Consider the following 226,763-nt stretch of genomic DNA (forward strand, 5'->3'; position numbering starts at 1 on the left):
GTGAAGCGGTGGCCGATTGCCACGCCTTTTGCCTGGCGCTGGAAGCGCGCTTGCTGCAGCACCCGAATTGTTCACTGCTATTAAAAGGCGAGGCGCGCCGCCTCGTCACGCACAAGGGCAAGATCACGGGTATCGACACCAGCCTGGGCCTGTTGCAGGCAGACCACTATGTGCTGGCGGCCGGCATCCAAAGCCGCGACCTGGCTGCCACGGCGGGCATTTACCTGCCCCTGTATCCGCTGAAAGGCTACAGCCTGACGGCCCCCATCCGTGCGCAAGACCAGGCGCCCGAGATCAGCATCACGGATTTCGAGCGCAAGGTGCTGTATGCGCGCATCGGTGGCGACCTGCGCGTGGCCGCCATGGTCGACATGGTGGGCGCCGACAACAGCATAGACTGGGGCCGCATCGCCGGCCTGACGCGCCTGGCGCGCGAAGCCATGCCGCACGGCGCCGATTACGAGCAGGCCACAGCCTGGGCCGGCCTGCGCCCTGCCACGCCGAACAGCGCACCGCTGGTGGGAGCCAGCAAATATGCGAACTTGTGGCTGAATGTGGGCCATGGCCCGCTGGGCTTTACCTTTGCCGCCGGCACGGCGCGCATCCTCGCCGATCTCATGGCCGGCAAGGCGCCACCGTTCGCGCTGGACTTCCTCAGCCCGAAAAAATAGCAGGCCAAGACGGCGCGCACGCGCCGCTGCCGATATGGCGGATAATTGCGGAACTTTCCTGATCCCTCTTTTCTGTTCCTTATTGCCAGCGCATGCCCACACCCTCGACATCTGCCGCCTGCCCCTGTGGCGGCGCCTCCTACGCCAGTTGCTGCGGCCCGTATATCGCGGGCGACGCCTTGCCGCCCACGGCCGAAGCCCTGATGCGCTCGCGCTACACGGCGTTTACCTTGCGCAATGAGCCATACCTGCGCGCCACCTGGCATGCCAGCACCCGCCCTGCCGACGCTTTATTTGCCGACGAAGAAAAAGTCCACTGGCTGGGACTTGAGGTAAAATCTGCTTTACGTTTACGTCAACGTAAAGCAGAATCAGCAGATCAAGCCGAAGAGATACACCGCGACAGCGTGGAATTCGTGGCCCGCTACAAGGTCAATGGCCGCGCGCACCGCCTGCATGAAGTGAGCCGCTTCGTGCGCGAAGCTGGTGACGGTGGCATGCGCTGGTTTTATCTCGACGGCAGTTTTCCCGAATAGCGCGACCCGAGAGACCGGGCGATCATAAAAAGGAACCGCAATGCCGCACATCGAAAGCAAACTCAATCCCCGCAGTGAAGATTTCAAGGCTAATGCCGCGGCCATGCAAGCCATCGTCGACGATTTACGCGACAAGGTCGAGAAAATCGCGGCCGGTGGCGGCGAGGCGGCGGCCGCCAAGCATCTGGCGCGCGGAAAACTGCTGCCGCGCGACCGCGTGCAGATGCTGCTCGATCCCGGCACGCCCTTCCTCGAGTTTTCCCAGATGGCCGCCTACGCCATGTACCAGGACGCCAAAGGCGTCGATGCGGCGCCTTCCGCCGGCATCATCACTGGCATTGGCCGCGTCTCGGGCCAGGAATGCGTCATCGTCTGCAACGACGCCACCGTCAAGGGCGGCACCTACTACCCGATGACGGTGAAAAAGCATTTGCGCGCCCAGGAAATCGCCGACCAGAATAACCTGCCTTGCATCTACCTGGTCGACTCGGGCGGCGCCAACCTGCCGAACCAGGACGACGTCTTCCCTGACCGCGACCATTTCGGCCGCATCTTCTACAACCAGGCGAACCTGTCGGCCAAGGGGATTCCGCAAATCGCCGTGGTGATGGGTTCTTGCACTGCTGGCGGCGCCTATGTGCCGGCCATGAGCGACGAATCGATCATCGTCAAGGAGCAGGGCACGATTTTCCTCGGCGGCCCGCCGCTGGTCAAAGCGGCCACCGGTGAAGTGGTGACGGCCGAAGACCTGGGCGGCGGCGACGTGCACACGCGCTTGTCCGGCGTGGTCGACCACCTGGCGCAAAACGATTTGCACGCGCTGTCGCTGGCGCGCACCATCGTCTCGAACCTGAACCGCACGAAGCCGCAGCAGATGGCGCTACGCGAGTCCGTCGAGCCGAAATACCCGACGCAGGAACTGTATGGCGTGATCCCCGTCGACACACGCAAGCCCTTCGATGTACGCGAAGTGATCGCGCGCATCGTCGACGGCAGCGATTTCGACGAATTCAAGGCGCGCTACGGCACCACCCTGATCTGCGGCTTTGCGCATATCTATGGCGTCAAGGTGGGCATCATCGCCAATAACGGCATCTTGTTCTCCGAATCGGCGCTGAAAGGCACGCATTTCATCGAATTGTGCTGCCAGCGCAAGATCCCGCTCGTCTTCCTGCAAAACATCACCGGCTTCATGGTAGGCCGCAAGTACGAAAACGAGGGCATCGCCCGCAATGGCGCCAAGATGGTGACCGCTGTGGCCACGGCCGCCGTGCCGAAATTCACTGTGATCATCGGCGGCAGCTTCGGCGCCGGAAATTACGGCATGTGCGGCCGCGCGTTTTCTCCCCGTTTCATGTGGATGTGGCCCAACGCGCGCATTTCCGTCATGGGCGGCGACCAGGCGGCTTCCGTGCTGGCGACCGTCAAGCGCGACGGCATCGAGGGCAAGGGCGGCGAATGGAGCGCGGACGAGGAAGCCGCCTTCAAGCAGCCGATCAAGGATCAATATGAACACCAGGGCCACCCCTACTATGCCACCGCGCGCCTGTGGGACGATGGCGTGATCGACCCGGCCGATACCCGCATGGTGCTGGGCCTGGGCCTGTCGGCTGCGCTCAACGCCGACATCCCGGACACGAAGTTCGGCGTGTTTCGTATGTAACCGGCATGTCAGGGAGAAGAGCATGGAATTTGAAACCTTAAAACTGGTCATCGAGGGCAATGTCGCCACCGTGACCCTGAACCGACCCGACGTGCGCAATGCCTTCAACGAGACGACGATCGCCGAACTGACGCGCGCCTTCGAAGGCCTGGGGCGCAGCGACATGGTGCGCGCCATCGTGCTGGCGGCCAATGGCGCGGCCTTTTGCGCCGGTGCGGACCTGAACTGGATGAAGAAGATGGCCGGCTACACGCATGCCGAAAACCAGGCCGACGCGCTGCAGCTGGCGCAGATGCTGCGCACGATTTACCTGTGTCCCAAGCCCGTCGTGGCGAAGATCCAGGGCGACTGTTATGCGGGCGGCATGGGCCTGGTCGCCGCATGCGATATCATTCTGGTTGCGGAAGACGTGCATTTCTGCCTGAGCGAAGTGCGGCTGGGACTGATCCCGGCCACTATTTCACCGTATGTCATCAAGGCCATGGGCGAAAACGCGGCACGCCGCTATTTCCTGACCGCGGAGCGATTCTCTGCGCAGGAAGCGCTGCGCATCGGCTTTGCCCACGAGGTAGTCGCTGGCGACGCGCTGGACGCGAGAACAGCCGAGGTGCTCAAAGCGCTGACGGGCAACAGCCCGCACGCCGTGGCGCAAGCGAAAACGCTGGTGCGCGAGATCGTTGGCCAGCCGGTCGATGACGCACTGCTGGCGGACACCGCCGAGCGCATCGCGCAGATCCGCGCCTCGGAGCAGGGACGCGAAGGCGTGCAATCGTTCCTCGACAAGCGCAAGCCGAGTTGGCTCATGGGCTAGCGCATGGACTAAGAAAATCATTGGAGCAGTTTTGAAAGCAGAAAAACAATCGGGCTGGGTCGAACGCAGTCTGCGCAGCGTGTGGCATCCGTGCACGCAAATGCAGCATCACGAGACGGTTCCGCTCATCCCCGTCAGCCACGGCCGCGGCGCCTGGCTGTATGACCACGAAGGCCGACGCTACCTGGATGCCATCAGCTCCTGGTGGGTGAACCTGTTCGGCCATGCGAACCCGCGCATCAATGCGGAACTGAAGGATCAGCTGGACCGCCTGGAGCACGCAATGCTGGCCGGTTTTACGCATGAACCGGTGGTCGAACTGTCGGAAAAGCTGTCGGCATTGACCAACGGCGTGCTCGGTCACAGTTTTTACGCGTCCGACGGCGCCTCGGCCGTGGAAATCGCCCTGAAAATGAGCTTTCACGCGTGGCGCAACAGCGGCAAAAGTGACAAACAGGAATTCGTCTGCCTGAAAGGCAGCTACCACGGCGAAACCATCGGCGCGCTGGCCGTCACCGACGTCGCCCTGTTCAAGGATGCCTACGGCCCTCTGTTACGCGCCTCGCAGACGGTGATGTCGCCTGACTTCCGCCAGGCGGCAGAGGGAGAGTCCGCCGAGGATGTGGCGCACCGCGCCGCCGCCGACGTGGAACGACTGTTCCAGGAAAAAGCCGACAAGATCGCCGCCATCATCATCGAACCGCTGGTGCAGTGCGCCACCGGCATGGCCATGCACGACCCGCTGTACCTGTCGCTGGTGCGCGCCCTGTGCGACCGCTACCAGGTGCATCTGATCCTCGATGAAATTGCCGTCGGCTGCGGCCGCACGGGCACCTTCTTTGCCTGCGAACAGGCCGGCATCTGGCCCGACTTCGTCTGCCTGTCGAAAGGCATCAGCGGCGGCTACCTGCCGCTATCGCTGGTGATGACGCGCGAAGATATCTATCAAGCCTTCTACAGCACCGATGTGCGTCGCGGCTTTTTGCATTCGCACTCGTACACTGGCAACCCGCTGGCCTGCCGCGCGGCGCTGGCGACCCTGTCGATTTTCGAGGAAGACGATGTGCTGGTGGCCAACCGGGTGCGCGCCGAAAAAATCACGCGCGCCCTGGCGCCGCTGGCGCAGCATGAAAAAGCGCACAATTTCCGCCAGCAGGGCATGATCTGGGCCTTTGACGCCGTCGATGCGGCGCCCGATTTTTCGCGCCGCTTCTTCAGCACGGCGCTGGAACACGAACTGCTGATGCGCCCCATCGGCTCCACCGTCTACCTGATGCCGCCCTACATCCTCGACGACGACGAGATCGCGGGCCTGGGCCAGCAAACCCTGGCCGTTTTCAATCATGTGATCGGGGCCTGAGATGGAACTGATCGCGCGATTACAACAGCAACTGCAAGGACTGGAAGAGCGTAGCCTGATCCGCCGCCGCCGCACCGTCGACACGCCATGCGCGCCGCGCCTGACGGTGGACGGGCGTGACATACTGGCCTTTTGCAGCAATGACTACCTGGGCCTGGCCTCGCATCCGCGCATCGTGGAAGCGCTCAAAGAGGGCGCCGACCTGTATGGCGCCGGCAGCGGCGCTTCGCACCTGATCAGCGGCCACAGCCGCGCCCACGCACAGCTGGAAGAGCGCCTGGCCGCTTTTGTCGGCGCCAACCTGGAACAGGCGCGCGCGCTGTATTTTTGCACCGGCTACATGGCCAACCTGGCCGTGCTCACAGCCCTGGCGGTGGGCGACGCGGAGACCGAGATCTTCTCGGAAGCACTGAACCATGCCTCGCTGATCGACGGCACGCGCCTGGCGCGTGTGAAAACGCGCGTGTATCCGCACGCCGACCTCGATGCCTTGGCGGCCCTGCTGGCGGCCAGCACGGCAACAACCAGGATCGTCGTCACCGACAGCGTCTTCAGCATGGATGGCGACCTGGCGCCGCTGCCCGCGCTGCTGGCCCTGTGCGAGCAATATGGCGCCTGGCTGGTGGTCGACGATGCACACGGCTTCGGCGCGCTGGGCGAGAATGGCCGTGGCGCACTGGAACACTTCGACCTGCATTCGCCATACCTCGTGTATGTAGGCACCTTGGGCAAATCGGCTGGCGTGGGCGGCGCCTTTGTTTGCGCGCATGAGGCAGTGATCGACACGCTGATCCAGAAGGCGCGTCCGTACATCTTCACCACGGCGGCGGCGCCCGCGCTCGCGCATGCGCTGCTGGCCAGCCTGGACATCATCGCCGGCGACGAAGGCCGGCAGCGCCGCACCCACCTGGCAGCGCTGGTGGCGCAATGGAACGACGGCCTGCGGCTGCAGCGCTGGCAAGCCTTGCCGTCATCGAGCGCCATCCAGCCCGTCATCATCGGCGAGAACGCAGAAATGATGGCTATCGCCGCCCAACTGTACCAGCAAGGCCTGTGGGTCGGCGCCATCCGCCCACCCACCGTCCCTGTCGGCACGGCGCGCCTGCGCGTAACCCTGTCGGCCGGCCACACGGCGCAGGAAGTGGCGCAATTGATCAACGCAGTCAACACCCTGGAAAGGACACGCCATGAGCCTTGATGACCCCATCGTGGCCGAAGTGCTGGCGGACCTGGCACCGGCCGTGCAACCGGCACCGGCCACTGCCGGCCTGCCATCGCGCTTTGCCTGTTTCGTCACCGGCACCGATACGGAGATCGGCAAGACCTTGACCTCGTCGGCCCTGCTGCACGCGCTTGTCGCGCGCGGTGTGCGCGCCTGCGGCATGAAACCCGTGGCCGCTGGCGCCGAGATGCGCGACGGCGAACTGCATAATGAAGACGCCGACAGCCTGATCGCCGCCGGCAACGTCACCATGCTGCGCAGCCTGACCACGCCCTACATGCTGAAAGAAGCGGCGGCACCGCACATCGCCGCCGCCCTCGAAGGCGTGAGCATCGAATCGGTGCCCATCCTGGCCGCCTACCTGGAAATCGCCGCCGCCTCGGACGCCGTGGTGGTCGAAGGCGTGGGCGGATTCCGCGTGCCGCTGTCGCCCGGTTTCGATTCAGCCGACCTGGCGCAGCAGCTCGACCTGCCGGTGATCCTGGTGGTGGGCATGCGTCTGGGCTGCATCAGCCAGGCCTTGCTGACGGTGGAAGCCATCGAAGCGCGCGGCCTGACGGTAATCGGCTGGGTCGCCAACACCCTGGAAGTGGAAATGCGCTTCCTCGAAGAAAATATCGAAGCGCTGATCGAGCGCATCCCGGCGCCGCTGCTGGGCAGGGTGCCGCGCCTGGCGCAACCCGGCGCGGAAGCGGCGGCGGCCTATCTCGATTTCACCGGCTTGCCCAACTGGCCGGCGCAGCATCCAAACACTTAATGTAGCTAAAAAATAGAAACGAAGGAATCACATGTCTCACGTCCAAGAAGCAGCAAAAACCGTCGAACTGCACCGCCCTGCGGCGCGCATCACCGTGCCGGAAGCGGCCACCTGGCCCGTCGCCGATGTGCTGGCCCTGTTCGACCTGCCATTCAATGAGCTGATGTTCAAGGCCCAGCAAACGCACCGCATCAACTTCCCCGATGGCGACGTGGAGCTGGCGACCTTGTTGTCGATCAAGACGGGTGGCTGCGAAGAAGACTGCGGCTACTGCCCGCAGGCGGCCCGCTACGACACGGGCGTGGAAGCGAAGAAGATCCTCGACATCGATACGGTGCTCGACGCGGCCCGCCAGGCCAAAGCCAACGGCGCCACGCGCTTCTGCATGGGCGCCGCCTGGCGCAGCCCGAAAGAGCGCGACATGGAAAAAGTCGAAGAGATGGTCACCAAGGTCAAGGCGCTGGGCCTGGAAACCTGCGCTACTTTGGGCATGCTGGAAGAGGGACAGGCGGACCGCCTGAAGAACGCCGGCCTCGACTTCTACAACCATAACCTCGATACGGCGCCCGAGTTTTACGACAACGTCATCTCCACGCGCGAATACCAGGACCGCCTGGACACCCTGGGCCGCGTGCGCGAAGCCGGCTTGAAAGTATGCTGCGGCGGCATCGTCGGCATGGGCGAGACGCGCTTGCAGCGCGCGGGCCTGATCGCCCAGCTGGCCAATTTGAATCCCTACCCGGAATCGGTGCCCGTCAACCACCTGGTGCAGGTGGAAGGCACACCTTTGTATGGCCTGGAAGCGCTGGACCCGTTCGAATTCGTGCGCACGATCGCTGTCGCCCGCATCACCATGCCGAAGGCGCGCGTGCGTTTGTCGGCGGGCCGGCGCCAGATGGGCGAAGCCGTGCAAGCCATGTGCTTCCTGGCTGGCGCCAATTCCATCTTCTACGGCGACAAGCTGCTCACCACCGACAACCCGGAAGCGGAAGACGACCGCACCCTGTTGAACAAACTGGGCCTGCAGACGCGCGGCGCCATGCTGGACTCGGTGCAGAAAGAGAAGTGCGGCTGCTGATGACAGCCTTGTCGGGTTAGGCCGTGCCGGCTAACCCGACCTACGAATGCCGCCTCACCAATGCGTAGGTCGGCTTAGCGCAAAGCGCGTAAGCCGACACGCCAGCACACAACGTCCATGACAAGAGACAGCTGCCCCTTTTTGAGAGAATAGAGAGAGACCATGTTCACTAAAATCCTGATCGCCAACCGCGGCGAAATCGCTTGCCGAGTCGCCGCTACCGCACGCCGCATGGGCATCCAGACTGTCGCCGTGTATTCCGAGGCGGACGCCAACGCCAAGCACGTCGCCGTGTGCGACGAAGCCGTCTTGATCGGCCCCGCGCCGGCCAAGGAAAGCTATCTGTGCGGCGACAAGATCATCGCTGTAGCGCTGGCGACAGGTGCGCAGGCGATCCACCCCGGCTACGGCTTTTTGTCCGAAAACGCGGATTTCGCCGACGCCTGCCATGCAGCGGGCCTGGTCTTCATCGGCCCGCCGGCGTCCGCCATGCGCGCCATGGGCTCCAAGTCGGCCGCCAAGTCGCTGATGGAAAAAGCCAACGTGCCGCTGGTGCCCGGCTACCACGGCGACGAACAGGATGCGGACTTCCTGCATGGGCAGGCCGACAAGATCGGCTATCCCGTGCTGCTGAAGGCGTCTGCTGGCGGCGGCGGCAAGGGCATGCGCGTCATCGAACACTCCGCCGACTTCAAGGCGGCGCTGGCCTCGTGCAAGCGCGAAGCGATCAGCTCTTTCGGCGACGACAAGGTGCTGGCAGAGAAATACCTGTCGCGCCCGCGGCATATCGAAATCCAGGTGTTCGCCGATACCCTGGGCAACTGCATCTACCTGTTCGAGCGCGATTGCTCGGTGCAGCGCCGTCATCAAAAGGTGCTGGAGGAAGCGCCTGCGCCCGGCATGCCGGTTGAACGCCGCGCGGCCATGGGCGAAGCGGCCGTCGCCGCCGCCAAGGCCGTCGGGTACGTCGGCGCGGGCACGGTGGAATTCATCGCCAACCAGGATGGCTCGTTTTACTTCATGGAGATGAACACGCGCTTGCAAGTAGAGCACCCGGTGACGGAAATGATCACCGGCACGGATCTGGTGGAATGGCAGTTGCGCGTCGCCTTTGGCGAGCCGCTGCCGAAAAAACAGAGCGAATTGACAATCCACGGCCACGCCATCGAGGCGCGCATCTATGCGGAAAATCCGGAAAAGGGCTTCCTGCCATCGATCGGCACGCTGCGCCACATGCAGTCGCCGCAAGCCGTGACGTTCGAGCTGGGTGGAACGCTGGTTCCGGCCGCCGTGCGCATCGATTCGGGCGTGCGCGAGGGAGATGCAATTTCGCCGTTCTACGACCCGATGATCGCCAAGCTGATCGTCTGGGGCGCGGACCGCCGCGAAGCGCTGGCGCGCATGGCGCAGGCGCTGGCCGAATACCAGATCGTGGGCCTGGCCAGCAATATCGCCTTTTTGAAGCGCCTGGTCGAAGGCCAGGCATTTGCCAGCGCCGACCTCGATACGGGTTTGATCGAGCGCAATCAAGACGCCCTGTTCCCCGCCCTGCAGCCGGCGCCCGACACGGCCCTGGCACTGGCGTCCGTCGCCCTGCTGCTGGAAGAGAAGGCGGCTGCCGAAACGCAATCGGCCAATCGCGCCGACCCGTGGGGCAATGCCCTGGGCTGGCGTTTGAACAGCACCCTCGGACGCAGCCTGGCGTTCGCCGATGAATTCGCGCTGGCTGGCGACAGCAAGGCCTATGCCGCGCGCATCGCCTACAAGACGGATGGCTGGCTGTTCAACGGCCAGCCCCTCACCCTGACGGCGCACAAAGGCAACGAGCTGCACATCAAGCTGGGCGAGCGTGCCGTGCACGGTACCGTGCTGCGCGACGGGGAGCAGTTCCACGTGTTCAGCAGCGGCTTGCACACCACACTGCACTACAGCGACCCGATGGCGCATGCGGGCGAAGTGGAAGCGGAAGGCGGACGCCTGACGGCGCCGATGCCGGGCAAAGTTGTCGCCGTGCTGGTGAACAAAGGGCAGGACGTCAAGAAAGGCGAGCCTTTGGTCATCATGGAAGCGATGAAGATGGAGCACACGATCGCTGCGCCGCACGACGGCCTGGTGGAAGACGTGCTGTACGCGGTCGGCGACCAGGTAGCCGATGGCGCGCCGCTGCTGGCTTTCAAGGCCGCCGCATAGAGGCGGCCACGATGCGCATCCTTTTACAGCGCGCGGACGGCAAGGAAGCGGCGTGGGTCGCCGATTTCAAGGACTTGCTGCCCGAGGCCGAAATCCATTTCTGGCGCGAAGGCGACACGTTCGCGCCATGCGACTACGCCGTGGTGTGGCAGCCGCCAGCGGCCATGCTGCCGGCATTGCGGGAAGTCAAAGCCATCTTCAACACGGGCGCGGGCGTCGACGCGCTCCTGAAATTTGGCGAGGCGCTGCCCGCCCACGTGCCGCTGGTGCGCCTGGACGACGCGGGCATGGGCGTGCAGATGGCCGAATATGTGAGCCACGCCATGCTGCGCCACTTCCGCCGCTTCGACGATTACGAAGCCCAGGGCCGCGCGGGCATCTGGCAGCCGCTGCCCCCGTTTGACAAGGCGGATTTCCCGGTCGGCGTACTGGGCATGGGCGTGCTGGGCACCCGCGTGCTGCAAGCGCTGGCGCAGTTCGAATTCCCGCTGCGGGGATGGAGCCGTAACCGCAAGCACATCGATGGCGTGCAGTGCTTTGCGGGCGAGGAAGGCCTTGATGCATTTTTGCGCGGCACGCGCGTGCTGGTGTGCATGCTGCCACTCACGCCGGAGACGCACAACCTGCTCGACCGTGCGCGCCTGTCGATGCTGCTGCCTGGCGCCTACGTCATCAACGTGGCGCGCGGCGCGCATCTCGCCGAACCGGACTTATTGACCCTGATCCGCTCCGGGCATATCGCCGGGGCGACCCTGGACGTGTTCCGCAACGAGCCGCTGCCGCAGCAGCACCCGTTCTGGCTGGAACCGCGCATCACCATCACGCCGCATATTTCGGCCGCCACCCTGCGCCGCGAAAGCGTGGCGCAAATCGCCGCCAAGATGCGCCGCCTGCACGCCGGAGACTCTGTCGCCGGCATCGTCAACCGTTTGCAAGGATATTGAGATGAGCAATCAACCGAATTTGCCGAAACAGGTCAAGATCGTCGAAGTGGGCCCGCGCGACGGCCTGCAAAACGAAAAGGAAACCATCAGTGCCGCCGTCAAGATCGAGCTGGTCGACCGCCTGACCCTGGCGGGCTTCGCCAATATCGAGGCGGCGTCGTTCGTCTCGCCGAAATGGGTGCCGCAGATGGCCACCAGCGCCGAAGTGATGGAAAAAATCGCGCGCCGCCCAAGCACGATTTATTCGGCGCTGACGCCGAACATGCAGGGTTTCGATGCAGCGCTGGCGGCGAAGGCCGATGAAGTGGTGATCTTCGGCTCGGCCTCCGAGGCGTTCTCGCAAAAGAACATCAACTGCTCGATCGCCGAATCGATCGCCCGCTTCGAAGGCGTGGCGAAGGCGGCCAAGGAACACGGCTTGCGCCTGCGCGGCAGCATCAGCTGCGCCTTTGGCTGCCCCTACCAGGGCGACGTGCCGCTCGACGCCGTGGCCGACGTGGTGGGACGCATGCGCGACCTCGGCTGCGACGAGATCGATATCGCCGACACCATCGGCGTGGCCACGCCGCGCAAAACGCAGGCGGTGATGGAACGCGCCATTGCGGCTTTCCACGTGGGCGGCCTGTCCGGCCACTTCCACGACACCTATGGCCAGGCGCTGGCGAATATTTACGCCAGCCTGGAAACGGGCATTGCGATTTATCATTCGTCCGTCTCCGGCCTGGGCGGCTGCCCCTACGCCAAGGGCGCCACCGGCAACGTAGCGACCGAAGACGTGCTGTACATGATGCAGGGACTGGGTATCGCCACCGGCATCGACCTGGACCTGGTGGTGGACGCGGGGCAGTTCATCTCGCAGCAGCTGGGGCGCAAGGGTTCCAGCCGCGCGGGCAACGCCATTGCGGCGAAACGGGCAGGCTGAGGCGTAGGTCGGATTAGCGTGGCGACGCCACGCGTAATCCGACAACAGTGTTTGCCATGACCCTGGTGGTGTCGGATTACGCGCTTGCGCGCTAATCCGACCTACCCGACCGGCGTGAACCGTACAGACGAAAAAAAAACCCAAGAGCCTAAACTCTTGGGTTTTTTTCTACAAATTTGGTCGGAGTACAAGGATTCGAACCTTGGACCCCCTGGTCCCAAACCAGGTGCGCTACCGGGCTGCGCCACACTCCGAAGACCAAGATAATACAGGCCGTATCGACTTCGGTCAAGGGTCAGGTGAAACTCTGTGTAAATTATTTACGCGCAACACAGGAAGCCCTGTATTTTTCAAAACGATTGAAGTATGCGACACTAAGTTTGCAAGTTTTCCCGATCAGACATGAAGGCGACGACGGCAATGGAGTTCAGGATAGAAAGCAGCGACGGCGGCCGGACCATGCCTAAGGGCCGCGGCATCGTGCTGGGCATAGCCGTGTCCTTGCTGCTGCATGGCGCCTTGATCTATCTGTGGCGCCATGTGCAACCACCCATCCGGCCGGAAACGGCCCCGCGCGTGGAATCGATTGCCGTCTGGATACGCCCGCTTGCCGCCAGGCCTCCACCGCCCGTCGAAGTCGTCAAGCCGAAGCGGGAAGCAAAACCCCTCAGCAAGCCGAAACTTGCCACTACGCGGGAAACGCCAGCGGCGGCCACCGCGCCGGCGGCCAGCCCGCAAGCCATCACGGTCGTCCCGGCATCACCGGCCACGCCGGCAGCCAGTGCCGATACCTTGACGCAAGAAACACCGAAATTCGACATGGACGCGGCCAAACGCACGGCGCGCAAGATGGCCGGCGAGCGCGATCCCTCCAAGGTGGGCACGGCCGTGGGGCAAATCCCCGACAAGCCGCTGCAAACGGAAACCCAGCTGGCACGCGACATCGCACAAGGCAAGCGCGGCGATTGCCGCACCGCCTATTCAGGTGCTGGCTTGCTGGCGCCCGTGCTGATGTTGCTCGACAAGAAGGATAGCGGCTGCAAGTGGTAGTTACTTAACAATCATCACCGGGCATGCAGAGAGCAGCCTATTCCTGCCCCTTCAACTGCAGCGCCCGCTCATACAGGGCGTTTTTCTTGCGCCCCGTGATCTGCGCCGTCAAATTCGCCGCCTGCTTGACGCTGCATTCGGCCAGCAGGATGTTCAGGATGCGCTCCGCTTCCACGTCTTCCGCGTCCTGCGCTTCCGTGGCGCCTTCCAGCAGGACGACAAATTCTCCCTTTTCGCGGTGCGCGTCGGCGCGGATCCAGCTTTCCGCCTCGGACAGGGGACAGCGGTGGATTTCCTCGAACATTTTCGTCAGCTCGCGCGCAAACACCACCTGGCGCGTGGGCTCGAACGCTTCCACCAGGGCCGTGGCGCAATCGAGGATGCGGTGCGGCGCTTCATAGAAGACCATCGTCGCCGTCACGCCGCGCAGGCTGTGCAGCATGTTTTCGCGCTGCTTGGCCTTGGCTGGCAGGAAGCCGACGAAGTAAAACTGGTCATTCAACAGACCGCTGGCGGAAATGGCGGTGATCGCCGCCGACGGGCCGGGCAGGGGCAGCACGCGCAAGCCGGCCGCGCGCACGGCGTCGACAATGCGCGCGCCGGGGTCGGAAACGGCGGGTGTACCCGCGTCGGAAACGAGGGCGATGCGCTCGCCGGCCTGCAGGCGTGCAATCAGGGTTTGCGCCACTTCGCGCTCATTATGTTGATGCGCAGCAATTAATGGCTTGTTCAGGCCAAAGCGCGTCAGCAGGTGCGCCGTGTTGCGCGTATCTTCACAGGCGACGGCGTCTGCAAGGCTCAGCAAGTGCAGCGCGCGCAGGCTGATATCGGTCACATTGCCGATCGGCGTGGCCACTATATACAATGTTGCGATAGGATAGACCTGGTGCGCCGCCTCTGTCATGATGGGCAGGCTGGCGATGGAACTGATTTCTTGTACGGTCATTTTGGAGGTTAAATGCTTGCTAATAGTGTGAAGTTACTGCTTGTTTGTGCCGCGACCGGCATGCTGAGCGCTTGCAGCACGCCTTGCGACGCGCCCGGGCAATTGTGCGCGCCTATTGAATCTAACACAAGGGCGCTGCCGCCACCGAAGCCGCTGCCACCACCCGTGCCACCCAAGCCGCCCGCGCCCGAACCGGTGACGTTTGCCGTGGCCGTGCCCGATATTACCGCGTACGACGGCAATGGCGCGCCGCTGGCGCCCATTGCCACCAAGCCGGCGACCGGCACGCCGCAGGACATGCCGGCCGCCACGGCGCCGGCGCCGGCCGACGGCCAGGTCCACCACATCGGCCTGCTGCTGCCGCTGCGCTCGGCTTCCCTGGGCCCGGCCGCCGAATTGCTGCGCGCCGGCTTCATGGCCGCGTATGAACGCGACCGCAGCGGCTTCGAAGTGACGGTGATCGACACGGGCGATGGCAGCAGCGACGTCCTGAACAAGTTTGCGCAAGCACAAGAGGAACAGGACATCGTCGTGGGTCCCCTGTCGCGCTCGGCCGTCACGGCCGTGGCGAATAGCGACCTGGTGCGCAAGCCGACGATCGCCCTGAACCACCCCGACAACCGCGGCGAGGCGCGCCTGCCTGCCAAGCTGCTGGTGATGGGCCTGTCGATCGAAGCGGAAGCGCGCCAGGTCGCCGCCTGGGCCGCCAGCGAACAGCCGCGTGCCAGCGCGCTGATCCTGTCCGCCGGTTCGCCCTCGCAGCGCCGCATCAGCGCCGCCTTCAAGCAGGAATGGCTGCGCCAGGGCGGCAAGATCGAGGCGATGGACTTGACGGCCACGAATGGCTACCTGAGCGATGCGGAACTGGTGCAGCTGCGCGCGCGCCTGGCCGCGACGCCCCCAGGCCTGCTGTTTGCCGCACTCGACGCCGACCAGGCACGCCAGCTGCGCGTGGCCATCGGCAGCGATCTGCCCCTGTATGGCACCTCGTCATTGAATCCCGGCGCAGGACGCGGCGCCAGCGGCCCTGAACTCGACGGTGCGCGCCTGCTGGACTTGCCTTGGCAAGTGCAGCGCGACCATCCGCAAGTAATGGTGTATCCACAGCCCGAGCAGCCTGCCGAACGCCGCCTGACGGCCGACATGGAACGCCTGTACGCGCTGGGCATCGATGCCTTCCGCGTGGCGCGCGAAGTGGCGCTGCGGCCGAACACGCCATTTACCCTCGATGGCGTGACGGGCCGCCTGGCCGTGCGCTTTGAGAACGATCAAAGCGTGTTCGAACGCACGGAACAGGCCGCCAGCTACCAGCAGGGCGTGTTGGGCACCTGGCCGCCGGCCGCGCCTGTCGCCGTGCCGCCAGCCCAATAAGGATGCGCCATGCCACCCCTGCCGTTCCAGAACAAACAGGCACGGGGACGGCAAGGGGAAGACGATGCGCTCGCGTATCTGCTGCTGCAAGGCTTGGTGCTGTTGGAACGCAACTATCTGTGCAAGGGTGGCGAGCTGGACCTGATCATGCGCGATGGCCCATCAGTCGTCTTCGTGGAAGTGCGGCTACGCAGCAGTGCAGCCTTCGGCGGCGCCCTGGCCAGCATCACGCCAGCCAAGCAGCGGCGCATGGTGTACGCGGCACAAACCTGGCTACAAGGACAAAAGACACTGCCGCCTTGCCGCTTCGACGCGCTGGCCATCGATGGCGGGCGCATCAGCTGGCTGAAAAACATCCTCGATATGTAAGCATTTTTAACAGTGCTTGTCCGCCATGCCGCGCGCCTGCACTATAATCGGCAGACTATGAATAATCAACGCATCCTCTCGCACTTCCACGAAAGTGCCGAACTCAAGATCCAGGCCGCCACCGTACTGGCGCAACCCATTGCGCAGGCGATCGACCTGATGTTTTATGCATTGTCAAACGGCAACAAAATCCTGGCCTGCGGCAACGGCGGTTCCGCCGCCGACTGCCAGCATTTCGCGGCCGAGCTGGTGGGACGCTTCGAACGCGAGCGCTTTCCGCTGCCGGCCCTGGCGCTGACGACGGATACGTCGATCCTGACGGCCGTGGCCAACGACTACAGCTACCGCGAGATTTTCTCGAAGCAGGTGCAGGCCTTCGGCCAGGCCGGCGACATCCTGCTGGCCATCTCCACATCGGGCAATTCGGCCAACGTAATGGCGGCCGTGGAAGCAGCGCTCGAGCGCGAAATGCGCGTCGTGGCGCTGACGGGCAAGGACGGCGGCGCCATCGGCAAGATGCTGACGGATGCCGACGTGCATATCTGCGTACCGGCCGAGCGCACGGCGCGCATCCAGGAAGTCCATCTGACCACCATACATTGCATCTGCGACGGCATCGACGTCGCGCTATTCGGAGGAGACGTGAATGACTAAATTCGGTACTGGCCCAGGCTGGAAACGCGTACAACGCCCGCTGGCCACCGCACTCCTGTGCGGCGCCATGCTCACCTCGCTCACCGGCTGCATCGAACTGATGGTCGGCGGCGCCGTGATGGGCGGCGTTGCCGCGGCAGACCGCCGCACCCTGGGCGCCCAAACCGAAGACAAGTCGATCGCCGTCAAAGGCGAGTCGCGCATCCCTTCCATCGTCGGCGATGCCGGCCATGTGAATGTCACCAGCTTCAACCGCCGCGTCCTGCTGACGGGCGAAGTGCGCGATGACGCGATGAAAAATGCCGTCGAGCGCGAAGTGCGCAATATCGAGGGCGTGGAATCGGTGGCCAATGAACTGATCATCGCCGGCCCGGCCAGCTACACCTCGCGCTCGAACGACGCGCTGATCACCACCAAGGTCAAGGCCAGCCTGGTCGACATGAAAACCATCTCGGCAGCCTCGTTCAAGGTCGTCACCGAGAATGGCACCGTCTTCCTGATGGGCCGCGTTACCCAGCGCGAAGGCACGGTCGCGGCCGACGTGGCGCGCGGCGTGGGCGGCGTGCAGAAAGTGGTCAAGCTGTTCGACTACATTTCGGAAGCGGAGCTGAAGCAATTGCAGCCCGATCCGCCGCAGCAGCGCACGACGGGCAGCGTCGGCGACAGGGCCCAGCAGTAAGCCTGTACGTCGTTTGACCTACGGCTTTGATGCAGCGATACGGCTATAATTGCTGCATAGCCGCGCTTTTCAAGTGAACTTATTTCAACTTCGCCATGTCAACTTCGCCCTCCGCAAGCAAGTCCTGGATCAAGCCAGCCCTGATCGCCGTCTTCGTGGCAGGCGTGGCGGCAGCCGGCTATCTGTCGCTGAATGACAAGCAGAGCGCGCCGGACGTGACCTTCCATGGCATCCACGGCGAAAAGATCACCTCGGCCAGCCTGCGCGGCAAGGTGGTGATGGTCAATTTCTGGGCCACCTCGTGCACCACTTGCGTGGCGGAGATGCCGGACATGGTCGACACCTACAACAAATACAAGGGGCAAGGCCTGGAATTCGTGGCCGTGGCCATGAAATACGATCCGGCCAACTACGTGCTGAACTTCGCCGAAACGCGCCAGCTGCCATTCAAGGTGGCGCTCGACGTGACGGGCGAGGCGGCCAAGGCCTATGGCGACGTGGCCCTCACGCCCACCACCTTCGTGCTCGACAAGCAGGGCAAGATCCTCAAGCGCTATGTGGGCAAGCCGGAAGTCGCCGAACTGCACAAGCTGCTGGAAACCGCCATCGCCGGCTAAGACCGCGCACAAACACGGTATAAAACCTTGTTGCCAACTGTTATCAACCTGTTATAACCTTCTCTTGCGTGATCCCATTCACCTTGTGAAGGCCAGCCGTGTCCCTAGCCGCTCAATCGCTTGACCCGCAACAACTCAAAACCTGGCTGCTTGCCGCCGGGAACAAGGACGCCACGGCGTTCCGCCAGCTATATAACTCCACCTCATCGAAACTGTTTGGCTTCGCGCTGCGTATATTGCATAAGCAAGAGCTCGCTGAAGAAGCCTTGCAAGAGGGTTTCGTCGCCATCTGGAACAACGCCGCCGCTTACCAGAGCCATCTGGCGGCGCCGATGACCTGGATGGCCACCATCGTGCGCAACAAGGCGTTCGATGTGCTGCGGCGCAGCGACGATACCGTGGAAATCGATGCCGAACAGTTTGATAGCGAAGTCATGAATGCACTCCGAGACCCCCAGGCCACGCCCATCGAATCACTGCAACTGAGCGGTGATGCGAAGGCGCTGGCGTTTTGCATGTCGGCCCTGGAAGGGGTGCACCGGCAGGTGGTCGCCCTGGCGTTCTATCATGACCTGTCGCACAGCGAAGTGGCGCAGCAGATGTCGCTGCCAATCGGCACCGTGAAGACCTGGATACGGCGCAGCCTGGAACGGCTGCGCACGTGCCTGGCAAAACGGGAGACATCATGAATATCCGCAGCAATGACGTGCTGCGCCAGAAACTGGCGTCCGAATACGTGCTGGGCACCCTGAAAGGGGGCGCGCGGCGGCGTTTCGAAGGCTGGCTGCACAACGACGCCGATTTGCGCAATATCACGGCCGAATGGCGGCAGCGTTTGGAACCGATGGCGGAATTTGCCACGCCCGTGGCGCCGCCCAAGCGCGTGTGGCAACAGATCGAGCAGCGCTTGCACCTGGCGCCGCAGGGCGGCTGGTCCTTGTTCCGCGATTCGCTGTCGTTCTGGCGTTCGCTGGGCATGGCCTCGAGCGCCATCGCCGCGCTGCTGGTCATCGTCGTGGCCACGCGCCTGCTGGACGCGCCGCAAATCAGCTATGTGGCCAGCCTGACGGACGAGAAAGCGCAAACGGCCCTGCTGCTGACAGCCGACAGCCGCCATGGCGCACTCGAGGTGCGCATGGTGGGCAACGCGCCCGTGCCTGCTGACCGCGACCTGGAACTGTGGGCCGTGCCGAAGAGCGGCAACCCCCGTTCACTGGGCTTGCTGGCCGACAAGGGCAACGTGAAACTGGCCCTGTCGCAGCGCGCCATCGGCAACGACGTGGCCTTGCTGGCCGTCACCCTGGAACCGAAAGGCGGCTCGCCAAATCCGAACGGACCGACGGGACCGGTTTTGTATAAGGGTAACTGGGTGAAAATTTAGTAACGCCTGACCAAGCCTACTGCAGTTGATTTGGCTTGCTTACCTTACTTTGGATACAGAATCATTTGCGTGCAGCGAAACAGGGCGATGGTCTTGCCCGTTTCCTTGCTTTTCACCACGGCATCCCACACTTGCGTGTTGCGGCCCTTGTGCTCGACTTTCGCCGTGCAGGTGAGCGTGCCTTCGCGGGCCGTACCCAGGTGGTTCGATTTCAACTCGATGGTGGTGAAGTTGCTGGCGCCCTCAGGCAGGTTGACGATGCAGCCATAGCCGGACGCCGTGTCGGCCAGGGTCACCACGCTGCCCGCGTGCAGATAGCCGTTCGGCGCCAGCAAATGGGGCAGCACGGGCAATTCCGCCGTCAGCTGGCCGTCGCCCACTGCCGTGATGACGATGCCCAGGTGGCCGGGCAGGCGGCCTGTGCCGCGTTCGTTCAACATTGCTACGGTGATGTCGGGATTGCTCATGCTGGTCCTTGTGCGGGTGAATCCGGGCAGCGGATCTGCCGGAAAATACTATGATGATAGCAACTTTCCCCGTATCGGTTTGACGGCCACTTATTTCCGGCTACGCCGCCGTTTCCACCACACCAAAGTCCCCGTCAGCAGGAACAGCAAGGGCATCAGGCCGAACACCGTCATGAAACTGCGCCCGGCCACGCCAAACGCCTGGCCCGAATGCAGGGGGAATTGCCAGCCCAGGAAAACGTCTCCGGCCGGCGCCCGCAAGGGATCGCGTATGCGCAGGGGCAAGCCGCTGCGCGCATCCAGGGTCAGGCGCGTGGCGCCGTCGCCGTGGGCGATTTCACCTGGCTGGCGCACGCGGATCTCGTAAGGCTGGTCCTTCTTGGCCGGCAGCACGATGCGCGACACGCGCGCCTGCGGATAGAGCAGCTGCGCGGCGGCCATGGCCTGGCCCGCATCGAGCAGGGCGCCATCCTGGGCCACATTTTTCAGTTTGGCCGTGTCCGGCACCGTCGATACCAGGCCCACCAGGGGCACGACCAGCTGCGGCAAATTGAAATAAATGCCGGAAAAGGCGATCACGGCCAGCACGGGCGCGGCAAAGAAGCCGGCCGCCTTGTGAAACGTATAGTTGAAGCGGGGCCAGGAGCCGCCATGCGACACCGTCAAGGCGCGCCGCATGGCCGTCCACTGCAATTTTGGCCACCACAGATAGATGCCGCTCAGCGCCATCAGCAGCAAGGCCACGCCGGAGATGCCGGTGACCGTCTTGCCCACGTCTCCCGACAATAAATAGCGGTGCAGATGAAACATGCCCGACATCAGCAGCGGGCGCGTGAGGCCGAAGCGGCCCCAGTCGCGCTCGCCTTTGACTCGCAAGGTGTAGGGGTCGACCATCACCTGGCGCACGATGGCCTGGCTGAAGGGGGACGGCTTGCCGGCTTGGCGGTACGAGGCCACATACACGTCGCGCCCATCGGCGGGCGGATTGAGCTGGCTCGGCGTACCGTAGGCGGGGTCGGCCGCGAGTCCGTCCACCACCGCTTGCAGCGTGCGCGGCGTGACCTCGAACACCTGGCCAGGCGCGGGCGCGCTCGCCTGCAGCAAATCCGGATTCAGATACGCATCGAGCTCCGGCATCCAGGCGATGGCGGACCCCGTCAAGCCCAGCAGGACGAACAGGGCGCCGAACCACAGGCCCGCATACCGGTGCAGCTTGGCTAACAACCACTTGATCGGGCGTTGCGACATGGAAACTCTGGGAAATTTTGGGCTGCGGAACGATAGCATGAAAGGCATGGAGTGAAAATCATTATCAGATGGCATTCTGTCGTGCCCACCCAGCGCAAATGACGCAACAAGCGCTGACGGGGGGCGATTTTCTTGCTACTATGCGCCCATGTCTTCCCGCCAGTCCACCCGCAAGCTTGCCCATCACGGTGCCGCCGCCCTCGCGCGCACGCCGTGGCAGCTGTGCGTGGCCCTGTTCAGTGCGCTTGCTCTCGTGTTCCTGCTGTCGACGGCCGCTTCGCACCTGCACAAGACGACTCTCGACGCGGAAGAGTGCGCGCTGTGCGCCACGGTCATCGACAAGGTGGCCGATATCGCCGTGCCGCCGGCCATCGCCGAGCCGCCCGCCCAGTTACTGCCCTACCGCCTGCTGGCCATCGCGCCCGCCATCCTGGCGCCCGCCGCCGCCCTCATCCTGCCGCCCGTGCGCGGCCCGCCTGCCGCCTCACTGTAGTTCCCACGCTGTTTTTCCTTTTTCAGGCTGCCCCTTGTCGCGCTTTCATGCGCGCCGGGCCGCCTGGCGTTGACTATTTTTGAGGTTTACCATGCAACACACACCACGCCTGAGCGCGCTGTCGCTCGCCCTTGCCAGTCTGTTCAGCCTATCCGCTCATGCCGCAGATGCCGTCCCTGCCGCAGATGCCAGCCCGGCTGATGCCGCTCAGCCAGAAATGCAAAAGGTCGAAGTCACCTCCGCCCACTTGCGAAGCGCGCGCATCGAGCTGTCGCCGAAAGTCGGCACCACCATCTACAGCATCGACAGCCACATGGTCGACATGCTGGGCCAGGGCGACAATACGCCATTCAATGAAGTACTGCTGCGCCTGCCGGGCGTATCGCAGGATTCGAAGGGTTCCGGCGCCCTGCATGTGCGCGACGACCATGCCAACGTGCAATACCGCATCAATGGCGTGCAATTGCCCGAAAGCATCAGCGGCTTCGGCCAGTCCATCGACACGCGTTTGATCGACAAGACGGATTTCATGACGGGCGCCTTGCCTGCCCAGTTCGGCCTGCGCACGGCGGGCATCGTCGATATTGAAACGAAGGAGGGCGGACTGACACCGGGCGGGCGCATCGGCATCATGGTCGGCAGCCACGACCATGTCGAGCCGAGTGCCGAATTTTTCGGCAGCGTCGGCAAGTTCAATTACTACCTGTCCGGCAGCTACCTGGGCAATTTCCTGGGTGTGGAAAACCCGCAAGACACGCGCAGCGCACTGCACGACAAGACGCGCCAGAACAAATCGTTTGGCAGTCTGTCGTATTTCCTCGATGACAACACCCGCCTGGGCGCCATGTTCGGCACCTACAACGGCCGCTTCCAGATTCCCAACAACCCCAACCAGGCGCCGGGCTTTTCCCTGGATGGCCACAGCGATGCGCAGGCGGGCACATCCAGTATCCCTTCATCGCAGTTGAATGAAAACCAGCGCGAAGTGAACCGCTTCCTCGTGCTGTCGCTGCAAAAGAGCCTGGGCGACGTCAATTACCAGGTGTCGGCCTTCCACCAGTATTCGGAACTGCACTTCACGCCAGATGCCATCGGCGACCTGATCTACAACGGCGTGGCCTCGGACTCGCGCCGTGCGAACAGCGCTTCCGGTGCCCAGTTCGATATCAGCTACAAATTGCACCAGGACCACACCGTTCGCGCGGGCCTGGCCTATACGCGCCAGAAGACGACGAGCGACAACACGGTGGCCGTCTTCCCCGCCATTGACGGGACGCAAACCTCCACCATGCCGATCAGCATTGCCGACAACAGCGGCAAGACGGGCACCCTGGCCAGCTTTTACCTGCAGGATGAATGGCATATCAGCAAGCCCCTGACCCTGAACTATGGCGCCCGCTACGACAAGGTTTCGGCCTACACGAGCGAGCAGCAATGGAGTCCGCGCGTCAACCTGGCCTACCAGATCGCGCCGGGCACGGCCCTGCATGCGGGCTATTCGCGCTACTTCACGCCGCCGCCGCAGGAACTGGCCGCGCAAGGCAGCATCGACCTGTATGCGAATACGACGAATGCGCCGGAGATCGGCCAGTCGGACAACGTCAAGGCCGAGCGCACGCACTACTACGACGTGGGCATCAGCCACCAGGTGAGTCCGAAACTGACCGTGACGGCCGATGTGTACTATAAAAAGATCAACAACCTGCTGGACGAAGGCCAGTTCGGCCAGGCATTGATACTGACGCCGTTCAACTATGCGGATGGCTACGCCAAGGGCCTGGAGCTATCCGCCATCTACAGCGAGAAAAACTGGGGCTTGTTCCTCAATGCCAGCACGCAAAAGGCGCAGGGACGCAACATCAATTCGGGCCAGGCCCTGTTTGGCGCCGATGAGTTGAACACCATCAGCAAGCACTATGTCTACCTCGATCATGACCAGAAATACACGCTGTCCGGTGGCGGCCATTATCACTTTGGCGATTCGCAAGTGAGCGCTGACTTCCTGTATGGCAGCGGCCTGCGCATGACCCCGGAAGGCGGCACGCCGAATTCCGGCCATCTGCCCGCTTACTTTACCGTCAACACGGCGCTCACGCACACGTGGAAAAACACGCCGGTCGGCAAAGTGGAAGGGCGGCTGGCCCTGATCAACCTGTTCGATAAGTCGTACCTGCTGCGCGACGGTTCCGGCGTGGGCGTGGGGGCGCCGCAGTATGGCGCCCGCCGCAGCATCTACGCCGGCCTGTCGACCAGCTTCTAAGAGTTACGCGCGAAGACAGCGGCAGGGTGCAACGCCTGCCGCTGTCGGTTGCCGTCATACACAGCTACCGCCCCAGGCGAAGGGTGGGGCGCCACCAGCACCAGGATCACGACTTTGACTTGCTTGAGCGGCGTCAGGTGGAAAGCCCGAAAGATGGCCTAGCCCGGCGAAAAACACGGTCCCGCCACCTATTCCGCCTTGAGGAAGGCTGCCAGGCGTTCCCGGCAGGGCCGGGCGAACTCCCCCTCCAGCCGCGCGTTCCACGATGCGTCGATGCGTGTGTCCATGCGTCACTTCATGGCCAATTTATTAACCATGCTTTTTCAGCATGCCAGCACGGGACGCTCGGCAGCATGGCGTGCATACGCTGCGGGCAGGCAAAAAAAAGCCGCCAGCGTTAGCAGGCGGCCTTGATTTGGCGTAAAGGGCTTAGAAATTCAGCGCCGATTCCACGCCGGCGCTGTGCGCCTGTTCATCCGCGTGGTACGAGCTGCGCACCATGGCGCCCACGGCAGCGTGGGTGAAGCCCATTTTATAGGCTTCTTCTTCGAACATCTTGAACACGTCCGGGTGCACGTAGCGGCGCACGGGCAAGTGGCTGTTCGATGGCGCCAGGTACTGGCCGATGGTCAGCATGTCGATGTCGTGCTCGCGCATGTCGCGCATGACTTGCAGGATTTCCTCGTCCGTCTCGCCCAGGCCCACCATGATGCCGGATTTGGTTTTCACGTCCGGGTACATGGCCTTGAAATCCTTCAGCAGTTTCAAGGAATGCATGTAGTCGGAGCCGGGACGCGCTTCCTTGTACAGGCGAGGCGCCGTTTCCAGGTTGTGGTTCATCACGTCAGGCAAGCCATCCTTGAACAGGTCCAACGCTTTTTCCAGGCGGCCGCGGAAGTCGGGCACCAGCACTTCGATGCGGGTGTTCGGCGACAGGGCGCGCGTTTGCTGGATGCACTCGACGAAATGGCCGGCGCCGCCATCGCGCAAGTCATCGCGGTCGACGGAAGTGATGACGACGTAGTTCAACCGCAGCTTGGCGATGGTCTTCGACAGGTTGGCCGGCTCTTCCTTGTCCAGCGGGTCCGGGCGGCCATGGCCGACGTCGCAGAACGGGCAGCGGCGCGTGCACTTGTCGCCCATGATCATGAAGGTGGCGGTGCCCTTGCCAAAACACTCGCCGATATTCGGGCAGCTGGCTTCCTCGCACACCGTCACGAGCTTGTTTTCGCGCAGGATGTCCTTGATTTCATAGAAACGGGTCGATGCCGAAGCGGCCTTGACGCGGATCCAGTCCGGCTTTTTCAGGCGCTCGATCTGCTCGATAGGGACGATCTTGATCGGAATGCGCGAAGTCTTGCTGGCGCCTTTTTGCTTTTCACTCGGGTTGTACGCTGGAGCGGCGGGGGCGGTGCTGGAAATGGTCTCAGAAGTCATGGCTGCAAGCCCTTGACGGGCGTGTTGGTTTGTTTGCTCAGGCATCTGCTGCCTGAGGCGCGCCTGCGGCGCTGTTTACTTCGCTTACATCGAGTAATACGGTCAATTCATGGGCCAGGGCCCGCTGCACTTCGGCCAGCGGCGCCGAAACGCCCATGCTGCGCATGTCCACCGTCTTCAGGCCGGAATAACCGCAAGGGTTAATCCAGGAAAACGGCGCCAGGTCCATCGCCACGTTGAGCGATACGCCATGGTAGGTGCAGCCGTTGCCGCGCACCTTCAATCCCAGCGCGGCGATCTTCGCACCCTTGCTTGGTCCGCCGGCGATATAGATGCCGGGCGCGCCATCGATGCGCTCGCCAGCAAGATTATACGCCGCCAGCACATTGATGATGGCTTGCTCGATTTTATGCACGAACTGGCGCGCATACAGCTTGCCGCCAGGCTTGTTGCGGCGCAAGTCCATCAGCAGATAAATCACCACCTGGCCGGGGCCGTGGAACGTCACTTCGCCGCCGCGGTCCGTCTGCACCACGGGGATCGCGTCCGCGCCGGCCAGCAGATGGCCGCGGTCGGCCGCCAGGCCCAGGGTGAACACGGGCGGATGCTCGACGATCCACAGTTCGTCGCGCGTGTCCGTCGTGCGCGCGTCGGTAAAGGCGCGCATGGCGGCAAAGGTCGGCTCGTAATCGACGCGGCCCAGCTCGCGGATCAGCGCCGCTTCGGTTCGGGTGGTGGTCATGACAGATTCTGTAATCAGCTGCCGGCGCCCTGCGGACGCTGCGGCGAAGCCGTGATTATAAGCCAGGCCGCCGTTTCATTCAGCCCCGGGCACAGGCAACAGCAGCAAGCTGCCCAATTTTTGTGCAGCGTGGCGCACCTGGGCCAGACTCAGCGCCGTGTAGCCGAGCAGCACGGCGGGCGCCAGCCTGGCGCTACGGCAAAAGTCACCGAGCGGCTGCAGCGCCAGCCCCTCCTGCGCGGCGCGCGCGCAAAACGCCCGTTCGTCGGCATCCTGCGGCAGCCACAGCACGCAGTGAAAGCCCGCCTGCTGGCCCGAAATCGTGTAACGGCCTGGGGCGACCTGCTCCAGGCAGGCCAGCAGCAGGTCACGCCGCTCCTTGTAGGCAAGGCGCGCCTGGCGCAAATGGCGCACGAAAGCGCCTTCCTCCATCCAGGCGGCCAGCGCCAGCTGTTCCGTCACGCCCACGGAACGGCCCGTCAACTGCACGATGCGCAGCAGTTGCGGGCGCAAGGGGGGCGGCAGCACCATGAAACCCACGCGCAAGCCCGCAAACAGGGTCTTATTAAAACTACCACAGTAGATCACGCGCTGGTACTGATCCAGTGCCTTCAGGGCCGCCAGCGGTGCACTGTGGTAATTGAATTCACTGTCGTAATCGTCTTCCACCACCCAGGCTCCGCTGTCATTCGCCCATTCCAGCAAGGCCAGGCGGCGCGTGACGGACATGGTCACGCCCAGCGGCGACTGGTGCGCCGGCGTCACATACGCAAGGCAGGCGTCGGTGTGCGCAGCCAGGGCGGCGCAATCGATGCCCTCGGCGTCGACGGGAATATCCACGGGCATGGCGCCCGCCAGGGCGAACAGGGCGCGCGCGGCCGGATAACCGGGCTCTTCCAGGCAAACCTTGTCGCCATCGCGCACGATGCCGCGCGCCAGCAAGTCGATCGCGTGGCGGATGCCGGTGGTGACAACGATGTCTTGCGGGTCGCAGCGGATGCCGCGGTACTTGGCGAGGAAGTCGGCGATCTGCTGGCGCAGCTGGGGCAGGCCGGCCGGATCGGCACTGCACAACTGCTCCGGCGTGGCGGCCGCCAGCGCCCGTGTGGCGCACTTGGACCAGGCTGCCATGGGAAACAGGCTGGCGTCGGCGCGCCTTGCCACGAAAGGCAAGCCGTCGCGCACGCCCGTGTCCGGAGCGGGCGCGGGCACGGCGGCCGGTGCGGCCGGGATGGCATCGGCGAAGCCTGCCATCAGGAAGCGTTCCGGCACCACGGCGCACACGCGCGTGCCGGAGCCGGGCACGCGCGTCACATAGGCTTCCGCGTGCAGGCGGTCGAACACGGTTTCGATGGTGCCGCGTGATAACTCCCACCGTTCGGCCAGGGTGCGGCTGGACGGCAAACGGCTGCCCGCCGGCAGCATCTTCGTCAGGATGGCCGAGCGCAGCGCTTCATACGCGCCATCCTGCTTGTTGACGCCCGCCTTGTCGAGCCAGCTAGTGGGACGAGGCAAGTCCAGGGCGTGCGGTGATTTTCCTCGCGGCATAATGATGATCGTCCAAGTGGTCCAATGAATTTTCTGATGACTGGCACTTCGCATTACACCACAACAATTCTACTCTCTCCGTTCTGGTGCGCCAGCGGGGCGCACGCTTGCTAGGATCGTGTAAAAAACAATGCAGAAACAACTCGCTTTATGGGCCTGGGGCGGCATCGTGCTGCTGCTGGTCTGCCTCTCGCGCATCAGCATCGACATCTATTTGCCTTCGCTGCCGGCCATGGCCGATGCCCTGCATGCCAGTGATGCCCAGTTGCAACTGACCCTGAGCCTGTTCATGGCCGGCTCGGCCGCCTCGATGCTGGCTTGCGGGCCGCTGGCCGACCGTTACGGACGCCGCCCCGTGCTGCTGGCCGGCACGGGCATTTATGTGCTCGCCAGCATCGCCTGCACGGTGACCTCCGACGTGCACGTGCTGATCGCCGCGCGCGTGCTGCAGGCGTTCGGCGGCTGCAGTGGCACCATCATCGGCAGGGTGATGGTGCGCGACCGCTTCGATACCGCCACGCAGGCGCGCATGCTGGGGAGAATATCGATGGTGATGGGCCTGTCGCCGATACTGGCGCCGCTGGCCGGCAGCGTGCTCGACGCGGCCTTCGGCTGGCGCGCCGTGTTTGGCACGTTGTGCCTGCTGGGCGCGCTGTCGCTGTGGCTGATCGCCGCCTACGTGCCGGAAACGAAACCCGCCGACGCCGTGCCACAGGGCAATACCCTGGCCTTGTACCGCCGCCTGCTGGGCGACGCGTATTTTCTACGCTATGCGCTGGCCATCGCTTGTGTGTATTGCACGTATTTCCCCTTCATCGCGGAATCGTCCGTGCTGTTGCAAAGGGGCATGCATCTGTCGCCGCACGCGTATGCGCTGGTGTTCGCGCTGACGGTCAGCGGCTATATCGCGGGGTCGAGCCTGTTCCGCGCCCTGGGGCCGCGCCTGGGCGCCGATTACCTGCTGGGCGTGGCGGTGCTGATCAATGTGGCGGGCGCGGCCAGCTTGTTGCTGGCAGGCAGCCTGGCGCCGCAACACGTGGCGTCGCTGGTAGCGCCCATGCTGCTGGTGATGGTGTCGGTGGGCATGGCCATTCCGGCCTGCCAGCTGGCCGTACTACAGCCGTATGGCGCACAGGCGGGCAGCGCTTCGGGCCTGTTCTTCTTCATCCAGATGCTCATCACGGCCGCCTGCGGCGCCGTCATCGCCGCCATCACGGATGGCAGCGAAAAGCCCCTGCTGTGGGTGACAGCAGCGGCCAGTGGTGCCTTTGCCGCCGTCTGGCTGCTCACGAAGAGCAGGGCCAGCGTGGCGGCAGCAAGCCTTACATGACGATCTTGACCATCGGGTGGCCCGACAGCGCCATGTACAGGGCATCGAGCTGCTCGCGGCTGATGGCGCGCACGGTGACGGTCAGGCCCGTGTAATTGCCCTTGCCCGATGGGCGCTCTTCCATGCGGCCCACGTGGAAGGTCGGATCGTGGCTGATGACCAATTCCAGCATCGTCGGCGCGAAGTCGACATGCGTCGGACCCATGATCTTGATGGGAAAATCGCTCGGGTATTCGATCAGCGATTCGCTGGGAGGAATCGTGACTTCGGTGGGTGGGGTGGTTTGCATGGGAAATCCTATCAGTGCCGGTCAGAACAGGCGGCGCAGCGCATAGCGCGCGGCGGCTGCATAAAGACGTATTGTAGCCAACTTTGGGGGCGGATGCGCCCGTCGCCATGGCGCCAGGGGCGCGGAAAAAAAATGCCAGCTTGGTAAGCTGGCGAAAACTATTTCGTTTGGACAAAATAGCCGGAAAAATCGGTGCTGTCACACGCTGGAGTAGCAGTGGTTCTACTATAGAAAAAACACAGCTGCTTTACCTCAGGCATGTGACGAACTGCCGCTTTCTCGGCATGAACGTCGATACGGCGCGACAGGCGGCGCGGCCGTCAACGCTCCGCTTCCTGCATCCGGCCATTGCGGCCGGGACCGCCGCGCTCATTGCCTCTGTCATTACTGCGTTCACGTGGCGGCCCGCCGCGTTCGCCGCCACGCGCCTCCTGTGCCGGACGCGCGGCGGGGGGCGGCATCGGCGGCGGCGCGGGCCGCGGCTGGGCCACTGGCGGTGGCGCAGGCACGGCAGGCGGCGGCGCCGTCTGCCGCATTTCGCGGCGGGGCCCACGCTCTCCGTGCTCCCAGTGGTTACTGTCCGGGCGTGCCTGCGGCCGCTCCCCGCCATGCCACCCGGGGCGGCCCACCTGGTCTTGCACAGGGGGCAAGGCCGGCATCGCCGGCATCACGGGCTGGGCCGGCATCGGCGGCTGTTGCGGCTGGGCCGGCACGGGCGGCCGGTTCGGCTGCATGGGACGCGGCGCCAGGTGCGTCTGGCCATCGTCCGTCTGCAAGCGGCCAGGACGGTTGACCCAGTCGCGCCGGACACCGCTATCGCCGCGCGGCGCATCCAATGGACGCTGCCAATTGCCGGCCGGCGCAGGGGCCGTGCTCAAGGGCAAACTTTGCATGACGGGTGGCGGCATGGTGGTGCGGTTGCGCCGCGGCACGTCGACCGTGCGCTGCGCGCCAAAACGCTCGCCAGGCAACATGCTCATGCCTTCGCGGCGTTCGCGTTCGCCCGACACGGAGCGGCGTCCCTCGGCCATGCGGTTGATGCGGCGTTCATAGTCCGCGCTGGCGCGGTAGCCGGGCACATAGCGGTCATGCGGCGACAGGGGAAACCAGCCCACGCCAGGACGCGGGCCCTGCTGCGGCGCGCGACCTCCGCCCACCCAGCCCACCAGGGCTGGTGCCCAGGGCACGCGGCCGCGCTCGCGGCCCGGCGCCCAGCCCCAGCGCTGGCCCAGCAGCACCCAGCGGCCGTAATGCGAGGGCGCGTAGCCCCAGGGCGCATTGTCGACCCAGGTCCAGCCCCATGGGGCGATCCACGTCCAGCGCCCGTCGCTGTAGGGCGCCCAGCCGGCCGGTACCGCGCTGGGCAGCCACAGGGGCCCATATTGCGCATCGTCCTGCCAGGCGCCGTAGCGGTCCAGCTCCTCATAGCCAGTGGTATCGTCCGTGACATAGCGCAAGGCTGGCGTGGCGGCGGGCACGGCTTCGGGCCATTGGTCGAAGGCGATCCTCTGCACGGCGCCCGTGCGCAATTCCTCGTCCGTCAGCTCGGCGCGCTTGCCTGAACGCAAGGTCACGCTACCCGTCGCGCCATCCACGTCGGCCACCCCTTCGAGTACGCTGACGACGCTGGTGCCGGGCTGGCGCCCTGCCTCGATGCGCACCCAGCCCGGCTGGATCAGAGTCACGCGGGCCTGGGCGGTGGTCAGTTCGAAGCCGCGCAGCGCATCGGGATTGCGCACGCGCACGCTGACCGTGCCATGGCTGAGGTGCAGTGTGAAATGGTCGTCATCGAGCTCGCTCACTTCCAGCTCGGAATCGCCATCGAGGCGCACGGCGGCCGCGCCCACGCGAAGTTCCGCCAGCGCGCCGCGCATGGTGCTGAGCCGGTTATCCGTCGTGACGGGCCAGTTCAGCAGGGCATTTTGCGCATCGCCATCGCCGGCGCGCACCAGCACCTGCCCTTCGACGGTGGAAATGCGGCCCACGCGGGCCGGCGGATCTTCGGCGAGAGCCAGCGAGCACGCCGACGACAGCATCACGGCGCACACGGCGCGCAGGAAAGGGAAAGGCAGGGTCGGACGCATGGCAGCGCTCCAGGCAGGACTTACAAGGATGACACGCTATCGATTACATCCGCATCGGGCGGGCATCGCAAGCGGGCTTACAAATGTTTGCATCTTGGTTTGCATGTTGCCTTGGCTCAGGACGCCGCCTGGCTGCCCCGCTTGACGAAGAACAGGGCGGCGCCAACGGCCATCAGCAAGCCGCCAAAGAAGCGGTTCTGCTTCTTCACGGCCTTGGCATCGCGGAAAAAGCGCTGCATCGACGACGCCAGGAAGGCGTAGCTGTGCATGACGATCTGATCGATCGTGCACATGGTGACGGCCAGGATCAGCAATTGCGGCAACAGCGGTGCCGTGGGGCTGATGAATTGCGGCAGCACCGCCACCATGAAGATGATGCCCTTCGGATTCGTCACGTTGGTCAGAAAACCCGTCAGCACGCGCCGGCGCATGGAAGGCACCACTGCATCGGCGTGCAGGTCACCCGTCACCGCCACCCTGGCGCGCCATTGCGACAGGCCCAGGTAGATCAGGTACAGCGCGCCCACCGTCTTGACGATATTAAAAGCCACTTCGGAGGCCAGCAGCAGGGAACCGACGCCGGCGCCCGCGATGCCCAGCACCACCAGCAGCCCCAGTTGCAGGCCGAGGATGGTGGCGCTGGCCTTTTTCACCCCGTAGGACAGGCCGTGCGACATCGACAGCACGGCGCCCGAGCCGGGCGAGACAGCGATGATGGAAGCGGCGATGACAAAGGTGATCCAGGTGGCAAAGTGCATGCGGTATCCAAAAATGGTAATGAGGAGTAATTTTAACCCGGCCTGTGCGGCCCTGCCGGCCATCTCTGGGGTAAGATCGCAGGCACGCTTTATCTACACCTTTGCGACGCTTTTCCTTACCGTACAACCAAGAATAACATCATGAAAAACAACACTTTCCTCTCTCCAATATTTCCTGCCACCACTGCGGGAGCGCGCTGAGATGGCCGGCTCCAGCCTGCTGGCCCTGCTCGACGATATCGCCAGCATCCTTGACGACGTTTCCCTGATGACCAAGGTGGCCGCCAAGAAGACGGCCGGCGTGCTCGGTGACGACCTGGCCCTGAACGCGCAGCAAGTGGCCGGCGTGCGCGCCGAGCGCGAACTGCCCGTCGTATGGGCCGTCGCTATCGGTTCACTGAAGAACAAGGCCATCCTCGTGCCCGCCGCGCTGGCCATCAGCGCGTTTGCGCCGTGGGCCATCACGCCGCTGCTGATGGTGGGCGGCGCCTACCTGTGCTTCGAGGGTTTCGAAAAGATCGCCCATCAATACCTGCATCCGGATGACAGCCACAAGGCTGAACTGGCGCAGGCGCTGCGCGACCCGCAAGTCGACCTGGTGGCACTGGAAAAGGACAAGATCAAGGGCGCCATCCGCACCGACTTCATTTTGTCGGCGGAAATCATCGTCATCGCCCTCGGCACGGTGGCCGCAGCCACCTTCGCCGAGCAGGTGGCCGTCGTCGTCGGCATCGCCCTCATCATGACGGTGGGCGTGTATGGCCTGGTGGCCGGCATCGTCAAGCTCGATGACGCGGGCTTTTATCTGGCCGCGCGCAAGGGCACGGGCGCGCTGATGGACGGCGTGCGCGGCTTTGGCCGCATGCTCGTGTCGGCGGCGCCGAAATTGATGAAATTTCTCTCCATCGTTGGCACCCTGGCCATGTTCATGGTGGGCGGTGGCATCTTGACGCATGGCTGGCCATGGGCCAGCGCCATGCTGCACCACGCGGAAGAAGCCGTCGGCGGCGTGGCCGGCATCGGCCCCGTGCTGGGGGCCGTCACGCCCAGCCTGATCAATGCGGTGGCCGGCCTCATCGCCGGTGGCCTGGTGCTGGCAGGCGTCACGGCCGTGTCGGCTTTATTGCGCATGGTCAAATCAAGCAAATAAGCTTTCTGGTCTGATGGGGCGGCAGGCGCATCCGTGCCTGCCGCCCCGGCCATGCCGGCGGCGCCTGCCTGCCCATGGAGACCCTATGCAGACTTACCCCATCCAACGTCCCAGCAGCGCCTTTATCGGCGCCTCCTGGGCGGCCCTGCTGATCGGCATCGTCACTTACCTGTCCGGCCTGTGGAACGCCACGATGGCCCTCAACGAAAAGGGCTATTACTTCACCATCCTCACTTACGGCCTGTTCGCTGCCATCTCGCTGCAGAAATCCGTGCGCGACCGTAGCGAAGGCATCGCCGTGACCGGCATGTATTTCGGCCTGTGCTGGATTTCCGTGCTGCTGGCCTTGCTGCTGCTCACCGTCGGCCTGTGGAATGCCACCCTGCAAAACAGCGAAAAGGGCTTTTATGCCATGGCATTCCTGCTCAGCCTGTTTGCCGCCGTGGCCGTGCAAAAAAATGTGCGCGATGTGGCGCGCGCCCAGGCCACCACAACAGCCGACGCGCCGGGAACTTAAGCCCCAGCGACGCGTCTATCTCTATATCCATATCGGGAGTGGGCGATGAGCGACCAGCAGAAACGTTTGCAGATGGCGCTGGAGGCGGCGCACATGGCGATCTGGGATTCGCGCATCGTCGCTGGCCGCGTCATCGACGGCACGGTCATCTGGTCGGCCAGGGGTGCAGCCCTGCTGGGCTTGGGGGAGCGCGCCCTGACACATTCCTTCCACGCTTTCCTCGACTGCGTGCATGCCGATGACCGCGACAAGGTGGTCGGCGTGCTGCAGGACGGCGTGCGCCGGCGCGCCGGCTACGCCCTGCAATACCGTGTCGTCTGGCCCGACGGCAGCGAACACTGGCTGGCGGCCAAGGCGCAGGTCTTCATGGACGGCGGCGGCCATCCCGAGCGCACCCTGGGCATCGTCTGGGATGTCACCGAACACATACTGCGCGAACTCATGATCGCCGAACGCAAGGAACTGGCCGAAGTGACGCTCAGCTCCATCGGCGACGGCGTCATCACCACCGATCCGCAGGGCAAGACGCGCTACCTGAACCGCGTTGCCGAGCAACTCACGGGCTGGAGCAGCCAGTTGGCCGAGGGGCTCGACATCCTGGAAACGCTGTGCCTGGTCAATGAACACCCGAACCAGCCGCTCGAGCACGTCGCCATCAAGTGCCTGCGCCAGCGCCAGGCCATCGGCATATCCACGCACACGCAACTGATCACGCGCGAAGGCCGGCGCATCGCCATCGAAGAGTCCGCCGCACCCCTCTGGTCGCGCGACGGTGAGATCCTTGGCGCCGTCGTCGTGTTTCGCGATGTCAGCCACGAACGCAAGCTGAGCCAGCAATTGTCGTGGCAAGCCACGCACGACGCCCTGACAGGCCTGATCAACCGGCGCGAATTCGAACACCTGGTGGCCGGTGCCCTGCATACGGCCAAAGAAGACGGCCACGCGCATGCACTGCTGTACCTGGACCTGGACCAGTTCAAGATCATCAACGACACCTGCGGCCACGCCGCCGGCGACGTGCTGCTGCAACTGCTGGCCAAGATGCTGCAGGGACAGATGCGCGACAGCGACATCCTGGCACGCCTCGGCGGCGACGAACTGGGCGTGCTGCTGCCCCACTGCCCGCTCGAGCATGCGCGCCTGATCGGCGAACAGCTGCGCCAGTCCATCCGCGAATTCCGCTTCGCCTGGGACGAACACAGCTTCGAACTGGGCGTGAGCATAGGCATCGCGGAAATCAACCAGGACAGCAAGTCCATGAGCGAGCTGCTGAGCGCCGCAGACCAGGCTTGCTGCCTGGCCAAGGAGCAGGGCCGCAATCGCCTGCACGTGTACCAGGAGTCCGACGTCATGCTGGCGCAGCGGCATGGTGAAATGCTGTGGATCTCGCGCCTGAACGAAGCGTTCGCACACGATTATTTCCGCCTGTACGCCATGCCCATCGTGCACCTGCGCGACAGTCCGGAACGACATGACGAAGTGCTGATCCGCATCCGCAACAGCCAGGGCGACCTGATACTGCCCGGCGCCTTCATTCCCGCCGCCGAACGCTACGACATGATGCTGTCCATCGACCGCTGGGTCATCCGCGCCGTCTGCCAGCATATCCAGAGCGTGCGCGACAGCCTGCCGCCCTTGGCTGCGCTGGCGGAAAGCCGGCGCCGCACACCGGCCCTGTATTCCGTCAACCTGTCGGGCATGTCGCTGGCCGACACGGGCCTGCAAGACTACATCACGGGTCAATTCTTGCAGTACGCGATTGCGCCCGAACAAATCTGCTTTGAAATCACGGAAACGGCTGTCATCGCCAACTTGCCCAAAGCACAAGTATTCATGCGCCAGCTCAAGGCCATGGGCTGCCGTTTCTCGCTCGACGACTTCGGTAGCGGCTTTTCCTCGTTCGCTTACCTGAAAGCGCTGCCCGTCGACTACCTAAAAATCGACGGCGTCTTCGTGCGCGGCATCGCCACCAATGCCATCAACCGCGCCATGGTCAAGGCCATCAATGAAGTAGGCCACGTGATGGGCTTGAAAACGGTGGCCGAATACGTGGAAAACGCGGAGACGCTGGCCATCATCCGCGAGCTGGGCATCGACTACGCGCAAGGCTACGCCGTGGGCAGCCCGCGGCCCCTGACGGCAGGCATCAATTAGCCACCGCCGGCAACCAGTAACTTTAAAACAATGCCGCATTGCTATCGCTAAATGCGTGCGAGCACGACCAATCTGGAGGATTTTGATCTACATCAATAAATTTGCGCAAGCGACTCCTTACACTGATCTCCATTCTTGCAATCGTGCAAGTCTTACTCACCAATAAGCTCTTTAACTGATCAGGAAGCCGCGACCATGCGCCAAAATTTGCCAGTGACTAACCGTGAAGTCCTCGTCTTGGACGATCAGGCCATCGTGTCGAAAACGGATATGAACGGCAATATCGTGTATGTGAATCCCTACTTCAGCCAGGTCAGCGGCTTCAGCGAGGCAGAGCTGATCGGATCGCCGCAAAATATCGTGCGCCACCCGGACATGCCGGCCGAGGCGTTTGCCGACCTGTGGGCTTCGATCCAGGCCGGCACGCCGTGGACGGGCCTGGTCAAGAACCGTTGCAAGAACGGCGACTTTTATTGGGTACGCGCAAACGTCACGCCCATCCGCGAAGCGGGCAAGACCATCGGCTACATGTCGGTGCGCGTGAAGGCCGACAAGGATCAGGTCAAGGCGACCGAGGAAGCCTACGCGGCCATCCGCAACAAGGAAGGCGGCAAGATTGTCATCAAGAACGGGCAAATCGTGCGCCCGGGACTGGCGCACCTGCTGCACAACCTGACACACATGTCGCTCAACTTGCGCATCTGGGCCGCCACGTCCATCGTCAACTGCCTGCAGTTGCTGGTGTGCGTCATCAGCCTGTTCGCCAGCGGCGGCAAGATCACCAATTACGCCATCTTCGGCGCCACCCTGTTCGGCTTCCTGATCAATGTCTTCCTCTGGTACACCTTGCGCATGTCCGTGCTCAAGCCGCTGGGCAAGGCCCTGAACGGCGCGCGGGCAATTGCCGCCGGCGACCTGTCGGGCAGTTTTGAAACGGACAGCACGGATGAAGTGGGGCAATTGCTGCGCGCGCTGCAACAGATGAACAGCAACCTGATCGCCACCATCCGCGATGTGCGCATCAACGTGGAAACCATGGCCGTGGCCACCAAGCAAATCGCCGTCGGTAATATGGACCTCTCGGGCCGCACGGAATCGCAGGCGGCCAGCCTGGAAGAGACGGCCTCGAGCATCGAGGAATTCTCGTCGACGGTGAAGCAGAACGCGGACAACTCGGTGCAGGCGAACGAGCTGGCCGTGGCCGCCTCGAAAGTGGCCGTGCAGGGCGGCGAGATCGTGGCCGAAGTGATCACCACCATGGACGAGATCAATACTTCGTCGAAGAAAATCGTCGACATCATCGGCCTGATCGAAGGCATCGCCTTCCAGACGAATATCCTGGCCCTGAATGCGGCCGTGGAAGCGGCCCGCGCCGGCGAGCAGGGCCGCGGCTTCGCCGTGGTGGCGGGCGAAGTGCGCAACCTGGCGCAGCGCTCGTCCGTGGCGGCCAAGGACATCAAGCAACTGATTGAAATTTCCGTCGGCAAGGTGGGCGCCGGCATGCTGCAGGTGAACCGCGCCGGCGCCACAATGGAACAGGTGGTCAGTTCCGTCAAGCAGGTGACGGCGATCATGCAGGAAATCTCCATCGCCTCGCGCGAACAGAGCATCGGCGTCGACCAGGTCAACCAGGCCATCGCCCACATGGATCAGGTGACGCAGCAAAACGCGGCCCTGGTGGAGGAGGCCGCCGCCGCCGCCACGCGCCTGGCGGAAGAAGCAGCGAGCCTGTCGCAAGCCGTGAGCCTGTTCAATTTCGGCAAGATGCCGCCACCGCGCCGCGTCGCCATGCCTGGCGGCAAGGGAGGCGCCGCGAACACTGGCAAACCCGCCGCTCTGAAACGCCTGGCCGCCTAACACCTTTCAATACCTTACACACATCATGCCTACACTACTCAGCAGTGCTTCCGCCGACCTGGACGCCGTCGTCGAATTCGACCCGGTCATCATCGGCAAGATGAGCCAGTCCGGCCCCCGCTACACGTCCTATCCGACGGCCGACCGTTTCACTGCCGACTTCGGCTACGGCAATTTTCTCGAAGCGCTGGCCGCGCTGCGCATGCGCGGCGGCCGCCGTCCGCTGTCGCTGTACGTGCACGTGCCGTTCTGCGACACCCTGTGTTACTACTGCGCCTGCAACAAAATCATCACGAAAGACCGCAGCAAGGCCGCCACCTATCTCAGCTATCTGAAACAGGAAATCGCCATGCAGGGCAAGCTGTTTGCCGGCATGAACCAGATCGAACAGCTGCATTTCGGCGGCGGCACGCCCACTTACCTGAGCGAAAAGCAGATGGATGAGCTGATGCTGCATTTGCGCCAGCATTTCGAGTTCGCTTCCGATGAAGACGGCGAGTATTCGATCGAAATCGACCCGCGTACCGTGTCGCGCGAACGCGTTTTTTCGCTGCGCGCACAAGGTTTCAATCGCATCAGCCTGGGCGTGCAGGATTTCGACGCCGACGTGCAGAAGGCCGTCAACCGCATCCAGCCGGAAGCGGAAACGGTGGCCATCATGCAGGCCGCGCGCGACGCCGGTTTCCGCTCGATCAGCATCGACCTGATCTACGGCCTGCCCAAGCAAAGCCTGGAGACCATGACGGAAACCTTGCGCAAGGTCATCTCCGCCAGCCCGGACCGCATCGCCCTGTACCACTATGCGCACATGCCGCACCTGTTCAAGCCGCAGCGCCGCATCCTCGACGCCGACATGCCCGACAGCGCCACCAAACTGGCCATGCTGGGCCTGTGCATCGCGCGCCTGACGGCCGCCGGCTATGTGTACATCGGCATGGACCATTTCGCCAAGCCCACGGACGACCTGGCCGTGGCGCAACGCCAGGGCCGCTTGCACCGCAACTTCCAGGGCTATTCGACGCGCGCGGAAGCAGACCTGATCGCCTGCGGCGTGTCGGCCATCAGTTCCATTGGCGCCGTCTACAGCCAGAATGAAAAAACGCTCGACGCGTACTACGAAAAGCTCGACGAAGGCGTGCTGCCGATCGCGCGCGGCATCAAGCTCGATACGGACGATTTATTGCGCCGCATCATCATCCAGATGCTGATGTGCAATTTCGAACTGTCGATCGCCACCATCGAACAAGCGCATCCCGTGAAGTTCCGCAGCTATTTCGCCGCCGAGCTGGAAAAGCTGCGCGAACTGGCGAGAGATGGCTTGCTCGTCATCGAGGAAGACTGGCTGACGGTGACGCCGAAAGGGCGCTTGCTGATCCGCAATATCTGCATGGTCTTCGACCGCTACCTGACGCAGGCCCGCGCGAACGCGGCGCCGGACGCGGTGCAGCCGCTGCGCTACTCGAAAACGGTGTAACACTTCCCGATGAACGCCCTCAGCCTCGTGCCCATGTTCCTGGTCGGCCTGGCCGGCAGCGTACACTGCATCGGCATGTGCGGCGGCATCGTCGGCGCCCTGTCGCTGGGCGGTGGCACGCCGGCCGCGCCCAGCCGCCCCGTGATCGCCATCGCCGTGGCGCGACCGGTGCTGCAATCGAACGTGCTGCGCGTACTGGCCTACAACGGCGGGCGCATAGGCAGCTACATGCTGGCCGGCGCCATGGCGGGCAGCCTGGCGGGCGCGGGCATGCTGCATATGGCGTCACTGCAATTGGCCGGCTACTGGCTGGCCAACCTGATGCTCGTCGCCCTGGGCCTGTACCTGATGGATGCCTGGCGCGGCCTGGCCCATCTGGAAGCGGCAGGCAATGTCGTCTGGCGCCGCGTGCGCCCCTTGCTAAAACCCTTGATGCCGATGGATACGCCGCTGAAGGCGCTTGCCGTGGGTGGCCTCTGGGGCTGGGTGCCGTGCGGCATGGTCTACAGCGCCCTGCTGACGGCCATGCTGCAAGGTTCAGCCATCGACGGCGCAGCCGCCATGGCTGCCTTCGGCCTGGGAACCCTGCCCATGCTGTTTGGTATGGGCCTGCTGGGCACGCGCCTGCGCGCGCAGATGCAGCGCCGTCCCGTGCGCATCGCCAGCGGCTTGCTGGTACTGGGCTTCGGCCTGCTGGGCCTGCTGCGTGCCGCGAATGGCCTGTCGCTGGGCTGGCTCGATGCCCTGTGCGTCACGGGCCATCCATGAAAAGAACTGTATGAATGCTGTTTTAAAACCCTCCGCCTGCTTCCATTGCGGCTTGCCCGTCCCCTTTGGCTCCCACTGGCACGTCACTATCGACGAGCTGCCACGCGCCATGTGCTGCCCCGGCTGCGAAGCGGTGGCGCAAACCATCGTCGACATCGGCCAAAGCGCCTACTACCGCGACCGCGACGAATACGCCGTCAACGCGGCCGACGCCACCATGGTGCCGCCCGAATTGCGTCTGTACAGCAATGACGACGCACAGTTCGCGCGCGACGCCAGCAGCTGCGAGGCGACACTCTCCGTCGAAGGCATCCGCTGCGCCGCCTGCGTCTGGTTGATCGAACGTCAGCTAACGCGCCTGCCCGGCGTGCAGGCCGCCAGCCTGAACGTCGCCACGGAGCGCCTGTACGTGCGCTGGAGCCGCGCGCAGTGCGAGCCGGGCGACATCCTGCAAGCCGTGCGGCAAGTGGGCTACACGGCTTATCCGTATGACGCCGTGCGCCATGGCGAGCGCCTGCAAAAAGCCAGCAAGACCCTGGGCCGCCAGCTGTTCGTGGCGGGCCTGTCGATGATGCAGGTGATGATGTACGTGGCACCCGCCTACCTGGCCGCCGAGGATGGCACCCTGGACGACAGTATGGCCAGCCTGATGCGCTGGGCCAGCCTGCTGCTCACCTTACCGGCCATCTGCTATTCAGCCATGCCCTTCTTCCAGGGCGCCTGGGCCAGCCTGCGCGCGCGCACCCTGGGCATGGACGTGCCCGTCGCGCTGGGCATCCTGGCGGCCTTCTTCGGCAGCGTGGTGGCGACCTTTACGGGCCGCGGCGAAGTGTATTACGACTCGGCCACGATGTTCATCTTCCTGCTGCTGTGCAGCCGCTATTTCGAATTGCAGGCGCGCCGCAAGGCCGCCTCGGCGCTGGAACGGCTGCAGCATGCCTTGCCTGCCTCGGCCTCGCTGATGGCGGGCTTTCCAGAGCACCGCGCCACCACCCTGGTGCCGGCAGGCACGCTGGACGTGGGCGACATCATCCTCGTGAAACCGGGCGAGGCGATCGCCGCCGACAGCGTCATCATCGAAGGCACGAGCGCGCTCGATTTATCTCTGCTGACGGGCGAGAGCGCTGCCCAGCGCCGCAAGACGGGGGAACAGGTGCCGGGCGGGGCCATCAACGCCAGCGCGGCGCTGATATTGCGCGTGCTCAAACCGGCGCGCGAAAGCACCCTGTCCGACCTGTTAAAACTCATCGAGCGGGCCGGTAGCGGCAAGCCGCAGATCGCGCAGTGGGCCGATAAAGTGGCGGCCTGGTTCGTGCTGGGCCTGCTGCTGTTTGCCGTCGCCGTGTTCGCCTTCTGGAGCTGGCACGATGCGTCGCGGGCCTGGCCCGTGGCTATCGCCGTGCTGGTCGTGTCGTGCCCGTGCGCCTTGTCCCTGGCCACGCCGACGGCGCTGGCGGCCGCGACGGACAGCCTGCTGCGACGCGGCGTGCTCATCGTCCAGCCGCATGTGCTGGAAACCTTGCACCGCGCCACCCACATCGTCTTCGACAAGACGGGCACCTTGACGCTGGGCCGGCCTGTGCTGCAGCAAATCGAGGGCCTGGGCAGCATGACGGAAGACGCTTGCCTGCAAGTGGCCGCCGCGCTGGAAGCGGGCAGCGCTCATCCGCTGGCGCAGGCGATCCTCAGCGCCGCCGAAGGGTTGTCAAGACAGCAGCCGCGCGCGCATGCGGAAAATTTGCAGGAAGTGCAGGGCCAGGGTCTCGAAGGCATCGTCGACGGCGTGCGCTACCGCCTGGGCAATGCGGCCTTTGTGGCCGCCATCGCCGGGCCGCCGCTGGGCGACACGGCCGTCGGCGTGCAGGGCATGACGCCGCTCTACCTGGGCGCGCAGGGACACTGGCTCACGCGCTTTTTGCTCAGCGATGCGCTGCGCCCGGAGGCGCGCGAAGTGGTCGATTATTTCCATAAGCGCGGCAAGCAAGTCGTGCTGCTGAGCGGCGACCAGGAAGCGCTGACGCAAAGCGTGGCGGCGCAACTGGGCATCGCCACGGCTTGCGGCGAATGCCTGCCCGATGAAAAGCTCGATTTCGTGCAGCAACTGCAGGCGACGGGCGCCGTGGTGGCGATGGTGGGCGACGGCATCAACGACGCCGCCGTGCTGAGCGCGGCCGATGTCTCGTTTGCCATGGGTTCCGGCGCCGCGCTGGCGCAGGCGCATGCGGACACGGTGCTGCTCTCAAGCCAGTTGAATTCAGTGCTCGACACGGCAATAACGGCCGCGCGCAGCATGCGCATCATCCGCGAAAACCTGGGCTGGGCCACCCTGTACAATCTGACGGCCATCCCGGCCGCCGCGCTGGGTTTCCTGAACCCCTGGCTGTCCGGCGTCGGCATGGCTGCCAGCTCGGCGGTCGTCATCGCCAACGCCCTGCGCCTGCGGAAAGCCTGAACCATGGAAGCACTCTACCTCCTCATCCCCTTAAGCGTCGTGGTCGTCTTCATCGCCCTGTGGGTGTATTTCACGGCCTCCGACAGCGGCCAGTTCGACGACCTCGTCGGACCGGGCCTGCGCGTGCTGCAGGACGACGATATGCCGGCCAAGCCGGCTCCCGACGAACCGCACGCCTGACGTTTCCCCTCCGGCACGATGGCGCCTGGCCATCGTTGAACTATGCCATTTGACGCAGATCAAGCCCTGATTGTAGGGATATTGCATGGCTTTTTTTGACCGAAATATGCCTATATTTCGATGCCAGTTCGCTACGCTTATTTCATCCGGGGAATTTTGATCCACATCAAAGTTTTTTCGCGGTCAAACACTTACTCTCTGGCCACCATCATAAATAGTAATTCCAGGGAGAGTCTTTGTGGATCAATCGCTGAACTATAACTACAAGATCGTGAAGCAATTCGCGGTCGCTACTGTGGTATGGGGCATCATCGGCATGCTGGTTGGCGTTATCATCGCCGCTCAGCTAGCCTGGCCTGCCCTGAACCTCGACATACCATGGCTGACATACGGACGTTTGCGTCCGCTGCACACGAATGCGGTGATTTTCGCCTTCGGCATCTGCGGCCTGTTCGCCACCTCGTACTACGTTGTACAACGCACCTGCCAGGTGCGCCTGTTTTCCGACAAGCTGGCCGCCTTCACGTTCTGGGGCTGGCAAGCAGTGATCCTGTGCGCCGTCGTCAGCCTGCCCATGGGCCTGACGCGCGGCAAAGAATACGCCGAACTGGAATGGCCTATCGCCATCCTCATCGCCGTCGTCTGGATCGCCTACGCCATCGTGTTCTTCGGCACCTTGATCAAGCGCAAGGTCAAGCACATCTACGTGGCCAACTGGTTCTTCGGCGCCTACATCCTGGCCGTGACGATTTTGCACGTGGTCAATGGCGCCGTCATGCCAGCCTCGTTCACCAAGTCGTACTCCGCCTATGCGGGCGTGCAGGACGCCATGATCCAGTGGTGGTACGGCCATAACGCGGTGGGTTTCATCCTGACCGCCGGCTACCTGGGCATGGTCTACTACTTCATCCCGAAACAGGCAGAGCGCCCCGTGTACTCGTACCGCCTGTCCATCGTCCACTTCTGGGCGCTGATCTTCACTTACATGTGGGCGGGCCCGCATCACCTGCACTACACGGCATTGCCTGACTGGACGCAATCGATCGGCATGGTCTTCTCGCTGGTCCTGCTGGCACCAAGCTGGGGCGGCATGATCAACGGCATCATGACCCTGTCGGGCGCCTGGCACAAGCTGCGCACCGATCCGATCCTGAAATTCATGATCGTCTCGCTGTCGTTCTACGGCATCGCCACCTTCGAAGGTCCGATGATGTCGATCAAGACCATCAACTCGCTGTCGCACTACACCGACTGGACCGTTGCCCACGTACATGCGGGCGCCCTGGGCTGGGTGGGCTTCATCACCATGGGTTCGATCTACTATCTGCTGCCACGCCTGGCGGGCCGCACGCAGATGCACAGCACGCGCCTGGTTGACGTGCACTTCTGGGTAGCCACCATCGGCATCGTGCTGTACATCGCCGCAATGTGGATCGCCGGCGTGATGCAGGGCCTGATGTGGCGTGCGGTCAATCCGGACGGCACCCTGACCTACACCTTTGTCGAGAGCGTGAAAGCAACGTATCCGTACTACGTGGTGCGCGTGGCCGGTGGCCTGCTGTACCTGTCGGGTATGTGCATCATGGGCTACAACACCTGGATGACCTTGCGCGGCAGCAAACTCCCCGTCGCCCGCATTCCAGAACTGAACGCGGCGCACGCCTGATAGGAGCGAAAGCAAATGAAATTTTCACATGCATGGATTGAGAGAAACCCCTGGCTGCTGATCGCCCTGGTCACTGTGGTGATCAGCATCGGCGGCGCTGTCGAGATCGTTCCCCTGTTCTTCCAGAAGAGCACGACGGAGCCGGTCGCCGGCCTGAAGCCGTATTCGCCGCTGCGCCTGGCGGGCCGCGACATTTACGTGCGCGAAGGCTGCTACAACTGCCACTCGCAGATGGTACGTCCGCTGCGCGCGGAAACGGAACGCTATGGCCACTATTCGGTCGCTGGCGAGTTCGTGTACGACCGTCCGTTCCAGTGGGGTTCCAAGCGCACGGGGCCGGACCTGGCCCGCGTGGGCGCCCGCTACAGCGATGAATGGCACCGCACGCACTTGAACAACCCGCGCGACGTGGTGCCCGAGTCGAACATGCCGGCCTACCCATGGCTGGCGAAGACCAAGCTGGTGCCTGACGACATCATGCCGAAGATGCGCGCCCTGAAACGCCTGGGCCAGCCGTACAGCGATGCGGAAATCGCCGCCGGCCCGGCACAGCTGCAGGACAAGACGGAAGAAGACGCCCTGGTCGCCTATCTGCAAGGCCTCGGTACATTAATCAAAACAAGGAATTAGCATGGCAATCGAAAACCTGTTTGACAGCGCCAGCAGCGTCATGACGGTGGTTTCCTTTACGACGTTCGTAGGCATCCTGTGGTGGACTTTCAGCCGCAGCAATAGCGACTTCGACGCGGCGGCGCGCCTGCCGTTCGACGACGAGGCGCTCGACTATCCGGCAGCGCCGGTATCCATGCCTGTGCCGGCACAAGGGGAGCGCAACCATGGCTGACTTTACCAATGGCTTCTGGAATATCTACATCATCGTGCTGTCCTTGCTGGGCATCATCGGCTGCGGCGTGCTGCTGTACTCGCAGTCGAAAATCAAAGTGGTCGACGGCGCGCCTGCCGACGGCACCACGGGCCACGTCTGGGACGAGGACTTGAAGGAACTCAATACGCCGATGCCGCGCTGGTGGATGTGGTTGTTCTACATCACCATCGTCTTCGCCCTGGCGTATCTGTTCCTGTACCCGGGCCTGGGCACCTATGCCGGCAGCCTGGGCTGGAAATCGACGGGCCAGTACGAGGAAGAGCTGAAGAAGGCGGAAGCCGACTACGGCCCCCTGTTCAACAAGTACCTGAGCCAGGACTTGAAGACGGTGGCCGCCGATCCGCAGGCGCATGCCATCGGCCAGCGTTTGTTCCTGACCTACTGCGCGCAATGCCACGGTTCGGATGCGCGCGGCAACAAGGGCTTCCCCAACCTGACCGACAAGGACTGGCTGTATGGCGGTGAACCCGACATCATCAAGACCACCATCATGCATGGCCGCAATGGGCAAATGCCACCGATGGGCGCCGCCCTGGGCTCCGAAAAGGATGTCGAGAACGTGGCCCATTATGTGCTGAGCCTATCCGGCTCGACCTCGGATCCCGTCAAATCCGTGCTGGGCAAGGCCAAGTTCGGCGCCTGCATGGCCTGTCACGGCGCCGATGCGAAGGGTAACCAGATGCTCGGTTCGCCTAACCTGACGGACAAGATCTGGCTGTATGGCGGCAGTGCCGATACCATCATGGAAACCATCCGCAAGGGACGCAACAACACCATGCCGGCCTTCAGCGATTTCCTCGGCGAGTCCAAGGTACACGTGCTGTCGGCGTATGTCTGGAGCCTGTCGAATCCCCAGACGCCCGTGAAATGACGTAATGGAACCTCAAGTCATCAAGATGTATGCGGCCCGCGAGCAAATCTACCCTCGCGAGGCCAAAGGACGCTACGCTACCTGGCGATGGGTATGCGTATGGCTTACCCAGCTGGCGTTCTACGGCTTGCCGTGGTTGACCTGGAATGGCAGGCAAGCCCTGCTGTTCGATTTGACCACGCGCAAGTTCTACATTTTCGGCGTCGTGCTGTGGCCCCAGGATTTCATCTATCTGGCGGCCCTGCTGATCATCTGTGCGTATTTGTTGTTCCTCGTCACGGCCATCGCCGGGCGGGTGTGGTGCGGGTTCTCTTGCCCGCAAACGGTATACACGGAAATCTTCCTGTGGGTCGAACGCCGCATCGAGGGCACGCGCAGCGCGCGCATGGCCCTCGACAAGCAGGGACCCTCCGTGCGCAAGGCTTTCAAGAAAACGGCCAAGCACCTGGCATGGGGCGCCATCGCCCTGTGGACGGGCTTTACCTTTGTCGGCTATTTCACGCCGATCAAGGAACTGGCGCGCGAGGTGACCACCCTCAATTTCGGTCCCTGGGAATGGTTCTGGGTCTTGTTCTACAGCCTGGCAACCTACGGCAACGCGGGCTGGCTGCGCGAGCAGGTGTGCAAATACATGTGCCCCTACGCGCGCTTCCAGAGCGCCATGTTTGACCAGGACACCCTGATCATCACTTACGATGCCAAGCGCGGCGAACCGCGTGGCGCCATCAGCAAGAAGGCCGGCAACAACGACAAGCTGGGCGACTGCATCGACTGCACCCTGTGCGTACAAGTGTGTCCGACCGGCATCGATATCCGCAACGGCCTGCAGTATGAATGCATCGGCTGCGCCGCCTGCGTCGACGCCTGCAACAGCGTGATGGACAAGGTCGACCGGCCGCGGGGACTGGTACGCTACAGTACCGACCATGCGATGGAAAACAACTTCAGTTCGAAGCAGATCCGCCAGCGCGCCATGCGCCCGCGCGTGCTGATCTACACTTCCATCCTGGCCCTGATCATCATCGCCGTGTGTACCTCGCTGGCCCTGCGCACGCCCCTGAAAATGGACGTGATCCGCGACCGCGGTTCGATGGGACGCGAAGTGGAAGACGGCATGATCGAAAACGTTTACCGCTTGCAGATCATGAACACCTCGGAGCAAACCCAGCATTTTAAAATCAGCGCTTCCGGCTTGCCGGGCCTGACCTTGCTGACGCGCGAAGAAGTAACCTTGCAGCCGACGGAAACGCTGGGCTGGCCGATCCGCCTGCGCGTGCCGCACGGCGTGGGCGAGAAGGGCTCGAACAAGATTGCGATCGAATTGCACTCGCTGGACGACCCATCGTTGCATGTGCGTGAAAGCGCGGTATTCATCGTACCGCGCTAATGTAGGAAGGCCAGTCCCCGGATGGGGATTGGCCGATTAAACAGGAGAAATATCATGTCCGACAGTCTCAAGCTGCAAGCCCCCGTTGCCCCGTGGTACAAGCATCGCTGGCCATGGCTGCTGATGATCGGTCCCGGCCTGTCCGTGGTCGTCGGCAGCTTCATGGGCTATATCGCGTTTACGCAGCCTGATGCGCTGGTGGTGGGCGATTACTACAAGCAGGGAAAGGCGATCAACCAGGACTTGCGGCGCGATACTGTCGCCAGCGACCTGGCGATGGATACCAGCCTGTCGTATGACGTGGCGTCAGCGCGCCTCAGTGGCTCCGTGCACAGCTTCGGCAAGGCTTACCAGGGTCCGCTGCAGCTGCATCTGGCGCATGCGACCTTGCCGGAAAAAGATATCAAGCTGCTGGTGCAGCCCGATGCGGCGGGCAACTTCTCGGTAGCGCTGCCGATGCTCGAGCGCAGCCGCTGGCAAGTGCTGGTGGAAAACGACAAACGCGAGTGGCGCCTGTCCGGCATCTGGACCTGGCCGCTGCAGCGCAGCATCGCGCTGCACGCGGATGAAGAGCTGTAAGACTTACTTGCAGACGTCCGTACCGGCCGTAATGGCCTTCAACTTGGCCGGCTGCAAGATCTCGATCTCGCGGTTGGAGACGCGCAGCCAGCCTTCCTTCTTGAATTTCGACAATAAGCGGCTGACGCTTTCGATGGTCAGGCCCAGGTAGTTGCCGATTTCCTCGCGCGACATGCGCAGCTGGAAATTGCTGCCCGAATAGCCGCGCGCCTCATAGCGCGAGGCCAGGTTGACGATGAAGGCGGCAAAGCGCTGTGTCGCCTGCATATTGCCCAGCAACAGCATGACGCTTTGCTCGCGCGTGATTTCCTGGCTCATCATCCGGTGGAAATGGCGCAGCAGGGTAGGCATACTGCCCAGCAATTGTTCCAGGCTGGAAAACGGGATTTCACACACTTCGCTGTCTTCCAGCGCCACCGCATTACAGTGGTGGCGGTCGGCGCTGATGGCGTCCATGCCCAGCAGTTCTCCTGCCATCTGGAAGCCCGTCACCTGCTCTTCGCCACCCGGATTGATCTGGTACGTCTTGAAGTGCCCCAGGCGGATCGCGTACAGGTTCTGGAACGAGTCGCCGATGCGGAACAGCGAGGCGCCGCGCACGATCTTGCGGCGGCGACCGATGATCTGATCCAGCCTGTCCATGTCGCCCACATCGAGGCCCATCGGCAGGCACAATTGATGCATGCTGCAGGTCGAGCATCGCGCACGCAACGCTTCCACGGTCACTGTGGGCAAGGTGGGAGTGAGGAGCGCTTCAGTCATGTCGGTACCTTTTAGAAAATGCAATACCGAGTTTACTGCATACACGGTTGCCGTGTGCCAATTTCACCGCAATTGCGCTGAATAAACGACGTTCTGACTTTAATTATATGGCAACATCGTCAAAAGCCCTTGCAGCGAGGGCAATTTGCGCGGCACCGCTTGCCAAGTTGATGTATTGATAGGAAAATTCCTGACAGCATTATCTGCCGCCTGTGCCGCCCGGTACTGAAAAGGAAATCATGAAGCCTCTCGGCATCAAAGCAAAAGTCGCCTTGGCCACCAGCCTGACCTCGATCGCCATGATCGCACTGGTCACCATGATCCAGTTGCAGCACATGCGCGCTGACTTCACGCGAGTACTGCTGAGCCAGCAATCTGCCCTGATCACCCGCACCGCCGCCGAGCTCGACGACAAGCTGGGCATGCTGCTGCAAATCGTCACCCTGACGGCCAGGCAGCAGCCGCCGGAATTGATCGCCCAACCCGCCAAGCTGCGCGAATACTATGCGCGCCGCTCGATGCTGGTGCTGTTCGACGACGTGCTGGTGCTCGATGCGCAAGGCGCCATCGTGGCCGACATGCCGCTGGTCACGGGCCGCGCCGGCATCAACGTTGCCGAGCGCGAGTATTTCCAGACCGTCCTGCGTACACGTCAGCCCATGATCACCGAGCCGATGCTGGGCAAATCGAGCGGCATGCCCATCGTGCAGATGGTGGCGCCCGTGCTCACCGCCGATGGCCAGGTGGCCGGTGTGGTGATCGGCGTGCTGCGCCTGTACAAGGACAACCTGCTGGGGCGCCTGCGCTCGGAAAAGATCGGCAAGAGCGGCTATTACTTCATTCTCACGCGCGGCGCCGTGCCGCGCTACGTGCTGCACCCCGATACCAGCCGTTTGCTGCAGCCGCGCCAGCCGAACGCCAACCTGACGACCACCCAGATGCTGAAGGACGATGGCGAAGGCAGCATGGTCAGCACCAACAGCCGCGGCATCACGGCCGTCAACAGCTTCAAGCGCCTGAAATCGGTGAACTGGCTGCTGGCCGCCTCGCTACCCATCGAGGACGCCTTCGAACCGTTTGATGGCGTGCTGTACCGGCTGGTGCTGTGGAGCATCCTCGCTTCGCTGCTGGCCGCTTTTGTTCTGGGCTGGGTTACCGTGCGCCTGCTGTCGCCGCTGGTGCGCCTGCGCGATACCCTGCTGGCCCTGCGCACCAGCGGCAGCCGCTTCACGCCCGTGCCAGTGCAGCAGCGCGACGAGATCGGCGAACTGACGGAGGCGTTCAACGGCCTGATGTGCGAACGCGACCGCCTGCAGCAGGAACTCGAATCGCGCGCGGCGGAACTGGAACTGGAGCGCGACCGGGCCGAGGCGGCCAACCGGGCGAAGAGCGACTTCGTGGCCAACATGAGCCATGAAATCCGCACGCCCCTCAATGCCGTGCTGGGCATGGTCTATTTGCTGGGCAATACCAGGCTCGACACGGAACAGCGCAAGTATCTGACCATGGTGCGCGTGGCGGGCCAGTCGCTGCTGGGCATCCTCAACGACGTGCTCGATTATTCGAAGATCGAAGCGCGCCGCATGGAATTGTCGCCCGTCGAGTTCGACCTTGACGAAGTCATGAATACCCTGGCCACGACGATGACGATGAATGCGGGCGAGAAGGAGCTGGAACTGGCCATCGCCGTCGAGCCCGACGTGCCGCGGCGCCTCGTGGGCGACGCCCAGCGCCTGCAGCAAATCCTCGTCAACCTGGCCGGCAATGCCATCAAGTTCACCGAGAGCGGCGAAGTGGTGGTGGCCGTCAGCCTGGCCGAGAGAGAAGAAGGGCGCGCCTGCCTGCGCTTCGAAGTGCGCGACACGGGTATCGGCATGACGGAACTGCAGCAACAGCAACTGTTTTCCGCCTTTTCACAGGGCGACCAGAGCATCACGCGGCGCTTCGGCGGCACGGGTTTGGGCCTGGCCATCAGCAAGCAACTGATCCACATGATGGGCGGCGATATCGCCGTGGCCAGCAGCGAAGGCAAGGGCAGCCGCTTCTGGTTCAGCGTGCCCTTCGAGATGCTGGAGCAGCCGGCCGAGACGCGGCGCACGCCGGCCCTCGGCCAGCTGCGCCTGCTGGTGGCCGACGATAACCGCACTACACGCGAACTGATCGTCAAGCTGATCGAGGCCTGGGGCTGGCTGGCCGACGAAGTGGACTCCGGTTTTGCCGCCATCGAACTGTATCGCGAACGCCTGGCGCAGCAGCAACCGTATGACGTGGTGCTGGCCGACTGGCACATGCCCGTGATGGATGGCCTGGCCACGGCCAAGGCCATCCGCCAGGCGGCCAGTGGCCAGCGCCAGCCCATCGTGGTGATGGTCAACGCCTTCGCCCGCAACCACCTGGAAGAGATTTCCAGCGCGGCCGAGGCCGATGTCGTGCTGATGAAGCCGATCACGGGATCGAGCCTGTTCGATGCCCTGCACCAGGCGCTGATCGCCAAGAACGACGGCGGCGAGCAGCGCATGCTGCACCAGCCGCTGGGCACGGAGCTGGCCGGCGTACATTTCCTGCTGGTGGAAGACAATCATTTGAACCAGGCCGTGGCGCGCGGCATCCTCGAACACATGGGCGCTACCCTGGACGTGGTGGGCGACGGCCTGCAAGCGGTGGAGCGGCTGCGCACGGAGGCGCTGCGCTACGACATCGTGCTGATGGATATGCAAATGCCCGTCATGGACGGCTTCAGCGCCACCCACATCATCCGCACGGAACTGCGCTTGAACTTGCCCGTGATCGCCATGACGGCCGGCGTGCTGGCGTCGGAGCGCGAGCGCTGCATGACGGCCGGCATCAGCGATTTCATCGCCAAGCCCGTGGTGGTGGAAGAGATGATGGAAGTCATCCTGCGCCACCTGCCCAAACGCCCGCAAGTGCAGACGACCGAGGCGGCACCCGTTGCCGATGAGGAAGTGTTTTCCATGGCGCCGCTGATGCGCGTGATGGGACGCGATGCGAAAGGGCGCGGCGTGCTGCGGCGCATGGTGGAAGATGCGCTGAACAAGGGCATGACGCCCGTGCGCGACGCTGAAACAGCGTTGCAAACGGGCCGCCACAGCGACGTGGCGCGCATCTTGCACGGCGTGCGCGGTTCCGTGGGCACCCTGGGCACGAAACGCCTGATCCGCGCCGCGTTTGCCACCGAGGAAGCCATCGACGCCGGTCGACTCGACGAGGTGCCGGCGCTGCTGGCGCACACGGCGCGGGAACTGGAGCAGGCGCTGGCGGCGGCGTCCGATTGGTTGTCGAGGCTGAAAGATTAAAAGAGTAGGTCGGATTAGCGCTTGCGCGTAATCCGACATGATACGCCAACAATATTGTCGGATTACGCGGCGTGCCCCCGCTAATCCGACCTACGCAATTTACGCCGGCACGCCCAGAATCACGCTGGACGCCTTGAAAATGGCCGTCACATTGCTGCCAAGCTCGATACCCAGCTCGCTGCTGCTCTGGTTCGTGATGATGGCGGCGATCGTGCCGCCGCGCGGCAAATCCAGCACCACCTCCGTGTTGACGGCGCCCGTCTGCACACGCGTCACCAGCCCGGCCAGCTGATTGCGCGCGGAAAAGCGCGCCCCTGCGCTGTCAGTCACGAGGATGATGGACGACGCCTTGATCAGCGCGAACGCTTCCGCGCCCGGCACCAGGCCCAGGCTCTCGCTGCTGCCCTGCGTGACGATGGCGACGATGTGCTGGCCACCGGGCAATTCCAGTGTGACTTCATCGTTGACGGCGCCCTGTTTCAGTTCGGCTACCTTGCCCAGGAATTGATTGCGTGCCGTGGTTTTCATGGCCATTCTCCGTATGAGTAAAAGATCGTCGGCGATGCCTTCCGCCTGACTGCCCAGCTGGCACAGGTAGCGGGCATGCTCGCGCTCGATGATGCGGAAATTGTCGACCAGCTGGCGTCCCCGCTGCGTCAGCCGCGTACCACCGCCGCCCTTGCCGCCCGTCAAGCGCTCGACCAGCGGCTCGCCGGCCAGGTTGTTCATGGCGTCGATGGCGTCCCAGGCGGCCTTGTAGCTCATCTTCACAAGCTTCGCCGCCTGCGTGATGGAGCCGCACTCGGCAATGGCGCCCAACAATTCCACGCGGCCGGCGCCGCCCAGATGCTCTCCACCCACCGTCATCCATACCGAGCCTTGCAGGCCGATTTCCGCTGTCGCTGATTTATCCAATGCGTTCACCCAAAGCCATGTGTTCTTCCCCGTTATCGATCTGTCCGTCGCGCAAGTACAGCACATGCTCGCCCAGGATGCGCGCATCTTCCGGATCGTGGGTGATCAGGATCATGGGCACGTCCAGGCGCTGCTGCCACTGGCTCAGTTCCAGACGCATTTTGACACGCAGGGCCGGATCGAGGGCCGCAAAAGGCTCGTCGAGCAGCAGCGCGGCCGGCTCGGCCACGAGCGCCCTCGCCAGCGCCACCCTTTGGCGCTGGCCACCGGACAACTCGTCGGGAAACTGGTGCGCCAGTTCCTGCAAATGAAATGCGGCTAGCCAATGCTCGACCTTGTCCAGCTTTTCGCGCGCGCGCGGGTTGAACCAGCCCCGCGCCAGGCCGAAGCCCACGTTCTGGCGCACCGTCAGGTGCGGGAACAGCGCGTAATCCTGGAACAGATACGCCACATTGCGTTGCTGCGGCGGCAAATTGATGCCAGCGGCCGAATCGAACAGGGTGCGCCCGTTCAGGCGGATATGGCCGGCGTCAGGCGTGAAGAGTCCGGCAATGGCTTTCAGGGTCATGCTCTTGCCGGCGCCAGACGGGCCATACATGGCGATGCGCTGACACTCGGACGTGCATTTCACCTGCAAGTCGAAGCGGCGTTTGCCGGAGCGCAAGGTGGCGCGAAGGTCGAGGTCGAGTTGCATAGGCGTCGTCATTGGCGTCATTTGTGCGCGATGCGCCCGGGCGCCAGGCGGCCAGCCGACAGCAGCACCACGATACAGACAAAGGAAGTGATCAGCACCAGGGTGTTGGCCACGTCGTCCTGGCCCGCCTGCACGGCTTCATACACGGCCACCGACAGGGTTTGTGTCTTGCCGGGGATGCTGCCGGCCACCATCAGGGTGGCGCCAAACTCGCCCAGCGCACGCACAAAGCCCAGCAGCACGCCAGCGAGGATGCCACGCCAGGCCAGCGGTAAGGTTACACGGAAAAAGATGGCGATTTCAGAAATGCCCAGCACGCGAGCCGCCTGCTCCAGCTGGCCGTCGACCGCCTCGAAGGCGGCCCGCGCCGGCTTGAAGACAAGGGGAAAGGCCACCACCGTGGAAGCGATCACGGCGCCCTGCCAGGTAAAGATGAGGTTAATGCCGAAGTTATCCTGCAGCCAGATGCCCAGGGTGCCGCGCCGGCCCAGCAGCACCAGCAGATAGTAGCCGAGCACGGTGGGCGGCATCACCATCGGCAGGGTCAACAGGGCGTCGAGCAGCTCGCGCCCGGGAAAACGCGTGCGCGCCAGCAGATAGCCCGTACCGATGCCGAGCAACAAATTGAGCGCCGTGGCCCAGGCCGCTACTTTGAGCGACAGGGCCAGCGCGGTCCAGGCGATATCCATGCGGGCGCGTGCTTAAATTATGGTTTCTTGAAACCGTACTTGGCGAGAATGGCTTGCGCCGGTGCCGTTTGCAGGTAGCTGACGAAGCGCTTCGCTTCGGCGGCATTGCTGCTGCCCTTGATGGTGGCAATCGGGTACAGCACGGGCGCCTCCAACGGCACGTCCAGTACCACGTTCACTTTATCCTTCATGATGGCCGCGTCGGTGGCGTAGACAAAGCCTGCATCGACTTCGCCGCGCGCCACGTAGTCGAGCGACTGGCGCACGTTCTGCGTGCCGATGGCTTTAGTCTGCACGGCTTGCCACAGATTCGCCTTTTTCAGCGCGCCTTCCGAATAGCGGCCAACGGGCACGCTGGCCGGGTTGGCGATGGCCACGCGGGTCACGCCCTTGTGCGTCAGGTCGCTCAAGCTCTTGATGCCCAGCTTGCTGTCGTGCGGCACGATCAGCACCAGGCTGTTGCCGACGAAGTCCATGCGGTCCGCCGGCAGCACCAGGTCCTGCTTTTGCGCCGCATCCATGGTTTCCTGATCGGCCGAGGCAAATACGTCCACAGGCGCGCCCTTGACGATCTGCTGCAGCAGCACGCCCGAGGCGGCAAAGTTCAGGGACACCTTGCTGCCCGGATACTGCGCCTCATAGCCTTGCGCCGCATCCTTGAACGCATTCGTCAGGCTGGCCGCGGCCGACACCACCACTTCGCCGGCAAAGGTGGAGGTGGCGGCGGTAGCGAGAAGAGCGGTGCCAAGCAGGCGGGCGAGCGAGGTGAGACGCATGATCGTATCCTTGTAAGTGAACGGTGAACAAGGAGCGTAATATACACCGATATACAGCGTTCTGCCATGGCACAAGTCAAGCCAGCACAAAGTGCATTCCCTGATATACTGTATATAAACACAGTATATTGAGGCACCCCATGGAACTGACGGACAAGCTGGAAATCCTGGCCGACGCGGCCAAGTACGACGCGTCCTGCGCCAGCAGCGGGGCGCCCAAACGCGATTCCATCGGCAAGGACGGCTTTGGCGCCACCTCCGGCATGGGCATCTGCCACAGCTACACGCCGGACGGGCGCTGCGTTTCGCTGCTGAAAGTGCTGCTGACCAATTACTGCCTGTACGATTGCCAGTACTGCGTCAACCGCCGTAGCTCGAACGTGCCGCGCGCGCGGTTTACGGTGGCCGAGGTGGTCAAGCTGACGAGCGACTTTTACCTGCGCAACTATAGCGACGGCCTGTTCCTCAGTTCCGGCATCATCCAGTCGGCCGACTACACGATGGAGCAGCTGGTGCAGGTGGCGCGCGAGTTGCGCGAGGTACACCAGTTCCGCGGCTATATCCATCTGAAAACCATCCCCGACGCCGATCCGGCCCTGATCGCGCAGGCGGGCCGCTATGCCGACCGGCTCAGCGTCAATATCGAACTGCCGACGCAAGACAGCGTGCAAAAGCTGGCGCCGGAAAAAAGCGTGCATACGATTAAACTGGCAATGGGCGCCATCCGCCGCAAGCTCGATGAGAAAGCGGAAGAACCGCGCTCGCCGCGCTTCGCGCCGGCCGGGCAAAGCACGCAAATGATCGTCGGCGCCGACGCCAGCGACGACCAGCAAATTCTCTCCACTGCCGAGACCTTGTACGGCAGCTACAAGCTCAAGCGCGTCTACTACTCGGCCTTCAGCCCGATCCCCGACAGCCCGAAAAGCGTGCCGCTGGCGCCGCCGCCGATGCTGCGCGAACACCGGCTGTATCAAGCCGATTTCCTGCTGCGCAGCTATGGTTTCCAGGCCAGCGAACTGCTGCCCGCCACGGGCGGCAATCTGGCGCTCGATATCGATCCCAAGCTGGCCTGGGCGCTGGCGCACCGCGAACATTTTCCGCTGGACTTGAACCGTGCGGCGCAGCACATGATCGCCCGCGTGCCCGGCATCGGCCTGCGCAACGCGCAGCGCATCGTCGACCTGCGCCGGCTGCGGCAAGTGCGCTACGCCGACTTGTCGCGCTTGCGCTGCAGCATGAAGAAAATCGCCCCCTTCATCATCACGGCCGACTACTTTCCCGCGCGCGATACCACCGCCTCCGAACACCTGCGCCGCGCCATGGCGGAAGCGCCGCAGCAGATGAATTTATGGCCGGAGCTGCAGGTCGCATGAGTACAGTGGTGCGGCTGGCGCAGTCGTTCGACGAGTGGCGCGCGGCCGCACGTGAACTGATCGCGCGCGGCGTGCCGCCTGCCGACGTGGCCTGGCAATCGCAACCCGGCGATGGCGACCTGTTTTCCTCCACGCCGGAGGCAACGGATAACAGCGCTCCGCTGCTGCGCCTGCCCCGTCCCCTGGTCGAATTGCTGGAAGGCGCCGCCTGTTTCAACGTGCATGACCGCTGGGCATTCTTATATCAAGTGCTCTGGCGCTGGCAGCTGGGCCAGCACGACGTGATGTCGCCAGCCGATACGGACGGCGCGCGCCTGCACGCGATGGCCAAGGCCGTGCGCCGCGAGGAGCACGACATGCATGCGTATGTACGCTTCCGCGAACGCAGCGAGGCCGAGGGCGCCCCCCGCTTCGTCGCCTGGTTCGAACCCACGCACGACGTGCTGCCGCAAGTGGCGCACCACTTCGCGCGCCGCATGGGATCTACCAGCTGGATGATCGCCACGCCCCAAGCCAGCATGCTGTGGGATGGCGCATCCTTGCATGCGGGACCGGCGCTGCTGCGCGGCGCTGCCGATATCGACGATGCCGGTGAAGCCCTGTGGCTGACCTACTACCGCAGCATCTTCAATCCCGCGCGCGTGAATGCGGATTTGCTGCATAGCCATATCCCCTCGCGTTTCTGGAAAAATCTGCCGGAAGGCGCCATCGTGCCTGCTATGCTCAGCGGCGCCGCCAACGGCGAACGGCGCACGGGCCAGACGGCCAGCGTAGGCCAGCGCAGCGGCGCCACCATGATCCCGATTGCCGCCGAGCGCGCCTAGCCAGCGCGCGAACTGCCCACCACCTTGGACCAGTGCCGCCGCTGCGAGCTGTGGCAGCACGCTACGCAAGCCGTGCCCGGCGTCGGGCCGCTACAGGCGCGCATCATGCTCGTCGGCGAACAACCGGGCGACCAGGAAGACCTGGCGGGCTTGCCGTTCGTTGGCCCGGCTGGCGCGCTGCTGGACCAGGCGATTCACGATGCGGGCATGGCGCGCGACAGCATCTATCTGACCAACGCCGTCAAGCATTTCAAGTGGGAACCACGCGGCAAGCGCCGCTTGCACAAGACACCCGCGCAACGCGAAATCCTCGCCTGCCATGGCTGGCTGGAAGAAGAGATCGAGCGTGTCAAACCAGAGGTGATCGTGGCACTGGGCAGCACGGCGTTAAAGTCCGTTCTGCAAGATGGTTCAGCCACCATGACGCCGCTGGTCGGCACGCCCATCGAGCACGACGGACGCTGGGTGGTGACCGTATATCACCCGTCGTATGTGCTGCGCGCGCCGGACGAGGCGAGCCGGCGGCAGGCATACGCGGTGATAGTCGACGGCTTGAACCAGGCGATGCGGCTACTAGAAGGCCAGGATCACAGCGTCGACGCTGGCACTTCCTGCCCCTCGTCACGCCGCGCGTAGCGCTGCGCAATCACGGCACAGATCATCAGCTGAATCTGGTGGAACAGCATCAGCGGCAGGATCACCATGCCCAGCGAATGGGTGGCAAACAGCACCTTGGCCATGGGCACGCCGCTGGCCAGGCTTTTCTTCGAGCCGCAGAAGACGATGGCGATCTCGTCTTCCTTGGAAAAACCGAGGCGGCGGCTGATGAACGTCATCAGGCCCAGGACCAGCGCCAGCAGCAAGATGCTGAACAGGCCCAGCGCTACCAGGGTTTCCACCGAGATCGTATGCCACAGGCCTTCGCTGACGGCTTCGCTGAAGGCCGTGTAGACCACCAGCAAGATCGAACCCTGGTCGACGAATTTCAGCATGACCTTGTGGCGATCGACCCAGCGGCCTATCCAGCGGCGCAGGAACTGGCCAGCCAAGAACGGCAGCAGCAGCTGCATGACGATGGAGAGCACCGCATCGACCGACGACTTGCTTTCCGCGCCCTTGGCCACCAGCAAGCCCACGAGGATGGGGGCAAGGAAGATGCCGATGAAGTTAGAGGCCGAGGCGCTGCAGATGGCGGCTGGCACATTGCCGCGCGCCATGGCCGTCAAGGCGATCGACGACTGCACGGTCGACGGCAGCGCGCACAGGAACAAAATGCCCACATATAAATCGGGCGTGAGAAACGTCAGCGCCAGCGGGCGCAGGGCCAGGCCCAGCAGTGGAAACAGGATGAAGGTGCTGGCCAGCACCAGCAAGTGCAGCCGCCAGTGCATGACGCCGGCCACCACGGCTTCGCGCGACAGCTTGGCGCCATGCAAGAAAAACAGGGCGCCGATGGCGACGGTGGTGACGTGGCCGAAGACCACGGCCGTCTGGCCCGTGCAGGGCAGGAACGTGGCCAGCGCCACGGTGACGAGCAGGGCGATGGTGAAATTATCGGGTTTCAGATTGCGCAACAGGGCAGTGGGAGAGAAGGAAGACATGCGGTAGCCTGGTAGCGGCGCAGCCTTGCAACACTGTGCCGGGGATGACAAACAGCGCCGGGAGCGGCGCCAGTGCTGGCTATTCTACCTGTATTGTCCAGCTCCTTGCCTGGCGGCATGGGCATCGCTGCCCGGCAAAAACTCTGCGGGCAAAAAAAATGCCCTGTCCGCAGACAGGGCAACCCGGAGTAAAGTACAGCGCGAGGGATTAACCGGCGGCTTTGACTTTCAGCTCGTTCTTGATTTCTTTCACGCCGCTCACGGAGGCGACGATCTGCACGACGCGGTCACCCGCTTCGGCGCTCGGTACATCGCCCGACAGGACGACGACACCTTGCTGGGTTGCTACCTTGACTGGCAGGGTAGCGGCTTGTGCATCGGCGCTCAGGGCGGCCTTGGCCGAGGAAGTGATGGTTTCATCAGGGACGGCAGCGGCGGCGTTGGCGGCCACGACAGTCTTAGCAGGAGCTTGTGCTTTTGTTGCGGAGTCAGCTGCATGCGAAGCGGTGATCGAGGCGCCCGACAGTACGATAGCGGCGACCAGGGTATTGAACAGTTTCGATGTTTGCATGGTAGTTCCTCTCAATGAAGTTAAAAGCTTCTTACTTGGATAAAGCAACACGTTGAAGCGTCACATCTACCCATACAGCAAGCACCGTGCCAGCTTTTAAATTTCATTCAAAATCAAAGGCTTACAGTAAAATTCGATTTTTTCAGCCCGTTTCAGCCGGATCTGGCCCGAAAATCGGGGCTTTTTGTCGCCTGACAGCGACAGCTTGTGGCAAGAAAATCAATATTCCACAGTAAGTCTTTGATTATCCACACTTTATTTTTGTCGCTATTCAGCGACAGGGTCGCCGTCACCCCGAAATAGGGCCGGCGTCAGCTCGTATTTCTGTAATAAACGGTAGAACTCCGTGCGGTTGCGGTCGGCCAGGCGCGCCGCATCGGCCACGTTGCCGTCCGTCAGGCGCAGCAATTGAATCAGGTAGTCGCGCTCGAAACGCTGCTTGGCTTCGTTGTAGCTGAGCGCTTCCAGCGATGGCACGCGCAAGGCCCGTTGCACCAGAGACAAGGGCACCAGCGGCGCCGTCGCCAGCGCGCATACTTGCTCGACCACATTGACCAGCTGGCGCACGTTGCCGGGCCATGGCGCGGCCACCAGGGCCGTCAAGGCATCGGGGGCGAAGCCGTTCAGGGGCTTCTGGTACTTGGCCGCCAGTTTCTGCAAGAAATGGTTCGCCAGCAGGGAGATGTCTTCGCGGCGCTCGGCCAGCGGCGGCAGGGTCAAGGTCACCACGTTCAGGCGGTAATACAAGTCTTCGCGAAATTGCCCATCCGCCATGGCCACGTCCAGGTCACGGTGCGTGGCCGACAGGAGACGCACATCGACCGGACGCGTCTGGTCGGCACCCACGGGGCGCACGGCCCGCTCCTGCAGCACGCGCAGCAATTTGACCTGCAGCGGCAGCGGCATGTCGCCGATCTCATCTAAAAACAGGGTGCCGCCATCGGCCGCCAGGAACAGGCCTTCGCGGTTGCCGACGGCGCCCGTAAACGAGCCTTTTACATGGCCGAACAGTTCCGATTCCAGCAGCTGCTCGGGAATGGCGCCGCAGTTGACGGCGATGAACGGCGCCTTGGCGCGGCGACTGGCATTGTGCAGGGCGCGCGCCAGCAACTCCTTGCCCGTGCCGCTGGGACCGCGGATCAGGATGCTGGCATCGGACCCGGCCACCAGCTTGGCTTCGGCCAGCAGCTCGGCCATCTGCGAACTACGGCTGATCAGCTCGGCGCGCCAGCTCTCGTCGCCGGACGCAGGCGCCGGCATGACGGTGGACAGGTTAATGGCATACGCCACCTTTTCCATGAGCAGCTTGCCATCGAACGGTTTCGTCAGATACGCAAACGCGCCGCGCGCCGTCGCGTCGACGGCGTCGGGGATAGTGCCGTGGGCGGTGAGCAAAATGACGGGCAGGGCCGCATGCTGGCGGCGGATTTCATCGAACAGGGCCAGGCCGTCGCGGCCCGGCAATTGCACATCGGTAATGACCAGGGCCGGCAATTCCACGGCCAGGCGCGCCAGCGCGGCTTCCGCGCTGCCCACGGCCGTGACGCGATAGTTGCCCGCTTTCAAGCGGATGGTCAGCAGGCGCAGCAGGTCGGGATCGTCGTCGACCAATAAAATGTGGGCTTGCTCGCTCATTTCGGCGCTCCCGCGGCAGGGCGCACGGACAGGCTGCGTTCGATGTTTTTCAACGCCTCGAGTTTTTCATTGAGCTGCTCGATGCGGCGCTGGGCATCGCGCAGCTGGCCATTGAGCTTGTCGATGCTCTCTTCCTGGCGGCGCAGCTCTGCGTACTGGCTGCTGAGCAATTGCACCAGCGGCGCCAGCAGTTGACCATCCTTGCCCGTGGCCGTGGCTAGCGGTTCCAGCAAGGCTTGCGCGCGGGCCAGGTCGCCGGCACCGCGCACGGTCGCTTGCAGCATGGCACGGCGGATGGTGTTGTGCGGCGCGTGATCGGCCTTCGCCAGGTCCAGCTGCGCCTTCACCAGTTCCGACGGCGTCATCAGGCGCACGGCGCTTTGATACGCCAGCAGTTCCGTGAGCTGGGGATCGGCCACCACCACCACGCGCGGCGGCGTTTGCACCAGCACGGGAGTCTGGGTGGAAGGCTTGGCGGCGCATGCGCCCAACAGCAGCGCGCAGGTGGCCATGCCGGCCAGGGAGGTTCTCGTCATCATATGGGCAGTTCTATCCGAAAATGCGCGCCAGCCTGGCGCGGTAAAAGAGTGACGCTGCCATCGTGGGCGGCAATATATTCGCGCACGATGGACAGGCCAATGCCATTGCCGTTGCGCGCGCCGGCCACCTGGCGCACGCCCTGGTAAAACGGCTCGAAGATGCGCTCGGCATCCTCGGGCGCCACACCAGTGCCCTCGTCGATGCAGTCGATGCACACGCGGCCGCTTTCGCTGGATAAGCTGAACCGCACGATGCCGCCTTCCGGGCTGAAGCGCACGGCATTCGACAGCAGGTTGGCCAGGGCGGTGGCCAGCTTGTCGCGGTCGGCCTGCACGATGAGGGACACGCCCTGCACCTCGACCGTCAGGCGGCGCGCCAGCCATTGCAGGCGCTGCCCGGCCACCACATCTTGCAGCAAGACCAGCAAGTCCACCTTGCTATGCGCCAGGTGCTGGGCGTCAAAGGCGGCGGTATTGTAGCGCAGCAAGTCTTCTATCTGATTTTGCAACGAGGCCGTGTTTTGCTGCAGGATGCCGGCGATTTCGCGCTGGCCATCGCTGAGCTTGCCGGCCACTTCATCTTCCAGCAAGGCTACGCCTTCGCGCAAGGCTGCCAGCGGCGTCTTCAATTCGTGCGAGATGTGGCGCAGAAAACGTTCTTTGTCGGCATCGAGGTCCGCCAGGCGCTGGCGCAGCCAGTCGAGCTGCTGGCCCAGGCGGCGCGTGTCGGCCGGGCCACCGACGACGATGGGCTGGTCGTAGCGCTTTTCGCCCAGGCGCTCGATGGCCGTCTCGATGCGGCGCAGCGGGCGCGACAATAGAAAGCCGAAGCAGGTGGCCAGCACGGCCGCCAGCAGCACGGCGCCGGCCACCAGCATGCCCAGCACGCGGCGCTGGCGTTCCAGCTCGGCCAGCAGGGCGTCGTTGCGGCTGCCGATTTGCGTCTTGCTTTCGCGCGCCAGGCTGTCATTGATCTGCGTCATGCGGGCAAACGCGCGGTAGACGACAGCGTGGCCATCACGCTTGCGGCGTTTACCGGCCTGCAACACTTCCCAGGCCGACTGCGCTTGCACCTTCCATTCGTCGGCCAGCTGGGGCGCGAACTCGGGCGTGGCGCGGTTCAGCACTTGCAGCGCCGCCGTGGCTTCATCGCGGGCCGCCGCGTAGCGCTCGCGGAACACGGGATCATCGAGCACGAGAAACTGGCGCGCGCTGCGCTCCATGGCCAGCGTGCGCTCGGACAAACGCTGCGACTGTTCCGTCAGGGTAATCGCCTGCGCCGCCGTCTCGCGCCCCAGGCGCGCCAGGTGCTCCAGGGTCAGCAAGGCTTGCACGGAGGTGGCCGTCAAAATACCCGTGGTCAAAATGAAGGCGGCAAATAACAGTTGGCGAAAGGACAGTCTGGACAAGGTAAGCGCCTTCGGTTCAGTCAGCAAGGGGGAAAAGGCGCATGGTACGCTAAGCTTTCATTCAGAGACGCCACCCACCCGGGAATGATCAATTTTGCAACATTGCCGCTTTTCCGGCGGTCAGCAAGGCCCCGGCGGCGGCGCACGAATACTCCTAGTACAATAGGGAAAACTTGATACAGGCATCAAAGTGACACCCGCCCTGGCGGCCAGCCCTGGCATTACGCCACTTTGCCCCAACATGTGATGCAGCCCCACCGACTATCCGTTTCACCTACCGAAGAGATCCCATACCGCATGAGCACATTTGAAAAAGTCAGCAGCAACTTCATTCCAGTCTTGCAGGCAACCATCGAGCAATATGTCGAGCCGGCAACGGGCATGCGCCATATCCACATGCATACCGAGCAGGCTGAAATGGTGTTCCTGGTGGCCTTTCCCACTGTGCCGGAAGTGAGCGACGGGCGCGCCCACATCCTCGAACACCTGGCACTGTGCGGCTCGTCCCGCTACCCGGTGCGCGACCCCTTCTTCTCGATGCTGCGCCGCTCGACGGCCACCTTCATGAATGCGATGACCTACCCGGACCGCACCGTGTACCCGTTCGCCAGCACCGACCGCAAGGATTTCTTCAACCTGCTGGACGTCTACCTCGATGCCGCCTTCTTCCCGAACCTCGATTACCTGAATTTCCGCCAGGAAGGCTGGCGCCACGCATTCGAAGGCGACAAGCTTGTGTACCAGGGCATCGTCTTCAATGAAATGAAGGGCGCATTCAACAGCCCCATGCGCGCACTCGACAGCGGCATCGCCAGCGCCTTGCTCAAGGGCACGACGTATGAAGTGGAATCGGGCGGCGATCCGCTGAATATTCCCGAGCTGACGCATGCCATGCTGAAAGAATTCCACGCCAGCCACTACCATCCTTCGCAAGCCGTGATCATGACTGCCGGCAATATCGAAGCGTCGGCCGTGCAGGAACAAGTCGCCGAACGCGTGCTGTCCAAGCTCAGCGGTTTCTCCGAACGCCGCTTGCCGCAACTGGCACCCGCGTGGACCGCGCCGCAGGAAAACATCGTCAAGATTCCTTCGCAGGAAGCGCGCGACGACGAATTCGGCCTGCAATTTGCCTGGCTGATGGGCGAATCGAGCGACCCTATCGCCTACTACCACGCGCATCTGCTGTCGCACGGTTTGCTGGGTGAGTCGTCGGCGCCCGTCATGCGCGCCATGGAATCGGCCGGCTATGGCCGCCCATCGGACATGAATGGCCGCGACGCGGGCATCCGCCAGATGGTGTTCCACATTGGCATGGAAGGTTTGACCCAGGAACAGATCGCCGATGCGCACCAGCGCATCTGGACGGCCCTGGAAGAAACAGCGGAAGAGGGCATACCCGCCGCCGTGCTGCACGCGGCCTTGCGCGACATCAAATACAGCCAGCGCGAAATCAGCAGCGGCCGCATGCCTTACGGCCTGGGCCGCTTGCTGCACGCCTTGCCGCTGGCCATGTATGGCGGCGACGTGATGGACGCCTTCGACAATGCGGCCATCCTGGAAACCCTGGAACAGCAGATCGAAGACCCGGAATTCTTCAAGCAACTGGTGCGCGAGCTGATCGCCAATCCGACCCGTTTGACCACGCACGTGGTACCCGACAGCGCCTACTTCACGGACCGCGCCGCGCAGGAAGACGCCAAGCTGGCGGCCCTGCAAGCGCGCCTGACGGACGCCGAACGCGAACATATCGTGGCCGAGTCCGCCGCCCTGGAAGCGCATCAGCAACTGCCATCGAATTCCGAAGTCTTGCCGCGCATCCGCCCTGGCGACGTCAGCGCCTCGCCGCGCCCGGCCCTGCCGATTCCGCCCGCCGTCGATGGCGCCGTGGCGTTTTCCATCGCCTCGAACGGCATCAGCTATGCCAACGTGCTGTACGACGTGTCGAACTTGCCGGAAGCATCGTGGCCCTGGTTGCGTTTGTACACGGACCTGGCGCCGGAACTGGGCGTGGGCGACATGTCGTTCGACGACGCCAGCGCCTGGCGCCAGAGCATGGTGCCTTCGTTCCACATCGGCCTGGAAGCCATTCCCCGCCCACAGCAAGCGATGCGCGTGGAACTGTCGTTCTCGGCCAGCGGCTTGCGCGAGGAACATGCGGCGATTGCCGCCGTGCTGTCGGCCTGGATCGCCAAGCCCCGCTTCGATGAAGAAGAGCGCCTGGCCTTCCTGATCGAAAGCCTGGTGCAAGACAAATTGAGCAGCCTGGCCGAATCGGGCAACCGCTACGCCATGCTGGCCTCGTCAGCACCGCTGTCGCCCACGCGCCGCTTCGACGACATCGTCGGCGGCCCGGCGGCATTGCCGTTCTACCGCCGTTTGCAGCAACTGAGCAAGAGCTCGGCAGGCCTGCAGGAAATCGCCCGCGAACTCGACACCCTGCACGCGCACATCATCGCCCAGGCACCAACCGTGCTGTGCGCGGGCCTGGAGCAGGATGGCATCGCCCTGGCCCGTTTGCTGGAATTGCCAGCGGCCAGCGTCGACACCGCTGTCCCTGCGGACACGGAAATGCCAGCGCCAGCAGCATTACCGCTGGCCAACACGGCCCTGCATGCGACGAGCCAGATCAACCATTGCTTCGTTTCGTGGGCCGTGCCCGGCGTGCACAATCCGGACGCCTCGGCCCTGGCTGTCGCTGCCGAACTGATGACCAACCAGGTGCTGCATACGGCCCTGCGCGAAAAAGGCGGCGCGTATGGCGGCAGCGCCAGCTATGCGGCCGGCGCCGGCACGTTTACCCTGAGTTCCTACCGCGATCCGCGCCTGGCCGGCACGTTTGCCGACTTCGGCACGACCCTGGATCAAATCCTCGACGGCGATTTCTCGCAAGAGCAAGTGGAAGAGGCCATCATCTGCGTCATCAAGGGCCTGGACAAGCCGCACTCGCCGTACGCGGAAGCGCTCACAGCGTGGAACATGCAGCAGCGGGGCACGACAGAAGCCGTGCGCCAGCAATTCCGCAGCGGCGTGCTCAATTGCACCCTGGCGCAGATCAAGGACGTGACGCGCACCTGGCTGAAAAACGGCCAGCAGAGCCGCGCCGCGTTTGCGGGCAACACGACGCAAGACCTGGCCGGGCTGGAAGTGGTCGATTTATTGGCGCTGGCCAGCTAAGGCGTGGGCTTAACAAGTGTTTTGACTTGGCTGTTGCAACGCCTGACAAAACCGTAGCGAGCGGCAGTGATTTGTGGCCGAGAAGCGCAACCGTACTCTGTACGGGGGCGCCGAGCCGGTGAGCATCGCCGGCCGCAAAGCGCGACGCGCAGTAGGTTTGGTCAGGCGTTTCCAGGTACGGCGCTCGGCTCCATGAACATCAACTCCCATTGATGACCATCGGGATCCTGGAAACTGTGGCCATACATGAAGCCGAAATCGATCGGCTCCTTGTAGATGCTGCCGCCCGCCTGGACGGCCTTCGCCACCAGGTCATCGACTTCGCCGCGGCTCTCGGCCGACAAACACACGAGCACTTCCGTCGCCACCTTGGTATCGCACAGCTGCTTGGGCGTGAATTGCTTGAATTTGTCGTGCGTCAACAGCATCACGAAAATGTCGTCGGTGACGATCATGCACGTCGCCGTTTCATCCGTGAAATGGGCATTGAAACTGAAGCCCAGCGCCGTGAAAAAGGCCACGGAACGCTCGAGCGACTGGACGGGCAGATTGACAAAGATTTTGCGGGCCATCATGTCTCCTTGAGTTGAGATGAAAAATGCTGCCCGCCGATTCTACACCGGCTTTTCAGCCCCTCGCGCGCGCCACGGTCTTGGGCGCGTAGCCGAAATGGCGGCTGAACGCGGCGCTGAAATTGGCCGGGTGACGGTAGCCCGTTTGCCAGCCCGCCTGCGCCACCTGGCAACCATTTTCCAATAACAACTTTGCCCGCTGCATGCGCAGCGCCAGCAAGGTGCGCTGGGGACTGTCGTTGTAGCGGTAGCGCCATCCCTGCTTGAACTTGAACAAACTCAGCCCCACTTGCGCGCACAGGTAATCGAGCGTGAGTGCCTGCGCCATCTGCTCCTGCATCAGCGCATACGCGCGCTCCAGTTTGACAATGTCGGCCTCGGACCAGCGCGGCGCGGACGCGGGCGCTGGCCGCAGTATCCGCAGCTGTTCCGCCAGCAGGCTGAGCACGCCGATATGCACGGCCAGCGGGTCCGTCGCGCGCAGCAGCGACCGAGCGTGCAGGGCGGAGGCTGCCGTGGTGGCGGCATGCGCCAGCTGGCGCGCGCCGCCGTTGGGCAGCAGGGAAGTCAAGCCCGCCGGCCAGTAGCGCGCCAGCGCATCTTCGTCGACCAGCACGCGCAATTGCGCCGCCTTTTGATTCGCCTCAAAACGGCGCTCGCCGCTCGTATGGCGAAACGCCGTCACTGTCGTATGGCCGCCCCGGAAACGCAATTGTTCGCCATCGCGCGTGGTGTAGCCGGACGCGCCTTCCAGGCCGATGGTGATGACCATGCCGCCCGCATCGTCATGCTTCGATTGCTCGACAAGCGCGAGCCGCGGACGGTAATCGGAATGCACGAGCAGCAAGCCCTGGTCGACCTGCCTCTGGTCGGCGCGGCACTCGCCGATCCCGGGGTCCAGCTGGCGCCGCGTCCAGCCTGCCGCTTCCCTGTCCTGTTCCCTCATCGCTCCTCCCTGTCCTGGCGCACCGTCGCGCATACGAAATGCACCGTGTCGCATACAAATGCAAATGATAATTATTCTCATTGTTGCATAAAATAGCGTTCATGCACACCTCAATGCCCACCTCGCCGAAAGGAAGCACCATGACGTTCACATCGCAACACACTTTGCAGCCCTACTGGGACCTGGCCGTTGCGCCCGTCCAGGCAGATGGGCTGGCCGCCGCCCTGGAACTGGGCGTTTTCGAGGTACTGGCCACGCCGCACACGCCAGCACAGCTGGCCGCAGCCCTGTCTCTGCATGCGCCGCACACGGCCCTGCTGATGGAATTACTCTGGAGCATGCAGGTGCTGGAACGCGATGCGACCGATGACGAGACACAGCGCTACCGCTGCACAGCCGCCACCTTGCAGTACTTCTGCCGCAACTCTGTTTCTTATTGCGGCGACGCCTGGCTATACCGGCTGCATGCGCTGCGCCATTTCGCCACGCAGTTAGCTACCCTCGTGCGCGACGGCGGCAAAGCGGCGCCATACAACACGGCAAATGCGGTCAACTGGGCCGTTGCCGCGCAGCAGCAGATCGGCCAGGAACAACGCGCCGTCACCATGCGCGCGGCCCTGTCCGTGATGCAGCGCATTGCCCCATTTGCGGACGGCAACACGCCGCTGCGCCTGCTCGACCTGGGCGGCGGGCCGGGCTGGGTTGCCATGGCGCTGGCGCAAGCCCATGCGGGCTTGCACGGCTGCGTTTTCGACTGGCCGGAAACGGTGGCCGTGGCAGCCGCGAACATCGCCCACGCGCAACTATCTGACCGCCTGGAAACCTTGGGTGGCGACCTGGACAGCGACGAGATCGGCAGCGATTACGATCTGATCTGGTGCTCCTCCGTGCTGCATTTCGTGCCCGACATGGCAGCGGCCTTGCGCAAGATCCATGCGGCACTGAAACCCGGTGGCGTGTTCGTCTGCGTGCAGGCAGAAATCGCGTCAACGCCCTTTGATGCCGCGCGCGTGCTGCCGTATTACTTGCCGATGCGCATGCTGGGCCGGACGGTGACACGGCAGGGTGAACTGGCGCAACTGTTGCGCGACACGGGCTGGCGGCAAGTGGAACAATACAGCGCCAGCGATTTCCCCATGGCGCCCGTACAAGTGCTGATTGCGCGTAGCTAACGATTATCATTTAATAATTATCATTTTTATAGTGGATGGCAACACAAATGCGCTAAGCTATACCTGCAGCGTGGCCGCTGCCTGACGTGGCTCGCCAGCATTGATCGATGTCATCCGCAGCACTCCGCTGCCTCCACAGGGAATTCATCATGAGTCAAACAATTGCAGGGAAAGTCGTCGTCATCACCGGTGCCAGCAGCGGCCTGGGCGAAGCCACCGCGCGCCACCTGGCCGCACTGGGCGCCTTTGTCGTGCTCGGTGCGCGGCGCATGGATTTGCTCAATACCATCGCCGAGGAAATCACGGCCGCCGGCGGCCAGGCCGCCATTGCCGATACCGACGTCACGGTGCCTGCCGACGTCAAGAATCTGATCGATACGGCGCTGGCCGTATTCGGCAAGGTCGACGTGCTGATCAACAACGCGGGGCTGATGGCCATCGCACCGATGAGCGCCTTGAAGGTCGATGAGTGGAACAAGATGATCGATATCAACATCAAAGGCGTGTTGAATGGCATCGCCGCCGTCCTGCCATATTTCCAGGCGCAAAATAGCGGCCACTTCATCAACATCTCGTCGGTGGCAGGACAAAAAGTCTTCAGTCCGGGCGGCACCGTCTACAGCGGCACCAAGTTTGCCGTCAGCGCCATTTCGGAAGGCTTGCGCCATGAACTGGCCGCCAGCGGCGGCACCATCCGCACCACCACCATCCTGCCGGGCGCCATCGACACGGAATTGACGGGCGGCAGCAGCCACGCGGAAAGCGCGGCCGGCCTGAAAGAGTTTTACAAGCAAGCCATCCCCGCCGACGCCGTGGCACGCGCCGTGGCGTATGCGATCGGGCAGCCGGACAACGTGAGCATCAATGAAATCGTGCTGCGTCCCACGGTGCAGGAGTTTTAAGCCACATCTTGCTGCAGCGCCTCGATGATCAGGCTAGCGAGCCGCTCGACGGGCGGCCTGGACACGCTGGAGGCGCGCAGCAGTTCCAGCGACAACGGGGGCAGGGCGGGCAAGCCCGCCGCCACGTGATCCAGCGCGCACACGGAAGAAGGCAAGCCCAGGCTGGTGCGTACCGTTACGCCCAGCCCGGCTGCGGCCGCTGCCCACAACCCTGCCAGGCTGGGACTGGTAAACGCCGTGCGCCAGGCGATGCCGGCCCCATCGAGCGCCTGCGTGGCGCAGCGCTGGAACAGGCAATCGCGGTCGAACGTAATGAGCGGCAAGGGCTCGCCCGATTCGGGACGCCAGGCCAGGCTGGATGAGGCGATCCAGCGCATGGACGGTTCGGCAATATGCTGGCGCTGCTGCAGCGGATACTCGGCCACGTCGGCGCTGCAGGCGCCACCCCACAGCAGGGCCAGGTCCAGCTGGCCCATGGACAGTCCTTGCATCAAGGCCGTGTTGCGCGCCACGTGCGCCTCGATGCGCACTTTCGGATGCGCGCGGGCAAAGCGCCCCAGCACGTCGGGCAGCAAGACTTCGCCAAAATCCTCCTGCAAGCCGAGCCTGATCCAGCCTTCCAGTTCCGCGCCGCGCAGGGCGACGGCCGCCTCGTCATTGAGTTCCAGCAAGCGGCGCGCATAGCCAAGCAGCACTTCGCCGGCCGGCGTCAGCGCCAGCCCCCGTCCATCCTTGCGGAACAGGGGCATGCCCGCCTGTTCCTCAAGTTTTTTCAACTGCGCGCTGACGGCCGAGGTGGAGCGGCCCACTTTGTCCGCCGCGCGGGCAAAGCTGCCCAGGTCGATGCCAGCCACATAGCTGCGCAGGAAGGCGATGTCGAAATTCAGCAGGCTCATGGCATCAATGCAATCGTCCGGTTTTATGGGATTGTTTATCGTAAATTATCTGATATTCAGAATGATCGTAGCGCGCAACACTGTCAGGGTCAACCACTTTCCTGTCCCTGCCATGACCACCAGCTGCCCTGCCGTTTCCCTTCCTGTCACTCCGCCCGCGCTCGGCGATGCCCACCGCTGGAAAGTGCTGGCCGTGGGCGTGGCGGCCAACGCCAGCTTTTCTGCCGCCGCCAACGGCATGCCCACGACGGCCATCTGGCTACGCAGCGGCTATCACCTGAGCAATACAGAACTGGGCGTGGCGCTGGGCGCCATGGGCCTGGGGGTGGCCCTGACCGAATTGCCATGGGGCATGGCCACCGACCGCTGGGGCGACCGCCCCGTGCTGCTGACGGGCTTGCTTGGCACCATGCTGGCCTTGCTGGCCCTGCTGCTGTGGATTACGCCCGCCGGGGGCACGGTGCCGCCGTTATGGGCACTGGCGGCGGGGCTGGCATTGGTCGGCGTGCTGGGCGGCAGCGTGAACGGCGCCAGCGGCCGCGCCGTGATGCGCTGGTTCGGCACGGGCGAAAGGGGGTTCGCCATGAGCATCCGCCAGACGGCCGTGCCGCTGGGCGGCGGCCTCGGCGCCCTCATCCTGCCCAGCCTGGCATCGCGCTACGGCTTCATGCCCGTGTTTGGCGCCCTGGCCCTCGTATGCGGCCTGTCGGCGTTTTTTACGTGGCGCTGGATGCATGAGCCCGATTTCTCTGCCGAGGCCGCCACGGGCCCGCACAACGCGTCCATGGGCCAGATTGGGGTCAAGCCGCCACCGTCCTTGCAAGGTCCACTCAAAAACCGCAAAGTCTGGCGCTTGGTGGCGGCCATCGGCTTGCTGTGCGTGCCCCAGTTTGCCGTGCTCAGCTACGCCACCGTGTTCCTGCACGACCATGGCCACCTGGGCCTGGCTGCCATCACGGCCGTGATGGTGGCCCTGCAGGCGGGCGCCATGGTGATGCGCATCTGGAGCGGACGCCACACGGACCGCCACGCCAACCGGCCCGCCTACCTGCGCGGCTCGTCCCTGGTGGCGCTGGCCTCGTTCGTCTTGTTGGGATGCATCGCCTGGACGGATGCGCCGGGCTGGCTGTTGATGGCCGCCGTGGTGGCCGCCGGCATCGCCGTATCCGCCTGGCATGGCGTGGCCTACACGGAGCTGGCCACGGAAGCGGGCGGCGCCAATGCGGGTACGGCCTTGGGCATGGCGAATACGGCCGTCTACGTGGGCCTGTTCCTCACGCCGATGGCCATCCCGCACCTGCTGGCGGCCAGCAGCTGGCCCGTCGTTTGGTGGCTGGCAGGGCTGGTGGCGCTGTGCACGTGGCCCCTGTTTCCCAGGGCTCAGGGCAGCGGCGAAATCCGGTAGATGCACCGCATGGCGTTCGTCAGCAAATGCTGCTCGCGCACGATGCTCGCGCCCGACCCCACCACTTCCTGGAACAGCTGCAGTTCGGAGCGGCAAAAGCCCTGGCAGGTGCGCGCAGCGGCGCAGATGGGGCAGTGGTCTTCGATCAGCAGCCAGTCGTCGCCATCCGCTTCCACGCGCGCCATATAACCCTCTTCATCGCGCACGGCCGCCAACTGCTGCAAGCGCGTGGGCAAGTCCGGCGCCGAGCACGCCAGCGCGTAGGCGCCGCGGCTTTCCTCTTCGCGCTGGGAAATTAATTTATCCAGGCCCGCTTCGCCGAACAGCTGGCGCACCGAACCGATCAGCTTGATCGTCAGCTGCGCATGCGTATCGGGAAAGCGCGCATTGCCCGCTTCCGTCAAGACCCAGTTCTGGCGCGGCCGGCCCGCGCCCGCCTGCGCTTCCTGGCGCCCCTCGATGAGGCCCGCCGCCACCAGCTTTTGCACTTGCTGGCGCGCCGCCTCGCCCGTCATGTCCAGGGTCTTGGCCAAGGTCGCCGTGGAGACGGGTCCCTTGGTCTTGATGAAATACAGAATGCGCTCCGTCGTTTGCGGCGCTTCGCTATTATCCAAACGTTTACTTGTGTAATTCATTTCGCTCAACTATCATGGGGCAAGTTAACCAACTAATCGCTTGCATAATAGGCCGCTAGCTCCCCGCTGTCGAGGAGTTTCCACGTCCGCATGCAGGCAAGACACACTTTTGGACTGGAATCCCATGCAGCTACAGCACTCCATCTGGCTGTTTCACGCCATTCTCGCCACCGGCCTGGCCATCTGGCTGACCCTCGCCACCGTCAACAACCTGCACGCCTTCCACGGCGCCGTCTGGGCCATCGGCAACACCATGCGCATGGACCCGCTGCGCCAGGATCCGACCATCCAGACGCCGCTGCTACGCCGCGCGCTCACCTCACTGGCCTTGCACCGGCTATCGCTGGGCGTGGTACTGGCACTGCAACTGCTGGCAGCCATCACCGCCTGGACGGGCGTGGCGCTGTTCTTTGGCGCGTCACTGGCCGATGCGCTGCCCTGGCTAAACCTGGCCTTGTGCGCCATGGCCGCCTTTTTGCTGCTGATGCACCTGGGCGGCCTGTGGTTCGGCTACTGGATCGTCCAGGAAGGCTTGCAGACGACGCACCTGGTGCTGCTGCTGTGGACCATCGGCCTGTTTGTACTCTTTAATTTTCACTTCTAATGCACAGCGGACCTGACCAGCCTCCGCTGCGCCTCTTCTTCCCGTTGTCTTTATCCCTTTGATTGCTGTAAAGGACTTCATTATGAATACGAAACTCGTCGGCGCTTCCGCGCTGGCCATCACCCTGGCCGTCGCGGGCGCCGTGCTGTACCCGCGTGCTGATTCACAAGCCGCTGCGCATGCGGCCGATGCCGCCTATCCCGCCACCAAGGTGGCGCTGGTCCCCGTCGTGCTGGGCACGCAGGAGCGTTTCTTTGCGGGCGTGGGAGAACTGGAAGCGGCGCGCCAGGTGCAGGTGGCGGCCGAAACGGGCGGACGCGTCACGCAGATCCGCTTCGAATCGGGGCAGAGCGTAGCGGCCGGCGCCGTGCTGGTGCAGCTCAATGACGCCACAGAACAGGCGGCCCTGCTGCGCCAGCGCGCGCAGCTGAAAAACGCGGAAAGCAGCCATGCCCGCACGGTGCAGATGGTCAGGGAAAAGGCGGCCACGCAGGAGCAATTGGATAGCGCCCTGGCCGCGCGCGACGCGGCCCTGGGCGACGTGCGCCAGACGGAAGCGCTGATCGCGCAAAAGACCATCCGCGCGCCATTCGCCGGGCAGCTGGGCATCCGCAAGGTCCACGCGGGCCAGTACCTGAATGCGGCCGACACGGTGTCCAGTTTGATCGACACGAAGTCGCTGCTGGTGAACTTCGCCCTCGATGAGCAGAGCAGCGCGAAGCTGGCGCCGGGCCAGGCCGTGCAAGTGCTGGTGGACGCCTACCCCGGCGAAGTTTTTACAGCCAGGATCAACGCCATCGACCCGCTGATCGCCCGCTCACGCATGGTGCAGGTGCAGGCGACGCTGACAAATCCGCGTGGCGCCTTGAAGGCGGGCATGTACGCCAATGTGCGGGTGGCGCGCGAAGCTGGCCAGCAGCTGACGGTGCCGGAAACGGCGGTGACCTACAGCGCGTACGGCGACACGGTGTTTGTGGCGCAGCAGGAGGGCAAGCAGCCGCTCACCGTCAAGCGCGTGGACGTGAAACTGGGCGAGCGGGCTGGCGGCCGCGTGGCTATCGTTGAAGGCTTGCGGGAGGGCCAGCGCGTGGTCGCTTCAGGCCAGCTGAAACTGGCCGACGGCATGGCCGTGCAAGCGGTGGCCAATACACTGGACGAGGCCAAGCGCGCCGCGCCCAGGGCCGGTTCGTAAGGGAAGGCCGCCACCATGAAATTTACCGATTTATTCGTACGCCGCCCCGTGCTGGCGCTGGTCATCAGCACCCTGATATTGATGCTGGGCGTGATCGCCATCAAGCAGTTGCCGATCCGCCAATATCCGATGCTCGAATCGTCCACCATCACCGTCACCACCACCTATCCGGGCGCCTCGGCGGAACTGATGCAGGGCTTTGTCACGCAGCCGATCGCCCAGGCCGTGTCGTCGGTGGAAGGCATCGATTACCTGACGTCGTCGTCGGTGCAGGGCAGCAGCACGGTGACCGTGCGCATGGAATTGAACCGCGATTCCACGCAGGCCTTGACGGAAGTCATGGCCAAGGTCAACCAGGTACGCTACAAGCTGCCCGAAGGCGCCTTCGATCCTGTCATCGAGCGCTCGGCCGGCGATTCCTCGGCCGTCGCCTACGTCGGCTTTGCCAGCGAGAGCGTGTCCGCGCCAGGGCTGACGGACTACCTGGCGCGCGTAGTGCAGCCGATGTTCGCCACCATCGACGGCGTGGCGAAAGTGGACGTGTATGGCGGCCAGCAACTGGCCATGCGTCTGTGGATCGACCCGGCCAAACTGGCGGCGCGGAGCTTGACGGCGGCCGATGTGGCCGACGCCGTGCGGCGTAACAACTACCAGGCGGCACCCGGAAAAGTGAAGGGACAATTCGTCGTCTCGAACATCAGCGTTAACACGGATCTGACCAGCGTGGCGGAGTTTCGCGACATGGTCATCACCAAGGGCGGCGATGCAAAAGACAGCGCCGCCCTCGTGCGTTTGAAAGACGTGGGCACAGTGGAACTGGGCGCGGCCGCAACGGAGACGAGCGGCATCATGGACGGCGTGCCGGCCGTGTACCTGGGCCTGTCACCAACGCCGGGCGGCAACCCGCTGGTGATCGTCGACGGCATCAAGAAGCTGCTGCCGGAAATCCAGAAAACCCTGCCACCGGGCGTCAAAGTCGAGCTGGCGTTCGAAACGGCGCGCTTCATCCAGTCCTCCATCGACGAGGTAGCGCACACCCTGCTCGAAGCGCTTCTCATTGTCGTCATCGTGATCTACCTGTGCATGGGTTCCTTGCGCTCGGTGCTCATTCCCGTCGTGACGATTCCGTTGTCGATGCTGGGCGCGGCGGCGCTGATGCTGGCCTTCGGCTTCAGCATCAATCTGCTCACTTTGCTGGCAATGGTGCTGGCCGTGGGCCTGGTGGTCGACGACGCCATCGTGGTGGTGGAAAACGTGCACCGCCATATCGAGGAAGGCAAGACGCCCGTGGCCGCCGCCCTGGTGGGCGCGCGCGAAGTGGCTGGTCCCGTGATCGCCATGACGATCACGCTGGCGGCCGTGTACGCGCCCATCGGCATGATGGGGGGTCTCACCGGCGCGCTGTTCAAGGAATTCGCGCTGACCCTGGCCGGCGCCGTGGTGGTGTCGGGCGTGGTGGCGCTCACCTTGTCGCCCGTGATGAGTTCCTTGCTGCTGCAGCCGAAACAGGCGGAAGGGCGCATGGCGCGCGCCGCCGAACACTTCTTCGAAGGCTTGACCACGCGCTATGCGCGCCTGCTGGACCGTTCCTTGCACCACCGCTGGTGGAGCGCCGGCTTCGCCGCGCTGGTGATGGTAAGTTTGCCCTTTTTGTACCTGTTGCCGCAGCGCGAACTGGCGCCGGCGGAAGACCAGGCAAGTGTCTTGACGGCCATCAAGGCGCCGCAGCACGCCAACCTCGATTACGTCGAACGCTTCTCATACAAGCTCGATGACATCTACAAAAATATCCCCGAAACGGCGTCGCGCTGGATCATCAATGGCGGCGAAGGCCCGGCGTCCAGCATCGGCGGCATCAACCTGACGCCATGGGCCAAGCGCACGCGCAACGCGGCCGTCATCCAGGCCGAATTGCAGCACGCAGTGGGCGACGTGGAAGGCACCAGCATCTTCGCCTTCCAGCTGGCGCCCTTGCCAGGGTCGAGCGGCGGCTTGCCCGTGCAACTGGTCTTGCGCAGTGCGCAGGATTACGCCACCCTGTTCCGCACCATGGAAGACGTCAAGCAGCGCGCACGCGATAGCGGCCTGTTCGCCGTCGTCGACAGCGACCTCGATTACAACAACCCCGTTGTGAAAGTGCGCGTGGACCGTTCAAAAGCCAATAGCCTGGGCATTCGCATGCAGGACATCGGCGAATCGCTGGCCGTGCTGGTGGGCGAGAATTACCTGAACCGCTTCGGCATGGATGGCCGCGCGTATGACGTCATCGCGCAAAGCCCGCGCGAACAGCGATTGACGGCGCAAGCCCTGACGCAGCAGTACGTGCGCGCCGACGATGGCAGCCTGCTTCCCCTGTCGGCCGTCGTGTCGGTGAGCGAGCAGATCGAGCCGAACATGCTGACGCAATTCAACCAGCAAAATGCGGCCACCTTCCAGGGCGTGCCGGCGCCCGGCGTGACCCTGGGCGACGCCGTGGCCTTCCTCGACGGCGTGGCCAAGACTCTGCCACCGGGCTTCAGCTACGACTGGCAATCGGATGCGCGCCAATTCGCCACGGAAGGCAATGCGCTGCTGCTGGCCTTCCTCGCGGCCGTCATCGTGATTTACCTGGTGCTGGCAGCCCAGTATGAAAGCCTGACGGATCCCTTGATTATCCTGATCACCGTGCCCCTGTCGATCTGCGGTGCGCTGATTCCGCTGGCGCTGGGCTACGCCACCGTCAACATCTACACGCAGATCGGCCTCGTGACCCTGATCGGCTTGATCAGCAAGCACGGCATTTTGATGGTGGAATTTGCCAACGAACTGCAGGCGCATGAACAGCTGGACCGCCTCAGCGCCATCCGCAAAGCGGCGCAGATCCGCTTGCGCCCGATTCTGATGACGACGGCCGCCATGGTGGTGGGCCTGGTGCCGCTGCTGTTCGCTTCCGGCGCGGGCGCCAACAGCCGCTTCGGCCTGGGCGTGGTGATCGTGTCGGGCATGTTGATCGGCACCTTCTTCACCCTGTTCGTGCTGCCCACCGTGTACACCTTTTTGGCCCGCCGCCATACGGCCGACCATGCCACGCCGCGCGCCCGCGAGCTGTCGCAGGCGCTGAAGGAATCCATATGAAAAATTACCGCTATCTTGTTTCCCTTTTGCCCGTGCTGGCCGGCTGCGCCGTCAGTCCCGCCTACGTCACGCCGGGCACGCCGGCCATCCATCTGGCCAGCCCCCAGCAGGCACAGTTTGCGCCCGCTCAAACGGCATCCATGAGTGCCGCCTGGTGGACGTTTTTCGATGATGCGCGCCTGTCGCAGCTGATCGCCAGCGCACTCGAACACAACCTTGATATCTCGCAGGCGCAGGCGAATCTGCTGGCCGCACGCGCCATCTTCGACGAGCGCCGCCTCGACGAACTGCCTGCCGTCACGGGCCATGCGGGCTGGCAGCGCCAAGTGCGGCAAGACACGCCCAACAGCCGCGCCGCCAGCGCCAGCACGCGCGTGGGTTTTGACGCGCAATGGGAGATCGACCTGTTCGGCCGCCTGGCGCACATGAGCCGCTCGGCGCAGGCGCGGGCCGACGCGGCGCAGGCGGACTTGCGCCAGACGCAGCTGACGATCGCCGCCGAAGTGGCACGCAATTACTACGAGGCGCTGGGCTACCAGCAAAACCTGGCGCTGACGCAGGCACAGGTGCACAGCTGGCGCGATACGGTGGCCCTCATCGATGCGCGCATTCGCGCCGGCAGCGGCTTGCCGGAAGAGCGCCACAACGCGCTGGCCAACCTGGCGCGCAGCGAGGCGGCCATTCCTCCCTTGCAGGCGGGCTTGCGCCAGGCGCAGTACCGGCTCGATGTCTTGAGTGGCCAGCAACCTGGCACAGACACTGCGGGCGCCATCGCGCTGGCCACGACGCCACGGCAACAGGCACCGCTGGCGGGACAACTGCCCTTGGGCGACGTGAACCAGCTGATCAAACAGCGCCCCGACGTGGTGCGCGCCGAACGCCTGCTGGCCGCTTCCAGCGAGGACGTGGGAGCCGCCACGGCGGACCTGTATCCGCGCCTGAGCCTCGGTGGTTTCCTGGGATTCTTTGCGTTGCGCGGCAGCGGCGTGTTCGACGGCGGCGCGCGCGCCTTCGAGGTGGCGCCTTCCGTCAGCTATCCGGCGTTTCGCCTAGGCAGCGTGAAGGCACGCTTGCGCGGTACACAAGCCGAGGCCCAGGGCGCGCTGGCGCGCTATGAGCAAGCGCTGTTGGTGGCGCAGGAAGAGGTGGAAAACGCCGTCACGCAGCTGGCGGAAAACCAGACGCGCCTGGCCTCCTTGCTGCAGTCGGCGCGCCACGGCGATGCGGCTCTCGGCATCGCCAGCACGCGCTATCAGGGTGGCTCCGGCAGCTACCAGGCGGTACTGGAAAACCAGCGCGCCTTGTTCGATATCCGGCGCGAAGCGCTGCTGGCGGAGACAGTGTCCTACATCGATGCGATTGCCCTGTACAAGGCGCTGGGATGGGGGCAAACTATGTGATCTTTTTAGCTTGGAGAGGGGCGCGATGTTCACGCAAGGCAGCTGGCTGAATCCACCGGAAACATGGTCCGCCGACGACGCGCAATTGCGCGTGACGACGGATGAAAAAACCGACTTCTGGCGCAAGACTCAATATGGTTTTATACGCGACAGCGGCCACTTTTTCGGCACTGGCATCGACGGTGATTTCACGGCGCAGCTGCACGTGGCGGCGCAGTATTCGTCGCTGTACGACCAGGCCGGCATGATGGTGCGCATCGACGAACAGAACTGGATCAAATGCGGCGTCGAATTTTCCGATGGCCAGCTGTTATTGAGCACCGTGCTCACGCTGGAAAAATCGGATTGGGCCGTCAGCATCGCCCCCGCCATGCCGGACGGTTTCTGGCTGCGCGTAACGGTGGCGCAAGGCGTGATCCGCGTGCAGTATTCCACCGATGGCCAGCGCTGGCCGCTGCTGCGTCTGGCGCCATTTCCCGAGGCCGCTAGCTACCGCGTCGGCCCCATGTGCTGCACACCGGAACGCGGTGGCCTGGAAGTGGTTTTTTCCCGGTTTTCCATCGCTCCGGCGCAGCAAAAAGACTTGCATGATTTGAGCTGAATCAAGCCACCCACGTCTCGTGCAAATGGCGCCACAGCAGGGCGCCAGCCGGTGTTTTTTCATATACGACGGTCGACAAACGCTCGGTATTTTCTGCGCCCGGCAGCGACTGGAATTCGCGGTAGGAGACGGTAGCGCCGGCGGCGCTTTCCTGGATTAAAACGAGGTCGGAAATTCGCATCTGCAAGCCCGGTCGGCTGCCGCCGGCGGCGCGGAAAAATGCCGTCAAGCCAGCGCTATCGAGCTGCTTGCCGCCTGGCGCCACCATCGTGAAAGCGGGTGAAAAACGCGCCAGCAATTCGGCGCAATGTGCTGGCGCCGCCGCCTCGCCAGAGAGCCATGCACGGATCAGTATGTGCGTGGACAAGACGTCGTCAAAATAGGGGTTCGTTGCGTTCATTTTTTGCTTGCTCCATGGTGATGTAAAAGGTCGAGAACGGCACGGTTATCGATGCGCGAGCACAGTGCCAAAGGCAGCAAGCACGAGGCTGCGGCGAGGGCAAAACACCAGTGAAAAACCTGGACCGCGCGCAGGTGCTGGGCGGGGTCGTCGAGCGACGCAATGCCCTGCGCCGCCAGCAAGCCATTCAGTAGTACGCTGAGCAGCGCCACGCCCAGGCAAAAGCCCAGCTGGCGGTTGATATTCCACAAGGCGCTGGCCTGGCTCAGTTGCCCGTCCGGCGTGCGCAAGAAAGCCGTGCTTTGCGCCGTGCTGCTGCACAAGCCGCCGCCAAAACCCATCACGGCATATGCCCAGGCCAGCCAGAATACTTGGCCCGCAGAGTCCACCCGCAGCAGCATCAGCATGCCCGCCGCCTGCAGCAGGGCGCCAGCGATGAACAGGGGTTGCGGACCCACGCGGCGATAGTTCTTACCGGTGAGCGAAATGGCCGCAAACGAGGCCAGCGCCCACGGCAGCATCAGCGCGCCCGCCGTCGACGCCGACATGCCCAGCACGCCCTGCAGGTACAGCATGGCCAGCAAGCTCACGCCCATGAAGACGCCCGGCACCAGCAAATACATCAGCATGGCAATGCGCAGCAGCGGTTCAGCGGCCAGGCGCAGCTTGAGCAGCGGCGTGGATTTGCGCAGCGCGCCGCGCACATACACCCAGGCGCAGACGGCGCCCAGCGCCAGCACGCCTGCGCCGGCAGCCAACTCTCCCGGCGTGCCCAGCATGGTCAAACCCAGCAACAGCAGCAAAATCGCCGTGCTGCCCGCCACAAGGCCACCCGTGTCGAGCCGGGGTACGGCCGCGCGCGGCGGATCGGGGCGCAGCCAGCAGGCGGCCAGCAGCAGCGCCAGCGCCGCGAATGGCACGTTCAGATAAAAAATCCAGCGCCACGAGAGGCTGTCGACGATCACGCCGCCCAAGGCGGGCGACAGCGCGGGCGCCAGCAAGCCCACCAGCATGATGACGGAGGACAGGCCGGGGCGCTCGGCCGGCTTGTATAACTGGTAGGTCATGCTTTGCCCCAGCGGAATGAGCAAGCCGCCGCCCAGGCCCTGCACGCAACGCCAGGCGATCAGTGCCTCGATGGACGGCGCCAGGCCGGCGCCGATGCTGGCGCATAAAAAAGTTAGCAACGATGCCATGAACACGGTTTTGCTGCCATAATAGGCAGCAAGCCAGGCGCTGGCGGGAATGACGATGGTCAGGCCGAGGATGTAGGCGGTGCTGATCCAGGCCAGCTGCGCCACCGAAGCGTGCAGGGCATGGCCGATGTCGGGGTAGGCGACGCTGGTGATGAACATGTTGATCAAGTCGACGAAAAAACCCAGCAGATAAATGGCCGCGACCTTTTTGCGATAGTCCATGGTGCTCCGAATGGCAAACGGCCAGCTTAAGCGCCCATCGCCATTTGCGTAACGGGCCAGCCCCGATTACACTGTCAAACAAATTTTGACAAACCTCTACAACCCGCATGCCTCCTCATTTCTATTTATGATCAGTCTTGACCGTTTGGGTATTTTCATCGCCATCGTCGACGCCGGTTCACTGACGGCCGCCGCCGCCGTGCTGGGCCAGAGCAAGGCCGTCGTCAGTTTTAATTTGAAACAGCTGGAGGCGGAGCTGGGCGTGTCGCTGCTCACGCGCAGCACGCGCAGCCTGGCGCTCACCGACGTGGGGCGGCGCTTTTACGAAGATTGCCAAGGCGTGCTGAGCGAAGCGCAGAGCGCCATCGAGACGGCGCGCCAGGGACACCAGAGCTTGCGCGGCACCCTGCGCCTGACCACCACCGTCGAATACGGCGGCCGCACGGTGATCCCCGCGCTGATCGCCTTTGCCGCCACCCATCCGCAACTGCAGATCCAGCATTCCTCGTCGTCCTCGCATGAAGACCTGATCTCTGGCGGCTATGATCTGGCCATCCGCATGGGGTCACTCAACGATTCAAGTTATCGCGCCGCGCTGATCGAGCCGTATGCGATCTGGCCCGTCGCCTCGCCCGCCTACCTGGCCAGCCTGCCCGCCAGGGACATCGCCACCTTGCCCGACTTGCAGCGCGCGCGCTGGCTGGCGCACAGCCGACTCAGCACGCCGCTGCGCTGGGAGGTGCAAACGCCAGACGGCCCCGCCGCCTTTGCCGCGCAGGACGATGCCGCCATCCATTCCGACTCCGCCTCGGCCCTGCTGGGCTTTGCCCTGGGCGGCTGCGGCGTGGCCCTGCTGCCGCAGTGGCTGGTGGAAGGGGAAGTGCGCGCGGGACGCCTGCGCCGCCTGCTGCCCGATGTTGTCTTCCCGGAGCAGGGCGTGTATGCCGTGTATCCGAACACCCAGCATATTGCGGAAAAGGTGCGCGCCTTTATCGACTTTTTGCGCGCTTTCGTGGGCACGCCCGCCTGAGCATGCACCTTGCCCCACGGCGCACATATCACGTCGTCAATACTTGTTGAACAAAACGATTTCCAAGGGGCAAACGGGCGCCCCTTTCGTTTTTCACGGCCTACACTGAAAGGACGTTGTTCACCGATTGGAGACCATCATGACACATACATTGGCAGCAGTTTTCGTCCTGCGCGACATGGCCGAGCGGGCCCGGCACGACCTGATCACGGCGGGCTTCCCCGGCGCCAGCATCCGCCTGCACGATGCGGGCAGTGATGATATTTCCGCCACGGAAAATATCCGCCGCGACGACAGCGACAGCCTGCTCGACAACATCAAGCATTTCTTTACGGACCTGTTCGGCAGCCACGCCGACCGCCACATCTATGCGGAAGCAGTACGGCGCGGGCATGTCGTGCTGACACTGGAAGGGGCGAGCGACGCCGATATCCAGCGCGCCACCGACCTCGTCGAGCGCTATGCGCCGCTTGACATCGATGCGCACGCCGACCACTGGCGCGCTGGCGGCTGGCAAGGCGCGCCGCAAAGCGACAGCGCGATGCGCCAGGGCGCCAGCATGCAGTCAAGCGCGCCATCGCAGCAAGGCACGTTCGCCGGCAACCTGAACGAGGCGGCAAGGTCGCAGCAATTTGCAGGCGGCATGGCAGCGCCGCCACCCTCCGGCGTGGGCGCCAACGTGCGCCGCTATCCCGGCGCCGACAACCTGCCTGGCACCAGCGACGACGACGAGCAGTATTATCGCAACCACTGGAGCAGCCAGTATGCGTCCGGTGGCGGGCGCTTCGACGACTACGATCCCGCCTATCGCTATGGCCATTCGATGGCGGGCAGCGACAGCTACCGGGGACAAAGCTGGGAGCAGGTCGAGCTTGAACTGCGCAGCACCTGGGAACACACGTATCCGCAGTCGGCGTGGGACGACTTCAAGGCGGCCGTCAAGCATGGCTGGGAACGTGTAACGTCCTGAGCGCAGCCGGGCGCTGCGGGCTTTCCCCGGATCTTCAGCGCCCCTCGTGCGTCAGTTGCAGGAAGTGGTTCAGGATATGAAAGTGGTCTTCGAAGAATTGCTCTTCCATGGCCGGCAGGGAGGCCACGGGCACCCACTGCGCCAGTGCCGCGTCGTCGGCTGCCGTCACGGCCGGCAGCTGGCGCGTCTTCAGGTCAAAATAGTGCGCATGCGTGATGGTGCGCCCGCGCTGGCTGCGGTCAGGATGGTCGAACACGGCCACGCCGACCAGCGCCTCGACGAGGGTGGGTGCCAGCACGCCCAGCTGGGTTTCTTCCGCCAGTTCGCGCAGGGCGCCCTGCAGCAAGCGTTCGCGCGGCTCCAGGAAGCCACCCGGCAAGGCCCACAAGCCCTTGCCCGGGTAGCCGCCGCGGCGCACGAGCAAGACGTGGCCCCCCGTCTGCACCAGCGCATCCACGGTGCAAAAGATGGGCGCATACGGCGCCGTGCGCCAGCGCGCCTTGTACGCCTCGATGGCGCGGTATTCCTGCACCAGCGGCGCGTACCACGGCAGCAAGGTCCACGCCTTCAGATACTGGCCGATGGCCGCCGGCAGCAGCTGCGCCACGGCGCTCAACGACACATCGACGTCCTCGGCCTCGAACAGCACGTTGCGGATGGCCGTCGCGCCGATGGGCGCACCGGGATCGATCTCCAGATTGAGTAACTGCCAGTGCGGGAAGTGGTGCAGGTAATAACTGGTGGCGTCCTTGAAGCAGGCCACCAGGGTCACGCGCTGCAGCGCAGGCACGGCGCCCGCCACGGCGCGCCGCACGGCATCGGCCCACAAGCCATCGTCGTAGTAATCGCGCACGGCCACGTAGTGCACGCGCGCGCGCTGCGCCTCGGGCAGGGTGGCGGCGATCATGGCGGCCCGTTCCTGCCACGTAAACGGGTTCTTCGGACTGCGCGCATGGAAGGCGGAGCCGAGCACCACCACCACCTGGGCGGCGGTGGCCAGCGCCGTTTGCAGCAAGCCGGCATGGCCATTATGAAATGGCTGGAAGCGGCCGATCAGGATGGCCGCATCGGCGGAATAGGCGAGGGTCATGCGTCGTCTCCGGTAGGGTAGTGGGCGGCGATCGGCAATTGGCGCCCGCTGCCAAAAGCGCGCGAACGCACGCGGATGATGGGCGCCGCCTGGCGCCGCTTGTATTCGTTGCGGGCGACCATGCCGAGGATGCGCCGCACCAGGGTGCGCCCGTCGTCCGTCTCGCGCAGCTGGTCGACCAGGCTCAAAGCTTGCGCGCTTTCCGCCTCCGGCAGGCGCTTGCCCTCGATATGCCACTTTAAAATTTCATCGAGCACGGGATATGGCGGCAAGCTATCGGTGTCGCGCTGCCCCGGCGCCAGTTCCGCCGACGGGGGCTTGTCCAGCACGGCGACGGGTATCAATTCGCGCCCGGCGCTGGCGTTGATGTGGCGCGACAGGGCGAACACCTCGGTTTTATACAGGTCGCCGATCAGCCCCAGTCCCCCATTCGTGTCGCCGTACAGGGTGCAATAGCCGACCGAGATTTCGCTCTTGTTGCCGGTGGTGAGCAGCAGGGCGCCGAAGGCGTTCGAGTATTCCATCAGGATCGTGCCACGCACTCTGGCCTGCAGGTTTTCCAGCGGCAGTCCCTCCAGCTTGCCGTCGAAGGCCCCCGCGTAGCCAGCCTCGTACTGCGTCACGATGTCGCGTATCGGATGCGTGTGCAGGGCGATGCCCAGGTTGGCGCACAGGGCCACCGAATCGGTGACGGAACCGGCGCTGGAAAAGATGGACGGCATGGTAATGGCCACCACGTTGCAAGCGCCCAGCGCTTCAACGGCCAGGGCCAGGGTCAGCGCCGAATCGATGCCGCCCGAGCAGCCGACAACGACTTTCGTAAAACCGCAACGGCGCGCGTAGTCGCGCAAACCGAGCACGATTTGACGCCGCGCAAACTCCACGGCGGGGATGCCTTCCGGGTCCGGCACGGGAAACGCCGAGCCATCGGTCCGGGTAAAACGCCCATCGGCAAAGCGCAGCAGTTGACAGTCTTCGACGAAGCGGGCTGATTCGAATTGCACGCCGTCAACCGGCGAAATGGCGAACGAGGCGCCGTCGAACACGAGTTGATCCTGGCCGCCCACCTGGTTGACGAACAGCAGGGGCAAGTGCACGCGCTTGCAGGCGGCGCCAAACACGGCGTGGCGCTGCGCGCGCTTGCCGATGTCGGACGGGCTGGCGTTGATGCTGACGACCAGGTCGGGCCGCGCAGCGTGCAGGGAGTCGAAAGGGTTGACGGCGTAGGCGCGGCCGTCGTCGTTCCAGCCATCCTCGCAAATCATGAAGCCGACCCTGCAGCCGGCGATGGACAAGGTGCAGGCGCCGGACGGGCCAGGCTCGAAATGGCGGCCCTCGTCGAAAATGCCATACGTCGGCAGCAGCTGCTTGTAGTATTCGGCGACGATGCACCCGTTGCGCAGCGCCAGCAAGGCGTTGTACAGGGACTTGCCGACGCCAGAGTTCTGCCGCGCCGTGCCGATGACGGTGACGAGTTCCGGCCAGCGCGTGGATGCTTGCAGCAGCTTATCGAGCGCCTGCTGCATGTCGCGCAGGAAGGCGGCATCCTCGAACAGGTCGCCAGGGTAATACGCGCACAGCGACAGTTCAGGGCATACCAGCAAGTCGGCGCCATCGCTGCTGGCGCGCTGCATGCGCGCGATGATGGCGGCGACATTGGCGTCGAAGTCGCCCACGGTAGGATTCATCTGGGCGAGGGCGATGGTCAGCATGGCGATCCTTTATTGCTTGCGCTTGAAACCACTATCCTGCCTGAAATTTTACGCATCGTACTGATGCAATCGTGCAAGCCCGCCGATCAGGGTGCTACAAGGTCTTGAGCCAGGCCCGCAAGCGCGTGCGCGCGTTCGCATACGGCGAGGAGGTATTGAACTGAATCATGCGTCCCATCGTGTAATGCGTGTACCAAGGCTGGCCATACAATTGCGCATCGTCATGCGCTTCGATCAGCGCCAGCAACTGGTTTTTCGCCTGTTCCAGGCGCTGCAGCAAGTCATCCACGCCCAGTTCAGCATAGTCCGCATAGAAGCGCTGCGCCAGGGCGCCCAGAGCGTTCCACGTGAAACCTTCGGCGGGAAAGGCGATGTCTTCGATGCGTTTGCCGTCGCGCAGCTGCGCGTGCCAGTGCAAGACCAGCTCGTTCCACCCCACCAGGTAGGCGAGCAAATCGCACACGCTCATGCGCGTGCCCTTGACCTGCCCTTCCAGCACGGGCTCACGCGCCAAGGCCGGTGGCACACGCGCCAGCTCCTGCGCCAGCTTGGCGTACGTGGTGCTAATCGCCTCGACCAGTTCCTGCTTGCTGTTGGGAATCGCCATCACGCCGCCTTGACGACAGGCAAGCCGGCCGCCTGCCAGTCGTCGTAACCGCTACCGAGACGGCGCGCATGCAAGCCCCGCTGGCGCAGGGCGGCAACGGCCCGCACGGACAGCACGCAATACGGGCCACGGCAGTAGGCGGCGATTTCTGCGTTCACCGGCAATTCGCCCAGGCGGCGCTGCAAGTCATCAAAAGGAATATTGATCGCATCGGGCAGATGGCCGGCAGCAAATTCCTGCGCGGGCCGCACGTCGAGCACGGTGATGCTGGCTTCCTGCATGCGCCCCAGCAGCTCGTCGCCCGTGATCGCTTCCACATGATCGCCCCGGGTCAGCGCCTGCAACTCGCTGCGCTGATGCTGCGCATACACGTCCAGCGCGGCCAGCAGTTGCACGATGGGGCCGCTGCCCAGCCGGTACAGCACGCGCTTGCCGTGGCGTCGCGCCTGCACGAAACCGGCACGCCGCAACTGCTGCAAATGCTGGGAGGTATTTGCCACTGACAGGCCCGTCAACTCCACCAGCTGCTCCACCGCATATTCGCCCTGAGCGATCTGCTCTAGCAGGCGCAAACGCGGTGCGCTGCCTAAAATATGGGCAAACGCGGCGGAACCGGTGAGACATTCGATATCGGCATTTTTCATTGACACGATGCTAGCACCCTTATAACATTCAAGCAATCAATTGAATGTTATAAGGTGACAACGATGCAAATACTCTGGCTCGATGCCCTGGCGATCGGCGTGGGCGCGACGGCGGTGATGGATGTGTGGGCGGTGGCCTTGAAACGCTTCTGGTGCATACCCTCGCTGAACTTTGCGATGGTTGGACGCTGGCTGGGCCACCTGCCACGCGGCACCGTGAGCCACGTCAATATCGCCCAGGCGGCGCCTGTACGCGATGAAGCCATCCTGGGCTGGACCGCCCATTACGTGATCGGCGTGCTGTTTGCGGCCGTGCTGCTGGCGCTGGTGGGGCAGGAGTGGGTGCAAGGGCCAACGTTCGCGCCGGCCTTGCTGGCTGGCCTCGTGAGCGTGGCCGCGCCGTTCTGTATCTTGCAGCCGGGCATGGGCGCCGGCCTGGCCGCCAGCAAGACGCCGCATCCGACGGCCGCCCGCCTGCGCAGCCTGATGGCCCACACGGCGTTCGGCATCGGCCTGTACCTGGCGGCGTTGCTGTGGTCGACGGTGCGTTAAGACGTCAGCGGCGGCACGGGGGCGGGCGCCGGTGCGGGTACAGCCGCCGAGATGGCCGGCGTCTCTGGCTGCGCCGGCACGGTGCTCAGCACCATCGTGCTGGGCTTGGCAATCGCGATATGCGCCTCGTCCAAGCGCTTGAGCAGCTCGAACAGCAGGGCGCTGCGGATGCCCGACGTCAGGCGCGGCGACGAGGCATAGCCGGTAGCGTTGAACAGCAAAAAGCCATTGTCGATACCGTCGAGCTGCACGCTGGGCGCCGGCGTCTCGAGCACGTCAGGATTGTCGACAAAGGTGGACAGGATCAGCGTGCGCGCCGCTTGCGCATCCGTGCCCAGCGGCAGCGGCAGCTTGACCTGCACCAGGCCCAGCGGATTGGCCAGGGTGACGTTGCGCACTGTCTTGGTGATGAATTCCGAGTTCGGTACGATCACCGTGGAACGGTCGCCCAATTGAATTTCCGTGGCGCGTACATTGATGCGGCGAATGTCGCCTTCCACACCGCCCAGCGAGACCCAGTCGCCCACTTTCACAGGACGCTCGGCCAATAAAATCAGGCCGGACACAAAGTTCTGCACCACCGCCTGCAAGCCAAAACCGATACCTACCGACAAGGCCGACGCCACCCACGCGATGCGTTCCAGTCCGATGCCGGCCGCCGACAGGGCCAGTGCCACGGCCAGCACGCCCCCGATATAGCCAAATAGGGTAATGAACGACACTTGCATGCCGGAGTCGAGATTGGTGGTCGGCAAATAACTGTTTTGCAGCCAGCGCTTGAACAGGCCCAGCGCCACAAAGCCCACCACCAGCACCAGCAGGGCCTGGATCAGCGCGGCAGGGCGGATCGCTACCTCGCCGATGGCCAGGCCATCCTGCAGCTTGCCCACGCGCTGGAACAGCTCGCCCGGACCTTCGCCGAACGGCGCCAGCAGCAGCATCAGGGCCAGCAGCACGACGATGGCGCGGCCGATGCCCGACAGCAGCACGGCCGCCTGGTCGCGCGCCTTGGGCGTGGCCAGCACGGGATGGGCGGCATCCGGCGGCGGCGGCGTGGAGGCCAGCAGCATGCAGATATCGTCGACCAGCACCGTCAGCAGATAGGTGCTGCCCACCACCACGATGACCCAGGCAATTTGCTTGGCGATAAAACTGCCGAACGCCACATAGCCGACCAGCAAACTGATAACGCTCGACGCCAGCGCCAGCCACAGCAGCACCGTGACGCAGCGCAGCCACAGCGGCGTGACCAGGGTGGCGGGATCGGCCTCGCGCAACAGGCGCCAGCAGCGCTCGGCGCGCATCAAGCCATAAGCGATGGTCGTGCTCATCACCAGGGCGACGATGCAATTGACGGCCACGGCCGTCGACAGGCCCGCATTAATGACGATGGTGACGCGTTCCGTGGCCCACACCAGCACCACGATGAAGGCAAACGTCGATGGAAAATGGCGCAAGCGATGCGCCAGCGCGTCGGGCAGGGGCAGCAAGCGCCACGACACGCGCCAGGGCGACAGCAGCGCGTGGCCCAGGCCCGCCGTAAAACCGGCAAAACAGATGATGCCGATCAAGCTGCCAAGGAAAGTCGAGGTTTTTTCAGACAGGCCGCCATCCCAGCGCAAACCCATGGCCAGCAATTCGGCCACCAGGCCCGGCGTCGCCGCCGCCAGCACCAGCACGGCCAGCGCATGCAAGGAGCGGCGCAAGCGGCCATGCGGCACGCGCGTGGCCGTGATCACCAGCAGATAGCGCGAAACCCAGACGCTGGCGCCGATCACGGCCACGATGCCGGCCAGCAAGCCACCCCAGGCCGACCACGGCGTGGCACGTGCCGCGTTGGCCAACTCCAGCTCCAGCGCCCGCAGGCGCTGCAAATTCTGCGGCAATTCCGCATGCAGCTGTTTCCAGAAGGAACCGGCCAGGATGGACGCAGTGCGCTCGCCCAGGCGCGCCTGCAGCTGCGCGCGGCGCGCCGTCGACACCTGCTCGGACGCCTGCGTCGCTTCCACGGCCAGCAAGCGCGCCAGCTTCACCTGCGCATCGAGCGCGCTGCTGGTGCGGTCCAGCTGGCTGCGCTGCGCCGCCACGTCAGGGGCCTCTTTCGTGCCCGCCGCCGGCTTGCCCAGCTCGGCCAGCCGCGCCTGCACGCTGGCGAGCGTGGGCGCGAGCGCATCGGCAACCTTGTCCGCTTCGGCGCTGGCCGCCAGCGCATCGGCGCGCATCTGCGACAGAGTCGCGTCATCGAGATCGGCATCGCCATCGAGCGCCTTCTGGATCGTGGTGATCTGCTTGCGCAAGCCATCGAGGCGCTGGTCGGCCGTGGCGGCATCATCGACGGGCTGCGCCCAGGCGGGCGGCGCCGATAGCGAGCACGCCAGCAGCAGGGTCAATAGCAGCGGCAATAGCCAGCCACGCCAGGGCTGGCGCGCGGAAAAGAAATGGGGGGTACGGAATGAAATCATGCGGTCCTATCGGCCAGGTCAATACGGGTGAGCGAGACAGCATCGCGCCAGCAGGCGCCGCGGCAAAGAGCAGCGGCGGGGCGATGGGTGTTACGGGAGTTGCTTAACTGTACGGCAAACAGCGACAGCCTAGCGCACTCAAGCGATAGATGGCGGAAATTTTCGTGCGGCAATAATGACGGCCAGGCGCGCGCATGGCATCGGCGCTACGGCAGATCGATTTGATGCACTTGCTTATCGGAAGCAATAAAACGCGGCCGCCATGGCGGATTGATGACGGTGATGTCCTTCACGCCCAGCTTGGCAAAGTCGTCAGCGGAAAAGGTCCACCCGATCACCTTGCTGTCGGCATCGAAGCGGCGTGCCAGTTCGGGCGTCTGGCCCATGGTCGTGATGCGCTGCTGGACACCTATCTGCGCAAAATACTGGCGTTCGGCCTCCCGCTGGGGAGCCAGCCATGTTTGTATCTCCACCTGCAACTGCTGACGCATGGCTTGCCGCTCGGCTGCCGGCAAGGCCGCCAGCATGGCTTCCTGCTGCTCATCGACGGCAAACGTGGCGCTACTGAGGCCGCCGTGATAACCGACCACGGCAAAGTTGCTGACGATCTTGCGGGGCGCGGCGGTAAAAACGTAGTTGGCGCACGAGGAAAAACAATACTCGAGCACCTTGACCGTCAATGCCTGCGCCCGCACCCAGGTACCCAGCGCCATGCCGGCCTGCGTCGGGCCGCCCTTGCTGCGGATGGCCAGCACGCGCGGCTTGGTTTCCTCGGAGGCGAACAGTGCCAGCGCACGCTGATTCGCCTCGGCCGAAATGCTGCCGACATAGTTGAGCTCGCCGTTATCCAGATAAACCTGGGTACTGGTTTCTGCGAGCGCCAGCGGCGCATACAGTGTGGCAACAAGCAGAGGCGCGACGCAGGCAGTCATGTGCATGGCAAATGGCGTGAGGAAATGGAATTACAAACCGCAGCAGGTCCGGCGGGTATCAGCTCATTGTAAGATATTTTGTAAATAAAATAAGGTTTGCCATTTCTTCCAGGCCAGCGTTCGCGCCGGCACCGTGTGAGGAATTATAGAAGAGTGCGGTGGCGGCATGCTGGTTCCAGTTTATTCATGAACATAAGATTGGATAACGGAGCGCTTGCCGGTGATGCCGGGGCACTTGGGCAAGACACCGGCATAAAGCGACTTTTTAGAGCACCTTCTACAAGGGAAAACTCAGCTGTCCGGTATCTCAGCAGCCGGCTAGGTCGAGAGTTCTCCTCGAATGATTTCTGCGCCTGCACTGAGCGCATGCAATTTTCCTCTTGCTACCCGACGAGACAGGGGCGCCATGCCACAGTTAGTGCTCGGATAGAGTTTGTCGGCATCGACAAACCGCAGCGCTTTGCGGAGGGTGTTGGCGACTTCCTCCGGCGTTTCGATGGTATTGCTTGCCACGTCAATGGCCCCTACCATCACTTTTTTGCCACGAATGAGTTCAATCAGGTCAATGGGAACACGCGAGTTGTGGCATTCCAGCGAGATGATATCGATATTCGATTGCTGCAGCTTGGGAAAAGATTCTTCGTATTGACGCCACTCGGACCCCAGCGTATTTTTCCAATCCGTATTGGCTTTGATGCCGTAGCCATAGCAAATATGCACGGCCGTTTCGCATTTGAGCCCTTCGATCGCCCTTTCCAGGGTGGCAATCCCCCAATCATTCACCTCATCAAAGAACACATTGAATGCGGGTTCATCAAACTGGATGATGTCGACGCCGGCAGCCTCCAATTCTCTGGCTTCCTGATTGAGTATCTTGGCGAATTCCCAGGCCAGTTTTTCGCGGCTCTTATAGTGGCTGTCATACAGCGTATCAATCATCGTCATCGGACCTGGCAGCGCCCATTTGATGGGTTGCTTGGTTTGCTGACGCAAAAACCTGGCGTCTTCCACAAAAACCGGCTTCGGGCGGCTCACGGCGCCAACGACGGTCGGCACGCTCGCATCATAGCGGTCACGAATTCTGACGGTCTCACGTTTGTCAAAATCAACGCCGCTGAGGTGCTCAATGAACGTGGTGACAAAGTGCTGACGGGTCTGCTCGCCATCACTGACAATATCGATGCCGGCCTGCTGTTGTTCCTGCAGTGACAAACGTAAAGCATCTTGTTTGCCCTCGATTAATTCCTCGTCCTGTAATTTCCAGGGCGACCAGAGTTTTTCGGGTTGCGCCAACCAGGAAGGTTTGGGCAAGCTGCCGGCAGTGGATGTAGGCAATAATTTTTTCATGATAACTGGTTTCGTATTTTGATTAAGCGGAGAGCGTGGTCGCAGCCCATTGTTCAAGAATGTTTTTGTATGGTTTGATGAAGTGCTCTTCCGTATATTTGCCCTGCTTGACTGCCAGCTGGCTGCGCTCTTCCCGGTCATAGACAATTTGCGTCAATGAATAATCCTGGTTCTTCAGGCTGGGTTGATAAAGTCTTCCCGCCGCAGAATTGGCGTTATAAATCTCGGGCCGGTAGATCTTTTGGAACGTTTCCATCGTACTGATGGTGCCGATCAGCTCAAGATTGCTGTAGTCGCCCAGCAGGTCGCCGATAAAATAAAATGCCAAAGGTGCCGCACTGTTTGGCGGCATGAAATAGCGCACCTGCATCCCCATTTTCTCGAAATATTCATCCGTCGAGGAGAACTCATTTTGTTGATACTCAACGCCCAGGATGGGGTGCTGGTTTTCAGTGCGCTGATAGGTCTTGCTGCTCGAGGCGCTGATGCAGATGACCGGCGCCTTGCTGAAGTGCGCTTTGTAAGTAGTTGATCTGACAAAGTGCTTGAACAGCTTGCCATGGAAATCGCCGAAATTGTCCGGTGTGCCAAAGGTGGATTTATTATTGTTGTGCTCTGGCAGCAGCACGCTGAAGTCGTAATCGCGCACATAGGAGGAGAAGTTATTCCCAGCGATGCCGTCGATGCGCTCTCCGGTTTTTTTATCCAGGATATTCGGCTTCAATATCTCGATCAGTGGAATATTCCCGCCTGCGGCATCCATATTCAACGCGACGGAAATGATTTCAAGTTCGACGGAATAGCGGTCTGCCTTCGGGTTATCCCAATGCGCCAGGTTGTTGAAGCGGCTGTCGATCATTTTCAGGGTGTTGCGCAAGTTCTCCTGGCGACGCTCTCCCCTGGCCAGATTGGCAAAGTTGGTCGTCAGGCGCGTATTGTCCGATGGATGATAGTTTTCATCGAAAACAATGCTCTTGATGCTGAATGCAAAATCTTGGCTCATGGTGATCTGGTGTCCTGATTGCTGCGAAAAGATGAATGTGTTGATTGCTTGCTGAGCGTGGCGATGCGTATCAGGCCGCGACCAGCGTTTCGGCGGCGGCAGATTGCGCATGGCGCGTCAAGCCGACCAACGGCAATGCCCGTTGGACCGCCAGTGTGGCCCGCTGGATCAGGGCCGCGTCCTGCAGACGGTAGTCGGCGAAATCCTTGTCGGTCGCGTAGACGCCCAGCGGCAAGGTGCGTGCCTGGAAAAAGCTGAACAGCGGCCGCAATTGGTGGTCGATCATCAGGGCATGGCGCTCGCTGCCGCCGGTGGCCGCCAGCAAGACGGGCTTGTCGATCAAGGCATCCTGATGAATGAAGTCGAAGAAGTGCTTGAACAGTCCCGTGTAGGAACCGCGAAAGACCGGTGTTGCCACCACCAGGATGTCGGCTTGCTCGACCGCCGCAAGTTCCCGCTCCACCGTATCGGGCAGGTGGGAGCGCCAGGTCGCGCCGGCGAGCTGGGGGGCGAGCTGGCCCAGTTCGACCAGACGTTGTTCGCACAGCACTTCGTCGGCGATCAGGTCCATCAGGTGCTCTGCCAGGGCTGCCGCCTTGGAAGGGCGTTGCAGCCCGCCGGAGACGGCGACTAAACGCAGGGGACGTGTCATGTTTGCTTTCATAGGGATGGATGCGCCGGGGCCGAAAAATGCCAACAACAAGGACATCGATGATAGCGGCGGGAATCGATGAAGTATAATGGTCTTATTTCATACATCCATGAATGTGGCTCATTTCAATGCTTGAACGCATCCACCTCAGCATCGTCCAGCAGGTCGAAAAACAAGGGTCGTTGACGGCCGCCGCAGGCGTGCTGCACCTGACCCAGTCGGCCCTGAGCCACAGCATGAAGAAGCTGGAGCAGCAACTGGGCACCGACGTCTGGCTGCGCGAAGGGCGCAACCTGCGCCTGACGCAGGCCGGCCAGTATCTGCTGGCGGTGGCGAACCGGGTACTGCCGCAACTGGACCTGGCCGAAGAGCGCCTGGGTCAATTCGCGCAGGGCGAGCGCGGTGCGCTGCGCATCGGCATGGAATGCCACCCTTGCTACCAGTGGCTGCTCAAAGTGGTTTCCCCCTATCTGGCCGCATGGCCCGACGTGGATGTGGACGTCAAGCAAAAGTTCCAGTTTGGCGGGATCGGCGCGCTCTTCGGCTACGAGATCGACCTGCTGGTCACGCCCGACCCGCTGTACAAACCGGGGCTGACATTCGAACCCGTGTTCGACTACGAGCAGGTGCTCGTCGTGGCCAAGGGCCATGCCCTGGCTACCGCGGCCTATGTGCAGCCCCAGCAACTGACCCAGGAGGTGCTCATCAGCTACCCCGTGGACATCGAGCGCCTGGACATCTATAACCAGTTCCTGTTACCGGCCGGTGTCACGCCCAAGCGCCACAAAGCCATCGAAACCACCGACATCATGCTGCAGATGGTGGCCAGCGGACGCGGTGTGGCCGCCCTGCCGCGCTGGCTGGTCGAGGAATACGCGGCCAAAATGGACGTCGTGCCTGTGCGGCTGGGTGTGCGCGGCATCGCCAAGCAAATCTTCCTGGGGGCACGCGAGACGGACACCGCCATCGACTACGCGCGTGCCTTCATCGAACTGGCCCGCCAGCCTGCCATCGTCATGGCGCAAGGAAGCGATGCTAAAACCCTTGATGCATCCCGCTAAGCCCAGGCCCGCCAGCAACATCACGCACGCCTATACCCCGGGGCCAGCCTGCTGCGCGCTTTCCATGGATTCCACTGCGTCGAAAATATGCGCCAGCGCGCTTTCCATGGCGCCGGCGGTAGCGTCGCCGCTCTGGTTGGTGATGATGAAGACCCCAAGCTGATATTTGGGAACGACGTAGGCGTAGCTTTGCGCACGTGGCACGCCGCCATGGTGTACATAATGCGTGCCCAACTGGCGATTGCTACCGATGTTCCAGAAATAGCCAATGCTGAAGTTATCCTGAAAGCGCGCCAAAGGCTTGTGCGATTCGACGACCGCAGGATGGGCGCCCAATTGCAGGCGCAGGTACTTCGCCATATCCGGCATAGTCGACTTCAGGTTGCCGGCTGCCCCCCAGGGCAGTTGTGGCATCGGCGTTGTAACGACGGGATTGTCGCTGTGGTAGCCGGGCGCTAGCCGGCCGGTATCCATGGCCGTGATTCTCAGCTTGGTATCCTGCATGCCGGCTTCGCGCGCAAGGAATTGCGCGAGCAGGACTTCATAGGGCATTCCGTAGATTTTTTCGAGAGTGTGCGCAATGAGTTCGGTACCGGCGCTTGAATATGCATAGTCCTTGCCTAGCGGACCTTTGATGCTGACTCTGTGCAAGTCCTGCCAGAATTGCTGTTGTCCGTAGTTGGCGTAGGCTGCATTGAGCTTTGCCGGCGTGGCGTGTGCAGTGAAATCCTTCAATATGGTGTTCACCCGCAATGGCAGCATGCCCGGCATATTGCTGGTGTGTGTGATCAAATGGCGCAAGCGAACCGGCTGGCCCTGCGACTGCAAGTTCGGGTAGGCGGCCGCCAGGTACTTTTGTATGGGATCGTCGAGCGCCGCCTTCCCATCAAGCACAGCGTTCGCCAGTAGCAGGCCAGCAAAAGTTTTGCTGACTGAGCCGATTTCATACAGCGTTGTATCGTTCGGCGGATTGGCTTTGCCCGTCTCCAGCTCGCCTTGATGCAGAATGAATTCCTTGCCGCGATACACGACAGCAATCGAGGTCGCGTGTAGAAACTTTGACTGCAGCAGCGCGGTCGCGGTCTGGCGCATTGCCGCAGGAATGTCATGCACAGGTGCTGTGGCAGCGGGCTTGCAAGCTGCCAGCACCAGTGTCATTCCAGTTATGATTGCGGCGAATTTGCTCATCATGCGCACCATCCAGGGGGGGAGGGGGCATTCTCGCACAATGGGTTCGGCGGTGACAAAAAAAGTCACTCGTATGGCTTTTCCAGATAGTGAACGGCGGTGCTGGATAAAAGAAAACGCCACCCGGAAGTGGCGTTTTCTTTGTATTCTTGGTGGCCCGGAGCGGCCCCCCGCCTGCTTATTCCACCGTCACCGACTTCGCCAGATTGCGTGGCTTGTCCACATCCGTGCCCCGCGCCAGCGCCGTGTGATACGCCAGCAATTGCAGCGCGACCACGTGCAGGATAGGCGACAAATCGCCGTAGTGCTCGGGCAGGCGGATGACGTGCAGGCCTTCGCCGGAGCTGATGCGCGAATCGACGTCGGCGAAGACGTAGAGCTGGCCGCCGCGGGCGCGCACTTCCTGCATGTTCGATTTCAACTTTTCGATCAGCGCGTCGTTCGGCGCGATGGTGACGACCGGCATTTCATTCGTCACCAGGGCCAGCGGGCCGTGTTTCAGCTCGCCGGCCGGATACGCTTCGGCGTGAATGTAGGAAATTTCCTTGAGTTTCAAGGCACCTTCCAGGGCGATCGGGTAGTGCATGCCGCGCCCCAGGAAGAGGGCGTTTTCCTTGCGCGCGAATTCTTCGGACCAGGCGATAATCTGCGGTTCCAGCGCCAGCACGGACGCGATGGCGACGGGCAGGTGACGCATGGCTTTCAGGTGCGCCGCTTCCTGTTCTTCGCTCAAGCGGCCATTGACTTGCGCCAGGCACAGGGTCAGCAGGAACAGGCCGGCCAGCTGCGTCGTGAACGCCTTGGTGGACGCCACGCCCACTTCCACGCCGGCGCGCGTGATGTAGGCCAGCGCGCATTCGCGCACCATGGCGCTGGTGGCCACGTTGCAGATGGTCAGGGTGTGCTGCATGCCCAGGCTGCGCGCATGCTTCAGGGCGGCCAGGGTGTCGGCCGTTTCGCCACTTTGCGAAATGGTGACGACCAGGGTGTTCGGGTGCGGCACGCTGTCGCGGTAGCGGTATTCGCTGGCCACTTCCACGCTGACGGGCACCTTGGCAATCGCTTCGATCCAGTACTTGGCCGTCATGCCCGCATACGAGCTGGTGCCGCAGGCCAGGATCAGCACGCGGTCAATCTGCTTGAAGATGGCATAGGCGTTGTCGCCGAACAATTCCGGCATGATGCCCGTCACGCCTTCGAGCGTGTCACCGATGGCGCGCGGCTGTTCGAAGATTTCCTTCTGCATGTAGTGGCGGTATGGGCCCAGCTCGGCCGCGCCCGTATGCGCATGCACGGTTTTCACTTCGCGTTCGACAGGCTTGCCATCGACATCGACGATCCAGCAGCGCGACAGTTGCAGGTCGACCACATCGCCTTCTTCCAGGTAGATGATCTGGTCGGTCGTGCCGGCCAGGGCCATGGCATCGGAGGCGACAAAGTTTTCACCATTGCCCAGGCCGACGATCAGGGGCGAACCCTGGCGCGCGGCGACCACGCGGTGCGGCTCGTCGCGGCAGAACACGGCAATCGCATACGCGCCATCGAGGCGTTTCACGGCCTGCTGCACGGTCTCGAACAGGTCGCCGTTATACATGTGCTCGACCAGGTGGGCGATCACTTCCGTGTCCGTCTGGCTCTGGAAGACGTAACCGAGGGCCGTCAGTTCGGCGCGCAGTTCGTCATGGTTTTCAATGATACCGTTATGCACCAGCGCCACGCGGGCGTTCTCTTCCGTTGGGGAAAAGTGCGGGTGGGCATTGAAGGAAACAGGGGCGCCATGCGTGGCCCAGCGCGTGTGGGCGATGCCCGTAAAACCGCTCAAGCCTTCTTCGGCGATCTGCTTTTCCAGCTCGGCGACGCGCGAGGTGGAACGCGAACGCTGCAAACGGCCATCCGCATGCAGGGCGATGCCGCAGGAATCGTAGCCGCGGTATTCCAGGCGCTTCAGGCCTTCGACCAGGATGGGAGTGATGTTACGTTGCGCTACCGCGCCGACGATGCCGCACATGGAAACCTCTGTCTAAAATTTAATCAATGCAAGCATGCTAATGCAGAGTCAATGAAATATGCTTTCTAAATCTGTATATTTTTGACTAAATATTTCACCACTATTTTACGGTGAAATATTATTTCATTTAGACTCAATATATTCTCCAATTCATAAAAATCATGATCCATAGCAATATTACTCTCGACGACATTGATCGTCGCATCCTGAACGCCTTGCAAATGGATGCATCGCAAACCAACAGTGAGCTGGCGCGATCGGTGCACGTCTCGGCGCCCACGTGTTTGCGGAGGGTCAAACATTTAATAGAAAGCGGTGTGATCGAGCGGCAAGTGGCCATCGTCGCGCCGCAGCTGGTGGGGGCGCGCCTGACGGCCATCGTGGAAATCACGCTCGATGTGCAGGCGGCCGAACGCATGGCGGAATTCGAGCAGCTGGTGGCGATGGAAGCGGCCGTGCTGCAGTGCTACCGCGTCTCGCCCGGGCCCGACTTCGTGCTGATGGTACAGGTGGCCGACATGCCCGCCTACCATGCGCTGGCGCACCGCCTGTTTGCCGCGCACGCCAATGTGCGCAATGTGAAAAGCTATTTTTCCACGTTTCGCAGCAAATTCGAGACGCGCATCGCTGTCTGATTTGCCATCAGCTGATTATCCACCGCTTGCCCACATGCTTATACGCGTCTTGCACACCGCTTATACGGCACTTTTACACAGGCTTATGCACAAGCTGGGCCACGCTCCATGAGCGATGGCAGGGGGATTTTTCTCCAGTAATGTCCAGACTGGATGACACCGTGCCCTACAAAGCAGTGCCGCTCACGCATGCCCTCAGAGCCAGGCATATCCACGGTGACTTTTACACCGCTTTCACACAGCTTGCCAACAGGCTTACGCACCACTTATCGACAGATTTATCCACAGCCACCAACTGGTGGCAAGGATACGTTCAGAAATGCACTTGCGCGTCGGCATGAAACCGGTAACCGGCATTGCGGGCGGTATTGATGGGCAAGGTCATGCCGGTGGCCAGCTCGGCCTTGCGGCACAAACGGCTGAGCTGGGTGTCCAGGCGGCGCTGCGCCAAGGGCAGGGCACAAGCCGAGGCCAGCCTGCTGCGCGTGGCCCTGCGTAAGCTGCTCAGCAATGCTGATCGGCATGCGCCGCAGGCCCAGGCGATTCGCGTGCAAGACGCCACGCTCGATGACGGCCGCGTACACATCGTCGTCAGCAATGCGGGCGAACTCCTGCCTGCCGATGAAATCCCGCGCCTGCACCAGAAATACTGCCGCGGCCAGATCGCCCAGCACTAGCCTGGTGCAGGATTGGGCCTGTACTGGGTACAGCGCATCGCCGTGTATCCCAGCGCCGGGGCAGGCGTGAACCGGGCGGGCCGCAGTGAAATGCCCGAGCATATGTCGCCAGGCCTGTTCTAATCGACCGCAGCACTTGCCCACACGCTATCCACCGCCTATTCATGCGCTTTTCCACAGGTTTATCCACGGCAGCATATGGAAAGGCGGCGATGAAAAGCAGTTATCCCAACTTGTACCCAGACTATCCAGCGCTTGTCCGCAGGCTTACGCACAGACTTATCCACAATAGAGGAGTAAACGCCGCTGCGGCGCTGGCAGCGAGCTACAAATCGAAGGAAAAGGGAGTGAGGGGCGCATGCCAGGTGCCAGGGAGAAACTTGCCAACAGCTTATGCACGGGCTTGCACACAGGCTTATTCGCTACTTGTGCAGCGGCTTACCCACATAGTTATCCACAAAAAAAGGCAGGCCGCGAGGCCTGCCTGTGTGCAAAAGTGAACGGTACCGCTTACTTCTTGATTTTCACGGGGCGCGTCCAGCCGTCGATGGTTACTTGGCGCGCGCGCGAGACCGTCAGCTTGCCGGCCGGTGCATCTTTCGACAAAGTCGTGCCGGCACCCAGGGTAGCGCCTTTGCCGACGGTGACGGGCGCGATCAGCTGGCTGTCGCTGCCGATAAAAGCGTCGTCTTCAATGACCGTGCGGAATTTGTTCACGCCATCGTAGTTGCAGGTGATGGTACCGGCGCCGATGTTGACCTTCGAGCCGATGGTGGCGTCGCCGATGTAGGCCAGATGGTTGGCCTTGCTGTGCGCGGCGACCTGGCTGTTCTTCACTTCGACGAAGTTGCCGATATGCACGTCTTCCGCCAGGACCGTTCCCGGGCGCAGGCGCGCGTAAGGGCCAATGATGGAAGCGCCGCCGACGACCGCGTCCTCGATATGGCAAAACGGCTTGATGTGCGCATCAGCGGCCACGGTGGCATTGATGATGACGTTGTTGGCGCCCACGCGCACGCCATCGCCAAGTTCCACTCTGCCTTCGAACACGCAGCCAACGTCGATGGTGACATCGCGGCCACAAATGAGTTCGCCACGCACGTCGATGCGGGCCGGATCAAGCAAGGTCACGCCCCGTTCCAGCAGCGCTTGCGCGATATTGTTCTGGTGGATGCGTTCCAGTTGGGCCAGTTGCACCTTGCTGTTGACGCCCGCCACTTCCCACACGGCAGCCGGATGTGCCGAGGTGACGGCCACGCCATCGGCGACGGCCTGGGCGACGATATCGGTCAGATAGTATTCTCCTTGGGCATTGTCATTCGACAAGGCCGACAGCCATTGCTTCAGGGCCACGGTGGGCGCGACCATGATGCCGCTGTTGATCTCGCGGATGGCGCGCTCGCTTGGGGAAGCATCCTTTTCCTCGACGATGCGCACGATGGCGCCGTTGTCGCGCACGATGCGGCCCAGGCCAAACGGATCGTCCTGTTCCACGGTCAGGATGGCCAACTTGTCGTTACCGGCCGCCTGCACCAGTTGCTGCAGGGAGGCGGCGCTGGTCAGCGGCACGTCGCCGTACAGGATCAGGGTGGGCACGCTGTCGTCCAGCAAGGACACGGCTTGCTGCACGGCATGCCCCGTGCCCAGCTGCTGCGTTTGCTCGGCAGCATCAATCGCCAGGCCATGGTTCGTCTTGTAGCCATCAAGCAACTTCAGCACCGCTGCGCCCCCATGCCCGTAAATCACGCATAATCGAGACGGCGCCAGGCCGCGCGCCGTGTCGATGACGTGCGACAACAGCGGCTTGCCAGCCAAAGGATGCAATACCTTGGGCAGTGCCGACTGCATGCGTTTGCCCATACCGGCAGCGAGAATGACAACGTTCATAGACGGTTATTTCTATAAGTTAAGAATATGAAAAAGTTTAACACGCAGGCCCCGTCTTCCACGCCCTTTGGCCGTTTTACTTATGCCGTGCTGGCCATCATGCTCGTCGTCATGGCCGGCTGCAGCGGCTTGCGCCTGGCCTATAACAATGGCGATACCGTGTTGTACTGGTGGCTGAACGCGTATGTCGACCTGGACCGCGATCAGAAGGGCTGGGTGCGCGATGATATCGACAAGCTGTTCGACTGGCACCGCAAGACGCAATTGAAGGACTATGTGGAAATCCTGCGCACGGGCCAGAAGCAGCTGCAAGGCAATATCACGCAGGCGGACCTGATGAGCGACTACAGCGAGATCAAGCAGCGCACCCAGGCGCTGCTGCTGAAGGCGGCGCCCGAGCTGGCCGACCTGGCGCGTTCGCTCAAGCCCGAGCAAATTGCGCAGATGGAAAAGAAGTTCAAGTCGAACAATGAGGATTACCGCAAGAAATACCTGAGCGGCGACCAGGAGAAGCGCCAGAAATTGCGCTACAAGAAAGCCATGGAGCAATTCGAACTGTGGTTCGGCAGCTTCAGCAGCGAGCAGGAGGCCATCATACGTAAAGCGTCCGACGCGCGTCCGCTGAACAATGACATTTGGCTCGACGAACGCATGCGGCGCCAGCAGAACGTATTGAACCTGGTCAAGAAAGTCCACCAGGAAAAACTCGGCAAGGAAGCGGCTGCGGCCTTGATCGCAAGCCTGATCAAAGACAGTTTCGAGCGCCTGGAACACTCGGAGCGCAAAGCATTTTTTGACAGCTACGAAGCGAGCACTGCGCAAATGGTCTTGACGGTGATCAAGATCGCCACGCCAACGCAAAAGGCCCACGCCGTCAAGCGCATGCAGGGCTGGATCGACGATTTCAATTCCCTGGCCACACAGCCCAAATAGACCGGCAGCGCCAGCAGGGGGGATGGGGCCATATGCTATAGTGGCCGCCATCGAATTGAAGAAATGGAACGCCTAGCAAAACCGTAGCGAGCGGCAGTGAGTTGTGGCTAAGAAGCGCAGCTGTGCGAATGCACAGTGAGCATCGCAGGCCGCAAATCGCGACGCACAGTAGGTTTTGTTAGGTGTTCTAAATGCCCATGCAAAAGAAAATTAAAAAACCCGCCAAAGTCCCCGTCCACCACGCTCCGCCACCGAACCAGGTACGCATCATCGGCGGCCAGTGGAAGCGCTCCGTGCTGCCTGTTTTGCAGGCACTGGGCTTGCGTCCGACGCCAGACCGCGTGCGCGAAACCGTGTTCAACTGGATCAACCACTTGCGCGATGGCGACTGGGCCAACGCCCAGGTGCTGGATCTGTTCGCGGGCAGCGGCGCACTGGGCTTTGAAGCGGCCAGCCGCGGCGCCGCCGCCGTCACCATGGTCGACACGCATACACCCGTGATCCGCCAGCTGGAAGAGAACAAGACGAAGTTGCGCGCCGACAACGTGCAGCTGCTGCGCGGCGACGCCCTGCTGACGGCGCAAGGCCTGGCATCGCGCGGCCAGCGTTTCGACCTGATCTTCCTCGACCCGCCCTACCAGCAGGATTTTCTGGCCAAGATATTGCCCTTGTGCGCCAACTTGCTCAAGGAAGGCGGCATGATTTACGCGGAATCGGGCTTGCCGCTGGTCTTCGACGACAGCAGCGAATTGGAAAAACCCCAGTGGATGGCGCCGTGGGAAGTCATCCGTGCCGACAAAGCGGGTACCGTTTATTATCATTTGCTAACTTACAACAAAGTGACGGCAACTGCCTGAATCTGCCTATAAATGAGGCAAAAAGGCTCCCTGGCCCGAGGCGCAGCACCAATTTCAGGCATAATGCCCGTCTATATTGGTGCATCGTTAGGGAGCCGCAATGGTTGTAGCCGTTTATCCAGGAACATTCGATCCACTCACACGCGGTCATGAAGATCTGGTGCGCCGTGCATCGGGTCTGTTTGACAAGCTGATCGTCGGTGTGGCCGACAGCAAGAACAAGCAACCGTTTTTCTCGCTCGACGAACGCCTGGAAATCGCCAACGAAGTACTCGGCCACTATCCGAATGTGCAAGTGGAAAGCTTTTCCGGCCTGCTCAAAGATTTCGTGCGCAAGCATGAAGCTAGGGTCATCGTGCGCGGCTTGCGTGCCGTCTCCGACTTCGAATACGAATTCCAGATGGCCGGCATGAACCGCTACCTGCTGCCCGATGTCGAAACCATGTTCCTGACACCGTCCGACCAGTACCAGTTCATTTCGGGCACCATCGTGCGCGAAATCGCGGCGCTGGGCGGCGATGTCTCCAAGTTTGTCTTCCCCTCGGTGAACCGCTGGCTGCAAAACAAGATTGCCGCCAACGCTGCATCATCGCAATAAGTTAGAGTGAAATCATGGCATTACTGATCACAGACGAATGCATCAATTGCGACATTTGCGAGCCCGAGTGCCCGAATGACGCGATCTACATGGGTGCAGAAATCTACGAAATCGATCCCAACAAGTGCACCGAATGCGTGGGGCATTTTGACGAGCCGCAATGCCAGCAAGTGTGCCCCGTCAGCTGCATCCCCTTCAATCCCGCCTGGCGCGAAAGCCCGGAGCAATTGATGGCCAAGTACGAACGCCTGCAGGCGGAACTGCCTGCGGCCAAGGCCTAAGCGCTCTTCGTCCTCCTCACCGCCGCCCCGCGCGGCCCTCTTTTGCCAACTGTTCTACACTGTGTGCTGACTTATCCACAGCCCATGGTTTCCACGGAGGTAGAAGATGCAAATAAGCACATCCCGTTTGGGCCGCACCCTGGCTTGTGCCTGCCTGTGCGCCGGCCTGGCGCAAGCGGCGCTGGCCATTGAGGTAGGCGGCGTCAAGCTGGACGACACGGTGCAACTGGCCAGCCGCGAATTGAAACTCAACGGCGCAGGCGTGCGCTACAAGGTCATCTTCAAGGTCTACACGATTGCGCTGTACCTGCCGGAAAAGAAAACTCAGCTGGCCGACATCCTGGCGCTGCCCGGGCCGCGCCGTCTCGAAATCGTCATGTTGCGCGACATCACTTCCGACGAGCTGGGTCTAGCCTTCATGCAAGGCTTGAAGCGCAGTTCCGACCAGGCCGACCGCACGCGCCTGCTGAGCCAGACGATGCAGTTCGGCGCCATGTTCGCCATGGTGCCCGGCCTGAAAAAGGGTGACATCCTGACGGTGGACTGGCTGCCGGAAGAGGGAACCCTGTGCAAGCTGAATGGCAAGCAGGTGGGCGACACGGTACCGGAACTGGCCTTTTACAATGCGCTGCTGAAGATCTGGATCGGCGCCCATCCGGCCGACACCTTGTTGCGCGCCCATTTGCTGGGCGACGTGGCCTGAACAAAAACGCGGGCGTAAAAAAAGCCGGCTCACGCCGGCTTGTCATGCTGCAACCGTTTATCACTCAGGCGCGCGTCGACAGGGCGCGCAATTCGGCGGCATTGCTGGGCGACACGCCATCCATCTTGCCCAAGGTGCGTTTCAAAGCTTGCGCTTCGCGCATCTGCTGGCGCGCCAGGCGCTCTTCGCGGCTCAGCTTGGGACGCACCACCAGCACCATGGCGCGGGCGATACCCACCAGCAAAGGCTTGAACAGCAGGGCGAAGGCGCCCACGGCCACGATCACCAGCACGAGTTGCAGGGCGTTCAGCAGGGAAATCTCCAGCACGGGTGCGGATACTGCGTATAGGGCGGAGGCGAAGGTAGACATACTGTTCCAGTGCATTATAGAATTTGCCAGTACTATAGTGCAGTGCAACATATAAATCTAATTCCATTTCTTGATACCAATTATATGAATCGTGAATGGAAAACTGTAATATTTTTTGACGAGTGAAAATATTCGCGTCCGGCGCGGTTTACACTCTTAAGTAATCAATTCAACTTTTATCTTGGGCTTTCCATGAGTTTTCTGACGCTGGATCTGAACTTGCTGCGTGTTTTCGACGCCGTCATGACGGAACAAAACCTGACGCGCGCAGCCGGCCACCTGGCGATGACGCAGCCGGCGGTATCGAACGCCATCAAACGCCTGCGCGAGAGCCTGGGTGACGAATTGCTGATCCGCACGGCCTATGGCGTGAAACCCACGCCCCGTGCCGAAGCGCTGTGGCCGTCCGTGCGCTCGGCCCTGGCCAGCCTGGAAGCGGCCGTCACGCCGGAAACCTTCGACGTGTCGAAGACGCATGCCACCTTCCGCATGGCCATGGCCGATGCGACGGCCGCCTTCTGGCTGCCCTCGCTGATGCGTTCGATCGAACGGGAAGCACCGGGCGTCAACGTGCGCATGATGCCGCTGACCACGCGTGAACCGCGGCCCATGTTGCTACGCGGCGATATCGACCTGGCCGTGGGCTTCTTTCCCGGCGTGGCGGCGCAATTGTCGAGCGAAACGGGTTCGCCCATCCGCCACGAGCGCCTGTATTCCGGCAAGTATGTATGCGTGATGCGGCGCGGTCACCCGCTGGCCGACAAGGAATTGACCTTGGATAACTATTGCGCGGCAAACCATTTATTGGTGAGCTTTTCCGGCCGCGCGCATGGCTTGATCGACGAAGCGCTGTCACAGATCCACCGCGAACGACGCATCTTGCTGACGGTCAACCAGTTCTTCACGGCCGGACGGGTAGTGGCCAATTCCGACCTGATCACCGTCTTGCCGCGCCACCTGATCGCCTCGACGGGCATGACGGAGTCCCTGCTGTACAAGGATTTGCCATTGACCCTGCCGGCGGTCCACCTGGACATGCTGTGGCACGAACGCGACGCGCGCAGCCCTGCCCACAAATGGCTGCGTAATCATCTGGAAAGCATGAACACGCCCACTTTGCGCACGGCCACGGCGGCAGGCGGCGGCGTAGCGCCCAAACCGCATATTGAATAAATTATCTGCCAGCACCAGAAAAAAACGCCTGATGAATCATCAGGCGTTTTTTTTCATGCGTGGCTGCTGGAGCGATAACCAATTCTGAACCCGCCCCAGTGCTTGCCATCGACGTGAATCGGCACGGATAAATCGTGCATGACTTCGCCCGTGTCGCGTTTATAGGTCTGCAACAGGAAGGGCTTGGTATTGCTGCCGCAGCGCGCCCCCGTACGGTCGCTGAAGATGCGCTTGGTGCGGTTATTCACCATATCGATGGCATAGTCGCCCGTCAGCGGCTGGGAAAACTTCTTGTTGTGCGTTGGAAAGTATCCATTGTTGTCGACGGCGCCCGCATACGCCAGATGGGGCAGGGCGGCCAGCAGGCCTTCCTGCAGGTCGGGCAGCACCTTGTCCGTAAACGCGTCGAACTTCGTGTTGTGCTTGGGCGGATTGGTGTTCGGGATGGGGCGGTAGTGGCGGTCGAACAGGGCTTCGCGCGTAATGCGCCCCGAAGCGATGGCTTGCTCGAACAGTTTGCCCACATCCCGCGCGGCGCGCTGAGCCGCCTCGCGGATCTCGTCGTGCGGCGTGGCCACGCTCGATTCACCGAGGGCGCTGGCGATTACTTCAGCGCGCTCGGCCAGGGCCATGGCCGACTGCGTGGCGCGTGGCAATTCGGCATTCGTCGACAGCATGCTGTCGCGGATTTGCAGGATGGCGTCGGCGATCAGCTGCGTGGTGTCGACATGTTCGCGCGAGGCGCGGGCAATTTGCCCGATAGCGTCTTCCGATACGCCCGACGATTCTTCGATGTGGCTGAGCGAGGCATGCACGCTTTCCACATTGCGCGCCGCTTCCGTCACGCCCGCCGCCAGTGAACTCATGCCACGTGCCGCTTTTTCTGACTGTTCATTGATTTCGCGCACCATCACGCTGATTTCATCGGAGGCTTCCTTGGTGCGCTGCGCCAGTTGCCGCACTTCACCGGCCACCACGGCAAAACCGCGTCCATGTTCACCGGCGCGCGCGGCCTCGATGGCGGCGTTCAGCGCCAGCAAGTTGGTGCGCGCGGAAATATCGGAAATGGCTTCCGTAAAACCTGTGATGCGTTTGGATTTTTCCTGCAAGCTCAGCATTGTGCTGGAGGCGCCTTGCGCTTCTTCGCGTGCGTTATTGATGCGGCGCAAGCCCTGATCCACTTCGGCCCGTGCCGCCACGCTTTCCACGCGCACGCCAGCGGCTACCTTGGCGGCCCGTTCCGCGTTGGCGGCAATCTTTTCAGTCATCATGGCATTTTGTGCGGAACTGTCGGCGATGTCGCTTGCCGTGCGCACATCGAGTTCCACCTTCTGTTTGACGGAATCGACAAAATACGAGGTTTCCGCCGCGCCTATCATGATGGCATCGATGGCGTTGCCCACCGTATCGGCGAACTGGTGCAAGCCCGGCTCGGCGCGCCGACGGCTGGCGAACGCCAGCAGCGCGGCGCCAATGGCGGCCGCCACGCAGGCAATCAGATAAGGATGATCGCCGCCCGATAGCAGCAGCAGATAGGCCAGGCAACAGGCAACGGCCATGGCCAGGATCGTGAATACAAAGAAACGCACCAGCTGATGCTGCAACTGCTTCATTTGTCCCCCGCTGCGCGAACCCGTCACGTCCCCGCGGGGACGTGCTGTAACCGTATGCGGGTGGGCACGATTGCCCACCTTGCACCCTGAACGTAACGTCTGCGCGGCGTTTCAGGCGGCTACCGGGTAGCAGAATTGTAGTTCCACCCTACAACATTTGTTCCGATAGCTCAATCAGAAAAGTGGGCTGGCTACACCGAGGTCACTTAATTGGCAATTTGGTGGTGTTTTTGACCTCTTCCATGACGGCATAAGTGTGGGTTTCCCGCACACCTTTCTGCAGCAAGGTCTTGCCGAGGAATTCGCGGTAGGCAGCCATGTCCTTGACACGTGCCTTGACCAGGTAATCGAAACCGCCCGCCACCATATGACATTCCAGTACCTCTGGAATGATTTGTACGCTATGCTTGAAGGCGTCGAACACTTCCGGCGTCGTGCGATCGAGCACCACTTCGATGAACACCAGCAGCGAGACGTCGAGCAGTTGCGGGTTCAACTGGGCCGTATAGCCCATGATGTAACCGGATTCGTGCAACTTGCGCACGCGCTCCAGGCAGGCGGCAGGCGACAGGTTCACGCGCGCGGCCAGCTCCACATTGCTGATGCGTCCATCACTCTGCAATTCCATCAAGATTTTCTTACTGATCTTGTCCAGCATTACCATCACCCCCAAATTAATATTATTTGGTTAAATTGTCGCATCAAAAACTATCTATTGCTAGCCCCCTGTATTACCAGAATTAATCCATAAGAATCCCCTTTACAATCGAATCATCTTAACGTCCGACTTTCTGTATTTTTTTGCACCAAAAAAGAGCAAGAATTACGTCAGTTTTCGTCCCCTTTTTCCTTGTAAAGAGCACTTATGCACCCTGCAGGCCCCTCGGCTTTTACCCCGATTCCTTTTGCTGCGTTCCAGGCGGAAATCCTGCCCGAAGCGACACCACAACGCGCCGCCATCACCGCCGCCTATAGGCGCGATGAGGTTTCAGCCGTGCAGTGGCTGTTGCAACAAGTCCGCCCCAGCAGTACCGAAACGACGGCCGAGGGACAAGCGCTGGCGCACCGCCTGGTCTCGAACGTGCGCCAAAAACGCACGCGCGCATCGGGCGTCGATGCACTGATGCACGAGTTCTCGCTGTCGTCGGAAGAGGGTGTTGCATTGATGTGTCTGGCTGAAGCGCTGTTGCGTATACCCGACAGTCAAACGGCCGACCGCCTGATCGCCGACAAAATCAGCAAGGGCGACTGGCGCAAGCATCTGGGCGAATCGCCGTCACTGTTCGTCAATGCCGCCACCTGGGGCTTGCTGATCACGGGAAAACTGGTCAGTACCAGCAGCGAATCGGGCCTCGGTTCGGCCATGACCAAGCTCATCGCCAAGGGCGGCGAACCGCTGATACGCAAGGGCGTCGACCTGGCCATGCGCATGCTGGGCAACCAGTTCGTGACGGGCCAGACCATCGAGGAAGCGTTGAAAAACAGCCGCGAGAATGAAACGCGCGGCTACCGTTACTCGTACGACATGCTGGGCGAGGCTGCCCTGACACAGCAGGATGCGGCCAATTACTACGCCTCATACGAAACGGCAATCCATGCCATCGGCAAGGCCTCGAACGGGCGCGGCATTCGCAACGGCCCCGGCATTTCCGTGAAACTGTCGGCCCTGCACGCGCGCTACAGCCGCGCCCAGCGCGCCCGCGTCATGGAAGAATTGCTGCCGAAAGTCAAAGCGCTGCTGCTGCTGGCCAAACAGTACAACATCGGCTTCAACATCGATGCGGAAGAAACAGACCGCCTGGAACTGTCGCTCGACCTGATGGAAGCACTGGCCTTCGATGCGGACCTGGCCGGCTTCGACGGCATCGGCTACGTGGTGCAGGCGTATCAAAAGCGCTGCCCCTTCGCCATCGATTTCCTGATCGACCTGGCGCGCCGCAGCGGCCGCAAGTTCATGGTGCGCCTGGTCAAGGGCGCGTACTGGGATGCGGAAGTCAAACGTGCGCAAGTCGATGGCCAGGAAGGCTATCCCGTCTACACGCGCAAGGTTTACACGGACGTCTCTTACCTCGTGTGCGCGCAAAAACTGCTGGCTGCCAGCAGCCTGATCTATCCACAATTTGCCACGCACAACGCGCAAACCCTGTCGACCATTTATACCTGGGCGAAGCGCGATGGCATTACCGACTACGAATTCCAGTGCCTGCACGGCATGGGCGAAACCCTGTACGACCAGGTCGTCGGCCCCGACAACCTGGACAAGCCGTGCCGCATCTACGCTCCCGTCGGCTCGCACGAAACCCTGCTGGCCTACCTGGTGCGCCGCTTGCTGGAAAACGGCGCCAACTCGTCGTTCGTCAACCAGATCGTCGACGAAAGCGTGGCCATCGATAGCCTGATCCGCGACCCCCTGGAGCTGGCGCGCCTGCAGGGCGGCTTGCCGCACCCCTCGATTCCACTGCCACTGGACATGTTTGGCAGCGAGCGCAAGAACTCGGCCGGCCTGGACCTGTCGAATGAAGACACCTTGCGCACCCTGGCCACCGGCTTGGCGCAGCAGCAGCAATGGCAGGCAGCGCCGCTGATCGACGGCGCCGTCAGCCTGAATGGCCCCGCGCACATGCTGCACAATCCGGCCCAGCACGACGATGTCGTGGGCAAAGTCATGGAAGCCGGTCCGGCCGACGTGGAAACGGCGCTGGCCAGCGCCAGCGCGTACGCCATGGACTGGCAAACAACGGAACCGTCGATCCGCGCACAAGCATTACAACGCGCGGCCGACCTGTTCGAAGAGCACCATATCGAGCTGATGGCCCTGGCCGTGCGTGAGGCAGGCAAGTCCTTGCCGAACGCAATCGCCGAAATCCGCGAAGCCGTCGACTTCCTGCGCTACTACGCGGCGCAGGTGGAACACGCGCCGGCTACCCTGGCCCTCGGTCCCGTCACCTGCATCAGCCCGTGGAATTTCCCGCTGGCCATTTTTACGGGCCAGCTGGCCGCCGCGCTGGCGGCAGGCAACGTGGTGCTGGCCAAGCCGGCCGAGCAAACGCCGCTGATCGCCCACCGCGCCGTGCAACTGCTGCATGCGGCGGGCGTGCCGCGGGGCGCGCTGCAATTTTTGCCCGGTAGCGGCGAAATCGTTGGCGCCGGCCTGTGCAATGACGCGCGCGTGAAAGGCGTGATTTTCACGGGCTCGACTGAAGTGGCGCAATTGATCAACCGCAACCTGGCCGCGAGGGCCGTGGCTGAAGGTATCGACATTCCACTGATCGCCGAAACGGGCGGCCAGAATGCACTGATCGTCGATTCGTCCGCCTTGCCGGAACAAGTGGTCCAAGACGTGATGTCGTCGGCCTTTGACAGCGCCGGCCAGCGTTGCTCGGCCTTGCGCGTGCTGTTCCTGCAAACGGAAATCGCCGACAAGACCATCCACATGCTCAAGGGCGCCATGCAGGAATTGCGCGTTGGCAATCCTGACCGCCTGGCCACCGATATCGGTCCCGTCATCGATGCGGAAGCGCAAAGCAATCTGCTGGCGCACATCAACAAGATGAAAACCGTGGCTATCGACCATTATTCGCTCGATTTGCCCACCGTCAAAGGCACGTTCGTCGCCCCGACCGTGCTGGAAATCAAGTCGCTGGCGCAATTGACACAAGAAGTCTTCGGTCCCGTGCTGCACGTGATCCGCTACAAGCGCTCCGAATTGCCGCAACTGGTGCAATCGATCAACGACAGCGGTTACGGTTTGACCCTGGGCATCCATACGCGCATCGATGAAACCATCGATTTCATCACCAAGCGCGCCCACGTGGGCAATATTTATGTGAACCGCAACATCGTCGGCGCCGTCGTCGGCGTGCAGCCGTTCGGCGGCGAAGGCAAATCGGGAACTGGTCCCAAGGCGGGCGGGCCCCTGTACCTGAAACGCCTGCAGCGCAATGCGGCGCCCGGCACGCAGCACCAGCGTCAGGCGCCGCCAGCGCTCGACGCGCTGACCGTGTGGGCGAAGATGCATGGCCACGACAAGGTCGAGCAACTGGCGCAGGAATACGCGCGCACGACTTTGCTGGGTAGCACCACTGTCTTGCCAGGCCCGACCGGCGAGCGCAATACCCTGAGCTTTGCCGCACGCGGCACGATTTTGTGCGCGGCGGCCACTTCCGGCACCTTGATGAACCAGCTGGCAGCAGTCCTGGCCACCGGCAACCTGGCCCTGGTGCTGGCGCAAGCGCTGGATCTGATCCCGGGCGACTTGCCGGCAGCGCTGAAGGACCGCATCCAGGTCGTCAGCAGCCTGGATGCGGTCCAGCATGATTTCCAGATCGCCATGATCGAGCCTGGCCTCGATGGCCAGCTCAAACCGCTGCTGGCGGCCCGGGAAGGGGCCCTGGTGAGCACTATCGCCACCACGCAGGAGGGTGTCATCCCCCTGTGGCGCCTGGTCGCTGAGCGCGCGCTGTGCGTGAATACAACGGCAGCAGGCGGAAATGCAAGTTTAATGATGCTGAGTGTCTAAAGGATCCTGAGAAAAAGTCCATGGCGTTGTTGCCTTGCCTGGCCGTACATTCGTACTGCCTGCGGCAATGCGCCTGGCCCTGAACATTTTTCAGGCTCCTTTGTTTTGAAATAAGAAGGGCAGAACCACTGGTTCTGCCCTTTTTTTATGCACCGCCAGTTCAAGGATCAAGCAGCCAGGCGCTGGCATAGCTGCTGAATCACCGTAAACGCGTACGGCGAGGCGACTGTCTGCACGAAACGCATGAAGTCGACGGCGGCCTCTTCGTTGGCGTTGTCGGAAATGGTGCGCATGACGGTAAATGGCACGCCCAGTTCAAAACACACTTGCGCCACGGCGGCGCCTTCCATTTCGACGGCCAGCAAATCGGGAATATCCGCTTTCAGCTGGTTCATATGCGCGGCGCTGCTGATGAACTGGTCGCCGCTGGCGATCAGACCACGGTGGACTTGCGCATGCTGCAAGCCAAATTGCACGATATCGGACGCCTTCAGCACGCTGGAAACATCATCACGCAGGAAATCTTCCGCAGCAGCTGCCATTTGCGTGCTCAGTTCCAGGTCCGTGGCGAAGCGCTGCAGTCCCGTCAACGGCACTTCGAAGCGGGGGAACAAGGGACGAGCGTCCATATCGTGTTGCAACAATGCTTCGGCCACCACGATATCCCCGACTTTCACCTGTTTATCCCCGCTGCCGGCCACGCCAGTAAAGACGATGTGGGTAACTCCGTACTTTTCCACAAGGATGGAAGCTGTCATGGCAGCGGCAACCTTGCCCAGACGCGACAGGACGCACACAGCGTCGATATTCCACAGGGTCCCCAGGGTGTAGTCGCGCATACCGTGCGAACGCCTCTGGGGGCCTTGCATGGCTTCTACCAGCCCCTGCTGTTCTTCGTGCAAGGCACTGATGATGCCTAAACGCATTTTTTTGTGTGAATTCATGCTGTTTTTACAGGTTTTTTGGGATTGCAAGACGGTTTGTACGGTGGAAACAGCTATTTTGACGACTTTTCCACCGTTCGCGTTTGTCTCTGTGTTTTAAATAAAGATGTATACATAAAAATAGTAGTGATAGTAAACGGCCATTTTTTTGTGGATAAGTCGGTATACCATCGAAAAATCATCGACTTAGCGTACAAAAAAGTAGGCGCACAAGCATTGTATCCAGCGAGGACTTGTTTGGGATAAAAATTGAGCTGTGGACAAAGATCGACTTTTCCCACATCTCATCCTGTGAATATGCAGACACTTATCCACAGTAGCAAGCAGAAATCACGGATTTTCTTGCTGTAGTGGCATGGTTAACGTGCTGCGCATGCATTGTTCTTGGTTTGCCAATCAAACTTGCGCAACCATGAATGTTGTTCTTTCGCGGATGCTGGCATCCAGGTGATTCCTGGCAGACGGTTTGGCAGTGGGTCTTGATGTCGCCGTTGGCTTTTTTTTTGTCGCTTCATGCATGCTTTTTTGGAAATATCTCCGGAGTTCCTCTTTTTTTATCGGTTTACAATAGATCTATATATAAAAATAGTAGTAATAGTAAACGCGGTTTTTTCTGTGCATAACTCGTTTTTTTTCAACAGGATCAACCGTTTACGCGCAAAATAAAGCGTGCATAATCGCTGTATCACGCGAGGAGCAAAATTGTATAAAATGCGGGCCTGCGCATAACTTCGTGTTTATTCACAAGCCATCCTGTGGATATCAAGTGACTTATCCACAATCGTTGTAAATTTCCCCTTTTTCGACATCGAATCGCCTGCTGGCCCTGTGCCTGATCAGGTTTGTTGACGTTTGCATTTTGCACAACGGTTTGGCGGTGCTGTGTGCGTGATGCCGACCGTGCCGGTTTTCGTCGCTCAGTTGTTGGCTGGATTTTTTTTTTGACAGCATGAGCAGCTTGTCGGCTTTTTTTTGACGAGAGGCTTGCCGATGTTGTTGACGGCGAACGGCAAGCAAAGTGCGCGTTGTCGGGTTTACCTTAATAAGTTCGTATACAAGAATAGTAATAGTAGTTAACGGTGACATCTTCTGTGGATAAGTCCTAATTTGTCCTTGTAAACAATCGCTTGGCGTACGGATAAGCGCTGAGTAAGCGTTGTATCTGCCTGGGATGGTTTCTGGACAAAAAAACGTCGCTGAAAAATTTTTTCGTTTACGCACATATCGTCCCTGTGGATATCCATACGGTTATCCACAGCTTGCAGCCCCTGTTTTACCCTGCTTTTTAGCGTGCCGCGACGCTTGCCACGATTAATGTCGCCCTGGTCCGGCACTGGTGGTAATCTCAATGTGGCTCAACAGCAATGCATGCGTGAAGAAAGACAGACTCTGGTAACGGGACGCGGTGGGGAGACACACCGCGCGACAGCTTGATGGCATACCGAAAGGAGCTTCATTGGAATCAGCAGGCGAATACGACTACATCATCGTGGGCGGCGGCACGGCAGGTTGCGTGCTGGCCAACCGGCTCACACGCGACAAGGATGCCAACGTTTTGCTCGTGGAAGCGGGCGGCAAGGACGATTACGTGTGGATCCACATCCCCGTCGGCTATCTGCATTGCATCGGCAATCCCCGCACGGACTGGCTGTATTCCACGCAGGCAGACGCGGGATTGGGCGGGCGCAGCTTGATGTATCCGCGCGGCAAAGTGCTGGGAGGCAGTTCTTCCATCAACGGCATGATCTATATGCGGGGCCAGGCCGGCGATTACGACCACTGGGCCGACCTGACGGACGATGTGTCCTGGCGCTGGGACAAAGTCTTGCCTTTATTTAAGCAAAGCGAGGATTACTACGGCGGCGCCTCGGAAAACCATGGTGTTGGCGGGGAATGGCGCGTGGAAAAACAGCGGCTGTCCTGGGATATTTTGAATGCTTTCCGCGATGCGGCGCAGCAGGTCGGCATTCCGAAAACCAGCGATTTCAATGGAGGCGACAATAGCGGCAGCGCGTATTTCGACGTCAATCAACGCCGCGGCATACGCTGGAATACCTCGAAAGCGTTTTTGAAACCGGCCGCGCGGCTTCCGAATCTGACCATCATGACGGGTTGCCACGTGGAACGTCTGCTGCTGGAAACGACGGAAACGGGACCGCGCTGCACGGGAATCGTGTTTACGGGCGGCGGTACACAGTGGCAGGCGACGGCCAAACGGGAAACCTTGCTGACGGCGGGGGCCATCGGTTCTCCCCAATTGCTGCAATTGTCCGGCATCGGCCCGGCCGCCTTGCTGCAGCAGCATGGCATCGTTCCCGTGCTCGATGCCGCCGGCGTGGGCGGCAATTTGCAGGATCATTTGCAGCTGCGCATGGTCTTTAAAGTACAGGGCGTCAAGACCTTGAACGTGATGGCCAGCAATATCGTCGGCAAGATGCAGATAGGCTTGCAATACGCGCTGTTCCAGAGCGGGCCCATGTCAATGGCGCCGTCGCAGCTGGGCGCGTTTGCCAAGTCCGACCCGCAGCAAGCCACGCCGAACCTGCAATACCATGTGCAACCGCTGTCGCTGGACAAATTCGGCGAGCCGCTGCACGCGTTTCCCGCATTTACGGCCAGCGTCTGCAACCTGCGCCCCACCTCGCGTGGCCACGTGCACATCGCGTCGGCCAACAGCTATGCGGCGCCTGACATCGTGCCCAATTACCTCAGTACGCAGCAGGACCGCGCCGTCGCAGCTGACGCCCTGCGCCTGACGCGGGCCATCGCCGCCGCGCCGGCCCTGAAAAAATTTGCGCCGCAGGAATACAAGCCTGGCGTGCAATTCCAGAGCGAGGAAGAACTGGCGCAGGCGGCCAGTCAGATTGGCACCACCATTTTTCACCCCGTGGGTACCTGCCGCATGGGCCTGGCCAGCGACGCATCGAGCGTCGTCGACAGCCAGCTGCGCGTGCTCGGCGTGGCCGGCTTGCGCGTCGTCGATGCCTCCATCATGCCCTACATTACTTCTGGTAATACGAACTCGCCCACCGTGATGATCGCGGAAAAAGCGGCGCAAATGATACATGCGGCCTGGAAATGACTGCGTCAAAGCCCAGGTTTGCGCCATTCTGGCTGGCGAAAAATCCCCGTAGTTATACTGTATTGTGCGTTAAATTTAAGTTGTGTATTATAAAAATGACTAAGTAGTACAAAAAGTACAACTAGGAGACACGATGTCAAACGTAATCTTGGAAACAAGAAATTTGACCAAGGAATTCAAGGGTTTCACCGCAGTGAGCGAGGTGAACCTGCAGGTAGAGCGGGGCCATATCCACGCCTTGATCGGTCCTAACGGCGCCGGCAAGACCACGTGTTTCAACTTGCTCACCAAATTCCTGGTCCCCACTTCCGGGCAGATCCTGTTCAATGGAAAAGACATCACGGCCGCCAAACCGGCCCAGATCGCCCGCATGGGCGTGATCCGTTCCTTTCAGATTTCCGCTGTCTTCCCGCATTTGTCCGTGCTGCAAAACGTGCGCATCGGCTTGCAGCGCCAATTGGGCACCTCCTTCCATTTCTGGCAAAGTGAGCGTTCCCTGAACCAGCTCAACGACCGCGCCATGGCCTTGCTGGCTGAAGTCGACCTGACGGAGTTTGCCGACACCATCACGGTCGACATGCCGTATGGACGCAAGCGGGCGCTGGAAATTGCCACCACTTTGGCGATGGAGCCGGAAATGATGCTGCTTGACGAGCCGACGCAGGGCATGGGCCACGAAGACGTGCACCGCGTGACGGAACTGATCAAGAAGGTCTCGGCTGGCCGCACGATTTTGATGGTGGAACACAATATGAGCGTGGTCTCCGGCATCTGCGACAAGATTTCCGTCCTGCAGCGCGGCGCCATGCTGGCCGAAGGCAGTTACGCGGAAGTGTCGCGCAACCCGCAAGTGATGGAAGCGTACATGGGCACCACCCACGCCGAGCTGGAAGGGGCGCATTGATGACGACACAAGTGAATGGCAGCGCACCCGCGCTGGAAATTGCACAACTGCACACCTGGTATGGCGAATCGCACATCTTGCATGACGTGAATTTGAAAGTGGAGCAGGGCGAAGTGGTAACTTTGCTGGGCCGCAACGGCGCCGGACGCACGACCACCTTGCGCGCCATCATGGGCTTGACGGGGGCGCGCACGGGCTCCATCAAAGTCAACGGCGTCGAAGCGATAGGTTTGCCCACGCACAAAATCGCCCACCTGGGCATCGGGTATTGTCCCGAAGAGCGCGGCATTTTTTCATCGCTGTCGACGGAGGAAAACCTGATGCTGCCACCGACCCTGGCCAGTGGCGAGAAGGGCATGTCAGTGGAGGAAATCTATGCCATGTTCCCGAATTTGCAGGAACGTCGCCATAGCCAGGGCACGCGATTGTCGGGCGGGGAACAGCAGATGCTGGCCGTGGCGCGCATCCTGCGCACGGGCGCGCGCCTGCTGCTGCTCGATGAAATTTCCGAAGGCCTGGCGCCCGTCATCGTGCAAGGTCTGGCGCGCATGATTACTACCCTGAAAGCAAAGGGTTACACCATCGTCATGGTGGAACAGAATTTCCGGTTTGCCGCACCGCTGGCAGACCGGTTTTATGTGATGGAGCACGGTCAGATCGTCGAGACTTTTGCTGCATCCGAACTGGAAGCCAAGATGCCGGTATTGACCGAGCTGCTTGGCGTGTAATGCCCATGTAGTTCCGTATCGTCGTCGAGCAATCGTTTAAATAGCAAACAATAATCCCAACGGAGACTCTATGAAACGTAACGCTATCGCCATTGCCACCGCCACTCTTTGCGCACTGGGCTTTTCCGCTGCCGCGCACGCCCAGGTGTCGGGCGACACCATCAAGATCGGTTTTATCTCCGACATGTCGGGCGTGTATTCCGACGTCGACGGCCTCGGTGGCGCGGAAGCCATCAAGATGGCGATCGCCGATGCCGGCGTGGTACTGGCCGGCAAGAAGGTGGAATTCATTTCCGCAGACCATCAAAACAAGGCCGACATCGCTGCCTCGAAGGCGCGTGAATGGTTCGACCAGCAAGGCGTCGACATGCTGATCGGCGGCACCAATTCCGGCGCCAGCCTGGCCATGGCCAAGGTGGCGGCGGAAAAGAAGAAAATTTTTATTGCCATCGGCGCCGGCTCCTCGCGCCTGACAAATGAAGAATGTACGCCTTACACCGTGCATTACGCCTACGACACTGTGGCGCTGGCGCGCGGTACGGGCGGCACCATCGTCAAGCAGGGCGGCAAGAGCTGGTATTTCATGACCGCCGACTACGCGTTTGGGCATTCGCTGGAAAAGGACACGGCCGAGGTCGTCAAGGCGGCTGGCGGCAAGGTGCTGGGCAGCGTCAAGCATCCGCTGGGCGCCTCGGATTTTTCTTCCTTCCTGCTGCAGGCGCAGGCAGCCAAGCCGCAAATCCTGGGCCTGGCCAATGCGGGCGGCGACGCCATCAACAGCATCAAAGCGGCCAACGAGTTCGGCCTGACGAAATCGATGAAGCTGGCCGGCTTGCTGATCTTCATCAACGACATCCATTCGCTGGGCTTGAACCTGACGCAAGGCATGTACCTGACCGACGGCTGGTACTGGGACTTGAATGCGGAAACGCGCGCCTGGTCGAAACGCTATTTCGCCAAGATGAAGAAAGAGCCGTCGATGCTGCAGGCAGCCGACTATTCGGCCGCGGCGAACTACCTGAAAGCCGTCAAGGCGATCGGCACGGATGACACCGAGAAAGTCATGGCGTATCTGAAAAAGACCAAGATCAACGACATGTTTACCCAGAATGGCGAAGTGCGCCCTGATGGCCGCATGGTGCACGATATGTATTTGATGGAAGTGAAGAAGCCATCCGAGTCGAAATACCCATGGGATTACTACAAGGTGGTTGCCACCGTGCCCGGTACGCAAGCCTATGTGACCAAGGCTGAATCGAAGTGTTCGCTGTGGAAGTAACGCTGTAGCCATACCTGCGGATCGCCCGCCGCTGCGCGGGCGCTCTGTCCTGCATGCTCTTCGCTAGCAGGGTTCGCCTTGCGCCGCCGCACCGGTCCGGTCTGCGGTGGCGTGTTTCCCTTGATACCACACCGCTACCCGGCGGTGCTTTTTATACTGTGATGCCATGGAAATTTTCGGCGTTCCATTACAAGCGATGATGAGCCAGCTGCTGCTGGGTCTCGTCAACGGCTCGTTCTATGCCATGTTGTCCCTCGGTCTGGCCGTCATCTTCGGCTTGCTCAATGTCATTAATTTCTCGCACGGCGCCATGTATATGATGGGCGCCTTCCTGGCCTGGATGGGCCTCAGCTATTTCGACATCAATTACTGGGCCATGCTGGTCATCGCCCCTATCCTCGTTGGCTTGGTCGGCATCCTGATCGAAAAGACCATGCTGCGCTGGTTGTATAAACTCGACCACCTGTATGGCTTGCTGTTGACCTTCGGCATCACCCTGATCATGGAAGGCGTGTTCCGCTCCTTCTATGGCGTTTCGGGCCAGCCGTATGCCGTGCCGGAAGCGCTGGCCGGCGCGACGGACCTGGGCTTCATGATTTTGCCGAACTACCGCGCCTGGGTGGTGATCGCCTCGCTCTCCGTGTGCCTCGCCACCTGGTTCGTCATCGAAAAAACCAAGCTGGGCGCCTATCTGCGGGCCGGCACGGAAAACCCGAAACTGGTGGAAGCGTTCGGCATCAACGTGCCGCTGATGGTGACGTTGACGTTTGGCTTCGGCGTGGCGCTGGCCGGTTTCGCCGGTGTGCTGGCCGCGCCCATCATTCAGGTTTCGCCGCTGATGGGCTCGAACCTGATCATCGTCGTGTTTGCCGTAGTGGTGATCGGCGGCATGGGTTCCATCATGGGCTCCATCTTGACGGGCTTGGGCCTGGGCGTGATCGAGGGCCTGACCCGCGTGTTCTACCCGGAAGGCTCGGCCACTGTGGTTTTCGTGGTGATGGTCATCGTGCTGCTGCTGCGTCCCGCCGGCCTGTTCGGCAAAGAAAAGTAATCCTCATCAGTCATGTATTGGAGCTACCACGATGAATAAGAATGTAGGCTACGCCATTGCCTTGTTGCTGGCGTTGGCGGCCCCGTTTTACGGCTATCCCGTCTTCCTGATGAAGTTGCTGTGCTTTGCCCTGTTTGCCTGTGCCTTTAACTTGCTGATCGGCTACACGGGCTTGCTGTCGTTTGGCCATGCGGCCTTCTTTGGTGGCGCCGGCTATGTCACCGGCTACGCGCTGCGCACCTGGGGCTGGCCGACGGAATTGGGTCTGCTGGCCGGCGTCGCCACGGGTGCCCTGCTGGGCCTGGTGATCGGCGGCCTGGCGATCCGCCGCCAAGGTATTTACTTTACGATGATTACCCTGGCACTGGCGCAGATGGTGTACTTCCTTGCCTTGCGTCTGCCGTTCACGGGCGGCGAGGATGGCTTGCAGGGTGTTCCACGTGGAACCTTGCTGGGCATGATAGACCTGGGCAATGACACGGTGCTGTACTACGTGGTGCTGGCCATCTTCATCGCTGGCTTCGCCCTGATCGTGCGCACCATCCACTCGCCGTTCGGCCAAGTGCTCAAGGCCATCAAGGAAAACGAACCGCGCGCCATCTCGCTGGGCTACGACGTCAACAAGTACAAGCTGATGGCCATCGTGCTGTCCGCTTCGCTGGCCGCCCTGGCCGGCGCCACCAAGACCCTGGTGTTGGGCTTTGAAACCTTGACCGATGTGTACTGGGGCATGTCTGGCCTGGTCGTGTTGATGACACTGGTGGGCGGCATGGGCACGATGGCGGGCCCCATCCTCGGCGCCGTGCTGATCATCGCCCTGGAAAACAAGCTGGGCGATGTCGGTACCTATCTGGCCACGCACACGGGCATCGAATGGTTCGGCACCCTGGGCGAATCGGTGGGCATGGTCACTGGCGTGATTTTCGTCATCTGCGTGCTGCTGTTCCGGCGCGGCATCGTCGGCGAAGCCATCGCGCGCTTCGGCGGCAGGGCCGCCAAGGCCGCTGTCTGATTTTCAAGCAACGCCGGACGGATAGTCCGGCGTTTTTCATTGTGCGTCCACTGTTACCTCAACGGAGAGAACCACCATGCAAATGACGATCACGCGCACGGGGAGCGGCCTGTGTACCCTGCTGGCGTTGGCAGCCTGCGGCAGCAACCATGCACCGGAAGAACTGAATCAGATACCCGGTTATCTGGGCACGATCGCGCGCGCCGACTACGACGGCAAGACCAATGATTTACTCACGGCCGGCCTGGGCAAGACGGGGCTGGCGGGCGTCGCGCCCGCGTATGCGAATGCGGAGCAGCCGACGCCGGCAGAACTGCGCCGCAATGCAATCTACGCCAATTACCGTGCCGTGCTCGACATTGCCGCCAACAGCGGCTATGGCACCCTGTACGGACCGAACGTCGATGCGTCGTGGAACGTGGGCACGGGCGAGGGCCTGGTAGCTGGCAGTGAATACATCGCCTATGCGGATGACGGCACGGGCAAGAAGAATGTCACCTTGATGGTGCAGGTGCCGGCCAGCTTCGATCCTGAGCATGCCTGCATCGTCACGGGCACGTCGAGTGGCTCGCGCGGCATCTACGGCGCCATCGGCAGCTCGGGCGAATGGGGCCTGAAGAAGGGCTGCGCCGTGGCATATGCGGACAAGGGTTCCGGCACAGGGCTGTATGTGTTTGAAGACGACAGCGTCAATCTCCAGAACGGCGTACGCGCGGGCAGGGTGGCTGCCGGCAAGAGTGCGCTCTTTGTGCCCGACTTGAACGACGCGGACCGGCTGGCCTGGGCCGCCGCTTATCCGAACCGTATCGCCTTCAAGCATGCGCACTCGCAGCAGAACCCGGAGAAGGATTGGGGCAAGGTAACCTTGCAGGCGGTCGAGATGGCGTATTACGTCTTGAACGAGCGCTATGGCGTGCTGGCCCGCGACGGCAGTTCGCGCGTCGTGCGGCTGACGCCGAAGAACACCATCACGATCGCGTCGAGCATTTCCAACGGTGCCGGCTCGGCCTTGCTGGCGGCGGAGCAGGATAGCAAGGGCTTGATCAGTGGCGTGGCCGCCAGCGAGCCGCAGGTCCAGCCTGCGGCATCGAGTGCCTACAGCGTGCGGCAAGGCGGGGTGCAGCTGGCCAATCCGGGCCGCGCGCTATACGACTACGCCACCTATGCGGCGCTGTACCAGCCGTGCATCGCTTCCGTGGCCGGCAATGCGGGACGCTGCACGGCGCTGGTCGCCAAGGGCTTATTGAATGGCGCCGACCTGGCGGCGCAGCAGGCGGATGCGAAGCAGCGCTTGCGCGCGTATGGCTGGTTGCTTGACTCCGATCCGCTGCAAGCCGCGCACGCGGGCACGAATATCCTGGTGGCCGTCACGTATGCCTATGCCTATGGGAAATTTTCCGTGACGGACAAGGTGTGCGGTTTCACGTTTGCGCAGACGGATGGCAGCGGCAATCCGGTCGCTTTCACTTCGGCGCAAAAGGCGGCCAGCTTTGCGGCGCAAAACGGCATCCTTGGCAGTGTCGTGTACGAGAACAGCGTGGGCGGCGCCAAGGGCTACACGGCCGGCGTGTCACCCTCGACCGGTCTGGCGGACCAGTCGCTCGATGGCTTCCTGTGTCTGCGCAGCCTGGCGACGGGCAAGGATGCCATCAGCGGCGCCAACTTGCAGGGCGCCCTGGACGGGCAGAGCGTGCGCGTGCGGGCGGGCATGGCCGAGGTAGCGGCCAGCGGAAAACTGCAAGCCAAACCGGCCATCATCGTGCAGGGACGCAGCGATACTCTGATTCCCGTCAATCATGCCTCGCGCGCTTACCTGGGATTGAACGCTGCGGTGGAAGGGACGAATAGCAAACTGCGCTATATCGAGGTGACCAACGCCAACCACTTCGATTCCTTCAGCAGCGCCTTGCCGACCCTGATCGTGCCCTTGCATGTGTACCTGAACCGGGCACTCGACGCAATGTATGTGCATTTGTCTGCCAAGCAAGCCTTGCCGCCCTCGCAGGTGGTGCACACAGTGACGCGTACCGATGCGTCGACCTTGATCACGAATGTCAACGTGCCGGCGATAGCGGCAACGCCTGCGGCTGGCAATGCGATCAGCGTGACGGGCACGGTAGTGGATGTGCCCAACTAGCGTCAGTTTGCATATCGCCCGAGAGCCACGTCGAGTACGTGGCTTTTTTTTGAGCGCTTACAGCGCGGCCGCATAGATGGCGCGGGCATCAAGACGCGTGACGGGCCGAGGATTGTTGCCTATCAAGCGCGTCTGTAGCATGGCCTCGTCGGCCAGGCGATCCAGGTCGCTGGCCGCGATGCCCACCTCGCGCAGGGTGCGCGCGATCCCTGTCGCCAGGGCGATGTCATGCATGGCGTCGATCAGGGCCACGGCGCGCGCTTCCTCGCTGCCCGTGATGCCGGGTTGCACGACGGCCGCCAGTTGCGCATACAGGGGCGCCGCGTGGGACAGATTGAAGCGCAGCACGTGTGGCAACACCAGCGCATTCGACAGGCCATGTGGCACGTGGAACATGCCGCCAATGGGATAAGCGAGCGCGTGCACGGCCGCCACGGGGGCATTGGCAAACGCCTGGCCGGCCAGCATGGCGCCGAGCAACATGGCCTCGCGCGCCGGCAAGTTGCTGCCATCGCGGCAGGCCGTGAGCAGATTGCCGGACAGCAGTGACAGCGCCTGCATGGCCAGCATATCGGACAATGGATTTTTCAGCAGGCGGCTGGTGTACGCTTCGATGGCGTGCACCATGGCATCGATGCCGGTGGCGGCTGTCACTGCGGGTGGCAAGCCCAGGGTCAGGCTGGCGTCGAGGATGGCCAGGTCTGCATACAGTTGCGGCGCGACCACGCCCATCTTGCTGGTGGCCCCCGTGGTGACGATGGCGATCTGCGTCACTTCCGAGCCTGTGCCGGCCGTGGTCGGCAATTGCACCAGGGGCAGGCGCTGGCCGTTGACATTGCCGATGCCATACAGTTGCGCCAGATCCTGGTGGCCGGGAGCCAGTACAGCCACCAGTTTGGCCACATCCAGCGAGCTGCCGCCACCGAGACCGATAATCAGTTCCACGTGAAACATCCGGGCCTGGGCGACGCCGGCCAGCACGATCGCTTCGGGCGGATCGGCTTGCACCTCGGAAAAGACACGCACGTCGATACCCGCCGTTCGCAAGCTATGCAGCGGAGCATCGGCGAGTCCCGTGCGCAGAAAACCTGCATCGGTGACGAGCAGGGCACGGCGCACTGTGGGGAATTGATGGGCAATATGGGCGCCCAGTTGGGCGGCGGCGCCCGCTTCAATGATCAGATGCGGCACGGTGCGGAACTGGAAGGCGGGCATGCAGACTCCTGACAACAAGGACAGAAGCCAAGCTTACTCCGCTTTTCCGCCCTGCGCATGTTTCACGTGGAACCAGACGCCGCGGGCTATTCCCATTCCAGCGCGCCGCGTTTCCATTCATACGCCAGGCCGATGGCCAGTACGCTCAAAAAACCCATGACAGCCCAGAAGCCGGGCAAGCCGAGTTCGTTCACGTTGGCCGCCCACGGCATCAGGAAGATCACCTCGATATCGAACAGGATGAAGAGGATGGCGACCAGGTAGAAGCGGATGTCGAACTTCATGCGCGCATCGCCGAACGCTTCGAAGCCGCATTCGTACGGCGACAGCTTGTGCGGATCGGGCTTGTGCGGACCCAGCACGCGTCCCAGCAGCATGGGCACGATGCCGACCAGGATGCCTATCAGAATGAACAGGAGGACGGGAAAATAGTTTTCGAGGAGCATGGGGGTTCCTCTCAGTGGCTGGAAGACAGCTTCATCAGCACGATGCCGCACACGATGAGGACGGCGGCGCACACGCGCATGGTGCTGATTTGCTCGCCCAGAAACACGATACCGACGATGAAGGCGCCGACGGCGCCGATGCCGGTCCAGATGGTGTAAGCCGTGCCCAAGGGGAGGGTGCGCATTGCAATCGACAGCAAGCCGAAGCTGGCGATCATCATGACCACGGTAATCACGGAGGGAGTCAGTTTGGTGAAACTCTCGGAGAGTTTCATCGAGTATGCCCACACAACTTCAAGCATGCCGGCAATGAGTAAAAGTATCCAGGCCATGGCGGCTCCTTATACAGAGCGGGCCGTCCCGGTGTGTGCCCATGATGGGGGAGGCCGTCCTCCTGGATGATCGTCACTATGGCCACTGGCGTGACTACGGTTGCGGACGATGCGGCAATTGTAGCAAACATTGCAGGACACTGCAGCCCCATCCTGGAGCTTGTTGAGTGTTCCACGTGAAACAGAAATCGCCGTTTACTCGCCCGTGCTGAGTAAAAATTAAGCAAAAATTGGCCCGACGAAGGTTGCGCTAGCAAAAAGACTCTATAATCGGAGCTCTCTTCCCGCATTTTTACTTGCACTGTTACCTATTTATCATGTTATTTCCTACAGAATTCGACGTCATCGTTGTCGGTGGTGGTCACGCCGGTACCGAGGCGGCCCTCGCTTCCGCCCGCATGGGGCAGAAGACGCTATTGCTCACGCATAATATTGAGACATTGGGCCAGATGTCGTGCAATCCCTCCATCGGTGGCATCGGCAAGGGCCACCTGGTCAAGGAGGTCGATGCCATGGGCGGCGCGATGGCGATTGCCACCGACGAATCCGGCATCCAGTTCCGCATCCTGAACTCGTCGAAAGGCCCTGCAGTACGCGCCACGCGCGCTCAGGCTGATCGGCTTCTTTACAAAGCCGCCATCCGCACGCGCCTGGAAAATCAGCCTAATTTATGGCTGTTCCAGCAAGCCGTCGATGATTTGATCGTCGAAGGCGACCGGGTCGTCGGCGCCGTGACGCAGATCGGCTTGAAGTTTCTGGCCCGCGCCGTGGTGCTCACGGCCGGTACCTTCCTCGATGGCAAGATCCACGTGGGCTTGAATAACTACTCGGCCGGCCGCGCCGGCGACCCGCCTGCCATTTCGCTTTCGGCTCGGTTAAAAGAGCTGAAACTGCCGCAGGGTCGTTTGAAAACGGGCACGCCGCCGCGTATCGATGGCCGCACAATCGACTTTTCCGTCATGCAGGAACAGCCGGGCGACCTCGATCCCGTACCCGTCTTTTCCGTCATGGGCAACACGGCCATGCACCCGCGCCAGGTGCCGTGCTGGGTCACGCATACGAATAGCCAGACGCACGACATCATCCGTGCCGGCCTGGACCGCAGCCCCATGTACACGGGCGTCATCGAGGGCGTGGGTCCCCGGTATTGCCCTTCCATCGAAGACAAGATCCACCGTTTCTCGGGCAAGGAATCGCACCAGATCTTCCTCGAGCCGGAAGGTTTGACGACGCATGAGTTCTATCCGAATGGCATCTCCACGAGCCTGCCGTTCGACGTACAGATCGCCCTGGTGCAATCGATGAAGGGCATGGAAAACGCCCACATCCTGCGTCCCGGCTATGCCATCGAATACGATTACTTCGACCCGCGCGGCTTGAAGGCCTCGCTGGAAACGAAGGCCGTGGCTGGCCTGTTCTTTGCCGGCCAGATCAACGGCACCACCGGCTACGAAGAAGCGGCCGCGCAAGGCATGCTGGCGGGCCTGAATGCGGCCTTGCTGACGCAGGACAAGGAAGCCTGGGTACCGGGCCGCTCCGAGGCGTATCTGGGCGTGCTGGTCGACGATCTGATCACCCAGGGCGTGCAGGAACCGTACCGCATGTTCACCAGCCGCGCGGAGTACCGCCTGAGCCTGCGCGAAGACAATGCCGACATGCGCCTGACGGAAATCGGCCGTACTCTGGGCTGCGTGGGCGACGCCCAATGGCAAGCCTTCGAAACGAAGCGCGAAGCGGTGGCGCTGGAACTGCAGCGCCTGCGTTCCACCTGGGTCAATCCGCGCATCCTGGCGGCCGCCGAATCGGAACGTATCGTCGGCCAGGCCATCGAGCGCGAATACTCGCTGGCGGACCTGCTGTGCCGCCCGAACGTGGCCTACGATACCCTGATGAGCATGACGGGCATGGAAGGTCAGGCCCTGGCCGGCCCCGGCGTGGAAGACCCCGCCGTGCGCGAACAGGTGGAAATCCAGCTCAAATACGCGGGCTACATCGAGCGCCAGAGCAAGGAAATCGAGCGACACGAACACTATGAAAACCTGGCCCTGCCGGCCGGTTTCAACTACCTCGATATCGGCGCGCTGTCGGTCGAAGTGCGGCAAAAACTCGACAAGCAGCGCCCTGAAACCCTGGGCCAGGCATCGCGTATTTCCGGCGTGACGCCGGCGGCGATTTCGCTGCTGCTGGTGCATTTGAAAAAGCGCGGCTTCGGTGCCGCGCAGACCACCACTTTAAAGGATGAGGTTGTTGAATGAAGCAGTTTGACCGGGCCGCACTGGCCCCCATTTTGAATGAAGGCATCGCCGCGCTGGAGCTGGACCTGAGCGCGGATCAGACGGAAAAACTGCTCGATTACCTGGCCTTGCTGGCCAAATGGAATAGCGTGTACAACCTGACGTCGGTGCGCGATCCGCTGCAGATGCTGACCTTGCACGTACTCGATTCGCTGGCGGCCGTGCCGGCGTTCGCTCATGCAAAAAATGTACTCGACGTAGGCGCCGGCGGCGGCTTGCCGGGCATGGTACTGGCCATCGCGCGGCCCGATATCCAAGTGTCGATGATCGACACCGTGCATAAAAAGACGGCATTTTTGACGCAGGTGAAGGCCGAACTGGGCTTGAGCAACGTCACCGTGTACACGAAGCGTGTGGAGCAGCTGGAAGTGCAGCAGAAATTCGACGTGATTACCTCGCGCGCCTTTGCTGACCTGTCCGACTTCGTCAACTGGTCGAACCATGTGCTGGCCGAGGGCGGGCAATTCATCGCCTTGAAAGGGGTGGCACCGCCAGACGAGCGCGAGCGACTGCCGGCAGACTGGCAAGTGACACAATTGCGGCCTATCCAGGTGCCAGGGCTAAATGCAGAGCGTCATCTGGTCTTTATAGCAAGAATTTAAAGGCCGCTGAATTAAATGGTATAAATCATATAAACAGTTTATACGGTATAAATAATATAAACCATATAAACGATTTATATCGTATAAATGAAATAAATAGTATAAATCGTTTCGGCGGGATGCCGGGGCGCACGATGAAGTTTGCATCTCTTTACAACTAGAAGATACATGGCCAAAATTTTTTGTGTAGCAAATCAAAAGGGTGGTGTTGGTAAAACCACAACAAGCGTCAACCTCTCCGCCGGTCTGGCCAAGTTGAACCAGCGCGTGCTGCTGGTCGACCTCGACCCGCAGGGCAATGCGACCATGGGCGCCGGCATCAACAAGGCCGGCTTGAAGGCGTCCACCTATGAAGTCATGTTGGGCGAGTCCGATGTCAAGACGGCACGCCAGCGTTCGGAAGCGGGGCGCTTCGATGTCTTGCCGTCGAACCGCGAACTGGCAGGTGCCGAAGTCGAGATGGTCGAACTGGACAACCGCGAACGCCGCCTGAAGGATGCGCTGGCCGAAGTCGACAGCGAATACGACTTCATCCTCGTTGATTGCCCGCCGGCATTATCAATGCTGACCCTGAACGGCCTGTGCGCCGCACATGGCGTGATCATCCCGATGCAGTGCGAGTACTACGCGCTGGAAGGCTTGTCCGACCTGGTCAACACCATCAAGAAGGTGCATGCCAACCTGAACCCGGATCTGAAGATCATCGGTCTCTTGCGCGTGATGTTCGATCCACGCATGACATTATCGCAACAAGTGTCGGCCCAGCTGGAACAGCACTTTGGCGACAAGGTCTTCAATACCATCATCCCGCGCAATGTCCGCCTGGCCGAAGCGCCATCGTACGGCCTGCCCGGAGTGACCTTCGACCCGAGCTCGAAAGGTGCCCAGGCGTATATCGCCTTCGGCGCCGAGATGGTCGAACGTATCAAACATATGTAAACAAAGGGCGAGCGACTCCCATGAATAATGTGAGCGCTTACTCCGAAAACACGATTAGGACAGCATGGCTACGAAAAAATTAAAAGGACTGGGTCGCGGACTCGACGCCCTCCTGGGTGGCGGCGGCGACTTCGCCAGTCCGGACACGCATCAACCCTCCAGCTTGCCCGTATCACAAATGCAAGCTGGCAAGTACCAGCCGCGCACGCGCATGGACGAGGGGGCCCTGAACGAACTGGCCGCCTCGATCAAGGCGCAAGGACTGATGCAGCCCATCCTGGTGCGTCCGATCGGGCAAGACACCCTGAGCGGACTTGTTAAATATGAAATAATTGCCGGTGAGCGCCGTTTCCGCGCCTCGCAGCTGGCCGGCCTGACGGAAGTACCGGTGCTGGTGCGCGATGTGGACGACCTGGCCGCCGCCGCGATGGCGCTGATCGAGAACATCCAGCGCGAAGACCTGAACCCGCTGGAAGAAGCGCAGGGCATCCACCGCCTGATCGCCGACTTCAATTTTACGCATGAGCAAGCGGCCACTGCGCTGGGACGCTCGCGCAGCGCGGTGTCGAACCTGTTGCGCCTGATGAACCTGGCAAGTCCCGTGCAGACCATGCTGATGGCTGGCGATATCGACATGGGCCATGCGCGTGCCTTGCTGGCGGTCGATGCGGCCAGCCAGATCAACCTGGCCAACCAGGTCGTGGCCAAGCGCCTGTCGGTACGCGAAACGGAAAAGCTGGTGACGCGCACGGCCGAAGAAGCGGCCAACCCCGTCGAACCGCGGCAAAAGGAAAAGTCCGGCGACATCGCGCGCCTGGAAGAAGAGTTGTCCGATGCGCTGGCCACGCCCGTGGTGTTCAAGATGGGCAACAAAGGCCGTGGCCAATTAGTGATCGATTTTGCCGATCTTGACGTGCTCGATGGTTTGTTGACCCGCTTGCGTGGTTAAATAGCAAGCTGCAAAGACATGGGAAGTGTGGGTGTGGACAATCCGGCCATGCTTTCCAGATGCACCACGTGATTCCTTGATAACACGGCTGGAAGCGGCCAGACAAGCGACTTTGCCATATAGTGGTGCAAATGGCGGCGAATAGTCGGTAAAGCGTCAGTTTCACGCAGCAATCGCCCTGCTGCGGTGCAGCAACGTTTGACTCTATAGAACAAAGCCAACTATAATCCCGTGTCTTTGCGTGTGTAGATTTTTCTGGGAACTTGGCAATTGAGTGATTCACAACAAAGTATTGCCAAGCCAGTCTACAAAGTAGTTGCCTTGCAGCTAGCAATCGTAATCAGTTTTGCCACGCTCACCTTGTTTTTCGGTGGCAGTGTCAGAGGCTGGTCAGCCGCATGCGGCGGTGCGATCGCCGTTGCCGGCAGTCTAGCGTATGCCTTGCTGGTGGTTCGCGGTAGTAGCGACGCCAAAAAGGCTTTTCGCGCGCACTTGCGTGCGGAAATGGTGAAAATATTTATTACAGCGGTGCTGTTTATATTGGCACTGGTGTTGTTTCAGTCGGCCGCCTGGTTATGGCTGATCTTGGGTTTCGCGGTGGCAACCTTAGCATACTGGTTTTCATTGCTCGCTGTTTAATCATTGGTTTTGGGGCCTGTTGTGCTCTGAAACGACAAATCTAAATTCATTATGACCACAGAACACGCTATTGAAGCGGGCCATGCTGCCCCGGCCAACGCCACAGAATACATCAGCCACCATTTGGCCCACTTGAAAAGCGCCGATGGCGCCTTCAACCTGGACACATTCTGGGTGTCTGCCATCATGGGCTTTGTTTTCCTTGCCGTTTTCTACATGGCTTCGCGCCGTGCGACGGCCGGTGTTCCTGGCAAATTGCAAAACTTCGTCGAAATGATCATGGAAATGGTCAATGAGACTATTAATGGGGCCTTCCACGCAAAAAGCAAGATCATCGCGCCGCTGGCCATCACGATTTTCGTGTGGGTCTGGTTGTTGAACGCAATGGACTTCTTGCCGGTTGACCTGCTGCCGACAGTGTTGAGCTGGTTTGGCGTGCACAAGCTGCGCGTGGTGCCGACCGCCGACGTGAACCATACTTTTGCTATGTCGTTCTCGGTAGTTCTGTGCATTATCGCGTTTTCCGTCAAGGCCAAGGGCCTGGGCGGCTGGATCAAGGAATTGTTTACCGCGCCTTTCCATGCAAGTGGCATCATCGGCACGATCTTGTTGGCACCAGTTAATTTCTTGCTGCAAATGGTTGAGTTGGTTGCAAAACTGATCTCCCTGTCGCTGCGACTGTTCGGCAATATGTATGCCGGTGAGCTGATTTTCATCTTGATCGCGTTGTTGCCTTGGTGGGCACAGTGGGCGTTGGGTGGTCCATGGGCAATTTTCCATATCTTGATTGTAACTTTGCAAGCTTTTGTGTTTATGGCGTTGACGGTTGTGTATCTGAGCCTCGCGGTTGAGAAACATTAATCATTAACTTTATATTTTGTTTTTTTAGTATCTTTCGTTTTTAAATTTAGGAGAATTTTATGCAAGCTCTGATCGCACAAGTACAAAGCATGACCGTTCTGGCAGCAGCAATCATCATCGGCCTGGCCGCAATCGGCACCGCTCTGGGCTTCGCTATCTTGGGTGGCAAATTCCTGGAAGCTTCGGCACGTCAACCAGAACTGATGCCACAACTGCAAACCAAACTGTTCGTTATCGCTGGTCTGCTGGATGCTATCTCGATGATCGGCGTTGGTATCGCTCTGCTGTACACGTTCGCTAACCCGTTCCTGTCCGCTCTGACGGCTGTTGCTCAGTAATTCGCTCCAACCCTAGGAGAAACTTTTAGTTAGGAGCAAAGGTATGGACATCAATATGTCGCTCATCGGCCAGATGATCACCTTCGCGGTGTTGGTCTGGTTCTCGATGAAGTTCGTATTTCCAGCGCTGAACACAGCGCTGGATGAGCGTGCCAAACGAATCGCGGATGGATTGGCTGCGGCCGATCAAGGTCAAGCTTCGATGGCTGTCGCTGAAAAGCGTGCGCAAGAGGCATTGAACAGTGCACGTGAAGAAGCGTCGCAACGCGTTGCGGACGCTGAAAAGCGCGCGCAGCTGGTTGCTGAAGAGATCAAGCAAAATGCACAAGCTGAAGCTGCGCGTATCATTGCGCAAGCCCAGTCGGACGCCGAACAGCAACTGTCGAAAGCACGCGAACAATTGCGCGCTCAGGTGGCTGACCTGGCTGTCAAGGGTGCCGAGCAGATCTTGAAGCGTGAAGTCAACGCTACGGCTCACGCCGAAATGTTGCAGCGTCTTGCTGTCGAGCTGTAATCATGGCAGAACTCGCAACCGTCGCCCGTCCCTACGCGGAAGCTTTGTTCCGCGTAGCCCAAGCTGGTAAGGAGTCAAGCAACCTCGCGGCGTGGTCCGAACTGGTGTCCGAACTGGCACAGATCGGTAGCCACCCCGAGGTACAGGCGTACGCGCGCAATCCGAAAGTTTCGGAAAGCGACGTTGCCGCCACCATCCTGTCGTTGTTGAAATCGCCGCTCAATGAGGAAGTGAAAAACTTCGTCACGTTGTTGATCGAAAATGGCCGCATCAGCCTGCTGCCGGAAATCGGCGCGCAATTCCATACCTTGAAAAATGGTCTGGAAGGTGCGGCTGACGCCGAGATCACGAGCGCTTTCGATCTGAGCGAAGGCCAAACGGCCGAGCTGGTCGCAACGCTGGAAAAGAAATTCAGTCGTAAGCTCAACCCTGCCGTCACAGTGGATCCATCGCTGCTCGGCGGCGTGCGCGTGGTTGTTGGCGACCAAGTGCTCGATACCTCGGTGCGCGCCAAGCTGCAGCAACTGCACGCTGCATTGGTGTCGTAAGACACGCGCTTCGGCAGGCCAGCTAAGACAGACCCTTACCCCTCGCGCAAGCTGAGAGAAACACTTTTAGGAGTTAGTATGCAACTCAACCCATCTGAAATCAGCGAGTTGATCAAGAGCCGGATCCAAGGTCTTGACGGCGGCGCTGAAGTGCGTAATCAAGGCACGGTTATTTCCGTCGCCGACGGTATCTGCCGCATCCACGGTTTGTCGGACGTGATGCAAGGCGAGATGCTGGAATTCCCAGGCAACACGTTTGGCCTGGCAATGAATCTGGAACGCGACTCCGTCGGTTCCGTGATTCTGGGTGCCTACGAGCACATCTCCGAAGGCGACACGGTGAAATGCACCGGCCGCATTCTGGAAGTGCCAATTGGTCCTGAGCTGCTCGGCCGCGTTGTCAACGCGCTGGGTCAGCCAATCGACGGCAAAGGCGCCATCGACACGAAACTGACGGCCGCGATTGAAAAAATCGCTCCGGGCGTTATCGCCCGTGAGTCCGTTTCGCAACCAATGCAAACCGGCCTGAAGTCGATCGATGCGATGGTTCCAGTTGGCCGCGGCCAGCGCGAACTGATCATCGGCGACCGTCAAACCGGCAAGTCGGCTGTGGCGATTGATGCGATCATCAATCAAAAAGGCCAGGGCATGAAATGTATCTACGTCGCGATTGGCCAAAAAGCCTCGTCGATCAAGAACATCGTGCGCTCGCTGGAACAGCACGGCGCGATGGAATACACCATCGTTGTCGCCGCTTCCGCTTCGGAATCGGCCGCCATGCAATACATCTCCCCGTACTCCGGTTGCGCCATGGGCGAATACTTCCGTGACCGCGGTGAAGATGCACTGATCGTCTACGATGATCTGTCCAAACAAGCTGTTGCATACCGTCAAATCTCGCTGCTGCTGCGCCGTCCACCAGGTCGTGAAGCGTACCCAGGCGACGTGTTCTACCTGCACAGCCGCCTGCTGGAACGCGCAGCACGCGTGAACGCCGACTACGTCGAGAAGTTCACCGACGGCGCCGTCAAAGGCAAGACCGGTTCCCTGACGGCACTGCCGATCATTGAAACGCAAGCTGGCGACGTGTCCGCATTCGTTCCAACCAACGTGATTTCGATTACCGACGGTCAGATCTTCCTGGAAACCTCGCTGTTCAACGCCGGTATCCGTCCTGCAATTAACGCCGGTATTTCCGTATCGCGCGTCGGTGGCGCTGCCCAGACCAAGGTAATCAAAAACCTGTCCGGCGGTATCCGTACCGACTTGGCGCAGTACCGTGAACTGGCCGCGTTTGCGCAGTTCGCTTCGGACCTGGATGAATCGACCCGCAAGCAGCTGGACCGTGGTGCCCGCGTAACGGAATTGCTCAAGCAAGCCCAGTACTCGCCACTGTCGATCTCGCTGATGGCCGTATCGCTGTTCTCGGTGAACAAAGGCTTCATGGACGACGTGCCAGTCAAGCAAGTGCTGTCGTTCGAAGCTGGTGTCCACGCTTACATGAAGACCAAGCAAGCTGCTCTGCTGGCCAAGATCGAAGAAACCAAGCAACTCGACAAAGACAGCGAAGCAACTCTGTCGGCGGCCATTGCTGATTTCAAGAAATCCGGCGCATATTAAGCGGCCAGGCGGCGCCCACCTCGAGTGAGGCGCCGCCCTACGCGCAGAAGGAGTAAGGACTCATGGCATCAAGCAAAGAGATACGAGGCAAGATCAAGAGCGTAGAGAATACGAAGAAGATCACCAAGGCGATGGAAATGGTCGCCGCGTCCAAAATGCGCAAGGCGCAAGACCGGATGCGGGCCGCCCGTCCCTACAGTGACAAGATTCGGAATATCGCCGCCAATCTGGCGACCGCCAATCCGGAATACACGCACCCGTTCCTGGCAGCTGCCCAGGGTACGCAAGCGAAGGCAGTGGGCTTCATCGTTGTCACGACCGACAAGGGTCTGTGCGGCGGCATGAACACCAACATCCTGCGCCAGGTGACGTCGAAGTCGCGCGAGCTGGAAGCAGCTGGCAACCGGATTGAAGCAGTTGCCATCGGTAACAAGGGTTTGGGTTTTTTGAATCGCATCGGCGTCAAGATCATTGCGCACGCCATTCAAACCGGTGATACGCCCCACCTGGACAAATTGATCGGACCCGTCAAGGTCATGCTCGAAGAGTTCCAGGCAGGCAAGATCGATGCAGTGTACCTGTGCTACACCAAATTCATCAACACGATGAAACAGGAACCAGTCGTGGAGCAATTGCTGCCTCTGACGGCCGACAAGATGGTTGCCGACAAGGGCGCCCACACGTGGGATTACATCTACGAGCCGGATGCGCAAAGCGTGATCGACGAATTGCTGGAGCGCTATGTAGAAGCGCTGGTGTACCAGGCAGTCGCGGAGAATCTGGCGTCCGAGCAATCGGCACGGATGGTCGCGATGAAAGCTGCAAGCGACAACGCGGGTAGTGTGATCGGCGAATTGAAGCTGATCTACAACAAGACCCGCCAAGCTGCGATTACCAAAGAACTCTCCGAAATCGTCGCCGGTGCGGCTGCGGTTTAAACGAATTTAACTATATTGAAGGAACGAACATGGCTGATGGCAAAATCGTTCAGTGTATCGGCGCTGTGGTGGACGTTGAGTTTCCCCGCAACGCGATGCCTAAGGTATTTGATGCCTTGAAGATGGCAGGCTCGGAACTGACCCTGGAAGTACAACAGCAGTTGGGCGACGGCATTGTCCGTACCATTGCACTCGGCACGTCCGATGGCTTGCGTCGCGGCATGATGATCCAGAACACCGGCAAACCTATCATGGTGCCAGTCGGTAAAGCAACGCTGGGTCGCATCATGGACGTGCTGGGCAACCCGATCGACGAATGCGGCCCAGTGTCGCACGAGCAGATCGCGTCGATCCACCGCACCGCTCCTGCATACGACGAACTGTCGCCATCGCAAGAACTGCTGGAAACCGGCATCAAGGTGATCGACCTGGTTTGCCCGTTTGCAAAAGGCGGTAAAGTTGGTCTGTTCGGCGGCGCTGGCGTAGGCAAGACCGTCAACATGATGGAACTGATTAACAACATCGCCAAAGCGCACAGCGGCGTGTCCGTGTTCGCCGGTGTGGGTGAGCGTACGCGTGAAGGTAACGACTTCTACCACGAGATGGCTGACGCGAAAGTGGTCGATCTGGAAAATCCAGAGAACTCCAAAGTTGCGATGGTCTACGGTCAGATGAATGAACCGCCAGGTAACCGTCTGCGCGTTGCGCTGACCGGCCTGACGATCGCTGAATCGTTCCGTGATGAAGGCAAGGACGTTCTGTTCTTCGTCGACAACATCTACCGCTTTACGCTGGCTGGTACCGAAGTATCGGCACTGCTGGGCCGTATGCCGTCGGCTGTGGGTTACCAACCGACCCTGGCTGAAGAAATGGGCCGTCTGCAAGAGCGTATCACGTCGACCAAGACCGGTTCGATCACCTCGATCCAGGCCGTCTACGTTCCAGCCGATGATTACACCGATCCATCGCCTGCTACCACGTTTGCTCACTTGGATTCGACCGTTGCGCTGTCGCGTGACATCGCTTCCCTGGGTATCTACCCAGCCGTGGACCCACTGGATTCGACCTCGCGTCAGCTGGATCCGTTGATCGTTGGTCAAGAGCACTATGACACCGCGCGTGCCGTGCAAACGACCCTGCAACGCTACAAGGAATTGCGCGACATTATCGCGATTCTGGGTATGGACGAGCTGGCACCGGAAGACAAACTGCTGGTGGCCCGCGCACGTAAGATGCAGCGTTTCCTGTCGCAGCCTTTCCACGTCGCTGAAGTCTTTACCGGCGCGCCTGGTAAATACGTTTCGCTCAAAGACACGATCAAGGGCTTCAAAATGATCGCTTCGGGCGAACTCGATCACCTGCCGGAACAAGCGTTCTACATGGTCGGCACGATCGAAGAAGCAATCGAAAAAGCCAAGAAACTTAACTAAGTTAAGTCTGGGCCTAACCCCGCCCCTTACCAGGCGGGGTTCTTCAACCCGATAGGACACACATGGCACACACAATTCACGTTGACGTGGTTTCCGCTGAAGAACTGATTTTTTCAGGCGAAGCAGAATTCGTCGCGTTGCCGGGTGAACAGGGCGAGCTGGGTATCTACCCACGCCACACGCCTTTGATTACCCGCATCCGTCCGGGCGCGGTCCGCATCAAGGTAGTCGGCCAGGCTGAAGAAGAATTCGTCTTCGTTGCTGGCGGTCTGCTGGAAGTGCAACCGGACACCGTGACCGTCCTGGCCGATACCGCGATCCGCGGTCACGACCTGGATGAAGCGAAAGCGCTGGAAGCGAAGAAGTTGGCGGAAGAAAATATCCACAACAAGGATTCGGGCATCGACTACGCGCAAGCGCAAGCCGAGCTGGCCAGCGCGATTGCGCAGCTGGCAGCGATCCAGAAGCTGCGCAAGCATTAATTCGTTTGCAAGCAGCAGCAAGAAAGGCAGCCTCCGGGCTGCCTTTTTTTTTGCAAAACTCATTTCAGTAAAGCTGATTTCAGTACAAGTTAACGGCGCTTGTCCTTTCCCCGTTCCAGTCCCGCCTTCAATATTGTCTTCCACTTGGCGCGGGCGGCAATGCGTTCGAGTGGCGTCTCGTCAATACGGCGCGCGTCGCGTAGGAGCTTGTGATAATTGCGCAAGCGGTCCCCATCGACGGCGCCGCGCACGGCGCAGCCGGGTTCGCTGGCATGCTGGCAATCGCGGAACTGGCAAGTGGATGCCAGTTCCGCGATGTCATCAAACGTGGCGGCCAGGGTGTCCGCATCGGCATCGGCCTGCCAGCTGCGCAAGCCCGGCGTGTCGATGATGCAGGCGCCGCCCGCGCACAGATGCAGCGAGCGCGCCGTCGTCGTATGGCGGCCACGCCCATCGCCATGGCGCACGCCGTTGGTCGCTTGATTCGCCGCGCACAGCGTATTGGTCAGGCTGGACTTGCCGGCGCCCGATGACCCGAGCAGCACTAGGGTCTGGCCGGCAGCCAGCCAGGGTTCCAGGATGGCCACGTCATACGCATGGCGCGTATCGACGGCAAACAGGGGCACGTGCTGCGGCAGACGGTGTTTCAGCTGCGCCAGCTTGCCGCCCACGTCGTCGGCCGCGTCAGCCTTGCTCAGCACCACCACGGGGCTGACTTGGGCCGCCAGCACGATGGCAAGGTAGCGTTCCAGGCGGCGCGGGTTGAAGTCCTCGTCCAGCCCCATCACCAGCAAGGCCGTGTCGACATTGCTGGCAAGTACCTGGCGCCGGCCGTCATTGCCGCGCCGGGCGATTTGCGTGACGGGGGATAAGTGCGCCCTTATCCACAAGGTGCCGTGAAGGTCGTGTTCAACGGCGATCCAGTCGCCGACCGTGAGCAAGGTGTTCTGCGTCAGCAGCTCGTGCAGCAGGCACGGCAGGAGCTGCGCCGGGTGTTCCAGGATGCCGTCGTGCACGAGGATGCTGTCGCGGTGCACAGCGCTCACGCGCATCAGCTGCGCGGCGGGAGAGGATACGTCGAGTTGGGTGGCTGCGCCGGCGATGGCCTGCTGCAGCCCGATAAGGCGTAGTTGCGCAAAATCGAATGCGATCATGGTAGCGTGATTCCAGATTCTGTCGTCCGCGTGCGGACATGTAGCCTGCGCGTGCAGGCACCGCCAGTCGCCATGACTGGCACGAAAGAAAGGGGAGGTCGGCTACGCGATCACGCGTATGAAGAAGAGCGGGCTAAGGGTCTTAGCCGGGAAAGACCGTGATCAGGCAGCCGACAGCACGGCAGTATCCGAATGGCGCATGTTGTCTACTCCTGTTGTGCGATGGAAAACGCCAGTGTGCCAGCGGCGTGCGCCGGCGTCAACCTCAGCTGCACATGCCGTAAGCCTGGCGCTCGGGGAAATAGCGGTACGTAAACGTGCGCACCGGATAGCGCTTGCCGGCGACGAGCATGTCGGGCATCGACAGATCAAAGCGCTGCGGCAGCTGGCGCGGCAGTTGCAGGCGCAAGCGCCACTGGGTTTCGGCGCTCGAACCCACGGCCGAAAACATGATGGGCAGTGTTTCGATGACGTCGACCATCTCCGCCTTGCGGCTCACGCCGCGCTGGTAAATGGTGAGTATCTTGGCTTCGGCGAACGGTGCTTGTTTCGGTTCTTCCAGCAGGAAGGACAGGCGCGTAAAACTGGCTTGGGTACCGACGGGCAAGGTAAAAATCAGCGCCAGCTCCGTGCCCCCTTCCTTCAAGGTGACGGGGGGCGTGGCATACACGCTGATACCGCGCGGCAGCTCGAAACGCGAGCCCTCCGTCCAGGTCTTGCACTCGGGCGTGGTAGCCTGGTACAGGCTGGGCGCCGTGTAGTCGTCGCAGGCGGAAACCAGCAGTAGCAGGGGCAGGGCGAGGAGGGCGGAACGGCGCATGGGAGTCACGGTTGGAGGATCAGCCGACAGTGTAAGCGATCGCCACGCGATCCACCAGCGACGCTAGGAGTGCTCCGGCGGGGCGCGCCTCACGGATTGCGGCTGGCAGTGCGCCGCCTGCAGCGCATCCTTGATGACGTCCAGCGCCAGCTGCGGCCGGGCCGCGCCGCACATGAAGATGTCGACGGCGGCAAAGCTGCATTCCGGCCAGGTGTGGATGGAAATGTGCGATTCGGCCAGCAGCAGCACGCCCGTGACGCCCTGGCCCGGGCCAAAGCTGTGGAAATGGCCGTGCAGCACTTGCGCGCCGGCCGCGATGGCCGCTGCGCGCAGCAGGCGTTCGAGCGCGGCGCAGTCGCGCAGGCGTTCCGGCGCGATGCCGGACAAGTCGGCCAGCAGATGGATGCCCAGGGGCAGATGCGGTGTGGCGGTCATGCTTATTTGTGGCTGCCGCCACTGGAGCCGCCACCATAGCTGCCGCCGCCGCTGCCCGTGCGCGAACTCCAGCTGCTGCCGCTGCTGCTGCCGGCTACCTTGAACATGCGCACCCAATTGGCGGCCGTGACACTGAAGGTCACCATCAGGGCATAGATCACATATTTACTCATGGAGGATTCTTTGCATTCTTGTCGAGGAAAACGGCGGGCAGGAACAGCGCCAGGCAGCCCAGCAAACTCCACATCAAGGTGCTGGAGAACGAGACAAACATGGGAATCGCATTCAAGACCAGCACGATGACGATGAAGACCTTGGCGATGCCGCGGTGGCTCAGCTGGATATTCTGCACCTTGGCGCCGCCATGGAAGGCGGCGCCGAACCAGGCTGCCATCTGGTCATAGGCAACGGGTACGGAGCGCGACCAGGTCATTTCCTCGCTGGTGAGCTCCGCCGCCAGCTTGGTCTGTCCCTGCTCGAATTCATAGACGCGCGTGCTGTCGCCGACGGCCACCTTCCAGTTGAAGGCGCCTGCCGCGTACACGACCTGCGAGCCGTAGTCATACAGTTTGCGGTAGCTTGCGCCATCGAGCTTGCAGGTATCGGCGTCCAATGACGCCCAGTTGGGCCAGTTCGGCAGCACGTTCGAGCGCGACCAGCCATCGTCCGTTTCCACCAGCCAGAAGAAGCCGGCCCGCGCGTTGTACAGCAGGTACTCGTTCCACTCGCTGCCTTCATCGTCGGCGCGGCGCATCATGCCGATGACCGTGAAATCGACATTGCTGATCTTCGCGCTGGCGCCCAGCTCCAGCGTGATGTCAGCGTTGTCGTGCACCTGCTTGCCGATGGCCAGCACCTGCGCCTCCGGACCGCTGGCGTCGAGCTGCGCGTGGCAGGCAGGACACACCAGCTGCGCCGCCGCGCCAGGCACATATTGGATGCCGCTGCCGCAGGACGGGCAGTCGAGCGCGTCGAGCTTGCCGCGGTACTTGCCGGCGCTTTTGGCGATGGCGTCGTCGTCGCGCAGGAGCTGGCACTGCAAGCCGTCCAAGGTGACGGCGACGCCCTGGTAGACGACGGGTTGCGGGCCATCCGTGTAGTCAAGCGTGACAAAGCTGGCGTAGTTGCGGAAGTCCGCCACCTGGATGCGCCAGCCGGCGCCCACCTTGAACGGCAATTCACCCTGGCCGGCGATGCATTCGGCATTGCGGATCTCGGCCGCCGTATAAGGCTCGCCGCAGATCGTGTAGCGCTTGCCCGGCGCCAGTTCGCCAAAGACGGGCAGGGCGTCTTGCGTGCTGCGCTCGCGCGTCAGGGTGTACAGGCCGGACGAGTCGCCCAGCCAGGCCGTGCTGGCGTCGTCGAACAGCAGATACCACTCGTTCCACGTGCCGGCGCTGTAGCGCTGCTGGATGCGGCCGACGACGGTAAAGTGCAAGCCATCGTGCACGCCGGCCGTGCCGATCTGGATCGGTGAATAGTCTTCCAGGACGGCCGACATCTTGCCCACGTCCCTGACGGAATCGGCGTCTTTGAGGATGGTGCTGTGGCAGTACTCGCACACGGCGAGCACGGAAGCGTGCGAGCGGAAGTGAACTTCCGCGCCGCAGCTGGGACAGGAAACAGTTTGCATGCAGTCGCGCTTAGCCGATCAGTTTTTTCAGCAGTTCAGCCTTGGCGCCGTCGTAGTCGGCTGGCGAAATGAGGCCCTTGTCGAGCAAGCCTTTGAGTTTTTCCAGGCGCGCCTCGATCGGTTCTTCCGCGGGGGCCGGTGGCGCCGCAGGCGGTGCGGCCGGGGCAGGTGCCGGCTGCTGTAGCGCTCCGCCCATGCTTTGCGCCATCACCTGGCCGATCGACAGCCCTGCACCGAGACCGGCGCCGATGCCGGCCATGCCGCCCTCGTTTTGCGCCGCCAGCGGGATCGCGTTGGCCACCTGGAATTTGGTAAAGCCACTCATCTTGTCGGCGCCCAGGCCGCCCTTCATGCCGGCCGAGATGCGCTCGTCGAGCGCCGCCTGCAATTCCTCGGGCAGGCTGATGCTGGCCACGTTGAATTCATCGAGGCCCACGCCATAGCGGGAAAACGCCTGCGCCAGGCCATCCTTGACTTCCTGCGCCATCAGCGCCTGGTTGGCCGCCATGTCGAGGAAGGGCACGTTGGCGCCGCCCAGCGAGCTGGCCATGCTGGACATCAAGATACCGCGCAACTGGTCTTCCACCTCGTCGCGCGTATAGACCTCGCGCGTGCCGCTGATCTCGGTGAAGAAGGTGCGGGCGTCGGCGATGCGGTACGAGTACATGCCGAAGGCGCGCACGCGGATCATGTCGAAATCCTTGTCGCGGATGGTGATCGGCTGCGGCGTGCCCCATTTGCGGCCTGTCTGCACGCGGGTGCTGAAGTAATACACATCCGATTTGAAGGGCGAGTCGAACAGCTTGTCCCAGTTTTTCAGGTTGGTAAGCAAGGGTAATGTTTGCGTCGTCAGCTTGTGCGTGCCGGGACCGAAGACGTCGGCGATCTTGCCTTCGTTGACGAAGACGGCGACCTGCGATTCGCGCACATTCAGGATGGCGCCATTCTGGATTTCGAAATCCTGCATGGGAAAACGCCAGGCCAGTACGCCTTCCGTCTCTTCGTTCCACTGCAGTACGTCGATAAACTGCTTCTTGATAAAGCTGCCGAGGCTCATGATGGATATCCTTGAATAAGATAAAGCGGTGTCAGGAAATGCAGGCGGCGTTGATGGCGCCGATCGACAGGGAAACGGCGCCCAGCAGGCCGCCGAAGGCGCTGTTGTTCGATTCGATCTGGTCCTTCGACATGCGCAGCAAGCGCGTGGTGACCACATAGGCGAGCAATTGCACCACCATGGCACCGAAGGCCCAGGCGAAGAATTGCTGGTAATCGGCCGTGTGCATCAGGGACGAGGCGATGGTGGCGGAAAAGCCCAGCAGGGCGCCGCCCAGCGACAGGGCCGCCGCGTGGTTGCCCTGGCGGATCAGCAGCACCTCGTTATACGGCGTGACGCGCGTGTAGATGATAAAAAATACAATCAGCAGCCCGGCGGCCAGTAAAAGATGGATCAGATAGTTTAGGATGGCGGGCACGGCATTCCTCGCAATGAGTATTTGATAACGTCAACGCATATTAGAACAAAAAAAGTCCAATGAACAAAAAGATTCTGATTTTGTCCGTCTTCGTGGTCGCCTCCTGCGGCCTCGCGTATGAGCTGATCGCCGGCGCCATGTCCAGCTACCTGCTTGGAGACTCCATCCTGCAGTTTTCCACCATCATTGGCTGTTACTTGTTTGCCATGGGTGTGGGTGCTCACTTTTCAAAGTATGTGCGGGACGATGACGTGCTCTCTCGCTTCGTCGACATCGAACTGGCCGTGGGCCTGATCGGTGGCCTGTCGGCCGCCATCCTGTTCATGACGTTTTCGTGGATGGCCGCGCCATTTCGCACCTTATTGTATGTGATGGTGTTCCTGATCGGCGCACTGGTCGGTATGGAAGTGCCACTGGTGATGCGCGCCTTGAATTCGCGCCAGACGGAATTTTCTGAACTGGTCAGCCGCGTGCTCACCTTCGATTACCTGGGCGCGTTGGCCGTCTCGCTGCTGTTCCCGCTGGTGCTGTCACCGTACCTGGGACTGGTACGCACGGGCTTTTTGTTCGGCATGCTTAATGTTGGCGTGGGCCTGTGGACAATCTATGTGTTTCGCGCGGAGCTGAAGAACCTCACGGGGCGCTTCCTGCGCGCCTGCGCCGTGATGCTGGTACTGATCGCCGGCTTTGCCATGTCGGACCGCATGGTGGCCTGGGGCGAACACGGCCTGTTCGGCGACCAGATCGTGTATTCCACCACCACGCCCTACCAGCGTCTGGTGATCACGCGCTGGAAGGACGATACGCGTTTATACATCAATGGCAACCTGCAGTTTTCCTCGCGCGACGAGTACCGCTACCACGAGGCGCTGGTGCATCCCGTGCTGGAAGCCTTGCCGTGGGCACGCCGCGTGCTGGTGCTGGGCGGCGGCGATGGCCTGGCGCTGCGCGAGATCCTGCGCTATCCGAATATCGAACACGTCACCGTGGTCGACCTCGACCCCGCCATGACGGGCGCGTTTACTACGCGCCCGGAACTGGCCAAGTTGAATAACAGCTCGTTCTCGGACAAGCGTGTCACCGTCGTCAATGCCGATGCCGCCGTCTGGCTGCGTAACAACGCCGACATGTTCGATGCGGCCATCGTCGATTTCCCCGATCCGTCCAGCTTCGCGCTCGGTAAACTGTACTCTGTTCCCTTCTATGATCTGGTGAAAAAGCACTTGGCGGCCAAAGGCCTGATGGTGGTGCAATCGACGTCGCCCTTCTTTGCTCCGCATGCCTACTGGACCATCAATTCGACCTTGCGCGAAGTGGGCATGCGCACCTGGCCCTACCACGCCTACGTGCCCTCGTTCGGCGAATGGGGGTTTATCCTGGCTTCACCCCAGCTCGACTACACACCGCCGACGAAGTACCGCCTGCCGATGCGCTACCTGAATGCGGACACCACGCGCGAAATGTTCATCTTCCCCCCTGACATGCAGCCGCTGCCGATGGCGCCGAATCGCTTGAATACCCAGTCGCTCGTGCATGAATTCGAGCAGGACTGGAACCGGGTGATCCGCTGATGCAGCGCCGTTCCTTCATGCTGTGGGCCGCCGGCGGCACGGCGGCAGCCGCAGCTGGCATCGGCAGCATCACCGCGTATCTGCGCTGGCAGGAAATCACGCCGACAGTGCTGTATCCGGGCCGCAGCGAAGGACACTATCTTCGCGATCGCAAGGCATTGCCAGCGCCTACCCGAACGCTGACGACCGATGTCGCCATCCTTGGTTCCGGCATCGCCGGCCTGACGGCTGCCTGGCGCCTGAACAAGCTTGGGCACCGGGATTTCCTGATGATCGACGGCCCCCAGCCCTACGGCAACGCGGCCGGAGGCCATTTCGGCGACCTGGCCTATCCGACCGGTGGCCATTATTTGCCGTTGCCCTCGCCCGAATCGATCCATGTGCGTGAGATCCTGTTCGACCTGGGGATCATTCAACGCGACCCGATGGCGGAAAAGCCGACCTACGACGAGCGCTATATTCTGCACGCGCCCGAGGAACGATTGCTGTTCAATGGCCAGTGGCAGGATGGCTTCATTCCCACCGAAGGCGTGCCGCCGGCGGAACTGGCGCAGCACCAGCGCTTCTTTGCGCAGGTGGCGCAGCTGCGCCAGGCGCGCGGCAACGATGGCAAGCGCGTGTTTGTCTTTCCCACCGTGGAATCGTCGCAAGACCCAGCCTGGCAGGCGCTCGACAACATCAGCTTGAAGACCTGGATGGAGCAGCACGGCTATACCTCGCCCACCTTGCACTGGTATTTGAATTACTGCTGCCGCGACGACTACGGCACGCGCTACGACCAGGTCTCGGCCTGGGCCGGCCTGCATTACTACTGCAGCCGCTGGGGGCAGGCGGCCAATGCCGGTAACGGCGCCTGGCTGACCTGGCCCGGTGGCATGCAACCCGTGGCCACGGCCATGGAAAAGACCTCCGGCGTCGAACGCCATGCGGGTACGGTGATCTCCGTCACCACCACGACTGATGGTGTGGAAGCGCTGTGTTTTGAACTGGTCGACGGCCAGCCGCGCACTTACCTGGTCAAGGCACGCAAGGCCATCTGTGCCATGCCACTGTATGTGGCGGCGCGCGTGGTGAACAACATCGCCGACTACGGCTTCGACGCGAAACGCCATACGCCCGCCTATGCGCCATGGATGGTGGCCAACTTCCTGCTCAAGCGCTTTCCCGACGAACTGCCGCATGCGCCGCTCTGCTGGGACAACGTGGTGTACCAGGAGCCTGGCCTCGGCTATGTCGTCTCCACGCACCAGGATATCCGCGTGCGCCCGCCCGAGAAAACTGTCTTCAGCGCCTACGTGGCCCTGTCCGACCGCACGCCGCAGGAAGCGCGCAAGTGGCTCGACACGGCCAGTTCCGAGGAATTGCTGGCGCTGGCCAGCGTCGACCTGAAAACGGCGTATGGGCGCGATTTTGCCAGCTGCGTCGAACGCGTCGACATTACCGTGCGCGGCCATGCGATGGCCGCGCCGTTGCCGGGATTTCGCAGCAATGCGGGGCTGAAGGCGCTGCGTGAACACGACGGCGCGATCCTGTTCGCGCATGCCGATTTGTCCGGCTTTTCCGTGTTCGAGGAGGCGGCGTGGTGGGGTGACAGGGCGGCGCGGCTGGCGGTGAAATGAAAAAAGGCCGGCGCAAGCGCCGGCCAGAGCCCCCTAAGGCTCGAACCGGTCTACTTGTTCTTGTTGATCACGTCGATAAAGACGGCGGCCAGCAGCACCAGCCCCTTGATCACCTGCTGGTAGTCGATGCCGATGCCCATGATGGACATACCGTTGTTCATCACGCCCATGATGAAGGCGCCGATGACGGCCCCCATCACCTTGCCCACGCCACCCGAGGCCGAGGCGCCGCCGATGAAGCAGGCGGCGATCACGTCCAGCTCGAAACCCGTGCCTGCCTTCGGTGTGGCCGTGTTCAGGCGCGCTGCGAAGATCAGGCCCGCCAGCGCGGCCAGCATGCCCATGTTGACGAAAGTGTAGAAGCTGACCCGTTCCGTCTTGATGCCGGACAGGCGCGCCGCCTTTTCGTTGCCGCCCACGGCATATACGCGGCGGCCCAGCACGGTGCGGTTGGTAATGAAGGTGTAGGCGACGATGAGCAGGGACATCACGGCCAGCACGTTGGGGAAGCCGCGGTACGAAGCCAGAAGGTAGCTGAAATACACCATCACGGCGGCGAAGATGCCGTTTTTCAGCAGGAAGAAGGCGCGCGGCTCGTTCTCCATGCCGTGCCTGAGTTGCTTGGCGCGGCTGCGCAGCGAGGTGATGATCAGCGCCGCGGCGGCGATCACGCCCAGCAGCAGCGATAGGCCGCGCAGATTCTCTCCGCCGAACGGGTCGGGCAGGAAGCCCGAGCTGAGCATCTGGAAGCCTTCCGGGAAGGGACCGACCGACTGGCCAGCCAGCAGCGCCAGGGTCAGGCCCTTGAATACCAGCATGCCGGCCAGGGTGACGATGAAGGACGGGATTTTAAAGAAGGCGACAAAATATCCTTGCGCGCCGCCGATCACGGCGCCAGCCAGCAGACAGAGTATGCTGGCGGCGACAAAATTCATGTGGTAGTTGACGATCAGGACGGCCGCCAGCGCGCCGACGAAGCCGACCACCGAGCCAACGGACAAATCGATATGGCCGGCCACGATAACCATCAGCATGCCCAGCGCCATGATGACGATGTAGCTGTTTTGCAGCACCAGGTTGGTGAGATTGAGCGGCTGCATCAGGGTGCCGTCGGTCATGTACTGGAAAAAGCCCATGATGACGATCAGGGAGAGCAGCATGCCGTAGTCGCGCATATTGTTCTTCAAAAAACCAGCATAGCTCTTGCCGGCCGGCGCGGTGGTGGTGCCTGCCGCTGCCCCCGCTGTCAGTTTATTGTCCATTGTTTTCTCCGTGTGTAACGATTGCGCGCATGATTCGCTCCTGCGATGCTTCTGCTGCGCTGAGTTCTGCCGCAAAGCGGCCTTCGTTCATGACATAGATCCGGTCGCACATGCCCAGCAATTCCGGCATTTCCGAGGAAATCATGATGATGCATTTGCCTTCGGCAGCCAGCTCGCTGATGATGCTGTAGATCTCGTATTTGGCGCCCACGTCGATGCCGCGGCTCGGTTCATCGAGGATGAGGATGTCGGGACGCGAGAACAGCCACTTCGCCAGCACCACTTTCTGCTGGTTGCCGCCGGACAGGTTGACCACCTTTTGCAGGATGCTCGAGCAGCGGATTTTGAGCTTGCGGCGGAACTCGTCGGCCACGCCAAACTCGCGCGCCTCGTCGATGACCGTGCGCGTCGACACCGCGTCCAGGTTGGCCAGGCTGGTGTTTTTCTTGATGTCTTCCTCGAGGATCAGGCCCAGGCCCTTGCGGTCTTCCGTGACATACGCGAGGCCGTGGGCGATGGCCTTGCCGATGGTGCTGACGTCGATTTCCTGGCCATTCTTGAGCACCGTGCCGCTGATGCGCTGGCCGTAGGCGCGCCCGAAAATGCTCATCGCCAGTTCCGTGCGCCCGGATCCCATCAAGCCGGCGATGCCGATGATTTCCCCCTTTTTGGCATGCATGCTGATGCCCTTGATGACGGGGCGGTCGGCATGCTCGGGATGGAAGACGCGCCAGTCGCGCACTTCGAAAATGGTCTCGCCGATGGTGGGCGTGCGCGGGGGATAGCGGTCGGCCATCTCGCGCCCGACCATTTTTTCGATGATGCGGTCTTCGCTGACCGGTTCGACTCGGCAGTCGAAACTGTCGACCGTGTTCCCGTCGCGCAGCACCGTGATGGCATCGGCGACCCGTGAAATTTCATTGAGCTTGTGCGAAATCAGGATCGATGCGATGCCCTGGCGTTTCAGCTCCAGCAGCAAATCGAGCAGGGCCGCGCTGTCGCTTTCATTCAGGCTGGCAGTCGGTTCGTCGAGGATCAGGAGCTTGACGTCCTTGCACAGCGCCTTGGCGATTTCAATCAACTGCTGCTTGCCCACGCCCAGATTGGTGATCAGGGTGTCGGGCGACTCCTTCAGTCCGACCTTGCGCAACAGTTCGCGCGTCTTCGTTTGCGCGTATTCCCAGTCGATAACGCCCATGCGGGCCGGCTCGTTGCCGAGAAAGATATTCTCGGCAATCGATAGCAGGGGCACTAGCGCCAGTTCCTGGTGGATGATGATGATGCCGATTTCTTCGCTGTCCTTGATGCCGCGGAAGTGCCGCGTCTGGCCCAGGTAATCGATGTCGCCCGTATAGCTGCCATGGCCGTAGACGCCGCTCAGCACTTTCATCAGGGTCGATTTGCCGGCGCCGTTTTCGCCGACGATGGCGTGGATCTCGCCGCTGCGTACCCGCAGGTTGACATTGTCGAGCGCAACGACGCCCGGGAATGTTTTGCGTATCCCGCGCATTTCCAGGATAGTGTTCGTCATATAACCTCTCTGGCACGGCCGCACGTTTTCGGCATCGGTCGTGCGGCAGTCTTGTTCTGGATATTGCATGAAGCGAAAGACCCGGCAGCGCCGGGCCTTCAGTACCGTCGATGCTTATTTCACTTGCGCTTCCGTGTAGTAGCCGCTGCCGGTGACGAGCACCTGCTTCCAGTTCGCCTTGTCGACGGTGACGGGTTTGAGCAGGTACGATGGAACCACCTTGACGCCGTTGTTATAGGTCTTGGTATCGTTGACGGTCGGCGTCTTGCCGCCCATCATCGCGTCGACCATATTCGCCGTCACCTTGGCCAGTTCGCGCGTGTCCTTGAACACGGTCGACGCCTGTTCGCCCCGGATAATCGATTTTACCGACGGGATTTCCGCATCCTGGCCCGTCACGACGGGGAAGGGCTGTTTCGGCGTGCCGTAGCCGACCCCCTTGAGCGAGGACAGGATGCCGATGCTCAAGCCGTCATACGGCGACAGCACAGCATCGACACGCGCATTGCCATAGTAGGCGCTGAGCAGGTTATCCATGCGGGCCTGCGCCACGGCGCCATCCCAGCGCAGGGTGGCGACCTTTTCCATGCCCATCTGCTTCGAGCGCACCACCAGCTTGCCGCTGTCGATGTAGGGTTTCAGGACCGACAGCGCGCCGTTGTAGAAGAAGTGCGCATTGTTGTCGTCAGCCGAACCGCCGAACAGTTCGATATTGAACGGACCCTTGCCTTCCTTGAGTTTCAGCGCCGATTCGATATAGCCCGCTTGCAGCACGCCGACCTGGAAGTTGTCGAAGGTGGCGTAGTAATCGATGTTTTTCGTGCCGCGGATCAGACGGTCATATGAGATGACCTTGATGCCCTTGTCGGCCGCCTTTTGCAGCACGTTCGACAAGGTGGTACCGTCGATGGCGGCGATCACCAGCACCTTGGCGCCCTTGGTGATCATGTTTTCCACTTGCGCCAGCTGGTTCGGGATATCGTCGTCGGCAAACTGCAAGTCTGTCTTGTAGCCGCGCTCCTTGAATACCTTGACCATGTTGTCGCCGTCGGCGATCCAGCGCATGGACGACTTGGTCGGCATCGAGATGCCGATCGCGCCCTTGTCGGCGGCGCTTGCCACAGGCATTACTGCCATGCCGGAGATGGCCAGCGCCAGGCTCGCGGTCAGCATTTTCATTGTTGTTTTCATTTCAGGTCTCCACCGTCTTCGATAGTTGAATGTGCCAGGGCCGTCGTCCAGTGGGGCGGGCTCTGTGCGAATGGCCGATTGCAGGCCACGGCTGATACTAGTTTGTCCATCCATCCCTCACCAATCACTTTTTTCGCATTGGTGATATCCAAAACGATATCGATGAGCCAATTGATGCAATGCGCCATCAGCCCCTTCCCACCTGCTGACAGGGCGGAAACGGAGGCCGGCCGGCGGCTTTTTTTGGTGCGCCGCAATACCAATAATCATCATTCAATTTGGTGATTTTCGTAATTGCGGCGACACAGGGCGGCGCGCAGAATCGGTCCGAACTTGAAGAGCAGCCATCCCGTCATGAACTTTTGAAAGCTTGCCATGCAGCCGATTTCCCCCGCCTCCCTGTTGCCCGCCGACCTGGCGCAGGCCCTCCTCATCGGCCGCATCTGGCGTGACGGCCCTTGCATCGTCGCCGTGCGCGCCGGCGAAGTGGTCGATATCACGCGGACGGTGGCGACGGTGGCCGAGCTGTTCGAGCGCGGCGATGCGCTCGATATCGCCCGCCATGCGCCCGGTATTGCGCTCGGCCCAGTGCAGGCGCTGATGGCGCAGGCGCTGGCCGCGCCTGCCGGCGAGCCGCTGTTGCTGGCGCCGTGCGACCTGCAGGCCGTCAAGGCCTGCGGCGTGACCTTCGCCGTCAGCCTGCTGGAACGGGTGATCGAGGAACAGGCGGGGGGCGACGCGGCGCGCGCGGCGAGCCTGCGCGCCGCGCTGCAAACGACATTGGGCAGTGACTTGTCTGCATTAAAACCCGGCTCGGATGCGGCCCAGCGCCTGAAACAGCAGCTGCAGCAGCGCGGCGCCTGGTCGCAATACATGGAAGTGGGTATCGGCCCCGATGCGGAAGTGTTCACCAAGGCGCAGCCGATGTCGTCGGTGGGCTGCGGCGCGCAAGTGGGCTTGCTGCCATCGTCCGCCTGGAACAACCCCGAGCCGGAGATCGTCCTGGCCGTCAACAGCCGCGGCGAGGTGCTGGGGGCGAGCTTGGGCAACGACGTCAACCTGCGCGACATCGAAGGGCGCAGCGCCCTGTTGCTGGGCAAGGCCAAGGATAACAACGGCTCCTGCGCCATCGGCCCCTTCATCCGCCTGTTTGACGAGGGCTTTACGCTCGATACCGTGCGCCAGGCGGAAGTGTCGCTGCTGATCGAGGGCGCGGACGACGGCTTTGTGCTCGAAGGCGCCAGTTTCATGCGCGAGATCAGCCGCGACCCGCTCGACCTGGTACGCCAGACAGCAGGCCAGTACCACCAGTATCCGGACGGTTTCATGCTGTTCCTGGGGACCATGTTCTCGCCCGTGAAAGACCGCGGTGCGCGGGGCGGCGGCTTTACGCATCACCTGGGCGACCGCGTCACCATCGCCAGCGCCGCGCTGGGCGCGCTGGTCAACGAAGTGCAGCGCTGCGATGCGATCCTTCCCTGGACGTTTGGCGTGCGCGCGCTGTACCAGAACCTGGCCCAACGCGGCTTGCTTTGATCCGTTTTTTTTAAGAGAGAGACACCATGCAGCACGCAATCTATCCCAGCCTGGCCGGCAAGCACGTCGTCATCACGGGCGGCGGCACCGGTATCGGCGTGGCCATCGTCGAAGCGTTCGCGCGCCAGGGCGCCCACGTCACCTTTCTCGACATCGCCCGTGCAGCGTCGCTGGCGCTGCAAGAGAAGCTCGCCCACTTGCCGCAGCCGCCCGTTTTCCGCTATTGCGACCTGACCGACCTGGGTGCCCTGGCCGCCACTTTCGCCGAGATCGAACACAGCGCGGGCGCCACGGATATCCTCATCAACAACGCAGCCAATGACGACCGCCACCAGCTGCAGGATGTCACGCCCGCCTACTGGGACGAGCGCATCGCTGTCAACCTGCGCCACCAGTATTTCTGCGCCCAGGCAGTGGCGCCGGCCATGCGCGCCAAGGGCAGTGGTGTAATCCTCAACCTGGGCTCGATTTCCTGGCACCTGGCGCAAGCGAACCTGTCAATCTACATGACGGCGAAAGCCGGGATCGAGGGCCTGACGCGCGGCCTGGCGCGCGACCTGGGCGTGCATGGCATCCGCGTCAACTGCATCATTCCCGGCGCCGTGCGTACGCCGCGCCAGGAAAAACTGTGGCATACGCCGGAAGCGGAAGCCGTGATCCTGCAGGGACAATGCCTGCAGTTGCGCGTGGAGCCGGAGGACGTGGCGGCGCTGGCATTGTTTCTGGCGTCGGACAACGCGGCCAAGTGCGCCGGACGCGAATACTATGTCGACGCTGGCTGGTACGGCGCATGAACATTCCAGCCCAACGCCAGGCGCGGCGCTTCCGCTCGCAGGACTGGTTCGACAATCCCGACCACATCGACATGACGGCGCTGTACCTGGAGCGCTTCATGAACTACGGGATCACGGCCGAGGAGCTGCGTTCGGGCCGGCCCATCATCGGCATTGCGCAAAGCGGCAGCGACATCAGTCCCTGCAACCGCATCCACCTGGAACTGGCGCAGCGCGTGCGCGACGGCATCCGCGACGCCGGCGGCATCCCGATGGAATTTCCGCTGCACCCGATCTTCGAGAACTGCCGCCGTCCTACGGCCGCGCTGGACCGCAACCTGGCGTATCTGGGCCTGGTGGAAATCCTGCATGGCTACCCGATCGACGCCGTGGTGCTGACCACCGGCTGCGACAAGACCACGCCGGCCCAGCTGATGGCTGCCGCCACGGTCGATATTCCCGCCATCGTGCTGTCGGGCGGTCCCATGCTCGATGGCTGGATGGACGGTGAACTGGTGGGTTCCGGAGCCGCCATCTGGAAGGGCCGCCGCCAGCTGTCTGCCGGCTTGATCGACAACGACAAATTCCTGCAAATCGCCGCTGCCTCGGCGCCGTCGGCCGGCCACTGCAACACCATGGGCACGGCATCGACCATGAATGCGCTGGCCGAGGCGCTGGGCATGTCGCTGACTGGCTGCTCGGCCATTCCCGCGCCGTACCGCGAACGGGGCCAGATCGCCTACGAAACGGGGCGGCGCATCGTCGACCTGGCGTTCGAGGACGTGCGTCCGTCGAGCATCCTCACACGCGAAGCGTTCCTGGACGCCATCATCGTCAACGCGGCCATCGGCGGCTCCACCAATGCCCAGCCGCATCTGATGGCCATGGCCCGCCATGCGGGCGTGGAACTGCACTCGAGCGACTGGATGGAGCACGGCTACGACGTGCCCCTGCTCCTCAACATGCAGCCGGCCGGAAAATACCTGGGCGAGCGCTTCCACCGCGCCGGCGGCGTGCCTGCCGTGATGTGGGAGTTGCAGCAGGCGGGCTTGCTGCACACGCAGCGGCCCACCGTCACGGGCCAGAGCATGGCGGTGAACCTGGCCGGGCGCGAGAGCGCGGACCGCGAGATGATTCGTCCGTTTGCCGCGCCATTGAAGGAAAAGGCCGGTTTCATGGCCTTGCAGGGCAATCTGTTCGACTTCGCCATCATGAAGACCAGCGTGATTTCGCCCGCTTTCCGCGAGCGATACCTGTCGCGTTCCGGCAGCGAAGGTGTGTTCGAGGCGCGCGCCATCGTCTTTGACGGTTCAAACGACTACCACGCGCGCATCAACGACCCGGCATTGGCCATCGACGACAGCTGCATGCTGGTCATGCGCGGCGCCGGCCCCGTGGGCTGGCCCGGTTCGGCCGAAGTGGTCAACATGCAGCCGCCCGATGCCTTGCTCAAGGCGGGCATCCTGAACTTGCCAACCCTGGGCGACGGGCGCCAGTCGGGCACGTCGGACAGCCCTTCGATCCTGAACGCGTCGCCGGAAAGCGCGGTCGGTGGCGGCCTGGCGCTGCTGCGCACGGGCGACATCATCCGCGTGGACCTGAACGCGGGCCGCTGCGACATGCTGGTCGATGCCTTAGAGCTGGCGCGCCGCGCACAGGAACTGCCGCCGCCCGTCAACGACAGCGCCACGCCGTGGCAGGAGATCTACCGCGCCAGCGTGGGCCAGCTGGAAACGGGCGCCTGCATGGAGCTGGCGCTGAAATACCGTGCCGTGGGCCAGACCCTGCCGCGCCACAACCATTAGTAGCACGTAGGTCGGGTTAGCCGTTACGGCGCAACCCGACGTGATTGTAGAAGTACCCCGCAGTGAAAAAACGTTGTTAATAAAATCCACAAGGAGACACACAATGAACAAGATCATCAGTGCAGCCATCATGACCGCCATGCTGGCATTGACCAGCAGCGCCGCCCTGGCCGATGCGAAAAACCCGAAGATCGGTTTTTCCATCGACGATTTGCGCGTGGAACGCTGGACGCGCGACCGCGATTTCTTCATCGCCGCCGCCGAAAAGCAGGGCGCCAAGGTCTTCGTGCAATCGGCCGACGCCAGCGAGCAGCGCCAGATTTCGCAGATCGAGAACCTGATCTCGCGCGGCGTGGACGTGCTGGTGATCGTGCCGTTCAACGCCACAGTCCTCAACAACACCGTCAAGGAGGCGAAAAAGGCCGGCATCAAGGTGCTGTCGTATGACCGCCTGATCCTGAACGCCGATATCGATGCGTATATCTCGTTCGACAACGAGAAAGTGGGCGAAATGCAGGCCGAAGGCGTGACCAAGCTGCAGCCGAAGGGCAATTACTACCTGCTGGGCGGCTCGCCGACCGACAACAACGCCAAGATGCTGCGCGAAGGCCAGATGAAGGTACTGAAACCGTTCATCGACAAGGGTGACATCAAGATCGTTGGCCAGCAGTGGGTGAAGGACTGGAGCGCCACCGAAGCGCTGTCCATCGTGGAAAACGCGCTGACGGCCAACGGCAACAAGATCGACGCCATCGTCGCCTCGAACGACGGCACGGCCGGCGGCGCCATCCAGGCGCTGGCCGCGCAAAAGCTGGCCGGCAAGGTGCCGGTCTCGGGCCAGGACGCCGATCTGGCGGCGGTGAAACGCGTGATCGCCGGCACGCAATCGATGACCGTCTACAAACCGTTGAAAACGATCGCTTCGGAAGCGGCCAAGCTGGCCATCCAGCTGGCGCGCAATGAAAAGCCGGCCTACAACTCCAGCTATGACAACGGTTTGAAAAAGGTCAGCACCGTGCTGCTCAAACCGACGCCCTTGACCAAGGCGAATGTGAACATTCTCGTCGATGACGGCTTCTATACCAAGGCGCAGCTGGGTAATTGATCACCCGCTTGATGTCGGCTTACGCGCTGCGCGCTAAGCCGACCTACGATTGCCCGCATCGGCCGTTATCCGACAATCGCCGGCTCCGGAAACGCCGGTTGTGGTGTCGGCCGTCCGCATCGATCGTAGGTCGGATTAGCGACGCCTTGGCGTCGCGTAATCCGACATTTCCCCCCCGTATCCGCAACGAGAGTGAGCATGTCCGACTATCTGCTTAAAATGAAAGGCATCGTCAAACAGTTTGGCGGTGTCCGCGCGCTTGACGGCATCGACCTGCAGGTGCGGGCCGGCGAGTGCATCGGCTTGTGCGGCGAGAATGGCGCAGGCAAGTCAACCCTGATGAAGGTGCTGTCCGGCGTCTACCCGCACGGCACCTGGGATGGTGACATCCTGTGGGATGGCCAGCCTTTGCGCGCGCAATCGATCCGCGACACGGAAGACGCGGGCATCATCATCATCCACCAGGAACTGATGCTGGTGCCGCAGCTGTCCGTGGCCGAGAATATCTTCATGGGCCGCGAGCTCACCCTGCCGGGCGGGCGCATGCATTATGCGGCCATGTACAAGCGCGCCGACGAGCTGCTGCGCGAACTGAAAATTCCCGAACTGAACGTGGCGCAGCCCGTGATGAACTACGGCGGTGGCCACCAGCAACTGGTGGAAATCGCCAAGGCGCTGAACAAGAATGCGCGCTTGCTGATTCTCGACGAGCCGTCGTCGTCGCTGACGGCGTCGGAAATCGCCGTGCTGCTCGATATCCTGCGTGCTCTGAAAGCCAAGGGCGTCACCTGCATCTACATTTCGCACAAGCTCGATGAAGTGGCGGCCATCTGCGACACCATCGTCGTCATCCGCGACGGCAAGCATATCGCCACCACGCCGATGGCGCAGATGAATGTGGAACGCATCATCGCGCAGATGGTGGGCCGCGAAATGAACCAGCTGTATCCGCAGCGCACAAAAAAAGATGCGATCGGCGAGGTGCTGTTCGAGGCACGCCACGTGAGCTGCATCGACGCCGACAATCCGCAGCGCAAGCGCGTCGACGACGTCTCGTTCACCCTGCGCAAAGGCGAGATCCTCGGCATCGCCGGTCTCGTCGGGGCGGGGCGCACGGAGCTGGTCTCGGCCCTGTTCGGCGCCTATCAGGGGCCGTGCCAGGCCGAAGTCTGGCTCGATGGCCGCAAGATCGATACCCGCTCGCCGCAAAAGGCGATTGCCATGGGCCTGGCCATGGTGCCGGAAGACCGCAAGCATCACGGCATCGTGCCCGATCTCGACGTGGGGCAGAACATCACCCTGGCCGTGCTGGAGCAATTCGCGCGCGCCACGCGCATCGATGGAGAGGCTGAATTGAAGGCCGTGCGCGGCGAGATCGCCCAGCTCGAACTGAAGGCGGCCAGCCCGTCGCTGCCCATTACGAGCTTGTCGGGCGGCAACCAGCAAAAAGCCGTGCTGGCGAAGATGCTGCTGACGCGCCCGCGCGTGCTGATCCTCGACGAGCCCACGCGCGGCGTCGATGTGGGCGCCAAATATGAAATCTACAAATTGATGCTGGCGCTGGCCGACCAGGGCGTGGCCATCATCATGGTCTCGTCGGAACTGGCAGAAGTGCTGGGCGTGTCCGACCGCGTGCTGGTGATGGGCGAGGGCCGCCTGCGCGGCGACTTTATCAACGATGGCCTGAGCCAGGAAACCGTGCTGGCGGCGGCGCTGGACCAGCGCCCGGTGCCAGCCGCCCATACCGACAACAAGGAACCCGCAGCATGAAACCGCACAGTATCAAACAGCTGTTCACCCAATACAAGATGCTGGCCCTGCTGATCGCGGTCGCCTTGATCTGGGCCTTCTTTTCGTGGAAGACGCAGGGCAGTTTCCTCACACCGCGCAACCTGTCGAACCTGCTGCGCCAGATGTCCGTCACCGGCATCCTCGCCTGCGGCATGGTGCTGGTGATTATCGCCGGCGAGATAGACCTGTCGATCGGCTCCCTGCTGGGCCTATTAGGCGGTATCGCCGCCGTGCTGGATGTGACGCAGCACTGGCCGCTGGCGCTGAACCTGGCGGCAGTACTCGGCTGCGGCCTGGTGATAGGTTTGCTCAATGGCTACCTGACGGCGTACCGGGGCATCCCCTCCTTTATTGTCGGACTGGGCGGCATGCTGGCGTATCGCGGCATCCTGTTGGGCATCACGGGCGGTATCACGATCGCGCCCGTCTCCGAGCCTATGGTCTACCTGGGGCAAGGCTACCTGCCCGCGATGCCCGGCATTGCGCTGGGCATCGGCCTGTTCCTGCTGGCCGCCTTCCTGACGTGGCGCGCGCGCGCCAGCCGCGCGCAGCATGGCTTGCCACAGACGGCGCCCTGGGCCGATGGCTTGCGCCTGGCCGTCATCGGCGCCGTGCTGTATGCCTTCGTGCAAACCCTGAACGGTTATGAAGGCATCCCGCTGCCCGTGCTGTTGCTGCTGGCCTTGCTGGGACTGTTCAGCTACATCACCAGCCAGACCGTGTTTGGCCGCCGCATCTACGCCGTGGGCAGCAATATGGAGGCGACGCGTTTGTCCGGCATCAACGTGAAAGCCGTCAAGCTGTGGATCTTCGGCATCATGGGCCTGATGTGCGCGCTGGCTGGCCTGATCAACACGGGCCGGCTGGCGGCCGGGTCGCCGTCAGCCGGCACCTTCAGCGAACTCGATGCCATCGCCGCCTGCTTCATCGGCGGCACTTCGATGCGCGGCGGCTCGGGCACGGTGTATGGCGCCTTGATCGGCGCGCTGGTGATGGCCAGCCTGGATAACGGCATGTCCATGCTGGACGTCGACACTTACTGGCAGATGATCGTGAAAGGCAGTATCCTCACCCTCGCCGTGTGGGTCGATGTCAGCACGCGGGCAGGGCGCAGATAGCCGTGAAAAAATCTGGCACGGGAGGAGACACCATGAAGATGCCGACCGCGCACCGGATCGCGCTGCTGTTTAACGGGAATAAGATCTACGACCGCGACATCATCGCGGGCATCGCCGCCTACCTGAATACCACGCGCGTGTCGTGGGACCTGTTCCTGGAAGAGGATTTTCGCTGCCGCCTGCCCGGCATCGAACGCTGGCAAGGCGACGGCATCATCGCCGATTTCGATGATCCCGCCGTCTGCGCTGCGCTGGCCCACAGCCGTCTGCCCGTGGTGGCCGTTGGCGGCTCGTATGCGCGCACGGACGATTACCCGGCCGGCATTCCGTATGTGGCAACCGATAATTTCAAGATCGTCAAGCTGGCCTATGAGCACCTGGTGGAAGCGGGCCTGACGCGCTTTGCCTGTTTCAGCCTGCCCGAGGCGGACGTCAACCGCTGGGCGCAGGAGCGCGAAACGGCTTTTTGCGCATTGATGGAGCGCGACCACATGCGCGCCGACGTGTACCGGGGCGTCGCCACCAGCGCGCCCGCGTGGGATGAAGCGGTGGAGCAGCAGATCGCCTGGCTCAACAGCCTGGAAAAACCCGTCGGCATCATCGCCGTCAGCGACGCGCGCGCGCGCCAGCTGCTGCAAGCCTGCATGCATGCGGGCATCGCCGTGCCGGAGCAAGTGGCCCTGATCGGCATCGACAACGATCCGCTGGCGCGCATGCTCACGCGCATTCCGCTCAGTTCCGTGATCCAGGGAACGGAGGAAATGGGCCGCACGGCGGCGCATTTGCTGCACCAGATGCTGAATGGCGCGCGCCTGTCCGGCACGCGCATCCTGGTACCGCCGGCCGGCCTGAACGTGCTTGCCTCCACCCGCCACCAGCCCTTCCAGCATCCGCAGGTGATGCAGGCGCGCCACTTCATCCGCCAGTATGCGTGCCAGGGCATCAAGACGGAGCAGGTGGCCGATTACGTGGGGGTGTCGAGGTCTTCGCTCGAATCGCACTTTCGCCATGAGCTGGGGCGCAGCGTGCACGACGAGATCCTGCATTTCAAGCTCGATGCGGCCAAGACCCTGCTGGCGCGCGGGCCGGGGCAGGTGGCCGAGGTGGCTGTGCGTTGCGGCTTTACCACGGTGCAGTACATGCATGCCGTCTTCAAGCGCGAACTCGGTTGCACGCCGCGCGAATTCCAGCAACGCAGCCGGCCACCTCCAGCCCCCGGACAGGCGCCATGATGCATCTGCTGCGCAATGCGCGCGGCATGCGCGTGGCCATCGACGCGCACGATGCCAGTGTGCGGGCCTGGTGGGCGCCCGACCGCTATGGCCGCCTGGCCGATGTGCTTGGAGCGGTGCCCCCTGCGGGGCGTGCTTCCACGGGCTGGCAGTGTGCATCGCCGGACGACGGCCACTTGCTGTTGCGCCTGGCACAAGACGGCCTGTCGGTGCACCTGGCTTACCGGCTCGACGACGATGGCAGCCTGCACCTCGATTGCACTGCCACGGCCGATACTGTTTCCCGTTTTGCGCTTGCTGCGCCCCTGTTCAATCTGCAGGGCCGCCGTGCCAGCGTGGGCGACCATGTGCTGCGCCTGGCCGCCGATCGCTACTGGCCCGGCGGCGGCGCGGGCGGCGCTCCTCTCGATGTGGCCGGCAGCGCGTTTGACTTCCGCCAGCCGGCGCCGCTCGCTTCGCGCCTGGCCTGGCCCGCGCTGGTGCACTTGCCGGGATTCCGGCATGACTTTTACTGGACGGGCTGCGGCCAGCTGCGCGAAGCGGCGCGGGTTGCCGACCCCGCTTCCGGCCGGGTCTTGCGTTTTTCCAGTACCCAGGAGAGCTGCCGTCTGTACTCCGATGCGCGCTGTTTTTCCCTGCTGGCGCAGGGCGTGCAATTGCAGCCGGGACAGGTGAAGCAGTTCAAGCTCGCCTACCGATTGGGCGTGCAGGATATCGACGCGTTTGACATATCAGAACCGGTATCAATGATGTCAAATAAGTGATTGGTCAGATATGCGTGGCAGTTCTACCATGGGGTGGTTTTTCCCTCATTTATTTTTGCCCTTACCAACGCTGCGAACCTGCCCATGAACATACTCACCATCGATGCCGGCACCACCAATACGCGTACCTTGCTGTGGCGCGCGGGCGCCGTCGTCGCCCAGGCGCAGCTGGAAACGGGCGTGCGCAATACCGCCATCGACGGCCATAACGGCGCGCTGAAACAGGCGCTGCGCGACACCATCGCCAGCGTGCTGGCCAGCGCGGGCATTGCGCCGTCCGAGGTTGACCTGGCGCTGGCCTCGGGCATGATCACCTCACCCATGGGGGTGAAGGAAGTGCCGCATTTGCCGGCGCCCGCCGGCCTGGCCCAGCTGGCGCAAGGCATGCTGGCGGTGGACTTGCCCGACGTGCTGGCGCAGCCCCTGTGGCTGATCCCCGGCGTGCGCAACCAGCATGGCGCCGTCGGCCTGCATAACGTCGAAGCGATGGACATGATGCGCGGCGAAGAGACGGAAGTTATCGCGCTGCTCGAGCGCCTGCAACTGCGGGGCGCGGCGACCCTGATCATGCCCGGTTCGCATACCAAATTGATCAGCGTGGACGAGCAGCGCCGCATCCTCGGCTGCAGCACCACCATCGCTGGCGAGCTGCTGCAGGCAATCACGCAGCACACGCTGATCAAGCAATCGGTCGATGGCGGTTTTGCCCAGACCCTGGTGCCGAAAATGCTGCTGGCCGGCGCGGCTGCGGCGCAAAAAACAGGGCTGGCGCGCGCCTGCTTCAGCGTGCGCACCCTGGGCCAGTTCAGCGCCGTCGAATGCAATGAGCGGGCCAATTTTTTGATGGGCGCCGTCCTCAGCGGCGACTTGCTGGCACTGCGCAACAGTACCGCCATCCAGATGCGGCCCGATACACCGCTCGTCATTACCGGCAAGCCCATGTTGCGCCAGGCGCTCGGGCTGCTGATCGAAGAACACGGATTTTTTTATGGCAAGCGCATCATCGTCGACGACCAGCAGCAGGATTATCTGGCCGGTCACGGTGCGCTGCTGATCGCCGCCGCGCGCGGCTTGATTTCCCCGCAGGAGACAGTATGAGTGACAACAAGAACAAGCGTCCCTTGCGTTCGCAAGCGTGGTTTGGCGGCGACGACAAGGACAGTTTTATTCACCGCAGCTGGATGAAGAACCAGGGCTATCCCAGTGACGCTTTCGATGGCCGTCCCGTCATCGGCATTTGCAATACCTGGTCCGAGCTGACACCTTGCAATGGCCATTTCCGCGACCTGGCCGAGATGGTCAAGCGCGGCGTGCTCGAAGCGGGCGGCTTTCCCGTCGAATTCCCCGTGATGTCGCTGGGCGAGACGAATCTGCGCCCGACGGCCATGCTGTTTCGTAACCTGGCCAGCATGGATGTCGAGGAATCGATACGCGCCAACCCGATCGACGGCGTGGTGCTGCTGACGGGCTGCGACAAGACCACCCCGGCCTTGCTGATGGGCGCGGCCAGCGTGGACTTGCCCACCATCGTGCTGTCGGGCGGCCCCATGTTGAACGGCAATTACCGCGGAAAACCGATCGGCTCGGGCACGGATGTGTGGAAGTTTTCCGAAGACGTGCGCGCCGGGCGCATGACATCAAACGAATTCAAGCAGGCCGAATCGTGCATGTCGCGCTCCGCCGGCCACTGCATGACCATGGGCACGGCGTCCACCATGGCCAGCATGGTCGAGGCGCTGGGCGTGACCTTGCCCGGCAACGCCGCCATCCCCGCCGTCGATGCGCGCCGCAAGCTGCAGGCGCAGCTGACGGGGCGGCGCATCGTCGACATGGTGCATGAAGACCTGAAACTGTCGCAGATCCTCACGCGCGACGCGTTTGAAAACGCCATCATGGTCAACGGCGCCATCGGCGGCTCTACCAATGCCGTGATCCACCTGCTGGCCATTGCCGGGCGCATCGGCGTGGACATGCGCCTTGGCGACTGGGACCGCCTGGGCCGCGACATTCCTTGTTTGCTGAACCTGATGCCGTCGGGCCAGTACCTGATGGAAGATTTTTACTATGCGGGCGGCCTGCCGGTGATCATCCGCGACCTGCTGGGCAAATTGCATGGCGAGGCGCTTACCGTCACGGGCGCCAGCATGGCCGTCAACGTGGCCGAAGCGGAAAATTTCAATCCCGAAGTGATCACACCGCTGGCGCAGCCTTTCAAGGACGAGGGCGGCATCGCCGTCCTGCATGGCAACCTGGCCCCGCGCGGCGCCGTCATCAAGCCGTCCGCCGCCTCGCCGGAACTGATGCAGCACCGTGGCCGCGCCGTCGTCTTCAACAGCATCGAGCATTACAAAAAGCGCGTCGACGATCCTGCGCTCGATATCGATGCCAGCTGCGTGATGGTGCTGCAGAATTGCGGCCCGCAGGGCTATCCGGGCATGGCTGAAGTGGGCAATATGGGACTGCCGAAAAAACTGCTGGAGCAGGGTGTCCGCGACATGGTGCGCATTTCGGACGCGCGCATGAGCGGTACTGCCTACGGTACGGTGGTACTGCACGTGGCGCCGGAAGCGGCCGTGGGCGGCCCGCTGGCACTGGTGCGCGATGGCGACATGATTGAACTGGACGTGGCGGGACGGCGTTTGCACCTGGACGTCGACGAGGCCGAGCTGGCGCGCCGGCGTGCAGAATGGAGCGCACCTCAGCCGGCCATGAAGGGCGGCTACCAGGCTATGTACATCAAGCACGTGACGCAGGCCGACGAAGGCGCGGACCTCGACTTCCTCGTTGGTTGCCGCGGTTCTGCCGTGCCGCGTGAGTCACATTGAAAGAAGGAGCAGATATGGGGACACGGGCCCAATTACTGGTCGATGCGCAGAACTTCCTGGGCGAGGGCGTGCGCTGGTGCGAACGCAGCGGTCGCGTTTTCTGGACGAATATCGAAGGCTGCCAGCTGCATGCGCTGGTGCTGGCCACGGGGGAGCGCCGGAGCTGGGCCATGCCCGAGCGCCTGGCGTGCTTTGCGCTGACGGCCAGCGACGACGTGCTGCTGCTGGGACTTGCCACCGGATTGGCCTGGTTTGACGCGCGCAGCGGCGCCGTCACGCTCCTGCACACGGTGGAGGCGGACTTGCCCATGACGCGCCTGAACGATGGCCGCTGCGACCGCCAGGGACGCTTTGTCTTTGGCACGCTCGATGAGCGCCCGTGCCGCGATGCCATCGCCAGCTTCTACCGCCTCAACCTGGACCTGAGCCTGGAATGCTTGCCGCTGCCGCAGATCGCCATCTCGAACAGCATCTGCTTCAGCGTCGATGGCACGGCCATGTACTTTTGCGACTCGATGAAGAAGGCGATCTACCGCTGGGATGATTACCTTGGGGGCGATGCCAGCCGGGTGCGCGTGTTTGCCGTGCTCGAGCCGGGGCCCGGCGCCGCCGACGGCGCCACCATCGATGCGGATGACCACCTGTGGAGCGCGCAGTGGGGCGCCGGTACGGTCTTGCGCTTCGCGCCGGACGGCAGCGTCGAGCGCGCGATCACCTTGCCCGTGTCGCAGCCCAGCTGCGTGAGCCTGGGTGGGCCCCACTACGACGAATTGTTCGTCACCACCGCTCAGGAGAGTTTGACGCCGGCGCAGCTGGCGAGCGAACCGCTGGCCGGTGGATTGTTTCATGCGCGCCAGGTGGATGTGCGCGGTTTGCCGGAAGTGCGCTTTGGCGCCCTGCCGGCCTGACAGGAGATAGCATATGCAAAAGCACACGGTTTTTGAGGGCATTATTGAACGGGGCATGGTGGGCATCGTACGCGCACCTTCGGCGCAGGCGGCCGTGCAGATCGCCGAGGCATGCATCGCCGGCGGTATCACGGCGCTGGAAGTGGCCTTCACGACGCCAGATACCCTGGGCGTGTTGCGCACCCTGCGGGAACGCCATGGTCATGACGTGCTGCTGGGTGCGGGCACGGTGCTTGATACCGAGACGGCGCGCGCCGCCATCCTGGCCGGCGCCCAGTTCATCATTTCGCCCGGCGTGAACGTGGAAACCATCGCGCTGTGCCAGCGCTACCAGGTGCTGGCCATGCCGGGGGCGATGACGCCGACGGAAATCGTCACGGCCCTGCAGGCGGGCGCCGATATCGTCAAGGTTTTCCCCGCCGAGATGTTCGGCCCCGCCTACATCAAGGCCCTGCGCGCCCCCTTGCCGCAAGCGCCATTGATGCCGACCGGCGGCGTGACGGTGGAGAACCTGCAGGAATGGTTTGCCAGCGGTGCCGTGGCCGTGGGTATCGGCAGCAGCCTGAGTGGACCGGGCGCCACGGGAGACTATGCGGCAGTGACGGCGCGCGCACAGGCCTTCGTGGCAAAGATGGCGTTGGTGCGCACGGCTAGATCTTCTGGCTAGCTCCCGCAGCGGGATAATTCTGCTACGCTAGGCGGGCAATGTCGCACGCCTAACCATGACCAGAATATGCCCAACATCGCCCGCATCCTGCAAGAGAGCCGCATCATCGCCATCGTCGGCATGTCCGACAAGCCCGAACGCGCCAGCCATGAAGTGGCAGATTACCTGTTGCAGCATGGCTACCGCGTGTTGCCCGTCAATCCGGCAATCGCAGGGCACGACGTGCTGGGGCAGCGCGCTTACGCCACCCTGACGGAGGCTGCGGCGGCTGTTGCGCCGGCGCGCATCGACATCGTCGACTGCTTCCGCAAGTCGGCAGATATTCTGCCCATCGCCGTGGAAGCCGTTGCCGTCAAGGCCGGCTGCCTGTGGCTGCAGCTCGACGTCGTCAATGAAGAGGCGGCGCAGCTGGCGCGGGCGGCGGGCCTGGACGTGGTGATGGACCATTGCACAAAAATCGAGCACCGCAAGCTGGCGGTGGCGGCATGAAGGCGCGCACGCAATTTCGTGCCGGGCAGGGCTTTGAGCTGAACGAGGAATTCGCCGGCAAGCGCCTGCTGGGCGCCGCCACCAAGGCGGCGAACAAGAAGCTGACGCCAGCCCAGTGCAAGGCCCTGGACCGCGAGGAAACCGTGGCGCTGACGGCGCAGATCGCCGAGTGCCAGAGCATGCTGTATGCGCAGCACAAGAAAAAGGTGCTGCTGGTCCTGCAGGGCATGGACACGTCGGGCAAGGATGGTACCGTCAAGGCCATCTTCAGCAATATCAACCCGATGGGCATTCGCGCCGTGGCGTTCAAGGGCCCCACCGATATCGAACTGGCGCACGATTACCTGTGGCGCGTGCACCAGCAGGTGCCCGTCAAGGGCGAGATCGCCATCTTCAATCGCAGCCATTATGAAGATGTACTGATCACGCGCGTGCAGGACATGATAGACAAGGCCGAATGCCAGCGCCGCTACGCGCAGATCCGCGATTTCGAGCGCATGCTGAGCGAAACGGGCACCGTCATCCTGAAAGTCTTCCTGCATATCTCCAAGGACGAGCAACGCGGACGGCTGCAGGAGCGGCTCGACGATCCAGACCGCCAGTGGAAGTTCGATCCCAACGATATCGCCCAGCGCAAGAAGTGGGATGGCTACCAGCGCGCCTATGAAACGGCGATCCGCGAGACGGATGCCGATCACGCGCCGTGGTACGTGGTGCCGTCCAATTCCAAGACCCAGCGCAACCTGGTGGTCGCCTCCCTGCTGCTGGAAACCCTGCAGGGCATGAAGCTGGAATACCCGGCGCCGGACCCGAAACTGTCGTCTTTCAAGGTCGAGTAGAGCTGAGGGCAGTTCAGCGCTGCGCCTGCGGAATCGGCCGCGCTGTGGCATAGTATCCCTCGTCGATAATTCAAACCAGACCGGAGATCCATATGCTGCAGTTGAAAGATCCTACCTTGTTGCGTCACCAGGCTTACGTGAATGGAGCCTGGGCAGATGCCGATGGTGGCCAGACGATTAATGTGAGCAATCCCGCCACCAGCGAGCATATCGGCACGGTGCCCCTGATGGGCGCAGCCGAGACGCGCCGCGCCATCGAGGCGGCCAATGCCGCCTGGCCTGCCTGGCGCAAGAAGACGGCCAAGGAGCGCGCGGCCGTGCTGCGCCGCTGGCATGACCTGATCCTGGAAAACGCCGACGACCTCGCGCTGATCATGACCACCGAGCAGGGTAAGCCGTTGCCGGAAGCGAAGGGCGAAGTGCAGTTCGGCGCCTCGTTCATCGAGTGGTTTGCCGAAGAAGGCAAGCGCGTCGCGGGCGATACCCTGCAATCGCCATGGCCTGACCGCCGCCTGGTCATCACCAAGGAGCCGATCGGCGTGTGCGCCGCCATCACGCCATGGAATTTCCCCGCCGCCATGATCACCCGCAAAGTCGGTCCGGCCCTGGCCGCCGGCTGCCCGATGGTCTTGAAACCGGCTGAAGCAACGCCGTTTTCGGCGCTGGCGCTGGCCGTGCTGGCCGAGCGCGCGGGCGTGCCTGCAGGCGTGTTCAGCATCGTCACGGGTGCGCCGAAAGACATCGGCGGCGAAATGACGTCGAACCCTATCGTGCGCAAGCTGACGTTTACGGGCTCGACTCAGGTGGGCCGCTTGCTGGCAGAGCAATGCGCGCCGACGATCAAGAAGCTGTCGCTGGAACTGGGCGGCAATGCGCCGTTCATCGTCTTTGACGACGCCGACCTGGACGCGGCCGTGGAAGGCGCCATCGCCTCGAAATACCGCAACGCGGGCCAGACTTGCGTCTGCGCCAATCGCCTGTACGTGCAGGACAGCGTGTATGACGCGTTTGCCGAAAAGCTGGTGGCCGCCGTGGCCAAGCTGAAGGTCGGCAATGGCATCGAGGCGGGCGTGACGCAAGGCCCGCTGATCGATGGCAAGGCCGTCGCCAAGGTGGAAGAGCACGTGGCCGATGCATTGGCCAAGGGCGGCCGCCTGCTGGCTGGCGGCAAGCGTCATGCGCTGGGCAACGGCTTTTTCGAGCCGACCATCATCGCCGATGTGACGAACGACATGCGCGTGGCGACGGAAGAAACCTTCGGCCCGCTGGCGCCCCTGTTCCGTTTCAAGACGGACGATGAAGTCATCGCCCTGGCCAACAACACGGAATTCGGCCTGGCCGCCTACTTTTATTCTCGCGACATCGGCCGCATCTGGCGCGTGGCAGAAGGCCTGGAAACGGGTATGGTTGGCGTCAACACGGGCCTGATCTCGAACGAGATCGCGCCCTTCGGCGGCGTCAAGCAATCGGGCCTGGGCCGTGAAGGGTCGACCTACGGTATCGAGGATTATCTCGTTATCAAGTACATCTGCATGGGCGGCATCTAAGGCATCCTAGCGTGAGCCGCGGCGCGCGGCGAGGCGGTCCAGCATGCCCTTGACCGCCTCCATCTGCGTGCCGCTCTTGCGGTAAAAATCCGGGTCGATCGGATTGATGCTGGTGTAGCCCCAGAAATCCCAGCAGCCTTTCGGGTTGTACGGGTAGACGGGGCTCGGTTCGGCTTGCGGATACAGCACGATGATCTTGTTGGCATCCGCCACCTGGTTGTAGCCGGTGCTGGTATAGAAACGGTCGCCGATCGCTTGCGTCGTTTGCAGGCAGCCGTGGAAGACCACATGCACGCGGCAGCTCTCGCTGTCGCAGGCTTTCGGGATGTAGGCGTAGCCTGTATTGTTCATGCTGGAGTACGCGTTCTGGATGAAGCTGCGCTGATTGAAGGCGATCAGCTTGCCCCTCAGGGTGCTCGACGAGGGCTGCAGGTCCGGGTACAGGTGCTGCAGGATGTCGCGCGCCTGCACGTAGTCGCAGTCGTTGATGAAGGGCGACTCCGTCACGGCGCAGGGCTTGTCCTGCTGGCTGTCGGTCAAGATGGCGTGGCCTGCGACTAGCGTGTCGACGAAGCGGATCTGCGCCGCCGGCGTGCCCGCCAATGCATAGAATTTTCCCACCTGCTCCACTACCGGCCGCGTCACGGTCTGGTCTTTCGTTCCGCTGAAAAGATAGATGCGCTGGCGTTTCAGGTTGGCCGTGTCGTCGATGAGACGGGCGCGCGCGAAGTCGTTGGCCGCGCGCAGCAATTCGCTGGCGACAGGCGGCGCCACCTGCGCGCTGCCGGGATTCATGCAGGTGCTCAGGGCATTCGTCAGATAGGGAATGTAGGGGAAGCGGCCCGGCTGGCCCGAACAGAAATACGGGCCGCCCGCGATGATGCCGGCACCGGCGACGGTGGCCGAGTAGGCGACGGCAAATTGCGCCGCCATGAAGCCGCCCGAGGACAGGCCCGATACGGTGGTCTGGCTCAGGTCAGCCTGGTAGGCGGGCAGGGCGGGGGCGTCTTTGCTCGCGGTGCCCGTCTTGACTGTCTTGACGGCCGTGGCGGCGGATGCGCCGTCTGGCGCCAGGATGAGCAGGCTGGCGGCCAGCAGGGTGGTGGGTAATGCGGTCAGTTGCGGGAAGGGCATGGCTACTCCACAGGGCAAGGGCAGGAAGGCCGAGCATAGGTAAAAAAACTGTGTGTTGGGCAAGTACTGCACCGTTCTTGATGCCGGTCAAGCAATTGCAGTGGTTGTGGCCATCATACGCGTGCGCGGCGTTTGACATAGAATGGTTTTTTTCCTTTTCGACCATGGTGCCCTTCATGTCCAAGACCCTTGCCCAGCTCTTCGCGCTGACCACCCTTGCCGCCAGTTCCGCCCTGGCCGTGCCAGCCCATGCTGCTGAAGCCGCTGCTGCCACGAGTGCTTCAGCGGCCGCTTGTCCTGCCATCCTCAAGCAGACATTCAAGCGCTTGCAGGATGAAGTACCGCAAAATCTGTGCCAGTACGCGGGCAAGGTCGTGCTGGTCGTGAATACGGCCAGTTATTGTGGTTTTACCAATCAATACGAAGGGCTCGAAGCGCTGTACGCGAAGTACGGCAGCAAGGGCCTGGTGGTGCTGGGTTTCCCGTCGAACGATTTTGGCAAGCAGGAACCCGGCAATAGCAAGGAAATCGCCGATTTCTGCTACAACACCTACGGCGTGAAGTTCCCCATGTTCGCCAAATCGGTGGTCTCCGGCCCCACGCCGAATCCGCTATACGTGGATCTGATCAAGCAAACGGGCAAGACGCCGGCCTGGAATTTCCATAAATACCTGATCGACCGCCATGGCAAGGTCGTCGACAGCTTCCCCAGCAAGGTGACGCCGGACGACAAGAAGCTGGTTGGCGCGGTGGAAAAAGCGCTGGCGATGTAAGTTGCCGATACACAAGCAGGCTTGAATGCCTGCTTTTTTTTAATGCCGTGCTTGTCGCCTTCCCATCATTGTCCTAAGCTGGTTGTTCGTGTTTGTCAAAACAACCATCAAGGAGAACATCATGGCGTATGTCGATGGATTTGTGGTGCCCGTACCGAAAGCCAAGCTCGATGCTTACCTGGCCATGTCGCGCGCCTGCGGCGCCGTCTGGCGCGAATATGGCGCGCTTGAATTTCGCGAATGCGTGGGCGACGACGTCAAACCCGGAAAGCTGACCTCGTTCCCGCAGGCGGTGGACTTGCAGGATGGCGAAGTGGTGGTGTTTTCATGGATCGTGTATGAGTCGCGCGCGAAGCGCGATGAAATCAACGACAAGGTCATGAAAGACCCCCGCCTGGCCGAGATGATGGATCCGGCCAAGCTGCCGTTCGATGGCAAGCGGATGATCTATGGTGGTTATGAAATGCGTGTGGATCTTTAAATAATTTCTGCCGGCAACGCCCCGCGCAGCGCATTGCACACGACAATCGCCTCTGCCTGCGCCAGCATGGCGCGCGTAATGATGGTTTCCTGCGCATCCCAGGCGGGATCGGCCAGCATGGCCGCGCGTTGCACGCCAGGCAGCAGGCCGCAGGACAGGGGCGGCGTATGCCAGCGGCCATCGAGCCGGATGAAGACATTGCTGCGTCCGCCCTCGGTCAGCTCACCCCGCTCGTTAAAGAACAGCATGTCGAAGCCGCCTTGCGCCTCGGCCGCGCGCCAGGCTGCATCGTAGTGCGCGCGCACGCTGCTCTTGTGGCGCAGGAACAGGTCGTTTGCCATCGTGGGGTCAGGCGCCAGCATGACATTGACCGTGGCTGGCAAGGGGGCCAGCGTGCCGCTTTGCACCGTAAACTGGCCATCCTGGCGCAGCGCCAGGCGCAGGCGGAAAGGGGCATCGTCGGGGCGTGCCGCGCAGGCCGCCTGCAGTGCGATGCGTGCAGCGTTGTCATCCCAGGCGAAATCGAAGTAGGCGCTGGAGGCGGCCAGGCGTGCCAGATGGCGCTCCTGCTGGCGGCAGCCACCGGCACGGCTGGCATGCAGGGTCTCGAACAGTTCGAAGTCGTTGCTCAGCCCCGTCAGGAAGCGGGCCTTGAGCTGACACTCCGCAAATTCCTCCTGCGGGTCGCTGTCGAGCACGATGCCGGCGCCCACGCCCATCTCGCCGCGCCGGATGCCGTTCGTCCCGGGTGCCTGCAGCGCCAGCGTGCGGATCGGTACGGACATGCAGAAGTCACCCACCGCGTGGGCAGCGCCGGCGGCGGGCGGATCGAACCAGCCGATGGCGCCCGTATAGATGCCGCGTGGCGCCCCCTCCAATTCGGCGATGATTTCCATGGTTCGCCGTTTTGGCGCGCCCGTGATTGAGCCGCATGGATACAAGGCCTGGAAAATATCGGCTAGGCTGGCATCTACGCGCAAGCGCGCCTGCACGGTGGAGGTCATTTGCAGCACGCTGCTGTAGCGCGTGACCTCGAACAGGGCCGGTACCTTGACGGACCCCGTGACGGCGATGCGGCCGATGTCGTTGCGCAGCAGGTCAACGATCATCAGGTTTTCCGCGCGATTCTTTGGATCATTGGCCAGGGCGCTGGCGCGGCGCGCGTTCTCTGCCACTTGATCCGCAGGGGCGGCCGGCGCCGTGCCTTTCATGGGACGCGCCGTCAGCTCGCCTTGCGCATGGCGCACGAACAGCTCCGGCGACAGTGACAGCAGTGCGCCGCCATCGGGCAGCATCACCAGCGCGCCGTAGGGTACGGGCTGGCGCGCACGCAGCCGCGCATACAGTGCCAGGGGCGAGCCGAAGGCGTCGAAGCGCAAACGATACGTATAGTTGACCTGGTAGGTGTCGCCTGCCACGATGTAGTCGTGGATGCGGTGCAGCGCGCGGGTGAATTCGGCTTGATCCACATTCGCGTGTATATCGGCCACGCCGGCCGGCGCGGCGTCCGCGCGGACGCGTTCGTCCAGCCACCGTGCCACCTCGTCCTGCGACAGCTGCGTGCATTGGTCAAAGACGAGTACTTGCGCCAGTGGCGGCGCGCCGGAGATGGCCGCGCGTGGCGGCATGGCCAGCAAATGCGCACCCAGCTCGTAGCTGCACACGCTGACGGCGTATTGGCCGCGTTCTAACGCCCCTTGCAGCCCCTGGAGCAGGGCCGGCCACTGTTCCCCCTCGGTACACCGCAAGACCGCCGCCAGGCCCGTGTACAGGCGCGAACCGGCGCCCGGGGTGCTGGCGTCGTCGAGCAGGGCGAAACAGTCGGTATGCATGGTGACAGCCGCGGCGGTGACTTACCCCAGCAGCATGGCGATTTGCAGCGCCGCTTCCTGGGATGGATTGATCTTGAAGCCGCTCTTGGCGTAGCGGTGCCAGCGTCCGATGACGAAGCTGACGATCAGGGTGGCGCGCGCCGCCACTTCGCTTTCCTTGCCATGGCCTTCGGCGGCGGCCACGCGCAAGGCCTGCTTGAGCGCCAGTTCCACGCGGTCGTAGAACTGGTTCATGCGTACTTGCAGGCGCTCGTCCTCATTGACCAGCGCATCGCCGATTAGCACGCGCGTCATGCCCGGATTGCTGATGGCAAAATTGAGCAGCATGCCGATGATGTCGCGCGTCTGCGTCATGCCGTCGCTGTGCTTGTCCGCGATCTGGTTGATTAGCCCGAAGACGCTCGACTCGATGAATTCGATCAGCCCTTCGAACATTTGCGCCTTGCTGGCGAAATGTCGGTACAGGGCCGCTTCCGACACGGCCAGTCTGGCCGCCAGTGCGGCAGTAGTGATCTTTTCGCCTTTCGGCTGCTCCAGCATTGCGGCGAGGGCCTGAAGAATTTGTAGCCTGCGTTGGCCCGGCGGTGTGCTTGCCATATTTTCTCTTGTCGTTAAAAAAAATGCTGCCTTGATGGGGAGGTCCGTCACCGCCGCTAGCGGTGTGGCTTCCGGCGTCAACCGGAAGCGCAGGAGTCCCCTTCAACGCAGACGGTGAAGGCGGCGTGCCAAATGCCGGACAGATTTTACTTTGACATCGACGTAAGCGGGGCGATTTAACGCCTTGGGCAACTTCGCCACGCCGATCGGATCGGCCATTTTCAGGTATTGCGTTACCCAGGCCGTACGCAGGCCCAGTCTTTTTGCGCCCTTCAGGTTGGCCAGGGTGTCTTCCACCAGGATGCAGCGGCCAGGGCGGATCTGGTGCTTGCGCATCAGTTTGCGCAGCATCAGGGTCGATGGCTTGGGCCGCAGCTGGCGGTGCACATGCATCGCCTCGATGGCGATATGCTGCGCAAAGTGCTGGCGCAGGCCCAGGTGGCGCATCACGTCGCTCGAATAGCGCAGCGGCGCGTTGGTGAGTAAAATTTTACGGCCTGGCAGGCGTCTGAGTAAAGCCCCCAACCCCCGCTCTGCGCGTATCATGGCGCGCAAATCGTCGAAGGTATGCGTCTCGTGGAGGAAGTGCGCGGCCTGCACCTGATGGTGCTTGACCATGCCCAGCAAGGTGGCGCCATAGCGGCGCCAGTAGGCCGCGCGCGCCGCATTGACGATGGCGTCGTCGGCTGGCGTCACGCCGTCGCCCAGTACGCGGGCAATATACGTGTTCATATTGGCCGTGATGGTGGGGAAAATGGCATGCGAGGCATTGTGCAGCGTGTTGTCGAGGTCAAACAGCCACACCGGCGACGAGCGGTTAAGATGGGACACAGGCACAAGAGTCTTTGCTAGCGAGAGAAGATGAAAAATTCAACAATCAGGAAAACCATGCGACGCCAGATTATAGTGATGTTTTGCGGATTATTCTTGCTGCCGTTGCAGGCTGCCTTGGCGGAAGCGCCGCCCGTGGCGCAAAACCGGGGCGCCCTGTTCAAGGTGCAGGATGCCAGCCACACCTTGTATTTGTTCGGTACCATCCATGTGGGCGCGCCCGATTTTTATCCGCTGGAGCCGACCGTAACGCAGGCATTGGAAGGCGCCGGGGCGCTGGCGCTGGAGATCGATCCCGGCGCCGATCCGCGCGCCGCACTGGGCGCCGTGCTGAAATACGGCATGGAGGCACCGGGTAGCAAAGTACCGATTGACTGCCGCCAGACCCTGGCGCCGCGCTTGGCGCCGCTGTTGCAAAAATACGGCATTGCAGCCGAATCGGTGGCGCCGATGAAGCCGTGGATGCTGGCCAGCATGCTGGCCATCGGCGAATTTTCCACCCTCGGCTACCGCTCCGACCTGGCGGTGGACAATTATCTGTCGCAGCAGGCCAAGGCGCGCAAGATCCCCGTGGTGGAACTCGAATCGATGGAAGGCCAGATGGCGCTGTTTGGCGCCATGTCGCCGGTCGACCAGTGCCGCTTCCTGGAAGACGGCGTGGCGTCGATCGAAGATCAGGAACAAAGCCAGGAAGCGCGCGAGATCGCCAACGCCTGGCGCACGGCCGACGCGGCCGCCTTTGACAAGCTGGCTGCGAAAGCGGCAACAGACCCTTCGTTCGCCGCGCAATTCGTGCAAAAAGTGCTGCTCGATGGCCGCAACCCGGCCCTGGCCGACGGCATCGCCAAGCTGCTGGCGCGCGAAAAGCACAGCCTGGCCGCCATCGGCGTGCTGCATCTGGTCGGAACGAAAAGCGTGCCGGATTTGTTGCGTCAGAAGGGTTTGAAGGTCGAGCGGGTGTATTGAAACGCGCAGTAGATGCGGGCTACAGATAGCAGAGCAGATGGAAAAGTGTTCAGGGCAAGGCGTCCTGACGAAGACAGTACGAATGTACGGCGAGGAAGGACAACGCCGCCATGGACAGTTTTTCAGCTGCGGGGAAAGGATACTGGTGCCCTTGACGTGGATCGAACACGTGGCCTCTCCCTTACCAAGGGAGTGCTCTACCACTGAGCTACAAGGGCAAATTAAAAGCGGCGCCAGGTGATCTGCGCCGCCAAACTACTCGCTGTGATGCATTGCGATTTTTTTAGTGCGAACGGATCATAGTACCAAAAGCCTGTTCGGTCAACACTTCCAGCAATAATGAGTGTTCGATGCGGCCATCGATGATGTGCACCGTGTTCACGCCGGACTTGGCGGCGTCGAGCGCGGACGAGATCTTTGGCAGCATGCCGCCCGAGATCGTGCCATCGGCGAACATCTCGTCGATTTCACGCGCCGACAGATCGGTCACTAGGTTGCCCTGCTTGTCCTGGACGCCGGCGATGTTGGTCATCATGATCAGCTTTTCCGCTTTCAGGATTTCCGCGATTTTTCCCGCCACGACGTCGGCGTTGATGTTGTAGGCCTGGCCGTCCTGGCCGAAACCGATCGGCGAGATGATGGGGATGAAGGCGTCGTCCTGCAGCGCCTTGACGACCGCCGGGTTGATCGCGTCGATCTCGCCCACAAAGCCGATGTCGAGGAATTCGCCCGGATGTTCGCGGTCCGGCATCTGCATCTTGCGCGCGCGGATCAAGCCGCCATCCTTGCCCGTCAGGCCGACCGCCTGGCCACCGTAATGGTTGATCAGCATGACGATATCCTGCTGTACTTCGCCGCCCAGCACCCACTCCACCACTTCCATGGTTTCTTCATCGGTGATGCGCATGCCTTGCACGAAGGTGCCCTGCTTGCCGATCTTTTTCAGCGCGTTGTCGATCTGCGGTCCGCCGCCGTGTACCACGACCGGGTTCATGCCGACGAGCTTGAGCAGAATGACGTCGCGCGCGAAGCCGTGCTTCAGGCGTTCGTCCGTCATGGCATTGCCACCGTATTTGATGACGATGGTCTTGCCATGGAAATTGCGAATGTAGGGAAGGGCCTCGGCCAGAATCTGCGCCTTGATTTGCGGCGACACCGCCGTCAAGTCGTCATTCATGTCCAGGTTCAAGTTAGCTAGTTGATTCATGGCGAGTCCGGAAAATAGATTTGTGAGATTTTACAGGGAAGAAGAAAATCTTGGAGGCATTATAGGGCGATCTTGTTGTATTTTCCCTGATGATCCTATAGTCTGGTCCGATATGTTCGCCAGCCAGCCCTTTTACTGCCAGTTACATCTGCGTCGCACCCCGGTGCAGCATGACACACACTTGCCAATTCAAACACAGCCATGAGCCAGTGCACTCTCTGCGGCGCCACCTTCCAGTGTGGCCAGACTGCCCCGCAGACCAGCGAACCATGCTGGTGCACGGCCTTGCCGCCCGCCATGCCCGTGCCCGGTAGTCGCGCCATCGGCTGCTGGTGCCCGGCCTGCCTTCAAGCGCATATTGCCACCCTGACACCTCCTCTAAAAGCGGTCACGTCGACCAATTAAGCGCTTCGGTACAAATTGCTTTGCAATAAACCTTGCTTTCCGTAGGGGAATACGGTCAGACTTCGATTCTAAAGAATTTCTGACAGGAAAGTCATGCGCTTCAGGGATATCCGCATCGGCGTGCGCATCAATGCCGGTTATGCCATCTTGATCATGTTGATGCTGGTCGTCATTGTCCTGGCGGGCAGCCGCATCTATGCCATCCGCGCCGAGACCGACGATATCCTGCAGCGCGACTGGGTCGCCGCCAAGGCCACCAGCAAGATCCATGGGCTGGCGCGCGAGGCGGCCACGCGCATCGGCAACCTGCCGAACCAGCACGAGCTGGCACGGCGCCAGGAGAATCAGGCGCGCCTGGAAGCGATCAAGCAAGGCATCGATGAGCAGGTGCGCATCCTCGATGGTCTCGATGCGCGGCCCGAGGAACGGCGCCTGCTGGAGCAGATGCATCTTGCACGCGCCGACTACTATGTTTCGCTCAAGGCGATGTTCGAACTGATCGAGCGCGGCGAGGATGCCCGCGCCGAGCAGGCCATGCAGACGCAGACCTTGCCGGTGCTGGAAAAGGTGTTGCTGTATGTGGGGCAGCTCGATGAGTTGCATCAGCAATTGATACGCGACAGCGCGGCCAGGATACGCAACGATATCGATACATCGCTGATCCTGATGGGCGGCATCGGGCTGGCAGCCCTGTTGATCGGCCTGGCCTTTGCCTGGTCGGCGCGCTCGATCACGCGTCCGCTGGGCGAGGCGGTTGCAATCGCTACGCGCGTGGCCAACGGCGACTTCAGTTCCGTCATCGAAGTGACGTCGCGCGATGAGACGGGCGAATTGCTGCAGGCGCTGAAAAACATGAGTACCAGCCTGGCCGTCGAGCAGGACCTGCGCCATGCCGTTGAAGTGGCCGAGGATGCGACCAAGATGAAGTCGGACTTCCTGGCCAATATGTCGCACGAGATCCGCACGCCGATGAACGGTATCATCGGCATGACCCACCTGGCGCTGCAGACGGAGCTCACATCGACCCAGCGCAATTACCTGGAAAAGGTGGAGTCGGCTTCGAAGAACCTGCTGGCCATCATCGACGACATCCTCGATTTCTCGAAGATCGAGGCGGGCAAGATGGCCTTTGAAAAAGTCGATTTTTTCCTCGAGGACGTGCTGGCGCAGATCGCTGACCTTTCCGTGATGCGGGCCCAGGACAAGGGACTCGAACTGCTGTTCGACATCGGCCACGATGTGCCGAACGCATTGCAGGGCGATCCGCTGCGCCTGGGCCAGGTACTCATCAATCTGACCAACAATGCCATCAAATTTACAGACAAGGGCGAGATCGTCGTCAGCATCCGCTTGCAGCAGCTGGAAGAACATGCGGCGGTGCTGCGTGTCGATGTGCGCGACACGGGCATCGGCCTGACGCCGCCCCAGCGCAGCAAGTTGTTCCAGGCATTTACCCAGGCCGACACCTCCACAACGCGCCACCATGGCGGCACGGGCCTGGGACTGACGATCAGCAAGCGCCTGGTGGAAATGATGGAAGGCGAGATCGACCTGGTCAGCGAAGCGGGTGTGGGCAGCACCTTTTTCTTCACCGCCCGCTTCGGCCTGGCCGCCGTGCCGCGCGATAGCTTGCCAGTACCACAGCAGTTTGATGGCCTGCGCGTGCTGGTGGTCGACGACAACCCCAGTGCGCGCGAAATCTTCGTCAGCATGCTGACGGCGCTGGGCTTCGAGGCGCGTGCCGTGTTTGGCGGCGTGCTGGCCATCGGCGCCGTGGCGCAGGCGCGCGCAGAGGGGCGCCCCTACGGGCTAGTGCTGATGGACTGGAAAATGCCGGGCATGAACGGCCTCGATACCCTGGCCGGCATCCGTGCCGATGCCGCCGGCACCGATGCTACGCCGGCCTGCATCATGGTCACGGCCTTCCATCGCGAAGCGCTGCTGGAGGCGGCGCGCCAGCGGGAGTTGCCGCTCGATGGCGTATTGAACAAGCCGGTCAGCGCCTCGACCCTGCTCGACCAGATATCGTTCGTGTTTGGCGGCGTGACAGGGCAGAGTCGCAAAACGCAGCGCCAGAGCAGCTACCGCGACGACGAACGCGCCCTGCGCGGTGCCTGGCTGCTGCTGGTGGAGGATAATGAGGTGAACCAGGAAGTGGCTCAGCATATTCTCAACGATGCGGGCATCCGTGTCGACATCGCCAGCAATGGTGCCATCGCGCTGGCGAAGATCGAGGAAAACGCTTATGACGGCGTATTGATGGATTGCCAGATGCCAGTGATGGATGGCTACCAGGCGACGCGAAAACTGCGCCAGGATCCCCGCTATTCGAATTTGCCCGTGATCGCCATGACGGCCAATGCCATGGTGGGCGACAAGGAAAAATGCCTGGACGCCGGCATGAACGATTTTATCGCCAAGCCGATCGACGTGGCGCAGCTGTTCGGTACCCTGGCGCGCTGGATCGCGCCGGCCACGCCGCAGGAAATGACGGCGGTGGTGGCACAGCCGGAAGCGGAGCTGCCCGTGATCGCCGGCTTGAAAATGGCTGAAGCCATGCGGCGCGTGGGAGGCAATGCCACTTTGATGCGAAAATTGCTGGATCGTTTTGTGGAAACCCAGTTCGATGCCATGCAGCGCATCGTCGCCGCTATCGAGAACAACCAGCTCGAGACGGCGATCCGCGAAGCGCATACCCTGAAGGGCCTGGCCGGCAATATTGGCGCCGGCGGCCTGGCCGACAGCGCCGCGCGGGTCGAGCACCTGCTCAGCCTGGGTTCGCACGATGGCTTGCCGCAGGCCCTGGCTGCCTGCACCCTGGTGCTCGACGAACTGGTGCCGAAGATCGTGCTGGCCATGCAGTCGCGCGGCAATGCGGCCGAGGCGGGCAGCGCGGCGGGGGCGCAAGTGGCCCCGGTCGACCGGGCGCACCTGGAAGCGGGTTTGCGCGAACTGTCGCAACTGCTGCTGCAGGACGATGCGCAGGCCGTCAAACACCTCGACGGCATCGGTCCCGTACTGGTTGCGGCGGGGCAGGCGGAACATGCGCGCCAATTGAAGCGCATGCTGGGACAATACGATTTCGAAGGTGCGCTGGCGCAGCTGGGCGAGGTGGCCGAAGCGCTGGAGCTGACACTGTGACAAGGACAGATATGCAGAACGAAGGACGGGCATGAGAGCGCCGGCAAGCAAGCCAACCATCCTGGTGGTCGACGACACGCCAGACAATATCGACCTGCTGCGCGCGGTGCTGGAAGACGATTATCGCACCAAGATCGCCGTCAATGGCGAGCGCGCCCTGAAGATCGCCGCCGGCGGCGATCAGCCCGACCTGATCCTGCTCGACATCATGATGCCGGGCATGAGCGGCTACGATGTGTGCCGCGCGCTGAAGGCCGATCCCGCCACGGCCGGCATACCCGTGATTTTCGTGACCGCCATGAGCGAAGTGGCCGACGAGCAGCTGGGCCTGGCCCTGGGCGCCGTCGACTACATCACCAAGCCGATTTCGGCGCCCATCGTGCTGGCGCGCATCAGGACGCAGCTGGCGATGAAGCAGATGCAGGATTTTTTGCGCGACCAGAACCAGTACCTGGAAACGGAAGTGGAGCGCCGCGTGCAGGAGGTCAAGGCGCTGCAGGACGTCACCATCCACGCCATGGCCTCGCTGGCCGAGACGCGCGACAGCGAGACGGGCAACCATATCCGCCGCACCTCGCACTACCTGAAGGCACTGGCCGAGAAAGTGCGCGGCTTGCCGCGTTTCCGCGATTTTTTGACGGACAAGAATATCGAACTGCTGTTCAAGACGGCGCCGCTGCACGATATCGGCAAGGTGGGCATCCCCGATCATATCCTGCTCAAGCCAGGGCGTTTCGAACCGCACGAAATGGCCATCATGAAGACGCACACCACGCTGGGACGCGACGCCATCCTGGCGGCCGAACACGAGCTGGGCATCGAAGTCGATTTCCTCAAGTATGCAAAGGAGATCGCCTACAGCCACCACGAGAAATGGGATGGCAGCGGCTACCCGCAGGGGCTGGCTGGCGAAGCCATCCCGATTTCGGCGCGCCTGATGGCGCTGGCCGACGTGTATGACGCCCTGATCAGCCGTCGCATCTACAAGCAGGGCATGGAGCATGCGCAGGCCGTGCAGATCATCGTCGATGGGCGCGGCTCGCATTTTGACGCCGAGATCGTCGACGCCTTCCTGGAAATCCAGGAGCAGTTCATCGCCATCTCCGACCGCTATGCCGACGGCGTGTGCGAGATCGCCGACAAGCAGCGGCAGATCGCGCCCTTCGCCGAAAACATCAGCTGACGGTTTTGAAAAAGCGCAGCATCTCTCGGCTGGCGTCCGGGCCTTTGCCGTCGGTATAACTTCCGCTGCCGCTGCCGCCGGACCAGGCATGGCCGGCGCCGTGGATGACCCAGTGTTCACCCAGCGGTGAGCCGTCCGCCTGGCTGTGCGTGGTGCGCGTGTAGCGGTGGCCATTCGGCACGCTGCCATCGATGGAGTCGGCCCTGGCAGCTTTGCCGCCCGCCTGGCTGCGCACGCCCTGGGCGATCAGTTCATCGCCGTTGCGCGGGTTGACGGTGGTGTCGCGGTCGCCATGGAAGACGATGATGGGCACGCCCCCCGCCGGCGCCTTGCGCTGGGCATTGGGCATGGCGCCGCCCTTCATGGCTGCCAGCGCCGACGGCAAGTCCTGAGCTGAGGCGAAGGGCAGGCCCGAATGCACGCCGACGGCGGCGAACAAGTCCGGGTACAGGGTGCCGACGATGACGGCCATGGCGCCCCCCGCCGACAAGCCGGCGACGAACACTTCGCGTTCATTCACCGGGTAGTCGTCGATGACTTGCTGGGCGATGCCGGCGATCAGCGATGGTTCGCCCTGGTCGCGCTGCTGGTCGATGGCATTGAACCAGTTCCAGCAGCGTGAACTGTTGGCGCCCTGCGTTTGCGCCGGGTAGACGACAAAACATTCCTTTTCTTCGGCCAGCGCGTTCATCTGTGTACCGGCGGCGAAATCGTCGGGATTTTGCGTACAGCCGTGCAGCATGACGATCAGCGGCATGGCCTGGCCGTGGTAGCTGCTCGGGATATACAGTTTGTACGAACGCGTGCCCGCATGGTTGCGGTACACACCGTCGATGAACTGCGCGCCAGCGGGTATTTCCACCGGCGTGATGCCCGGCGCGTTGAATCCGGGCGTGTGGAAATTCGGCAGGTCGAAGCTGGGCATGTCGAAGCCGTGCTGGCCCAGGCCGGCGGGCACGCCCAGGCGCGCCATGAAATCCTGCGCGAAGTCCTGCGCCGCCTGCGCGGGCGTGGGTGGCGCGGCAGGCGTCTCTGGCGCGGCGGCAGCTTGCGACTGCTCGGCCCTGGCCTGCGCTGGTGTCGGCGGGGGATTGATATCACGCATGGGAGGCGCTGGCGTGGACGCTGCCGTCGGCGCCAGACCGGCGGCAGACAGCGCCTGCTGGATGGCTGCGGTGGCGGCGGCGGGACCTTGGCCCATCAGATTGCGGGTTGCGGCGCGCATGTGCGCCAACATGTTGAGTGGTAGTTTCATGACCATCCTTAACGGTGCCGCGCATCGGCCGGGTCATCGCCGCAAACCAATACGCTAGTGAATTCGCCCTGCGAGCGCCGTCTTGACGACGGTGCTGGCATGCAGGGCACCTAATACGAAGATCGACTCGATGGTGGCCAGTGCCAATTCCACGGAGACGTCGCTGGCGATGCTGGCCAGTCCCAGCACCTGTATCTGCAGGCGCTGGCCGGCTGCCTGGATCGCTTCCAGGTCGGCGCGCGAATAATGCTGCATGCCCAATACCAGGCTTTTACGGGCGACGGTTTGTCTCACCACGTCGGCGTGGATACCCAGCTGGTTGCGTATGGCCGTACGGATCAGATCCGTGCGGTTGGAATAAAATCCCTCCTGGACCAGCAGATCGATCTGCCCCAGGTCGATTAGACCGAGATTGATCGTGATTTTCTCGGATTCCCCAATTTTGGGCTTGCTGTCTTGCTTGGCCATAAGTCTCCAAAAAACTCCATGTGGCATCCATTTGCCATCTATATGGATGGTAGTATAGTTGTGAAATATCTCAAGTCAAGCAGGATCTGGCCTGGTCGGGGTGTAGGACAAGGCCCGCTCAGAGTGAAAACGAGGCTTAAAATAAATGTGCGACAGTGATTTTTTAACTATGTTTTATTGTGAAAAATATGGTGATAAAGCCATTGCATGGCGATGCAGCGACTCGCCGGCATGGTTTCGCGGCATAATGAAAGCTTTAATGTTTACCGATGCCGCTCCATGATGGTCGATACCCTGCCAGCCGTTCCGCCCCCCCTGCCGTCACCGGTACCGTCGCCCTGTGTCAGCCTGTGCAAGATGAATCGCAACAGCGGCTTGTGCGAAGGCTGCATGCGTACGCTCGACGAGATCATCGCCTGGAGCAAGGCTGACGACGACTTCAAGCGCGCCGTATGGGCCGAATTGCCGGGACGCGAATCTTTGCTCGACTTCGAGCCCGACTACTGAGGAAGCCCATGCCGCGATCGCCAGCGCTGTTCCCCGATTCCATTCAGGTGTTCGAACGCGGCTGGCTGTCGTCAAACAACATCCTGTTCAAGGGCCGGGATGACACGGCCCTGATCGACAGCGGCTATGTCACGCATGCGCCGCAAACACTGGCCTTGCTGCGCCATAGCTTGCAAGGGCGACCGCTGGACCGCCTGTTCAACACCCATCTGCACTCCGACCATTGCGGCGGCAACGCACTGCTGCAAGCCGCATACGGCTGCCAGACGGCGATTCCCGTCTCGGAAGCGGACAAGGTACGCAGCTGGGATGTCGATGCCCTCAGTTTCCAGGCCACGGGCCAGCAATGTCCGCGCTTCGGCTTTGACGCTACTGTTTCGCCCGGCGACATCTTGACCCTGGCCGACCTGCGCTGGCAGGCACTGGGCGCGCCCGGCCATGATCCGCATTCATTGATCTTTTATTGTGCCGACGAGGGCATCCTCATTTCCGCCGACGCTCTGTGGGAAAACGGCTTCGGCGTGATCTTCCCTGAGCTAGACGGCCGCTCCGGTTTCAGCGAGGCGCGCGCCACCCTGGATCTGATCGCCAGCCTGGACGTGCGCGTCGTCATTCCCGGCCACGGACGACCGTTCCAGGACGCCGCCGGCGCCCTGCAGCGCGCCTATTCGCGCCTCGACTACCTGTCCTCCGATCCCGTGCGCAATGCGCAGAATGCCGTCAAGGTGCTACTGAAATTTTTGCTGCTGGAGCGTCAGCGCATCGCCATCGCCGCAATACCAGCGCTGTTGCGCGGCATGCCCATCTTCGTAGAGGCCAACCGGCGCTTCCTGCGCCAGGAGGCGGTCGCGCTGGCCGAGTGGACCGTCGCGCAGCTATGTAGAGCCGCAGCGGCGCGTGTTGAGGGTGAGTACTTGCTTAACGAGGGCTGAAACGGATAGGCGATAAATTCAGCACGACCGTACTTTTTCTGCACTATAATCAACGTTCAGTGTGTTTCTCATCCCGATCAACTTTCCAGCGAGTCCGCCATGGCATTGCCTGTTGCGTTGCAAAACCTCTCCTTACCCGTTATCGCTTCGCCGATGTTCATCGCCAGCGGCCCGGCCCTCGTCGCGGCGCAGTGCAAGGCCGGCATCGTCGGTTCCTTTCCTGCGCTGAACGCGCGTCCCGCCGAATTGCTCGACACCTGGCTCACGGATTTGCAAGCCGAACTGGCCGCCTTCCAGGCCGCCAATCCGGATAAAAAAGTGGGACCGATCGCCGTCAACCAGATCGTGCACCAGTCGAACGACCGCCTGGCGCATGACGTGGAAGTGTGCGTGAAACACCGGATACCCATCATCATTTCCTCGCTGCGCGCGCCGCCCAAGGAAATGCTCGACGCCATCCACAGCTATGGCGGCATCGTGCTGCACGATGTGATCTCGATCCGCCATGCGAAAAAGGCGCTGGAGGCGGGTGTCGACGGCTTGATACTGGTGGCCAGCGGCGCTGGCGGCCATGCGGGCACCCTGTCGCCGTTCGCGCTGGTGGGCGAAGTGCGCAAATTCTTTGACGGTCCGCTGGCGCTGTCGGGCTCCATTGCCACGGGCGACGCCGTGCTGGCCGCACAAGCCATGGGTGCTGATTTTGCCTACATCGGCTCGCGCTGGCTGGCGACCAAGGAATCGAACGTGAGCGACGGTTACCGCGACGCCATCGTTGAATCCGCCGCATCGGATATCGTCTACACGAACCTGTTTACGGGCGTGCACGGGAATTATCTGAAAAAATCGATTGTCGCGGCCGGACTCGATCCGGAAGCCTTGCCCGAAGCGGACAAGAGTTCGATGAATTTTGGCTCCGGCAGCGCCAAGGCCTGGCGCGACATCTGGGGCGCGGGCCAAGGCGTGGGCTTGATGGATGACGTGCCTAGCGTAGAAGAGATGGTGGCGCGCCTGAAGGCCGAATACGATGCGGCGCGCGCGCGGCTGAAGCTGTAACGCTGGTGGTAGTTGTCGGATTACGGCCTTTGGCCTAATCCGACCTACGCCACCAGGCACTGGTAGGTCGGATTAGCGCAGCGTCATCCGACAACCACCATTAATCACTCCTGCTTCAAATCCTCGGGCTTGATGGCCCACAGGCCTGGCAGGTTGCGCCAGTAGCCGTATGCATCCATGCCGAAGCCGACGACGAAGCGGTTCGGGATCACCAGGCCGACGATGTCCGCCTGCACGGGCTTTTTCTTCCCGATGGCTTTGTCTGCAAACACGGCCAGGATGACTTCCGAGGCGCCCATGTCCAGCAAACGCTGCTTGACGTGCGCCAGGGTTTCGCCTTCGTCGAGAATATCGTCGAGCACGATGACGGTGCGGCCCGCCACGTTCGAACGGGGGATGACTTTCCACACCACTTCGCCACCCTTGTCGTCGTCGCCGTAGCGGCTCACATGGATGTAGTCGAATTCGAGCGGGAAGCTCAGTTGCGGCAGCAGGTTGCCCGTGAAGACGACGGCGCCGCCCATCACGCCCAGCACCAGAGGGAATTCCTTGGAATCCTCCGCGTTGAAGCGCGTGTTGAGTACATCGGCCATGCGCGTGATCGACGCCTGCACGGTATCTTGGTCGAACAGCAATTCCGCGTTCTTGATCAGGTCACGGGCACGGTTGTGATGAAATTCTTGCATGGACTCTTGCATGGCGATGAATGGGGCTGATGGTCAATGCCGGTATTATCCCGCAAATTGGCCTTATTTGTAATCGCGCATGTCGTCAATGACCTTGCCATCCTGCGCCAGGCTGCCCACGGCCACCAGCACCACATCGCCGCGAAGCTTGGTCAGTTCGCGGATCGAGCCGATGATGGCTTCCACGCCGCTGGCGTCAAGCGGATCGTCGACTTCGCAATGCAAAGCCATCTCGTCGTTGGCCATGCGGCCAGACACCACCAGCCGCGCTTTTCTGATTTGCGGATGGCGGCGCGCGATTTCATGCACCTGCGACGGATGCACGAACATGGCGCGCACCTTGGTGGTCTGGTCGGCGCGTCCCATCCAGCCTTTGATGCGCGTATTCGTGCGCCCGCACGGCGAATCCGGCGCGTCCATCAGCACGGCCGACAGATCGCCCGTGGCGAAGCGGATCAGCGGATAGTCGGCATTGAAGACGGTGACGACGACTTCACCCACTTCACCCGGCCCGACGGGAATGCCGCTGCCCGGATGGACGATTTCAAGCAGCACGTTTTCGTCAACGACCATGCCCGGATTGAGCTTGCCATTGCTGGCCGTTTCATAGGCGATGCTGCCGATATCGGCCGAGGCATAGGTCTGGAACACGTGCGGCACGCCGTTCTCGGCAAACCAGCTGCGCAAGGATTCGGGCAAGGCTTCCGCTCCCATCAGGGCCTTGGTGACACTGCTGATGTCGGCGCCCATCTCGCGCGCCTTTTCGATGATCAGTTTCAGGAATGACGGCGTGCCGATGTAGGTGTCTGGCTTCAAGTCGACCATCGCCTGCACCTGCATTTCCGTCTGGCCGATGCCGGCCGGGATGACGGTACAGCCGATGCGTGCGGCGCCCCCTTCGACCATAAAGGCGGCTGGTGTGAAATGATACGAAAAACAGTTCTGCAGCAGGCCGCCGGCGCGCACGCCGGCCGCATACATGGGCCGCGCGAAGCGCCACCAGTCCGGGCCTGAGCCTTCCGGATCAAAGATGGGACCGGGCGAGACAAACACGCGTGCCAGGGCGTTCTTCGGCGTCGTATTCAAGCCGCCGAACGGCAAGGCATCTTGCTGCAACTGCTTGAGGTCGGACTTGCGCGTGACGGGCAGTTGCGCCAATGCGGTACGGCTGGTGATGTCGGCCGCGTTGACGCCATCGAGGATGCGGGCCCAGCCCGGCGCCTTTTGCGCGCGCGCGATAAGCTGCGGCAGGCCGGCCATCAATTCGCGTTCGCGCGCTTCGGGGGCGCGTGCTTCCAGACTGTCGAGCGTATCGGTCATGTTGCTGATTCTCCAATGTCACGTTGCATTTTTTTCGTCAGCCCCGTAAAAATCAGGCTGTATGAGCGCTGCAGCAGGGCCGCCATTTCCCCGTCGTCGAGTGCGTCGGGGCTGGCGATATGCACCCACTTGGCCCGCGCCAGGTACGGCGCCGGGCGGATGCCGGGGCGGTCCGTCAATTCCAGGAAGCGTTCCGCATCGACCTTGAAGCTCATGCCGCGCGTGCTGTGTGCTTCTGCGCCGCACAGCGCGAACAGTCGGCCACCGACGGAAAACGCCAGCACGTTCGTCCATTTGATGTCTTCTGTCGCGCCGGGAAAGGCGCGGCACACCTGCTTCGCTCGTTCCAGGTCCATGACGGCCGCTCCCGTGTCAGGCCAGCCAGCGCTTGCGGCGGCGGTAGAACTTCATGTCGCGGAAGCTCTTGCGTCCGGCGCTGGAGACGCCCAGATAAAATTCCTTGACGTCTTCGTTGCTGGCCAGTTCCTGGGCTTGTCCCTCCATCACGACCCGTCCGTTTTCCAGGATGTAGCCGAAGTCGGCGTAGCGCAGCGCCACGTTGGTGTTCTGCTCGGCCAGCAGGAACGACACGTTTTCCTTGTGGTTCAGGTCCTTGACGATGCCGAATATCTCTTCGACGATCTGGGGCGCGATGCCCATCGAGGGTTCGTCCAATAAAATCATCGACGGCTTGGCCATCAGGGCACGGCCAATGGCGCACATCTGCTGCTCGCCGCCCGAGGTATAACCGGCCTGGCTGCTGCGCCGTGTTTTCAGGCGCGGGAAATAGTGGTACACCTTCTCCAGCGCGTCTTTCAGCTCGCCGCGCGACAGGCTGCGCGTGTAGGCGCCCGTCAAGAGGTTTTCCTCGATGGTCAGGTGGCCGAAACAGTGGCGTCCTTCCATCACTTGCGACAGGCCCCGCTTGACCAGTTCATTCGGCGTCAATTGATCCACGCGTTCGCCCTTGAACTGGACCTCGCCCTTGGTGACGTCGCCGCGTTCGCCGCGCAGCAGGGTCGAGATGGTTTTCAGGGTGGTCGACTTGCCGGCGCCGTTGGCGCCCAGGAGCGCCACGATCTTGCCTTGCGGCACTTGCAGTGACACGCCCTTCAGGACCAGGATCACGTGGTCGTAGATGACTTCGATATTGTTCACCGACAGGTAGGGCGGTGGGGTGTCTGGTGTTTGCGTGGCAGTGGGTGTCATGGCTGCTTCGTTTTCATGTGATGTTGGTGCTTGTCGGATTACGCTACGCTAATCCGACCTACGTGGATGCGGCGTAGGTCGGATCAGGCCGCAGGCCGTAATCCGACACCACCCCGAAAGCCGCTTACTTCATGCACGCCGGCGTGATCTTCTTCTCTTCGGCATACTTGCCTGACGATTCATCGACCAGCTTGCGCACCAGGGCCTTGTCGCCGACGATCCACTTTGGCGTGATGGCAGTCCATTTCTTGCCATCCCACTGCTGCACCTTCACGGCGCCCGAACCTTCATGATCGTCGCAGCTGGTCTTCACGGTGGGGAACATGCCCAGCGCGCCGACGGCCTTCTGGCGCGCGTCGTCAACATTCAGGTTTTCCAGGCCCCAGCGCATTTGCTCGCCCGTGACCGGCTTGCCCTTGCCGAATTTTTCCTGCGCCACGCGGATCGCTTCCACCCACAGAATGCCGGCCGTCACGCCGCGCATGTGGTAGACGGAGCCGATGCGCGACTGGTCGGACAGGTTGCCCTTGCCGGACGCGTAGAGTTTTTTGCGGATGTCGTCGAGCACGGGGTAGTTGCCTGGCGTATTGAATGTCATCGCCGTGTAGCCCTTGGCCGCGTCACCCGATGGAATCGTGTCTTCCTCGGAGCCGGCCCACCAGACGCCCAGCATCTTGTCGCGCGGGAAGCCGTTGCGCTGCGCCGTCTTGATGGCAACGGAGTTCATCACGCCCCAGCCCCACAGGATCACGTGGTCCGGCTTGGCCTGGCGGATTTGCAGCCATTGCGATTGCTGTTCGCTGCCTGGCGGCGCGACGGGAATTTTCACCAGCTCGAAGCCGTACTGTTTCGACAGGGCTTCGAGCACAGGCAGCGGCTCCTTGCCAAAGGCCGAATCGTGGTACAGGTGGACGATTTTTTTCCCTTTCAGCTTGTCCATGCCGCCATCCTTGTCGCCCAGGTATTTGATCATGGCAGCGGCCTGGCTCCAGTAGCTGGAGATCAGCGGATAGACGTAGGGGAAGACCTTGCCGTTGGCGGCGTCCGAGCGGCCGTAGCCGATCATCGTCATGGGGATCTTGTCTTGCGCCACGCGGTCCAGAATGCCGTAGGCGACGCCTGTGGAGAGGGTTTCGACCAAAGTGGCGCCGCCCTGCTTGGTTTTCAGGCGTTCATAGCATTCGACGCCGCGCGAAGGGTTGTATTCGGTTTCGCATTCTTCCCAGCTGATCTTGACGCCATTGACGCCGCCGGCCTGGTTGACCAGGTTGAAGTAATCGATGATGCCGCCGTAGAAACCGGAACCGCCGGCCGCGTAAGGACCTACGCGGTAGGACGGCAGGGCGATGTACTGTTCCTTGTCCTGCGCCTGCGCGCTGCCGGCCATGGTGAGTGCTGCACTGGCGATGGCGGCGGCCAGCATGAGCGATTTGATGTGTTTCATTGTGTGTCTCCTCTTGTTTTATTTGATTTCAAGTCAACCGACATCAGACTGCAAGGTACAAATTCTTAGTGCGGGAAAGGCCAGAGGCGCAATTTCTCCTTCGCGATCTGCCACAGCCTGGCCAGGCCGTGCGGTTCGACGATCAGGAAGAAGATGATCAGCGCGCCGAACACCATCAGTTCCAGGTTCGAGGCCACGCTGGTCGGCAGTGCCAGACCATGCGCGATGGTGTTCAGGAAGACGGGCAGCAGTACGATGAAAGCCGCGCCCAGGAAGGAGCCGAGAATGGAGCCGACGCCGCCGATGATGATCATGAACAGGATGCGGAAGGACAGATCCAGGTTGTACGCTTCCGGTTCCACCGTGCCCAGGTAGGCATACGCATACAGGGCGCCCGCCACGCCGCAGTAAAACGAGCTGACGGCGAAAGCCAGCAGCTTGGTGCGCATCAGGCGAAAACCGATCACCTCGGCGGCCATGTCCATGTCGCGTACGGCCATCCACGAGCGGCCCACGTTCGAACGGATCATGTTCTTGGCCAGCAACGCCATGCCGGCCACGATAGCCAGTACCAGCAGGTATTTGCTTTGCGGCGTATCGAACTGGTAGCCGAGGATGGTCATTTTCTGTACCGTGATCACACCCGAGGAGCTGTAGTTGGTCAGGTACGGGATCTTGGTCAGGCACCAGACGACGAAAAACTGCGTCGCCAGCGTGGAGGCGGCCAGATAAAAGCCGCGGATGCGCAGGGAGGGCAGGCCGAAGGCGATGCCCACCATGGCCGCGCACAGGCCGCCCAGGATGAACGACACCAGAAGTGGTAATCCAGGCAGGCGGGCCATGAAGTTATACGAGGCAAATGCCCCCACGGCCATGAAGGCGGCCGTGCCCAGCGACAACTGGCCTGCGTAGCCGGTCAGGATGTTCAGGCCCAGTGCCGCCAGCGCGAAGATCAGGAAGGGAATCAGGATCGCCGACAACATGTAGGGCGAGGCAAAATACGGCAGGAGGAAGACGGCGACAAGCAGCGTGGCCGTCAGCGCCAGGCGGTCCTGGCGGATCGGGAAAATCTGGTTGTCAGCCTGGTAGCTGGTCTTGAATTGTCCTGCTTCACGGTAAATCATGGCGAGTCCTTTGCGATGGAGCGGTAGCGTTGTGCGTCGTGTGCATGGTGCGGCGGTGCGGCGTCAGATGCGCCGGATGATCTTCTCGCCAAACAGGCCTTCCGGGCGCACCAGCAGGAACAGCAGGGCCAGCACATACGGGAACCAGCCTTCGATGCCGCCGCCCACCATGGGGCCCAGGTAGACTTCGGCCAGCTTTTCCGATGCGCCGATGATCAGGCCACCGACGATGGCGCCCGGCACCGAGGTAAAGCCGCCGAGGATCAGCACCGGCAGCGCTTTCAAGGCGATGAAGGTGAGGGCGAACTGCACGCCGTTGCGCGCGCCCCACAGCAAGCCTGCCACCATGGCCACCAGGCCCGCCACGCCCCACACCACGGCCCAGATGCGCTGCAGCGGGATGCCGACCGCCAGTGCCGCCTGGTGGTCGTCGGCGACGGCGCGCAGGGCGCGGCCCACCTTGGTTTTCGAAAACAGCAGGGCCAGGCAGATCACCAGCAGTGCGCAAATGCCGGCCGCCATCAGGTCGAACTGCGAAATGTTGATGTCGAAGCGGTCCATCAGGAACTGCATTGGCACGTCTTCGATGGGCAAGTCCAGCTTGTGCACTTGCGAACCCCACATCAGCTGCGCCAGGCCTTCGATGAAAAAGGTCAGGCCGATGGTGGCCATGAACAGCGTGATTTCCGGCTGGTTGACGAGGGGCCGCAAGACCACCCTTTCAATCGCCATGCCCAACACGATCATGGTGAGCATCGTCAGCGGGATGGCCAGCCATAGCGACAGGCCGAACTTGTCCATGATGCCGACGCAGGTGAGGGCGGCGAAAAATACCATCGCTCCCTGCGCAAAATTGAACACGCCCGAGGCCTTGTAGATCAGGACAAACCCAATCGCCACCAGCGCGTACATGACGCCCGACAGCAGGCCGCCGATCAGCACTTCAAAGAAAAAATTGATATTCATACGGTGTCCAATGCGTCTTAGTGGGCCACGCCGAGATAGGCGTTGATGACATCCTGGTTGCTGCGCACCTCGTCGGGCGTGCCGTCGCCGATCTTCTTGCCGTAGTCGAGCACCACCACGCGGTCAGAGATATCCATCACCACGCCCATGTCGTGCTCGATCAGTACGATGGTCGTGCCCAGCTGGTCGTTGACGTCGAGGATGAAGCGGCACATGTCCTGCTTTTCTTCCACGTTCATGCCGGCCATCGGTTCATCCAGCAGCAGAATTTCCGGTTCGGCCACCAGCGCGCGGCCCAGTTCCACCCGCTTTTGCAAGCCATAGGGCAGGCGCCCCACGGGCGTCTTGCGGATGGCCTGGATTTCCAGGAAGTCGATGATCTCCTCGGCCTTTTTGCGGTGCTCGATTTCCTCGCGCCGCGCCGGACCCCAGTACAGGGCTTGCAAGAGGAAATTCGACTTCATCTTCAGGTTGCGCCCCGTCATGATGTTATCGAGCACCGTCATGCCCTTGAACAGGGCGATGTTCTGGAAGGTGCGCGCGATGCCGGACTTGGCGGCCGCGTAGCAATCCATGCCGCGCCGGTGCTCGCCCCGGTAAATGATCTCGCCCTGCTGCGGGCGGTACACGCCGTTGATCACGTTCAGCATCGAGCTCTTGCCGGCGCCGTTCGGGCCGATGATGGCGCGGATTTCATGCTGTTTCACGTCAAACGAGATGTCGGTCAGCGCTTTCACGCCGCCAAACGACAGCGAGATGTTCTTCAGGTCGAGGATCACGGGCCCCGTCTTGCGGGCCGTGCCGAAATGGGCGTCGGGTTCGTTCATTTGCATCGTGCTGTGCTCCATCATGCGGCCAGGCCCTGGGGCCGATACGTTTTGCTGTCCCAGATCTGCAGGTCGGCGCTGGTCGAACCGGTGCGGCCGTCCTCGAATTTCACCTGGGTCTCGATGTATTGCGTTGCCTTGCCTTCATACAGGGCGGAAATGAGCACCGCGTACTTTTCGGCGATGAATTTGCGGCGCACCTTGCGCGTGCGCGTCAGTTCGTCGTCGTCCGGGTCGAGTTCCTTGTGCAGCACCAGGAAGCGGTGCACCTGCGTGCGGTCCATCAAGGGGTCGGCCGCCAGTTCCGCGTTGACTTGCTCGATGCAGTCGCGGATCAAGCCGTAGGTTTCGGCGCGCGCCGCCAGATCGGTGTAGCCGGCATACGCGATGCCGCGCCGCTCGGACCAGTTGCCCACCGCTTCGATGTCGATGTTGATGAAGGCGCACACCTGGTCGCGCGCATGGCCGAAGGCCACCACTTCTTTGATGAAGGGGAAAAACTTGAGCTTGTTTTCGATATAGTTGGGCGCGAAGATGGCGCCGCACGTCAGCTTGCCGACGTCGGCCGCGCGGTCGATGATTTTCAGGTGGCCTTCGCTATCAAACACGCCAGCGTCTCCCGTATGGAAGTAGCCGTCGGCATCGATCACTTCGGCAGTGGCGTCGGGACGCTTGAAGTAGCCGCTCATGGTGGCCGGCGACTTCACCAGCACTTCGCCATTGGCCGCCAGTTTGACTTCCACGCCCGGTGCTGGCAAGCCCACGCTGTCGAACTTGATATTGCCATCCGGCTGCAGACACACATAGGCGCAGGTTTCGGTGGAACCGTACAACTGCTTGAGATTGACGCCGATGGAACGGTAGAAGCGGAACAGGTCGGGGCCGATGGCGGCGCCGGCCGTATAGGCGACGCGCACGCGCGACAGTCCCAGCACGTTTTTCAGGGGGCCGTAGACCAGCAGTTCGCCCAGCTTGTAGTTGAGGCGGTCCGCCAGCGACACGGGCTTGCCATCCAAAATCTGCGCGCCGCAGCGCTTGGCCACGTCCATGAAATGGCTGAACATGTGTCGCTTGATGCTGCTGGCGTCTTCCATGCGTATCATCACGCTGGTGAGCATGTTCTCAAACACGCGCGGCGGGGCAAAGTAGCAGGTGGGGCCGATTTCGCGCATGTCGATCATCACCGTGTCGCCCGATTCGGGGCAGTTGACGGTGAAGCCGGCAACCATGGCTTGCGCCAGCGAAAACAGGCAGTCGCCCACCCACGCCATGGGCAGGTAGGACAGGATGTCTTCGTCATCTGTGAGCTTGTCGAAGGCCACGCCGCCTTCGCCGGCGGCCAGCAGCGCTGTATGGCTCTGGCATACGCCCTTCGGCTTGCCCGTCGTGCCCGAGGTGTACAGGATGACGGCCGAATCGTGGCCAGCGCCGGCTTCCACCTGGGCCTCATAGAAGCCGGGATGTTCGCGGTCGTAGGCCCTGCCGAGCACCTGCAGGGCGGCAAAGGAGGTCAGCTCCGGCTGGCGGTAATGGCGCATGCCCCGTTCATCGTCGTAGGCGATGTGGGCAATGTGCGGGTACAGCGCTTTCAGTTCGAGCAGCTTGTCGACCTGCTCCTGGTCTTCGACGATGGCGTAGCGGATTTCCGCGTCCTGCAGTACGTAGGCCATGTCGGCGGCCGGCGCGTCCTGGTACAGGGGCACGGGCACTCCGCCCAGGCTTTGCGCGGCCAGCATGGCCCAGTACAGGCGGGGACGGTTGTCGCCGATGATGGCCAGGTTCATGCCGCGCCGGAAGCCGATGGCAGCCAGGCCGCAGGCCAGGGCGCGCACCTCGTCGTTAACCTCCAGCCAGGTCCAGGTTTGCCAGATACCCAGATGTTTTTCGCGAAATGCGGGCTTGTCGGATCGTACTGTCCCGTGTTGCAATAAGCGCCGCGGAAAAGTCGGCATCGTTGCTGTGGTAGTCGTTTGCACCAGTGTCTCCCTGTTGCTTGTCTCAGGCTCCATCTCGTTGGATGGCGCTCTGTGTTTTTATGTGTAAGGCGTTTGTGCAATGATAGTAGCTTGCGTTAGTTTGCCAAGTTGTCTTTTCGGGGACATTTACCCACTTTTCGATGGTGCATCGCACAATGACCTACCCTGATATCAGTTTGAAGGATGCCGTGCGCGCGGCCAACTGGGCGCAGCTGCTCGATCGCGTGCAAATGGCCCGGGTCGAGGCGGATGTGTTTGAAACCTTCGTGCCGAAAGGCGGTTTTGTCTGCCGCAAGGGCGAGCCGGTGGATAACTGGATCGGCGTCATCAGCGGCATGGTCAAGATGAATAATTTTTCCGCCTCCGGCAAGGCCATGACCTTCATCGGCGTGCCGCCCGGCAGCTGGTTTGGCGAAGGTTCATTGCTGAAGAATGAAATCCGCAAATACGACACCATGGCCCTGCGCGACACGCGCGTGGCGCGCCTGCCCAGCGCCACTTTCCACTGGCTACTGGAAACGAGTCTGCCATTCACGCGTTTCCTGTTGATGCAGCTGAACGAGCGCCTGGGCCAGTTCATCGGCATGGTGGAAAACGAGCGCTTGCTTGACCTGAACACGCGCGTGGCGCGCTGCCTGGCCTCGATGTTCAACTCGCACCTGTACCCTGGCGTCGATACGCTGGTGCAGTTGTCGCAGGAAGAGATTGGCCTGTTGTCGGGGTCCTCGCGCCAGCGCGCCAACCAGGCCTTGCAGGTGCTGGAAAAGAAAGGCTTGCTGCGCCTCGATTATGGCGGCATCCGCGTGCTGGACCTGGAAGGCTTGCGCCGCTACGAGGCCGATGATGGCGAATGAGGTCTCGCTCGACGACGTGCGGCACCTGACGGAACAGCACTATCAATCGTTCCTGCAGGCGCGCCTGGCCGGCGCAAAGGCGCTGGCGCGGCTGGATGCGGCGATGCAGGCACGCCATGCCCTGCTGCCCATGCCGATTACCCTGAGCGAACTGGCCTTGCTGCCGCAGTTGCGCGACGCCTCCTTGCTGGCGCTTGCCAGCTCACCGCACAGTGTTCACTGGAGCCGCGACGACATCGGCGCCACGGATCCCGCGCAGGTACTGGCCGACGACGCGGCGTATGCGGATTTTTCGCGCGCCATCCTGGAAGAAGCGGTTGCGCACATCGCGGCCATCCATGCCGGCCAGCTGCCGTATGTGGCCGATGCGGCCTTCGCTACGGCCGATTCCGGCGTGCTGGCGCGCGCCGCGCGGGTGGCTGCCTACCGCGACGAAGGCTGGTTCGCACCCGTCATCGCCACCTTGCTGCCGCAGGTGTGCGTGGCGCCCGGCACGGCCAAAAGCGCGCCGTCGCAGTCGCTGGCCATGGCCCTGGGTCATGGCGTGGAAACCATCCCGACGCAGGCCAGTTTGCAAGCCCTGCGCACAGCGCTGGAGCAGGTGCGCCACGCGGGCATCAGGAAAAAACTCGAACGCAACCTGAAACCGGCTGAAAAGGCGTTGCGGGTGCGCAGTGCCTTACCCGGGCTAATCGGGGTATCATAGGCGCTTCCCAGCACCGCTCTTTTCGTCCCCATGCAGACACCTGACCAAGCCACTCCCGCCTCCCGTTTGTCGCAACTGCGCAGCGCCATGCACGCGCAGCGCATCGACGCCTGCATCGTGCCATCGGCTGACCCGCATCTGTCCGAGTACCTGCCGGCCCGCTGGCAGGGCCGCGAGTGGCTGTCCGGCTTCACGGGTTCCGTCGGCACCCTGGTCGTGACGCAGGATTTTGCCGGCGTGTGGACCGATGGCCGCTACTGGGAACAGGCGGAAGACGAACTGGCCGGCAGCGGCATCGTCCTGAAAAAAATCCCTTCGGGCGCCAGCGTGCTGTATATCGACTGGCTGGGCGAGACCATGCAGCCGGGGCAGACGGTGGCCGTCGACGGCGCCGTGCTGGGCCTGGCCAATGCGCGCCTGCTGCAGCAGGCGCTGGGCGCGCAAGTGACCCTGCGCACGGACACCGATGTGCTGCAAGCCGTGTGGCCAGAGCGCCCGGCCATGCCCGCCGCGCCTGTGGTCGAGCATGCGGCCGGGTATCCATCGCTGTCGCGCACGGAAAAACTGGCGGCCCTGCGCGCCGGCATGGCGGCACATGGCGCCAGCCACCATGTGATTTCCACCCTCGACGATATCGCCTGGCTGTTCAATCTGCGCGGCGCGGACGTGAACTACAACCCCGTCTTCCTCGCGCATGCGCTGGTGGGTCCCGAGCGCGCCACCCTGTTCGTCGCCGACGGCAAGCTGCCCGCCGCGCTGCGCGCCACGCTGGAGAACCAAGGTGTGGACGTGGCCGCGTATGACCGCACAGCGGCCGCGCTGGCCGCCCTGCCTGATAGCGCTACCTTGCTGCTCGATCCGCGCCGCATCACGTTCGGCACGCGCCAGGCCGTGCCCGAGGGCGTGCGGGTGGTCGAAGCCATCAACCCGACCACCCTGGCCAAGTCGCGCAAGACGGATGCCGAAGCGGCGCACGTGCGCGCCACCATGGAACAGGACGGCGCAGCCCTGTGCGAGTTTTTCAGCTGGCTCGATGCCACTCTGGCCGACCCGCAGCGTGCACCGTTGACGGAGATCGGCATCGACGAACACCTGACGGCCGCCCGCGCCCGCCGCACCGGTTTTGTCAGCCCCAGCTTCGGCACCATCGCCGGCTTCAATGCGCATGGCGCCATCATGCATTACCACGCGCATGCGGGCACGGAAGCAACAATCGAAGGCGACGGCTTGCTGCTGATCGACTCGGGCGGCCAGTATTGGGGCGGCACCACGGATATCACACGGGTGGTCCCCGTCGGCACGATCACGGCCGAGCACAGGCGCGATTTCACCCTGGTCTTGCGCAGCATGATCGCCCTGTCGCGTGCGCAGTTTCCGCGCGGCGTGAAGTCGCCCATGCTCGATGCGATTGCGCGCGCACCGCTATGGGCCGAGGGCATCGACTTTGGCCATGGCACAGGGCACGGCGTGGGCTTTTTCCTGAATGTCCATGAAGGCCCGCAATCGATTTCCCAGTCTGCCATGCCGGAGCCGCAGACAGCCATGGAGACAGGCATGATCACCTCCATCGAACCGGGCATCTACCGTCCCGGCCAGTGGGGCATCCGCATCGAAAACCTGGTGCTCAACGTCCCCGCTGCGTCTTCGCAGTTCGGCGACTTCCTGCGTTTTGAAACGTTGACCCTGTGCCCGATCGACACGCGCTGCGTGGAACGGTCGCTGCTGCGCGACGACGAGGCGGCCTGGCTTAACGACTACCACGCCACCGTGCGCGCGCGCCTGTCGCCGCACCTGGCGGGCGACGCGCTGGCATGGCTGGAACAGCGCACGGGAGCCATCTGATGCGCTCGACCCGCGCCACTTCCGCCATCGAGCGGCTCAAGGAACGCACCGGCCACCGCCTCTACACGATGGCGCGCACGGGCGATGAACTGTTCTTCCTCACCGAAGGCCCGGGCTTGCCGCCCCTGTGCCCGCCGCTGGAGCTGGATGCCTTTGTCGCCTTCGTGAATGGGCTGGGACCGCAAAAGGCGCGCCGCGTCAGCAAGCTCGACGTGGCGTTTGAAAAGCAGCTGACCAAAAAGCCCTAGATGCCGACCATCGACTTCCTGCGCGCCTACTGGTCGCCGGCCGAGCTGGCGACGAATGGCGTGATCCTGCTGAACCTGCTTGGCGCGCTGCTGCTGGGCTTGCTTGTGGGTTACGAGCGTTCATATCACGGGCGCGCGGCGGGCATGCGTACCTACAGCCTGGTCTGCATGGCCTCGGCGGCGCTGACGGTGCTGGGCGGCTATCCCGAGTTCTGGTACGGAGGCCATGGCGCCATCGTCGGCAGCGACCCCACACGTGTCATCCAGGGTATCGTCACGGGGGTGGGCTTTCTGGGCGCCGGCGTCATCATGCGCGAGGGCTTCAATATCAGCGGCCTGACGACGGCTGCCTCGATCTGGGCCTCGTCCGTGATCGGCATCATGGTCGGCATCGGCTTTTATCTGTCGGCCATGGGTCTGGCCTTCCTGTGCGCGATGGCGATGATTTTTCTGTCAAAATTGGAGAACTGGCTGCCGTCGCGCCACGCAGTGGCCATCACCATGCGCTTCAAGCAAGGCTTTGTTCCGCGCGAAGATGCGTTGCGGCGCATGGCCGCCAAGCGCGGTTATGACATTGCCGGCGGCTCGCTGACGATCGGCAGCACCGACGGCATGCAGGAATGGCGCTTTGTCGCCATCGCGCATGGCAAGAATACCGGCGCCAGCCTGTCGGCCATGTCGGCCGAACTGGCCGCCTTCGAAGGCATCGCCGGCTTCCAGCTGTCGCACGCACGCAACTGAAAAGGATGGACATGGACGCACAGGCCCAAGACGTACTCGATTTCTGGTTCCTGCCGCCGGATAACCCTGGCTACGGCCAGTCGCGCATGGAATGGTTTCGCAAGGATGACGCCTTCGACGCGCGGATAGGTGCGCGTTTCGGCGCGCTGATCGATGCGGCCGTCGAGGGCGGCTTGCACGCGTGGAACGCGACGCCGCACGGCGCGCTGGCGCACCTCATCGTGCTCGATCAGTTCACGCGCAATGTGTACCGTGGCACGCCGCGCGCCTTTGCCGGCGATAGCCAGGCGCTGGCGCTGGCCGTCACCTTGACGCAAGCAGGGCAGGACCAGCAGCTGCCGCCGATGCTGCGCGCCTTTGCCTACCTGCCGTTCGAACACGCGGAAGACCTGGCCATGCAGGCGCGCGCCGTCGAGCTGTTCCAGCTGCTGTCGCAGGCGCAGCCCGGTTTTGAAAGCATGCTCGATTATGCGCAGCGTCACCAGGAAGTGATCGCCCGCTTTGGCCGCTTCCCCCACCGTAACGCCATTCTCGGCCGGCCCTCCACGCCGGAAGAAGTGGAGTTCCTGCGCCAGCCCGGTTCCAGCTTTTAGGTAGTCATGAACGTCACACTGAATATCATCGGCGCCGGCCATGTGGGCCGCGTGCTGGGCCGCCTGTTCGCCGGCGTGGAAAGTACGAACGGCGGAAAAATCCTGGTGCAGGACGTGCTGACGCGCTCGTTGGCGTCGGCGCAGGCGGCCGTGGATTTCATGGGCGCCGGCACCGCCGTCGCCAGCTATGCGGCCTTGCGGCGCGCCGACGTCACCATGCTGGCTGTGGCGGACGACCAGATCGGCCCGGCCTGCGCGGCGCTGGTGGCCGAGGGACGCCAGGCGGGCGCCATCGTGTTCCACTGCAGCGGTGCGCTGGCCTCCAGCGTGCTGCTGGCGGCCACGCAGGCCGGTGCATCGGTGGCCAGCGCGCACCCGATCCGCAGCTTTGCCGACCCGCAGCAGGTGGCCGCCACCTTTGACGGCACGTTTTGCGGCGTTGAAGGCGATCCGCTGGCGCTGGCCTTCCTCACGCCAGCCTTGATCGCCATCGGAGCGCGTCCCGTGCCCATCGATCCGGCCGCCAAGACCCTGTATCACGCCGCTGCCGTCTTCGCCAGCAATTACCTGGTGACCGTGCTCGATGCCGCGCTGCGCGCCTACCAGGCAGCCGGTATCCCGGAACCGGTGGCGCGCGAACTGGCGCAGCCCCTGGTGACGGAAGCGGTGGCCAATGTATTTCGCCTGGGCGCCGCGCCCGCGCTGTCCGGCCCCATCGCACGGGGGGACTCGGCCACCGTGCAACGCCAGCAGATGGCGGTGCAAAGCTGGGATGCCGCCACGGGTGAGTTGTACCGCGCGCTGGTGGCGCCCACGCAAGATCTGGCAAGGCGCAAGCGCGAGGGATGAATCAGGCGGCGTGCACGCCGTTGCGTCCCTGCTGTTTTGCCTGATACAGCGCGCTGTCGGCGCGTGAAAAGAAAGCTGACTCGCTTTCGTCGGGCCGGTATTCGGCCACGCCCAGGCTGATCGTCACGGGTAGCTGCGGCTCGGGCAGGCCGAAATCGTGCTCCTCGACGGCGGCGCGCAGGCTTTCCGCCACTTCCACCGCTTTGGCCAGGCTGCAGTTATTCAGCAGCACCAGGTATTCCTCGCCGCCCCAGCGCGTGATGACATCGCTTTCGCGTACGGTGGCGCGCGCCACGTCGGCCACGCCACGGATGACCTTGTCGCCCCACAGGTGGCCGTGGGTATCGTTGACGCGCTTGAAAAAATCGATGTCGAACAGGATGGCCGACATCGGTTGCGCCGTGCGCTTGGACAAGAGCATGGCGCGCTGGAACAGCAATTCCAGCGATTGGCGGTTCAGCAAGCCCGTCAGCGCATCCGTCGAGGCGATGCGTTCGATGCGGCGCTGGTAGCGGTTCACCGTCAGCAAGGTCAGCACCAGTACCAGCAGGGTCACGCCAAAGCTGATGGCCAGATTCAGGATGAACACGCCCTGCAGCGACTTGACTTCGTCGCTGACATTCTGCTCGACCACCAGGTACCAGCCCAGTTCGGGAATGAAACGCGAGTTGACGAGGATTTGCGCGTGGCCCAGCTGGTACGACAGATGCGTCGGTGCGCTCTGGTGGTTGATGATCTGGTCGGCAATGGCGTTTACGCCTGGCAATTTGCGGATGTTGCCGTGACCTTCGCGCATGGTCTTGCCCGATAGCACCAGGCTGCCTGCGCCGTCGACAAAATAGATGTTGCGGTGGAAGCGTACCTGGTAGCGGTCGATGATGTGGCTCATGGTGTCCAGGGTCAGGCCAATGCCGGTGGCGCCGATGAACTGGCCGTTGTAATCGACCACGCGATGGTTGATGAAGATGGTCATGCTGTCACGGTTGGCCATGTCCACATCGACATTGGTTTCATAATCGGTGCTGTCCATGGCGCGCACGCGGTAGTACCAGATGTCGCGCGTCGCTTCCGGGCTGACGGATTTCAGGGTGCCTTCCGCATAATAGTATTTGCTGCTCTTGTCCGAGACGAGAAAGCTGGTGATGGCGCCGTACTTCTTCTTGACTTCGGCCAGGTAGCGCACGATCTGCGCCGGCTTGCTTTCGCCGGCGAGTATCCAGTCGCGCACGAAGGTGTCGTGCGCCATCAGCGACGAGATGAAGACGGGGCGCAGCATGTCCTTCTGGATTTCGGAATAAATATTGTCGCCCGTCAGAGGCAAGGTCTGGTCGGCGATGCCATGCTCGATGGCCTGGCGCGAGGCCAGATAGCTGGCCAGGCTGGTGGCCATGAAGCCCGCGCCCAGGATCAGGGTCAGGAGGATGAGCAAGCGGTACTTGATCGACAGAAGGCGCATGGAGACGAGGAAGTGGCAGGCGGGAAGGCAATCTTTACGCTAGCCAAAAGTATGCAGCAGGCCGGGTATTGGCGCAATGATAACTGGCTTTATTGATAATTTACGCTTGTGTATGCAACAAGATAACCACGACTTACCAAATAAAAGTGCCGATTTGTCGACAAAGATGCAAATTAGCAATAAGATTTGACGAGGGGAATCATTGCGCACCGCCCCTGTCTTGCCGCCCGTTTTCGGCGCAGGACATCACGCGCAGGGAGTGTTGTATGTTATTTTTAAAGAGTACGTCTGTCAGCAAGGCCCCCGGCATTTATGAAGTCGACATCGCCGCCAAACCACCTGGCAAGACCTTTGGCGTTTTTCTCGCCACCGATCCCGATCATCCACCGCATGCCTTGCTGGGACAATTGAAGGCGCTCGGCTACGAGAACACCTATAGTTCGCCCTACCTGCACAAGGATGCGGGCAAGGTGCTGGACCTGCATTTCCAGAAGGATGGCACGGATATCTTCAAGGGCTGGAAAACCGAAGAATGCACGCATAACCTGGCAGCCATCACTGCCCTGTTCGAGGAGCACGGCATCACTATCGCGCCGCGTGTCATGTCGATGGCCGAAGCCTACGCCTGATTGGCGTTGTCGATAGTTTCAACCCACCTCCACGCCGATGTGATACAGCGCCCACGGGCAACTGGCGAAACGCTGGGCCAGGGGCAGCGCCGCCACGGCTGCGATGCGGTCGGCATCATGGATGGCCCATAGCGGCCCCAGGCCGCCCAGCGCCATCGCCTGCCCGTCCAGGTGGGTGGCGACAATAAAGCGCTGGGCGCGCGCCTGTACCACGGTCAGCGCCGCCGCATAGCCATCCACGGCGCGCAGCAGCAGGCGTACATTATCTCCCTCCGGGGCGCCCGCCTCCTTCAGGACATCGACCAGCAGCGGCCCGCGCAGGGCATGCGCCTTGCCGTCGTATTCCAGGGTGGGGTGGATGGTGCGCGCCGGCAAGTTCGCCAGCGCCGCGAAGTCGAAGGCCCGCGCCCGTTCAAAACTGATCTTTTGCTTGTGCATCATCTGGTCGCGCACGGCGTCGAAGGGGCCACGGTTGGGCTTGTCTATGCTGCCTGTGATGGTCAGCAGGGCAGGACCGCGCGGGCCGGCGGGCGCCGACCGGGCGATGGCGGGCAGGGCCGCAGCGGCCATGCCGGCGGCGAGAAACTGGCGTTTGTGCATGCACCTCTCCTCTTGACTGAAAAACGCTAATGCTCTTAAGTCTATCTTAAGTTCGCTCAACGGTGCGTATTTTATGGTTATTGTCAGTTTGGAATGTTCACTTACATCTTGTCACAGTTCTTACGGGATCGAGAAAGACGTAGCTTTTTCCGGCTGTTAATGTGTAGTCATCGCACTTCGCTGAACTGCGAATCCAGGCATGTCAACTAATTGAGAGAGAGAACATGATGAAGAAGAAAATCCTGTTTGCAATGATCGCTTCCGTTACCGCACTGACCGGCATGAGCGCCGCGCACGCCGAAGGCGCCTATGTGGGTGCTGGCGTCACGGGCAACCGTTATAACTTCGATATTCCTGGCGCCACCAGCGCTGATAACCACAGCGGCTACAAGGCAGGCGCCAAGATCTTCGCCGGTTACGATTTCGATAAGACCTGGGCGGTCGAGGGCGGCTATGCCGATTTCGGCAGCAAGGATTACAGCTATGTCACCGGTGCCGGCAACGGTTCCGTGAAAAGCGACTCGCACGGCTACTACCTGGCCGGCAAGGCCACCATGCCGGTGACCGACAAGGTCGGCGTGTTCGGCAAGCTCGGGGTGGCCAAGGTCAAGAATAGCTTGAGCGGCACGGGCCTGTCGACCGGCATCAGCGGCAACGACAAGACGGGCGTGTACGCTTCCGTCGGTGCCCAGTACGCGATCAACGAGAAAGTCTCGCTGACGGCGGAAGTGGAACACTTCGGCAAGAGCGCCGACCAGGGCCGCAAGGCTACGGGCCTCGCTTTAGGCGCACGCTACAACTTCTAATGGTTTAGAAGTTTGCTGAAAAAAAAGGCAGTTACCGCGAGGTAACTGCCTTTTTGCATGATCCGACGTGAAACTTACGTCGTCAGCGGCTTGTAGCGGATACGCTTCGGCTTGGCGCCTTCTTCACCCAGGCGTTTCTTCTTGTCGGCTTCATATTCCTGATAGTTGCCGTCAAAGAAGGTGACTTGCGAATTACCTTCGAACGCCAGGATGTGCGTGGCGATACGGTCGAGGAACCAGCGATCATGCGAAATGACCATGACGCTTCCGGCAAATTCCAGCAAGGCATCTTCCAGCGCGCGCAAGGTTTCCACGTCCAGATCGTTCGACGGTTCATCGAGCAGGAGGACGTTGCCGCCCATCAGCAGGGTTTTGGCCAGGTGCAGACGTCCCCGTTCACCGCCGGACAGGTTGCCGACCATTTTCTGCTGGTCCGAACCCTTGAAGTTGAAGCGGCCCAGGTAGGCGCGCGACGGCATTTCGAAGCGGCCCACGGTCAGCATGTCGGCGCCGCCGGACACGTCTTCAAAGACGGACTTGTTGTCGGCCAGCGAATCGCGGTTCTGGTCGACGATGGACACGCGCGCCGTCTGGCCGATGGCCACTTCGCCGCTGTCCGGCTGTTCCTTGCCTGTAATCATCTTGAACAAGGTCGACTTACCGGCGCCGTTGGGGCCGATGATGCCGACGATGGCGCCTGGCGGCACGGTGAAGCTCAGGTTGTCGATCAGCAAACGGTCGCCGAACGCTTTCGACACGTTCTTGAACTCGATGACGTCATTGCCCAGGCGTTCGGCCACGGGAATGAAGATCTCCTGCGTTTCGTTGCGTTTCTGGTATTCGTGCTCGGACAGCTCGTTGAAGCGGGCCAGGCGGGCTTTCGACTTGGCCTGGCGCGCTTTCGGGTTTTGGCGCGACCATTCCAATTCCTTCTGCAGCGCCTTCTGGCGTGCCGATTCCGTCGATTCCTCCTGCTTCAGGCGGGCTTGCTTCTGCTCCAGCCAGGTCGAGTAATTGCCTTTCCATGGAATGCCGCTGCCGCGGTCCAGCTCCAGGATCCACTCGGCCGCGTTGTCGAGGAAGTAGCGGTCATGGGTGATGGCCACCACGGTGCCAGGGAAGCGCAACAGGAATTGTTCCAGCCAGTCCACCGATTCCGCATCCAGATGGTTGGTCGGCTCGTCGAGCAGCAGCATGTCGGGCTTGGACAGCAACAGCTTGCACAGCGCCACGCGGCGCTTTTCACCGCCGGACAGCACGCCGACCTTGGCGTCCCATGGCGGCAGGCGCAGCGCGTCGGCGGCCATTTCCAGCTGCAAATTCAAATTGCCGCCGTCCGACGTCGAGATGATCGCTTCCAGGCGTGCCTGTTCCGTGGCCAGGGCGTCGAAATCGGCGTCTTCCTCGGCATACGCGGCGTACACGGCTTCCAGCTTGGCTTGCGCTTCAAACACTTCGCCCAGGCCCGATTCGACTTCCTGGCGCACGGTTTTTTCCGGATCCAGTTGCGGTTCCTGCGGCAGGTAGCCGATGTTCAGGCCCGGCATCGGCACGGCTTCGCCCTGGATGTCGGTGTCGATGCCTGCCATGATTTTCAGCAGGGTCGATTTGCCGGAACCGTTCAGGCCCAGCACGCCGATCTTCGCGCCTGGGAAGAAGGAGAGGGAAATATCTTTCAGAATCTGGCGCTTGGGCGGGACGATTTTGCCCACGCGATTCATGGTGTAGACGTAATTTGCCATTAGAAATCTCGGGTGATATACAAAGACGGACAGGATACGGTAAACGCCCGCTTCCGGCCAGCGCTGCGCGCTGCGAAAACGGACGCCTGGGGCAAGTCTAGGCGCTGGCGCGTGCCTTGCGGGTTGTCCACAGCCCTTCGGCCGCGTACAGGGCGAGCGCCGTCCAGATGACGAGGAAGCCCAGCATGCGCTCGGGCGTGAACGACTCGTGGAAGATCCACACGCCGATCAGCAGCTGGCCCGTGGGGGCGATGTATTGCAGTAAGCCCAGCACGGCCAGCGGCAGGCGGCGCGCGCCGGCGGCAAACAGCAGCAGGGGAATGGCCGTGATGGGGCCGGACGCCAGCAGCAGGGCGCGCGTGGCGGACGAGTCAGTATTGACGAAGCCGCTCTGGCCATGCCAGGCCAGCCACAGCATGTAGGCCAGCGCCAGGGGAAACAAAATCAATGTTTCGAATGACAGGCCTTCCAGCGCGCCGAGCGCGGCCGTCTTGCGCAGCAAGCCATAGCCGCCGAAGCTGGCCGCCAGCAGCAGGGCGATCCACGGCACTTGCCCCGCCTGCCAAGTCAGCCAGGCCACGCCGCAGGCGGCCAGGCCGATGGCCAGCCACTGCAGGCGGCGCAAGCGCTCGTGCAGCAGCAAAAAGCCCAGCATGACATTGATCAGGGGCGTTATAAAGTAGCCGAGGCTGGCGTCGACCACGTGGCCGTTGTTGACGGCCCAGATATAGATGAACCAGTTAGCGGACAGCAAAAACGCACTGGCGACGAAGCTGGCCACGACCTTCGGCTGCGCTCTCAGGCTGCCTAGCCAGCGCCACTGGCGGCGCACGGTCAGCACGATGCCCAGGAACAACAGTGACCAGACCATGCGGTGCGCCAGGATTTCCTGCGGCGCGATTTCATCGATGGCATGGAAATACAGGGGGAACAGGCCCCAGCACAGGAAGGCGAGGGAGGCGTACAACATGCCTGGATTCATGATGGTCTTCGCTGGAGAGTAGACAGTCTGTCATTATGGCTGAAAACATCTGGGGCTGCCCGGCGCCGCTGACGAGGCGTAGAATGGCAACAAATTAATGGCCGCAAGCCCGCGCAGCAAGGCGGAGCGGCACAAAACCACGACTTTGGGGCAGCTGCAGAACCATGCAAAAATACTCTTGCTATTTGCTAATACCTATCATATTGTGCGATGCAACAAAACAAAAACGGGTGCAATCTTGACGTCGGAACACAAAAAAAGCAGCCTGGTCGGCTTGACACTGGCTGCCGTCGGCATCGTTTACGGCGATATTGGCACCAGTCCGCTGTATACCCTGAAGACGGTCTTCGACCCTGCCCACGGCCTGGCGGTCACGCATAACAACCTGCTTGGCATCGTCTCGCTGATCTTCTGGGGCCTGACCCTGATCGTCTCGCTCAAGTACGTGACCCTGGTGCTGCGTGCCGACAACCGCGGCGAGGGCGGCATCATGGCCCTGATGGCACTGGTGCTGTCATCCGTCAGCAAGTCGTCGCGCTGGCATGTGCCGCTGATGGTGATCGGTGTCTTTGGCGCCACCCTGTTCTATGGCGACAGCGTGATCACGCCCGCCATTTCCGTGCTGTCGGCCATCGAAGGCCTGGAAGTGGCCACGCCCGCCTTCAGCCCGTATGTGGTGTGGCTGACGATCGCCGTCCTGGTGGCGCTGTATTCGGTGCAGTCGCATGGTACGGCTGGCATCGGCCGCTTCTTCGCGCCCATCATGCTGATATGGTTTGTCGCGCTCGCCTGCATGGGCGTGGTCAATATCATCAAGTCGCCAGCCATCCTGGCCGCCGTCAATCCCCTGCACGCGGTGGCTTTCCTGCTGGACAATGGCCGCATCGCCTTCCTGTCGCTGGGCGCCGTAGTGCTGGCACTGACGGGCGCCGAGGCGCTGTACGCCGACATGGGCCACTTCGGCAAGAAGCCGATCCGCATGGCCTGGTTCCTGATCGCCTTTCCTGCGCTGGCGCTGAACTACCTGGGCCAGGGCGGGCTGCTGCTGGCGCACCCGGAAGCCATTTCCAATCCGTTCTACCAGCAGCTGGGCGCCTGGAGCGTGTACCCGCTGGTGATTTTGTCGACCATGGCCACCGTGATCGCCTCGCAGGCAACCATTTCCGGCACCTTCTCGATGACCAAGCAAGCCATCGCGCTGGGCTTTTTGCCGCGCATGCGCGTGCGCCACACGTCGGAAAGCGAAATCGGCCAGATCTACATCCCCGCCGTCAACTGGCTGCAGCTGGCCGTCGTGCTGATGGCCGTGGTCGGTTTCGGTTCGTCTGAAAAGCTGGCCGCTGCCTACGGCATCGCCGTCACGGCCACCATGCTGGCGACCACGATCCTGACCTTCTTCGTCATCCGCTACCGCTGGAAGATGAATTTGCTGCTGTGCTGGGCTGCCACGGGCTTCTTCCTGATCATCGATGTGAACTTGTTCGCAGCCAGCTCCCTGAAGCTGTTCCACGGCGGCTGGTTCCCGCTGCTGCTGGGCGCCATCCTGTTCACCATCATGCTGACCTGGAAACGGGGCCGCCAGCTGGTGTTCCAGAACCTGGAAAAACACGCGATCCCGCTCAACGAATTCCTTTCGTCGCTATTCATTGCGCCGCCGCTGCGCGTGCCCGGCACGGCCATCTTCCTGCGCGGCGAGACGGATGGCGTGCCGCATGCGCTGTTGCATAACTTGCTGCACAACAAGGTGCTGCATGAGCGTGTCATTTTCCTCACCGTCTTCATGCATGAAGAGCCGTGGGTGGCGCCGTCCGAGCAGGTGCGCGTGGTGGACCTGGGCCACCAGTGTTTCCAGGTGAACGTGCATTACGGCTTCAAGGATGAACCGGACATTCCGGAGGCCCTGGCCCGCTGCGCGGATCAGGGGCTCGATTTCGAAATGATGGAAACGTCGTTCTTCATCGCGCGCCAGACCATCATCTCGACGCCGGGTGCCGGCATGATGCCGTGGCGCGAGCACCTGTTCGTCACCATGTCGCGCAATGCACGCACGGCGGCCGATTACTATCAGATCCCGAGCAACCGGGTGATCGAACTGGGCACGCAAGTGGAAATCTGAACAATGTGATAATTGTGTCAATGTTGCATTGGCGCATAAATTTAAGGGCTTGCTTACGTCTGCTTACAAATAGGGCGGGCGACTCCTGTTAAACTGCAGCCCGTACCGGTCCACACCGTACGGGCCTCAGTCACACACCAATTTTTAAAGGGAAACGATGAAATCGGTATTTCAATTGATCGCCACGCTCGCTTGCGCCGTGGCCCTGACCGCCTGCGGTGCTGCTGCCAACACCGAGAAGCCAGTCGTGCTCGACCCGAATACGCAAGTGAAAGAACTGGTCATTACCAATCCGGTGGTCGGCACCGGCACGGCAGCGGCAGCTGGCGATACCCTGACCGTGCTTTACACGGGCTGGCTGTATGACGCAAGCAAGCCGGACAACAAGGGCGCGCAGTTCGATGCGACCCAGGCGGGCACCGGATTTACCTTCCCTCTGGGTATCGGCCGGGTCATCCTGGGCTGGGACCGCGGCCTTGTCGGCATGCAGGTCGGTGGCACGCGCGTGCTGGCTATTCCGTATGACCTGGGCTATGGCAAGGTGGGTAGCCTGCCGAAGATTCCTGGCTACGCCGGCTTGCTGTTTGAAATTAAGCTTGTCGCCGTGACAAAAAAATAAGCACGTGCAGGGCGCATGGACAAAGGGCGATTCCACGGAATCGCCCTTTTTTGCTTAGGCGGCCCGTTTACGCCTCAGGCGGGGCTAGTTCCTGGAAGTAATACGTAGCGCCGCCCAGATCGGCTGGTGCATCATATTGCAGCACCTGCGTGCGGCGCAGCGCCACGGGGACGCTGAAGGCGGGACCGTCGTAGACGAAGGTGTGAAATTCGCCGTTCTCGCCGCAGGCGTCGACGCCAGGCGGCAGGTCGGCGAGGAAAGACGCGTCGAACTCGCGCCCACAAAATTCGCGTGGCAGATGCCGGCCATTGATGCAGACGACGATGGCCTTGAAGCCGGCGGCGAGAAATTCGTCGACCAGCGCGCGCCGTGCTTCGCCCCACAAGGGCAGGTGTGCCTTCAGGCCGGCCGCGGCACAGACTTTTTCTTCCCATTCGCGGTGCGGCTGCAGGTCGATGTCGCCAAACAGGGCGTGGTCTATGCCCTCGTCCTTCGCCGCGCGCAGCATGGCGATGAATTTCTCCTCGTAGCTGGCCCAGCTGGCGTGATAGCGCTGCAGGCGCGCCCCCAGGCTGGCCGCCTGCGCTTCGAGCAGCTCCGGCGGCACGCCGTGCGAGCGCGATTTGCGGCCATCTTCATCCATGGCCGTGATCAGCAGCGGCACGCGCATGCCGGCGTTGCGGGCGCGCCACAGGGCCAGGCAGGAATCCTTGCCGCCGCTCCAGGAAATGAGGGCCGTCGTCATGCTGCCGCTCCCGGCTGTGCCGCGCGCAGCATGTCGATGTGCTGTATGCCATCTTCGTCGTAGGGGGCGCTGACGATAACAAAACCGAACGACTGGTAGAAGCGCTCCAGGTACTGCTGCGCACCGATGCGAATGGCGTGGCCAGGGTGCTGGCGTTCGGCGCGCGAGATGCCCTCAAGCAGCAGCTGCTTGCCGGCGCCCGTGGTGCGCGCTTCGGGCGCCGTCAGCACGCGGCCCAGCGACATTTCCACGTATTTGGCGCCAGGCGCCAGTACGCGCAGATACGCGGCCAGCCGGCGCTGGCCATTGACCGTTTGCCAGCCCAGCAAGTGCATGGCTTGCTGGTCATGGCCATCGAGGTCCGGGTAAATACATTGTTGTTCGATGACGAACACGCGCTGGCGCAAGGCCAGCACCTGGTACAAATCGTGGGGGCCGAGTTCGTCGAACGTGTTCCATTGCCAGCTGATCATGGGTCATCCTTGATTGAGAGTGGCCATGATTTTACCGGCTTCACGCGGCCGGCGCGGGATAGCGCTGCGCATACCACTGCTTCAGGTGCTCGATGCAGCGCGTCACGCGGGGCGCCACCAGCTGGCGCGACGGGTAGATGGCAAACAGTGCCAGGCTGGGGCGCTCGACGTCGGGGAACAGCTCGACCAGGGCGCCGCTGGCCAGCTCCTCGCGGCAGATAAAGGTGGGCAGGATGCCGATGCCCAGGCCGCGCAGGATCAGGCTGCGCATGAACAGCGTGTTGTTGGTGCGTACCCAGTTCGGCACTTCGATATCGCTGTGCGGCCCCGCATGGCGCAGCGGCCAGCGGCTGCCGAACAGGGCGTGGCTGTAGATGAAGCAGCGCTGGCGCGTCAGGTCCGTGGGTTCCAGCAGGGGGCCGTGGCGTGCCAGGTAGGCGGGCGCGCAGCAGATGTGCAGGCGGTAATCGTGGATATGGCGCGCCACATAGCTCGAATCGGTGAGCGCCGTGGTCACGCGAAAGCCCAGGTCGTAGTTGGCGGCCGCCAGGTCCACGTATTCGTCCTTCAGGTCCACGTCCAGGCGCAAGGCAGGCCACTCGGCCATGAAATCGGCCAGCCCCTCGGCCAGTTCGCCCACGCCCAGAGATAATGGCGCATTGATGCGCAAGCGGCCCGTCACGTGCGCCGTGGAGTGGGCCACCATGTCCTCGGCCTGCGCCAGTTCGTCGAGCAGCTTGCGGCAGTGCTCAAGGAAGGCGGCGCCCGTTTCCGTCAGGGCCAGCTGGCGCGTGGTGCGCGTCATCAGGCGCCCGCCCAGTTCCTGCTCCAGCTGGCCGATGCGCCGGCTCACATACGAGGCCGACAGATCCAGTTCGTCGGCCGCGCGGCGAAAGCTGCCCAGCTCGGCCACGCGGCGAAACAGTTGCATCGCCTGTAATTTATCCATGTTATTCCTATTCGGCGTTTCTATTCAGTCGTATTGCGCATCAGTGCTATGCATTATTCATCATTTTTTTGTATTTTGATTCGGAATATGCTGGTGACCTCTCTACAGAAAGGCCACACCATGAAAAAATTACTGATCAGCAGTCTGTTGCTGGCGACCTTTTCCACTGCCCAGGCGGCCGAGGTGCTCGTCGTGCTGTCGGACGCGAATCACCTTGAGCTGCGCGATGGCAAGGTCTTTTCGACGGGCTTTTACCTGAATGAACTGATGCAGCCCGTGAAAAAGCTGCTCGATGCGGGCCACACGGTGACGTTCGCCACGCCGCAGGGCCAGGCGCCGACCCTGGACGCCAGCTCGGATACGGCCGCCTACTTTGGCGGCGACACGGCCGCCCACGCGGCGCACAAGACCTTGCTGGACCAGCTGGCGCTGACCGTGCCGGGCCGCTCGCCCGTGATCAGCCTGAAACGGGTGGCGCAGATCGGCTATGGCCACTACGCAGCCGTGCTGGTGCCGGGCGGCCACGCGCCCATGCAGGATCTGTTGAAGGATGCCAGTCTGGGCGCCTTGCTGCGCCAGTTCCACGCGGACGGCAAGCCGACGGCGCTGCTGTGCCACGGTCCCATCGCCTTGCTGTCGGCCTTGCCGCAGGCGGCGGTATTTGCGGCCGCGCTGGAAGCGGGCCGGACGCCGCCCACGCCGGCGGACTGGATTTACAGCGGCTACCGCATGACGGTGATCAGCAACCAGGAAGAGGCGGCGGCGCAGGGCGCGCTCGGCGGCGGGACGATGAAGTTCTATCCGCAGTCGGGCTTGCAAGCGGCGGGCGCGCGGTATGTGCAGAACCAGGCGCCGTGGACCAGCAACGTGGTGGCCGACCGCGAATTGATCACGGGACAGAATCCGGCCTCGGCGCCAGCGCTGGCAGACAAGCTGCTGCAGGCGCTGCGCTAAGGCGAAAATCCCCGGCGGCGCCTGGGGGCGCGGCCGGGGATGTGCAGGGCGTGTTGCCTCTATTACACGATCGTCAGGGTGACGTCGATGTTGCCGCGCGTGGCGTTCGAGTAAGGGCACACGATGTGGGCGGCGGCGACCAGCGCTTCGGCGGCGGCGCGTTCCATGCCTGGCAGTGAAATTTTCAGTTCCACTTCGATGCCGAAGCCCGTGTCGATGGCGCCGATGCCGACGTTGCCTTCGATGGACAGGTCTGCCGGCAGGGCGATCTTGTCACGGCCGCCGACGAATTTCATTGCGCCGATGAAGCAGGCCGAGTAGCCAGCGGCGAACAGTTGTTCCGGATTGGTGCCCACGGCGCCATTGCCGCCCAGTTCTTTTGGCGTGGTCAGCTTGACGTCCAGCACATTGTCGGACGACACGGCACGGCCTTCGCGGCCTCCGGTGGCGGTAGCTTGTGCGCGGTACAGGACTTGTTTGATCGACATGATGGTTTCCTTTAGATAGATAAATAGGTGACTACTAAATAGTGTACTACTTGTTTCGTGGGCTGCTGCCCCAGGATGCCCGTCTGAAGAAGCGATTTACGGCGTCCATGCATGCAATATATATCGTGCACTATTTAATTGCAAGCGATTTTATTTTCGGGCGACGCCCATTTGTGCTTTATTTTCTTGCCTTTGTCGCCAGTATTGCCCTTCCATCGCATAATGGCCACCGTCCCCGGGGGCTATGGTTATGCTTGGCCCACTTCTATACCAAGGAAAAATCATGACCAGCCTCTTTTTTATTTTCCGCCTCACCCTGGCCACGATGCTCACCTACATCATCGCCACCTCCCTCCTGGTCGAGACCTTTCTGCGCCACATTTTCGGACACACGGAAAGCTTCTTTGTCATCGTCGGCGCGTTGCTGGCCAGCGCCGTCATCACGAATGCGTTTTCGCACGTGCGCCGCGTGCGCCTGATCGCCGACGCCGTCAACCCCGGCACCCTGTCGAGCCGCCAGCGGCGCCAGATCGAGATCCCGTTTGAGGCGGGCGAGGTGTTCGACATGATCGACGCGGCCATCCGCGAACTGCCGGGCAGCGAAGTGGTCGAAAGCGCGCGGGACAGCCTGCAGGTGCAGGCTCGCGTGCGCCGGGCGGCGCCTTACATGCACACGGGTTTGCCCCGCATGCGCCTGCTGGGATTCCTGGAGCCGCGGCCGAACCAGATCCTCGCCACCGTCACGCCGAATGGCGAGGCGGGCAGCGTGACCCTGATCTGCGAGCCGGCGCGCAATGCCTGGACCGACTGGTTCCTCGTCGACCATGGCAGCAACCTGGAAAACGCGGAAGCGGTGACGCGGGCGATGACGCGCCGGGTGGCGCAGCGTCGGCGCGGCGAGCAGGCCGAGGCGCGCCAGACGGTGACGGAAAAGGAGCTCACGGTGGCCAAACTGAGCCTGCTGCATGCGCAGGTCGAGCCGCACTTCCTGTACAACACCCTGGCCAGCGCGCAGCTGCTCACGCGCAGCGATCCCGTGCGCGCCGACGAGATGCTGGGTAACCTGATTTTGTATTTGCGCCACTCGCTGCCGCGCACGGAGCAAGCCATGTCGACCCTGGGCACGGAACTGGAACGGGCGCGCGCCTACCTCGATATTTTGAAAATCCGCATGGGCGCGCGCCTGAACCTGCAGATCGAGGTACCGCAATACCTGCGCCAGACGGAGCTGCCGCCGATGATGCTGCAAACCCTGGTGGAAAACGCCATCAAGCATGGCCTGGAGCCGAAAAGCGGCGGCGGCACCATCTGGATCATGGCACGCAGCGGCAACGGCACGGTGATCGTCACGGTGGCCGACGATGGCAAGGGTTTCAGCGACGACGGCGCCGGCACGGGCATCGGTTTGCGCAATGTGCGCGAACGCCTGCGCCTGACTTATGGTGCGGCCGCGTCGTTTTCCATCCTCGCCAATTTCCCCGATGGCGTGACGGCCACTATCACGGTGCCCGACAGCACGGCGCAAGGAGTCTCCTATGCATAAGCCTGAGATGACTTGCGTCATCGCCGAAGACGAAACCCTGTTGCGCGAGGCGCTCGTGGCCCTGCTGGCCGAAGAGTGGCCGGCACTGCGTATCGTCGCCGCCTGCGACGACGGCGGCACGGCGCTCGACGCCATCGCCACCCTGCGACCCGACGTCGCCTTCCTCGATATCCGCATGCCTGGCCTGACGGGGCTGGAAGTGGCAGCCGGCGCGCTCGATGCGAGTCCCACCACGCAGGTGGTGTTCGTCACCGCCTACGACCAGTACGCGATCGATGCCTTCGATAACGGCGCCGTCGATTATCTATTAAAACCCATAGCCCGCGAGCGCCTGCAAGCGACCTTGCAGCGCGTGCAGGCACGGGCCGGCAAGACCCAGGTGGATGACGGTGCGCTGGCCGGCTTGCTGCAGCAATTGAGCAGCGCCTTGCCGGCGGCCGCCAAGTCGCCGCCGCTGGTGTGGCTGACGGCTAGCAGCGGCAAGGATACGCGGCTGATCATGGTGGAAGACATCGTTTATTTTCAGTCCGACACCAAGTACACGGCCGTCATGACGGCGGACGGCGAGGCGCTGCTGCGCAAGCCGATCCGTGAACTGCTCGACGTGCTTGACCCGGCCATTTTCAAGCAGATCCACCGCTCCACCATCGTCAACATGAAGATGGTGGCATCCGTCACGCGCGACGAGGTGGGACGCGGCGCCTTGCGTCTGAAAACGCGGCCGGAAACCCTGGCCGTGAGCCAGCCGTTCATGGCATTGTTCCGCAATATGTAGCCGCTATTGCGCCGTTTTCAAAACCGTAGCGCACGGTTTTTCATACTTTCTTCGCCCATCGTTTATTATCATATTTATATTTAATTATGATAATATTAACGTGGCGGCATGCCGTCAGATGTGATTGGCACATCTACCTGATGCGCCTTTATGGCGCTTTGCAAAAATATGAGGAAACCATGAAAAAGAAGCTGTTGTGCGCCATGCTACTTGTCGCTGGAATATCTGCTGCCCATGCGCAGCCGACGACGTGGGAGTTTACCTATCAAGGCTTTGTCGACGCGGCCACTGGCGTATTCGATTCCGATGCGACTTTCCACGGTAGCTTTAGCGGGGAGGACAGAAATGCGGACAGCGTGATTACAGTTGATGAGCTGAGCTATTTCCTCACCCAGGGTCACCTGTTTTGGCCTATCCGGAGAGGCGATTATGGATGCAATACTTCCTCCCACTACCGGTGTGAAGTCAGCAATTTCAGTTATACGCTGGATGGTAAACTGAACTATGCAACCAAGACTGGTAGCTATGATGGTCCGCACTCCTCGTATAGCCAGGCCGTTATCGGCAGTTACTTCCTCAGCGGTGGGAGTAGGCCGGGAACACGATGGGAAAATCGTTATGACTGGTCCGACCAGACGACCTTTACGATTTCCCCGGCACCCGTTCCTGAGCCAACGGTCGCGTTGATGCTGCCCGCCGGCCTAGCACTCATGTGCCTTGCACGGGTACGCCGCCGTAAGACTTCTGCTGAAGCAGGGCTTGCCGGTTTGAGCGTCGCCTCTATTCAGCCGTCTCGAAACCTTCGAGGACGTTCACCACATTGATGCCGATTTCCTTGACCGCATAGCCGCCTTCGAGGATGAAGGCGGTGGGCAAATTCAAATGCGCGAGGCGCTCGCCCACGCGCAGGTAGTCGCCGCTTTGCAGGGAGAAGTGCGACAGCGGGTCGCCGGCGAAAGTATCCACACCGAGCGAGACCACCAGCGCGTCGGGCGCGTACATATTGATGCGCAGGCAGGCCGTTTCCAGCGCGGCGAACCAGCTGGCTGTGGACGTGCCGGCCGGCAGCGGCAGGTTGACGTTGTAGCCGAGCCCCGCACCGCTGCCCGTTTCATCGGCGTGGCCGAGGTAAAACGGATATTCGCTGCGCGGGTCGGCGTGCAGGGAGGCGAACAGCACGTCGTCGCGCGCATAGAAAATGCTTTGCGTGCCGTTGCCGTGGTGGTAATCGATATCGAGGATGGCGACCTTGCGGGCGCCGTCGTCGAGCAAATGCTGCGCGGCCAGGGCAGCGTTGTTCAGAAAACAGTAGCCGCCAAAGAAATCGCTGCCCGCGTGGTGGCCGGGCGGGCGCGTCAGGGCAAACGTGGCCCGCTCTCCCAGGCGCAGCGCGTGGGCCGCGTTGACGGCGCAGTCGGCGCCCGTCTTGGCCGCCGTCCACGTGCCGGCCGTCAGCGGCGTGCCATTGTCCATCGAATACAGGCCCAGCTTGGCCGTGAAGTCGTCCGGTTCGATGTCGCTGCGCAAGGTGCGCACGGGCCACACGGATGGCAGTGCGTCCTTGCCCGCATTGGCGGGGTCGAGCGCCAGCCAGTCTTGCCAGGCGTGGCGCAAAAAATGCAGGTAGCGCGGCGTGTGGATGCGTTCGAGCGACGTCAGCGGCACGCCGTGCGGCGTGACGATGCGGCCCAGGTTGCGCCGTCCCAGTTCGGCCACCACCATGTCGGCCCGCTCGGGTGTCTCGAAGCAGGGCACCATGGTGCCGCGAAACATCTCGAAGCGGCCCCGGTGCTGGCTGTGCAATTCATTGTAGAAGGTCAGCATGGGGCGCCAGGCAGAAAGTCAGGCAGGATCAGGTGTGCGAACACAGGGTACTGGCGCGGTAGGCGGCGACGAAATCGTCGAAGCTGCCGGCGGGCGCCGCTTCCATGGCGCGCTGCTCGGCCAGCGAGCTGGCGGCCATTTCATCGAAATACGCGCTTTGTTCCTTTGTTGCCGGATGCGCGCGGAAGTAGGCGGCGTGGCGTTCGCTCTGGCGCAGGCCAAAGGCGGCAAAAGAGCCGCCGTTGGCGCGCAGCTCGGCCAATACCTTTGCCGATGGCGTCATGTCCGGGTCGGCCAGCTTGGCCGCCTGTACCGCCAGGCTGTCCGCATGCGACGTGCCGCCTTGGCGCGCCGCGTTGCGAGAGTCGAGCAAGGCCGCCACGGGGGCGATACGGGCCAGCAATTGCTCGCCCCACGCCTGCAGGGTGATTTCCTCGCCGTCGCGGCGCAGGGTCAAGCCCGGCTTGCGCCCTTCCTTGACGGTGCGGGCAAAATTGTTCGTGTAGCAGGCGCTTTGCTCGGCCGAGATGGGGCCGCTGTCGTCGAGCGCGCAGAACAGCAAAAACGCATCGAGGAAACGGCCCGTTTCCAGGCTGATGCCGACCGGTTCGAACGGGTCGACATCCATGCAGCGCACTTCGATGTACTGCACGCCGCGCAGGCACAGGGCCTGGATCGGGCGTTCGCCCGTGCGGATCACGCGCTTGGGGCGGATGGTCGAATAGTATTCATTTTCGATCTGCAGCACGTTGGTGGACAGCTGGATCCATTCGCCATCCTTTTTGGTGCCCAGCGCCGCATACGGCGGATACGGGTCGTTGACGGCGTGCGTGAGCGCGTTGACGTAGTCTTCCAGGCTGTTTTCGTGCGGGCGCAGGCCGGACTGGGCATCGTTCTGGTAACCGAGGTCGCTCATGCGCAAGCTGGTAGCGTACGGCAGGAACAGCGTGTCGTCGGACAAGGTATCGAGCTTGTGCGCGCGGCCGCGCAGGAAACCGGCGGACAGGGCCGGCGAAGCGCCGAACAGGTACATCAGCAGCCAGCTGTAACGGCGGAAATTGCGGATCGTCGCCAGGTAGCTTTCCGACTGCACGTCCTTCGGTGTCGCGGCCGCGTGGTGCGGGCTGGCGCTGGTGTCCGGATGGCTGGCCAGCACTTGCCACAACTGCTCGTCGAGCGAGTAGTTGTAGTGGATGCCGGCGATGCATTGCATGGCTTTGCCGTAACGCAAGGCCAGGCCGCGCCGGTAGACGTGCTTGAGCATGCCCATGTTCGACGTCCCGTAGTTGGCGATCGCGATGTCCGCTTCGGGCGGCAGCTGGCAGGGCATTGACTGGCTCCACAGCAATTCGTCGCCGAGGCGGCTGTAGGCGTGGCGGTGCACGGTATCGAGCTTGTCCAGCGTGACGGCGATGTCGCTTTCAGCCGGCGTGATGAATTCGAGCAGCGCTTCGGCGTAGTCGGTGGTGATTTCAGGGTGCGTCAGCGCCGAGCCCAGGGCGATGGGGTGGGGCGTGGAAGCCAGATGGCCGGCATGGTCGACGCGCAGGGTTTCACGCTCGATGCCGCGCAAGCCGCCCAGCAGCGCGCGGTTGGCATCTTCGGTCAGCAATGCCAGGCGGCGAGTCAACAGGTTGGGCAATTTGAGCTTCCTTTCTTGTGCAGCATATAAATAATTTGTGCTGAGATTAACCGAATTTTGGCAAATGCGTCGGCGCCGGCCCAAAAAACGCCGCGTCGCCAGCGTCCGCCCCGGGGAACGGGGACGGCGCTTCGGTCAGGAATTCGCTTGATATTTTAACAAACTGCGGGGGGATCTGGCGCGCGCCGGGTCAAGCTTTGCGCAGCTTGTCGTGCTTAGCCGAGGCGGGCGCCGCTGACTCTTTCGATGCCGGCCAGGTCGCGCCAGCTTTGCACTTTGTTGTAGCCGGCGGCGGCCAGCAGCTCGCGCACCTGGGCCGCCTGGTCATAGCCGTGCTCCATCAGCAGCCAGGCGCCTGACGCCAGGTGGCGCGCGGCGCCGGAGACGATGATGCGCAGGGCCGACAGGCCGTCCGCATGGTCGGTCAGCGCGCCCGTCGGTTCAAAGCGCAAATCGCCTTCGGCCAGGTGGCGGTCGCCGCTGGCGATGTAGGGGGGATTGGAGACGATCAGGTCAAACTTTTCCGTGCCCAGCGCTTCGAACCAGTCGCTGGCCATGAAGGTGATGTTGACGCCGTTGGCGCTGGCGTTGCGGCGCGCCACGGCCAGCGCCGTGCTGCTGACATCCAGAGCCGTGACCACGGCGTCGGGCCGCGTGTATGCCAGCGCGACGGCGATGGCGCCGCTGCCCGTGCCCATGTCGAGCACGCGCCCGCCCGGTGGCAGGCGCTCGAGCGCCAGTTCCACCAGTACTTCCGTGTCGGGGCGGGGAATCAGCACGGCGTCGTTGACTTCGAACGGCAAGCCGAAAAATTCGCGCTGGCCGACGATGTAGGCGATCGGTTCGCCGCGCAGGCGGCGCGCCAGCAAGCCAGACAGACGTTCGGCTTCATCGGGCGTGAGCACACGCTCTGATTGTGTGATCAGACTCACGCGCGACAGACCCAGCGCGTGGCCCAGCAGGATGCGGTTGTCGAGCGGGTCGAGCAGCGGGCGGATTTGCAGGGCGCCGACAGTGCTGCCGGCGGGGATCAGTGTTTCTGGCATAAATAGATGGTTATTGTTTGCGGCGTAGCAGAGTCCACAGCAAGGTGAGGGCGAAAATGGCGAACCAGGCGAACGCCCATTGCGGGATCGACAGGCCGAAGAACGGCTCGCCAGCGTTTTCGCAGGCGCCATACGATTCAAACATGAAGGGCATGACTTGCGCCGTGAAAATCTTGTTCAGCGCCGTTTCCACAGGGTCGATGCCGCACGAGAAGCCGGGATGGGCCAGCACGTACAAATGCTTGGCGCCCACGCCCAGGCCGCCCAGGGCCGCCAGAACGCCGATGCCGGCGCCGATTTTCTGCCGGTTGGCCGCGGCGCCTGCCAGGCAGGCGATGCCGATGGCAAGGAACAGGTAGCGCTGGATGACGCACAGCGGGCACGGTGCCATGTTCATGGCATGCTGCAAATACATGGCCACGCCCAGCATCAGGAAACACAGGGCAGAGATCAACAGGAGGACGGTGCGTGAATTTTTCATGGGCGACACGGTGAGGTGGATGGAAGCGAGCTAGGCATTCTCGCACAAGGGCCGATTTTTATTGCTTAGCCGCTACTTAAAGCTGTCGGCTTACGCGCTGCGCGCTAAGCCGACCTACAACTGGCTGGGCGCTTTGAAAAGTGTTCAGGGCAAGGCGCATCGCCGCAGCTTCGTAGGTCGGCTTAGCGCAGCGTAAGCCGACACAACGGCGCCAGCGTTTAATCGCCCAGCGCTGCCAACAGCTCGGCCTGGTGCTCAGCCGCCAAAGCATTCGTCAGTTCCGTCAAATCCCCATCCATGATGAAATCGAGCTTGTACAAGGTCAAATTGATGCGGTGGTCCGTCAGGCGGCCTTGCGGGAAATTATAAGTGCGGATGCGCTCGCTGCGGTCGCCCGAACCGATCAGGCTCTTGCGGGTGGCCGCTTCCTTCGACTGCTGTTCGCGCAATTGCACGTCCTTGATGCGCGCGGCCAGTACTTTCATCGCTTGCGCCTTGTTCTTGTGCTGGCTGCGGTCATCCTGGCATTCGACCACGATGCCGGTGGGCAAGTGGGTGATGCGCACGGCGGAATCCGTCTTGTTGATGTGCTGTCCGCCCGCGCCCGAGGCGCGGTAGGTATCGATGCGCAGGTCGGCCGGGTTGATGTTGACGTCTTCCACTTCGTCCGCTTCCGGCATCACGGCCACCGTGCAGGCGGACGTGTGGATGCGGCCCTGGGTTTCCGTGGCCGGCACGCGCTGCACGCGGTGGCCGCCCGACTCGAATTTCAGCTTTGAATACGCGCCGTTGCCGACCACGCGCACGATCACTTCGCGGTAGCCGCCCAGGTCGGAGTCGGACGACGATACCAGTTCCACCTGCCAGCGGTTGCGTTCGGCAAAGCGCGAGTACATGCGTAACAAATCGCCCGCGAACAGGGCCGATTCGTCGCCGCCCGTGCCGGCGCGAATTTCCAGGAAGATATTGCGCTCGTCATTGACGTCCTTCGGCAGCAGCATGGTTTGCAATTCGCGTTCCAGGCGCGCCATGGTGGCCTTCGCCGCCTCGATCTCTTCCTGCGCGAATTCCTTCATGTCCGGGTCGCCCAGCATCTCTTGCGCTGCCGCAATATCGTTGCCCGCTTCCTGGTAGGAGCGGTACAAGGCCACCAGAGGGCCCAGTTCGGCGTGCTCGCGCGTCATCTTGCGGTAGCTGTCCATGTTCGACGTGGCGTCCGGGTGCATCAGCAGTTCGTCGAGTTCGACCAGGCGGTTCGCCAGTTGATCGAGTTTGGCCAGCATGGATGGTTTCATAGCGATTCGCGGTAAAAGAGTGTAGGGGGGGGCGGGTCCGGCACGCCCGGCAGGCGGGCAGGGGGCGACCGCGCGGGCGGCCAGCGGGGCTGCGCTAACGGCGGGGGCGGAACAATTTCGGCAGCAGGGTGACCAGCTGCTTGCGCTCGTCGCCCTGCGCATGGTGCAGCGCCTGCTGCGGACCGTGCAGGAACTTGGCCGTCAAGCCTTTCGACAGCGCTTCCAGCACGGCATCGATGTCGGCGCCCTTGGCCAGCATCTTGCGCGCCCGTTCCACTTCGATCAGGCGCAGCGCTTCGCTGTTTTCATGCAAATGCTGGATGACGGGCACCATGGCGCGGTCGTCGACCCAGCTCATGAACGATTGCACGCGCGTCTCGATGATGGCCTCGGCTTGCGCCACGGCCGCTTGCCGGCTTTCCAGGCCCGTCTGCACGACCTTGCCCAGGTCGTCGACCGTGTACAGGAAGACGTCGTTCAGGCGGCCCACTTCCGATTCGATGTCGCGCGGCACGGCCAGGTCGACCATGAACATGGGTTTGTGGCGGCGCGCCTTGATGGCGCGCTCGACCAGGCCCAGACCCAGCAGCGGCAAGGACGACGCCGTGCACGAGATGACGATGTCGAACTGGTGCAGTTGCTCCGGCAGGTCGGCCAGGCGGATGGCCTTGCCATTGAAGCGGTGCGCCAGTTCCTCGCCCCGTTCCATGGTGCGGTTGGCAATGGTGATGCTTTTCGGGTTCTGCGCGGCAAAGTGCGTGGCGCACAATTCGATCATTTCGCCGGCGCCGATGAACAGCACGTTCTGCTCGGCAATTTTATCGAAGATGCGTTGCGACAGGCGCACGGCGGCGGCCGCCATGGAAACGCTGTGGGCGCCGATTTCCGTGCTGCTGCGCACTTCCTTGGCGACGGAAAAGCTGCGCTGGAACAACTGGTGCAGATACGTGCCCAGGCCGCCCGCCTCGTCGGCCGTGCGGATGGCATCCTTGATCTGCCCCAGGATCTGCGTTTCACCCAGCACCATCGAGTCCAGCCCGGAGGCGACGCGGAAGGTGTGGCGCACGGCATCGTGCTGCGGCAGCATATATAAATGGGGGCGCAGCTCGCTGTAGTTGAGCTTGTGATAATCGGCCAGGAAATGCGCGCCCGCGTCGAGCGGGTTCGGCACATGGCTGGCCGAATATAGCTCGGTGCGGTTGCACGTCGAGAGTATGGCCGCTTCGTCGTTGTCGCGCAGGTCGATGCGCTGGAACCAGGTCCGCGCCGCCATCACCGCCTGACCCAGATGCTCAGGCGCAAACGCCAGCTGTTCGCGGAGCGACACTGGGGCGGTGGTATGGTTGAGGCCGACGGCGAGCAGTTGCATTTCAGGGCTGTTGGGAATTCTTATGCCGACATTATAACGCCTTGTGCCCGCGCTTTGAGCAGTTCGCCTGTTTTGGTCCGGATGCGTGGGCGTCACCCGCCCAGTTTTTCAAGGCGATAACCATAACTGTAGACGGGCACCAGGCGGTAGCCGTGTTCCGGTTTCAGCTGCAGCTTGTTGCGCACGCGCGAGACGTGAGTATCCATGGTGCGCGAGGGCAGGGCCGTGTCGCGCTGCCACACGGCTTCGTGGATATAGGCGCGCGACAGGGGGCGGCCCAGGTTGCGGAAAAAAAGCAGCGCCAGGGCGAATTCCTTGTGCGTCACGTCCAGCACTTCGCCATCCTTCAGCAGGCGGCCGGGGCGGGTTTCAAACGTGTAATGACCAAATTGCAAATATTCGGCGCCATTCTGGGCCGGGTAAGCCACGCGCAACAGCGCCTGGGTGCGCAAAGTCAGTTCGCTGCGCCGCAAGGGCTTGATCATGTAGTCATCGGCACCCGCCGTCATGCCGGCCACCACATCGTCCTCGCCCGAGCTGTTGGTCATAAACAACACGGGTGCCTTTGGCGCCAGTTTTTCCCGGGCGCGGCGCAAGACTTCCGCACCATCCAGGTCGCTCACATGCCAGTCGAGGATGAGCATGTCGCAACTGTCCTTGCGCAATTGCCCCAGCATTTCCTTGCCACTCTGAAACTCGTGGCAAGCGTGGCCGGCGGCGGTGAGCACCTGGCAGATCAGTTCTGCCTGGCTATGGTCGCTATCGAGTACGGCAATTCGCATAATGGGCTGGAATGTGTAACAACAAACAGACGGTCCGCTCTGCTTATCGTAATGTTAAGGAATGCTCAAGTGAAATATAACAGAGATTGCAACTGTGTCCAGTGAAATCGGCAGCTTGGACCTTTACGTTACACTTGTTCATCTACCCCTTACTGCGGAGGAACGGCAATGACAGACAATAGCAGCACGGATTGGACCCTGATACCGGCCAGTCGTGCCGAAATCGAGCAAGTGCGCGAGCGTTGCCGGCGCCTGGTGCAGCGGCGTGCCGTGATGTCGGCGGGTGCCTCGGCCATTCCCATTCCTGGCATCGACCTGATGTCGGATGTCGGACTGTTTTCCATGCTGATTAACGATATCAACCACGAATTCGGCCTGACGCCCGAACAGATCGAGCGCCTCAACCCGCAGTTCAAGATGATGGCCTACCGCGCGGCGGTGGGCATGGGCGGCATGCTGGTAGGGAAGCTGGTGTCGCGCGAATTGATCCTCCAGCTGCTCAAGCGCAGTGGCGTCAAGATAGCCACCAAGCAGGTGGCGCGCTTCGTGCCGTTCGCCGGGCAGGCGGTGGCGGCAGCCATCGGTTACGCGGTGTTCCGCCAGATCGGCAACCATCACGTGAACGCCTGCGCCGCGGTGGCGCAGGAATTGCTCACGGTCAGGCCGGATCAGACCTAGAGCCTATCCCAGTGGGGAGCGGCATCTATTGGGACAGGCTCTATGCGTCCGGCAGTACCACGTTGACGTCGAGTACTTCCAGGTTGCCCTGGCGGTCCAGCGAAATCTTGATGTCGTCGGCATTGACCTTGGTGTACTTGGAAATGACGGCGATCAATTCCTTGTGCAGGGCGGGCAGGAAGTCCGGACCGTCGCGTCCGCTACGTTCGCGGGCGATGATGATCTGCAGGCGTTCCTTTGCCGCGGTGGCCGTCTTCGGCTTGGGGGGGAACAGGAAAGAAAGCAAGGCCATATCACTTCGCCCCAAAAATGCGCTGGAGTAATCCAGGCTTTTCATAGTTGGTAAAGCGCAACTCGACATCTTCGCCGAGGAAACGCGAGACCACGTCTTCATAGGCTTGCGCCACATCCGTCCCCTTGAAATGGATGGCAGGATTGCCCTGGTTCGAGGCGGCCAGCACTTGTTCCGATTCCGGAATGATGCCCACCAGCGGGATGCGCAGGATTTCCTGCACGTCCTGGTAGGACAGCATTTCATCCGATTCCACGCGTTTCGGCGAGTAGCGGGTAATCAGCAAATGTTCCTTGACCGGCTCGCCGCCCGTCTGCGCGCGGCGCGACTTGGCTTGCAAGATGCCGAGGATGCGGTCCGAATCGCGCACCGACGACACTTCCGGGTTGGTGACGATGATGGCTTCGTCGGCGAACGTCAGCGCCATCAGCGCGCCATGCTCGATGCCGGCTGGCGAATCGCAGATGATGAATTCGAAACCCATGTTGATCAGGTCGTTCAACACGCGTTCCACGCCTTCTTCCGACAAGGCATCTTTGTCGCGCGTCTGCGAGGCAGGCAGAATGAACAGGTTGTCGCAGTGCTTGTCCTTGATCAAGGCCTGGTTCAGGGTCGCCTCTTTGTTGATCACATTGATCAAGTCATACACGACGCGGCGCTCGCAACCCATGATCAGGTCGAGGTTGCGCAGGCCCACGTCGAAGTCGAGCACGGCTGTCTTGTGGCCGCGCATGGCCAGACCAGTGGAAAAACTGGCGCTAGAGGTCGTCTTGCCGACACCGCCCTTGCCGGACGTCACAACAATAATTCTTGCCACAAATAATCCTTTTCAGATATCTCTTGAATTGTGCAGCTTAAGAGCGGTTCACGGGAGTGACCGGATTGACAGAGTGTATATCGATTCTGTCTCCAGCCAAACGAATTTGCGCGGGTCCACGCGCCATTTCCGCAGGGAAACCATCCTCGAACGTGCGGTACACGCCGGCGATCGAGACCAGTTCCGGTTCCATGGACAGTGCGAAGATGCGCGCCTGGGCATTGCCCGAGGCGCCGGCCAGCGCGCGGCCGTACAGCGACGAATACACGTGGATGCTGCCGTCGGCGATGATTTCGGCGCCATTGTTGACGACAGCGGTGATGATCAGGTCGCAGCCGCGCGCGTAAATGCGCTGGCCGGCACGCACGGGCGTGTCGATCACCATCACTTGCGCTTCGGCGCCCGACTGGGCGGCCGCCGTGGCGGTATCCTTGGGGCCATCCTTGGGCGGGGCATCGTCGCGCGTCTTGCCGCTGTCGAGGCTCAAGCCTTGCGCCAGGATGGCGTCATGCATCTCGGCCGGCGCATTGCGCACAGCCACGGCATTCAAACGGTATTTTTTCAGCAGTGCCACGAGGGCGGCCCAGTCGATGGGTACGCTGCCGGGCGGCAAGGCGGCCACGTCCAGTACGGCCAGGTCGTCTTCGAAAAAGTCCGCCACGCCTCCCGTCATGTCACGCAAGGCGGCATCGAGTGCCTGCGTATCGGCGCTATGCATAATGGCGGAGACGGCAACGACGGTGGAAATCTTGATTTCGATAGGCTTCTGCGACGGGCTTTTGGACATAAACATTTATCAAAGTGAAACTGCGGCAGGCCAGATGTTCCGTATGGCAACAATGGGAGCAGTAAATTTCTTGCATTCTACTGCAAAAAAATCAGCATCAGGGGCCTGGCGCGTGCTATTCCGCAGGGCAACACCTACTTCATGTCAAAAAAAATGGGCGGTGCCCCGGAAAACCGGTGCGCCGCCCCGCAAGCCGCCGAGAATGCGCCCTGAAGGCGCTGTCCTGGATCAAGCCGCGCGCATCTGCCGTGCCGCCGCAACCATATTTTTTACAGCCGCTTCCGTTTCCAGCCAGCCACGCGTCTTCAAGCCGCAGTCCGGGTTGACCCGTAAATGGGCTGGTGGAATCACGGCGATGCGGTAGGCGCGCGTGGCCCAGTCCAGGTAGGCGTCCCACTGGCCGCGGCGCAGCGGCAAGCCGTCGCGGATGGCCGGCTCGTCGATCTGGATGCTGCCGATGCCGGCCGTTTCCAGGTCTGCCACCTCGTCGCGGA

At 62.2% G+C, this 226,763-nt stretch carries 213 protein-coding genes and 2 tRNA genes (2 of these 215 running past the window's edge); 124 read left to right on the forward strand and 91 right to left on the reverse strand.

Annotation, left to right across the window (positions count from 1 at the left end; all coding sequences use genetic code 11):
• From CLU92_RS19690 to CLU92_RS19740, 11 genes are all read left to right on the forward strand, one after another.
• Window positions 1–671, forward strand: partial view of a D-amino acid dehydrogenase gene (locus CLU92_RS19690; protein ID WP_101483266.1) — the 3' portion only. 616 nt of this gene lie to the left of the window's left edge; the window shows 671 of its 1,287 coding nt (coding positions 617–1,287); the start codon falls outside the window, past its left edge; it ends in the stop codon at window positions 669–671.
• 92 nt (window positions 672–763) lie between these two features.
• The gene (locus tag CLU92_RS19695) at window positions 764–1,207 is read left to right on the forward strand and encodes a YchJ family protein (protein WP_101483267.1); all 444 of its coding nucleotides are present in this window, start codon (window positions 764–766) and stop codon (window positions 1,205–1,207) included.
• A gap of 40 nt (window positions 1,208–1,247) precedes the next feature.
• On the forward strand, window positions 1,248–2,870 hold the full coding sequence (locus CLU92_RS19700) for a carboxyl transferase domain-containing protein (RefSeq protein ID WP_101483268.1): 1,623 nt from the start codon (window positions 1,248–1,250) through the stop codon (window positions 2,868–2,870).
• 22 nt (window positions 2,871–2,892) lie between these two features.
• On the forward strand, window positions 2,893–3,681 hold the full coding sequence (locus CLU92_RS19705) for an enoyl-CoA hydratase/isomerase family protein (RefSeq protein WP_101483269.1): 789 nt from the start codon (window positions 2,893–2,895) through the stop codon (window positions 3,679–3,681).
• A 31-nt stretch (window positions 3,682–3,712) separates the two neighbouring features.
• Window positions 3,713–5,041, forward strand: a complete 1,329-nt coding sequence (bioA, locus tag CLU92_RS19710) for an adenosylmethionine--8-amino-7-oxononanoate transaminase (protein WP_101483270.1) — start codon at window positions 3,713–3,715, stop codon at window positions 5,039–5,041.
• 1 nt (window position 5,042) lies between these two features.
• Window positions 5,043–6,239, forward strand: a complete 1,197-nt coding sequence (bioF, locus tag CLU92_RS19715) for an 8-amino-7-oxononanoate synthase (protein ID WP_101483271.1) — start codon at window positions 5,043–5,045, stop codon at window positions 6,237–6,239.
• The gene (bioD, locus tag CLU92_RS19720) at window positions 6,229–7,020 is read left to right on the forward strand and encodes a dethiobiotin synthase (RefSeq protein WP_101483272.1); all 792 of its coding nucleotides are present in this window, start codon (window positions 6,229–6,231) and stop codon (window positions 7,018–7,020) included. Before bioF ends, bioD begins: the two co-directional genes overlap by 11 nt.
• A gap of 31 nt (window positions 7,021–7,051) precedes the next feature.
• Window positions 7,052–8,098, forward strand: a complete 1,047-nt coding sequence (gene bioB / locus CLU92_RS19725; RefSeq protein ID WP_101483273.1) for a biotin synthase BioB — start codon at window positions 7,052–7,054, stop codon at window positions 8,096–8,098.
• 162 nt (window positions 8,099–8,260) lie between these two features.
• A complete protein-coding gene (locus CLU92_RS19730) occupies window positions 8,261–10,288 on the forward strand; it encodes an acetyl/propionyl/methylcrotonyl-CoA carboxylase subunit alpha (RefSeq protein ID WP_101483274.1) in 2,028 nt (675 codons plus the stop codon).
• A gap of 11 nt (window positions 10,289–10,299) precedes the next feature.
• On the forward strand, window positions 10,300–11,232 hold the full coding sequence (locus CLU92_RS19735) for a glyoxylate/hydroxypyruvate reductase A (protein WP_101483275.1): 933 nt from the start codon (window positions 10,300–10,302) through the stop codon (window positions 11,230–11,232).
• 1 nt (window position 11,233) lies between these two features.
• Window positions 11,234–12,154, forward strand: a complete 921-nt coding sequence (locus tag CLU92_RS19740; protein ID WP_101483276.1) for a hydroxymethylglutaryl-CoA lyase — start codon at window positions 11,234–11,236, stop codon at window positions 12,152–12,154.
• Window positions 12,155–12,331: 177 nt separating this feature from the next.
• Here the strand turns inward: CLU92_RS19740 and CLU92_RS19745 are convergent.
• Window positions 12,332–12,408, reverse strand: a tRNA-Pro gene (locus CLU92_RS19745).
• A 205-nt stretch (window positions 12,409–12,613) separates the two neighbouring features.
• Here CLU92_RS19745 and CLU92_RS19750 point away from each other — a divergent pair.
• Window positions 12,614–13,204 carry a hypothetical protein gene (locus tag CLU92_RS19750; protein ID WP_143452627.1) on the forward strand — a complete coding sequence of 197 codons (591 nt, stop codon included), beginning with the start codon at window positions 12,614–12,616 and terminating at the stop codon, window positions 13,202–13,204.
• A 37-nt stretch (window positions 13,205–13,241) separates the two neighbouring features.
• Here the strand turns inward: CLU92_RS19750 and rsmI are convergent, their stop codons facing one another.
• A complete protein-coding gene (rsmI, locus tag CLU92_RS19755; RefSeq protein ID WP_101483278.1) occupies window positions 13,242–14,150 on the reverse strand; it encodes a 16S rRNA (cytidine(1402)-2'-O)-methyltransferase in 909 nt (302 codons plus the stop codon).
• Window positions 14,151–14,315: 165 nt separating this feature from the next.
• Between rsmI and CLU92_RS19760 the strand changes: the two genes are divergently transcribed.
• The 7 genes from CLU92_RS19760 to CLU92_RS19790 all read left to right on the forward strand — a co-directional run bounded on the left by CLU92_RS19760 (window position 14,316) and on the right by CLU92_RS19790 (window position 19,221).
• Window positions 14,316–15,521: a penicillin-binding protein activator gene (locus CLU92_RS19760; protein ID WP_101483279.1), complete on the forward strand. Its 1,206-nt coding sequence runs from the start codon at window positions 14,316–14,318 to the stop codon at window positions 15,519–15,521.
• A gap of 9 nt (window positions 15,522–15,530) precedes the next feature.
• Window positions 15,531–15,890, forward strand: coding sequence for a YraN family protein (locus CLU92_RS19765; RefSeq protein ID WP_101483280.1), 360 nt, complete (start codon window positions 15,531–15,533; stop codon window positions 15,888–15,890).
• A 57-nt stretch (window positions 15,891–15,947) separates the two neighbouring features.
• Window positions 15,948–16,544 carry a phosphoheptose isomerase gene (locus CLU92_RS19770; RefSeq protein ID WP_034752465.1) on the forward strand — a complete coding sequence of 199 codons (597 nt, stop codon included), beginning with the start codon at window positions 15,948–15,950 and terminating at the stop codon, window positions 16,542–16,544.
• Window positions 16,537–17,223, forward strand: coding sequence for a BON domain-containing protein (locus tag CLU92_RS19775; protein WP_101483281.1), 687 nt, complete (start codon window positions 16,537–16,539; stop codon window positions 17,221–17,223). The genes CLU92_RS19770 and CLU92_RS19775 overlap by 8 nt, the downstream gene beginning before the upstream one ends.
• A gap of 95 nt (window positions 17,224–17,318) precedes the next feature.
• A complete protein-coding gene (locus CLU92_RS19780) occupies window positions 17,319–17,840 on the forward strand; it encodes a peroxiredoxin (RefSeq protein WP_101483282.1) in 522 nt (173 codons plus the stop codon).
• 98 nt (window positions 17,841–17,938) lie between these two features.
• Window positions 17,939–18,529 (forward strand): sigma-70 family RNA polymerase sigma factor, encoded by a 591-nt coding sequence (locus tag CLU92_RS19785; RefSeq protein ID WP_101483283.1) that lies wholly within the window; start codon window positions 17,939–17,941, stop codon window positions 18,527–18,529.
• Window positions 18,526–19,221: an anti-sigma factor domain-containing protein gene (locus CLU92_RS19790; protein WP_101483284.1), complete on the forward strand. Its 696-nt coding sequence runs from the start codon at window positions 18,526–18,528 to the stop codon at window positions 19,219–19,221. Before CLU92_RS19785 ends, CLU92_RS19790 begins: the two co-directional genes overlap by 4 nt.
• Window positions 19,222–19,265: 44 nt before the next feature.
• Here CLU92_RS19790 and CLU92_RS19795 read toward each other — a convergent pair whose 3' ends face one another.
• Window positions 19,266–19,688, reverse strand: coding sequence for a PaaI family thioesterase (locus CLU92_RS19795; RefSeq protein WP_076564607.1), 423 nt, complete (start codon window positions 19,686–19,688; stop codon window positions 19,266–19,268).
• A gap of 90 nt (window positions 19,689–19,778) precedes the next feature.
• On the reverse strand, window positions 19,779–20,936 hold the full coding sequence (locus CLU92_RS19800; protein WP_101483285.1) for a PepSY domain-containing protein: 1,158 nt from the start codon (window positions 20,934–20,936) through the stop codon (window positions 19,779–19,781).
• 148 nt (window positions 20,937–21,084) lie between these two features.
• Here CLU92_RS19800 and CLU92_RS19805 point away from each other — a divergent pair, with 148 nt between their 5' ends.
• Together CLU92_RS19805 and CLU92_RS19810 are read left to right on the forward strand one after the other, a co-directional pair.
• A complete protein-coding gene (locus CLU92_RS19805; RefSeq protein ID WP_101483286.1) occupies window positions 21,085–21,429 on the forward strand; it encodes a hypothetical protein in 345 nt (114 codons plus the stop codon).
• 91 nt (window positions 21,430–21,520) lie between these two features.
• Window positions 21,521–23,689: a TonB-dependent receptor gene (locus CLU92_RS19810; RefSeq protein ID WP_101483287.1), complete on the forward strand. Its 2,169-nt coding sequence runs from the start codon at window positions 21,521–21,523 to the stop codon at window positions 23,687–23,689.
• A 429-nt stretch (window positions 23,690–24,118) separates the two neighbouring features.
• On the opposite strand, the gene lipA is transcribed toward CLU92_RS19810, so the two are convergent.
• From lipA to CLU92_RS19825, 3 genes are all read right to left on the reverse strand, one after another.
• On the reverse strand, window positions 24,119–25,126 hold the full coding sequence (gene lipA / locus CLU92_RS19815; protein WP_101483288.1) for a lipoyl synthase: 1,008 nt from the start codon (window positions 25,124–25,126) through the stop codon (window positions 24,119–24,121).
• Between the two features lie 37 nt (window positions 25,127–25,163).
• Window positions 25,164–25,868 carry a lipoyl(octanoyl) transferase LipB gene (gene lipB / locus CLU92_RS19820; RefSeq protein WP_101483289.1) on the reverse strand — a complete coding sequence of 235 codons (705 nt, stop codon included), beginning with the start codon at window positions 25,866–25,868 and terminating at the stop codon, window positions 25,164–25,166.
• A 75-nt stretch (window positions 25,869–25,943) separates the two neighbouring features.
• Window positions 25,944–27,416, reverse strand: coding sequence for a PLP-dependent aminotransferase family protein (locus CLU92_RS19825; protein ID WP_101483290.1), 1,473 nt, complete (start codon window positions 27,414–27,416; stop codon window positions 25,944–25,946).
• Window positions 27,417–27,546: 130 nt separating this feature from the next.
• On the opposite strand from CLU92_RS19825, the gene CLU92_RS19830 reads away from it, so the two are divergent.
• The gene (locus CLU92_RS19830) at window positions 27,547–28,746 is read left to right on the forward strand and encodes a multidrug effflux MFS transporter (protein WP_101483291.1); all 1,200 of its coding nucleotides are present in this window, start codon (window positions 27,547–27,549) and stop codon (window positions 28,744–28,746) included.
• Here the strand turns inward: CLU92_RS19830 and CLU92_RS19835 are convergent.
• The 3 genes from CLU92_RS19835 to CLU92_RS19845 form a co-directional block, all read right to left on the reverse strand.
• Window positions 28,739–29,035 carry a DUF493 family protein gene (locus tag CLU92_RS19835; protein WP_070223235.1) on the reverse strand — a complete coding sequence of 99 codons (297 nt, stop codon included), beginning with the start codon at window positions 29,033–29,035 and terminating at the stop codon, window positions 28,739–28,741. The genes CLU92_RS19830 and CLU92_RS19835 overlap by 8 nt on opposite strands.
• A gap of 320 nt (window positions 29,036–29,355) precedes the next feature.
• Window positions 29,356–31,119, reverse strand: coding sequence for a DUF6600 domain-containing protein (locus CLU92_RS19840; RefSeq protein ID WP_101483292.1), 1,764 nt, complete (start codon window positions 31,117–31,119; stop codon window positions 29,356–29,358).
• Between the two features lie 116 nt (window positions 31,120–31,235).
• Entirely contained in the window at window positions 31,236–31,877 is a 642-nt protein-coding gene (locus CLU92_RS19845) for a LysE family transporter (RefSeq protein ID WP_101483293.1), read from the reverse strand.
• A gap of 202 nt (window positions 31,878–32,079) precedes the next feature.
• On the opposite strand from CLU92_RS19845, the gene CLU92_RS19850 reads away from it, so the two are divergent.
• The 14 genes from CLU92_RS19850 to CLU92_RS19915 all read left to right on the forward strand — a co-directional run bounded on the left by CLU92_RS19850 (window position 32,080) and on the right by CLU92_RS19915 (window position 47,818).
• Window positions 32,080–33,027 (forward strand): DUF808 domain-containing protein, encoded by a 948-nt coding sequence (locus CLU92_RS19850; protein ID WP_101483294.1) that lies wholly within the window; start codon window positions 32,080–32,082, stop codon window positions 33,025–33,027.
• Window positions 33,028–33,112: 85 nt separating this feature from the next.
• Window positions 33,113–33,544: an inner membrane protein YiaA gene (gene yiaA, locus CLU92_RS19855; RefSeq protein ID WP_101483295.1), complete on the forward strand. Its 432-nt coding sequence runs from the start codon at window positions 33,113–33,115 to the stop codon at window positions 33,542–33,544.
• Between the two features lie 45 nt (window positions 33,545–33,589).
• On the forward strand, window positions 33,590–35,698 hold the full coding sequence (locus tag CLU92_RS19860; protein ID WP_101483296.1) for an EAL domain-containing protein: 2,109 nt from the start codon (window positions 33,590–33,592) through the stop codon (window positions 35,696–35,698).
• A gap of 195 nt (window positions 35,699–35,893) precedes the next feature.
• A complete protein-coding gene (locus CLU92_RS19865; protein WP_101483297.1) occupies window positions 35,894–37,555 on the forward strand; it encodes a PAS domain-containing methyl-accepting chemotaxis protein in 1,662 nt (553 codons plus the stop codon).
• A gap of 25 nt (window positions 37,556–37,580) precedes the next feature.
• Window positions 37,581–39,029 (forward strand): oxygen-independent coproporphyrinogen III oxidase, encoded by a 1,449-nt coding sequence (gene hemN / locus CLU92_RS19870; protein WP_101483298.1) that lies wholly within the window; start codon window positions 37,581–37,583, stop codon window positions 39,027–39,029.
• Between the two features lie 9 nt (window positions 39,030–39,038).
• Entirely contained in the window at window positions 39,039–39,797 is a 759-nt protein-coding gene (locus CLU92_RS19875) for a sulfite exporter TauE/SafE family protein (RefSeq protein ID WP_101483299.1), read from the forward strand.
• 10 nt (window positions 39,798–39,807) lie between these two features.
• Window positions 39,808–42,249 carry a heavy metal translocating P-type ATPase gene (locus tag CLU92_RS19880; RefSeq protein ID WP_101483300.1) on the forward strand — a complete coding sequence of 814 codons (2,442 nt, stop codon included), beginning with the start codon at window positions 39,808–39,810 and terminating at the stop codon, window positions 42,247–42,249.
• Window positions 42,250–42,252: 3 nt separating this feature from the next.
• A complete protein-coding gene (ccoS, locus tag CLU92_RS19885; RefSeq protein WP_101483301.1) occupies window positions 42,253–42,429 on the forward strand; it encodes a cbb3-type cytochrome oxidase assembly protein CcoS in 177 nt (58 codons plus the stop codon).
• A gap of 238 nt (window positions 42,430–42,667) precedes the next feature.
• A complete protein-coding gene (gene ccoN, locus CLU92_RS19890) occupies window positions 42,668–44,095 on the forward strand; it encodes a cytochrome-c oxidase, cbb3-type subunit I (protein ID WP_046681775.1) in 1,428 nt (475 codons plus the stop codon).
• 15 nt (window positions 44,096–44,110) lie between these two features.
• Window positions 44,111–44,725 carry a cytochrome-c oxidase, cbb3-type subunit II gene (ccoO, locus tag CLU92_RS19895; protein ID WP_101483302.1) on the forward strand — a complete coding sequence of 205 codons (615 nt, stop codon included), beginning with the start codon at window positions 44,111–44,113 and terminating at the stop codon, window positions 44,723–44,725.
• 1 nt (window position 44,726) lies between these two features.
• The gene (locus CLU92_RS19900) at window positions 44,727–44,939 is read left to right on the forward strand and encodes a cbb3-type cytochrome c oxidase subunit 3 (RefSeq protein ID WP_101483303.1); all 213 of its coding nucleotides are present in this window, start codon (window positions 44,727–44,729) and stop codon (window positions 44,937–44,939) included.
• A complete protein-coding gene (gene ccoP, locus CLU92_RS19905) occupies window positions 44,932–45,852 on the forward strand; it encodes a cytochrome-c oxidase, cbb3-type subunit III (protein ID WP_101483304.1) in 921 nt (306 codons plus the stop codon). The genes CLU92_RS19900 and ccoP overlap by 8 nt, the downstream gene beginning before the upstream one ends.
• 4 nt (window positions 45,853–45,856) lie before the next feature.
• Complete coding sequence (gene ccoG / locus CLU92_RS19910) at window positions 45,857–47,239, forward strand: cytochrome c oxidase accessory protein CcoG (RefSeq protein ID WP_101483305.1); 1,383 nt, start codon at window positions 45,857–45,859, stop codon at window positions 47,237–47,239.
• A gap of 54 nt (window positions 47,240–47,293) precedes the next feature.
• Window positions 47,294–47,818: a FixH family protein gene (locus tag CLU92_RS19915; protein WP_101483306.1), complete on the forward strand. Its 525-nt coding sequence runs from the start codon at window positions 47,294–47,296 to the stop codon at window positions 47,816–47,818.
• A gap of 3 nt (window positions 47,819–47,821) precedes the next feature.
• Here the strand turns inward: CLU92_RS19915 and fnr are convergent, their stop codons facing one another.
• Window positions 47,822–48,580, reverse strand: coding sequence for a fumarate/nitrate reduction transcriptional regulator Fnr (gene fnr, locus CLU92_RS19920; protein ID WP_101483307.1), 759 nt, complete (start codon window positions 48,578–48,580; stop codon window positions 47,822–47,824).
• A gap of 239 nt (window positions 48,581–48,819) precedes the next feature.
• Here fnr and CLU92_RS19925 point away from each other — a divergent pair, with 239 nt between their 5' ends.
• Entirely contained in the window at window positions 48,820–51,894 is a 3,075-nt protein-coding gene (locus tag CLU92_RS19925; protein ID WP_101484789.1) for a response regulator, read from the forward strand.
• A gap of 99 nt (window positions 51,895–51,993) precedes the next feature.
• On the opposite strand, the gene CLU92_RS19930 is transcribed toward CLU92_RS19925, so the two are convergent.
• The 4 genes from CLU92_RS19930 to modA are packed head-to-tail and all read right to left on the reverse strand — an operon-like array spanning window position 51,994 to window position 54,968.
• Window positions 51,994–52,761: a TOBE domain-containing protein gene (locus CLU92_RS19930; RefSeq protein ID WP_101483308.1), complete on the reverse strand. Its 768-nt coding sequence runs from the start codon at window positions 52,759–52,761 to the stop codon at window positions 51,994–51,996.
• 40 nt (window positions 52,762–52,801) lie between these two features.
• Window positions 52,802–53,503 (reverse strand): ATP-binding cassette domain-containing protein, encoded by a 702-nt coding sequence (locus CLU92_RS19935; protein WP_101483309.1) that lies wholly within the window; start codon window positions 53,501–53,503, stop codon window positions 52,802–52,804.
• 17 nt (window positions 53,504–53,520) lie between these two features.
• Window positions 53,521–54,192 carry a molybdate ABC transporter permease subunit gene (gene modB, locus CLU92_RS19940; RefSeq protein WP_101483310.1) on the reverse strand — a complete coding sequence of 224 codons (672 nt, stop codon included), beginning with the start codon at window positions 54,190–54,192 and terminating at the stop codon, window positions 53,521–53,523.
• 17 nt (window positions 54,193–54,209) lie between these two features.
• Window positions 54,210–54,968 carry a molybdate ABC transporter substrate-binding protein gene (modA, locus tag CLU92_RS19945; protein WP_101483311.1) on the reverse strand — a complete coding sequence of 253 codons (759 nt, stop codon included), beginning with the start codon at window positions 54,966–54,968 and terminating at the stop codon, window positions 54,210–54,212.
• 140 nt (window positions 54,969–55,108) lie between these two features.
• Here modA and CLU92_RS19950 point away from each other — a divergent pair, with 140 nt between their 5' ends.
• Genes CLU92_RS19950 through CLU92_RS28445 form a run of 3 tightly spaced genes read left to right on the forward strand, consistent with a single transcriptional unit; the run spans window position 55,109 to window position 57,801 of the window.
• Window positions 55,109–56,341: a putative DNA modification/repair radical SAM protein gene (locus CLU92_RS19950; protein WP_101483312.1), complete on the forward strand. Its 1,233-nt coding sequence runs from the start codon at window positions 55,109–55,111 to the stop codon at window positions 56,339–56,341.
• A complete protein-coding gene (locus CLU92_RS28440) occupies window positions 56,338–57,165 on the forward strand; it encodes a TIGR03915 family putative DNA repair protein (protein WP_306821372.1) in 828 nt (275 codons plus the stop codon). The genes CLU92_RS19950 and CLU92_RS28440 overlap by 4 nt, the downstream gene beginning before the upstream one ends.
• A gap of 12 nt (window positions 57,166–57,177) precedes the next feature.
• Window positions 57,178–57,801, forward strand: coding sequence for a UdgX family uracil-DNA binding protein (locus CLU92_RS28445; protein WP_306821382.1), 624 nt, complete (start codon window positions 57,178–57,180; stop codon window positions 57,799–57,801).
• On the opposite strand, the gene CLU92_RS19960 is transcribed toward CLU92_RS28445, so the two are convergent.
• From CLU92_RS19960 to CLU92_RS19980, 5 genes are all read right to left on the reverse strand, one after another.
• Window positions 57,753–58,766 carry a bile acid:sodium symporter family protein gene (locus tag CLU92_RS19960; RefSeq protein WP_101483313.1) on the reverse strand — a complete coding sequence of 338 codons (1,014 nt, stop codon included), beginning with the start codon at window positions 58,764–58,766 and terminating at the stop codon, window positions 57,753–57,755. The two genes, CLU92_RS28445 and CLU92_RS19960, sit on opposite strands and share 49 nt — an antisense overlap.
• A 208-nt stretch (window positions 58,767–58,974) precedes the next feature.
• Window positions 58,975–59,337 (reverse strand): BON domain-containing protein, encoded by a 363-nt coding sequence (locus tag CLU92_RS19965; protein WP_101483314.1) that lies wholly within the window; start codon window positions 59,335–59,337, stop codon window positions 58,975–58,977.
• A 267-nt stretch (window positions 59,338–59,604) separates the two neighbouring features.
• Window positions 59,605–60,972, reverse strand: coding sequence for a sigma 54-interacting transcriptional regulator (locus CLU92_RS19970; RefSeq protein WP_101483315.1), 1,368 nt, complete (start codon window positions 60,970–60,972; stop codon window positions 59,605–59,607).
• A complete protein-coding gene (locus CLU92_RS19975) occupies window positions 60,969–61,511 on the reverse strand; it encodes a protein bicaudal D homolog (RefSeq protein ID WP_243857895.1) in 543 nt (180 codons plus the stop codon). The genes CLU92_RS19970 and CLU92_RS19975 overlap by 4 nt, the downstream gene beginning before the upstream one ends.
• On the reverse strand, window positions 61,508–62,920 hold the full coding sequence (locus tag CLU92_RS19980; protein WP_101484791.1) for an ATP-binding protein: 1,413 nt from the start codon (window positions 62,918–62,920) through the stop codon (window positions 61,508–61,510). The genes CLU92_RS19975 and CLU92_RS19980 overlap by 4 nt, the downstream gene beginning before the upstream one ends.
• Window positions 62,921–63,217: 297 nt before the next feature.
• On the opposite strand from CLU92_RS19980, the gene CLU92_RS19985 reads away from it, so the two are divergent.
• Window positions 63,218–66,094, forward strand: a complete 2,877-nt coding sequence (locus CLU92_RS19985) for an insulinase family protein (RefSeq protein ID WP_101483316.1) — start codon at window positions 63,218–63,220, stop codon at window positions 66,092–66,094.
• Window positions 66,095–66,255: 161 nt separating this feature from the next.
• Here the strand turns inward: CLU92_RS19985 and CLU92_RS19990 are convergent, their stop codons facing one another.
• Together CLU92_RS19990 and CLU92_RS19995 are read right to left on the reverse strand one after the other, a co-directional pair.
• Window positions 66,256–66,666, reverse strand: a complete 411-nt coding sequence (locus CLU92_RS19990; RefSeq protein WP_101483317.1) for a VOC family protein — start codon at window positions 66,664–66,666, stop codon at window positions 66,256–66,258.
• A gap of 55 nt (window positions 66,667–66,721) precedes the next feature.
• Entirely contained in the window at window positions 66,722–67,612 is an 891-nt protein-coding gene (locus tag CLU92_RS19995) for an AraC family transcriptional regulator (RefSeq protein ID WP_101483318.1), read from the reverse strand.
• A 140-nt stretch (window positions 67,613–67,752) separates the two neighbouring features.
• On the opposite strand from CLU92_RS19995, the gene CLU92_RS20000 reads away from it, so the two are divergent.
• Entirely contained in the window at window positions 67,753–68,784 is a 1,032-nt protein-coding gene (locus CLU92_RS20000) for a methyltransferase domain-containing protein (protein WP_101483319.1), read from the forward strand.
• A 149-nt stretch (window positions 68,785–68,933) separates the two neighbouring features.
• Window positions 68,934–69,686, forward strand: coding sequence for an SDR family oxidoreductase (locus tag CLU92_RS20005; protein ID WP_101483320.1), 753 nt, complete (start codon window positions 68,934–68,936; stop codon window positions 69,684–69,686).
• Here CLU92_RS20005 and CLU92_RS20010 read toward each other — a convergent pair.
• Window positions 69,683–70,582: a LysR substrate-binding domain-containing protein gene (locus tag CLU92_RS20010; RefSeq protein ID WP_101483321.1), complete on the reverse strand. Its 900-nt coding sequence runs from the start codon at window positions 70,580–70,582 to the stop codon at window positions 69,683–69,685. The two genes, CLU92_RS20005 and CLU92_RS20010, sit on opposite strands and share 4 nt — an antisense overlap.
• A 112-nt stretch (window positions 70,583–70,694) precedes the next feature.
• On the opposite strand from CLU92_RS20010, the gene CLU92_RS20015 reads away from it, so the two are divergent.
• Window positions 70,695–71,987 carry an MFS transporter gene (locus tag CLU92_RS20015; RefSeq protein WP_101484792.1) on the forward strand — a complete coding sequence of 431 codons (1,293 nt, stop codon included), beginning with the start codon at window positions 70,695–70,697 and terminating at the stop codon, window positions 71,985–71,987.
• Here the strand turns inward: CLU92_RS20015 and CLU92_RS20020 are convergent.
• On the reverse strand, window positions 71,963–72,622 hold the full coding sequence (locus CLU92_RS20020) for a metalloregulator ArsR/SmtB family transcription factor (protein WP_101484793.1): 660 nt from the start codon (window positions 72,620–72,622) through the stop codon (window positions 71,963–71,965). The two genes, CLU92_RS20015 and CLU92_RS20020, sit on opposite strands and share 25 nt — an antisense overlap.
• Before the next feature lie 124 nt (window positions 72,623–72,746).
• On the opposite strand from CLU92_RS20020, the gene CLU92_RS20025 reads away from it, so the two are divergent.
• The 5 genes from CLU92_RS20025 (at window position 72,747) to CLU92_RS20045 (ending at window position 79,533) form a co-directional block, all read left to right on the forward strand.
• Entirely contained in the window at window positions 72,747–73,226 is a 480-nt protein-coding gene (locus CLU92_RS20025; RefSeq protein ID WP_101483322.1) for a DUF2165 family protein, read from the forward strand.
• Between the two features lie 82 nt (window positions 73,227–73,308).
• Window positions 73,309–74,418, forward strand: a complete 1,110-nt coding sequence (locus CLU92_RS20030) for an efflux RND transporter periplasmic adaptor subunit (RefSeq protein ID WP_101483323.1) — start codon at window positions 73,309–73,311, stop codon at window positions 74,416–74,418.
• Window positions 74,419–74,433: 15 nt separating this feature from the next.
• Window positions 74,434–77,532: a MexW/MexI family multidrug efflux RND transporter permease subunit gene (locus CLU92_RS20035; RefSeq protein ID WP_101483324.1), complete on the forward strand. Its 3,099-nt coding sequence runs from the start codon at window positions 74,434–74,436 to the stop codon at window positions 77,530–77,532.
• Window positions 77,529–78,932 carry an efflux transporter outer membrane subunit gene (locus CLU92_RS20040; protein ID WP_101483325.1) on the forward strand — a complete coding sequence of 468 codons (1,404 nt, stop codon included), beginning with the start codon at window positions 77,529–77,531 and terminating at the stop codon, window positions 78,930–78,932. Before CLU92_RS20035 ends, CLU92_RS20040 begins: the two co-directional genes overlap by 4 nt.
• Before the next feature lie 25 nt (window positions 78,933–78,957).
• Window positions 78,958–79,533, forward strand: a complete 576-nt coding sequence (locus CLU92_RS20045) for a DUF1349 domain-containing protein (RefSeq protein ID WP_101483326.1) — start codon at window positions 78,958–78,960, stop codon at window positions 79,531–79,533.
• 1 nt (window position 79,534) lies between these two features.
• Here the strand turns inward: CLU92_RS20045 and CLU92_RS20050 are convergent, their stop codons facing one another.
• Together CLU92_RS20050 and CLU92_RS20055 are read right to left on the reverse strand one after the other, a co-directional pair.
• Entirely contained in the window at window positions 79,535–79,933 is a 399-nt protein-coding gene (locus CLU92_RS20050) for a DUF4440 domain-containing protein (RefSeq protein ID WP_101483327.1), read from the reverse strand.
• Window positions 79,930–81,351 carry an MFS transporter gene (locus CLU92_RS20055; RefSeq protein WP_101483328.1) on the reverse strand — a complete coding sequence of 474 codons (1,422 nt, stop codon included), beginning with the start codon at window positions 81,349–81,351 and terminating at the stop codon, window positions 79,930–79,932. Before CLU92_RS20055 ends, CLU92_RS20050 begins: the two co-directional genes overlap by 4 nt.
• A gap of 127 nt (window positions 81,352–81,478) precedes the next feature.
• On the opposite strand from CLU92_RS20055, the gene CLU92_RS20060 reads away from it, so the two are divergent.
• Both CLU92_RS20060 and CLU92_RS20065 read left to right on the forward strand, forming a co-directional pair.
• Window positions 81,479–82,381 (forward strand): LysR family transcriptional regulator, encoded by a 903-nt coding sequence (locus CLU92_RS20060; RefSeq protein ID WP_101483329.1) that lies wholly within the window; start codon window positions 81,479–81,481, stop codon window positions 82,379–82,381.
• A gap of 139 nt (window positions 82,382–82,520) precedes the next feature.
• Window positions 82,521–83,351, forward strand: a complete 831-nt coding sequence (locus tag CLU92_RS20065) for a hypothetical protein (protein WP_101483330.1) — start codon at window positions 82,521–82,523, stop codon at window positions 83,349–83,351.
• 34 nt (window positions 83,352–83,385) lie between these two features.
• Here CLU92_RS20065 and CLU92_RS20070 read toward each other — a convergent pair whose 3' ends face one another.
• From CLU92_RS20070 to CLU92_RS20085, 4 genes are all read right to left on the reverse strand, one after another.
• Window positions 83,386–84,441, reverse strand: a complete 1,056-nt coding sequence (locus CLU92_RS20070; RefSeq protein WP_101483331.1) for a bifunctional nicotinamide-nucleotide adenylyltransferase/Nudix hydroxylase — start codon at window positions 84,439–84,441, stop codon at window positions 83,386–83,388.
• A complete protein-coding gene (locus CLU92_RS20075; protein ID WP_101483332.1) occupies window positions 84,438–86,153 on the reverse strand; it encodes an NAD+ synthase in 1,716 nt (571 codons plus the stop codon). Before CLU92_RS20075 ends, CLU92_RS20070 begins: the two co-directional genes overlap by 4 nt.
• Window positions 86,154–86,247: 94 nt before the next feature.
• Window positions 86,248–86,760 carry a ClbS/DfsB family four-helix bundle protein gene (locus CLU92_RS20080; protein WP_101483333.1) on the reverse strand — a complete coding sequence of 171 codons (513 nt, stop codon included), beginning with the start codon at window positions 86,758–86,760 and terminating at the stop codon, window positions 86,248–86,250.
• Window positions 86,760–87,404, reverse strand: coding sequence for a metalloregulator ArsR/SmtB family transcription factor (locus tag CLU92_RS20085; protein WP_101483334.1), 645 nt, complete (start codon window positions 87,402–87,404; stop codon window positions 86,760–86,762). The genes CLU92_RS20080 and CLU92_RS20085 overlap by 1 nt, the downstream gene beginning before the upstream one ends.
• Window positions 87,405–87,467: 63 nt before the next feature.
• Here CLU92_RS20085 and CLU92_RS20090 point away from each other — a divergent pair, with 63 nt between their 5' ends.
• Window positions 87,468–87,956 carry a DUF2938 domain-containing protein gene (locus CLU92_RS20090; protein ID WP_101483335.1) on the forward strand — a complete coding sequence of 163 codons (489 nt, stop codon included), beginning with the start codon at window positions 87,468–87,470 and terminating at the stop codon, window positions 87,954–87,956.
• Here CLU92_RS20090 and CLU92_RS20095 read toward each other — a convergent pair.
• The 5 genes from CLU92_RS20095 to msuE form a co-directional block, all read right to left on the reverse strand.
• Window positions 87,953–90,418: a DUF3772 domain-containing protein gene (locus CLU92_RS20095; protein ID WP_257561133.1), complete on the reverse strand. Its 2,466-nt coding sequence runs from the start codon at window positions 90,416–90,418 to the stop codon at window positions 87,953–87,955. The genes CLU92_RS20090 and CLU92_RS20095 overlap by 4 nt on opposite strands.
• Before the next feature lie 206 nt (window positions 90,419–90,624).
• Window positions 90,625–91,350 (reverse strand): peptidase, encoded by a 726-nt coding sequence (locus tag CLU92_RS20100; RefSeq protein WP_101483336.1) that lies wholly within the window; start codon window positions 91,348–91,350, stop codon window positions 90,625–90,627.
• A 318-nt stretch (window positions 91,351–91,668) separates the two neighbouring features.
• Window positions 91,669–92,697 carry a methionine synthase gene (locus CLU92_RS20105; protein ID WP_101483337.1) on the reverse strand — a complete coding sequence of 343 codons (1,029 nt, stop codon included), beginning with the start codon at window positions 92,695–92,697 and terminating at the stop codon, window positions 91,669–91,671.
• 22 nt (window positions 92,698–92,719) lie between these two features.
• Window positions 92,720–93,700 (reverse strand): DUF1852 domain-containing protein, encoded by a 981-nt coding sequence (locus tag CLU92_RS20110; RefSeq protein ID WP_101484795.1) that lies wholly within the window; start codon window positions 93,698–93,700, stop codon window positions 92,720–92,722.
• A 70-nt stretch (window positions 93,701–93,770) separates the two neighbouring features.
• A complete protein-coding gene (msuE, locus tag CLU92_RS20115) occupies window positions 93,771–94,352 on the reverse strand; it encodes an FMN reductase (protein ID WP_101483338.1) in 582 nt (193 codons plus the stop codon).
• Window positions 94,353–94,480: 128 nt separating this feature from the next.
• On the opposite strand from msuE, the gene CLU92_RS20120 reads away from it, so the two are divergent.
• Window positions 94,481–95,413, forward strand: a complete 933-nt coding sequence (locus tag CLU92_RS20120; protein ID WP_101483339.1) for a LysR family transcriptional regulator — start codon at window positions 94,481–94,483, stop codon at window positions 95,411–95,413.
• Between the two features lie 30 nt (window positions 95,414–95,443).
• Here the strand turns inward: CLU92_RS20120 and CLU92_RS20125 are convergent, their stop codons facing one another.
• Together CLU92_RS20125 and glmS are read right to left on the reverse strand one after the other, a co-directional pair.
• Window positions 95,444–96,604, reverse strand: a complete 1,161-nt coding sequence (locus tag CLU92_RS20125; RefSeq protein ID WP_218973470.1) for a serine hydrolase — start codon at window positions 96,602–96,604, stop codon at window positions 95,444–95,446.
• Window positions 96,605–96,779: 175 nt separating this feature from the next.
• Window positions 96,780–98,609 carry a glutamine--fructose-6-phosphate transaminase (isomerizing) gene (gene glmS, locus CLU92_RS20130; protein WP_101483340.1) on the reverse strand — a complete coding sequence of 610 codons (1,830 nt, stop codon included), beginning with the start codon at window positions 98,607–98,609 and terminating at the stop codon, window positions 96,780–96,782.
• Window positions 98,610–98,770: 161 nt separating this feature from the next.
• Between glmS and CLU92_RS20135 the strand changes: the two genes are divergently transcribed.
• On the forward strand, window positions 98,771–99,244 hold the full coding sequence (locus tag CLU92_RS20135) for an Lrp/AsnC family transcriptional regulator (protein ID WP_101483341.1): 474 nt from the start codon (window positions 98,771–98,773) through the stop codon (window positions 99,242–99,244).
• Between the two features lie 371 nt (window positions 99,245–99,615).
• Window positions 99,616–99,921, forward strand: coding sequence for an ATP-binding protein (locus tag CLU92_RS27855; protein ID WP_180338546.1), 306 nt, complete (start codon window positions 99,616–99,618; stop codon window positions 99,919–99,921).
• Window positions 99,922–100,431: 510 nt separating this feature from the next.
• On the opposite strand, the gene glmU is transcribed toward CLU92_RS27855, so the two are convergent.
• Window positions 100,432–101,808 (reverse strand): bifunctional UDP-N-acetylglucosamine diphosphorylase/glucosamine-1-phosphate N-acetyltransferase GlmU, encoded by a 1,377-nt coding sequence (gene glmU / locus CLU92_RS20150; RefSeq protein WP_101483343.1) that lies wholly within the window; start codon window positions 101,806–101,808, stop codon window positions 100,432–100,434.
• A 27-nt stretch (window positions 101,809–101,835) separates the two neighbouring features.
• Here glmU and CLU92_RS20155 point away from each other — a divergent pair, with 27 nt between their 5' ends.
• The 5 genes from CLU92_RS20155 to CLU92_RS20175 all read left to right on the forward strand — a co-directional run bounded on the left by CLU92_RS20155 (window position 101,836) and on the right by CLU92_RS20175 (window position 105,180).
• Entirely contained in the window at window positions 101,836–102,741 is a 906-nt protein-coding gene (locus tag CLU92_RS20155; RefSeq protein WP_180338547.1) for a DUF6279 family lipoprotein, read from the forward strand.
• 197 nt (window positions 102,742–102,938) lie between these two features.
• Window positions 102,939–103,598, forward strand: coding sequence for a 16S rRNA (guanine(966)-N(2))-methyltransferase RsmD (gene rsmD / locus CLU92_RS20160; protein WP_180338548.1), 660 nt, complete (start codon window positions 102,939–102,941; stop codon window positions 103,596–103,598).
• Window positions 103,599–103,698: 100 nt separating this feature from the next.
• On the forward strand, window positions 103,699–104,196 hold the full coding sequence (coaD, locus tag CLU92_RS20165; protein WP_034752633.1) for a pantetheine-phosphate adenylyltransferase: 498 nt from the start codon (window positions 103,699–103,701) through the stop codon (window positions 104,194–104,196).
• Between the two features lie 14 nt (window positions 104,197–104,210).
• Entirely contained in the window at window positions 104,211–104,477 is a 267-nt protein-coding gene (locus tag CLU92_RS20170; protein WP_077398358.1) for a YfhL family 4Fe-4S dicluster ferredoxin, read from the forward strand.
• Between the two features lie 106 nt (window positions 104,478–104,583).
• Window positions 104,584–105,180, forward strand: a complete 597-nt coding sequence (locus CLU92_RS20175; protein ID WP_101483345.1) for a chalcone isomerase family protein — start codon at window positions 104,584–104,586, stop codon at window positions 105,178–105,180.
• 64 nt (window positions 105,181–105,244) lie between these two features.
• On the opposite strand, the gene CLU92_RS20180 is transcribed toward CLU92_RS20175, so the two are convergent.
• Complete coding sequence (locus tag CLU92_RS20180; protein ID WP_101483346.1) at window positions 105,245–105,550, reverse strand: hypothetical protein; 306 nt, start codon at window positions 105,548–105,550, stop codon at window positions 105,245–105,247.
• Between the two features lie 192 nt (window positions 105,551–105,742).
• Here CLU92_RS20180 and CLU92_RS20185 point away from each other — a divergent pair, with 192 nt between their 5' ends.
• The gene (locus CLU92_RS20185) at window positions 105,743–106,723 is read left to right on the forward strand and encodes a LysR family transcriptional regulator (protein ID WP_034752642.1); all 981 of its coding nucleotides are present in this window, start codon (window positions 105,743–105,745) and stop codon (window positions 106,721–106,723) included.
• A 53-nt stretch (window positions 106,724–106,776) separates the two neighbouring features.
• Here the strand turns inward: CLU92_RS20185 and CLU92_RS20190 are convergent, their stop codons facing one another.
• Both CLU92_RS20190 and CLU92_RS20195 read right to left on the reverse strand, forming a co-directional pair.
• On the reverse strand, window positions 106,777–108,336 hold the full coding sequence (locus CLU92_RS20190) for a methyl-accepting chemotaxis protein (protein WP_101483347.1): 1,560 nt from the start codon (window positions 108,334–108,336) through the stop codon (window positions 106,777–106,779).
• 202 nt (window positions 108,337–108,538) lie between these two features.
• Window positions 108,539–108,994, reverse strand: coding sequence for an Lrp/AsnC ligand binding domain-containing protein (locus tag CLU92_RS20195; RefSeq protein WP_010393827.1), 456 nt, complete (start codon window positions 108,992–108,994; stop codon window positions 108,539–108,541).
• 207 nt (window positions 108,995–109,201) lie between these two features.
• On the opposite strand from CLU92_RS20195, the gene putA reads away from it, so the two are divergent.
• On the forward strand, window positions 109,202–112,855 hold the full coding sequence (gene putA, locus CLU92_RS20200; protein ID WP_101483348.1) for a trifunctional transcriptional regulator/proline dehydrogenase/L-glutamate gamma-semialdehyde dehydrogenase: 3,654 nt from the start codon (window positions 109,202–109,204) through the stop codon (window positions 112,853–112,855).
• A gap of 167 nt (window positions 112,856–113,022) precedes the next feature.
• Here the strand turns inward: putA and CLU92_RS20205 are convergent, their stop codons facing one another.
• Window positions 113,023–113,799, reverse strand: coding sequence for a 5'-methylthioadenosine/adenosylhomocysteine nucleosidase (locus tag CLU92_RS20205; RefSeq protein WP_101483349.1), 777 nt, complete (start codon window positions 113,797–113,799; stop codon window positions 113,023–113,025).
• Window positions 113,800–115,255: 1,456 nt separating this feature from the next.
• Between CLU92_RS20205 and CLU92_RS20210 the strand changes: the two genes are divergently transcribed.
• The 7 genes from CLU92_RS20210 (at window position 115,256) to CLU92_RS20240 (ending at window position 123,992) form a co-directional block, all read left to right on the forward strand.
• Window positions 115,256–116,881 (forward strand): GMC family oxidoreductase, encoded by a 1,626-nt coding sequence (locus CLU92_RS20210; RefSeq protein ID WP_101483350.1) that lies wholly within the window; start codon window positions 115,256–115,258, stop codon window positions 116,879–116,881.
• Window positions 116,882–117,014: 133 nt separating this feature from the next.
• The gene (locus CLU92_RS20215) at window positions 117,015–117,785 is read left to right on the forward strand and encodes an ABC transporter ATP-binding protein (protein WP_101483351.1); all 771 of its coding nucleotides are present in this window, start codon (window positions 117,015–117,017) and stop codon (window positions 117,783–117,785) included.
• The gene (locus CLU92_RS20220) at window positions 117,785–118,513 is read left to right on the forward strand and encodes an ABC transporter ATP-binding protein (RefSeq protein WP_101483352.1); all 729 of its coding nucleotides are present in this window, start codon (window positions 117,785–117,787) and stop codon (window positions 118,511–118,513) included. Before CLU92_RS20215 ends, CLU92_RS20220 begins: the two co-directional genes overlap by 1 nt.
• 70 nt (window positions 118,514–118,583) lie before the next feature.
• Window positions 118,584–119,792 carry an ABC transporter substrate-binding protein gene (locus tag CLU92_RS20225; protein ID WP_101483353.1) on the forward strand — a complete coding sequence of 403 codons (1,209 nt, stop codon included), beginning with the start codon at window positions 118,584–118,586 and terminating at the stop codon, window positions 119,790–119,792.
• Window positions 119,793–119,958: 166 nt separating this feature from the next.
• A complete protein-coding gene (locus tag CLU92_RS20230; RefSeq protein WP_070288905.1) occupies window positions 119,959–120,843 on the forward strand; it encodes a branched-chain amino acid ABC transporter permease in 885 nt (294 codons plus the stop codon).
• Window positions 120,844–120,874: 31 nt separating this feature from the next.
• The gene (locus CLU92_RS20235; protein ID WP_101483354.1) at window positions 120,875–121,855 is read left to right on the forward strand and encodes a branched-chain amino acid ABC transporter permease; all 981 of its coding nucleotides are present in this window, start codon (window positions 120,875–120,877) and stop codon (window positions 121,853–121,855) included.
• Window positions 121,856–121,931: 76 nt separating this feature from the next.
• Complete coding sequence (locus tag CLU92_RS20240) at window positions 121,932–123,992, forward strand: 3-hydroxybutyrate oligomer hydrolase family protein (RefSeq protein ID WP_101483355.1); 2,061 nt, start codon at window positions 121,932–121,934, stop codon at window positions 123,990–123,992.
• Window positions 123,993–124,049: 57 nt separating this feature from the next.
• On the opposite strand, the gene CLU92_RS20245 is transcribed toward CLU92_RS20240, so the two are convergent.
• The 3 genes from CLU92_RS20245 to sugE all read right to left on the reverse strand — a co-directional run bounded on the left by CLU92_RS20245 (window position 124,050) and on the right by sugE (window position 125,985).
• Window positions 124,050–125,207, reverse strand: coding sequence for an iron-containing alcohol dehydrogenase (locus CLU92_RS20245; RefSeq protein ID WP_101483356.1), 1,158 nt, complete (start codon window positions 125,205–125,207; stop codon window positions 124,050–124,052).
• Between the two features lie 86 nt (window positions 125,208–125,293).
• Window positions 125,294–125,653 (reverse strand): NADH-quinone oxidoreductase subunit A, encoded by a 360-nt coding sequence (locus CLU92_RS20250; RefSeq protein WP_101483357.1) that lies wholly within the window; start codon window positions 125,651–125,653, stop codon window positions 125,294–125,296.
• 11 nt (window positions 125,654–125,664) lie between these two features.
• A complete protein-coding gene (gene sugE, locus CLU92_RS20255) occupies window positions 125,665–125,985 on the reverse strand; it encodes a quaternary ammonium compound efflux SMR transporter SugE (protein WP_101483358.1) in 321 nt (106 codons plus the stop codon).
• Window positions 125,986–126,302: 317 nt separating this feature from the next.
• Between sugE and mnmG the strand changes: the two genes are divergently transcribed.
• From mnmG to CLU92_RS20320, 13 genes are all read left to right on the forward strand, one after another.
• Window positions 126,303–128,240, forward strand: a complete 1,938-nt coding sequence (gene mnmG / locus CLU92_RS20260; RefSeq protein WP_101483359.1) for a tRNA uridine-5-carboxymethylaminomethyl(34) synthesis enzyme MnmG — start codon at window positions 126,303–126,305, stop codon at window positions 128,238–128,240.
• Window positions 128,237–128,881 carry a 16S rRNA (guanine(527)-N(7))-methyltransferase RsmG gene (rsmG, locus tag CLU92_RS20265; protein ID WP_101483360.1) on the forward strand — a complete coding sequence of 215 codons (645 nt, stop codon included), beginning with the start codon at window positions 128,237–128,239 and terminating at the stop codon, window positions 128,879–128,881. The genes mnmG and rsmG overlap by 4 nt, the downstream gene beginning before the upstream one ends.
• Window positions 128,882–129,049: 168 nt before the next feature.
• A complete protein-coding gene (locus CLU92_RS20270; protein WP_046681849.1) occupies window positions 129,050–129,820 on the forward strand; it encodes a ParA family protein in 771 nt (256 codons plus the stop codon).
• A gap of 64 nt (window positions 129,821–129,884) precedes the next feature.
• Complete coding sequence (locus tag CLU92_RS20275; protein ID WP_101483361.1) at window positions 129,885–130,769, forward strand: ParB/RepB/Spo0J family partition protein; 885 nt, start codon at window positions 129,885–129,887, stop codon at window positions 130,767–130,769.
• A 270-nt stretch (window positions 130,770–131,039) separates the two neighbouring features.
• Complete coding sequence (locus CLU92_RS20280) at window positions 131,040–131,408, forward strand: ATP synthase subunit I (protein WP_101483362.1); 369 nt, start codon at window positions 131,040–131,042, stop codon at window positions 131,406–131,408.
• A gap of 51 nt (window positions 131,409–131,459) precedes the next feature.
• Entirely contained in the window at window positions 131,460–132,269 is an 810-nt protein-coding gene (atpB, locus tag CLU92_RS20285) for a F0F1 ATP synthase subunit A (protein WP_071080010.1), read from the forward strand.
• A gap of 59 nt (window positions 132,270–132,328) precedes the next feature.
• Window positions 132,329–132,607 carry a F0F1 ATP synthase subunit C gene (gene atpE, locus CLU92_RS20290; protein WP_071080009.1) on the forward strand — a complete coding sequence of 93 codons (279 nt, stop codon included), beginning with the start codon at window positions 132,329–132,331 and terminating at the stop codon, window positions 132,605–132,607.
• Between the two features lie 43 nt (window positions 132,608–132,650).
• The gene (locus CLU92_RS20295; RefSeq protein ID WP_099761157.1) at window positions 132,651–133,121 is read left to right on the forward strand and encodes a F0F1 ATP synthase subunit B; all 471 of its coding nucleotides are present in this window, start codon (window positions 132,651–132,653) and stop codon (window positions 133,119–133,121) included.
• A 2-nt stretch (window positions 133,122–133,123) separates the two neighbouring features.
• Window positions 133,124–133,669: a F0F1 ATP synthase subunit delta gene (locus CLU92_RS20300; protein ID WP_010393786.1), complete on the forward strand. Its 546-nt coding sequence runs from the start codon at window positions 133,124–133,126 to the stop codon at window positions 133,667–133,669.
• Window positions 133,670–133,747: 78 nt separating this feature from the next.
• On the forward strand, window positions 133,748–135,289 hold the full coding sequence (gene atpA, locus CLU92_RS20305) for a F0F1 ATP synthase subunit alpha (protein WP_071080007.1): 1,542 nt from the start codon (window positions 133,748–133,750) through the stop codon (window positions 135,287–135,289).
• Window positions 135,290–135,351: 62 nt separating this feature from the next.
• Window positions 135,352–136,227, forward strand: a complete 876-nt coding sequence (gene atpG, locus CLU92_RS20310) for a F0F1 ATP synthase subunit gamma (RefSeq protein ID WP_101483363.1) — start codon at window positions 135,352–135,354, stop codon at window positions 136,225–136,227.
• 29 nt (window positions 136,228–136,256) lie between these two features.
• Window positions 136,257–137,657: a F0F1 ATP synthase subunit beta gene (gene atpD / locus CLU92_RS20315; RefSeq protein ID WP_101483364.1), complete on the forward strand. Its 1,401-nt coding sequence runs from the start codon at window positions 136,257–136,259 to the stop codon at window positions 137,655–137,657.
• Window positions 137,658–137,719: 62 nt separating this feature from the next.
• The gene (locus CLU92_RS20320; RefSeq protein WP_065307860.1) at window positions 137,720–138,139 is read left to right on the forward strand and encodes a F0F1 ATP synthase subunit epsilon; all 420 of its coding nucleotides are present in this window, start codon (window positions 137,720–137,722) and stop codon (window positions 138,137–138,139) included.
• Window positions 138,140–138,228: 89 nt separating this feature from the next.
• Here the strand turns inward: CLU92_RS20320 and rsgA are convergent, their stop codons facing one another.
• The 7 genes from rsgA to CLU92_RS20350 all read right to left on the reverse strand — a co-directional run bounded on the left by rsgA (window position 138,229) and on the right by CLU92_RS20350 (window position 143,656).
• Window positions 138,229–139,293, reverse strand: coding sequence for a ribosome small subunit-dependent GTPase A (rsgA, locus tag CLU92_RS20325; protein WP_101483365.1), 1,065 nt, complete (start codon window positions 139,291–139,293; stop codon window positions 138,229–138,231).
• A gap of 265 nt (window positions 139,294–139,558) precedes the next feature.
• A complete protein-coding gene (locus CLU92_RS20330) occupies window positions 139,559–140,113 on the reverse strand; it encodes a hypothetical protein (RefSeq protein ID WP_071080003.1) in 555 nt (184 codons plus the stop codon).
• A gap of 63 nt (window positions 140,114–140,176) precedes the next feature.
• Window positions 140,177–140,548 carry an adenosylmethionine decarboxylase gene (gene speD, locus CLU92_RS20335; RefSeq protein WP_101483366.1) on the reverse strand — a complete coding sequence of 124 codons (372 nt, stop codon included), beginning with the start codon at window positions 140,546–140,548 and terminating at the stop codon, window positions 140,177–140,179.
• Between the two features lie 2 nt (window positions 140,549–140,550).
• Complete coding sequence (locus CLU92_RS27860) at window positions 140,551–140,721, reverse strand: hypothetical protein (RefSeq protein ID WP_157814714.1); 171 nt, start codon at window positions 140,719–140,721, stop codon at window positions 140,551–140,553.
• Window positions 140,718–142,181 (reverse strand): DUF4178 domain-containing protein, encoded by a 1,464-nt coding sequence (locus CLU92_RS20340; protein WP_101483367.1) that lies wholly within the window; start codon window positions 142,179–142,181, stop codon window positions 140,718–140,720. The genes CLU92_RS27860 and CLU92_RS20340 overlap by 4 nt, the downstream gene beginning before the upstream one ends.
• 10 nt (window positions 142,182–142,191) lie before the next feature.
• Complete coding sequence (locus CLU92_RS20345) at window positions 142,192–143,238, reverse strand: SPFH domain-containing protein (RefSeq protein ID WP_101483368.1); 1,047 nt, start codon at window positions 143,236–143,238, stop codon at window positions 142,192–142,194.
• A 31-nt stretch (window positions 143,239–143,269) separates the two neighbouring features.
• Complete coding sequence (locus CLU92_RS20350; RefSeq protein ID WP_101483369.1) at window positions 143,270–143,656, reverse strand: DUF350 domain-containing protein; 387 nt, start codon at window positions 143,654–143,656, stop codon at window positions 143,270–143,272.
• Window positions 143,657–143,715: 59 nt separating this feature from the next.
• Here CLU92_RS20350 and CLU92_RS20355 point away from each other — a divergent pair, with 59 nt between their 5' ends.
• Window positions 143,716–145,227, forward strand: a complete 1,512-nt coding sequence (locus CLU92_RS20355) for a polyamine aminopropyltransferase (protein ID WP_101483370.1) — start codon at window positions 143,716–143,718, stop codon at window positions 145,225–145,227.
• Entirely contained in the window at window positions 145,227–146,846 is a 1,620-nt protein-coding gene (locus CLU92_RS20360; protein WP_101483371.1) for an NAD(P)/FAD-dependent oxidoreductase, read from the forward strand. The genes CLU92_RS20355 and CLU92_RS20360 overlap by 1 nt, the downstream gene beginning before the upstream one ends.
• Before the next feature lie 50 nt (window positions 146,847–146,896).
• On the opposite strand, the gene mmsB is transcribed toward CLU92_RS20360, so the two are convergent.
• The 3 genes from mmsB to chvE all read right to left on the reverse strand — a co-directional run bounded on the left by mmsB (window position 146,897) and on the right by chvE (window position 150,776).
• On the reverse strand, window positions 146,897–148,108 hold the full coding sequence (mmsB, locus tag CLU92_RS20365; protein WP_101483372.1) for a multiple monosaccharide ABC transporter permease: 1,212 nt from the start codon (window positions 148,106–148,108) through the stop codon (window positions 146,897–146,899).
• Complete coding sequence (mmsA, locus tag CLU92_RS20370) at window positions 148,098–149,639, reverse strand: multiple monosaccharide ABC transporter ATP-binding protein (RefSeq protein WP_101484798.1); 1,542 nt, start codon at window positions 149,637–149,639, stop codon at window positions 148,098–148,100. Before mmsA ends, mmsB begins: the two co-directional genes overlap by 11 nt.
• Before the next feature lie 114 nt (window positions 149,640–149,753).
• Window positions 149,754–150,776 carry a multiple monosaccharide ABC transporter substrate-binding protein gene (gene chvE / locus CLU92_RS20375; protein ID WP_243858246.1) on the reverse strand — a complete coding sequence of 341 codons (1,023 nt, stop codon included), beginning with the start codon at window positions 150,774–150,776 and terminating at the stop codon, window positions 149,754–149,756.
• A 429-nt stretch (window positions 150,777–151,205) separates the two neighbouring features.
• Between chvE and CLU92_RS20380 the strand changes: the two genes are divergently transcribed.
• From CLU92_RS20380 to gabD, 15 genes are all read left to right on the forward strand, one after another.
• The gene (locus tag CLU92_RS20380; protein ID WP_101483374.1) at window positions 151,206–152,366 is read left to right on the forward strand and encodes a fumarylacetoacetate hydrolase family protein; all 1,161 of its coding nucleotides are present in this window, start codon (window positions 151,206–151,208) and stop codon (window positions 152,364–152,366) included.
• 26 nt (window positions 152,367–152,392) lie between these two features.
• A complete protein-coding gene (locus tag CLU92_RS20385) occupies window positions 152,393–153,160 on the forward strand; it encodes an SDR family NAD(P)-dependent oxidoreductase (protein WP_101483375.1) in 768 nt (255 codons plus the stop codon).
• Window positions 153,157–154,944: an IlvD/Edd family dehydratase gene (locus CLU92_RS20390; protein WP_101483376.1), complete on the forward strand. Its 1,788-nt coding sequence runs from the start codon at window positions 153,157–153,159 to the stop codon at window positions 154,942–154,944. The genes CLU92_RS20385 and CLU92_RS20390 overlap by 4 nt, the downstream gene beginning before the upstream one ends.
• 130 nt (window positions 154,945–155,074) lie before the next feature.
• Window positions 155,075–156,049 (forward strand): D-xylose ABC transporter substrate-binding protein, encoded by a 975-nt coding sequence (xylF, locus tag CLU92_RS20395; protein ID WP_101484799.1) that lies wholly within the window; start codon window positions 155,075–155,077, stop codon window positions 156,047–156,049.
• A 198-nt stretch (window positions 156,050–156,247) separates the two neighbouring features.
• Entirely contained in the window at window positions 156,248–157,819 is a 1,572-nt protein-coding gene (gene xylG / locus CLU92_RS20400) for a D-xylose ABC transporter ATP-binding protein (protein WP_101483377.1), read from the forward strand.
• Window positions 157,816–158,958, forward strand: coding sequence for a sugar ABC transporter permease (locus tag CLU92_RS20405; protein ID WP_101483378.1), 1,143 nt, complete (start codon window positions 157,816–157,818; stop codon window positions 158,956–158,958). Before xylG ends, CLU92_RS20405 begins: the two co-directional genes overlap by 4 nt.
• 32 nt (window positions 158,959–158,990) lie before the next feature.
• Window positions 158,991–160,190, forward strand: coding sequence for a DNA-binding transcriptional regulator (locus tag CLU92_RS20410; protein ID WP_101483379.1), 1,200 nt, complete (start codon window positions 158,991–158,993; stop codon window positions 160,188–160,190).
• On the forward strand, window positions 160,187–160,954 hold the full coding sequence (locus CLU92_RS20415; RefSeq protein ID WP_101483380.1) for a hypothetical protein: 768 nt from the start codon (window positions 160,187–160,189) through the stop codon (window positions 160,952–160,954). The genes CLU92_RS20410 and CLU92_RS20415 overlap by 4 nt, the downstream gene beginning before the upstream one ends.
• 84 nt (window positions 160,955–161,038) lie before the next feature.
• Window positions 161,039–162,052 carry a 2-dehydro-3-deoxygalactonokinase gene (locus tag CLU92_RS20420; protein WP_101483381.1) on the forward strand — a complete coding sequence of 338 codons (1,014 nt, stop codon included), beginning with the start codon at window positions 161,039–161,041 and terminating at the stop codon, window positions 162,050–162,052.
• Window positions 162,049–163,779: an L-arabinonate dehydratase gene (gene araD, locus CLU92_RS20425; protein ID WP_101483382.1), complete on the forward strand. Its 1,731-nt coding sequence runs from the start codon at window positions 162,049–162,051 to the stop codon at window positions 163,777–163,779. The genes CLU92_RS20420 and araD overlap by 4 nt, the downstream gene beginning before the upstream one ends.
• A gap of 14 nt (window positions 163,780–163,793) precedes the next feature.
• Window positions 163,794–164,687, forward strand: a complete 894-nt coding sequence (locus tag CLU92_RS20430) for an SMP-30/gluconolactonase/LRE family protein (protein WP_101483383.1) — start codon at window positions 163,794–163,796, stop codon at window positions 164,685–164,687.
• Window positions 164,688–164,700: 13 nt separating this feature from the next.
• Window positions 164,701–165,354, forward strand: coding sequence for a bifunctional 2-keto-4-hydroxyglutarate aldolase/2-keto-3-deoxy-6-phosphogluconate aldolase (locus tag CLU92_RS20435; RefSeq protein ID WP_101483384.1), 654 nt, complete (start codon window positions 164,701–164,703; stop codon window positions 165,352–165,354).
• 66 nt (window positions 165,355–165,420) lie between these two features.
• Window positions 165,421–165,843 carry a CoA-binding protein gene (locus CLU92_RS20440; RefSeq protein ID WP_101483385.1) on the forward strand — a complete coding sequence of 141 codons (423 nt, stop codon included), beginning with the start codon at window positions 165,421–165,423 and terminating at the stop codon, window positions 165,841–165,843.
• Complete coding sequence (locus CLU92_RS20445) at window positions 165,840–166,682, forward strand: PPK2 family polyphosphate kinase (RefSeq protein WP_101483386.1); 843 nt, start codon at window positions 165,840–165,842, stop codon at window positions 166,680–166,682. The genes CLU92_RS20440 and CLU92_RS20445 overlap by 4 nt, the downstream gene beginning before the upstream one ends.
• Before the next feature lie 92 nt (window positions 166,683–166,774).
• Window positions 166,775–168,229 (forward strand): NADP-dependent succinate-semialdehyde dehydrogenase, encoded by a 1,455-nt coding sequence (gabD, locus tag CLU92_RS20450; protein WP_101483387.1) that lies wholly within the window; start codon window positions 166,775–166,777, stop codon window positions 168,227–168,229.
• A gap of 6 nt (window positions 168,230–168,235) precedes the next feature.
• On the opposite strand, the gene CLU92_RS20455 is transcribed toward gabD, so the two are convergent.
• A complete protein-coding gene (locus CLU92_RS20455) occupies window positions 168,236–169,363 on the reverse strand; it encodes a poly(3-hydroxybutyrate) depolymerase (RefSeq protein WP_101483388.1) in 1,128 nt (375 codons plus the stop codon).
• A 176-nt stretch (window positions 169,364–169,539) separates the two neighbouring features.
• Between CLU92_RS20455 and CLU92_RS20460 the strand changes: the two genes are divergently transcribed.
• The gene (locus CLU92_RS20460) at window positions 169,540–170,136 is read left to right on the forward strand and encodes a glutathione peroxidase (protein WP_101484800.1); all 597 of its coding nucleotides are present in this window, start codon (window positions 169,540–169,542) and stop codon (window positions 170,134–170,136) included.
• Window positions 170,137–170,257: 121 nt separating this feature from the next.
• Entirely contained in the window at window positions 170,258–170,617 is a 360-nt protein-coding gene (locus tag CLU92_RS20465) for a DUF1428 domain-containing protein (RefSeq protein WP_076565604.1), read from the forward strand.
• On the opposite strand, the gene pabB is transcribed toward CLU92_RS20465, so the two are convergent.
• From pabB to CLU92_RS20480, 3 genes are all read right to left on the reverse strand, one after another.
• Window positions 170,614–172,449, reverse strand: coding sequence for an aminodeoxychorismate synthase component I (gene pabB / locus CLU92_RS20470; RefSeq protein WP_101483389.1), 1,836 nt, complete (start codon window positions 172,447–172,449; stop codon window positions 170,614–170,616). The two genes, CLU92_RS20465 and pabB, sit on opposite strands and share 4 nt — an antisense overlap.
• Before the next feature lie 21 nt (window positions 172,450–172,470).
• A complete protein-coding gene (slmA, locus tag CLU92_RS20475) occupies window positions 172,471–173,046 on the reverse strand; it encodes a nucleoid occlusion factor SlmA (protein ID WP_092798863.1) in 576 nt (191 codons plus the stop codon).
• A 102-nt stretch (window positions 173,047–173,148) separates the two neighbouring features.
• Window positions 173,149–173,883 carry a pyrimidine 5'-nucleotidase gene (locus CLU92_RS20480; protein WP_101483390.1) on the reverse strand — a complete coding sequence of 245 codons (735 nt, stop codon included), beginning with the start codon at window positions 173,881–173,883 and terminating at the stop codon, window positions 173,149–173,151.
• Between the two features lie 90 nt (window positions 173,884–173,973).
• On the opposite strand from CLU92_RS20480, the gene CLU92_RS20485 reads away from it, so the two are divergent.
• Complete coding sequence (locus CLU92_RS20485) at window positions 173,974–174,843, forward strand: TraB/GumN family protein (RefSeq protein WP_257561134.1); 870 nt, start codon at window positions 173,974–173,976, stop codon at window positions 174,841–174,843.
• Between the two features lie 143 nt (window positions 174,844–174,986).
• Here the strand turns inward: CLU92_RS20485 and CLU92_RS20490 are convergent.
• Together CLU92_RS20490 and argB are read right to left on the reverse strand one after the other, a co-directional pair.
• Window positions 174,987–175,061 (reverse strand) — tRNA-Thr (locus CLU92_RS20490).
• Window positions 175,062–175,126: 65 nt separating this feature from the next.
• Window positions 175,127–176,020, reverse strand: a complete 894-nt coding sequence (gene argB, locus CLU92_RS20495) for an acetylglutamate kinase (RefSeq protein ID WP_010393729.1) — start codon at window positions 176,018–176,020, stop codon at window positions 175,127–175,129.
• 231 nt (window positions 176,021–176,251) lie between these two features.
• Between argB and CLU92_RS20500 the strand changes: the two genes are divergently transcribed.
• The 3 genes from CLU92_RS20500 (at window position 176,252) to CLU92_RS20510 (ending at window position 180,779) form a co-directional block, all read left to right on the forward strand.
• The gene (locus CLU92_RS20500) at window positions 176,252–176,455 is read left to right on the forward strand and encodes a cysteine-rich CWC family protein (RefSeq protein ID WP_101483392.1); all 204 of its coding nucleotides are present in this window, start codon (window positions 176,252–176,254) and stop codon (window positions 176,453–176,455) included.
• Window positions 176,456–176,548: 93 nt separating this feature from the next.
• Complete coding sequence (locus CLU92_RS20505; RefSeq protein ID WP_101483393.1) at window positions 176,549–179,596, forward strand: response regulator; 3,048 nt, start codon at window positions 176,549–176,551, stop codon at window positions 179,594–179,596.
• 31 nt (window positions 179,597–179,627) lie between these two features.
• Window positions 179,628–180,779, forward strand: a complete 1,152-nt coding sequence (locus tag CLU92_RS20510) for a two-component system response regulator (protein ID WP_101483394.1) — start codon at window positions 179,628–179,630, stop codon at window positions 180,777–180,779.
• Here CLU92_RS20510 and CLU92_RS20515 read toward each other — a convergent pair.
• The gene (locus CLU92_RS20515) at window positions 180,772–182,034 is read right to left on the reverse strand and encodes a PHB depolymerase family esterase (protein ID WP_257561135.1); all 1,263 of its coding nucleotides are present in this window, start codon (window positions 182,032–182,034) and stop codon (window positions 180,772–180,774) included. The two genes, CLU92_RS20510 and CLU92_RS20515, sit on opposite strands and share 8 nt — an antisense overlap.
• A 54-nt stretch (window positions 182,035–182,088) precedes the next feature.
• The gene (locus tag CLU92_RS20520) at window positions 182,089–182,502 is read right to left on the reverse strand and encodes a CopG family transcriptional regulator (protein WP_101483396.1); all 414 of its coding nucleotides are present in this window, start codon (window positions 182,500–182,502) and stop codon (window positions 182,089–182,091) included.
• Window positions 182,503–182,781: 279 nt separating this feature from the next.
• On the opposite strand from CLU92_RS20520, the gene CLU92_RS20525 reads away from it, so the two are divergent.
• The 3 genes from CLU92_RS20525 (at window position 182,782) to CLU92_RS20535 (ending at window position 184,994) form a co-directional block, all read left to right on the forward strand.
• Window positions 182,782–183,009, forward strand: coding sequence for a DUF1289 domain-containing protein (locus tag CLU92_RS20525; protein ID WP_373918434.1), 228 nt, complete (start codon window positions 182,782–182,784; stop codon window positions 183,007–183,009).
• Window positions 183,010–183,017: 8 nt separating this feature from the next.
• Entirely contained in the window at window positions 183,018–183,941 is a 924-nt protein-coding gene (locus tag CLU92_RS20530) for an MBL fold metallo-hydrolase (protein WP_101483397.1), read from the forward strand.
• A 99-nt stretch (window positions 183,942–184,040) separates the two neighbouring features.
• Complete coding sequence (locus CLU92_RS20535; protein ID WP_101483398.1) at window positions 184,041–184,994, forward strand: nitronate monooxygenase family protein; 954 nt, start codon at window positions 184,041–184,043, stop codon at window positions 184,992–184,994.
• Window positions 184,995–185,098: 104 nt separating this feature from the next.
• On the opposite strand, the gene CLU92_RS20540 is transcribed toward CLU92_RS20535, so the two are convergent.
• From CLU92_RS20540 to CLU92_RS20580, 9 genes are all read right to left on the reverse strand, one after another.
• Entirely contained in the window at window positions 185,099–185,680 is a 582-nt protein-coding gene (locus CLU92_RS20540) for a hypoxanthine-guanine phosphoribosyltransferase (protein ID WP_035823544.1), read from the reverse strand.
• A 63-nt stretch (window positions 185,681–185,743) separates the two neighbouring features.
• The gene (locus CLU92_RS20545; protein WP_101483399.1) at window positions 185,744–187,000 is read right to left on the reverse strand and encodes a phenylacetate--CoA ligase family protein; all 1,257 of its coding nucleotides are present in this window, start codon (window positions 186,998–187,000) and stop codon (window positions 185,744–185,746) included.
• Complete coding sequence (locus CLU92_RS20550) at window positions 186,997–187,356, reverse strand: MmcQ/YjbR family DNA-binding protein (protein WP_101483400.1); 360 nt, start codon at window positions 187,354–187,356, stop codon at window positions 186,997–186,999. The genes CLU92_RS20545 and CLU92_RS20550 overlap by 4 nt, the downstream gene beginning before the upstream one ends.
• A 16-nt stretch (window positions 187,357–187,372) precedes the next feature.
• Window positions 187,373–188,209, reverse strand: a complete 837-nt coding sequence (locus tag CLU92_RS20555) for an ABC transporter ATP-binding protein (RefSeq protein ID WP_071079964.1) — start codon at window positions 188,207–188,209, stop codon at window positions 187,373–187,375.
• A 124-nt stretch (window positions 188,210–188,333) separates the two neighbouring features.
• Window positions 188,334–189,653 (reverse strand): ABC transporter substrate-binding protein, encoded by a 1,320-nt coding sequence (locus tag CLU92_RS20560; RefSeq protein ID WP_101483401.1) that lies wholly within the window; start codon window positions 189,651–189,653, stop codon window positions 188,334–188,336.
• A 65-nt stretch (window positions 189,654–189,718) separates the two neighbouring features.
• The gene (locus tag CLU92_RS20565; protein ID WP_034752817.1) at window positions 189,719–190,777 is read right to left on the reverse strand and encodes a branched-chain amino acid ABC transporter permease; all 1,059 of its coding nucleotides are present in this window, start codon (window positions 190,775–190,777) and stop codon (window positions 189,719–189,721) included.
• Window positions 190,778–190,840: 63 nt separating this feature from the next.
• Window positions 190,841–191,737 carry a branched-chain amino acid ABC transporter permease gene (locus CLU92_RS20570; protein WP_198521486.1) on the reverse strand — a complete coding sequence of 299 codons (897 nt, stop codon included), beginning with the start codon at window positions 191,735–191,737 and terminating at the stop codon, window positions 190,841–190,843.
• Window positions 191,738–191,760: 23 nt separating this feature from the next.
• Window positions 191,761–192,576: an ABC transporter ATP-binding protein gene (locus CLU92_RS20575; protein ID WP_029496076.1), complete on the reverse strand. Its 816-nt coding sequence runs from the start codon at window positions 192,574–192,576 to the stop codon at window positions 191,761–191,763.
• 14 nt (window positions 192,577–192,590) lie between these two features.
• A complete protein-coding gene (locus CLU92_RS20580; protein ID WP_101483402.1) occupies window positions 192,591–194,522 on the reverse strand; it encodes an AMP-binding protein in 1,932 nt (643 codons plus the stop codon).
• 179 nt (window positions 194,523–194,701) lie between these two features.
• Between CLU92_RS20580 and CLU92_RS20585 the strand changes: the two genes are divergently transcribed.
• From CLU92_RS20585 to CLU92_RS20615, 7 genes are read left to right on the forward strand one after another with little or no spacing between them, the layout of a single operon-like run.
• On the forward strand, window positions 194,702–195,400 hold the full coding sequence (locus CLU92_RS20585) for a Crp/Fnr family transcriptional regulator (protein WP_101483403.1): 699 nt from the start codon (window positions 194,702–194,704) through the stop codon (window positions 195,398–195,400).
• Window positions 195,387–196,106 carry a hypothetical protein gene (locus CLU92_RS20590; RefSeq protein ID WP_101483404.1) on the forward strand — a complete coding sequence of 240 codons (720 nt, stop codon included), beginning with the start codon at window positions 195,387–195,389 and terminating at the stop codon, window positions 196,104–196,106. Before CLU92_RS20585 ends, CLU92_RS20590 begins: the two co-directional genes overlap by 14 nt.
• A gap of 30 nt (window positions 196,107–196,136) precedes the next feature.
• A complete protein-coding gene (locus tag CLU92_RS20595) occupies window positions 196,137–197,948 on the forward strand; it encodes an aminopeptidase P family protein (protein ID WP_101483405.1) in 1,812 nt (603 codons plus the stop codon).
• Window positions 197,948–198,196 carry a hypothetical protein gene (locus CLU92_RS20600; protein ID WP_071079957.1) on the forward strand — a complete coding sequence of 83 codons (249 nt, stop codon included), beginning with the start codon at window positions 197,948–197,950 and terminating at the stop codon, window positions 198,194–198,196. Before CLU92_RS20595 ends, CLU92_RS20600 begins: the two co-directional genes overlap by 1 nt.
• Window positions 198,197–198,937 carry an MgtC/SapB family protein gene (locus CLU92_RS20605; protein ID WP_101483406.1) on the forward strand — a complete coding sequence of 247 codons (741 nt, stop codon included), beginning with the start codon at window positions 198,197–198,199 and terminating at the stop codon, window positions 198,935–198,937.
• A gap of 5 nt (window positions 198,938–198,942) precedes the next feature.
• Window positions 198,943–199,530, forward strand: coding sequence for a DUF924 family protein (locus CLU92_RS20610; RefSeq protein ID WP_101483407.1), 588 nt, complete (start codon window positions 198,943–198,945; stop codon window positions 199,528–199,530).
• A gap of 6 nt (window positions 199,531–199,536) precedes the next feature.
• Window positions 199,537–200,379, forward strand: a complete 843-nt coding sequence (locus tag CLU92_RS20615) for a Rossmann-like and DUF2520 domain-containing protein (protein ID WP_101483408.1) — start codon at window positions 199,537–199,539, stop codon at window positions 200,377–200,379.
• Between the two features lies 1 nt (window position 200,380).
• Here CLU92_RS20615 and CLU92_RS20620 read toward each other — a convergent pair whose 3' ends face one another.
• Window positions 200,381–201,835 carry a sensor domain-containing diguanylate cyclase gene (locus CLU92_RS20620; RefSeq protein ID WP_101483409.1) on the reverse strand — a complete coding sequence of 485 codons (1,455 nt, stop codon included), beginning with the start codon at window positions 201,833–201,835 and terminating at the stop codon, window positions 200,381–200,383.
• Between the two features lie 266 nt (window positions 201,836–202,101).
• Here CLU92_RS20620 and CLU92_RS20625 point away from each other — a divergent pair, with 266 nt between their 5' ends.
• Window positions 202,102–202,464 (forward strand): hypothetical protein, encoded by a 363-nt coding sequence (locus tag CLU92_RS20625; protein ID WP_101483410.1) that lies wholly within the window; start codon window positions 202,102–202,104, stop codon window positions 202,462–202,464.
• A gap of 18 nt (window positions 202,465–202,482) precedes the next feature.
• On the opposite strand, the gene CLU92_RS20630 is transcribed toward CLU92_RS20625, so the two are convergent.
• Window positions 202,483–203,064, reverse strand: a complete 582-nt coding sequence (locus CLU92_RS20630) for a molybdopterin-dependent oxidoreductase (protein ID WP_101483411.1) — start codon at window positions 203,062–203,064, stop codon at window positions 202,483–202,485.
• Window positions 203,065–203,288: 224 nt separating this feature from the next.
• Here CLU92_RS20630 and CLU92_RS20635 point away from each other — a divergent pair, with 224 nt between their 5' ends.
• Complete coding sequence (locus tag CLU92_RS20635) at window positions 203,289–203,870, forward strand: porin family protein (RefSeq protein ID WP_034752848.1); 582 nt, start codon at window positions 203,289–203,291, stop codon at window positions 203,868–203,870.
• A gap of 74 nt (window positions 203,871–203,944) precedes the next feature.
• On the opposite strand, the gene ettA is transcribed toward CLU92_RS20635, so the two are convergent.
• Both ettA and rarD read right to left on the reverse strand, forming a co-directional pair.
• On the reverse strand, window positions 203,945–205,612 hold the full coding sequence (ettA, locus tag CLU92_RS20640) for an energy-dependent translational throttle protein EttA (protein WP_034783756.1): 1,668 nt from the start codon (window positions 205,610–205,612) through the stop codon (window positions 203,945–203,947).
• A 97-nt stretch (window positions 205,613–205,709) separates the two neighbouring features.
• A complete protein-coding gene (rarD, locus tag CLU92_RS20645; protein WP_101483412.1) occupies window positions 205,710–206,594 on the reverse strand; it encodes an EamA family transporter RarD in 885 nt (294 codons plus the stop codon).
• Window positions 206,595–206,832: 238 nt separating this feature from the next.
• Between rarD and CLU92_RS20650 the strand changes: the two genes are divergently transcribed.
• Window positions 206,833–208,710 carry a potassium transporter Kup gene (locus CLU92_RS20650; RefSeq protein WP_101484802.1) on the forward strand — a complete coding sequence of 626 codons (1,878 nt, stop codon included), beginning with the start codon at window positions 206,833–206,835 and terminating at the stop codon, window positions 208,708–208,710.
• Between the two features lie 157 nt (window positions 208,711–208,867).
• Complete coding sequence (locus tag CLU92_RS20655) at window positions 208,868–209,329, forward strand: FKBP-type peptidyl-prolyl cis-trans isomerase (protein WP_101483413.1); 462 nt, start codon at window positions 208,868–208,870, stop codon at window positions 209,327–209,329.
• Window positions 209,330–209,396: 67 nt separating this feature from the next.
• On the opposite strand, the gene CLU92_RS20660 is transcribed toward CLU92_RS20655, so the two are convergent.
• Genes CLU92_RS20660 through CLU92_RS20670 form a run of 3 tightly spaced genes read right to left on the reverse strand, consistent with a single transcriptional unit; the run spans window position 209,397 to window position 211,496 of the window.
• Complete coding sequence (locus CLU92_RS20660) at window positions 209,397–210,074, reverse strand: diphthine--ammonia ligase (protein WP_101483414.1); 678 nt, start codon at window positions 210,072–210,074, stop codon at window positions 209,397–209,399.
• Entirely contained in the window at window positions 210,071–210,547 is a 477-nt protein-coding gene (locus CLU92_RS20665) for a GNAT family N-acetyltransferase (protein WP_101483415.1), read from the reverse strand. Before CLU92_RS20665 ends, CLU92_RS20660 begins: the two co-directional genes overlap by 4 nt.
• 40 nt (window positions 210,548–210,587) lie before the next feature.
• Window positions 210,588–211,496, reverse strand: a complete 909-nt coding sequence (locus CLU92_RS20670; RefSeq protein WP_101483416.1) for a LysR family transcriptional regulator — start codon at window positions 211,494–211,496, stop codon at window positions 210,588–210,590.
• A gap of 120 nt (window positions 211,497–211,616) precedes the next feature.
• Here CLU92_RS20670 and CLU92_RS20675 point away from each other — a divergent pair, with 120 nt between their 5' ends.
• Entirely contained in the window at window positions 211,617–212,450 is an 834-nt protein-coding gene (locus CLU92_RS20675) for a type 1 glutamine amidotransferase domain-containing protein (RefSeq protein ID WP_101483417.1), read from the forward strand.
• 62 nt (window positions 212,451–212,512) lie between these two features.
• Here CLU92_RS20675 and CLU92_RS20680 read toward each other — a convergent pair whose 3' ends face one another.
• The gene (locus tag CLU92_RS20680; protein WP_035823589.1) at window positions 212,513–212,938 is read right to left on the reverse strand and encodes an organic hydroperoxide resistance protein; all 426 of its coding nucleotides are present in this window, start codon (window positions 212,936–212,938) and stop codon (window positions 212,513–212,515) included.
• Between the two features lie 283 nt (window positions 212,939–213,221).
• Between CLU92_RS20680 and CLU92_RS20685 the strand changes: the two genes are divergently transcribed.
• The 3 genes from CLU92_RS20685 to CLU92_RS27540 all read left to right on the forward strand — a co-directional run bounded on the left by CLU92_RS20685 (window position 213,222) and on the right by CLU92_RS27540 (window position 216,080).
• Window positions 213,222–214,481, forward strand: a complete 1,260-nt coding sequence (locus CLU92_RS20685; RefSeq protein ID WP_101483418.1) for a histidine kinase — start codon at window positions 213,222–213,224, stop codon at window positions 214,479–214,481.
• The gene (locus CLU92_RS20690; RefSeq protein ID WP_101483419.1) at window positions 214,474–215,256 is read left to right on the forward strand and encodes a LytTR family DNA-binding domain-containing protein; all 783 of its coding nucleotides are present in this window, start codon (window positions 214,474–214,476) and stop codon (window positions 215,254–215,256) included. Before CLU92_RS20685 ends, CLU92_RS20690 begins: the two co-directional genes overlap by 8 nt.
• A gap of 179 nt (window positions 215,257–215,435) precedes the next feature.
• Window positions 215,436–216,080: a PEP-CTERM sorting domain-containing protein gene (locus CLU92_RS27540; protein ID WP_180338549.1), complete on the forward strand. Its 645-nt coding sequence runs from the start codon at window positions 215,436–215,438 to the stop codon at window positions 216,078–216,080.
• On the opposite strand, the gene CLU92_RS20695 is transcribed toward CLU92_RS27540, so the two are convergent.
• From CLU92_RS20695 to CLU92_RS20725, 7 genes are all read right to left on the reverse strand, one after another.
• Window positions 216,037–217,080 carry a histone deacetylase family protein gene (locus CLU92_RS20695; protein WP_101483420.1) on the reverse strand — a complete coding sequence of 348 codons (1,044 nt, stop codon included), beginning with the start codon at window positions 217,078–217,080 and terminating at the stop codon, window positions 216,037–216,039. The genes CLU92_RS27540 and CLU92_RS20695 overlap by 44 nt on opposite strands.
• Window positions 217,081–217,108: 28 nt before the next feature.
• Window positions 217,109–218,722 carry a glutamate--cysteine ligase gene (gene gshA / locus CLU92_RS20700; RefSeq protein ID WP_101483421.1) on the reverse strand — a complete coding sequence of 538 codons (1,614 nt, stop codon included), beginning with the start codon at window positions 218,720–218,722 and terminating at the stop codon, window positions 217,109–217,111.
• A gap of 215 nt (window positions 218,723–218,937) precedes the next feature.
• Window positions 218,938–219,768 carry a peptide chain release factor N(5)-glutamine methyltransferase gene (prmC, locus tag CLU92_RS20705; RefSeq protein ID WP_101483422.1) on the reverse strand — a complete coding sequence of 277 codons (831 nt, stop codon included), beginning with the start codon at window positions 219,766–219,768 and terminating at the stop codon, window positions 218,938–218,940.
• A 10-nt stretch (window positions 219,769–219,778) separates the two neighbouring features.
• On the reverse strand, window positions 219,779–220,249 hold the full coding sequence (locus CLU92_RS20710) for a disulfide bond formation protein B (protein ID WP_101483423.1): 471 nt from the start codon (window positions 220,247–220,249) through the stop codon (window positions 219,779–219,781).
• Window positions 220,250–220,467: 218 nt separating this feature from the next.
• Window positions 220,468–221,544, reverse strand: a complete 1,077-nt coding sequence (gene prfA, locus CLU92_RS20715) for a peptide chain release factor 1 (RefSeq protein ID WP_101483424.1) — start codon at window positions 221,542–221,544, stop codon at window positions 220,468–220,470.
• Window positions 221,545–221,638: 94 nt separating this feature from the next.
• On the reverse strand, window positions 221,639–222,913 hold the full coding sequence (hemA, locus tag CLU92_RS20720) for a glutamyl-tRNA reductase (RefSeq protein WP_101483425.1): 1,275 nt from the start codon (window positions 222,911–222,913) through the stop codon (window positions 221,639–221,641).
• 92 nt (window positions 222,914–223,005) lie between these two features.
• Window positions 223,006–223,695: a response regulator transcription factor gene (locus CLU92_RS20725; protein ID WP_101483426.1), complete on the reverse strand. Its 690-nt coding sequence runs from the start codon at window positions 223,693–223,695 to the stop codon at window positions 223,006–223,008.
• 168 nt (window positions 223,696–223,863) lie between these two features.
• Between CLU92_RS20725 and CLU92_RS20730 the strand changes: the two genes are divergently transcribed.
• Window positions 223,864–224,373: a hypothetical protein gene (locus tag CLU92_RS20730; RefSeq protein ID WP_101483427.1), complete on the forward strand. Its 510-nt coding sequence runs from the start codon at window positions 223,864–223,866 to the stop codon at window positions 224,371–224,373.
• Between the two features lie 40 nt (window positions 224,374–224,413).
• On the opposite strand, the gene minE is transcribed toward CLU92_RS20730, so the two are convergent.
• The 4 genes from minE to CLU92_RS20750 form a co-directional block, all read right to left on the reverse strand.
• Window positions 224,414–224,665 carry a cell division topological specificity factor MinE gene (gene minE / locus CLU92_RS20735; RefSeq protein ID WP_034752886.1) on the reverse strand — a complete coding sequence of 84 codons (252 nt, stop codon included), beginning with the start codon at window positions 224,663–224,665 and terminating at the stop codon, window positions 224,414–224,416.
• Between the two features lies 1 nt (window position 224,666).
• Entirely contained in the window at window positions 224,667–225,482 is an 816-nt protein-coding gene (minD, locus tag CLU92_RS20740) for a septum site-determining protein MinD (protein WP_071325832.1), read from the reverse strand.
• Between the two features lie 37 nt (window positions 225,483–225,519).
• Window positions 225,520–226,269: a septum site-determining protein MinC gene (gene minC, locus CLU92_RS20745; RefSeq protein ID WP_101483428.1), complete on the reverse strand. Its 750-nt coding sequence runs from the start codon at window positions 226,267–226,269 to the stop codon at window positions 225,520–225,522.
• A 228-nt stretch (window positions 226,270–226,497) separates the two neighbouring features.
• Window positions 226,498–226,763, reverse strand: the 3' end of a protein-coding gene (locus tag CLU92_RS20750) for a 5-methyltetrahydropteroyltriglutamate--homocysteine S-methyltransferase (RefSeq protein WP_101483429.1). 1,642 nt of this gene lie beyond the right edge of the window; only the last 266 of its 1,908 coding nucleotides appear in the window; the start codon falls outside the window, past its right edge; the stop codon is at window positions 226,498–226,500.

Origin of the sequence: Janthinobacterium sp. 61 (assembly GCF_002846335.1) — a bacterium.
In the GTDB taxonomy this organism is placed as follows: domain Bacteria; phylum Pseudomonadota; class Gammaproteobacteria; order Burkholderiales; family Burkholderiaceae_D; genus Janthinobacterium.

Excerpts from the sequence above, each read along its gene's own strand:
- CLU92_RS19780 (WP_101483282.1), top strand. The coding sequence starts at position 17,319 with ATGTCAACTTCGCCCTCCGCAAGCAAGTCCTGGATCAAGCCAGCCCTG.
- CLU92_RS20505 (WP_101483393.1), top strand. The coding sequence starts at position 176,549 with ATGCGCTTCAGGGATATCCGCATCGGCGTGCGCATCAATGCCGGTTAT.
- CLU92_RS20630 (WP_101483411.1), bottom strand. The coding sequence starts at position 203,064 with ATGCACAAACGCCAGTTTCTCGCCGCCGGCATGGCCGCTGCGGCCCTG.
- CLU92_RS19915 (WP_101483306.1), top strand. The coding sequence starts at position 47,294 with ATGTCCGACAGTCTCAAGCTGCAAGCCCCCGTTGCCCCGTGGTACAAG.
- CLU92_RS20100 (WP_101483336.1), bottom strand. The coding sequence starts at position 91,350 with ATGACTGCCTGCGTCGCGCCTCTGCTTGTTGCCACACTGTATGCGCCG.
- CLU92_RS20295 (WP_099761157.1), top strand. The coding sequence starts at position 132,651 with ATGGACATCAATATGTCGCTCATCGGCCAGATGATCACCTTCGCGGTG.
- CLU92_RS20080 (WP_101483333.1), bottom strand. The coding sequence starts at position 86,760 with ATGGCGATTCCCAACAGCAAGCAGGAACTGGTCGAGGCGATTAGCACC.
- CLU92_RS19705 (WP_101483269.1), top strand. The coding sequence starts at position 2,893 with ATGGAATTTGAAACCTTAAAACTGGTCATCGAGGGCAATGTCGCCACC.
- CLU92_RS19925 (WP_101484789.1), top strand. The coding sequence starts at position 48,820 with ATGAAGCCTCTCGGCATCAAAGCAAAAGTCGCCTTGGCCACCAGCCTG.
- CLU92_RS20465 (WP_076565604.1), top strand. The coding sequence starts at position 170,258 with ATGGCGTATGTCGATGGATTTGTGGTGCCCGTACCGAAAGCCAAGCTC.
- CLU92_RS20690 (WP_101483419.1), top strand. The coding sequence starts at position 214,474 with ATGCATAAGCCTGAGATGACTTGCGTCATCGCCGAAGACGAAACCCTG.
- xylF (WP_101484799.1), top strand. The coding sequence starts at position 155,075 with ATGACCGCCATGCTGGCATTGACCAGCAGCGCCGCCCTGGCCGATGCG.
- atpB (WP_071080010.1), top strand. The coding sequence starts at position 131,460 with ATGACCACAGAACACGCTATTGAAGCGGGCCATGCTGCCCCGGCCAAC.
- glmS (WP_101483340.1), bottom strand. The coding sequence starts at position 98,609 with ATGTGCGGCATCGTCGGCGCGGTAGCGCAACGTAACATCACTCCCATC.
- CLU92_RS19735 (WP_101483275.1), top strand. The coding sequence starts at position 10,300 with ATGCGCATCCTTTTACAGCGCGCGGACGGCAAGGAAGCGGCGTGGGTC.
- ccoG (WP_101483305.1), top strand. The coding sequence starts at position 45,857 with ATGGAACCTCAAGTCATCAAGATGTATGCGGCCCGCGAGCAAATCTAC.
- CLU92_RS27855 (WP_180338546.1), top strand. The coding sequence starts at position 99,616 with ATGGGCAAGGTCATGCCGGTGGCCAGCTCGGCCTTGCGGCACAAACGG.
- CLU92_RS20540 (WP_035823544.1), bottom strand. The coding sequence starts at position 185,680 with ATGCAAGAATTTCATCACAACCGTGCCCGTGACCTGATCAAGAACGCG.
- CLU92_RS20655 (WP_101483413.1), top strand. The coding sequence starts at position 208,868 with ATGAAATCGGTATTTCAATTGATCGCCACGCTCGCTTGCGCCGTGGCC.
- CLU92_RS20510 (WP_101483394.1), top strand. The coding sequence starts at position 179,628 with ATGAGAGCGCCGGCAAGCAAGCCAACCATCCTGGTGGTCGACGACACG.
- bioD (WP_101483272.1), top strand. The coding sequence starts at position 6,229 with ATGAGCCTTGATGACCCCATCGTGGCCGAAGTGCTGGCGGACCTGGCA.
- CLU92_RS19930 (WP_101483308.1), bottom strand. The coding sequence starts at position 52,761 with ATGACGGTGGGTGGAGAGCATCTGGGCGGCGCCGGCCGCGTGGAATTG.
- CLU92_RS20235 (WP_101483354.1), top strand. The coding sequence starts at position 120,875 with ATGAATAAGAATGTAGGCTACGCCATTGCCTTGTTGCTGGCGTTGGCG.
- CLU92_RS19835 (WP_070223235.1), bottom strand. The coding sequence starts at position 29,035 with ATGCAAACCACCCCACCCACCGAAGTCACGATTCCTCCCAGCGAATCG.
- CLU92_RS20050 (WP_101483327.1), bottom strand. The coding sequence starts at position 79,933 with ATGAACGCAACGAACCCCTATTTTGACGACGTCTTGTCCACGCACATA.
- coaD (WP_034752633.1), top strand. The coding sequence starts at position 103,699 with ATGGTTGTAGCCGTTTATCCAGGAACATTCGATCCACTCACACGCGGT.
- CLU92_RS19765 (WP_101483280.1), top strand. The coding sequence starts at position 15,531 with ATGCCACCCCTGCCGTTCCAGAACAAACAGGCACGGGGACGGCAAGGG.
- CLU92_RS19730 (WP_101483274.1), top strand. The coding sequence starts at position 8,261 with ATGTTCACTAAAATCCTGATCGCCAACCGCGGCGAAATCGCTTGCCGA.
- CLU92_RS20515 (WP_257561135.1), bottom strand. The coding sequence starts at position 182,034 with ATGAAACTACCACTCAACATGTTGGCGCACATGCGCGCCGCAACCCGC.
- CLU92_RS20020 (WP_101484793.1), bottom strand. The coding sequence starts at position 72,622 with ATGAATTACACAAGTAAACGTTTGGATAATAGCGAAGCGCCGCAAACG.
- CLU92_RS20220 (WP_101483352.1), top strand. The coding sequence starts at position 117,785 with ATGACGACACAAGTGAATGGCAGCGCACCCGCGCTGGAAATTGCACAA.
- CLU92_RS19810 (WP_101483287.1), top strand. The coding sequence starts at position 21,521 with ATGCAACACACACCACGCCTGAGCGCGCTGTCGCTCGCCCTTGCCAGT.
- CLU92_RS20095 (WP_257561133.1), bottom strand. The coding sequence starts at position 90,418 with ATGATTTCATTCCGTACCCCCCATTTCTTTTCCGCGCGCCAGCCCTGG.
- msuE (WP_101483338.1), bottom strand. The coding sequence starts at position 94,352 with ATGACACGTCCCCTGCGTTTAGTCGCCGTCTCCGGCGGGCTGCAACGC.
- CLU92_RS19995 (WP_101483318.1), bottom strand. The coding sequence starts at position 67,612 with ATGAGGGAACAGGACAGGGAAGCGGCAGGCTGGACGCGGCGCCAGCTG.
- mmsB (WP_101483372.1), bottom strand. The coding sequence starts at position 148,108 with ATGGACAATAAACTGACAGCGGGGGCAGCGGCAGGCACCACCACCGCG.
- fnr (WP_101483307.1), bottom strand. The coding sequence starts at position 48,580 with ATGACTGAAGCGCTCCTCACTCCCACCTTGCCCACAGTGACCGTGGAA.
- CLU92_RS19850 (WP_101483294.1), top strand. The coding sequence starts at position 32,080 with ATGGCCGGCTCCAGCCTGCTGGCCCTGCTCGACGATATCGCCAGCATC.
- hemN (WP_101483298.1), top strand. The coding sequence starts at position 37,581 with ATGCCTACACTACTCAGCAGTGCTTCCGCCGACCTGGACGCCGTCGTC.
- CLU92_RS20340 (WP_101483367.1), bottom strand. The coding sequence starts at position 142,181 with ATGCAAACTGTTTCCTGTCCCAGCTGCGGCGCGGAAGTTCACTTCCGC.
- CLU92_RS19790 (WP_101483284.1), top strand. The coding sequence starts at position 18,526 with ATGAATATCCGCAGCAATGACGTGCTGCGCCAGAAACTGGCGTCCGAA.
- CLU92_RS20550 (WP_101483400.1), bottom strand. The coding sequence starts at position 187,356 with ATGGACCTGGAACGAGCGAAGCAGGTGTGCCGCGCCTTTCCCGGCGCG.
- CLU92_RS19985 (WP_101483316.1), top strand. The coding sequence starts at position 63,218 with ATGAGCACATTTGAAAAAGTCAGCAGCAACTTCATTCCAGTCTTGCAG.
- CLU92_RS20030 (WP_101483323.1), top strand. The coding sequence starts at position 73,309 with ATGAATACGAAACTCGTCGGCGCTTCCGCGCTGGCCATCACCCTGGCC.
- CLU92_RS20270 (WP_046681849.1), top strand. The coding sequence starts at position 129,050 with ATGGCCAAAATTTTTTGTGTAGCAAATCAAAAGGGTGGTGTTGGTAAA.
- CLU92_RS20390 (WP_101483376.1), top strand. The coding sequence starts at position 153,157 with ATGAACATTCCAGCCCAACGCCAGGCGCGGCGCTTCCGCTCGCAGGAC.
- CLU92_RS20060 (WP_101483329.1), top strand. The coding sequence starts at position 81,479 with ATGATCAGTCTTGACCGTTTGGGTATTTTCATCGCCATCGTCGACGCC.
- CLU92_RS20105 (WP_101483337.1), bottom strand. The coding sequence starts at position 92,697 with ATGAAAAAATTATTGCCTACATCCACTGCCGGCAGCTTGCCCAAACCT.
- CLU92_RS20175 (WP_101483345.1), top strand. The coding sequence starts at position 104,584 with ATGCAAATAAGCACATCCCGTTTGGGCCGCACCCTGGCTTGTGCCTGC.
- CLU92_RS20040 (WP_101483325.1), top strand. The coding sequence starts at position 77,529 with ATGAAAAATTACCGCTATCTTGTTTCCCTTTTGCCCGTGCTGGCCGGC.
- CLU92_RS20180 (WP_101483346.1), bottom strand. The coding sequence starts at position 105,550 with ATGTCTACCTTCGCCTCCGCCCTATACGCAGTATCCGCACCCGTGCTG.
- CLU92_RS20500 (WP_101483392.1), top strand. The coding sequence starts at position 176,252 with ATGAGCCAGTGCACTCTCTGCGGCGCCACCTTCCAGTGTGGCCAGACT.
- CLU92_RS20595 (WP_101483405.1), top strand. The coding sequence starts at position 196,137 with ATGCAGACACCTGACCAAGCCACTCCCGCCTCCCGTTTGTCGCAACTG.
- CLU92_RS20660 (WP_101483414.1), bottom strand. The coding sequence starts at position 210,074 with ATGACGACGGCCCTCATTTCCTGGAGCGGCGGCAAGGATTCCTGCCTG.
- bioF (WP_101483271.1), top strand. The coding sequence starts at position 5,043 with ATGGAACTGATCGCGCGATTACAACAGCAACTGCAAGGACTGGAAGAG.
- mnmG (WP_101483359.1), top strand. The coding sequence starts at position 126,303 with ATGTTATTTCCTACAGAATTCGACGTCATCGTTGTCGGTGGTGGTCAC.
- CLU92_RS19970 (WP_101483315.1), bottom strand. The coding sequence starts at position 60,972 with ATGAGCGAGCAAGCCCACATTTTATTGGTCGACGACGATCCCGACCTG.
- CLU92_RS20605 (WP_101483406.1), top strand. The coding sequence starts at position 198,197 with ATGCCGACCATCGACTTCCTGCGCGCCTACTGGTCGCCGGCCGAGCTG.
- CLU92_RS20445 (WP_101483386.1), top strand. The coding sequence starts at position 165,840 with ATGAAGGCGCGCACGCAATTTCGTGCCGGGCAGGGCTTTGAGCTGAAC.
- CLU92_RS20580 (WP_101483402.1), bottom strand. The coding sequence starts at position 194,522 with ATGCCGACTTTTCCGCGGCGCTTATTGCAACACGGGACAGTACGATCC.
- CLU92_RS19960 (WP_101483313.1), bottom strand. The coding sequence starts at position 58,766 with ATGTCTTCCTTCTCTCCCACTGCCCTGTTGCGCAATCTGAAACCCGAT.
- prfA (WP_101483424.1), bottom strand. The coding sequence starts at position 221,544 with ATGAAACCATCCATGCTGGCCAAACTCGATCAACTGGCGAACCGCCTG.
- argB (WP_010393729.1), bottom strand. The coding sequence starts at position 176,020 with ATGAATGACGACTTGACGGCGGTGTCGCCGCAAATCAAGGCGCAGATT.
- CLU92_RS20360 (WP_101483371.1), top strand. The coding sequence starts at position 145,227 with ATGCAGCGCCGTTCCTTCATGCTGTGGGCCGCCGGCGGCACGGCGGCA.
- CLU92_RS20275 (WP_101483361.1), top strand. The coding sequence starts at position 129,885 with ATGGCTACGAAAAAATTAAAAGGACTGGGTCGCGGACTCGACGCCCTC.
- CLU92_RS27540 (WP_180338549.1), top strand. The coding sequence starts at position 215,436 with ATGAAAAAGAAGCTGTTGTGCGCCATGCTACTTGTCGCTGGAATATCT.
- CLU92_RS19770 (WP_034752465.1), top strand. The coding sequence starts at position 15,948 with ATGAATAATCAACGCATCCTCTCGCACTTCCACGAAAGTGCCGAACTC.
- CLU92_RS20440 (WP_101483385.1), top strand. The coding sequence starts at position 165,421 with ATGCCCAACATCGCCCGCATCCTGCAAGAGAGCCGCATCATCGCCATC.
- CLU92_RS19880 (WP_101483300.1), top strand. The coding sequence starts at position 39,808 with ATGAATGCTGTTTTAAAACCCTCCGCCTGCTTCCATTGCGGCTTGCCC.
- CLU92_RS20620 (WP_101483409.1), bottom strand. The coding sequence starts at position 201,835 with ATGCGCCTTCTGTCGATCAAGTACCGCTTGCTCATCCTCCTGACCCTG.
- CLU92_RS20430 (WP_101483383.1), top strand. The coding sequence starts at position 163,794 with ATGGGGACACGGGCCCAATTACTGGTCGATGCGCAGAACTTCCTGGGC.
- CLU92_RS19805 (WP_101483286.1), top strand. The coding sequence starts at position 21,085 with ATGTCTTCCCGCCAGTCCACCCGCAAGCTTGCCCATCACGGTGCCGCC.
- speD (WP_101483366.1), bottom strand. The coding sequence starts at position 140,548 with ATGACCGCCACACCGCATCTGCCCCTGGGCATCCATCTGCTGGCCGAC.
- CLU92_RS20065 (WP_101483330.1), top strand. The coding sequence starts at position 82,521 with ATGACACATACATTGGCAGCAGTTTTCGTCCTGCGCGACATGGCCGAG.
- CLU92_RS20610 (WP_101483407.1), top strand. The coding sequence starts at position 198,943 with ATGGACATGGACGCACAGGCCCAAGACGTACTCGATTTCTGGTTCCTG.
- CLU92_RS20665 (WP_101483415.1), bottom strand. The coding sequence starts at position 210,547 with ATGATCAGCTGGCAATGGAACACGTTCGACGAACTCGGCCCCCACGAT.
- CLU92_RS20035 (WP_101483324.1), top strand. The coding sequence starts at position 74,434 with ATGAAATTTACCGATTTATTCGTACGCCGCCCCGTGCTGGCGCTGGTC.
- CLU92_RS20205 (WP_101483349.1), bottom strand. The coding sequence starts at position 113,799 with ATGAATTCACACAAAAAAATGCGTTTAGGCATCATCAGTGCCTTGCAC.
- slmA (WP_092798863.1), bottom strand. The coding sequence starts at position 173,046 with ATGGCAAGCACACCGCCGGGCCAACGCAGGCTACAAATTCTTCAGGCC.
- putA (WP_101483348.1), top strand. The coding sequence starts at position 109,202 with ATGCACCCTGCAGGCCCCTCGGCTTTTACCCCGATTCCTTTTGCTGCG.
- CLU92_RS20170 (WP_077398358.1), top strand. The coding sequence starts at position 104,211 with ATGGCATTACTGATCACAGACGAATGCATCAATTGCGACATTTGCGAG.
- CLU92_RS20615 (WP_101483408.1), top strand. The coding sequence starts at position 199,537 with ATGAACGTCACACTGAATATCATCGGCGCCGGCCATGTGGGCCGCGTG.
- araD (WP_101483382.1), top strand. The coding sequence starts at position 162,049 with ATGAGTGACAACAAGAACAAGCGTCCCTTGCGTTCGCAAGCGTGGTTT.
- CLU92_RS20120 (WP_101483339.1), top strand. The coding sequence starts at position 94,481 with ATGCTTGAACGCATCCACCTCAGCATCGTCCAGCAGGTCGAAAAACAA.
- CLU92_RS20225 (WP_101483353.1), top strand. The coding sequence starts at position 118,584 with ATGAAACGTAACGCTATCGCCATTGCCACCGCCACTCTTTGCGCACTG.
- CLU92_RS19775 (WP_101483281.1), top strand. The coding sequence starts at position 16,537 with ATGACTAAATTCGGTACTGGCCCAGGCTGGAAACGCGTACAACGCCCG.
- CLU92_RS19865 (WP_101483297.1), top strand. The coding sequence starts at position 35,894 with ATGCGCCAAAATTTGCCAGTGACTAACCGTGAAGTCCTCGTCTTGGAC.
- modA (WP_101483311.1), bottom strand. The coding sequence starts at position 54,968 with ATGCGTCTCACCTCGCTCGCCCGCCTGCTTGGCACCGCTCTTCTCGCT.
- pabB (WP_101483389.1), bottom strand. The coding sequence starts at position 172,449 with ATGCATACCGACTGTTTCGCCCTGCTCGACGACGCCAGCACCCCGGGC.
- CLU92_RS19860 (WP_101483296.1), top strand. The coding sequence starts at position 33,590 with ATGAGCGACCAGCAGAAACGTTTGCAGATGGCGCTGGAGGCGGCGCAC.
- lipB (WP_101483289.1), bottom strand. The coding sequence starts at position 25,868 with ATGACCACCACCCGAACCGAAGCGGCGCTGATCCGCGAGCTGGGCCGC.
- CLU92_RS20555 (WP_071079964.1), bottom strand. The coding sequence starts at position 188,209 with ATGACACCCACTGCCACGCAAACACCAGACACCCCACCGCCCTACCTG.
- CLU92_RS20625 (WP_101483410.1), top strand. The coding sequence starts at position 202,102 with ATGTTATTTTTAAAGAGTACGTCTGTCAGCAAGGCCCCCGGCATTTAT.
- CLU92_RS19900 (WP_101483303.1), top strand. The coding sequence starts at position 44,727 with ATGGCAATCGAAAACCTGTTTGACAGCGCCAGCAGCGTCATGACGGTG.
- CLU92_RS20245 (WP_101483356.1), bottom strand. The coding sequence starts at position 125,207 with ATGCCCGCCTTCCAGTTCCGCACCGTGCCGCATCTGATCATTGAAGCG.
- CLU92_RS20010 (WP_101483321.1), bottom strand. The coding sequence starts at position 70,582 with ATGAGCCTGCTGAATTTCGACATCGCCTTCCTGCGCAGCTATGTGGCT.
- bioB (WP_101483273.1), top strand. The coding sequence starts at position 7,052 with ATGTCTCACGTCCAAGAAGCAGCAAAAACCGTCGAACTGCACCGCCCT.
- CLU92_RS20005 (WP_101483320.1), top strand. The coding sequence starts at position 68,934 with ATGAGTCAAACAATTGCAGGGAAAGTCGTCGTCATCACCGGTGCCAGC.
- CLU92_RS19990 (WP_101483317.1), bottom strand. The coding sequence starts at position 66,666 with ATGGCCCGCAAAATCTTTGTCAATCTGCCCGTCCAGTCGCTCGAGCGT.
- CLU92_RS20560 (WP_101483401.1), bottom strand. The coding sequence starts at position 189,653 with ATGAAACACATCAAATCGCTCATGCTGGCCGCCGCCATCGCCAGTGCA.
- CLU92_RS20415 (WP_101483380.1), top strand. The coding sequence starts at position 160,187 with ATGATGCATCTGCTGCGCAATGCGCGCGGCATGCGCGTGGCCATCGAC.
- CLU92_RS20460 (WP_101484800.1), top strand. The coding sequence starts at position 169,540 with ATGTCCAAGACCCTTGCCCAGCTCTTCGCGCTGACCACCCTTGCCGCC.
- CLU92_RS20410 (WP_101483379.1), top strand. The coding sequence starts at position 158,991 with ATGAAGATGCCGACCGCGCACCGGATCGCGCTGCTGTTTAACGGGAAT.
- CLU92_RS19700 (WP_101483268.1), top strand. The coding sequence starts at position 1,248 with ATGCCGCACATCGAAAGCAAACTCAATCCCCGCAGTGAAGATTTCAAG.
- chvE (WP_243858246.1), bottom strand. The coding sequence starts at position 150,776 with ATGGCAGTAATGCCTGTGGCAAGCGCCGCCGACAAGGGCGCGATCGGC.
- CLU92_RS20725 (WP_101483426.1), bottom strand. The coding sequence starts at position 223,695 with ATGCGAATTGCCGTACTCGATAGCGACCATAGCCAGGCAGAACTGATC.
- atpD (WP_101483364.1), top strand. The coding sequence starts at position 136,257 with ATGGCTGATGGCAAAATCGTTCAGTGTATCGGCGCTGTGGTGGACGTT.
- atpA (WP_071080007.1), top strand. The coding sequence starts at position 133,748 with ATGCAACTCAACCCATCTGAAATCAGCGAGTTGATCAAGAGCCGGATC.
- CLU92_RS19740 (WP_101483276.1), top strand. The coding sequence starts at position 11,234 with ATGAGCAATCAACCGAATTTGCCGAAACAGGTCAAGATCGTCGAAGTG.
- CLU92_RS20730 (WP_101483427.1), top strand. The coding sequence starts at position 223,864 with ATGACAGACAATAGCAGCACGGATTGGACCCTGATACCGGCCAGTCGT.
- CLU92_RS20135 (WP_101483341.1), top strand. The coding sequence starts at position 98,771 with ATGATCCATAGCAATATTACTCTCGACGACATTGATCGTCGCATCCTG.
- CLU92_RS20675 (WP_101483417.1), top strand. The coding sequence starts at position 211,617 with ATGAAAAAATTACTGATCAGCAGTCTGTTGCTGGCGACCTTTTCCACT.
- rsmG (WP_101483360.1), top strand. The coding sequence starts at position 128,237 with ATGAAGCAGTTTGACCGGGCCGCACTGGCCCCCATTTTGAATGAAGGC.
- CLU92_RS19825 (WP_101483290.1), bottom strand. The coding sequence starts at position 27,416 with ATGCCGCGAGGAAAATCACCGCACGCCCTGGACTTGCCTCGTCCCACT.
- CLU92_RS20190 (WP_101483347.1), bottom strand. The coding sequence starts at position 108,336 with ATGAAGCAGTTGCAGCATCAGCTGGTGCGTTTCTTTGTATTCACGATC.
- CLU92_RS20695 (WP_101483420.1), bottom strand. The coding sequence starts at position 217,080 with ATGCTGACCTTCTACAATGAATTGCACAGCCAGCACCGGGGCCGCTTC.
- CLU92_RS19830 (WP_101483291.1), top strand. The coding sequence starts at position 27,547 with ATGCAGAAACAACTCGCTTTATGGGCCTGGGGCGGCATCGTGCTGCTG.
- CLU92_RS20070 (WP_101483331.1), bottom strand. The coding sequence starts at position 84,441 with ATGACCCTCGCCTATTCCGCCGATGCGGCCATCCTGATCGGCCGCTTC.
- CLU92_RS20355 (WP_101483370.1), top strand. The coding sequence starts at position 143,716 with ATGAACAAAAAGATTCTGATTTTGTCCGTCTTCGTGGTCGCCTCCTGC.
- CLU92_RS20045 (WP_101483326.1), top strand. The coding sequence starts at position 78,958 with ATGTTCACGCAAGGCAGCTGGCTGAATCCACCGGAAACATGGTCCGCC.
- CLU92_RS20195 (WP_010393827.1), bottom strand. The coding sequence starts at position 108,994 with ATGCTGGACAAGATCAGTAAGAAAATCTTGATGGAATTGCAGAGTGAT.
- CLU92_RS20110 (WP_101484795.1), bottom strand. The coding sequence starts at position 93,700 with ATGAGCCAAGATTTTGCATTCAGCATCAAGAGCATTGTTTTCGATGAA.
- glmU (WP_101483343.1), bottom strand. The coding sequence starts at position 101,808 with ATGAACGTTGTCATTCTCGCTGCCGGTATGGGCAAACGCATGCAGTCG.
- CLU92_RS20380 (WP_101483374.1), top strand. The coding sequence starts at position 151,206 with ATGCAGCCGATTTCCCCCGCCTCCCTGTTGCCCGCCGACCTGGCGCAG.
- prmC (WP_101483422.1), bottom strand. The coding sequence starts at position 219,768 with ATGCCAGAAACACTGATCCCCGCCGGCAGCACTGTCGGCGCCCTGCAA.
- hemA (WP_101483425.1), bottom strand. The coding sequence starts at position 222,913 with ATGCAACTGCTCGCCGTCGGCCTCAACCATACCACCGCCCCAGTGTCG.
- CLU92_RS20250 (WP_101483357.1), bottom strand. The coding sequence starts at position 125,653 with ATGCTCCTCGAAAACTATTTTCCCGTCCTCCTGTTCATTCTGATAGGC.
- CLU92_RS20085 (WP_101483334.1), bottom strand. The coding sequence starts at position 87,404 with ATGAAAAATGCCGATATCGAATGTCTCACCGGTTCCGCCGCGTTTGCC.
- minC (WP_101483428.1), bottom strand. The coding sequence starts at position 226,269 with ATGTCCAAAAGCCCGTCGCAGAAGCCTATCGAAATCAAGATTTCCACC.
- CLU92_RS20405 (WP_101483378.1), top strand. The coding sequence starts at position 157,816 with ATGAAACCGCACAGTATCAAACAGCTGTTCACCCAATACAAGATGCTG.
- mmsA (WP_101484798.1), bottom strand. The coding sequence starts at position 149,639 with ATGACGAACACTATCCTGGAAATGCGCGGGATACGCAAAACATTCCCG.
- CLU92_RS20385 (WP_101483375.1), top strand. The coding sequence starts at position 152,393 with ATGCAGCACGCAATCTATCCCAGCCTGGCCGGCAAGCACGTCGTCATC.
- CLU92_RS20075 (WP_101483332.1), bottom strand. The coding sequence starts at position 86,153 with ATGCTGACCATCGCCCTCGCCCAGATGAATCCTACCGTGGGCGACTTC.
- CLU92_RS20320 (WP_065307860.1), top strand. The coding sequence starts at position 137,720 with ATGGCACACACAATTCACGTTGACGTGGTTTCCGCTGAAGAACTGATT.
- CLU92_RS20125 (WP_218973470.1), bottom strand. The coding sequence starts at position 96,604 with ATGATGAGCAAATTCGCCGCAATCATAACTGGAATGACACTGGTGCTG.
- CLU92_RS28440 (WP_306821372.1), top strand. The coding sequence starts at position 56,338 with ATGAGTACAGTGGTGCGGCTGGCGCAGTCGTTCGACGAGTGGCGCGCG.
- CLU92_RS20230 (WP_070288905.1), top strand. The coding sequence starts at position 119,959 with ATGGAAATTTTCGGCGTTCCATTACAAGCGATGATGAGCCAGCTGCTG.
- CLU92_RS20000 (WP_101483319.1), top strand. The coding sequence starts at position 67,753 with ATGACGTTCACATCGCAACACACTTTGCAGCCCTACTGGGACCTGGCC.
- ettA (WP_034783756.1), bottom strand. The coding sequence starts at position 205,612 with ATGGCAAATTACGTCTACACCATGAATCGCGTGGGCAAAATCGTCCCG.
- modB (WP_101483310.1), bottom strand. The coding sequence starts at position 54,192 with ATGGATATCGCCTGGACCGCGCTGGCCCTGTCGCTCAAAGTAGCGGCC.
- lipA (WP_101483288.1), bottom strand. The coding sequence starts at position 25,126 with ATGACTTCTGAGACCATTTCCAGCACCGCCCCCGCCGCTCCAGCGTAC.
- CLU92_RS27860 (WP_157814714.1), bottom strand. The coding sequence starts at position 140,721 with ATGAGTAAATATGTGATCTATGCCCTGATGGTGACCTTCAGTGTCACG.
- CLU92_RS20330 (WP_071080003.1), bottom strand. The coding sequence starts at position 140,113 with ATGCGCCGTTCCGCCCTCCTCGCCCTGCCCCTGCTACTGCTGGTTTCC.
- CLU92_RS20025 (WP_101483322.1), top strand. The coding sequence starts at position 72,747 with ATGCAGCTACAGCACTCCATCTGGCTGTTTCACGCCATTCTCGCCACC.
- CLU92_RS19800 (WP_101483285.1), bottom strand. The coding sequence starts at position 20,936 with ATGTCGCAACGCCCGATCAAGTGGTTGTTAGCCAAGCTGCACCGGTAT.
- CLU92_RS19965 (WP_101483314.1), bottom strand. The coding sequence starts at position 59,337 with ATGCAAACATCGAAACTGTTCAATACCCTGGTCGCCGCTATCGTACTG.
- CLU92_RS20545 (WP_101483399.1), bottom strand. The coding sequence starts at position 187,000 with ATGACCGATACGCTCGACAGTCTGGAAGCACGCGCCCCCGAAGCGCGC.
- CLU92_RS20600 (WP_071079957.1), top strand. The coding sequence starts at position 197,948 with ATGCGCTCGACCCGCGCCACTTCCGCCATCGAGCGGCTCAAGGAACGC.
- CLU92_RS20520 (WP_101483396.1), bottom strand. The coding sequence starts at position 182,502 with ATGGCCAAGCAAGACAGCAAGCCCAAAATTGGGGAATCCGAGAAAATC.
- CLU92_RS20575 (WP_029496076.1), bottom strand. The coding sequence starts at position 192,576 with ATGCAAATGAACGAACCCGACGCCCATTTCGGCACGGCCCGCAAGACG.
- CLU92_RS20055 (WP_101483328.1), bottom strand. The coding sequence starts at position 81,351 with ATGGACTATCGCAAAAAGGTCGCGGCCATTTATCTGCTGGGTTTTTTC.
- CLU92_RS20680 (WP_035823589.1), bottom strand. The coding sequence starts at position 212,938 with ATGTCGATCAAACAAGTCCTGTACCGCGCACAAGCTACCGCCACCGGA.
- CLU92_RS20710 (WP_101483423.1), bottom strand. The coding sequence starts at position 220,249 with ATGAAAAATTCACGCACCGTCCTCCTGTTGATCTCTGCCCTGTGTTTC.
- CLU92_RS20435 (WP_101483384.1), top strand. The coding sequence starts at position 164,701 with ATGCAAAAGCACACGGTTTTTGAGGGCATTATTGAACGGGGCATGGTG.
- xylG (WP_101483377.1), top strand. The coding sequence starts at position 156,248 with ATGTCCGACTATCTGCTTAAAATGAAAGGCATCGTCAAACAGTTTGGC.
- rsgA (WP_101483365.1), bottom strand. The coding sequence starts at position 139,293 with ATGATCGCATTCGATTTTGCGCAACTACGCCTTATCGGGCTGCAGCAG.
- CLU92_RS19795 (WP_076564607.1), bottom strand. The coding sequence starts at position 19,688 with ATGAGCAATCCCGACATCACCGTAGCAATGTTGAACGAACGCGGCACA.
- ccoS (WP_101483301.1), top strand. The coding sequence starts at position 42,253 with ATGGAAGCACTCTACCTCCTCATCCCCTTAAGCGTCGTGGTCGTCTTC.
- CLU92_RS20530 (WP_101483397.1), top strand. The coding sequence starts at position 183,018 with ATGCCGCGATCGCCAGCGCTGTTCCCCGATTCCATTCAGGTGTTCGAA.
- CLU92_RS20345 (WP_101483368.1), bottom strand. The coding sequence starts at position 143,238 with ATGAGCCTCGGCAGCTTTATCAAGAAGCAGTTTATCGACGTACTGCAG.
- CLU92_RS20685 (WP_101483418.1), top strand. The coding sequence starts at position 213,222 with ATGACCAGCCTCTTTTTTATTTTCCGCCTCACCCTGGCCACGATGCTC.
- CLU92_RS20525 (WP_373918434.1), top strand. The coding sequence starts at position 182,782 with ATGATGGTCGATACCCTGCCAGCCGTTCCGCCCCCCCTGCCGTCACCG.
- CLU92_RS20590 (WP_101483404.1), top strand. The coding sequence starts at position 195,387 with ATGATGGCGAATGAGGTCTCGCTCGACGACGTGCGGCACCTGACGGAA.
- CLU92_RS19845 (WP_101483293.1), bottom strand. The coding sequence starts at position 31,877 with ATGCACTTTGCCACCTGGATCACCTTTGTCATCGCCGCTTCCATCATC.
- CLU92_RS19840 (WP_101483292.1), bottom strand. The coding sequence starts at position 31,119 with ATGCGTCCGACCCTGCCTTTCCCTTTCCTGCGCGCCGTGTGCGCCGTG.
- sugE (WP_101483358.1), bottom strand. The coding sequence starts at position 125,985 with ATGGCCTGGATACTTTTACTCATTGCCGGCATGCTTGAAGTTGTGTGG.
- gabD (WP_101483387.1), top strand. The coding sequence starts at position 166,775 with ATGCTGCAGTTGAAAGATCCTACCTTGTTGCGTCACCAGGCTTACGTG.
- CLU92_RS19935 (WP_101483309.1), bottom strand. The coding sequence starts at position 53,503 with ATGCAACTCGACCTCGACCTTCGCGCCACCTTGCGCTCCGGCAAACGC.
- CLU92_RS20015 (WP_101484792.1), top strand. The coding sequence starts at position 70,695 with ATGACCACCAGCTGCCCTGCCGTTTCCCTTCCTGTCACTCCGCCCGCG.
- yiaA (WP_101483295.1), top strand. The coding sequence starts at position 33,113 with ATGCAGACTTACCCCATCCAACGTCCCAGCAGCGCCTTTATCGGCGCC.
- CLU92_RS20635 (WP_034752848.1), top strand. The coding sequence starts at position 203,289 with ATGATGAAGAAGAAAATCCTGTTTGCAATGATCGCTTCCGTTACCGCA.
- ccoO (WP_101483302.1), top strand. The coding sequence starts at position 44,111 with ATGAAATTTTCACATGCATGGATTGAGAGAAACCCCTGGCTGCTGATC.
- CLU92_RS19950 (WP_101483312.1), top strand. The coding sequence starts at position 55,109 with ATGGAACTGACGGACAAGCTGGAAATCCTGGCCGACGCGGCCAAGTAC.
- CLU92_RS19750 (WP_143452627.1), top strand. The coding sequence starts at position 12,614 with ATGCCTAAGGGCCGCGGCATCGTGCTGGGCATAGCCGTGTCCTTGCTG.
- CLU92_RS20565 (WP_034752817.1), bottom strand. The coding sequence starts at position 190,777 with ATGATTTACCGTGAAGCAGGACAATTCAAGACCAGCTACCAGGCTGAC.
- CLU92_RS20185 (WP_034752642.1), top strand. The coding sequence starts at position 105,743 with ATGAGTTTTCTGACGCTGGATCTGAACTTGCTGCGTGTTTTCGACGCC.
- CLU92_RS20420 (WP_101483381.1), top strand. The coding sequence starts at position 161,039 with ATGAACATACTCACCATCGATGCCGGCACCACCAATACGCGTACCTTG.
- CLU92_RS20215 (WP_101483351.1), top strand. The coding sequence starts at position 117,015 with ATGTCAAACGTAATCTTGGAAACAAGAAATTTGACCAAGGAATTCAAG.
- atpE (WP_071080009.1), top strand. The coding sequence starts at position 132,329 with ATGCAAGCTCTGATCGCACAAGTACAAAGCATGACCGTTCTGGCAGCA.
- rarD (WP_101483412.1), bottom strand. The coding sequence starts at position 206,594 with ATGAATCCAGGCATGTTGTACGCCTCCCTCGCCTTCCTGTGCTGGGGC.
- CLU92_RS19695 (WP_101483267.1), top strand. The coding sequence starts at position 764 with ATGCCCACACCCTCGACATCTGCCGCCTGCCCCTGTGGCGGCGCCTCC.
- CLU92_RS20670 (WP_101483416.1), bottom strand. The coding sequence starts at position 211,496 with ATGGATAAATTACAGGCGATGCAACTGTTTCGCCGCGTGGCCGAGCTG.
- CLU92_RS20300 (WP_010393786.1), top strand. The coding sequence starts at position 133,124 with ATGGCAGAACTCGCAACCGTCGCCCGTCCCTACGCGGAAGCTTTGTTC.
- CLU92_RS20585 (WP_101483403.1), top strand. The coding sequence starts at position 194,702 with ATGACCTACCCTGATATCAGTTTGAAGGATGCCGTGCGCGCGGCCAAC.
- atpG (WP_101483363.1), top strand. The coding sequence starts at position 135,352 with ATGGCATCAAGCAAAGAGATACGAGGCAAGATCAAGAGCGTAGAGAAT.
- ccoP (WP_101483304.1), top strand. The coding sequence starts at position 44,932 with ATGGCTGACTTTACCAATGGCTTCTGGAATATCTACATCATCGTGCTG.
- CLU92_RS20155 (WP_180338547.1), top strand. The coding sequence starts at position 101,836 with ATGAAAAAGTTTAACACGCAGGCCCCGTCTTCCACGCCCTTTGGCCGT.
- rsmD (WP_180338548.1), top strand. The coding sequence starts at position 102,939 with ATGCAAAAGAAAATTAAAAAACCCGCCAAAGTCCCCGTCCACCACGCT.
- CLU92_RS20535 (WP_101483398.1), top strand. The coding sequence starts at position 184,041 with ATGGCATTGCCTGTTGCGTTGCAAAACCTCTCCTTACCCGTTATCGCT.
- rsmI (WP_101483278.1), bottom strand. The coding sequence starts at position 14,150 with ATGACCGTACAAGAAATCAGTTCCATCGCCAGCCTGCCCATCATGACA.
- CLU92_RS20240 (WP_101483355.1), top strand. The coding sequence starts at position 121,932 with ATGCAAATGACGATCACGCGCACGGGGAGCGGCCTGTGTACCCTGCTG.
- minE (WP_034752886.1), bottom strand. The coding sequence starts at position 224,665 with ATGGCCTTGCTTTCTTTCCTGTTCCCCCCCAAGCCGAAGACGGCCACC.
- CLU92_RS19875 (WP_101483299.1), top strand. The coding sequence starts at position 39,039 with ATGAACGCCCTCAGCCTCGTGCCCATGTTCCTGGTCGGCCTGGCCGGC.
- CLU92_RS20090 (WP_101483335.1), top strand. The coding sequence starts at position 87,468 with ATGCAAATACTCTGGCTCGATGCCCTGGCGATCGGCGTGGGCGCGACG.
- CLU92_RS19975 (WP_243857895.1), bottom strand. The coding sequence starts at position 61,511 with ATGATGACGAGAACCTCCCTGGCCGGCATGGCCACCTGCGCGCTGCTG.
- CLU92_RS20455 (WP_101483388.1), bottom strand. The coding sequence starts at position 169,363 with ATGCCCTTCCCGCAACTGACCGCATTACCCACCACCCTGCTGGCCGCC.